Here is a 221,946-nt window from a genome sequence, read left to right on the forward strand (position 1 = left end):
CGCCGTGGTTCTTCGCCGATGGAGCGGATGCGCCGCCGGCGTATGAGTACAACCGCTCGGTGCGCCGCGCCTGGTGCGACAATCCGGTGGCGCAGCGCGCGGTGCGGCTGGTCTCGGAAGGGATCGGCGGAGCGCCGCTTGCGCCATGTGCGGACGAGCTTTCCGGTCTCGTCACCGCGACCAGTGCGGGGCAATCGCTGCTCGAAACGCTCGCGGCGCAATTGCTGCTCCACGGCAATGCCTATGCGCAGGTGCTGAAAGGTGCCGACGGTCGCCCCTGCGAGCTGTTCGCGCTGCGACCCGATCGGGTCACGCCGGTCGCGGGCGAGGATGGCTGGCCGACCGGCTACACCTATCGCGTGGGCGAAAAGGCGGTGCACATCCCGCTGGAGGACGAGTCCGCTGCGCCCAATATCGTCCATATCCGCGGCTTCTCGCCGGTCGACGACCATCACGGCACCGGCTGCCTCTCCGCCGCCGATCCGGCGGTGGCACTGCACGATGCGGCGACCGGCTGGAACCGCGCGCTGCTCGACAACGCGGCGCGGCCCAGCGGCGCGCTGGTCTACGACGCCAAGGACGGCGATACCCTCACCGCCGAACAGTTCGAGCGGCTGAAGGCCGAGCTCGCGCAGGCCTACCAGGGCATGGGCAATGCCGGGCGGCCGATGCTGCTCGAAGGCGGGTTGCGCTGGCAGGGGCTGGCGCTCTCGCCCGCCGAGATGGATTTCGCCGAGCTGAAGGCCGGGGCCGCGCGCGACATCGCGCTCGCCTTCGGGGTGCCGCCGATGCTGCTCGGCCTGCCGGGCGACAACACCTACGCCAATTACCGCGAGGCCAATCGCGCGCTGTGGCGGCTCACACTGCTGCCGCTCGGCGCGAAGATCCTCGGTGCGCTGGCCGAAGGGCTGGCGTTGTGGTGGCCGCGCGAAAGGCTCGCAATCGATATCGACCGCGTGCCCGAGCTGGCCGAGGACCGCGAGAAACTATGGGCGCGCGTCACCGCCGCCGATTTCCTCTCCGACGATGAAAAGCGCCGCCTGCTCGGCCTGGAGGTCAACCATGATGCGTGAAGACATGCTCGCCCGCCTGCTGTCGCAGGCCGCCACCGAGGGCTCGGACCTCGTCACGCTGCGCGCCGTGGTCGAGGAAGCGAGCGAGCTCGGCGCCAACCGCGTGCTGGTGCGGATGGGTCTCGACGATCCCGGGGCGCGCGAGGACCTTTCCGAACTGCGCGGACTGCTCGGCGCCTGGCGCGATGCCAAGCGTTCGGCGTGGAAGGCGGCGGTCGACTGGATCGTCCGCGCTGCGCTGGCGCTGCTGCTGATCGGATTGGCCGTGAGGTTCGGGGCGTGGGAGATGCTCAAGTGAGATTCGCCGGCTACGCCGCGCTGTTCGACCGGCGCGATGCCGGGCGCGATACGATCCGGCGCGGCGCGTTCGCCGCCTCGCTGGCTTCGCGCCGCGACCCGCTGCCGCTCTACTGGCAACATCGCCCTGAGCAGCGTGTCGGCTGGATCGAACAGGTCGGCGAGGATGCCCGCGGCCTGCGTGTGATCGGATCGATCGACAACCCCGCAGGCGGTGCCGGCCTTGCGCTCGCCAACCGAACGGCGACCGGCCTCAGCTTCGGCTTCCGCACCCGCATTGCCGAACATTCGACCGCCGGGCGGGCCTTGCGCGCGGTCGACATCTTCGAGGTCAGCCTCGTGACCCGCCCCATGCAACACGGCGCGCGGGTGCACCTGGTCCAACCCTAGTCCCATCCCTCCTCCGCCCAACGGCCGCCGTTTCGGGCGGCCTTTTTCATGCCCGCAAGAAAGGTGACTGCCCATGGATTCCCCCACCACCAACCAGACCGCCCCCGATACCGAGCTCGAGCAGAGCTTCGATCTCGTCGCCCGCGCCGACAAGGCGGAAAGCGACATCGCCATGCTACGTACCGATGTCGACGAGGTGAAGGCGCGCGTCGACAAGATCGGAAAGGCCGCGCAGCGCCCCGCAATCGGCAGCGACCCCGCCGCGCCCGAAGTGAAGGGCTTCGTCGACCATTACCTGCGCCGCGGCAGCGAGACGGAATTGAAATCCATCTCCGGTGCGGTCGCCAGCGACGGCGGCTATGCGGTGCCGCAGCAGATCGACGCCGCGATCGCGCGCACCCTCACCGAGCTCTCGCCGATCCGCGCCATCGCGCAGGTCGTCCAGACCGGCAGCGCGGGCTACCGCAAGCTCGTCACCACCGGCGGCACCGCGAGCGGCTGGGTCTCCGAAACCGCCGGGCGGCCCGAGACCGACACGCCCGATTTCGCCGAGATCGCGCCGCCGACCGGCGAGCTCTACGCCAATCCCGCCGCCAGCCAGGCGATGCTCGACGATGCCGGGTTCGACCTCGAGAGTTGGCTCGCGAGCGAGATCGCGATGGAATTCGCCCGCGCCGAAGGCGCCGCCTTCGTCAACGGCTCTGGCAGCGACCAGCCCGAGGGCTTCCTCTCCGCCGCGACCAGCACCGCAGCCGACGGCGTGCGCGCCTTCGGCACGCTGCAATATCTCGGCACTGGCGATGCGGCGACGCTCGGCGCCAACCCCGAAGACCTGCTGCTCGACCTCGTCCACACTTTGAAGGCCGGTCATCGTCAGGGCGCGAGCTTCGTGATGAACTCGGCCACGCTGGCAGTAATCCGCAAGCTGAAGACCGCCGACGGCGCGTTCCTGTGGCAGCCGGGCCTGGTCGAGGGCCAGCCCGATCGCCTGCTCGGCTACCCGGTGGTCGAGGCCGGGGACATGCCCGACATCGCCGCCGACGCGACCCCGATCGCCTTCGGCAATTTCCACCACGGCTATCTCATCGCCGAGCGCAGCGCGACGCGGATCCTGCGCGATCCGTTCACCAACAAGCCCTTCGTCCACTTCTACGCCACCAAGCGCGTCGGCGGGCAGGTGCTGGATAGCGAAGCGATCAAGCTGCTGAAGGTGGAGGTGTAAGAGGTAGAGGCGTCGCGCGGGGTGGAGGGAAAGTCCTTGTGTGTGTCCGCCCATCCGGGCGGACATCCTCGGTGCTGTTCCCTCCCCCCGGATCAAGTCCGGGGTCCGGGGCACCTGCGGGCGCCCGGCGGGCTTGCCTCGGCCTGGTCGGCCTCGGGCGACCGCCTTGGTCGTATCCGCGTGGCGCTTCGTCGCGATATTCGTCCATAATTTGCGCGCGGCAGCGCGCACGCGTGCGACCGCACGCCGCCGCTTATGCGGCGAAGCCAAGCAGCGCGGATGCGCTGCGCCCGGCGTTTGAGGGACCAAAACAAATGACCAACCGCAAAATCCTCACCCCCGCCGCGCCGGGGGCCTTGGCCGTGGCCGAACTCAAGGCGTGGCTCGGCATCGCCACCCAGGCCGAGGACGACCAGCTCGAAAGGCTGCTCACCATTGCGATCGAGGCGTGCGAGGCCTTCACCGGGCAGATGCCGCTCATCCATGCCTGCGAGGAAGTGCTGCCCGTTGCGGGCAGTTTCCGCGCACTCGCGACCCGGCCGGTGAACACGCTGCTCGGCGTCGAGGGGATCGCCGCCGACGGCACCCGCACCCCGCTCGCAAGCGAGGATTACGCTTTCGAGCTCGACGCCGACGGATCGGCGCGGCTGCGGACGATCCGGCCCGGCAATGCCGGTCGCATCGCGGTTCAGTTCACCGCCGGGCTGGCGCCGGACTGGGCAGGACTCCCCGCCTCGATCCGTCACGGGATCGAACGGCTGGCGTCGCATTCATGGCGCACGCGGGTGGGCGATGAGGAGGACGCCTCGACGATCCCGCCCGCGGCCGTCGCCGCGCTGTGGCGGCCCTATCGCCGGATGCGCCTCCAGTGAGCGGGCCGATGATAGCCACGCGATTGCCCGACAATTCGCTAGTCCAACGCCTCACTGCCAAGGCGCGCGCCCTTGCCGAAGCGCGTGGCTCGCACGCGCCGCGCATGTTGTGGCCGCTCTTCACCGGAGATTTGTGATGCTCGAAGCGCTCTTGCGCGCCGCGTTGATCGACTGGCTGCGCGCCGATCCCACCCTCACCGATCTCGGTGCCATTCGCGAGGAAGCGACGGGGCCGATCACCACGCCGATGCTTTCGATCGCCGCCAGCGCCAGTCGCGACTGGTCGACCAAGACCGAGTCCGGGCGCGAGGTCCGTATCGTGATCGAGCACCGCTCGCGTGGCGATGCGGCCGACACCGCGATCGAGATGCTTTCGACGATCGAGGCGCGCGTGCTCGCCCTGCCACGCGACCAGACCGGGTTCACGCTCGTCGCGAGCCAGTTCCTGCGCGCCCGCAACGAGAAGCGCAGCCACAACCTTCGAAGCAGCTTGCTCGAATTTCGCTTCCTGCTGCTCACCACACCTCAAGGAGAACCCGCATGACCGCCCAGAAAGGCAGCGCCTTCCTGCTCAAGATTTCCGACGGCGCGGCGATGCCCGCCTACCAGACCGTCGCGGGGCTGCGGACCACGCAGATGTCTATCACCGGCGATACGGTGGTGGTCACCAACAAGGCCAGCGGCGGGTGGCGCGAGCTCCTTTCGGGTGCCGGGGTTCGGCAGGTCTCGGTGAGCGCGGCGGGGATCTTCCTTGGCAGCGTGGCCGAGGCGCAGGTGCGCGCCAATGCCTTTGCCGGAACGCTGGACGATTACGAGCTCTCGTTCGAGGACGGCGAGAAGCTGCGGGGCAGGTTCCTGATCCAGCGGCTCGATTACGCGGGCGATTTCAACGGCGAGCGCAATTACACGATGCAGCTCGAAAGCTCCGGCGCCGTGGTCGCGGCCTGATGGCGAACAGCGAACGCGGCGAAGCGTCGATCCGCATCGGCGCGCGCGATTGCCTGCTGCGCCCGAGCTACGCCGCCCTGCTCGCGGCGGAGGACGAGCTCGGGCCGCTGTTCGCGCTGGTCGAACGCGCCTCCCAGGGTGGCCTGAAACTGGCCGAAATGAACGCGCTGTTCTGGCACTGCCTCGCCAAGCGAGACGACATCCCGCGCGAGCGGCTTGGCGAGGCGATCGCCGCGATGGGGCTGGCCGAAGCCACGAAGCCGCTGCGCGTGCTGCTCGGGCAGATCCTGAAAGGCGGAGGGTGAACGAAAGCTGGGCCGAGGTGACCCGGATCGCCTGGCCCGTTGCGGCGCGCGTGCTGCACTGGGCGCCTGCGCAATTCTGGGGCGCAACGCCCGCCGAACTGCTCGGCGCGCTGGCCGATCCGGGAGCGCAAGGCGCGCCGCTGGATCGCAACGAGATGACCGCATTGATGGAGGCCGACGATGGACGATGAGGTGGAAACGCTGGCGGTGGACGTGCGCGCCAACACGCAGGGCTTCGCGCAGGATATCGCGGCAATGAAGCAGTCGCTCGACGCGACACTGGTCGACGGATTCGCAAGAGCCGGCGACACGCTCGAGCGCGGATTGCTCGGTGCGCTGAAGAAGGGTTCGCTCGGCTTCGAGGATCTGCGGCGCATCGCCACCCGGGTGCTCGACGACATCGCCGCACAGGCGCTCGATGCGCTGGGCAGCGCGTTTGGCGGTTTGTTCGGCGGGAGCAAGGCCGGAATCCCGTTCGACCTTGCCGGAATGCTCGGCGCGATCTTCGGCCTGCCGGGCCGTGCGACCGGCGGCAATGTCTCGCCGGGGCGCGGCTATCTCGTCGGCGAGCGCGGCCCCGAACTGTTCGTGCCGACCGCCGCGGGACGGGTCGAATCCGGCTCCGCGATCGCCGCGCCACGCCAGGTCAATGTCGCGATCCGGCTCGATGTTCCGCGCGGTGTCGAGCGCCCGCAGGCCCTGCAGCGATCGGGCCGCCAGGTTGCGGCGGCCGTGCGCAAGGCACTGGAGAACCACTGATGGCATATTGGCTCGCCCGCGCACGCGACGGGCAGGAGACCGACTCGATCGCGCGCTTCGATCCGCGTTTCTGGACGGTCAATTTCCCGCGCCCGATGCTCGCCTGCATCACCACCCCCGCGCCCGGCACGCTGCGGGTCGAGGCGACCTTCCGCCGCGAGGGCGACCTGGCGGGCATTATCTGGGCGAGCGAGGACACGCTCGATCACCCGCTGCTCGCCTACGACACGGTGCGCGACTATGCGCATTCGACACTCAGCTTCCGCTGGCGTTCGGGCGGGGTTGTCGCGCTAGACGCGGTCGACGGCCCGACGCTCACGATCGAGGGTCGCGACGCGACCGGCAACCCGCGCAACTGGTTCGTACGGTTGTGGAACTACGCCGCCGGCTCGCCCGAAGATGCGGTGGTGACGCTGCCCTTCTCTGCGCTCGCCGGCGGCTGGGCGGGCGACGATCCGGTCCACCCGGCCGAGATCGACCGGATGTTCGTCTCGCTGGTGCCGCCCGGCTATGTCGAGGACAGCGAGGCGCCGCTCGCCGCGCCGATCGAGGGCTGGGCCGAGATGAGCGGCATTGCCGCCGACGGGGCGCATGCCTGCCTGCCCATCGGAGACGTCCACCTGCCGCCGCACGATACCGGTTGCGCGACCGGCTACGACGATGCGGCCGGACAGGCGCCCGCGCGGCTGGTGCGCCAAATCGAGGCGCTCGGCTATCGCGGCAAGGTGATCCACTATGTCGGGATGAGCCATTATCCGCGACTTGCGGAAAGCGGCGGCGCATACCTCGCGGGCGATCTGACGGCGCCGATCGCGGGTCCGGCAGAAAGCTGGCACCGCGAATATTTCGCCGCGCTCGGTGAGGCGGGGCTGCCCCCGATCGTCTCGCTGTCCTACGAATTGCTGGCCGATTACTGCCCGGCCGGATGGCAGCAATTTGCGCTGGACGGGACGCCTGCCCGTACCGGCTGGGTGCCGCCGTCGGCGCTGATTTCGCCTGCCAACCAGCAGGCGATGGGCTGGCTGCAAGCCGTCGCGGCGCGCTTCGTGACTCTCGTCGAGGAGGCCGCCCTCCCCGTCGCGTTCCAGATCGGCGAACCATGGTGGTGGGTACGTGCCGACGGGCATGCCTGCGTCTACGACCAAGCCGCGCTCGATCTCTATTCCGCCGAAGGAATCATGGTGTCGCTGCCTTCGCTCCAGGCGACGCTCTATGCCCCCCATCTCGCCCTGCTCGATCGCGCGGGCGAGCTGCTCGCGCAAAGCACCGCCGCGCTCGGGCAAGCCGTGCGCGATGTTGCGAACGGGCCGGCGGAGCTGCTCCTGCTGGCGTTCACGCCGAGCGTGCTCGACGCCTCGATGCCCGAGCAGAAGCGGCTCAACCTGCCGACTGGCTGGGCACACCCGGCCTTCGACCGGCTGCAGGTCGAGGATTACGACTGGCTGACCGCGGGCGCCGACGGGCCACGCCGCGCGGCCTATGCCGAGGTCGATGCACGTCTCGGCTATCCGCTCGAACGGCAGGATTACCTCGCGGGCTTCGTGCTCGATCCAGACGATGCCGATGCCTTCTGGCCCCGGATCGACGCCGCGCTCGACGAGGCGCTGGAACGCGGCGTGCCCAGTCGCTTCGTCTGGGCGCTGCCGCAGATCGCCCGCGACGGTTACGTCCGCCTGCCACAACCGATGGAGCCCGAAATGCGCGATTTCGACGACGTTTCCTATCCGCTGGCGCTCGGTCGCGACGCGACGGTGAGCCCCGAATTCTCGACTACCATCGCAATCACCGCATCGGGCCACGAGCGGCGCAATGCGCTGTGGTCCGATGCCTTGCTGCATTTCGACGTCGGGCCGGGGATCCGCTCGGAGGACGAGCTGGGGACGCTGCTCGCGTTCTTTCGCGCACGGCACGGCCCGGCCCGCGGCTTCCGCCTGCGCGATCCGCTCGATTTCAGCTCGAACGGCATGACCGACACGCCCACCGCGGTCGACCAGTTGCTCGGCACCGGCGATGGCAGCGCGACCGGGTTCGCGCTGATCAAGCAGTACGGCGATCCTGCCAACGAACCGCAGTTGCGCCGCATCACCCGCCCCGATCCCGCCAGCCTGCGCGTGAGCGTGGACGGGGTCGAGACGAGCGATGGCTGGACGCTCGATGGTGGCACGGTGGTATTCGACGATGCCCCTGCCGACGGGGCCGAAATCCGCGCCGGCTTCGTGTTCGATGTTCCCGTTCGCTTCGCCGACGATCGCCTCGACATTGCGGGGGCGGCGTTTGCGGCGGGCGAGGCCCCGAGCGTCGGCGTGGTCGAAATCCGCGAGGCGGCATGAGCAGGCTGTGGTTCGCGCAACCGCTCGAGACGGTCGCGACCTACTGGCGCATCGCGCGTCGGGACGGCGTCACGCTCGGCTTCACCACCCACGATCGCGACCTCGCCTTCGACGGGCTGGTCCATCGCGCCGCGCCGGGCATGACCCCCGCCGCGATCCGCCTCAATCCCGGGTTCGCGGCCGACAGCGCCGAGATCGAGGGGATCCTGTCGCACGATGCGATCGCAGCGGAGGACCTGTCCGCGGGGCGCTACGACAATGCCCGGATCGCGATCGGCCTGGTCGACTGGGAAAGCCTCGAACGGCACCGGCTCCATACCGGCACGATCGGCACCGTCAGCGCCGAAGGCGGAAGGTTCGCGGCCGAGTTGCGTTCGCGCAAGGCCGAACTGTCGCGCGATCCGGTGCCGCGCACCGGCCCTTCTTGCCGAGCCGAGTTCTGCGGTGCGGAATGCGGGCTCGGCTCGGCGCATTACACGCACCGGGCGGTGCTGAACGCGGTCGATCGCGAGGCCAACAGCGTCACCGTCGCGGGCGGCCCCGCCCCGTCGATGCTGGTCGGCGGCTGGCTGCGCTGGCGCGACGGCAGCGCAGCCGGGCTGCGGAGCGAGATCGTCGCCATCGACGGCGATGCGGTCGTGCTCGGCGACCTCCTGCCGAGCGACCTCGCGAACGGTGCGCGCGTGATGCTGCGCGAGGGCTGCGACCGATTGCTGCAGACGTGCGCCACGCGGTTCGCCAACGCGGTCAATTTCCGCGGCGAACCCTACCTTCCGGGCAACGACCTCATCGCCCGCGGCCCGCGCGCGGCATGACCCCGCCCGACGCGCTGGCCCAAGCCGCCCGCGCGCTCGTCGGAACGCCGTTTCGCCCGGGTGGACGGGACCCTGTGACCGGACTCGACTGCTTCGGCTTGCTCCATGCCGCACTGGTCGCGATCGGCATCCAGCCGTCGCTGCCCGCGACCCACCGGCAGCGCAAGCTTGCCTTGCCCGATCTCGACCCGTGGCTTGTCGCCAATCGTCTCGTCATCGCGCAGGCGCCTGCGATTGCAGGCGATGTGATGCTGCTGCGCTGCGGTCCCGCCCAGCCGCATTGCGCGATCCTTACCCTGGCCGGCTTCGTCCATGCCCATGCCGGCCTACGTCGGGTCGTCGAAACCCCCGGCATGCCCCCGTATCCCCTGCTCTCCCACGCGCGTCTCGACACCCGTCGGGGCACCGATTGAAAGGTCCCCGAACATGGCGACACTCGCCCTCACCGCCGTCGGCACGCTGGTCGGCGGCCCGCTTGGCGGTGCAATCGGCGCGCTGGCCGGGCGCGCGATCGACAGCGCGTTCATCGGCTCGACATCGCGCGAAGGCCCGCGTCTCGCCGAACTGGCGCTGTCCACCTCGAGCTACGGCCAGCCGATCGCGCAGGTGCACGGCACGATGCGCGCCGGCGGGTCGATCATCTGGGCGACCGACCTGCGCGAGGACAGCACGGTCGAGGGAGACGGCAAGGGGCGACCGAGCACCACCACCTATTCCTATTCGGCGAGTTTCGCGGTGGCGCTGTCGAGCCGACCGATCGTTCGGCTCGGACGGGTCTGGGCGGACGGCAACCTACTGCGCGGCGCGGCCGGCGACCTCAAGGTCGGCGGAACGATCAGGGTTCACTCCGGTGGGGCCGACCAGTTGCCCGATCCGTTGATCGCGGCGGACAAGGGCGCGAGCTGCCCCGCCTTTCGGGGGATCGCCTATGCCGTGTTCGAGGACCTCCAGCTGGCCGATTACGGCAACCGGATTCCCGCGCTTTCGTTCGAGATTGTCGCAGACGACGGCGCGATCTCGCTGGCCTGGCTCGCGGGCGGCGCGGTCGACGGGAATGCGGTCGCGCTCGACGCGTTCGGCGGTTTCGCGCTCGAGGGAGCTCCGGTCGCCGCGCTCGAAACCCTAGCGCAACTTGTGCCGATGGATTGCGACGGCGCGGGCGACCGGCTGGCCGTTCGGGCGTCGGGAACCGCCATCCCGGTTCCGCTCTCGGCCCCGGCCCGCGCCCGGGGCGAGGACCGCTTCGCTCCCGCGACCGGGCAGTCACGGCGACGCCTGCCGCCGGACCGGCGGTCGCTCGGTGCCCTGCGCTATTACGATCCCGCGCGCGACTACCAGCCGGGCCAGCAACGCGCGCCCGGGCCGGTGCCCGATGGCGAGCCGCAGGTCCTCGAAGTGCCCGCAGCGCTCCATGCCGCCGATGCTCGCGCGCTGATCGCCGCCGCCGCACGCCGTCAGACCAACGGGCGCGAAATGCGGTTATGGCGCGACGCGACGCTCGATCCGGGCCTCGGACCCGGGAGCGTCGTGACATTGCCCGACGAGCCCGGCCTGTGGCGGGTCGCGGGCTGGGAATGGCGCGCCGAGGGTGTCGAATTCGAGCTGGTGCGCATGGTGCCCGGTGATGTCGCGGCGATCGCCGCCAGCCCCGGCCAAGGTCCGACGCTGCCCGACCACCCGATGCCACCGACCTGGATGTCGGCGTTCGAGCTTCCGTGGGACGGTTACGGCGATGGTGCGGCCCCGCGCGTTCATGCGGCGCTCTCGGCCGACCATGCCCTGTGGTCGGGAGCCGCACTCTTCGCGGTCGAACCCGGCGGCGCATTGCGTTCGCTCGGAGCAAGCGGGCGACGCCGCGCGATCGCGGGAACGACGCTCGATCCCCTGCCCCCCGGATCCTCCATACTGTTCGACCGGGCAGCGCGTGTGCGGGTGCAATTGCTCGATCCCGAATTCGCTCTCGCCTCGGCGACCCCCGAGCTGCTGGCCTTTGGGGACAATCGTGCCCTGATCGGCAGGGAAATCGTGCAGTTCGCCTGCGCCGAACCGCTCGGCGGGGGCGTCGTCGAACTCTCGGTCCTGCTGCGCGGCCGCGGAGGAACCGAGCACCTGACGCTCGATCACGCCGCCGGCGAACGCTTCGTCCTGCTCGACGGTGCCGGGCTTGCAATCGATCCCGCGCGGCTCGGCGGCGAAGGCGAACTCGCCGCGATCGGGCTCGCGGATCCGGACCCGGTAACGGGATCGATCGCCAATGCGGGAATTTCGACCCGCCCGCTTTGCCCGGTCCACCCTCGCCTTCGGATCGCCGCCGACGGATCACTCGAATGGCGCTGGACCCGGCGCGCGCGCGGCGCGTGGGCGTGGCGCGACGAGGTCGACGTACCGCTCAACGAACAGGTCGAGGCCTACCAGGTTGGCTTTGGCGATCCCGACATGCCGGTGGCGCGGTGGGATGTCGCCGCGCCGGTCTTCACCCTCTCTGCTTCGGAGCTGGCCGTGCTGGGCGAGGTCGCGCCCGCGGGGCGCTTTTTCGTCCGGCAGAGCGGCGACCATGCAATGTCGCTGCCGCTGCTCCTGCCCCGTCCCTGATCCGAAACCGACCTCTGGAGGCCCCCGATGACCGATCCACTCACCTTTGCCGATTCCAGTCCGCGCTGGTCGCTCCCGCTGCTGTTCCCCGGGCAGGCCCAGAAAGAGATCTTCGTCAACGAAGCGCTCGCCAGGCTCGACGCGCTGCTTCATGCGGTGGTCGAGGGTGAGGCCGCCACCCCGCCCGCTTCGCCGGTGGAAGGCGAGGCCTGGATCGTCGCGCCGGGCGCCTCGGGAGCATGGCTAGGGCAGGATGGCACGCTCGCCTGCCGCCAGAGCGGACAATGGCTGTTCCTCGCGCCAACCGAAGGGATGCTCGCCTTCGATCGCGGGGCCGGACAACGCCGACTTTTTAGCGGAGGCTGGAGCGCCGCACCCACTGTTCCGGCGGCCGCCGGCGGCACGACAATCGACACCGAAGCCCGCGCGGCGATCGGGGCCATTGTTGCAGCATTGTCACACTATGGATTGATCTCGGAAAGTTGAGGAACGCGATCCCCTCCGTGCGGTTATTTCCCAGTCCGCCCGGGCAACCGGAGACACGATGGACGGAATTGGCGGGAAACCGCGTTGTTTGTGCAACACCCGGTCCGTTTGTCTGCTTGCGTCGGCAATTTTATGTCGATAGTAAGACGGCTGCTCGGTGGCAATAATCGCTAAAGGGGAATATTAAATGCGTAAACTTGTAATAGGGATGGCGATGGCTTCCACTGCCCTCGCGACGCCTTCGATGGCGCGCGACGGTGCGTGGTATGTCGGCATCGACGGCGGCGTTTCGCTGTTCGAAGATCTCGACATCGCCGCAACGCCCGCAGCAGCTGGTGCCGGCTACACTGCCGATGCCGACCATGAATATGGCTACGATTTCGGCGGCCGTGTCGGCTACGATTTCGGTGCGTTCCGTCTCGAAGCGGAAGCCAGCTATCGTGGCGCCGATCCGGACACGATCCGCGTCGCCGGCGTGAACTACGACGGTACCGTTGTTGGCACGGAACCGGCTGGCGACACCGAATCGCTGAGCTTCATGCTCAACGGCCTGCTCGACTTCGGCCCCGATGACGGCCTCCAGGGCTATGTCGGTGGTGGTGTCGGTATCGCCCGTACCAGTGTCGACGTCGCTACGGTCCTCACCGGCCAGCTCGTCGATGACAGCGATTCGGGCTTCGCCTGGCAGATCCTTGCCGGCGTCCGCGCTCCGCTGACCGACAGCATCGACGTCGGCCTGCGCTATCGCTTCTTCAACCACGACAACGTTGACCTCGTGGCGACCAACGGCGACGCCCTGGCGACCGAGCTGCGCACGCACAGCTTGATGGGCAGCTTCATCTTCAACTTCGGTGGCGCGGAAGCTCCGCCTCCGCCCCCGCCGCCCCCGCCGCCCCCGCCGCCGCCGCCTCCGCCGCCGCCGCCCCCGCCTCCGCCGCCGCCTCCGCCGCCGGCAGTGTGCAACACGGGTCCGTACATCGTGTTCTTCGAGTGGGATCAGTCCGATCTTACCGCCGATGCACAGGGCGTCCTCAACCAGGCTGTCAGCGCCTATCGCAACTGCGGTACCGCGACTGTCATGCTGGCGGGTCACACCGACACCTCGGGTTCGCAGGCCTACAACATGGGTCTCGCCGAGCGTCGTAACGACTCGGTCCGTTCCTACCTCAGTGCCAATGGCATCCCGGGTGGCCGGATCACCAGCGAAGCCTTCGGCGAAACGCAGCTGCGCGTTCCGACCGCGGACGGTGTCCGCGAGCTTCAGAACCGCCGTGTGGAAATCAAGTACGCACCGTAAGCGGTACGGATTTGATCCAAAGATCGAGGGGCCGGAGCAATCCGGCCCCTTTTTCGTTGTCCTCTCGAAACCCGCGCGCAATCGGCGCGCTGCCTGCTATCTCAGAGCCCATCACGAGAGAGGACCAATCATGACCGCACGCATTCTCGCCACCGTCGCCGCCGCCACCGCACTCACCGGGTGCATGAGCTTCGGCGACGTTCCTACCGCCCGGGTCGGGCAGGCCACGCTGAGCTATGCCAATGGGGCGCCCGCCGGCACGGTCCAATTGCTGGAAAGCGGCAATCGACTGCGCGTCACTGCGGCAGTCGTGGGCGCGCCGGAGGGCGTGCACGGCTTCCATCTACACCAGACCGGAACTTGCGCCCGCCCCGATTTCACGAGCGCAGGCGGACATCTCAATCCCGAAGGCAAGAACCACGGCACGCTCGATCCCGACGGCGCGCATCTCGGCGACCTGCCCAACTTGATTGTTGCCGCGGATGGAACCGGGACGATCGACGCAATGCTGAGCGGTGACCGCGCCGACGCGATCGCTGCGATCTTCGATGCCGATGGCACCGCCGTGGTGCTCCACGCCGGGGCCGACGATTACAAGACAGACCCGAGCGGCGACGCTGGCTCGCGGATTGCCTGCGGGGTCGTCTCCCCGACCTGATCGGCCGGAGCGCGGCGCCTAGTTCCCGACCTGCTCGCCCGCCTCGCGCGCGCGCTCGATCAGGGTCGCGCCCGCGGCGGGAACGAGCTTGAGCGCCGCGAACAGCAGCACCAGCCCGAACGGTACTGCGATCAGCGTCGACAGCACGCCCAGCGAGAGATCATCGCCGTTCGTGGCCGAAACGTAGCCGGCCATGAACGGGCCGAGCCCGAGACCGATCAGCGTGGTCGAGAGAAAGAAGGTCGCGGTCGCCAGCCCCCGCATGCGCGGCAGCACCAGCGCCTGGCTCGACGCGGCCGCCGCACCCAGCGCCGAGGCGCTGAGCATCTGCGCGAAGAAGCTCGCGACGTAGAACACCGGCAGGCTCGCTGTGGTGTAGGCGATCCAGATCGCCGGGATAGGCACGACGAGGCCGAACAGGATCACCCAGACACGCCCGTTCTCGCGCCGCTCGAGCAGGAAGTCCGCGATCCGCCCGCCGAGGATCACGCCGAGGAAACCGGCGACCGCCGACGGCGCGCCGAGGAACCAGCCGAGATCGGACTTGTCCGCACCCAGCGCGCGTTCGGCATAGGGTGCGCCCCAATAGCTCGCCGAATAGGCCATGAAGGCGACCGTACCGTAGCCGAGTACGACGCACAGGAAGGCCGGCGATCCCCAGGTCAGGCGGAAGGTAGGCAGGTCACGCGCCTTCAAGCCCATCGCCCAGCTGAACACGGCGTAGTAGCCGACCCCGAGGAACAGCCACTGATCCGAAATGAAGCCGGGCATGCCAAAGGCCGACATCAGCGCCGAGCCCGATGGCACGGCTTGCGAAAGCGCCCACGCGAGCACGCCGAAGCCGACAAGCCCGGCGAGGTTGATCACCAGTGCCGAAGTTCCGCGCGAGGCGGCGCCGAAGATGGTGAAGGGCGGGATGACCTGAAACAGTTCGCGGAAGAAACCGCGGAACGGCTGCGGATCCTCGGGCGTGGGCAGTCCGTCGATCGCACCGCGTACCGGTTCTTTCAGCGTCAGCACCCAGATTGCCAGCAGCAGGCCCGGCAGGCCGACCGCAACGAAGGCCGCTTGCCAACCCGCGAGGCCCAGCGGCCCGCCATCGGGATAGGCGGCGTTCCAGTTCTCGACGATCAGCCCGCCGATCAGCAGCGAGATGCCGCCGCCGATGTAAAGGCCCGAGGAATAGATCGAAAGTGCCGTGGCGCGCAGCCGCGCCGGAAACCAATCCGAGATCAGCGAATAGGCCGAGGGGCTCGCGGTCGCCTCGCCCACGCCCACGCCGATCCGCGCTACGGTGAGCGTGGCGGCGTTCTTGGCGAAGCCCGACAGTGCCGTCATCGTCGACCATAGCGCGAGGCCCAGCGCCATCAGCCGGGTGCGTTTCCAGCTGTCGGCGAGGCGCCCGAGCGGGATGCCGAACAGGGCGTAGAACACCGCGAAGGCGGTGCCGTAGAGAAAGCCTAGGTAATCGTCTTCGACATTGAGGTCGGCCTTGATGTCGTTGGCGAGGATCGAGAGGATTTGCCGGTCGACGAAATTGAGGACGTAGACCAGCACGAGGACGCCGAGCGCGTACCAGCTATAGGCCGGCACCTTGTCCTGGGCACCCTTCGGCGCAGGCGCGGTTGCCGGCGCCATTGCCGGATCACGTGTGTCTTCGGCCATTATTTCCCTCCCGATCAAACCGCGTAATGCGTTGTATCCTCAATCCCGGCTTCGTCCATCCCCGCCTTGCGCAATCGGCAGGAATCGCATTCGCCGCAAGCCGCTCCGTCGGGCTGCGGATCGTAGCACGACCAGCTCATCGCCGGGTCGAGCCCGAGCCGCGCGGCCTCGGCGGCGATCTGCGCCTTGGTAAGATGCTGCAATGGTGCATGGAGCGTGAAGTGCTCGCCCTGGTCGCCCGCCTTGGTTGCGATCTGCGCGAGCCGTTCGAATCCGTCGATGAATTCGGGACGGCAATCGGGGTAGCCCGAATAATCGAGCGCGTTGACGCCGATATAGATGTCGCGCCCGCCCAGCGCCTCGGCCCAGCTCAGCGCGAGCGATAAGAACAGCAGGTTGCGCGCGGGCACGTAGGTGACGGGAATGTCCTCGCCGACGCCTTCCTTCGGCACCTCTATATCGGCGGTCAGCGCCGACCCGCCGAACAGCCGCATGTCGAGCGGGACGACTTGATGGTCGTTTATGTCGAGGTGCCGTGCAATCGCCTTCGATGCCTCGATCTCGACCCGGTGCCGCTGCCCGTAATCGACCGTCAACGCGTGCACTACGTACCCCGCTTCCTGCGCGATCGCGGCGCAGACCATCGAATCGAGTCCTCCCGAAAGCAGGACGACAGCGTGTTTGGCAGGACCGGTCATGACACCCGGCTAATGGGGCGAGCGTCGCTTGGCAATCAGCCGAATTCGGCCGGGTCGATCGCGAAGCGCTTCGAGCAGAACGCGCAATCTACACCGATTGCGCCGTCATCGCCGACCATTTCCGCGCGCTCGTCTTCCGGGAAGCGCGACAGCACGGTACGGTAATGCTCGATCGTGCAGCGGCAGCCGCGCGCGAGCGCCGGTCCCTTCTCTACCCGCACCTCGTCCTCCTCGTGGAACAGCCGCCACAGCAGCGCTTCCTGCGAGATTTGCGGATCGAGCAGTTCGGCATGGGTCAGGCTGCCCGCCATCACCGCGACATGCTCCCATTCGGGATGGTCGAGACGGACATGCAACCGCTCGCGCCCTTCCTCGCCTTCGGGCAGATGCTGGACGAGGAACCCGCCGGCAACGCAGCCCTGGTCACCCGAACGCGTCGCGACCCGGATCAGGGTCGGCAGCTGTTCGGACTGTCGGAAATAGGATTCACAGGCCTCGGCGAGCGAATCCCCTTCGAGCGGGACGATCCCTTGGTAGCGCTGGCGTTGCTTTCCGACCTCGAAGGTTATCGCCAGGAAGCCCTCGCCGAACAATGCCGCTAGCGAGGGGTTGCTGCCCAGCGCGGCGACCGCTGCCGGGTCGTGATCGACATAGCCGCGCACCTCGCCGCCCCGGTAGTCGCACACCAGCAACGCGACCGCGCCGTCCTTGGTCTGCGCCTGCATCGTCAACTGATCGCTTTCGCCCTTGAGCAGCGACCCCATCAGCGCGACGAGCGTCAGCGCTTCGGCAAGCAGGTGGGTGATCGGGGCAGGATATGCATGTGCGGAAAGCACCGTGTCGAGCACCGGGCCGAGTCGCACCATACGGCCGCGCGCGTGGCGTTCGGGAATGGTGAAGGTCAGGACGCGATCGAACCCCGTCTCGCCGTTTTCGATCAACATGTTTTCCGGGATCTCGCTCATAGCTGGCCGAAGCACCAGCGGAGGATCGATTTCTGCGCGTGGATACGGTTTTCCGCTTCGTCGAAGACGATCGATTGCGGGCCCTCGAACACCTCTTCGCTGACCTCGTCGCCGACATGCGCGGGCAGGCAATGCAGGAACACCGCGTTGTCGTTCGCGCGCGCCATCAGCGCCGCGTCCACCCGGTAGGGCTCCATCGCCGCGAGCTTGGCCTCCGCATGCTCCTGCCCCATCGACACCCAGGTATCGGTGACGAGGACGTCAGCGCCATCAGCGGCAGCTCCGGCATCGCCGGTAAGCGTGATCGTCACGCCCTTCTCGCGGGCGGCGGCGACGAAGCCTTCGTCAGCCTCATAGCCCTCCGGCGTGGCGATTCGCAGGTTTAACTTCATCAGCCCCGCCGCCTCGATGATCGAGTTGAGAACATTGTTACCGTCGCCGAACCATGCGACCTCGAGTCCCGGCAGTTGCTTCCCGTGCTCGACGAGCGTGAGCAGGTCGGCGACGATCTGGCAGGGGTGCGAGCGATCGGTCAGGCCGTTGATCACGGGGACGCTCGCGAAACGGGCCATCTCCTCCACCTTGGCGTGATCGTCGGTGCGAAGCATGATCGCGTCCGCCATCCGGCTCAGCACCCGCGCAGTATCGGCGATGCTTTCGCCGCGACCGAGCTGGCTCGAGGCGCTGTCGAGCACGAAGGCGCTGCCGCCGAGCTGGCGCATGCCGATGTCGAAACTCACGCGGGTGCGGGTCGAGTTCTTCTCGAACACCATGGCGAGCACATGCCCGTCGAGCGGCGCGTCGCTGTCGACGCGCCCCCTGGGCCAGCCCGCCCGTGCTTCCTTGCGATCGATCGCGTCGCCGATCATCGCCGCGATCGCGTCTCCGCCCGCGTCCCCGAGATCGAGGAAATGGCGAGCCCCCATCAGTCTTCCGGGATCTCGTAACTCGCCGCGCCGGCGGAGAGCTTGTCGAAGAATTCGTCGATCTCGGCGTCGCCGATAACCAGCGGGGGCAGCACCCGCAGCGTCTGGTCGCCCGCGGCCACGGTCAGCAGCTGGTGGTTGTCTCGCAGGTGCTGGAAGAACGGCCGGCTCTCGACCTTCATGCGGATGCCGAGCATCAGCCCGCGCCCGCGGACGAAGTCGAACAATTCGGGATAATTTCCGATGAACTGTTCGAGCCGGCTGCGGATCCGCTCGCCCTTCTCGCGCACTTCGGCGAGGAATTCGTCGTTCGCGACCGCTTCCATCACCGCCATGCCCGCCGCCATCGCGAGCGGGTTGCCGCCATAGGTCGAGCCGTGGGTTCCGAAGGTCATGCCCCGCGCGGCCTTTTCGGTCGCGAGGCAGGCGCCGAGCGGGAAGCCGCCGCCAATCCCCTTGGCGGTGGCGAGGATGTCGGGCTCGATGCCGTATTGCTCGTAAGCGTAGAGCGTGCCGGTGCGCGCGACGCCGCACTGGACTTCGTCGAGCACGAGCATGAGATCGTGTTCGTCGCACAGCGCCCGCAGGCCCTGCAGGAATTCTTCGGACGCGGGGCGGATGCCGCCCTCGCCCTGGATCGGTTCGACGAGGAAGCCAGCGGTGTGCGGCCCCATTTGGGCCTTGGCGCTCTCGAGGTCGTCAAACTCGGCATATTTGAACCCGGCGAGCATCGGGTAGAACCCCTTGTGCATCTTCTCCTGGTTCGAGGCGCTGATCGTCGCCATCGTGCGACCGTGGAAGGCGTTCTTGAAGGTGATCAGCTCGTAGCGTTCCTCGTTCCCGGCGTGCTGGTGATAGGCGCGCGCGGTCTTGATCGCGGTCTCGACCGCCTCCGCTCCGGAATTGGTAAAGAAGGCGGTGTCGGCAAAAGTGTGATCGACCAGCTTCTGCGCCAGCGCCTCGCCCTGCGGGCTGCCATAGAGGTTGGAGACGTGCATCAGCGTCGCGGCTTGGCGCTGGATCGCGCCGATCAGGCCTTCGTGGCTGTGGCCGAGCAGGTTGACCGCGATGCCGCTGGCGAAGTCGAGATAGCGCGTGCCGTCCTCGTCGATCAAATGGCAGTGGTCGCCGCGCACGGGGCGCACGCCGCAGCGGGGATAGACGGGCATCAACGGGGCGATCGACATGGGCGGGACGGCTCCTCTCACCAAAGCGCAAAAGCAAATGGCGGCCCCCTGTGGGACCGCCATTCAGGCCTCTAGGCCTGCGCCGCTACGGGGTCAAACCCGCCGTGCGGCGCGATGCGATCAGTCGTTGACGGGCACCAGGTTGACGGCCGAGAACTTGCCGCGGCGATCGACTTCGATATCGAATTCGTAGCGCTCGCCTTCGTCGATCCCCGACAGGCCCGAACGCTCGACCGCACTGATATGGACGAAGGCATCGTCCTTCCCGTCGTCGCGCGTGAGGAAGCCGAAGCCCTTCATCGAATTGAAGAACTTGACCGTGCCGGTCGCCTTCTCGCCGGTCAGCTGGCGCCGCGGAGCCTCGTCGCGGTCGCGCGCGGGGCGCGATTCGACCGGAATCACGTCGCCGACGACCTGGAGATCGGCCGCCGAGACCTTGCCGCCGCGATCGACGAGGTTGAATTCGAGTTCCTGGCCCTCGGCCAGCCCTTCGAGACCCGCGCGTTCGACCGCGCTGATGTGCACGAACACGTCGTCGCCGCCGGTTTCCTGCTGGATGAAGCCGAAGCCCTTCTGCGAATTGAAGAACTTGACCGTGCCCTTGCCGGTGCCGACGACCTGGGCGGGCATGCCGCCGCCGCGCGGGCCACCGCCACTGCCACCGCCGCCACGGAAGCCACCGCCTCCGCCGCCGCCGCCGAAGCCGCCACGATCGCCGCCGCGGTCGTTGAAACCGCCGCCGCCGCCGCGGTCCTGCCAGCCGCCACCGCCGCCGTATCCGCCGCGATCGCCGCCACCACGATTGCCGTAGCCGCCGCCACCGCCGCCGCCAAAATCACCACCACCGCCGAAGGGATCGAAACCTTCTTCGCCGATATTGTCTCGTTTGTCGCGACCTCGTCCCCGACGGCCTTTATCGTAACCCATTAAATCTCAACGCCTTCGTCCTGCCCATAAACTCGCGCAAATCCGGCCCCGGGCTGGGCACGAATCGCATTGGGTAAAGTCACAATCAGGCGTAACCTTCCCCCCAACAAACCCTGTGCATAACTTAACCTTGCACAGAATCCCACTGATATTCGAATTTTGCCTTTCGACAACGTCAATCGTGGCATTTGTGCCGCGCGCACACACGCTTGATCGAGATCCGGTCACACACCATCTATGCGGGGAATCGCCAGCGAGGAAATCCCATGAGCACGTTCAAGCCCTTGTCCGATACGGTCTTCACCAGCCCCCAGGTCGATCCGTCCGACCTCGCCGAAGCGAAGGCGCAGGGCATCACGCTCGTGGTCAACAACCGTCCGGACGACGAAGAGGCCGGGCAGCCGGCAGGTGCCGAGATCGAGGCTGCGGCCAGGACGCTGGGGCTCGATTACGTCGCGATACCCATTTCGGGCACTTTCGAGGCCGCGAAGGTCGACGCGATGCGCGACGCGCTAGCCAAGAACGACGGCAAGACGCTCGCCTTCTGCCGTTCGGGCACGCGCTCGGCGCATCTGTGGGGCCTCGCCGAGGCCCGCGATGGCTCCCCGCTCGACGCAATCAAGCAAGCCGGCGCGGACGCCGGATACGATCTCTCCCGCCTCGACGCCCTCCTCGCGCAGCTCTGATCGCGAGGCCCTATTTGCGGTAGTCGAGCGGCGGATCGCGATCGCCGAGCAGCGAGACGTATTCGTAATCCTCGCCCCGCGCGGCATCGAATTCGGCCCGCGCCGCGGCGCGCAGCGCAGGGTCGGTGAACAATTCGGCCGCGATCAGCGCCAGCGCCTTGGCCGCGACCTGCGTGCCCTTGATCCCGATCGAGGAACCGCTCGCGGCAACCGCCTGCCAGCTATGTGCCGAAGTGCCCGGGACCCAGGTCGCGGTGCGCACGCCGACGGTCGGGGTGGCCCAGGACACGTCGCCGACATCGGTCGAGCCGTAGCCGAGCGTGACGTCGTAGGGCTGGATCTCACCTGCTTCGGCGAGCGGCGGTGCATCCGCGCCCAGCGTCTCGCGGAGCTGCGCGGCGTAGGCGCGCTCTTGTTCGGTGTAGTCGACTCCGCCGACCTCGCGCAGCTTGGCATCCATCACCTTAGCCAACGTTTCGTTGACCAGTAGCGGGTTGTTGCCGTGGATGATCTCCCAGTCGACCGTGGTCCCGGTGCCCATCGCGGCGCCCTTCGCCGTATCCTCTAGGCGGGCCCACAGCGCGCGGACCTCGTCGGCGTCTGAATGTCGCACATAATAGAACACTTCGGCGAAATCGGGGATCACGTTGGGGGCCGCGCCGCCCTCGGTGATCACGTAATGGATGCGCGTGTCCATGCTGGTGTGCTCGCGCATCATGTTGACCATCATGTTCATCGCCTCGACCCCGTCGAGCGCGCTGCGCCCGCGCTCGGGCGCGCCGGCGGCGTGGGCCGACACCCCGCGAAAGCGGAACTTGGCCGAACGGTTGGCGAGGCTGGTGCGCGCCGCCGCGCTGTTCTCGTCGCCGGCATGCCAGTGCAGGGCGATGTCGACATCGTCGAACAGGCCCGCGCGGGTCATGTAGACCTTGCCCGAACCGCCCTCCTCGGCCGGGGTCCCGTAGAGCCGGACGCGGCCCGGCGTGCCGGTCGCCTCGAGCCATTGCGCGGTGGCGATGGCCGCGGTGAGCGAGCCGGCGGCGAAGAGGTTGTGCCCGCAGGCATGGCCAGCGCCGAGTTCAGATGGCTCACGCGTCGGCGAGGCCGTCTGGCTGATCCCCGGCAGCGCGTCGTATTCGGCGAGGATCGCGATCACCGGCCCGCCCGATCCGAATTCGGCGGTGAACGCGGTCGGGATGTCGGCCACCCCTTCCTCGATCCGGAAGCCCGCCTCGCGCAATTGCGATTTGAGCAGATCGGCGGAGCGCTCTTCCTGGTAACCCAGTTCGGCCCATTGCCAGATCTGCAACGCGGTTTCCTGCGTGCGCGCGAATTCAGCCTCGACCAACGCGGCCGGATCGGGGGCGGCCTCCTGCGCCTGGGCATCTGCGATAGGCGCGATCGCGGGCGTGGCGAGTAATATCGCCGCGGCGACGGTGAATGGTTTCATCGGCTGCTTCTCCCTTTGGCCCATTACCTGCCCCACCACGCGCCACTTGGAAAGCCCCCGGAGATTGGGCAGAGAAGGCAGATGGATATCCCGCCCACCCTGCTGCAGTTCGCCGGTTCGCTCGCCGCGATTCTCGCGCTCAGCTGGCTGGTGTGGAAGCTCGACCTGGGCGGCGATGAGCGCATCCGCGACGAGGAGCACGCCCGCCGCCTCGCCGATGAGCAGTTGCACGGCTACGAACCCACGGAAATCGCGATCGACCGGTCGGGCTATGGCGCGATCATGCGCGATGCCACGGGCCGGGTGATGGTGCTGCGGCGCCATGGCGCGCATTTTGCCGGTCGCCTCCTGACCGGCCACGCGACCTGCCGGCTCGACCAGCGCCAGTTGACGATCGGGACCGACGACAAGCGCTTCGGCACGGTCACGCTCGATCTCGGCGACCGCGCCGGCCATTGGGCGGCGAGCCTTCGCCGGTTATAAGGGTCGCCGAGCATGCCCGATCTCAATCCGACCGAACTCGCCGTACCCGGCTTCGTCCTGCTCGTACTGATCGAGATGGTCTGGGCGTGGAAGAAGCGCCCGACCAGCTACGAACCGCGCGATACGCTCACCAGCCTGTCCTTCGGGCTCGGCAGCACGGTGGCGGGGCTGTTGACGGGCGGGTTCTTCCTCGCGCTGTTCCTCGCCGCGTGGGAATATCGCCTGTTCGACATCGGCTGGGTGTGGTGGGCGTGGATCGCCTGTTTCGTGCTCGACGACCTCGCCTATTACTGGATTCATCGCTTCGGCCACCGCGTGCGCTGGTTCTGGGCCAGCCATGTGAACCACCATTCCTCCCAGCACTACAATCTCAGCACCGCGCTGCGACAGACCTGGACCGGGTTTCTGACGCTCGGATTTGCCTTCAAGCTGCCGCTCGTCCTGCTCGGCTTCCACCCGGTGATGATCGTGATCTGCGGCGGCTTCAACCTGATCTACCAGTTCTGGATCCATACCGAGGCGATAGGCAAGATGCCGCGCTGGTTCGAGGCGGTGATGAACACGCCGAGCCATCATCGCGTCCACCACGCGACCAATCCGCGCTATCTCGACCGCAATTACGCGGGCGTCTTCATCGTCTGGGACAGGATGTTCGGCACCTTCGAGGAGGAACGCCCCGAAGAGGAGGACATCCGTTACGGCATCGTCAAACAGCTCGGCAGCTTCAACCTGCTATGGGCGGTGTTCCACGAATGGATCGGGATCGTGCAGGATATGTGGCGCGCGCCGTGGAAGCACAAACTGTCCTACCTGCTGCGCCCGCCCGGCTGGACGCATGACGGCAGTCGCGAGACCTCTGACCAGATTCGGGCGCGCTGGCAGGCCCGGCATCCCGAAGGACATGACAAGTCGGGCGTTGCCGAGACTTAATCGCGCGCTTAAACCTTCGTCTAGAGGAGAGGGTTTTGGACACATTCGATATCATCGTCGTGGGTGGCGGCAGCGCGGGAAGCGCGGTTGCCGCGCGGCTGGCCGAGGATCGCGACCGCAGCGTGTGCCTGCTCGAGGCGGGCCCGCGCAACAACGACTGGCGCGTGCGCACGCCGGGCATGATGCCGTTCCTGCGCGGATCGCAGAACTACCGTTACGACACGGTCCCGCAGAAGGGGTTGAACGGTCGCGTCGGCTACCAGCCGCGCGGACGCGGGCTCGGCGGGTCGTCGGCGATCAATGCGATGATCTACATCCGCGGCAACAAGTGGGATTACGACAATTGGGCGCAGCTCGGCTGCGACGGCTGGGCCTATGAAGATGTGCTGCCCTATTTCAGGCGCAGCGAGCACAATGTCCGCGGAGAAAGCGAATATCACGGCGGCAGCGGGCCGCTCTACGTGTCGGACCAGCTCTGGCCCAACCCGGCGAGCCGCCATTTCGTCGAGGCCGCCGCCGCGCTCCAGATGCCCGAGACGCGCGATTTCAACGGCGAGCGACAGGAAGGCTTCGGGCTCTACCAGGTCACGCAGAAAAACGGCGAGCGCTGCTCGGCTGCGCGGGCCTATATCGAGCCTCGCCGCGAGCAGGACAATCTCGATATCCGCACCGGCGTGCTGGTCGAGAAACTGGTGATCGAGGACGGTCGGGTCACCGGGGTCGCGATCAAGCGCGGCTTCCGGCGCGAAGTGGTGAGGGCGCGCGGCGGCGTAGTGCTGTCGGCCGGCGCGTTCAACTCTCCGCAGATCCTGATGCTATCAGGGATCGGCCCCGCCGATCACCTGCGCGAACACGGGATCGCGGTGGTCGACGACAGGCCCGCCGTCGGTTCGGACCTGCAGGACCATATCGATTACGTCTCGAGCTGGGAGACCGACAGCCACGTACCGATCGGCGATTCGCGCGAAGGCACGGTGCGCACGCTGAAGGCGATGCTCGAACACCGCCGCCACAAGACCGGCATGATGACCACGCCCTATGCCGAGAGCGGCGGGTTCTGGACCGTCGCCGACGGCGCGCCGGCCCCCGATATCCAGTGGCATTTCGTCCCCGCCATGCTCGAGGATCACGGACGCGAAAAGGTGAAGGGTCACGGTTTCTCGCTTCACGCCTGCGTGCTGCGCCCCGAAAGCCGCGGCACGGTGCGGCTGGCGAGCGACCGTGCGAAGGACGCCCCCGCGATCGATCCCAATTTCCTCGACGACGAGCGCGACATCGCAACCTTGCGCGCAGGCGTGCGCCTGTCGCATCGGATCGTCGAGGGTGCCGCGCTGCAACGCTACAATCCACGCGATCGCCACCCGGTCGATCTCGGCGACGACGATGCGCTCGACGAAATGATCCGCAACCGCGCCGACACCGTCTACCACCCGGTCGGCACCTGCCGGATGGGAAGCGACGAGAACAGCGTGGTCGATCCGAAGCTCAAGGCGCGCGGGGTCGACGGGCTGTGGATCGCCGATGCCTCGATCATGCCCCGGCTGGTCTCGGGCAACACCAATGCGCCGAGCATCATGATCGGCGAGAGGTGCGCGGATTTCGTAAGAGAAGCGCTGAACTAAGATTTATCTCAATTCGATCTCGGCCACGATCGGTAGGTGGTCCGAGGCCTGGAGCGACAATTCGCTCAGATGCACATGCGTCGAGATGCAGTGCCATTCGGGCGAGATCACGATCCGGTCGAGGCAGGCGATCGGACGGCGCGTGGGGAAGGTCGGGCCGGTCTGGCAGACGTGCCAGGGCCCCTCGAATTCCTGCATCGCACCGCTGCGGTCGCCCCACTGGTTGAAATCGCCCATCAGCACCGCGGGCGGATCGCCGTCGCTGTCGGCAAGATGGTTGAGCACGGTACGGATCTGCTGGCGACGGCGCAGGCCCGATAGGTCGAGATGCATGCCGATCACGCGCACGGTGGCCTCGCCGACGTGGAAATCGGCGCGCACCGCGCCGCGCGGCTCGAGCGTGGGTAACTCGACGTTCTTGACCGCCGGCACCCCGTATTCCGGACGCGCGATGATGGCGTTGCCGTGCCAGCCGAGGCTCGGCGTCGCCGGGTTGCAATCGACCGCCTGCCAGCCGGCTTCGAACAATGCCATCTCGGAGAGGATCGCGTCGCGCGTGCCGAAGCGCTTGTCGGCTTCCTGCAGTGCGACGATATCGGCGTCGATTTCCTTGAGCACCGCCAGGATGCGCTCGGGATCGCGGCGCCGGTCGAGCCCCACTCCCTTGTGAATATTCCAGCTCGCGACGCGGATCTGCATATCCGCTCGAACGGTAACCACCGGTGCGCGGTTCCTCAACGTTCCTTGGTGGCGCTGAAGGTCAGGTCGGGGTGCTTTTCCTGCTGGTAATTCACGTCCCAGGCGCTCTTCGCCATGAACACGAGGTCGCCGTCGCGGTCGCGCGCCAAGTTGGCGCGGTTGAAATCCTCGAACTGGCGGACGCCGTCGTCAGACCCGGTGACCCAGCGCGCCGTATCGAACGGCGCGGCCTCGAGCGCGGCGTCGACCTTGTATTCGGCCGCCAGCCGCGAGACGAGCACTTCCAATTGCAGCTGGCCGACCACGCCGACGATGTGCTGTGCGCCGAGCTCGGGGTAGAAGACCTGGATCACGCCTTCCTCGGAAAGGTCGTCGAGCGCCTTGCGCAATTGCTTGGTCTTGGTCGGGTCCTTGAGCTGGACACGGCGCAGGATCTCGGGCGCGAAGTTGGGTAGGCCGGTGAAGCGCACCGTGTCCTTCTCGCTCAGCGTGTCACCGACACGCAAGGTACCGTGATTGGGAATACCGATGATGTCGCCCGGAAGGGCGGTGTCGGCAATCTCGCGATCCTGCGCGAAGAACATGATTGGCGAGTGCACCGCGATTGGCTTGCCCAGCCCCGAAGGCGTGAGCTTCATGCCGCGCCTGAAGGTCCCGCTCGCCATCCGCATGAACGCGATCCGGTCGCGGTGGTTGGGGTCCATGTTGGCCTGGACCTTGAAGATGAACCCGGTGACCTCGTCGCGGGTCGGTTCGACGAAACCCTCGTCCGAAGGCTGCGGGCGCGGCGGCGGCGCGTATTGCGCCAGCGCCTCGATCAGCTCGGTCACGCCGAAGCTCTTCAGCGCAGAACCGAAATAGACCGGCGTCAGGTCGCCACTGCGATAGGCGTCGATGTCGAATTCGGGATAGCCGATCTTGGCGAGTTCGATCTCCTCGGCAAAGCGATCGGGGATTTCGGGTTCGCAATCGCGCTTGCCTGCGAATTCCTTCGACGGGCCTTCGGGCCGCGCGACGCAGCCGGTGGCGAAATCGAGCACGCCTTCGAACTCGCCGCCCATGCCGACCGGATAGGCCTGCGGACTGACGTCGAGCGCGAGCATGTCGGCGATCTCGTCGAGCAGTTCGAACACCGGCCGGCCTTCGCGGTCGACCTTGTTGACGAAGGTGATGATCGGCACGCTGCGCAGGCGACAGACCTCGAACAGCTTGCGCGTCTGCGGCTCGATGCCCTTGGCGGCATCGATCACCATGACCGCCGAATCGACGGCGGTCAGCGTGCGATAAGTGTCTTCGGAGAAGTCTTCATGGCCCGGTGTGTCGAGCAGGTTGAACGTGATTCCGTCACGCTCGAAGGTCATCACCGAGCTCGTCACCGAGATCCCGCGCTGCTGCTCGATCTTCATCCAGTCCGAACGCGCGCGTCGCGCCTGGCCGCGCGCCTTGACTTCGCCGGCGAGGTGGATCGCGCCGCCCTGCAGCAGGAGTTTCTCGGTCAGCGTCGTCTTGCCCGCGTCGGGATGCGAGATGATCGCGAAGGTGCGGCGGTTTGAAATGGCGTCGGTCATGATTGCGCCGCGCCGCCTAGCGGGCGCAGCGCCGCAAGGCCAGCGCGAAACGCCTAGCGGGCCAGCCCCTTTGCAATCAGCGCATTGGCGATCCGCGCGACCTCGCCCACCGGGCGGTCCTCGTCCATCACCCCGAATTTGAGGCCGAGGAACACGTTCATCCCCATCAGCGCCCAGGCGTGCACTTCGTCGATCGGGCCGGAGATCGCGCCCTCGGCGGCGGCTTCCTGCAACCGTTCGAGGATACGCGCGGCGGTGCGCTCGTAATGCTCGCGCCAGCTGTCGGGCGCGACGAATTCGGCCTCGTCGATGATGCGATAGATTTCCTTATGGTCGCGGGCGAAGCCGAGGAAGGCCTCGAGCGCGGCGCCTTCGCGCCCGACCGGATCCTCGATCCCGGCGATCGCGGGCGCGACCGCGTCCTTCACCCGGCCCGACATGTCGCGCACCAGCGCGCGGAACAGCGCGTCCTTGCTGTCGAAATAGGTGTAGAACGTGCCCAACGCCACGCCCGCGCGCTTGGTGATCGAGACGATCGAGCTTTCGTGAAATCCCCGCTCGCCGAATTCGGCCTCCGCCGCATCGAGCAGGGCGCGCTGGGTCTTGCGCCCGCGCGCGGTCCGCGGGGTCTTGTCTGCGCTCTTCTCCGCTGCCGCGTCGGCCATCGTCACTCTCCAGGAAACGGGCCCCTGCAATTACAAGTTGAAACCCGGTTCAACTTTCAGCATAAGGACGAACGAGCGGCGGTCAAGCCGCCACGATTGAGGGAGAGGATCAATGAATTTCGCGAGCAAATCGCTGCGCCGCGCGCTGCTGACCGGGATCGCCGCCGCGCCTTTCATGGCTTTCGCAAGCCCCACCGTCGCGCAGGATGCGCAAGGCGAGGACGACAGCGCCACCGAGGCCCAGGGCGAAGTGGTGCCCGAAGGCAATCGCGTGATCGTAACCGCGCGCCGCCGCGAGGAACAGCTCGTCGACGTGCCGATTGCGATCACCGCCTATTCGGCCGACCAGCTCCAGCTCTCGGGCGCGCAGGACATCACCGAAATCGGCCAGACCACCCCCAACGTCACGCTCGAGCCCTCGCGCGGGACCAATTCGACGCTGTCGGCCTTCATTCGCGGCGTGGGGCAGCAGGATCCGGTGTCGGGCTTCGAACAGGGCGTCGGCATCTATCTCGACGACGTTTACCTCAACCGTCCGCAGGCCGCGGTGCTCGACATCTACGATATTGAGCGGATCGAGGTGCTGCGCGGCCCGCAGGGCACGCTCTACGGTCGCAACACCGTCGGCGGCGCGGTCAAGTATGTGAGCCGCAAGATCGACGACGAGCTCTCGATCCGCGGCCGCGCCACCTATGGCGAGTACAACCAGCTCGACGGCGTCGTTTCGATCAGCGGTCCGGTGAGCGGAGACGGTACGCTGCGCCTCGGTGCCGCCGCCGCGCGCCTCACGCGCGACGGGTTTGGAACCAACCTCACCACCGGCGAGGACAATTACGACAAGGACATCTGGGCGTTGCGCGTCTCGGGCGAAGTTCACACCGACGGGTTCTTCGCACGCCTCGCGGTCGATACGACCGACGACGATTCGAACGCCCGCGGCGGTACCCGGCTGATCCCCGGTCTGCTCAGCGGCGCGCCAATCCTCGACAATGTCTACGACACCCGCGGCGGGCTGGACGACCCGACGCAGGAAGTGAATTCCTTCGGCGTCGCGCTGTCGATGGAAGCCTATCTCGGCGATTCCGTGACCTTGCGATCGATCAGCGCCTATCGCGACGACGACAGCAATTCGCCGATCGATTTCGACGCCCTGCCGGCGGTAGATCTCGACGTGCCGGCCATCTACGTCAACGACCAGATCAGCCAGGAATTCCAGGTTCTCTACGAAACCGACCGGCTCAACGTGCTGGGCGGGTTCTACTTCCTCGATGCCAATGCGCTGACCGAGTTCGACGTCCGCATCTTCACGACCTTCCCGGGCCTCACCGCCTTCACCTCGGCCAATGTCGAGACCGAGACCTTCGCGGTGTTCGGGGACCTGACTTACGACCTCACCGACCAGCTAAGCCTGTCGGTCGGCGGGCGCTATACTTGGGACGAGCGCAGGGCGACGATCCTGCGCCAGAACTATCTCGGCGGCGGCTCGCCCACCTTCGGCGGCGCGGGCATCCCGTTCGGCGCACCGGGCACCGACTTCATCGGCTCGGCGAGCTTCGAGAAGTTCACCCCGCGTGCCAACCTCGCCTACCAGCCGACCCCTGACATGACGCTCTACGCGTCCTATTCGCAGGGCTTCAAGGGCGGCGGCTTCGACCCGCGCGGCGCGGGCTCCAACGCCCCCGACCTCGATAATGACGGCGTGCGTTCGGACGACGAGATCGCCGCCTTCCTCAGCTTCGCGCCCGAAAGCGTCGACAGCTACGAACTCGGCTACAAGGCCGCGCTGATGGACGGCAATCTCAACCTTGCCGTCGCCGCATTCCGAGCCGATTATACCGATGTCCAGATCCCCGGTTCGGTGGCCTGCACCGTCGGCGGCCTGCCCAGCTTCTGCGGGATTGTGTCGAACGCCGGCAAGGCCCGCTTCCAAGGCTTCGAAGGTGAATTCAACGCGAGTTTCGGGCAGGACTGGTACAATGACGGCAGCCGCATGATCGCGTCCGGCTCAGTCGGCTATATCGACGCCGAATATCTCGAATACATCACCGATATCGGCGGCACCCCGACCGACGTGGCCGAATTCCGCGAAGTGCAGAACACCCCCGAATGGACCGCCAGCGGCACGCTCGCCGCCGAAGCCCCGCTGGGCTCGGGCGAGCTCTATGCCGGTTTCACGCTGAGCTATCGCAGCAAGACCTACCAGTTCGAGATCCCGAACGAATATCTCGACCAGGACGGATACACGCTGATGGATGCGAGCATCGTCTATCGCAGCGAAGGCAATCGCTGGTCGATCGGGCTCTACGGCAAGAACCTGACCGACGAACGCTACAAGACCTCCGGCTACACCTTCGTGCGGACCGACCCGGTGACCGGCGCGATCCCGCTGGGTACCAACGGTTTCCCGATCCCGACGCTCGGCCCCGAAGGCACGCTGACTGCGTTCTACGGCGCACCGCGACAGGTCTTCGTGACGCTGACCTTCGACTACTGATCTCGATCTAGGATCGCAGGGAGGGGCGGTGCCGCGAGGCGCCGCCCCTTTCTTTTGAGAACTCGTCGAGTCAGTCCTTGTCGCGCGCGACGCGGAAGCCCGCGAAGTCCTGCGTGACGGGCATCAGCTCGATCCGGTTGATGTTGAGATGCGGCGGCAGCTCGGCGATCCACAGCACGGTATCCGCGATATCCTCCGCCGTCATCGGATCGGCCCCGCGGTAGAGATCGTCCGAGGCCTGCTGGCTCCCGGTACGCACCATGGTGAACTCGGTCTCGACCATCCCCGGCTCGATGCAGGTCACGCGCACCCCGGTGCCGTGGAGATCGGCCCGGAGGGCTAGCGTGAAATGATTGGCGAAGGCCTTCGACCCGGCATAGACGTTGCCACCGGGGTAGATGTAGCTGCCCGCGACCGAGCCGATGGTGACGATGGCTCCCTTGCGCTCGATTAGCCCCGGCAGCAGCTTGCGCGTCAACCGCACCATCGCCGAGACATTGGTGTCGATCATGGTCTGCCAATCGTCGAGATCAGCCTCCTGCGCGGGCGCGAGCCCCTGCGCGAGACCGGCATTGTTCACCAGCAGGTCGATCCCGGCGAACTCCGCCGGAAGCGCGGCGATCGCGGCATCCATAGTTTCACCGTCGCGCACGTCGAACACGCAGGGATGCACCTTGTCGGCGCCGAGTTCGGCGACCAGAGCATCGAGCCGCTCCTTGCGCCGCCCGGTGGCGACGCAGCGCCAGCCGGCCTTGACCAGTGCCACTACGGTGGCCTTGCCGATGCCTGCGGTCGCGCCCGAAACGAATGCGGTCTTGGTCATCCTCTCAACTCCCCACCCTGCTTGGACGCCGCGGCGGTAATGGCGTCGGAGATCGCCTTGAGCTCCTGCTCGGTGAAGCTCTTTTCGCCTGGCTGGAGCGTGACCTCGATCGCCAGCGAACGCTTGCCTTCGGGCACGCCTGACCCTCGGAAATCGTCGAAGATACGCGCATCGACGATATGCGTCTTGTCCGCGCCCCTGACCGCGCGAAGCAGGTCGCTGGCGGGCTTTTCGGCATCGAACAGGAAGGCGAAGTCGCGCTTGACTGCCTGCAGCGCCGGGGGCGCATAGGCCGGGCGGGCAAAGTCCGACTTGCGGCCCTTGGGCAGTGCGTCGAGGTAGATTTCGACCGCCGCGACCGGTGCATCCACATCGAAGCTCTCGATGGTCCGCGGATGAAGCATGCCGAATCGCGCGAGCACATTCTTCGGCCCCAAGCGAAGCGTGCCCGACTGGCCGGGGTGGAATTGCGGCCCTGCCTCGCCGAATACCATCAGGTTGTCGACCGGGGCGCCCGCCGCCGCGAGCAAGGCCAGCGCCTCGCCCTTGGCATCGTAGGCGTCGAATCCCTGCGCCTTGCCGGTCGCCCAGCCGCGCGGGGTCTTGTCCCCCGCGAACACCGCGCCGAGCGTCAGCTGTTCGTCGCTCGCGCCATTCTTGCCGCGACCGTAGCGGCGCCCGACCTCGAACAGCCGCAACGACGTAGCGCCGCGATCGAGGTTCCGCTGCACCGCCATGAGGAGTCCGGGCAGCAGCGAGGGCCGCATGGTCTTGAGGTCTTCACTGATCGGATTTGCCAGCGACCAGAGCTGCGCGCCCTCTTCGGCGAAGCGCTCGGCCACGTCGGTCGGCAGGAACGACCAGGTCACCGCCTCGTGCAGCCCGCGGGCCGCAGCCGCACGGCGCACCCGGCGCTCGAGCTTCTGCTCGGCGGTCGCAGTGGGTCGTGCAACGCCTTCTGCCCGCGGCAACGCGACGCTCTCGACCTTGTCGAGGCCGTGAATGCGCACGACTTCCTCGACGAGGTCGGCGGCGCCTTCGATATCATGACGGCGCGGCGGGCAGATGACCTGCCAGTCGGCATCGACCGAGAAATCGAGCGATTCGAGGATGCGCCGCTGTTCGTCCTCGGCGATCTCGACGCCGCCGAGATTGGCGGTGAGCGCCGGATCGAACTGGAGGGTCCTGGCATCAGCCGGAGCCTTGCCCGCCACGGTGACCTCGGTCGGCTCGCCGCCGCAGGTCTGCACGATCAGGTCGGTGAGCAGCGCCAGCCCGTCATCGAGGAAGGCGGGATCGACTCCGCGCTCGAACCGCGTGCGCGCGTCGGTGGCAAGGCCGAGCTTGCGCCCAGTCACACCGATCGCCTCGGGCTCGAAATAGGCGATCTCGAGCAGCACGTCGGTGGTCTCGCCGGTGACCGAACTGTGCTCGCCGCCCATGATCCCGCCGATATCGTGCACGCCTTCGTCGTCGGCGATCACGGTCATGCTGTCGTCGAGCGTGTAGGTCTTGCCGTTCAATGCCTCGACCGTTTCGCCATCTTTCGCGCGCCGCGCGACCACCGCGCCCGACAGCTTGGCGAGGTCGTAGACATGGGCCGGGCGGCCGCAGGCGAGCATCAGGTAATTGGTGCAATCGACCAATGCCGAAATCGGTCGCTGGCCCGCATCGATGAGCCGCTTCTGCAACCACTCGGGCGAAGCGCCGTTCTTGACGCCGCGAATGACGCGCGCGTGGAAGGCCGGGCAGCCTTGCGCATCGTCGGTCCGCACCTCGACCGGGCACGCGCCCGCGCCGTCGATCGCGGGCACCTCGACCGGCTTGAACGTGCCGAGCCCCGCCGCCGCGAGATCGCGCGCGATCCCCATCACGCCCATGCAATCGGGGCGGTTGGGGGTGATCGCGACATCGAAGATCGGCGAGGAAGCAGCGTAATCGGCAAAGGCTTGCCCGACCGGGGCATCCCCGGGCAGTTCGATGATCCCGTCATGCTCGTCGCCCAATTCGAGCTCGCGCACCGAGCACATCATGCCGTTCGATTCGACCCCGCGGATCGCGCTCTTGCGCAATTCCATACCGTTGGTCGGCACCACCGCGCCGGGCAGGCCGAGCACGCCCTTCATGCCCGCGCGCGCATTGGGCGCGCCGCAGACAACCTGCAGCGGGTCGCCTTCACCGGTATCGACCGTAAGCACCTGGAGCTTGTCGGCATCGGGGTGCTTCTCGGCGGTGAGGACCTCGGCGACCCGGAAACCGGCGAGACGTTCGGCCGGGTCTTCGACGCCTTCGACCTCGAGTCCGATCGCATTGAGCGTCTCGGCGATCTGCGCGGCATCGGCCTCGGTGTCGAGGAAGTGCTTCAGCCATTCGAGCGAGAACTTCATGCGCGTTCTCCCACGCCGGAGGAAAGGGTTGGAACGGCCAGCGGATCGAAGCCGTAATGGTCGAGCCAGCGCACGTCGCCGTCGAAAAAGGCGCGTAGATCGTCCATTCCGTATTTGAGCATGGCGAGGCGATCGACGCCGACGCCGAAGGCGAAACCCTGCCATTTTCCGGCATCGAGCCCGGCGAATTCGAGCACCCGGGCATTGATCATGCCGCTGCCAAGCAGCTCCATCCAGTCGTGCCCCGGATCGTCGCCGTTTCCGCCGACCACGCGCCTGTTTCCTTCCTTGCGGTAACCGACATCGACCTCGACCGAGGGCTCGGTGAAGGGGAAATAGGAAGGGCGCAGCCGCAGGACGATGTCCTCGGTCTCGAAGAACGCCTTGAGGAAGGTCTCGAGCGTCCATTTGAGGTGGCCGAGATGGATATCCTTGTCGATCACCAGTCCTTCGATCTGGTGGAACATCGGCGTGTGCGTCGCGTCGCTGTCCGAGCGGTAGACGCGGCCCGGGGCAATCAGGCGGACCGGCGCACCGTTCTCTACCATCGACCGGATCTGGACCGGCGAGGTATGCGTGCGCAACAGCATCGCGCGCCCTTCGGCATCCTTGTCCGGGAAATAGAACGTGTCGTGCATCGCACGCGCGGGATGCGTCTCGGCCATGTTGAGCGCGGTGAAATTGTGCCAGTCGTCCTCGATCTCCGGCCCGGTCGCGACGGTGAAGCCGAGATCGGCGAAGATTTCCGCCAGCTCTTCCATCACCCGGCTGACCGGGTGGATCGAGCCGCTCGGCTTTTCGGGCGCGGGCAGCGTCAGGTCGAGCCTTTCCGAGGCCAGTCGCGCCTCCAGCTCCGCATCGTCGAGCGCCTGCTTCTTCGCTGAAATCGCATCGGCGACGGCCGCGCGCGTGCCCTGGATCTTGGGGCCCTCGACCTGGCGTTCCTCGGGGCTCATCCCGCCGAGCGTCTTGAGCAGGGCCGAGACCCAGCCCTTCTTGCCCAGCGCGGCTACGCGGATCGCCTCCAGCGCATCGGCATCGTCCGCCGCATCGATCGCGGCGAGGGTCTCGTTCAATTGCGTGTCGTCACTCATGGCGGGTCTCTTAGCGGGACAAGAAAAAAGCGCCACCCCGTGGAGGGGCGGCGCTTCCTTCGAATTCAAGACATCGACCAATCAGGCGGGAAGCGCATCCTTCGCCTGCTTGATGATGTGCGTAAAGGCGGCGCTCTCGTTCATGGCGAGATCGGCCATCACCTTGCGGTCGAGCTCGATGCCGGCGAGCTTAACGCCGTGCATGAACTGCGAATAGGTGATCCCTTCGGCGCGGACCGCAGCGTTGATGCGCTGGATCCAGAGCGCGCGGAAATTCCGCTTTTTGACCTTGCGGTCGCGATAGGCGTACTGGCCGGCCTTTTCGACGGCCTGGCGCGCAACGCGAATGGTGTTCTTGCGACGACCGCGATAGCCCTTGGCCTGGTCGAGCAGCCGCTTGTGCTTCTGGCGCGTGGTGACGCCGCGTTTGATGCGAGGCATGTGTTCTTACTCCTGCTCTAACCGGCTCAAGACAGGCCGTAGGGGGCCCATTTCTTCACCGCGGCCTGATCGGCCTTGGCGAGAACCTTGGTCCCGCGCTGCTGGCGGATGTACTTGGCGTTGTGGCTGATCAGGCGGTGGCGCTTGCCGGCGACACCATGCTTGACCTTGCCGGTGGCAGTGAGCTTGAAGCGCTTCTTCACGCCGCTCTTGGTCTTCAGCTTGGGCATTTTCATCTCCTAGTCAGAGACACATTCGACCAGCCCTGGCAGCCCTTACGGCCAGGCCGATCTCCGATTCATGTGTCGGTGAAGGCCGCGCAGATAGCGTTTTGCGCGACAAATGCAAGTCAGAAGTGGGTCAGGTACCCGCCATCGACCGCCAGCGTCTGCCCGGTGATGTAGCTCGCTTGCGGCGAAGCGAGGAAGGCCACCGCGCCGGCGATTTCGTCCGGCGCGCCCCAGCGACCGAGCGAGGTTCGGCGCGCGAGATGCGCGGCGATCTCGGGATCGTCGACCATTTCGGCATTGGCCTCGGTCGCGAAATAGCCCGGAGCAACCGCGTTGACCGTGATTGCGTGCTCACCCAGTTCCGCGGCCAGCGCCCTTGTGAGCGCGGCCAGCCCGCCCTTGCTTGCGGTGTAGAGCACGTCTCCGCGCGCGATATCGGCGGCGATCGAGGTGATATTGACGATCCGCCCATAGCCCCGCGCGCGCATCAGCGGCACTGCGCGACGTGCAAGGTCGAACGGCGCGACCAGGTTGACGTCGAGCATTGCCGCCATGTCGCGTCGCGCCAGCCGGTCGAGCGGGCGTCGGTCGCGCTGGCCGACATTGTTGACGAGGATGTCGAGACCATCGGCAGCAAGTCCGGCGAAGGTCGCCGCGGTCGCGGCATCTTCTGCGATATCGAAGGCGAGCGGGCGGGCACGCGGGCCGATCCGCTCCGCCGCCGCACGCAGCGCCCCATCGTCGCGTCCGTTGAGCCAGACCGTCGCCCCACGCTCGTGCAACCGCGCCGCGATCTCGAAGCCGAGCCCGCGTGCGGCGCCCGTCACGAGCGCGATCCTGCCGTCCAGTTCGCCTGTCATGTCAGTCTTCGTAGATCATCTTGGCCGTCATGCCACCATCGACGTTGAGATGCTGCCCGGTGACGAATCCCGCGGCGTGGAAATAGGCGACCGCTTCGGCGATGTCTTCAGGCCTGCCGACGCGCCCCACGGGGTGCTGCGCGCGATCCTTCTTGCGATGATCGGGAACGCTGCGTTGCGATTCCTTCTGCCAAGGGCCGGTCTCGATCCAGCCCGGGCGGATCGCGTTCACCCGAATATCGGGCCCGAGCGACACCGCCATGGAATGCGTCAGCGCATCGATCCCACCCTTCGATGCGGCATAGGCGAAGGTGTCGGGTTCGCTCATCACCGCGCGGGTGGAAGATATGTTGGCAATACTCGCACCCTCCCCCCGCCGCAGCAGAGGCACCGCGGCGCGGCTGACGAGGAAGGCAGCGGTCAGGCAGGCGTCGATCCAGCGCTGCCAATCGGTCAGCGCGAGATCCTCGAGCGGACCGCAATAGGGATCGGCGATCGCGGCATTGTTGACGAGGCAGGCGAGCGGGTCGTCCCCGAGCCAGTCGCCGATCTGCGCAAACGCCTTCGCGACCGCATCCTCGACACCCACGTCGCACGCGATCAGCAATGCGCTGTCCTGCGGGAGGGCGGCGCGCAGTTCGGCCAGCGCCTCCTCGTCGGTATCGAGCCCGATCACGCGCCAGCCGAGGCCGTGGAAGTGGGTCAGCACGGCCCGGCCGATGCCGTTGCCCGCGCCGGTCACGAGGATCGTCTGCTTGTCTGCCATGGGCCTGTAACGCCCCGGGCCGAAACAAGGTTTCGCAAAAGAAAGGGGCGCCGAAACCGGCGCCCCTCGAGCAAGTGTCGATCGGTAGGCTTAGAAACGGACGCCGAAGGCGACCCCGCCGCTCACGCGCTGGAAATCGAAGCTGTAGAGATCGTAGTTCTCGCCGATGCCGAGCTCGACGCGGCCATAGGCGTTGCTGCCGAAGCCCTGCTCGTAGCCGAAGGCGAACTGATAGCCGCCGCCGGTTTCGCTCTCGTCGAGCGTGACCGGACCGAACACCGGGTCGTTGAACGTGCCTTCGACCGCGATCGTCTGCTGCGAATAACCCGCCTTGGCGTAGAACTGGCTGTTGGTACCCGACGCAAATCCGGCATGCAGGCCGGCGACGAAATAGCCGTCGCTCGACACGCACAACCCGCCGTCGCATTCCTCGACGCTCGAGGCTTCGTAGCTCACGAACGGACCGATCGCGACCGTGTCGCTGACCGCGATGTCGTAACCGATCTCGCCGCCGAATGCGACGCCCGAGCCGAGCTCGTAATTGATACCGGCCGCTTCGTCGGGATCGTTGATCCGCTCCCACAGGATGCGGCCTTCGAGCCGCAGACCGTCACGTGCAAACGGAACCGGCTCGTCATCGTAATAGTCACCCGTTTCCTGCGCGAAGGCAGGCACGGGCAGCAGGGCGACGCAGGCCACCGCAACAAGCAATTTCTTCATCGAATGAAACCCTCTTCAAGCCCCCCGATTGGCGGGCGGGAATTCGGATAGCGGGCTGATCCTGAACGGCAATCGCATAAACGTCGCGGCACTGCAGGTGGCGCGCGATTCAGTGCGAGTGTTGCACGTTCGCCATGGCCTCGAGCACGTCCTCGAGCCGCGCCGGGTCGCCGAGCGCCAGAACGGTGCCGTCGCTGTCGCGATCGAGCGGGTTGCCCTGCCAGTCGCTCATCGTGCCGCCGGCACCTTCGACCACCGGAACCAGCGCGGCGTAATCGTAGATCGCGAGTCCCGCCTCGCAGACGATATCGAGGTGGCCGCCCGCGAGCAGGCCGTAATTGTAGCAATCACCGCCATAGACGATCGTCCCCTGACGCTCGTTGCCGCCGACGCTGGAGGCAAGCTGCATGTAGGGTTCGGCCTCGTCGGCGGAGAAATAATGCGGACTACTGGTCGCCAGAACGGCCTCGTCAAGCGACTTGCAGCTGCGCGCGCGCACCGGCGCACCGTTGAAAGTCGTGCCCTCGCCGATCCGGCCCGCCCAGCGTTCGCCGACGATCGGCTGGTCGATGATCCCGAGCACCGGCCAGCCATCCTGCAGCAGGGCGATCAGCGTGCCGAAGATCGGGCGCCCGGCCATGAAGCTGATCGTGCCGTCGATCGGATCGAGCACCCAGCGACGCCCGGCGTTCTCATTGGTCAGGCCGTATTCCTCGCCGTGGATCCCGTCATCGGGGCACTCGGCCTCGAGGATCGCGCGGATAGCCTGTTCGGCAGCCTTGTCGGCTTCGGTGACCGGCGACTTGTCAGGCTTGCGCTCGCTCGCCCATTCACCGCGGAACATCGGCCGAATGACCTCTCCCGCCGCGTCGGCAAGGCGGTGGGCGAGTTTCAGGTCGTCCACGCTCGCCATGTCAGTCGAACAGCGAGCTGACCGAGCTTTCGTCGGCGATGCGGCGGACGGCTTCGCCGATGAGCGGAGCGATGGTGAGATAGCGGATGCGCTTGCTATCGCTGGCTGCATCGGTCGCGCGGATCGTGTCGGTGACGACCAGTTCGGTCAGCGAGCTCTTGTCGACCCGCGCCACCGCGCCGCCCGAAAGCACGCCGTGGGTAATATAGGCGGCGACCGACTTGGCACCCTGTTCGAGCAGGGCTTCGGCCGCGTTGCACAGCGTGCCGCCCGAATCGATAATGTCGTCGATGAGGATGCAGTGGCGGCCCTTCACGTCGCCGATGATGTTCATCACCTCGGATTCGCCGGGGCGATCGCGGCGCTTGTCGACGATCGCCAGCGGGGCGTTGTCCAGCCGCTTGGCGAGCGCGCGGGCGCGCACCACGCCGCCGACATCGGGCGAGACCACCATCAGGTCCTGGTCGCCGTATCGCGCCTGGATATCGGCCGCCATCACTGGCGCAGCATAGAGATTGTCGGTCGGGATATCGAAGAAGCCCTGGATCTGCCCGGCATGCAGGTCGACCGAGAGCACGCGGTCGGCGCCCGCCTCGGTGATCAAATTCGCCACCAGCTTGGCCGAGATCGGCGTGCGCGGGCCGGGCTTCCGGTCCTGCCGGGCGTAGCCGAAATAGGGGATCACGGCGGTGATCCGCTGCGCCGAAGCGCGGCGCAGCGCGTCGATGCAGATCAGCAGTTCCATGAGGTTGTCGTTCGCGGGAAAGCTGGTCGACTGGATCAGGAATACATCCTCGCCGCGCACGTTTTCATGGATCTCGACGAAGATTTCCTCGTCGGCGAAGCGGCGCACCGAGGCATCGGTCAGAGGCATTTCGAGATAGCCCGCGATCGCCCGCGCCAGCGGCAGGTTCGAGTTGGCCGACATGATCTTCATGAGAGGTATTCCTGTAATTGCGCCGCGATTCGGTACGGACTTAGCGGAGCGGTCGCCCGGACGACAGCGCCGCGGGGCGGTTTTACCCCTTGTGGTGCTCGCCCCTGATCCAGCGCACAGTGCCGCTCGAGGCGCGCATCACCACGCTTTCGGTGGTCATCTTGCCACCGCGCAGGCGCTTGACCCCTTCGAGCAGCGAGCCGTCGGTCACGCCGGTCGCGGCAAAGATGCAATCGCCGCGGGCGAGTTCGTCGAGCTTGTATATCTTGTCGAAATCCTCGTCCGCGATGCCCCATTTGCGGGCGCGTTCCTTCTCGTCTTCGTTGCGGAAGACGAGGCGGCCATTGAACTGCCCGCCGACGCAGCGCAGCGCCGCCGCCGCGAGCACGCCTTCGGGCGCACCGCCCTGGCCCATATACATGTCGATCGTCGTGTCGGGATCGGTCACCGCGATCACGCCCGCGACGTCGCCGTCGCCGATCAGCACCACGCCGCAGCCGAGACCACGTAGTTCGGCGATCAGGTCGGCATGACGATCGCGGTCGAGCACGCAGACCACGATGTCGGACGGATCGACGCCCTTGGCCTGGGCCACCGCCTTGACGTTTTCGGTCGGCGACTTGGCGAGGTCGATGATGTCCTCCGGATAGCCGGGGCCAACCGCGAGCTTGTCCATGTAGGTGTCCGGCGCGTTAAGCAGGCAGCCTTCTTCCGCCGCTGCCAGCACGGCCAGCGCGTTGGGCCCGGCCTTGGCGGTGATGGTCGTGCCCTCGAGCGGATCGAGCGCGATATCGATCTTGGGGCCCTTGCCCGGCGCCCCGCCGACCTTCTCGCCGATATACAGCATCGGAGCCTCGTCGCGTTCGCCCTCGCCGATCACCACGGTGCCGTCCATGTAGAGCTCGTCGAAGGCCTTGCGCATCGCTTCGACAGCGGCGGCATCGGCGGCCTTCTCATCGCCACGTCCGACCAGTTTGGAAGCGGCGACGGCGGCGGCTTCGGTCACGCGCACCATTTCGAGGACGAGGACGCGATCGAGCACTTTGCTCGGCGTAAGATCGGACATGTTCACTCCCTATTCAGCGCCGGAACGCACGTTCGCCTGCGCGCTTAGAGAGGGGGCCGCAGCTTGTCGAGAATTCGCTTGTCGCTGGGCGGGGCTTTGCTCGCGTTCGCCGTTCCGCTGTCGGCCCAAGGCGTTCCTTCGGACGAAGACGACGGCGCCGAAGCCGGGCTCACCGCCGACGAAGTGCTCGCCGAGAGCGAACCGGTCGTCGGCCCGCCGCTGCCGCCCGAATGCGAGGCCGACCCGCTCAACAACACCGTGGTCATCTGCGCCCCGCGCGATGACGAGCAGTTCCGCGTGCCGCGACGGATCGATCCCGAGCGCGTGGATGCCTATGGCGACGTACCGCGCGCACCCGACGTGTTCGGCATTCCCAATCACGGCATCCCGATCCCGTTCGGAAGCGTCCCTGAGCCGGTCCTGATCATCGACCTCGAGGCGATTCCCGAAGCGCCGCCCGGCTCGGACGCCGATCGCGTGGCGCGCGGACTTGCCCCGCGCGGCGATGACAATGGCGGCGGACGCCGCGATCCGGCGACGCGGATCGAGCCCGACGAGGCGCCCGCTGATGCTCCCGAAAACTAGGCCGGACGCGGATCAGCGCGTGCGATTGCAAGACCCCAGCTGCTCCATCACGAACGCATAGTCCTCCGCGGCCTTCTGCGAATCAGCGCGGGTGGCCGACAGGTCGTTCGCACGCGGCAAGGTATCGGGCAGCGCGCAGGCGAGACGATACCACACCAGCGTCTCGCGCCGCGGCGGATTGTTCACGTCGGCCACCAGCTCGGTGAAGGAAACGCCCCAGCGGCGCGGCTGGTTCGGGCGACGGCGCACGGTGATCGCGGCCGATTCGCCGCCCGCCTCGAGGAATATCTGCGTCTCGCCCTCGCCGGCGAGGTTGCCGGGCACGTGGATCGTCTCGCGCACGCCGGTGACGACCGGGGGCGCATCGTCCGCCGCGAGTTCCTGCAGGATGTTGATCGTCGCAGGGACCAGCATTGGGTCAGCCGAGGGGAACTGGGCATCGGGCGCGACCAGCTGGAGTTCGCCCGGTCGGCGCGGCACCGCGCGCGCGAACAGGAGCTGGCGGGTCTTTTCGATCCGCGGCGGCTTGCCCTTCGCATCGCGCGGCAGGTCGACCAGGTACTTGACCGTCGCCCCGATCGGCGAGCGCGCTCCGAGCAGCTGGAGCGTGTCCGCCTCGACATAGAGCCGTGCCATGCCGGGCGCGAGGCCGGGTGTGCGTTCGGGTTCGAGCTCGATCGCTTCGGTGGGACGGACCTCGATCACGATCGGCGCCGATTCGGCCAGGGCGACGATGTCCGCGTAGGTCAGGTCCGTGCGCGCCGGAGCCTCCTCGGCCGCGGCCTCGGAAACGAACGGAACGCCCGAGCAGGCCGAAGCAGCGAGGGCGATAGGGGCAAGAAGCGCCTGTTTCATAGGGATTTGGCGGTCCTTTCGACTGCGCAATTAAGGTTCGGTTCAAGCCGGACAAGGCGTAATGATAGAACGTCCGGCGCGTGAATCGGGCGTTAACATGAAAGCGTTGCGCCGCCACCATGCAACAGCTACAGGCGGCAAATGCGGGCCGTGGGAGCGGCCTTGGCACAGCAGTGCCGCTCGTGGGGACGGGAGCAGATCGGGAACCAATGACCGGTCTCGAGACGTTCAGTTACCAAGAGTGGTCAATAACTAACGAAGGCGTTGTGCCTCTCCTCTGTGGGAGGCGCATGCGTCGGGATCGGCTCCCCCGCCGGTCCAATAGCAGGAGTGATGCGGCTGAATGGCTTACGCTGACCAACAGATGAGCGGGAACAAGGTTACCGCTTTTGTCATCGTTGCTCTCATCCATATCGCCATCGGCTACGGCCTGATCAGCGGTCTCGCATACGAGGCTGTCGAGAAGATCGCCGAGCGGGTGACGGCAGTGGATATCGAGGAACCGCCGCCCCCGGAGGAAGAGCCGCCGCCCCCGCCGGAGCCGCAGAAGGACGTGGCCCCGCCGCCGCCGGTTGCACCGCCGGTCCGGGTCAATGTGAACCCAAATCCGCCGCCCGTGCGGACGACGCAGATCATCCCGCCGCCGGCCCCGCCGGTGCTGAGGATCCCGCCGCCCGCGCCGGTCGTCGCGCCGCCGCCGCCCCCGCCGCCGCCGCCGCCCGCCCCTTCGCAGGCGCGTCCGGCCCGGGTGAACATGGGCTCGCTGGGACGTATCCAGCGCGACTATCCGAACCGCGCCCAGCGCGAAGGCCGCGAAGGAACCGTCACCATGCGGATCACGATCGGTGCCAACGGCCGCGTCAGCGCCTGTTCGGTGACCGGGTCGAGTGGGCATTCCGATCTCGACAGCGCCGCCTGTCGCGGGATGGAGCGTTATGCGCGCTTTGAACCGGCGCAAAATGCCGCCGGCGACGCGATCAGCGACACCACGACTTTCGCATTTACCTACAGGCTTGACTGAGACCGGCGGCCGACCACGACCGTCACTTGAAACAAACGACGACTTTTTCGAAGAGGACCTAACCCATGCTGCTTGAAATCCTGGCAACCGCCGCCGCCGAGGGCGAAGAGATCAAAAACGCTTTCGGTTTCTGGGAAGCGCTCGAGCAGGGCGGCGCCGTCGCCTATGCGACCGTGATCATCCTGGCGATCATGAGCTTCGGCTCGTTCTTCATCCTGTTCACCAAGTTCTTCGAACAGGCCAAGATCATGCGTCAGTACAAGAAGCTGCGCGGCTCGTTCTGGCGTGCCAGCAGCCTCAAGGAAGGCGCGACCAAGCTCGAGAAGGACTCGGCCTGGCGCCAGATCGTCGACGACGGCATCGTCGCCGAAGAACAGCACCAGCGGATGACCGACAGCCTCGAAGCGCATGACTGGCTGCACGGCTCGCTCTCGCGCTCGGAAGATACGATCAACGCCAAGCTCGCTTCGGGCCTGCCGTTCCTCGCCACGGTCGGCGCGACCTCGCCGTTCATCGGCCTGTTCGGCACGGTCGTCGGTATCTACCGCGCGCTGATTAACATCGGCATCGCCGGTTCGGCTTCGATCGACAAGGTCGCCGGCCCGGTCGGCGAAGCGCTGATCATGACCGCGCTCGGCCTGCTGGTCGCTGTTCCGGCCGTGCTCGCCTACAACTACCTGCAGGCGCGCAACAAGCGGATCGCCGAGATGCTGCACGGCTTCTCGACCGACGTGCTCGCCTACATCTCGTCGGACGGCAAGGTGAAGCCGGTCGTGGCCACCGCGGCCCCCGCCAAGGCGACGTCGGCTGCGAAGCCCGTCCCGGCCAAGGCCGGCGCCCCGGGCACCAGCACCACCACGCCGCCCACCAAGCGCTAATCGAATACGGGGCGGCGGCCCTAGGCCCGCCGCCCCTTTCGAACCCCAATGACTATTTACGTAGACAGGATTTAAGCCATGGCAGTTTCGACGGGCGGCGGCGGCGAGACGCCGATGTCGGACATCAACACCACGCCCCTGGTGGACGTGATGCTGGTGCTCCTGATCATCTTCCTGATCGCGGTTCCGGTCGCGATCCAGCAGATCGAGAACCTCCGTATCCCGATCATCGAATCGGTCGAATCGGACGACAAGGTCGAGAACCTCCTGCTGACGGTCACGACGACGGACGCGAACGGACTCAATGCGGGCGAACCGGGTTACATGGGTGCGAGCCGCAACGGCGAATGCCGGGTCTATTACAACAACATCACCCCGGTCGATTCGACCGAGCTGCAGGAACAGTCGTTCAACCGTCTGGACCAAATCGTGCAGCGCGCCGGTGGCCCCGAAGCGCTGATGGAAGACCCGGAAAAGATCCCGCAGGTGCACATCCGTGCCGACGAGGAAGCCCCCTGGCGCTGTGTCGCCGGTGCGATCTTCAACGTGCAGATCTCGGGCTACCCGATCGTCGCCTTCATCTCGAACCCGACCGAACCGGGTATCTGATCCGCGCCTTCAGGCGCTGAATTCAAGGAGTAAATCTCATGGCAATGTCGGGCGGCAAGGACGACGGCTCCCCCATGATGGAAATGAACACGACGCCGTTGATCGACGTCATGCTCGTTCTGCTCATCATGTTCATCATCACCATCCCCGTGGCGACCCACGCGGTGAACATCGACCTTCCGGTGTCGAACCCGCCGGAGAATCTCGACGAGATCGATCCGGTCAAGAACAAGGTCGTGCTCACCCAGGACGGTCGTATCCTCTGGAACGGCGAACAGAAGACCGACGGTGAGCTGCTCGGCCTGCTCGAACAGTCGCTCGCGCTTCCGGTCGAACCCGAGCTGCAGTTCGAGCCCGAAGCCAATGCGTCCTACGACCTGTCGGCGAACGTGCTCAACATCATCAAGGGTTCGGGCATCACCAAGTTCGGCTTCGTCGGAAACGAGCGTTACGCCACCTTCGGGAAGACCGATATCAACCCGCTGAATGTCAACGCGGCGAACTGATCGGACCGACATCCAGACCAAATTGGAAGGGGCGGAGAAATCCGCCCCTTTTTTCATGCCCTTGCCAAATCACTGAAAACAGGCGTAGCCTCGGCCGACCGCCGGCGAGATGCGCGCGGTTGTCGGCAGTGTCTTTCCCCTCGCGCGCGGGAGAGTGCACATGTCCGACAACTCCCGTCCCATGGGCGAGATGAACACCACGCCGTTGATCGACGTGATGCTGGTGCTCCTCATCATGTTCATCATCACCATCCCGATCGCCACCAACGGGATCGAGGTCGACCTCCCCGGTGAACCGGGCACGACCGTGCCCGATCCGGTGAAGAACCGGGTCGTGATCTCCGAGGCTGGAGCCATCCTGTGGAACGGCGAACCGGTTAGCGACCGGCAGTTCGTCGGCCTCCTCCAGGACACCAAGCTGATGGTACCGACCCCCGAGCTGCAATTCGCGCCCAGCGCCAATGCGAGCTACGATCGTTCGGCCAAGGTGCTCGATCTGGTCCGCCGGGTCGAGGTCGGTAATTTCGCCTTTGCCGACACCCATCTCTACGCCCGGTTCGACAGATGATCAGTCGCCGAGGCGGCGGGCGCGCTTGCGTCCGCCGCCTTCGCCGCGTTCGGGCGTCATGGCCTGGCCGGCAAGGCTTTCCGCCTCAAGCAGCAATTCGTCATCGACCGAGCCCTGAGGCGTGCTTTCACGCCCGATCATCACCATCACCGGGACGGCGAGCGGACTGACCCGGTCGAGTTCGACATGGCATAGCCGCTCGGCCGCGGTCTCGAGCACCTCGGCGAGTCGTCCGATATCGGTCATCCGGGTCTTCGCGTCGGCCCAGGCCGCCTCGATCAGCACGTGGTCGGGCTCGTATTTGCGCAGCACGTCGTAGATCAGGTCGGTCGAGAAGGTGACCTGCTTGCCGCTCTTGCGCTTGCCGGGGTGCTGGCGCTCGACCAGGCCGGAAATCACCGCCACCTCGCGGAAGGCGCGGCGCAGCAGGTGCGAATTCTGCACCCAGTCGACGAATTCATCGTCGAGGATGTCGGGCGAGAGCAACGAGGCCGGATCGTCGACCGGTTTCAGTCCCCACACGGCAAGGCAGTAGTCGTTGGCGTTGAAGCCCAGCGGCTGGAGTCCGCGCGACTCCATCCGCTGCGTGATCAGCATGCCGAGCGACTGGTTCGCGTTCCACCCCGCGAAGGTATAATAGACGCTGTATTCGCGCTGTCCGTGCGGGAAGCTCTCGACCAGCAGCCGGTCCGGCGACGGCATCTCGCTGCGCCAATCCTGCACTTCGAGCCATTCGCGCACATCGTCGGGAAAGCGCGCCCAACCCGCCGAATCGAGCAGCATGGCGCGCACCCTCCCCGCGAGGTGCGTGGTGAGCGGCAATCGCGCGCCGCCATAGCTCGGGATCATCGCCGAGTGCTTCGACCCGCGGACCGTGATTTCCATGTCCTTTATCCGCTCGACCTCGAGACTCATGCCCGCAAAGGCGAAGGTGTCTCCGGGCGAGAGCGAGGCGGCGAACCGCTCCTCCACCCGCCCGAGCGAACGCCCGTTCCGGAAGCGAACGTCGAGCATCTCCGCGTCGAGGATGATCCCGGCATTGAGCCGGTGGCGTGCCGCATGGTCGGGATGGGTGAGCCGCCACTGGCCGGTCCTCTCGCGCACGATCCGCCGGAAGCGATCGTAGGCCTTGAGCGCATAACCGCCGGTCTCGACGAAATGCAGGACGCGGCGCCATACCTCCGCATCCACCCAGGCGTAGGGCAGCGCCGAACGGATCTCGGCGAGCAGCTCCTCCTCGCGGAAGGGGGCGGCGCAAACACAGGCCATCACATGCTGGGCAAGCACGTCGAGCCCGCCGGGGCGGAAATCCTCGCCGTCGCGCTGGCCTTCGTCGACCGCCTCCTTCGCCGCGGTCGCCTCGAGGAACTCGAATCGGTTGCCGGGGACGAGGATCGCGCGGCTCGGCTGGTCGAGCCGGTGGTTGGCGCGCCCGATCCGCTGCAACAGTCGCGAAGAGCCCTTGGGTGCGCCCATCTGCACCACGAGGTCGATATCGCCCCAGTCGACACCCAGATCGAGGCTGGCGGTGGCGACGAGGGCGCGCAATTCGCCGCGCGCCATCGCGCCCTCGACCTTGCGCCGCGCCTCCTTCGACAACGAGCCGTGGTGGATGCCGATCGACAGTTTGTCCTCGTTGACGTCCCACAGGTTCTGGAAGGTGTATTCGGCGAGAAAGCGCGTGTTGGTAAAGACCAGCGTGGTCCGGTTGGCCTTGATCAGCTCGTAGAGCTGCGGGATCGCCCAGGTCGCAGCATGCCCACCCCACGGGACACGCACTTCCTGCGGGAGCAGGATCTCGACCTCGGGCTCGGCACCCTGCTCGCCTTCGACCAGCGCTACCTCGTCGATATCGCCCCATGGAGCGAGCCATGCGCGGAAGCCCTCGGGATCGGCGACCGTCGCAGACAGCGCCGCGCGCTGCATGTCGGGGGCGATGGCTTGCAACCGCGAAAGCGCAAGCGCGAGCAGGTCGCCGCGCTTGCCGGTGGCGAAGGCGTGGACCTCGTCGATCACCACGCGTTTCAGTCCCGCGAACAGCTCGAAGCTCTCCGGGTAGGATAGCAGCAGCGACAGGCTCTCGGGCGTCGTCAGCAGGACATGCGGCGGTTTCGTACGCTGGCGCTTCTTGCGGTCCGACGGCGTGTCGCCACTGCGGGTCTCGACCCGGATCGGCAGGCCGATCTCCTCGATCGGCGCCAGCAGGTTGCGCTGGACGTCGTGCGCCAGCGCCTTCAGCGGCGAGACGTAGAGCGTGTGCAGGCCTTCGGGCGGCGGTGCGCCGGCGAGCCGTGACGGCGCGAAATCGGCCAGCGTGGGCAGGAATCCGGCGAGCGTCTTGCCCGCGCCGGTATCGGCGACCAGCAGCGCGTGGCGCCCTGCATCGCTGGCAGCGAGCATATCGGCCTGGTGCCGCCGCACGCGCCACTCCCGCGCGGCGAACCAGTCGGCGATTTCGGGCGGGATCGGCATGTCGCTCACCCGGCTAAAGCGCTCGGGCGCGTGCCGCGTTCCGGCTCCGCTCAGCTATCCCATTCTTCGGCCTCGGCCGCGTCCTCGGCGGCTTCCTCCATGTCTTCGGCGGACATCGCCTCCTCGAGCTCCTGTTCGGTGAGTCCCGAGAGCGAAGCCAGCCGGGCGCGTTCGGTCGCGCTGAGATCGGCGAAGGCCTTGGCCTTGGGGAGCGCTTCGATCGCTTTCTCGCCCTCGGCGACGGCGGCCATGATCGGCCCCATCATCTCCGGCAGGTTCTCGAGCATGCCGACGAAGATGCTGGGATCGCTCGCCAGCTTGTAGCTCTTGGCGGCGAAGGCCGCGCCCGAGGGCGTCGCGAAGAAGGCGCCGATATCGGTCAGCTCGGTATCGTCGAAGCTCGCCGCGAAGGCTTTCGCCATCGCTTCGCGGATCGCGGGTTCCATCACCAGCATTATGTCGGCAATGCCCTTCTCAATTGCGTCCATCGTCGCGGCCTCGCGCGCCTCGCGCGAGGGATCGATGATCGCGACGATTTCCGCCGCCGCCGCCTCGTCGATATCGCCCTCGCCGACATACCAGCCAAGCATCGAGGACGCCGTGCCGATCTGGTCTCCATCCTCGAGCGCGGCAAGCGGATCGACGATATCGCGGAACATCGACGACAATACCTCGCCCATCGTGCCGTCGGGAATCATCGCGCCGACCACCTGGGTCGCGAGCGGAAGCCGCGCCTCCTGGTCGGGGGTCAGCGGCTCGGGCTTGAACAGGTCGACGAACTTCTGGAATTCCTCGTTCTCGCCCAGCATCGCGCCGAGCATCGCACCTGCCATTTCCGTTTCTTCGGCCTCAAGCTCGGCCTCGGTCTCGACGTCCTGGGCTGCCAGCGGGGTGGCGATTGCAAGGGCGGCGATCGACACGCCGGCAGTCATCCATTTCATGCAGTTTCTTCCTTGAAGGGGGGGCGGCACCATGCCGCCCCGCTTCGCAACCTATTGGACGATATCGTCGTCCTTCTCCCCGACGAGGTGATCGCGCACCTGGCCGAGTCGTTCGAAGATACCGAACAGCACCATGTAGACCTCGATCATCACGCGCCAGAACAGCAGCCCGAACAGGCCGGCAAGTATCGCAACGAGGATCATGCCGAGCCCACCGCCGGGCGAATAATCCATCATCCCGAGGCCCCCGGCCATCGCGACGAGCATGTAGATGGCTATTCCCGCGAGACCGATCCAATAGACGATCTTCAGGACCGTCGGCGCGACCATGCGCTCGAACTGAAACAGATCACCAACAGAAAAAGGCTTCTTTTCCATAGTATTCCCCCCTCACTATACGACCCCGGCTCCATGGGACCATGCACCGGGGGAAGTGTCAAGCGGGGCTAGTGTCCGGCCTGTTCGCCGCGTTCGAGTCCGCTTAGCGCCAGCTGTTCGTCGATCTGTTCCATCAGCCGCGCGAGCCCTTGCTCGCTTTCGCTTTCGGCGCGCGCCACGAGCACGTCCTGCGTGTTCGAGGCGCGCAACAGCCACCACCCGTCCTCGGTGGTGACCCGCACCCCGTCGGTCCCGTCGACCTGCGAATCGCTGTTCGCAAGCCGCTCCTCGACCTCGGCAATCGCCGCGAACTTGCGCGCCTCGTCGACCTGGAAACGCATTTCGGGCGTGTTGACCATCGCGGGCATCGCGCCTCGCAATTCGGTGACCGACTTGCCCAGTCGCGCTGCCGCCGCGATCAGCCGCACCCCGGCATAGAGCGCATCGTCGAAACCGTAATAGGTATCGGCGAAGAACACGTGTCCGCTCATCTCGCCCGCCAGCGGGCTGCCGATCTCCTTCATCTTGGACTTGATCAGCGAGTGGCCGGTCTTCCACATCATAGGCTTGCCGCCGTGGCGCTCGACATGGTCGAACAGCGCGCGGCTGGCCTTCACATCGGCGATGATCGTGGCATCGGGCATGCGCGGCAGCAGGTCTTCGGCATAGATCATCAGCAATTGGTCGCCCCACACCACGCGGCCCTCGCCGTCGATGGCGCCGATGCGATCGCCGTCGCCGTCGAATGCGACTCCGAAATCGAGGTTCTTTTCCGCGACCAGCGCGCGCAGTTCGGCGAGGTTTTCCTCGACAGTGGGATCGGGATGATGGTTGGGGAAATTGCCGTCGACTTCGGTGAACAACAAATGGTGCTCGCCCGGCAGGCGCGCGGTCAGCGCTTCGAGCGCGGGGCCCGCCGCACCGTTCCCCGCATCCCAACCGATCCGGAGATCGGCCAGCGCGGTCTCGTCGATCCCGTCGAGCGCGGTCAGCATCCGCTCGACATAGGCATCGAGCACATCGCGCTCCTCGACCGCACCGACCCCGTCGTCCCAATCGCCAGCGGCAGCCAACTCGCCCAGTGTCGCGATATCCGCGCCAAAGAACGGTCGCCCCTGAAAAACCATCTTGAAGCCGTTGTAATTGGCGGGGTTGTGGCTGCCGGTTATCTGGATGCCGCCATGCACGTCCTCGGCTGACGCCTCGGCGTAATAGAGCATCGGGGTGGCGCCCATGCCGATCCGCACGACGTCGCAGCCGCTCGCGGTGAGCCCTTCGACCAGCGCGTGCTCGAGCATCGGCGAGCTGGTGCGCCCGTCATAGCCGACTGCGACTTTTGAACCGCCGGCGCGGCGCAGCAGGGTGGCGAAGCCGCGCCCGATCGCGCGCGCATCGTCGGGCCCCAGCGTCTCCCCGATGATTCCGCGAATATCGTATTCGCGCAGCACAGTGGAATCGAACTGGTGACTCATCGGGGATCGCTTTCTCTGTCGGGATGGGCCGCGAGCAATGTATCGCGCGCGGCGTTGAGTTCGGCGAGGCGGGCATTGTCGCCGCCGCGGTCGGGATGGATCGCGGCCGCGATCCGGCGGTGCGCCTCGCGGATCTCGGTGCGGGTCGCGGCGGCATCGAGGCCGAGCACGCGGCGGGCATCGTCGAGCCGTTGCGAGCGGGTCGGCGGACTGCGGAGATAGTCCCACGGCCATCGTCCAAGCGCCCATCGAAGGATGATGGCGGCGAGCCCGGCAAGGAGGAGCAGCTTGATCATGCCGCCTTGTCGCCGTTTTCTTCGCCGACAGGAAGCCTCAATGCATGCAGCAGCTCGCGCAATTCCTGGCGCGCGACGAGATGGCTGGTGCCAAGTTCGCCTAGGTGCCCCTTGTCGAGCAGCGTCAGGCCCGAGGGGAACAGCTCGCGATAGATCACCCGTTCGGACAGGCCCTGCGCGACGCGGAACCCGACCCGCTTGGACAGTTCGGTCAGCGCGCGCTCGATCCGCTGCATGTTGCGCGCCTCGGTGTAGCCGGTGCGGTTGCGCACCACGATCCAGTCCATCTCGCGGCGCTGCTCCTCGATCGTCGCCTTGCTGCGCTTCATCCGCGCCTCCCAGATCAGCTCGGCATAGAACGACAGGCGGCGGACCTTGAAGGTCTCGGCATCGACCTGCCCGATGAGGTCGAAATCGACGAAGCTGTCATTGAGCGGCGTGATCAGGCTGTCGGCCTCGGTCGCGACGTGGCGCGCCAGCGGATCGTCACGACCCGGCGTGTCGAAGATCAGGAAGTCGTGCCCCATCGCCAGTTCACGGGCCTGCGCCTCGAGGGCGGCCGGATCGTCGCCGTCATGCACCGCGAAACTCGCGCTCGGCAGGTCGACCCCGCGACGCTCCATCGTCTCGGCGCGGTTTTCGAAATAGCGGTGCAGCGTGCGCTGCCGCGGATCGAGGTCGATCGCCGCCACCTTCGCCCCGCGATAGGCGAGCGCGACCGCGATGTGCACGGCGGTGGTCGATTTGCCCGTGCCGCCCTTTTCATTGGCGAAAACGATGCGATGCGGGGCGGCGGAGGTCATAGTGGCTTTCTATCAGTGAGGCAGACGGTTAGGCCGGGTGCATTGCCATTATCGGAGGGGATTTGCCCGTGCAAACCATCGACAGCCTCGGTCCACTGCGCATGGTGGTCGATACCTTGCGCGACAGCGGAACGGTGGCGCTGGTGCCGACGATGGGCGCTCTGCATGAAGGACACCTGGCGCTGGTGCGCGAAGCCAAGCGGCGCGCCGACCATGTCGCGGCGTCGATTTTCGTCAATCCGCGCCAATTCGGCGAGGGCGAGGATCTCGAAGCCTATCCACGCCGGTTGAAGGAGGACGCTGCGCTGCTGGAAAAGGAAGGCGTGGCGCTGCTGTGGGCGCCCACCCCCGAGGCGATGTACCCTAATGGCTACGCCACCAACATCTCGGTCTCGGGTGTCAGCGAAGGGCTGTGTGGCGGCGATCGCCCCGGCCATTTCGACGGCGTGGCGACAGTGGTGTGCAAGCTGTTCAGCCAGGTGCGCCCCGACATGGCGTTCTTCGGCGAGAAGGACTGGCAGCAGCTCGCCGTGATCCGGCGGATGGCGCGCGATCTCGATCTCGTGCGTCCGCATGTCGACGCCATCCACGGCGTGCCGACCGTGCGCGAGAAAGACGGGCTCGCGATGAGTTCGCGCAATGCCTACCTCTCGGGCGAAGAGCGCGAACAGGCGGCGGCGCTGCCGCGCGCGATGCAGGCCGCGATCGCGGTGATGAAGCAGGGCGGCGATCCGCCCAAGGTGCTGGCCGGGTTGCGCGAGGCGCTGCTCGACAGCGGTTTTTCAGAAGTCGACTATGCCGAGCTGCGCGACGCGGAGACGCTGGAGCCGCTGTCACGGGTCGGAACGCGGCCCACGCGATTGCTGGTCGCTGCCCGGATCGGTCCGGCGCGGCTCATCGATAATATGGCTATAGGTTGAGCGAAAGGCCGCCCCCGAATGTAGCGGCCGCATTTAGTCAGTGCAGACTATGGCGATTGCGGCACGCTCGACCCGCCATGAGGAATTAAGCTTCCTGAATTCGACACGTCGAAGGAGGCCGTCATCGTAGCAAGACTGTGCTGAGGTGTATTGGCAAAGTTGTAACCGATCACCTTCGCCGCTTTCGAACCAGGCTTCTTGGACGTCGGCTTGTGGCTTGAAGGAATCGAGGACTGAAACATCGGTGGATGGCAGAGGTAGGCCCAGAAGAGCTTCGCGATTTGCAGGGCTTCCCACTTCTCGCCACAAATTCGGCGGCAGCTGGCAGAGCTGATTGGTCGAAAGTTCGGCAGACCGATGCAATTCCTTCGCCGGCACGCAGCCAGCCAGCAACAGCATTCCAGCAAATGCGGAAACCCCGGTCAGACAAAGCTTGAACACATGAAGGGGATAAGTCGCCCGATCGGACTGTCAATCAGCCGGGCGGGGAAAGGAGATGGAGCGGGTAGCGGGAATCGAACCCGCATAACTAGCTTGGAAGGCTAGGGCTTTACCACTAAGCTATACCCGCCCGCTCGCGCCCTATGTGGCGGCGGAATTCCCAAAAATCAATCGCCGGAATCACTCACCGTCGAATGCCATCAGCGCGTCTACGGCGATATCGTCTCTGCGCAGGCGGTCGGCACCACCGAGGTCGGGCAAGTCGATCACGAAATGCGCGGTTTCGACCATCGCTCCCGCCTTGCGCAGCAAGGCCGCCGAAGCGCAGGCCGTGCCGCCGGTGGCGATGAGGTCGTCGACCAGCGCGATCCGCATCCCGTCGGTCACCGCCCCCGGATCGATTTCGAGCCGGTCGGCCCCGTATTCGAGCGCGTAGTCGATCCCGAGGGTTTCGATCGGCAGCTTCCCGGGCTTTCGGATCGGGAGAAAGCCGAGGCCGAGCCGCGCCGCGACCGCCGCACCGAAGATGAAGCCACGCGCTTCCATGCCCGCGACCATCTGGGCATCCGCCGCATCGACGCGATCGGCGAGATACGCGATCGTCGCGGCGAGGCCGTCACCGTCGGCGATCAACGTCGTGATGTCGCGAAACTGGACCCCGCGCGCCGGCCAGTCCGGCACGGTGCGCACCAGCGCCTTCAACTGATCGGGAGTGAGCGCGGGGCTCGTCATCAGCCGAGCCCCGTCGCGATCAGTCTTCCTTGACCGAGGCTTCGCCGACGTCGCCGCCCTTCGCGCGGGCCCAGACCTGCTTCTTCGAGAAGTAGGCGAGGACCGTCGCGAAGACGAGGAACAGCAGGAAGGCCCAGCCGGTCTGACGGCGCTTCACCAAGGTCGGTTCGGCGGTCCAGGCGAGGAACGCGGTCACGTCCTCTGCCATCTGCTCGATCGTCGGCTCCGGATTGCCCTCGCCGTAGGTCACCTGGCCGGTGCCCGTCAGCGGCGGGGCCATCGAGATGTTGAGCGAGTGGAAGAACGGGTTGTAATACTGGCCTTCGGCGGTCTTCGCTTCGGGGAATTCCTCGACCAGTTCGGCCGGCTGCTCGCGATAGCCGGTCAGCAGGTCGTAGACGTAGTTCGTGCCGTCATGACGTGCCTTGGTGATCAGCGAGAGATCCGGCGGAATCGCATTGTTGTTCGCCGCACGCGCCGCGATGTCGTTGGCGTAGGGCTTCGGGAAATAGTCCGTCGGCGAGCCTTCGACCATCGTCGCTTCGCCGGTGTTCGGGTCGACGCCCGGAACCTGCCAAGAGGCGGCCTCGGCCTTCACCTGGCCTTCGTCGTAACCGATCTCGCCGAGGTTGCGGAACGCGACCAAGCGCAGCGAATGACAGGCCGAGCACACTTCCTTGTAGACCTGGTAGCCGCGCTGCAATTGCGCGGTGTCCCACTTGGCGAACAGGCCTTCATGGGCGAAGCCGCCCTCGGGGCCCTTCGGGTAGAGGTGGTATTTCTCTTCCGCCGTTTCGGGTGCGGGTTCGCTGATGGCCGCGCCGGTGTCGACGATAAAGGACCACAGCACCGCTACGGTGAAGAGAAGGCCGGTCAGGATGCCGAAGATGCGGATCATGATGCTAGTCTTTCCCTAAATCTCAGGCTTTGGCCGGCGAAGCTGTCGTCGGCTTGGGGCCGAGCTTGCTGTCCGGGTCGTGTCCCAGCACCGCTTCGGTGATCGAATACGGCATCGGTTCGGGCCGCTCGATCAGCGAAATGATCGGCAGGATCACGAGGAAGTGGAGGAAGTAGTACGCGGTGAAGATCTGGCTGAGCAGGATCGTCGTCGTCGAAAGGTGCGCGCCGCCGCAATAGCCGAGCACCACGATCGCCGGGATCAGGCCGAACCAGAAGAACTTGCGGAACAGCGGACGGTAGTGGCCGCTGCGCACCGGCGACTTGTCGAGCCACGGCAGGAAGAACCACACCAGGATCGAGGCAAACATGGCAAGCACACCCATCAGCTTCGCAGGCACGAAGAAGAAGTCAGCGGTGAAGGCGCGCAGGATCGCGTAGAACGGCCAGAAATACCATTCCGGAACGATGTTCGCCGGAGTCGAGAGCGGGTTGGCCGGGATGTAGTTGTCCGGGTGGCCCAGCGCGTTCGGCATGAAGAACACGAAGGCGAAATAGATGATCAGGAAGACGCCGAGACCGAAACCGTCCTTGGCCGTGTAATACGGGTGGAAGGGCAGCGTGTCGCTTTCCTTCTTCACTTCGACGCCGGTCGGGTTCGAGGAACCCGGGATATGCAGCGCCCAGATGTGAAGGATCACCACGCCGGCGATCACGAACGGCAGCAGGAAGTGCAGCGAGAAGAAGCGGTTCAGCGCGGCATTGTCGGGCGCGAACCCGCCGAGCAGCCAGTTCTGGATGCCTTCGCCGACCAGCGGGATCGCCCCGAACAGGCCGGTGATGACCTTCGCGCCCCAGTAGGACATCTGGCCCCACGGCAGCACGTAGCCCATGAAGGCGGTCGCCATCATCAGCAGGAAGATGACCACGCCCAAGAGCCAGATCATCTCGCGCGGCGCCTTGTACGAGCTGTAATAGAGGCCGCGGAAGATATGGATGTAGACCACCACGAAGAAGGCCGAGGCCCCGTTCGCGTGGGCATAGCGCATCAGCCAGCCCCAGTTGACGTTGCGCATGATGTGCTCGGTCGAATCGAACGCGACCAGCGTGTTCGGCGCATAATGCATCGCCAGCACGACGCCGGTGACGATCTGCAGCACGAGGCAGAAACCCGCGAGCACACCGAAATTCCAGAAATAGGACAGGTTGCGCGGCACCGGGTAACCCGCGCCGACGGCGTTGTAGACGAGGCGCGGCAGCGGCAGCTTCTCGTCGAGGAACTTGGTCAAGCCGTTCTTCGGCTCGTACTGCTGGGCCCAGGGAAAGCTCATTCTATCTACCTCAGCCGATGCGGATCAGGGTGTCGGACTGGAAGGCGTATTCGGGCACTTCCAGGTTGGTGGGAGCCGGACCCTTGCGGATGCGGCCGGCAGTGTCGAACTGCGAACCGTGGCACGGGCAGAAATAGCCGCCGAATTCGCCGCGGTTCTCGCCATCGCCCGCACCCAGCGGGACGCAGCCGAGATGGGTACAGACGCCCATGGTCACGAGGATGTTGGTGTGACCTTCGACGGTTCGCTCTGCGAGCGTCTCGGGATCGCGCAGCGCGTTGAGCGAGACGCTTTCCGCCGCGGCGATTTCCGCCTCGGTCAGCGAGCGGACGAAGACCGGCTGCTTGCGGAACACGGCCTTGATGGCCTGGCCGGGCTGGAGCGAAGAGATATCGACCTCGGTCGTGCTCTCGGCGAGCACGTCCTTCGATGCCGACATCTGGCTGACCAGCGGAATGACGACCGCGAGACCGCCGATCCCGGCAGCGGAAACCGCCGCGATGTTGATGAAATCGCGCCTACGCACGCCGTCACCCTCGGTGACGACCGCGGCTGCGCCCTCATTATCGGCAATCGCCTGATCTGCCATCTGCTTCGCCTTGCTCTCTTTTTTCCGCCCCGCGAGTGCGGGGGTGCGATTCAGCCGCCACCCGGTGGGAGAAGCCCCGGCGACGCGAGAGTCACCGGTTCGTCCGATTGCGCGGGCTGGATCGCCAACGCATTGCGGGCTCGACTTTGGCGCGGCTGATAGACGCGAACGCCCCCGCCTTCAACCGCATTTTCGACACCTTCCGTCGCCCCGAGCGCCAGCGTGCCTTCTATGCGGTCGGCAGGCCGATAAGCGACACCTGCCGCCCTTCGCACACGATCCCGCGATGGGTATCGCGGCGATAGGAATGAAATCGTTCCTCTTCGGCATAGGTATCTCGGCGGGTCGCCTCGACGGTGGCGATCCCGGCCTGCACCAGCCGTGCCATGACATATCCTTCGAGATCGAAATGCGGCTTGCCCGCCTTTCCTTGGCGAAAGAAGCGCGCATTGCGGCGATCGGCGGTGAGAAAGGCGTTGCCGAAATCGTTGTCCACCTCGTAGCTCGGCTGCGCGATGCAGGGGCCGATGGCGGCCTTGATTTTCGAACGGTTGGCACCCAGCCGCTCCATCGCGACGATCGCCGCATCGGTCACGCCGTGGAGCGCGCCCTTCCATCCGGCATGCGCCGCGCCGACCACGCCGTTCTCGCTATCGGCCAGCAGCACCGGCGCGCAATCGGCGGTAACGATCCCGAGCAGCAGTCCTGGTTCGCGGGTCGCCAGGGCATCGCCTTCGGGGCGATCGGCATGGTGCCACGGTTCGGTCGCGATGATCGCCTGCGGCGAATGCGTCTGGCGCAGCAGCACGAGTTCGGCGCCGGGCAAGACCACCTCACCTTCGGGCCCAAACGGCGTCTCGCCCACGGAATCGGACTCGCGCCCGAAGAAACCGTGCGGCACGTCTCGCAGCGCCTCGGTCCGAATCGGTTCCATGGTTTCAGCCAAGACTTCGGCTGACCTGCTCGTAGGTATCGCGCGACAGCCCATCGGCCGCGGCGATCCGCTCGAGCTGTTCGCGCATCATCGTGCCGTGCGGCTCGGCCATCCGCCGCCAGCGACCCAGCGGGGCAACGAATCGCGCGGCGGTCTGCGGATTGATCGGATCGAGTTGGAGGATGAGGTCCGCGACCAGTCGATAGCCCTCACCGCTTTCCGCGTGGAAGCCGTGCTTGTTCGCGGCGAAGGCCATGTAGAGCGAGCGCACCCGGTTGGGGTTGGTCAGGCGGAAGTCCGCGTGCCCGGCCAAGTCCTTCACGTGCTCGATCACGTCGGGGTGAAGCGAACCAGCCTGCAGCGCGAACCACTTGTCGATCGCGAGATCGTTACCCGCGAAACGCTCATGGAAATCGGCCAATGCGGCCTTGCGTTCGGGCCGGTCGAGCCCGGCGAGCACCATCAGCGCGCCCTGCCTGTCGGTCATGTTGTCCGCCGCATCGAACTGCGCCTTGGCGCGCGGTGCGGCCGCCGCGGCATCGGCGGCGGCAAGATAGGCGAGCGCCTGCGTCTTCACCTTGCGCGCACCCCGCGCCTTGCGCTCGAGCGAATAGGGCACCGCGCTGGCGCGGGCATGGAGCGCTTCGAAACGCTCGCGCAGCTCGCCTCCCAACCAGGCCTTGAGGCCTTCGCGCGCCTTGTGCAGCGCGACCGGGTCGGCGACGAGCACCTGTTCGCACAGATAGGCCACCGGCGGCAGCAACAGCATTTCGCCGCGCATCTGGTCGTCGAGGGCATCGTCGTCGAGGATCGCGCCGAAAGCCTCGCCCAGCGCGGCAAGATCGGCGGCGTCGTTGTGGACCGCGCCTTCCGCGCCGGCCTCGGCCAGGAGGTGCTCGATCACGAGTTCCTGCAGCGCCTCGTAACGCGCGAACGGATCGTCGTCATTGGCGGCGAGGAACAGCAGGTCGCCGGCGGCGCGTTCGACATCGAGCGAAATCGGAGAGGTAAACCCGCGATTGATCGACAGCACCGCGTCGGCAGGGGCATCTTCAAACTTGAAGCTCGCTTCAGCCCGGTCGAGCACCACCAGCCGTTCCCCACTGCTTTTCCCCGTGTCGCGGTCGAACAGCGCCACGCGAAGCGGGATCACCATCGGCTGCTTGTCGGGCTGGCCGGGGGTCGCCGGGACCTCCTGCGTTAACCGTAGTTCTCCATCCTTCAGCGCCGCCGAAACCCGCGGCGTGCCGGCCTGCTCGTACCAGCGGCGGAACTGCTTGAGGTCGAGATCGGCGCCCTCCTCGATCGCGCGGACGAAATCCTCGCAGGTCGCCGCTTCGCCGTCGTGGCGATCGAAATAGAGGTCGGTCCCTTTCCGGAACCGCTCTTCACCCGCCATGCTCCGCATCATGCGCAGCACCTCGGCGCCCTTGTTGTAGACGGTCGAGGTGTAGAAGTTCGAGATCTCCTGGTAGCTGTCGGGCCGGATCGGATGCGCGAGCGGGCCGCTGTCCTCGGGGAACTGGACCGCGCGCAACACGCGCACGTCCTCGATCCGCTTGACCGCCTCGCCCTGCATGTCCTGCGAGAAAAGCTGGTCGCGCAGCACGGTGAAGCCTTCCTTCAGGCTCAGCTGGAACCAGTCGCGGCAGGTCACCCGATTGCCCGACCAGTTGTGGAAATATTCGTGCGCGATCACGCCCTCGACCCCGTCGTAATCACCGTCGGTGGCGGTTTCGGGATCGGCCAGCACGTATTTGGTGTTGAAGATGTTGAGGCCCTTGTTCTCCATCGCCCCCATGTTGAAATCGCCCACCGCGACGATGTTGAACACGTCGAGATCGTATTCGCGGCCGAATGTCTCCTCGTCCCATTTCATCGATTTCTTCAGCGAATCCATCGCGTGTTGCGTGCGGCCGAGATCGGCTTCGCGCACCCAGATCGCGAGATCGATCGTGCGCCCGCTCATCGTGGTGAAGCTGTCCTCGAGCGCAACGAGGTCGCCCGCGACCAGCGCGAAGAGATAGGACGGCTTGGGCCACGGATCGTGCCATTCGGCCCAGTGACGCCCGCCTTCGAGTTCGCCCTCGCCGGTCTTGTTGCCGTTCGACAGCAGCACCGGAAAGGTTGTCGCGTCGCCTTCCATGCGCACGGTGTAGGTCGACAGCACGTCGGGCCGGTCGGGGAAGAAGGTGATGCGGCGGAAGCCTTCGGCTTCGCACTGGGTGCAAAGCATGCCGTTCGAGGCATAGAGTCCCATCAACTTGCTGTTTGTGTCGGGCGCCAGCTCGGTGGTGATGGAAATCAGGGCCTCCTCGCCATCGATCGAGACCAGCAGGTCGTTTCCATCCATGGTCCAGCTTTCGCACGGCGCGCCGTTGCGGAGCACCGATTTGGGCTCGATCTCGTCGCCGTTCAGGCGAATGTTCCCTGTCCGCTCGGCTTCCGGATTGCGCACCACCTTGAGCTCGGACCGCACGGTCGTCGCCCCCGCCCCGAGATCGAAATGGAGCGCGATTTCGGGCACCAGCCAGGCCGGCGGCGTGTAATCCGCGCGCCGGATCGTGACCGGCGCATGCGGTTCATGTGCGGCATCCGCCATTTCCGGGTTGCCATCGGCGGTCGAGGGAGTGCGTGCGATATCCATGGATGTCCTTGGGCAATATGTCCGTAGGGGTGTTCCTGCCGACAACGTCCGTCGCCGCTGAAGGTTCAACGGTCAAGCGCCACGCTTGACTCGATCTCCGGCGCAACGCAGCCCGGACCCATGGCAGGACGACTATTCATTTTCGGTCTCGGCTATGCCGGCAAACGGATCGCAACGCGCTTGCGAGAGCGCGGCTGGCAGGTCGATGCGACCGGGTCGGACGGCAATATCGCCTTCGACGACGACGCGGTGGTACGGGCCGCACTGGCCGGCGCGAGCCATGTGCTGTCTTCGATCCCACCGGCTGAGAGCGCAGACCCCGTGCTCGCGAACTATGGCGATGCACTCGACGGCAAGTGGCTCGGCTACCTCTCTTCGACCGGGGTTTATGGCGATCGCGGCGGGGCGTGGGTCGACGAGTCGACCCCGCTCCGCGGCGCGCGCAGACAAGCCCGGCTCGCGGCGGACCTGGCATGGCTGGCACGCGAGGCGCGGGTCTTCCGGCTGGCGGGCATCTATGGTCCTGGCCGCAGCCCGATCGACCGGGTGCGGGTCGGAAAAGCCCACTGCATCGACCTTCCCGGACAAGTCTTCAGCCGGATCCATGTCGACGATATCGAGAGCGCGGTCGTCGCCGGGTTCGATGTCCCGCCGGGGGCATACAATATCTGCGACGACGAGCCTGCCGAGCAGCGCGCGGTGACCGAAGAGGCCGCGCGGCTCGCCGGGGTCGAACCGCCACCGCTGCAGACGATCGAGGAGGCCGGCCTGTCCGAGATGGCGCGCAGTTTCTACGCCCAGAACCGGCGCGTTTCGAACCGCAAGGCCAAGCGCGCGCTAGGCTGGGAACCGCTCTACCCGACCTATCGCGAGGGACTGCGCTCGCTGGTCTAGGGCGCCTTGGGCGGCGAAGTGATCCGCCCCGGATCGCGGGCGCGCAGTGCGATCAGCATCCCGATCATCGCCACCGCCGCGCCGCAAGCCGCGAGCGCGGTCCATTCAAAGCCTTCGAACATGGTCGACAGGATCATCGCGACCACCGGCACCAGCACCGAGGAATAGGCAGCCTTGCCCGCGCCCACGGTCCGCACCAGCGGGTAATATAGCGGGAAGGTCGCGACCGAACCGAGCAGGCCGAGATAGAGGATGCCCAGCGCATAGCCGGGGCGCGGATCCCATTGCGGGGGGCCGAACCAGATCAGCGCGACCAGGGCGTTGAGCAGCATGCCGATCGCCATCGACCACGCCAGCAGCGTCAGCAGCGGCAGGTGTGCCGCGCGCTTGGTCGCCTGGACGATATTGGCGATCGAGGCGGTCAGGATGCCACCGCCGGTCAGCGCCGCCCCCGCCAGCACTTCCCACAGTCCGGCCGGCGAATCGCGCCATTCGTGGAGGAACAGCAGCGCGATACCCGCCACCGCGATGGTCGAACCGAGCACGAAACCGCGCGAGATAGACTGGCCGAGATAGATTTTTCCGAGCACCGCATTGGGCACCATCAGCAGCGCGAACATCACCGCGACGAGGCCCGAGGTGACGAATCTTTCGGCATTGTAGACGAAGGCGAAATTGGCGAAGAACTGGAACAGTCCCATCAGGAGCGCGATGACCCAGCCTTCTCTCGCCAGTCGCCACGGCTGTCCGCGGAACCGCGCCAGCACGAACATGCCCGTCAGCGCGACCATGAATCGATAGCAGATCGACCAGAACGGCGGGACGCTTGCCAGCTGGTCCTTGATGATGATCCAGGTTCCGCCCCAGATCAGGCTGACGAGCAGGAAGGGGACAAGGTGGCGGGGTTGGGCGAGGCTCGGTGCCTCGCGGCTATCGCCGCTCATAGATCGGCGATCGCATCGGCAAGCTGGCGCGCGGCCTGCTGGTCGGCATTCCACGCACTGACGAAGCGTGCGGCGTCGGCACCCCAATCGTAGAATCCGAAACCCTTTGTGCGCAGCGCCTCGCGCTCCCCGGCGGTGCAGCGCAGGAAGACCTCGTTGGCCTCGACCGGGTGGAGCAGTCGCTCGCCGGCCGCACCGCCCAGCGCCCGCGCCGCTTCGTTGGCGGCGGCAGCATTCTCGAGCCATAGATCGCCGTCGAGCATCGCGAGCACCTGTGCCGCAAGGTAGCGCCCCTTCGACTGGAGGTGCCCCGCCCGTTTGCGGCGATAGCGCGCCTCGTCGGCCAGCTCGGGATCGAAGAACACCACCGCCTCGGCGTTCATCCCGCCATTCTTGACGAAACCGAAGCTCAACGCATCGACATGACCGACCCCGGCGGCACTTGCAGCACCCTCGCCGAGGAACGCCGCGGCATTGCCGAAGCGCGCGCCGTCCATATGCAGCTTGAGCCCGCGTTGCTTCGCCAGCTCGCCGATCGCGGCGAGTTCGTCGGGGCGATAGCAGCAGCCATATTCGCTCGCCTGCGTGATCGAGATCGCGTGCGGCTGGACCTGGTGCACGTCGTCGCGGATCGGATCGATCACTGCCGCGATTCCCTCGGGCGTTATCTTCGCATGCTCGCCGTCTGCCAGGAGCAGCTTCGCGCCGTGGAGATAGAAGCCCGGCGCACCGCCCTCGTCCATCTCGATATGCGCCTCGCGGTGGCACACCACCCCGCCATGCGGCGGACACATCGGGCCAAGCGCAAGGCAGTTCGCCGCCGTGCCCGTCGCCACCCACAGCACCGCACATTCGGAGCCGAACAGGGCGCCCATCGCATCGTCGAGCCGGGCGGACAGTGCATCGCCATCATAGGGCGCATCGGTGGCGTCGGCGGCGCGCATCGCCTCCCACAGCCTGGGATGGACGGGCGCGGCGTTGTCGGAGAGAAATTGCATGGAACGCTCCTAACCACGCACCCGTTGCGATGGAAGAAGGAGATTCGCATGGCGATCGAGGGCTTGGAAATCACGCATGAAGACAACGGCACCAGCGGCGAATATCGCGCCAAGGTGCTCGACAGCGAGAGAATCGGGCGTTTGACCTGGAAGCAGCGCGAGGAAGGCGTGCGCGTGGCCGACCACACGCTAGTGCCACCAGCCATCGGCAATCGCGGTATCGCGGCCGCGCTGGTCGATCGGCTCGTCGCCGATGCACGCGAGCAGGGCTTCAAGATCGTGCCGCAATGCAGCTACGTCGAAGCGAAGTTTCGCAAACACCCCGACTGGAGCGATCTGCGCGCCTGATTGTATGGGGAATGGTGCTGCTGGAGAGAATTGAACTCTCGGCCTCACCCTTACCAAGGGTGCGCTCTACCACTGAGCTACAGCAGCAAGACCATTTCGCGAGTCGGAATTGCGCGATCCCCGTGGGGTCGCGTCGACCGGCGCGCGCTATTGCCACCGAACAGGCAAATGTCAAGCTAACCCGCTCTTGAAAGCTGCCCGCGCTCGCGGCAGGAGGGCGCCATGAGCGGGAAAGACGACAAGCCGACGCGCGAGGAGCGACTGGCGGCCAAGCTGCGCGAGAACCTGCGCCGCCGAAAGGCACAGGCCCGCGAGCTCGAGCAGCCCATGGACTCGGCGGCGGAAGATCTCGGCGAAATACTTCCCAAAAGCGATTCGGGCCGTTAGGCCACGGCGCTCTTTCAACGCACTAGGAGCGCGTCCTTGCCCCGCCTGATCCTGATCCGCCACGGCCAGAGCGAATGGAACCTCGCCAACCGCTTCACGGGCTGGTGGGATGTCGGATTGACCGACAAGGGTATCGCCGAAGCGCAGGCCGCCGGTAGGCTACTGGCCGTGAAGGGCATGCTGCCTACGGTCGCCTTCACCTCCTACCAGACGCGCGCGATCAAGACGCTGTGTCTCGCGCTCGAACAGTGCGACCGGCTGTGGATCCCGGAGCACAAGGACTGGCGCCTCAACGAGCGGCATTATGGCGGGCTGACCGGGCTCGACAAGCAGCAGACCCGCGACCGGCACGGCGACGAGCAGGTCCATATCTGGCGCCGCAGCTTCGATACCCCGCCCCCGCCGCTCGAGAAGGGCAGCGAATTCGATCTTTCCTCCGACCCGCGCTACGCCGGAGTCGAAGTGCCCGACAGCGAAAGCCTCAAGGACACGATCGCCCGCGTGCTGCCCTATTACCGCGAGGCGATCGAGCCGGTGCTGCGCCAGGGCGAGACGGTGATCATCTCGGCCCACGGCAATTCGCTGCGCGCGCTGGTCAAGCATCTCTCGGGCATTTCGGACGACGAGATCACCGGGCTCGAAATCCCGACCGGCCAGCCGATCGTCTACGAACTCGACGACGATCTCGCCGCCACCGATCGCTATTACCTCTCGGAGCGCTGAGCATGTCTGCAAAGGTCGCAATCGTGATGGGCAGCCAGTCGGACTGGGATACAATGCGCTGTGCGGTCGAGGTCCTCGACGAGCTCGATGTCCCCACCGATGTCCGGATCGTCTCCGCCCACCGCACCCCCGACCGGATGGCCGAATTCGCGCGCACTGCCGAAGAGAACGGCTTCCACGTCATCATCGCCGGCGCAGGCGGCGCGGCGCACCTGCCGGGAATGATCGCCGCGCAGACCCATGTCCCGGTGCTGGGCGTGCCGGTGAAGTCGCGCGCGCTCAACGGACAGGATTCGCTGCTATCGATCGTCCAGATGCCCGCCGGAGTCCCGGTCGGGACGCTGGCGATCGGCGAGGCCGGCGCGACCAATGCCGGACTGCTCGCCGCCGCCATCCTCGCCAATGGCGACGCCGATCTCGCCACCCGGCTCAAGGACTGGCGCGCCGCGCAGACCGCCCGGGTCGCCGAACGGCCCGAGTGAGGGCGCCCCGATGAGCGACCACTCAGTGATCCCGCCCGGGTCGACCATCGGCATCCTCGGCGGCGGCCAGCTGGGCAAGATGCTCGCGACTGCCGCCGCGCAACTCGGCTACCGCGTCGAAATCTATTCGCCCGAGCCCGATAGCATCGCCGCCGATGTCGCCGCCCATTCCACCGTCGCGGCATGGGACGATATCGAGGCCCTCGAACGTTTCGCGCGCGAATGCTCGGTCGTGACTTACGAGTTCGAGAATGTCCCTGTCGCGCCGCTCGCGGCCATCAAGGACATGGTGTTGCGTCCCGGCCTGCGCGCACTCGAAGTGGCACAGGACCGGCTCGCCGAGAAACGCTTTGCCGAGGATCATGGCGGCCGACCGGCTCCCTTCGCGCCGGTCGCGAACGCCGGGGAGCTCGAAACGGCGATGAAGTCGATCGGCACGCCGGGCATCCTCAAGACCTGTCGCGAGGGCTACGACGGCAAGGGCCAGTGGCGCACCGGCAATGGCGGCGCGAGCGACGACGATCTCGCCGCGATCGCGTTTCCCGAGACCGGCTGCATCTACGAGGGCTTCGTCGAATTCGAATCCGAATTCTCGGTCATCGCCTGCCGCGCGCTCGATGGCTCGATCGCCTTTTACGACAGCGCCGAAAACGACCACGAGGGGGGCATCCTGTCGCGCTCGACCGTACCAGCCTCGATGGCGATCGTCGCGCAGGTCGAGGAAGCGCGCGAACTGACCCGCCAAATCGCCGATGCACTCGATTATGTCGGCGTGCTCACGATCGAGTTCTTCGCCACCGCGAACGGCCCGGTGTTCAACGAAATGGCACCGCGGGTGCACAATTCGGGCCACTGGACGATCGAGGGCGCGGTCACGAGCCAGTTCGAGAACCATATCCGCGCAATCTGCGGCCTGCCGCTGGGCGATACCGCGCTCGCGGGCAAGCGAGTGGTGATGGACAATCTGATCGGCGAAGCGGCCGATGGCTGGGTGGAAATCCTCGCCGATCCGCAGGCCGCGCTCCACCTCTACGGCAAGGGCCAGGTGCGCGAAGGCCGCAAGATGGGGCATGTCACGCGTGTCGAACGCACCTGATCCTTTGGGCGACGAGCCTCACATCATCCTCCTCGCCGCAGTCGCCGAAAACGGCACGATCGGCCTCGACGGCGGGCTGCCGTGGCACATCCCGGCCGATCTCAAGCGTTTCAAGGCGCTGACGATGGGCAAGCCGATGGTGATGGGTCGCCGCACCTTCGAATCGCTGCCCGGCATCCTTCCCGGTCGGCGCCACATCGTGCTGACCCGCGATCGATCGTATGAGGCAGCGGGCGCGGAGATCGCCGCCAGCCTCGACGATGCGCTCGCACTTGCCGACGCGCCCGAGATCGCGGTGATCGGCGGTGGGCAGATCTACGCCGCCGCCCTGCCCCGCGCGACCCGGCTCGAACTGACCGAGGTCCATGCCGCGATCGAGGGCGACACCCATTTCCCCGACCGCGGGGACGGCTGGCGCGAGACCTTCCGCGAACGGCATGCGGGCGGGGAGAGCCACCCGGACTTTTCTTTCGTCACGCTGGTGCGCGACCTATAGGATCGCCATGCAGCGCCTGCATCACCGTGACTCCATTCCCGAAGCCCTGCGCGGCGCGATCATCGCGCTGGGCAATTTCGACGGCTTCCATCTCGGCCACCAGCGCGTCGCCGAGGAGGCGATCGAGTGGGCGCGGGCGCAAGGCCGCCCGGCAATCGTCGCGACTTTCGATCCGCATCCGGTGCGCCATTTCCGGCCCGACGCGCCGCCGTTCCGCCTGACCACGCTCGACCAGCGGCAGGAACTGTTCGGCGAAGCCGGTGCGGCGGCCATGCTGGTGTTCGATTTCGGCGACGAGCTCGCCTCGACCAGCGCCGAGGGCTTCGTCGACCTGCTCGCCGGCCATCTCGGCGCGGCAGGCGTGGTGACGGGCGAGGACTTCTCCTTCGGCAAGGGCCGCAGCGGCAATGTCGAAGTGCTGCGCGATCTCGGCAGGGCGCGCAGGATGGAGACGCGCCGCGTCGGCCCGGTCTCCGATGCGGAGGAAGTCGTCTCTTCGAGCCGCATCCGCGACGCGCTTCAGGAAGGCGATTGCCCCACCGCGACCCGGCTTCTGACCCGCCCATTCGCAATCCGGGGCGAGGTGATCCACGGCGACAAGCGCGGGCGCGAACTCGGCTACCCAACCGCCAATCTCGAGCTCGGCCAGTACCTGCGCCCCAAATTCGGGATCTACGCCGTGACCGCGCGGCTGCCCGACGGGCGCGAGGTAAAGGGCGCGGCCAATCTCGGTACGCGGCCCCAATTCGATCCGCCGAAGGAGCTGCTCGAACCCTATTTCTTCGATTTCGACGGCGATCTCTACGGGCAGGAGGTCGAGGTCGCCCTGCATCATTTCATCCGGCCCGAGGCGAAGTTCGATTCGCTCGATGCGCTCGTCGCGCAGATGGAGGCCGACTGCGCCCAGGCGCGCGAGTTGCTGGAGTAATCCATGAATTTCGGACCGTGGCCGCGGCGCATCTTTTTCGTGCTCGCGGCGATCTTCTTCGTCTTCACCTTCCTCCATGCGAGCTGGCTCGCGCCGACCCCGCGCGGCGCACCCAAGCTCGTCGCGCACCGCGCGGTCGGACAGCCGCTGCTGCAGCACGCGCGGTCCGGCGAGGAAGATTGCTTCTCGGCGCAGATCGAGGAGCCCTACCATCCCCTTATCGAGGACAGCCTGCGCTCGATCAGCGAGGTTTCGCGGCTCGGCGGCCACATGGCCGAGGTCAACGTGCTGCCGACCGGCGACGGCGACCTGGTGCTGTTCCACGATGACGATCTTTCCTGCCGCACCGGCGCGGATGGGAAGGTGAGCACCTCGACGGTCGAGGAACTCAAGCAGCTCGATATCGGCTGGGGCTACACCACGCCCGAGGGTGACCATCCACTGCGAGGCAAGGGCGAGGGCCTGATGCCGACGCTCGACGAGGCGTTCGACCGGCTGCGCGGCAACACGCGCTACATGTTCAATCTGAAGAGCGAAGACCCCGCCGACGCCGACCTGCTGGCAAAGAAGGTCAAGGCCGCGCGCCGCGCCGTTCGCGGGACCGACCATGCCTTCATCGGCCAGGGCCCGGCGATCGCGCGGCTGGCCGAGCTGTTCCCCGATAGCTGGGTGGTCGATCTCGATCGCGCTTACGCCTGCTCGGCGGGATACATGCGCACCGGTTGGCTCACCATCGTGCCCGAGGCGTGCGAGAACGGCACGCTGATCGTCCCGCTCGACAAGCAGTACCTGTTCGCTGGCTGGCCCAACCGCACCATCGCGCGGATGGAAGAGGTCGGCGCGCGGATCGTCGTCACCGGTCCACATGATGGCGAGACCGTGACCTACGGCCTCGACCTACCCGAACAGTTCGGCGAGATCCCGGACAGCTTCAACGGCTATATCTGGATCGACGATCTCTGGAACCTCGGCCCGGCGCTGCGCCCCGGCTTCAACACCCGCGACGAGGAAGAGCGCAAGGCGCTGGCCGAAGTGATCAAACGGCGGCGGGAAGCACGCTGAATGCTTTATCCCCGCGCGACTTTCGCCTAACGGCGCAAACCATGCCAGAAAAGTCCGACCAGAAGCGCGATTACAGAGACACGGTTTTCCTGCCGAAGACCGACTTCCCGATGAAAGCCGGCCTTCCGCAGAAGGAACCGGGCATTCAGGCGCGCTGGGAGGAACAGGGGCTCTACGAACGCATTCGCGAAAGCCGCGCGGGCCGCGAGAAGTTCATCCTTCATGACGGCCCGCCCTATGCCAATGGCGACATCCATGTCGGCCATGCGCTCAACCACGTCTTGAAGGACATGGTCGTGCGCACGCAGACGCTGCTCGGCAAGGACGCGCCTTACGTCCCCGGCTGGGATTGCCACGGCCTGCCGATCGAGTGGAAGGTCGAGGAGCTCTATCGCAAGAAGAAGCGGTCGAAGAACGAGGTCTCGCCGAAGGAATTCCGCGCCGAATGCCGCGCCTACGCCCAGAAATGGGTCGACGTGCAGCGCGAACAGCTGAAGCGGCTCGGCATCGGCGGGCGGTGGGACAAACCCTACCTCACCATGCGCCCCGAGGCCGAGGCCGACATCGTGCGCGAACTCCACAAATTCGCCGAAACCGGCCAGCTCTATCGCGGCGCCAAGCCGGTTATGTGGTCCCCGGTCGAGGAAACCGCGCTGGCCGATGCCGAGGTCGAATACCAAGACCTGACCGACAGCCCGCAGATCGACGTGGCGTTCGAGATCACCGAGAGCCCGATCGAGGAATTGGTCGGTGCCTATGCGGTAGTCTGGACCACCACGCCGTGGACGATCCCGGTCAACCAGGCTTTGGCTTACGGGCCGGAGGTGGATTATGCGCTCTACAGGATCGAGGCTTTGTACGATCTAGAAGGTGAAGACCAAAAAGCATTTTCAGCAGCGCTAAAATCAGTTTTCCCGCTCGACCTCGCAAAAGTCCTAATCGCGCAGGACCGAGAGTCGGAATTTCACGAGCGACTTAGGGAAATGCTTGAGGGCCTATCCGTACCGGGCTTCGAAGAGGTCAGGCTTCTTCACTTGGTTTTGGATGAGGAGCCGGTCCCTTCGACTGGAGCAGCAGGTCCCTATCCGAGTTTCAAAGGCTCCGAGCTCGCCGGGACCTTCGCCCGTCATCCGATGCACCATCTCGGTGGGTTCTACGCCAAGCCGCGTCCGCTGCTCGCGGGCGATTTCGTCACCACCGACAGCGGCACAGGGCTCGTCCATATGTCGCCCGACCATGGCGAGGACGATTTCGAGCTGTGCCGCGCCAACGGGATCGACCCGGTCTTCGCGGTCGAGAGTGACGGGCGTTATCGCGACGACTGGCTGTGGCTCGGCGCGGACGACAAGGACGAAGACGGCAAGGAACGCCGCCGTGCGGTGATCAACAAGCCGTTCAATGCTCCCGAAGGCCCTATCTGCTCGGATTTGCGCGAGGCCGGCGCGCTGCTTTCCGCCAGTGCGGACTACGCGCACTCGTACCCGCATTCGTGGCGCTCGAAGGCCAAGGTCATCTACCGCTGCACTCCGCAATGGTTCATCGGGATGGACGGCAAGCTCGACCATCTCGACGGCGCGAGCCTGCGCGAGACCGCGATGGGCGAGATCGAGCGCGTGCGCTTCGTGCCCGAAAAGGGTCGCCGCCGCATCGGCGCCATGGTCGGCGACCGGCCCGACTGGCTGATCAGCCGCCAACGCGCCTGGGGCGTGCCGCTGGCGCTGTTCGTCCACCGCGAGACCGGCGAATTGCTGGTCGACGCGGAGGTCAACGCGCGCATCCAGTCCGCCATCCGCGCCGACGGGATCGACGCCTGGGAAGAAGCCCGCGCGGGCGAATTCCTCGGCGAAGGACGCAATCCCGACGACTACGAGATGGTGTCCGACATCCTCGACGTGTGGTTCGACAGCGGCTCGACCCACGCCTTCGTGCTCGAGTCGGACGAGTGGCCCGAACTGCAGAGCCCGGCCGACCTCTATCTCGAAGGCTCGGACCAGCATCGCGGCTGGTTCCAGTCCTCGCTGCTCGAAAGCTGCGGCACCCGCGGCCGCGCGCCATACGAGACGGTGCTGACCCACGGGTTCACGATGGACTCTGCGGGCAAGAAGATGTCGAAATCGCTCGGCAACACGGTCGATCCGCTCAAGGTCATGGAGACCTACGGCGCGGACATTATCCGCTTGTGGGCGCTTTCGGTCGATTTCACCGAGGACCACCGCATCGGCGACGAGATTTTGAAGGGCGTGGGCGACCAGTATCGCCGGCTGCGCAACACCTTCCGCTACCTGCTCGGTGCGCTCGGCGGGTTCGATCACGACGCGGAAGCCATCGATCCGGCGGAAATGCCCGAGCTCGAGCGATACGTGCTCCACCTGCTCGCGGTGCTCGATGCGAAGTTGCGCCGCGCCGTCGATGATTTCGATTTCAACGCCTACACCCGCGCGCTGGTCGATTTCGCCAACGAGGACCTCTCGGCCTTCTTCTTCGACGTGCGCAAGGACCGGCTCTATTGCGACGATCCCGAGGGACTCGCGCGCCGATCCTACCGCACCACGCTCGACATCCTGTTCCAGGCGCTGGTGCGTTATGCCGCGCCGGTGCTGGTGTTCACCGCCGAGGAAGTGTGGGGCACGCGTTTCCCCGACCGCGACAGCATCCATTTGCAGGAATGGCACCCGATCCCCGCCGACTGGCGCAACGACGATCTCGCCGCGCGGTGGGACAAATTGCGCGACCTGCGCGAGGACGTGAACGAGGCGATCGAACCGCTGCGACGCGAGAAGACCATCCGTTCGAGCCTCGAAGCCGACGTCGTGGTGCCCGCCGATGCGGTGCCCGAGGGCTTCAGCGACGCGGACCTCGCCGAGCTGTTCATCACCGCGTCAGTGACGCGCGGGCAGGCAATCGCGGTGTCCCGGACCGATGACAGCAAGTGCGGCCGCTGCTGGCGGCTCCTGCCCGAAGTGGCGGAAGACGGCGATCTGTGCGGCCGTTGCGAAAGTGTGGTCGCGGAAATGGACGAGGTGGCATGAGCGTCGACTTCACCAGCGCTCTGTGGAAACGCCGCTGGATCGGGCTCGCCGTCGCACTCGCGGTGTTCGTGCTCGACCAATTCGTCAAATGGGCGATGATCGGCCCGCTCGACCTGCGCAACCTCGAACATATTCCGCTACTGCCATTTTTCGACCTGACCTGGGCCGAGAACCGCGGCGTCTCGCTCGGTCTCTTCCGCGCCGACAGCATGGAGCAGCGGCTAATGCTGGTCGGCTTCACCGCACTGATCGCGGTGGTCGTGTTCGTATGGATGCTGCGCGAAAAGGCCAAGTGGGACATCCTCGCGCTCGCGCTGATCCTCGGCGGTGCGCTCGGCAATATCCGTGACCGCATCAACTACGGTTACGTGGTCGATTACGCCGACCTCCATATCGGCAGCTTCCGGCCGTTCCTCATCTTCAACCTCGCCGATGTCGCGATCACCTTCGGCGTGCTCATCATCCTTGCGCGGAGCTTCTTCTTCAGCGACAAGGACCCCATGAAAGACCCTTCGCTGCTCGATGCGAAGGACGAGACGGGCGACCTTGCCCCGGAGAAAACGACATGAAATTCGCCAAACTCGCCATCGCCACCGGATTGGCCTCGATGCTCGCCGCTTGCGGATCGACCGGCGTGTTCAACCGCGACCGCCCGGACGAGTTCGCCGTGCAGCGCCAGGCCCCGCTCGTGATCCCGCCCGATTTCAACCTTGTGCCGCCGTCCGAAGGGAATCCGCGCCCGGCCGAAGGCAGCGCGGCGGAACAGGCACTCGAAGCGCTGTTCGGCGGCCCCGCCGCGCGCAGCGACGTCGAAACCAGCGCGCTCGACCGCGCCGGCGCGGCCGTTCCCGGCATCCGTTCGAAGATCGGTGATCCGGACACCAACACCGTCGACAAGGGCGCGCTCACCCGCGACATCGTCAGCGCTCCGGAGAGCGAAGGTCAGGTCGCGCGGGCTGTGATCCCGGGTTGATTGCTGGGCTTGGGCTCCAAGAGTAGATAGAGTTTTATTGGTTACGGACCCGCATCCGCGGGTCCATCCTCGGCGCTCATCTCTTCGCTGCGCCCCGAGGAACCTGCGGACGACCGGTCGGGCTCGCCTCCGCGCCAGTCGCGCTGCGGACGACCGTCTCGATCGTGTCCGCCTCGCGCTTTCTCTCGATATGCGTCCAGAAGTTGCGCGCGGTAGCGCGGACGCGGGCGACTGCCCGTCGCGGCTTATGCCGCGAAGCCAAGCAGCGCGGATACGCCGCGCCCGGCGCTCGAGGGTCCAACCAAAAGCCTCCAGGTCGCCCGCTGCGCGCCAGCAGCAACTCCGCTATTCGGCTTCCGCCACCTCCGGCTCGCCCTTCACTCGCGCCACCAGCAGCTTGTCGATCTTGCGGCCGTCCATGTCGACGACCTCGATCCGCCAGCCCTCGTCCTCGAAATAGTCGCCCGCCTGCGGGATCCGCTTGATCATCGCGAGGACATAGCCCGCTGCGGTCGCGTATTCGCGTTCGTCGGGCAGCGTCATACCGAGGCGTTCGGCCAGCGCATCGGCCGGCATCGCGCCCGAGATCAGCAGCGATCCGTCCTCGCGCTCGACCACTTGCGGACCGTCGCCAAGATCGCGGTCGCTGGCGAATTCGCCCACCAGCGCCTGCAGCAGGTCGGCCGGGGTCACGATCCCGTCGAGATGGCCGTATTCGTCGTGGACCATCGCCATCGCGACATCGGCCTGCTGGAGCATCCGCAGCCCGTCGATCGAATCGAGCTGGTCGGGAACGATTTCGGGGCGCGCCATAAGCGAGGCGAGCTGCGGGACCCTGCCGTCGACGATCTGGGCCAGCAGCTCGCGAGTTTTGACCACGCCGACGACTTCGTCCGGCGAGCCCTTGGCCACTGGCATCAGCGAATGCGGCGAGGCGGCGATCGCGGCCTTGATTTCCTCGAGCGAGGCATCGGCGTCGATCCAGTCGATCTCGGTACGGGGGGTCATGACTTCGCGCACCGGGCGGTCGGCCAGGCGCATGATCCCGGTCATGATCGCGCGCTCTTCCTCCTCGAGCACGCCCGATCGGGTCGCCTCGGCGAAGATCATGTGCAGTTCTTCGTCGGTCAGGTGATTCGGATCCGATCGCCGCGCGCCGAACAGGCGCAACACGAGGCTGGACGAGTGTTCGAGCAGCCACACCAGCGGTGCCGCCAGCCGCGCGAGGAACGCCATCGGCGGCGCGGCCAGCATCGCGATCTTCTCGGGCGCGCGCAGGGCGAGCTGCTTGGGCACCAGCTCGCCGACGACGAGGCTTAGATAGGTGACAATCACGATGACCAAGGCGAATCCCGCCTCGGGAGCGTAATCGGCGGGAACACCCCAGGCCGCCAAGCGCTCGCCCACCGGCCCGCCAAGGCTCGAACCCGAATAGGCGCCGGCGATAATCGCCACGAGGCTGATCCCGATCTGTACGGTCGAGAGGAACTTGCCCGGTTCGGAGGCGAGCTGGAGCGCCTGCCGGGCGCCGGCCCGCCCCTCATCCAGCGCGACCTTCAGGCGCGCCCGGCGCGCGGAGACGATCGCCAGTTCGCTCATGGCAAAGAGGCCATTGAGCACGATGAGTGCGGCGATGATCGCAAGGTCTGCCCAGGGAAAGGGTGTCACGCTGCGACCGCTAGCAGAAAGTGGGGGCAGGAGGAAAGCAAAGGAACGCGCTCGTTCACCACGCGTTTCAACAGCCGGCCCTCTAGAAAACTTGCGCTCGAAGCGCGCCCATTGGGAAAGGACGAAGAGATGAAATCCCACAAATTTGCTATTGCCGCCGTGTGCGGCATGTCGCTCGTTACCGCCGGCTGCATCACCGATCCGAACACCGGCGAGAAGACCTATTCGCGCACCGCGGTGCTCGGCGCGGGCGGCGCGCTCGCCGGCTACCTGCTCGGCGGCCTGATCGGCGGCAAGACCGCGCGGATCGTGGGGGCCGGGATCGGCGGCGTCGCCGGCGGCGTGGTCGGCAACCGGATCGACCAACAGATCAAGGAATTGAAGGAAAAGACCGCCGGTTCGGGCGTCGACGTCACCAGCGACGGCGAATCGATCCTCGTCAACCTGCCCGACACCGTGACCTTCGATGTCGGCAGCTCGACGCTCAAGCCCAGCTTCCGCGCCACGCTCGACGAGGTCGCGGCGACGCTGGTCGACTATCCCAACAGCCTGATCGACGTCTACGGCCACACCGATTCGACCGGCTCGGACGCCTTCAACCAGGCGCTGTCCGAACGGCGCGCCAAGGCGGTCGCGGACTACTTGATTGCGCGCAATGTGGATCGTCGCCGGATCATGACGCAAGGCTTCGGCGAAACCCAGCCGATCGCCGACAACGGCACCGAAGCCGGCCGGGCGCAGAACCGCCGGGTCGAGATCAAGATCATCCCGATCACCGAGGAAGACGTCGCCGAAGCCAAGGCCCAGCAGTGATCGCAGCCGCGATCAGTTGACGAACCCGGATGGGCGAGCGGCCTTGTTCGCAATCTCGCCCGCCCTCCCGCCCCAACGCTCGAGCGCCGGTCCGTGAAGGGCCGGCGCCGTCGCAAGCACCCCGAAAATGCGCGGCTCCGGCTTGTTGAAGCGATAGGGCTCGCCGGTCGCCGCGGTGACCGTCGCGCCCGCCTCGCTCGCGATCAGCGCCGCGGCGGCGAGATCCCATTCCGCGCCCCAGCGCATCGTCAGCACCATGTCCGCCTCTCCCGCCGCGACCATCGCGACCCGCAAGGCGATCGAATTGGGTTGCGAGACCTTGGCGAGATCGCGGTCGGTCTTGGGCAGGTCGTGGATCGGCACCCGCGCTCCGGCCAGCTGGGCGCAGTCCGAGCAGGAGAGCGCCTTTCCGTCGAGCGATGCCCCCTCGCCCTTCCGCGCGAGCCAAGTCTGCCCCCGCGCCGGCGCTTCGAGCGCGGCGAGCACCGGTTGGCCCTCCTCGACCAGCGCAACCGACACGCACCAGCCGTCGCGCCCGCGCAGGAAATCGCGCGTCCCGTCGATCGGGTCTACGATCCAGCACCGGCGCTGTTCGGCGCGAGCAGTGTCGTCGGCGGTCTCCTCCGATAGCCAGCCCGCATTGGGTGCGAGGTCGCCGAGCGCGCGATGCAGGTAGCGATCGACCGCAAGATCGGCTTCGCTCACGCGGTTGTCGGGCGATTTCTCCCACGATTCGACGTCGTTGCCCGCCCCCGGCCAATACTCCATCGCCAATGCGCCGGCCTCGCGCATGACCTGTTCGAGTTCGCCCGGAGAAACCATCGCATCGTCGCTGCCCATTGCGGGCCCACTTTTCAAGTCGCGCCGCATATGCGAAGGCGCGCCGCAAACCCCCGGACGAATCCTCATTCCAAGCGGAAAGACCCACCCATGAACATTCACGAATACCAGGCCAAGGAACTGCTCGCCGAACACGGGATCGCCGTGCCCAAGGGCATCGCCGCGATGACGGTCGAAGAGGCAGTCGCCGCCGCCAAGCAGCTGCCCGGCCCGCTTTACGTCGTGAAAGCCCAGATCCATGCCGGCGGCCGCGGCAAGGGCAAGTTCAAGGAACTGGACGCCAATGCGAAGGGCGGCGTCCGCCTCGCCCAGTCGATCGACGAAGTCGAGCACGCGGCGAAGGAAATGCTCGGCAACACGCTGGTGACCGCGCAGACCGGCGACGAAGGCAAGCAGGTCAACCGCCTTTATGTCACCGATGGCGTCGACATCGCGCACGAATACTACCTGTCGCTGCTGGTCGATCGCGCCTCTGGCCAGGTCGCGATGGTCGTGTCGACCGAGGGCGGGATGGACATCGAGGCGGTCGCGCACGACACGCCAGAGAAAATCCACACGATCACGATCGACCCGGCGCAGGGCTTCATGCCGCATCACGGCCGCGCGGTCGCTTTCGCGCTCGAACTGTCGGGCGACACCAACAAGCAGTGCCAGAAGCTCGCCGGGCAGCTTTATGAGGCGTTCATGGCGCTCGACGTCGAAATGCTCGAGATCAACCCGCTGGTCGAGACCAAGGACGGCGACCTGCTGGTGCTCGACACCAAGATGAGCTTCGACGGCAATGCGCTCTATCGCCACAAGAACGTCGAGGCGATGCGCGACGAGACCGAGGAAGACCCGGCCGAAGTCGAGGCGAGCGAATACGACCTCGCCTATATCAAATTGGACGGCAATATCGGCTGCATGGTCAACGGCGCCGGCCTCGCCATGGCGACGATGGACATCATCAAGCTGAACGGCGCCTTCCCCGCCAACTTCCTCGACGTGGGCGGCGGCGCGACCAAGGAAAAGGTCACCGCGGCGTTCAAGATCATCCTCAAGGACGATGCGGTCGAAGGCATCCTCGTGAACATCTTCGGCGGCATCATGAAGTGCGACATCATCGCCGACGGCATCGTCTCGGCGGCCAAGGACGTGAACCTCTCGGTCCCGCTGGTGGTCCGCCTCGAGGGGACAAATGTCGAGAAGGGCAAGGAAATCCTCGAGAATTCCGGCCTGCCGATCGTCAGTGCCGACGACCTGGGCGATGCCGCCCGCAAGATCGTGGCCGAGGTGAAGAAGGCGGCCTAACCCGCCCGTTCGAACCGAAAGACCAGCTCGCGCACCTCGTCGCCCTCCGATTTCATGCGGACGGCGGCGAGGAGCCCGTTCTCGCCGTCGCAGCGAAGCGTCAGCGCGTGGAAGTAGGCGGCGCATGGCTCCATTGCGACGAGGCGGAAAGTCAGCATCCCGTCCTTCTCCTCCCACCCCGTGAGATCGGCGTGGAAGTGCTTGAGCCGTAGGACCAGCGTGCCTGCCTCTTCCATCAGGTAGAGATGTTCGGTGAACATGATCGTGCCGTCGCCCTGCGCCTGCACGAATGTGCCGACCATCGTCCCGCCGACCGGCGGCAGCCAGCTTTCCATCGCGTCGGCACCGCCGATCCCCTCGCCCGCCCATTGCCCCACGAGCCAGTCGACCTGCGCGAGCGTGGCGGGCGGCGGAGAGTGATCCTCGGGCGCGACGCGCGTCTCCTGCGCGGCGAGCGGGCTCGAGAACAAGAGAATCGCGGCCAGGAACGGGCGGATCATGCGGGGTTCTCCCTGTTGCGCCGTAAAACTACGCCCGCTTTACGTTACGGTAAAGCGGCATCGCGCCGGCGGGGCTTGACCTCGCGCCATCGGAACGCAATGTCGCCCGCGTCATTCGATTAACAAGGCGGGGCCGCGCAGCCCTGCGCAACCATCAGGCACCGTTCCAGCCGAAAGGACCCACATGAAAATCCTCGTCCCCGTCAAACGGGTGATCGACTACAACGTGAAGCCCCGCGTCAAGGCGGACGGCTCCGGCGTCGATCTCGCCAACGTCAAGATGAGCATGAACCCGTTCGACGAGATCGCGGTCGAGGAAGCGATCCGGATCAAGGAAGCGGGCAAGGCCGAGGAAGTGATCGCGGTGTCGATCGGCCCGGCCAAGGCGCAGGAAACGTTGCGCACCGCGCTCGCCATGGGCGCCGATCGTGCGATCCTCGTCGAAACCGACGACGAGGTCGAGCCGCTCGGCGTCGCCAAGATCCTCAAGGCGATCGCCGAAGAGGAAGAGCCCGGCCTCGTGATCCTCGGCAAGCAGGCGATCGACGACGATTCGAACCAGACCGGCCAGATGCTCGCCGCGCTGATGAACCGTCCGCAGGGCACCTTCGCCAATACAGTCGAGATCGAGGGCGACAGCGTCACCGTGAAGCGCGAGATCGACGGTGGGCTCGAAACGGTCAAGCTGACCATGCCCGCGATCGTCACCACCGACCTCCGCCTCAACGAGCCCCGCTACGCCTCGCTGCCAAACATCATGAAGGCGAAGAAGAAGCCGCTCGACACCAAGAACCCCGCCGATTTCGGCGTCGACATCGCACCGCGCCTCAAGACGACCAACGTCTCCGAACCGCCGGTCCGCCAGGCGGGCGAGAAGGTCGAGGACGTCGATGCGCTCGTCGCCAAGCTGAAGGCGCTGGGCGTCGCGTAAGCGCGCCCGCACAGGAATTTAAAGGATAGCGATATGAAAACGCTGGTTCTGGTCGATCACGACAACAACTCGCTCGGCGACGCGACGCTCGCCGCCGTCACCGCCGCCTCGAAGCTCGGCGAAGTGCACCTGCTGGTCGCGGGTCACAATTGTGGCGCGGTCGCCGAAGCCGCTGCCAAGATCGAGGGCGTGGGCAAGGTCCATGTCGCCGACGACGCCGCCTACGAACACCAGCTGGCCGAGAACGTCGCGCCGCTGGTGGTCGACCAGATGGGCCATCACGACGCGTTCCTCGCGCCGTCGACCACCACCGGCAAGAACATCGCCCCGCGCGTTGCGGCCGGACTCGACGTGATGCAGATCTCCGACATCCTCTCGGTCGAGGGCGACAAGACCTTCACCCGCCCGATCTATGCCGGCAACGCGATCGCGACGGTCGAGAGCTCGGACGAAAAGCTCGTCATCACCGTCCGCGGCACCGCGTTCGACAAGGCCGCCACCGAAGGCGGAAACGGCGAGATCGAAGCCGTGAGCGGTCCCGGCGATGCCGGAATCTCCAGCTTCGTCAGCCAGGAACTCGCCGAGGGAGGCGATCGCCCCGAACTGACCAGCGCCAAGATCATCGTCTCGGGCGGTCGCGCGCTCAAGGATGCGGAGACCTTCGAGCAGTACATCATGCCGCTCGCCGACAAGCTCAATGCTGGCGTCGGTGCGAGCCGTGCGGCGGTCGATGCGGGCTATGTCCCCAACGACTACCAGGTCGGCCAGACCGGCAAGATCGTCGCCCCGGACGTCTATATCGCGATCGGTATCTCGGGCGCGATCCAGCACCTCGCGGGGATGAAGGATTCCAAGACCATCGTCGCGATCAACAAGGACGAGGACGCGCCGATCTTCCAGGTCGCCGATATCGGCCTCGTCGCAGACCTGTTCCAGGCCGTGCCGGAGCTTACCGAGAAGCTCTAAGCAGTTGACAGGGGTCTCCCCCCTTGCGTGTATGACGCGAAAAGGGGGGCGCACCATGCCATCGGTTTCTTGGAAGTTCACCGTAAGCGCTCTTGCGTTGATCGGTGCTCACGCAACTGGTGTCGCTCGCGCTCAGACCATGATCGCGACCAAGCCTGCGACGACCGCGCTCGATCCCGGCAGCCCTCAGACCGAGGCACTGACCCCGGTGGCACCGTGGGTGCTGGATTACGGAGAGAATCGTTGCACGATGTCGCGTGCCTTCGGTCGAGAGGATGCCCCGATTTATCTGACGTTGCAAAAAACGACACCGGGTGATCTCGTCGATTACGCAATCTTGGGCAGCGACCTGCGACCGAACACGAGAGAGCCGGTCGAGGCCTATTTTTTTCCCGGCGATCCGGTCGCTACAATCAAGAGCAGTTACCGGGTCGGACGCGGCGACACGGAGGGCCTGCTCTTCGCCTCCAAGATCAATCTGTCAGGCGAAGCGGGAGCTGATGCCGAACTGTCCGCGAGTGAAATCGCGGCGTTGCGCAATGGCAAGGAGCGGGCAGTCGAATTTTTCGAGCTGCGCAGTGGACTTCGCGAGCCTCTGACCTTTGCAACCGGATCAATGCACGAACCTCTTGCCGCGCTGCGAGCCTGTGTCGACGACCTCATGCGAGGCCATGGCGTCGACCCGGCTGTACTCGAAAAGGCCACAAGTCGCGCTAAAACCAAGGATCCGATGAGATGGCTCCGCGCCATAGTGAGAGAGGTCCCGGGCGGACGGTGGAACGGAACCGTCACAATGACCATGATCGTCGATGTGGAAGGCAAAGTCGAACAGTGTTGGTCACGGTTGCCTGAGCCTGGAGAGGGCGCTGCAGCATTTGTCTGCGGTCAGATGATGAAGCGTGCGCGTTTCGAGCCCGCGCAAGATGAAGAGGGCAATCCCATCAAGGATTACACGAATTTCTCGTTTACGTTCTCGAACCGATGAGCGTGTGTCAAAGGGCCGACCATTCAGTCGGGCACCCGCTCCAGCAGCACCAGCTCGCACCCGTCCTTTTCGGCGCGGCGGAATTCCGCGAAGCCGAGCCGTTCCGCCAGCGCGAAGCTCGCGTCGTTCCCGACTTCGATCATCGCGACGACGCGTTTCGGCCCGCGGGTCCGGTCGAACCATTCGAGCGCGGCTAGCATCGCCTCGCGGGCGTAACCCCGACCGACGTGTCCGGCACCGACGATCCACCCCGCTTCGGGCTGGTCGTCCATTCCCTCGCCCAGGCCGCGATAGGTGTGGAAGATTCCAGCGAGCCCGATGATCTCCTTTTCGCCCGCCTTTCGCAGCATGAACATGCCGTAGCCGTAGAGAAGCCAGCTGCCTGCGGCGCGCAGTCCGCGCGAGAAGGCCTCGGCATAATCCTGCGGGGGGCCGAGATGGCGCGCGGTCTCGGGCTCGTTGACGATCGCATGGACCTGCGGGGTGTCGCCGACCTTCGGCAGCCACAATTCGAGCCGGTCTGTGGTCAGCAGGGGCCGGTCTCGCGGGAGGCGGTCAGAAGGCATAGCTCAGCGCATGCAATGTCACGCCGACGAGGCCGCCCACCAGCGTCCCGTTGATGCGGATGAACTGGAGGTCGCGGCCGACCGCGCCCTCGACCCGGTCGGTGATCGTTCGCGCATCCCAGCGGCGCACGGTTTCAGACACCAGCCGCACGATCTGGTCGCCATAGCGCGTCGCGACGCCGACCGCGGTCCGGCGCGCGAAGCGGTTGACCATGATTTGCAGGCGGGGATCGTTCGACATGGCACCGCCGAGTTCGCCGACCAGCTTGCCGATCTCGCCCTGCATCGCCTTGTCGGGATTGCGCGCGGTATCGAGCATCGCCTTGCGCGCGCGCTCCCACACGCCCTGCCACCAGTCGGCCAGCGCGGGATTGTCGAGCAAGTCGTTCTTGGCCTTCTCGACCTTCGCCTTGAGCTCCGGATCATGCTGCAGGTCGTGCGCGAGCTTCTCGAGACTTTCCTCGACCTTGCTGCGGATCGGGTGGTCGGGATCGACCAGCGTCTCGGCGAGCAGCTTGTAGAGTCCGTCGATCACCGAATTGGCGAGCCGTTCGTCGAGGCCGGTCCAGCGCAGCAGCGCATTGGCGCGGCGATGGATCATGTCGCGCACGAGATCCTCGTTGTCCTCGAGCGCGAGCGCGACCCAGCGGATCACCGAATCGATCAGCGGGCGGTGCCGCCCGTCGGCGATCGCGGCCTCGATCATCTTGCCGGCCGGAGGCGCGACCTCGATCCGCGCCAGCGTTGCCTTGAGCCCGCTGCGGACCTGGCCGCCCATCCGCTCGGGATCGAGCGATTCGAGCACGTCGGCGAACAGGCTCGCCGCACCCGCCGCGATCCGCGAACCGTCGGACTTGGGCGGCGAGGCGAGGAAATCGCCGACCGCGCCGGCAATGTTCATCCCGATCATCCGCCGCGCGACCACCGCGGGGGTGAGGAAATTGTCGCGCAGGAAGTCCGCCATCGTGTCGGCGATGCGATCCTTGTTGTTCGGGATGATCGCGGTGTGCGGGATCGGGATGCCGAACGGGTGGCGGAACAGCGCGGTCACCGCGAACCAGTCCGCGATCCCGCCTACCATTGCGGCCTCGGCGAAGCTGTGGACGAAGCCCCAGGCCGGGTGCAGGTCGAGGTATTGGCCCGACAGCACGAACAGCGCGGCCATCGCACCGAGCATGCCGGTCGCGGCAATCCGCATCCGGCGCGCGCGGTCCGGCGGGATCGGCGCGCCCGCCACGGGCCGCAATGTCAGTCGTTTACCGCTCACTCGGCAGGCATTGCGCCTTCGCCCCGGCGGTCGTCAAGCGCTCCCGGGAACTTGGCGTTCTCGCGGTCCTTCGGATCGTAGCTGAGCATTTTCCGTCGCATCCACGGTCCGACCCGCTTCTCGATCCCGTCGGCGAGGCTGAAACCAGCCGGGACGATCAGCAGCGTGAGGACGGTCGAGACCAGTAGCCCGCCGATCACGCCGGTGCCCATCGGCTGGCGCCACGCCCCGTCCGCCTGCAGCGCCAACGCGGTCGGGATCATGCCTGCGGTCATCGCCACGGTGGTCATGACGATCGGCTGCGCGCGCTTGCGTCCGGCCTCCATGATCGCGTCGTATTTGCGGTGACCCTCGGCCATCGCCTCAATCGCGAAGTCGACGAGCAGGATCGAGTTCTTCGCCACGATTCCGAACAACAGCAGGATGCCGATGAAAAACGGCAGCGAGATCGGCTGGCCGACGAGCTTGATCGCGAGCACCGCGCCGAGTGGCGCAAGCAGCAGCGAACCCATGTTCACCAGCGGCGACATCAGGCGCTGGTAGAGCAGGACCAGCACCGCGAAAACCGAAAGGATGCCCGTCGCCAAGGCGATCTGGAAGTTGACGAGGAATTCCTCGAGCCAGCGATCCGAGCCCGACGGCGCGTTCGACACCCCTGTCGGAAGGTCCTGCATGATCGGCAGTTCGTCGATCTTCGCCTTGGCCACACCCTCTTCGGCACCCGGCGCGATATCGGCACTCACGAAAACGCGGCGCTTGCGATCTTCGCGCTGGATCGTGGTCGGTCCGGCGCCGAAGCGGATCTCGGCGACGCGCTCGAGCGGCACCGAGCCACCGCTGGCGGTGGGCACGGGCAGGTTGCGGATCGTCGCGATCCGGTCGCGCGAGGATTCCGGCAGCATCACCCGGATCGGGATCTGGCGGTCCGAGAGCGAGAAGCGCGCCGCGCGCTGGTCGATCTCGCCGATCGTGGCGATACGGATGGCCTGGCTCAGCGCCGAGGTCGTCACGCCGAGCGAGGCGGCAAGTTCTGTACGCGGGGTGATGATCAGTTCGGGCCGCTGGAGATCGGCCTCCACGCGGGGGGCGGTCAGTTCTTCGAGCCCACCCATCTGCTCGACGAGGACTTGCGCGGTTTCTTCGAGCAGGACCGGGTCGCTGCCCGAGAGCATGACGTTGATCGGACGGCCCGAGCCGCCGCCACCGCCGCCGCCCTGCATGTTCTGGAAGCTGACGCGCGCATCGGCGATCTGGTTGAACTTCTGCGATACCTCGCGTTCGAATTCGGTGCTCGAGCGCGCCCGATCCTCCTTGAAGGTGACGAAGATCGACGCGCTGGCCTCGCTCACGTTGACCAGCGCCTGGTTCACCTCTGGCTCTTCCTTGAGCAGCGCGTTGACCTGATCGGCGACTTCCTCGGTCTGTTCGAGCGTTGTACCCGGGACCATCTCGATGCGGACCCGCGCGAAATCCATGTCGGTGTTGGGGAAGAACTGCGCCGGGGTCGTGGCGAAGAGGAAGATCGTCGCGACGAAGGAGAGCAGGCCCATGCCCATCACCCACGCGCGATGATCGCCGCGCAAATGTGCACCAAGCTTGCCGAAGAAGCCGATCTTACCCTTGCGTTCGATCTTGCGCGCCTTGATCGCCCGCGCCTTGTCGCGATCGAGCGTCCAGGCAAGGATCCGCGAATAGCGGTCGATCCACGGCCCGTTGGCATGGTCGGCCACGCCGTGTTCCTTGAGGAAATAGGCGGCCAACATCGGAGTGATCATGCGCGCTACGGCAAGGCTCATCAGCACGGAGACGACGACCGTCACGCCGAAATTCTGGAAATACTGGCCCGCGATGCCCGGCATCATTGCGACCGGCAGGAACACCGCGACGATCGAGAAGCTGGTCGCAACGACGGCGAGGCCGATCTCGTCAGCCGCGTCGATCGAGGCCTGGTAGGCCGATTTGCCCATTCGCATGTGTCGGACGATGTTCTCGATCTCGACGATCGCGTCGTCGACCAGCACGCCCGCGACGAGCCCCAGCGCCAGCAGGCTCATCTGGTTGAGCGTGAAGCCCATGAATTCGAGGAAGAAGAAGGTCGGCACCGCCGACAGCGGGATCGCGATCGCCGAGATGATCGTCGCGCGCCAGTCGCGGAGGAAGAAGAACACCACGATCACGGCGAGGATCGCGCCCTCGATCAGCGCCGCCATCGAGCTCTTGTACTGCGCCTTGGTGTACTTGACGACGTTGAACAGTTCGACGAATTCGAGGCCGGGGTTCTCGGCCTCGATCTCGTCCATGACCACCTGCGCCTCGTCATAGACGGTGACGTCGGACTCGCCGCGCGCGCGGGTGAGGTCGAAGGTGACGACCGGGCGGCCGTCGACCTTGGATATCCGGTAGACCTCGCTCTCGCCATCGGTGACTTCGGCGATGTCGGACAGCTTGACCGAGCGACCGCCGCCGAGCGAGATCCGGCGCTGGCCGAGTTCGAACGCGGTTTCCGATGTCCCGAGCACGCGCACCGACTGGCGCGCGCCGGCGATTTCGGCCTGGCCGCCGCCGGCATCGAGATTGCTCTGCGCGATCGCCGAGTTGACCTGGCTCGCAGTGACCCCGAGCGATTGCATTCGCGCCGGATCGAGGATCACGCGGATCTCGCGATCGACGCCGCCGCTGCGCCCGGCACGCGCCATGCCGGGGACCGCGAGCAGGCGCTTGGAGACGGTATCGTCGACGAACCAGCTCAGTTCTTCCATCGTCATGTCTTCGGCAACGACGGCGTAGCTTGCGAAATTGTCGAGCGTATTGATCTTGCGGACCTGTGGCTCGATGATCCCGTCGGGCAGGTCGCCGCGGATCTGCTGGACCGCGGCATCGACCTCGTTGACGAGGTCGTTCACGTCGTTGCCGATCTCGAAGAACAGGATCGTCTGCGAATTGCCTTCGCTGACCCGGCTCTGGATCGTCTCGATCCCCTCGACGTTCGAGACCGCGCTTTCGACCTTCTGCGTAATCTGCGTGTCGAGCTCGGTCGGGGCGGCACCTGGCTGCGAGATCGAGACGACGACGGCGGGGAAATCGATGTCGGGCTCGTTCTGCACCTCCATCCGGTTGAACGCGATCAGACCGGCGAGGGTGAGCGCGACGAACAGGACGAGCGGAACGACCGGGTGCTTGATCGACCAAGCAGAGAGATAACGCAGGTTCATCGGGTTCAGTCCTGTTCGCGGCGGACCTTGGGCGAGACCTTCTCGCCCGGCTTCAGGAAGCCGCCGGCTCGCAGGACGACCTTTTCGGTCCCGGTCAGGCCTTCAACGATCGCCACGCCGTCATCGGTGATCAGGCCGGTCCTGACATTGCGCCGCGCGACAGTGTTATCGTCCTTTACGATGTAGACGAAGGACTGGCCGTTATCGTCCTGGATCGCGCTCTCGGGGAGCTTGGGCGCGACCAGCGTGCCCGAAGCGATGGTAGCGGTAGCGAAACCGCCCGGCTTGAGCCCGGGGGCGTAGGACAGCGCGATGCGCGCGGTGCCCTGGCGGGACTGCGGGTCGATCGTCGGGGCGATCTGCCACACCTGGCCGGTAAACGATCGGTCGAGTCCGACCGGGACGACTTCCGCCGTCACGCCGGCCGAGATCCGCGCCAGATCGTCTTCTCCCAATTGCGCGAGCAGTTCCATCTCGCCGCCGCGCGCCATCAGGAACACGGCGCCCGAACCGCCGCCGACGACCTGCCCGGGTTCGATGTTGCGTTCGAGGATGAGACCCGCTGCGGGGGCAACGATATTGAGCTGCGCGGTGCGTGCCTGCAATTCTTTCAACTGGGCCTTGGCGACTTCGACCCGCGCAACGGCGGCATCGCGCGTTGCGGTCAGGCGATCGACATCGGCGGTCGAGATGAAGCCGCGTTCGACCAGTTGGAGCGCGCGATCGAGGTTGGACTGGGCGAGCCGCGCATCGGATTCGGCGACGCGGATCTGCGCGCGCTGCTGGTCGATCTGCTGCGCCTGGACCGACCGGTCGAGCACGGCGAGCGCCTGGCCGGCGCGGACCCAGTCGCCCGCATCGACGAGGACCCGGGTGACCTGACCGCCCGCTCCGGGCACCCCGATCGGCATTTCACGGCGCGCAGCGAGGGTCCCCGTGGCAGTGATTTCGCCCGCAATCGTCGCGCGCCCGGGGACGACCACGGTGACCGCCTGCCCCGCGGCCTCTTCGGCGCCCGGGGCAGGTGCCGCGGCATCGCCGCCACGGGTCATCAGCCATAGACCGGCCGTTACCAACACGACGATCACAGCGAGAATGATCCACAACCGACGACGCTTGCGGCGCTCGTTGGCATCGAGCGCAAACGGATCGTCGACCCGTGCGGCGCTGTCAGTGTCGATGTGCATTTCGGCGTTCATATCGGTCCCCATCGTGGAGCTGGTGTGTTACACTGATATCACACCGCACTCAAGCCCGGGTTACGCCTCACACTCCATTTGCTCAATATTGCATCTGCGAACGACGTATTCCCACCGGTCAACGCGCCAAGGAAAACGGGCGGCCACCCGTAGGGAGACCGCCCGCTTCGAGCACGCAATCAGTGTGCAAATGTCGGAATTTCCTAGCGAACGCGTCCGCGCTGGACGAGATTCACGATCGCGAGCAGGATGACCGCGCCGAGAATGGCGATCACGAAGGCACCGAGATCGAAGGTCTGGATGCTGCCGCCGAAACCAAGCAGCGGGGCGAGCAGCCAGTTGCCCAGCACGGCCCCGATGATACCGACGATGATATTCCAGAAAATGCCCATCGATGCGTCGCGGTTCATGACGATCGAAGCGAGCCAACCGGCGACACCGCCGACGATGATTGCAATGATAATGCCCATAGCCTGATTTCCTCCTGTTCGGTCCTTCTTGCGGGACCAGCATGAGAACGGGAATTCGGCCCATGCCAGCCCCGTTCCGCTTCCCAAACGGACCAATCGGAACAAGTGTTCCCGGGAAGGCGCGCAAAACGAAACGCGCGCAACCCGCTGGGGATGCGCGCGTACGTGACCATCAGGTGGAAAGGGTCAGTATTTGTGCTGGCGTTCGTAGAGATCGCGATAGTGCTGGATGCGTGTCACGCGCAGTCCCTGCATGCCCGAGCGATCGACCGCTCGCTGCCACGAGGCGAATTCCTCCAGCGTCAGGCCATACCGTTCGCAGACTTCGTCGATGGTCAGCAGCCCGCCATTGACGGCGGCCACGACCTCGGCCTTGCGGCGCACGACCCAGCGGCGCGTGTTCGGCTTGGGCAGGTCCTCGAGCGTGAGAGGTTCACCCAATGGCCCGATCACCGATTCCGGACGGATTTTCTGGTTCTCGATCATCTAGTTCCTCGCGTCACCGGGCAATTCGGTCCCGGTCTCCACGCATCCTTCTGCCGTGTCGCTCTTGCCATTGCCTGAAACGCCTTGGTTAACGGCGCTTTCATCTTCCTTAACGTCCTCGCCCAAGGCCCCGATATTGCGCGCCGACCCGGGCGAGAAGCTGCCTCGGTTGCCCAGTTCGCCGGCGTCGTTGAGCGTGATTCGTGCGGCCTGTGCCGCGTCAAGGCGGGCGAGCAGTTCGCGCCAGTCGGGACCGTCCGAATCGGCAGAATCGCGCGACTCGGTGCGAATTTGCGGCCAGTCCTTGGGCGAAAAGCTCATGTCCATGACCGGGCGTGATACCCAAACATGACAAATGAAAGGTAAAGCATGATTACGGGACACGCCCGATGCACGCTCCAGCGCCGCACCGATTGCCGTTTTCGCCCATAATGCCTATGTGCACCCGCATGCCCGCACCAACGATCCTCTCCAGCGCCGATCCGGCTGCGCTGTTCCAGCTCGACGGCGATCCCGCCGCGAAAAAGATCGTCGTCGCCATGTCCGGCGGGGTCGACAGCTCGGTGGTCGCTGCGCTCGCCGCGCGCACCGGTGCGGAAGTCATCGGAATCACGCTCCAGCTCTACGACCATGGCGAAGCGGTCGGCCGTGCCAAGAGCTGCTGCGCGGGCGACGATATCCGCGATGCGCGGATGGTCGCCGACCGGCTCGGCATCGCGCATTACGTGTTCGATCACGCCTCGGCCTTCAAGGACGAAGTGATCGACCAGTTCGCCGACGATTACATGCAGGGCCGCACCCCGATTCCCTGCATCCGCTGCAATATGGGCCCCAAGTTCAAGGACCTGCTGGGGATGGCGAAGGAATTGGGCGCCGATTGCCTCGCCACCGGACATTACGTCCGCCGCGAGATGGGCCCGGCCGGGGCCGAGATGCTCCGCGCCGTCGATCCCGCGCGCGACCAGTCCTATTTCCTTTACGCGACGACCGAAGGCCAGCTCGACTACCTGCGTTTCCCGCTCGGCGGCCTGCCCAAGCAGGAAGTCCGCGCGCTGGCCGAGCAGGCCGGGCTGGTGGTGGCCAACAAGCCCGACAGCCAGGACATCTGCTTCGTGCCCGATGGCGATTACGCCAAGGTCGTGCGCAAGGTCCGCCCCGATGCCGAGGATACCGGCCCGATCGTCCATGCCGAGACCGGCGAGGAGCTCGGCACCCATCGCGGCGTGATCCACTATACGGTCGGCCAGCGGCGCGGGCTCGATATCGGCGGCCAGGCCGAACCGCTCTACGTCATCCGCATCGATGCCGAAAAACGCGCGGTCGTTGTCGGTCCCAAGCGCCTGCTGGGCGTGGCCTCGGCGCGGATCGTCGATACCAACCGCATCGGCCCGGTGCCGGACGCCCCGCTGACCGCAAAGGTCCGCTCTCTCGCCAGGCCGGTTCCGGTCACGCTCGACGGGCCGCTCGGCGACGGTGCCGCCGTGACCATGCATTTCGAGGAGCCCGAATACGGGGTCGCGCCCGGGCAGGCTGCGGTGATCTATGCCGGCGATCGGGTGATCGGCGGTGGCTGGATCGCCGCGACCGAGCCGGTCGAGGCCGGATCAGGGGCCGAAGCCGAAGCCGCCTAGTCCTCCCACTTCTCGAGCACGCAGCCATAGCCCTTGCGGTAGGTCGCGGTCTGGCTCGAGATCAGCGGGAAACTCGCGGTGACGCTCTTGGCACCGGGATCCTCGCTCAGGCGGATCAATTCCATCCCGGGCTCGAAATCCTTGCGACAGTCGCCCAGCGAGCGGTTGCCGATATAGCGGCACGAGCAGGCGACGCGGGCACCATATGAGGTGCCGGTCTCGGCGAAGCGTGTCAGCGTGGTGCCGTAGACCGCCCAGGCCGTACCGAGCGCGAGCACCAGGAACAGCGCCAGCCACAGAAGCATTCGCGGCCACAGGCGACGGGTCTGGATCGTGTTTGCGGTTGCCATGCGGCGAGGCTTTGCGCATCAGGCGCCGCGATGTCCAGCCGCTTGATTTCCACTCGCCCCACCCTGTCGATAGCTGCCCTTGCGCTCGCGCCCGTTCTCCTCCTCGCCGGGTGTTCTGGCGATGCCGAATACGATCCCGAAACCGCGCCACTGAGCGAGGAAGCGCAGGCCGCGATCGCACCACAGGTGTCGGTCTCGCGCGATGCGCTGGCACGCCGGGTCGAAGCACTGTTCGCCGAGGATGTGGCGGAGACGCGCGCGGTGATCGTGGTGCACGAGGGCGAGATCGCCGCCGAACGTTACGCTCCCGGTTACGATGCCGAGACCCGCTTCGTGAGCTGGTCGATGGCCAAGACCGTCACCGGCGTCCTGATCGGCCTGCTGGTGACCGACGGGCTGCTGAGCCTCGACGAGAGCGCGCCGGTGCCGGCCTGGACCCGCCCCGGCGATCCGCGCGGCGAGATCACGCTGCGCCAGCTGCTGCAGATGCGCTCGGGCCTGACCCATACCGAGGCGGGCGATCCGGTCTACGAATCGGACGAGGTCCGCATGCTCTTCACCGACGGGCGCGACGACATGGCGGCGCATGCCGAAGCGCAGAGCCTCGAGGCGAACCCGGGCGAGAAGTTCGAATATTCTTCCAACACCACCGTCATCCTCGCCGATATCGCGGCGCGCACGCTGGCGACCGCCGACACACCCGAGGCCCGCCGCCGCGCGGTCGACGATTACCTCCGCAGCCGGCTGTTCGAGCCGCTCGGGATGGAATCGATCGTCCCCGAATACGATGCGGCCGGCACGCTGATCGGTGGCAGCCTGATGCATGCGACCGCGCGCGACTGGGCGAAGTTCGGCGAGTTCCTCCGCCAGGGCGGGCAGGTCGACGGGGTCCAGGTCGTTCCGCGCCGCTGGATCGAGTTCATGACCACGCCGAGCCCGCGTTCGCCCGATTACGGCGCGCAGACCTGGCTCAACCGCCCCTCGGGCACCGATCGCCAGTCGCTGTTTCCCAACGACGCCCCGCAGAGCGCCTTCGCGATGATCGGGCATCTCGGCCAGTACGTGTTCATCTCGCCGCGCCAGGAACTGACCATCGTGCGTCTCGGCAAGACGCAGGACGGCGAATTGCGCAATGGCGTGGTCCGCCGCATCGCGCGGCTCGCCCAGTTGTTCCAGGATTAGAGGTAGAAGGTTCCCTCGACCACGGTGACGCAGGGGCCGCCGAGCCACACGCGGTCCCCGTCCATCCGGCAAGTGACCCGCCCGCCGCGCCGCGAGGCCTGGAAGGCGGTGAACCGGTCGCGCCCGAGCCGTTCGGCCCAGAACGGCGCCATCGCCGCATGCGCCGAACCGGTCACGCTATCCTCGGGCACGCCCCAGGCGGGGACGAACACCCGGCTGACGATATCGGTATCCGACCCGGGCGCGGTGCAGATCGCCATCCGGTCGATCGCCTCGAGCGCACGCATGTCGGGCGAAAGCGCCCGCACCGCGCCTTCGTCTTCCAGCAGCACGATAGTGGTGTCCTCGGTGCCCTCGACCGTGTCGAACACCGGGGCATCGCCCGTGCCGAGCGCAGCCGAGAGTTCGGGCATGGCGCGCTGCTCGACCCGGCTGGTCGGCAGCGCGAGCTCGTAGGCATCGCCCGCGCGGCGCACTTCGAGCACGCCCGCAGCGCGCGTGGCGAAGGTCACGCGATCGGTCCCGTCGCGTTCGAGCAGCACGGCGCCACTGGCGAGCGTGGCATGGCCACACAGCTTGACTTCGTTCGTGGGCGTGAACCAGCGCAATTCGTAATCCGCCGCGCCGCTGGGATCGGGTACGGTGAAGGCGGTTTCGGCGAAGTTGTTCTCAGCCCCGATCGCCTGCAGCACATCGTCGGGTAGCCAGGCGTCGAGCGGCATCACCGCCGCCTGGTTGCCGCCGAAGGGTGCATCGGCGAACGCATCGACATGGGTGTAGGCGATGGCGGTCATCGATCGCTCCGTGGGATATCGTCCAGCTGCTCGAACTCGTCGCTCTCGACCATCGGATTGTCGGGCTCGTCGACATGGCCTTCGGGATCGATGTGGATCAGCAGGTCCATGTCGGGGAAGTGCGAGCACAAGTCGGCCTCGACCCGCTCGATGATGTCGTGCGCCTCCTCGACCGTCATCTCGCGCGGCATATCGACGTGGAACTGGACGAAATCGTGCGTCCCGCTCGACCTTGTGCGAAGATCGTGAAGGTTGGAAAGCTCCGGATGGCGCGCCGCGAGCTCGACGAAGCGGCGGCGCTTGTCGTCGGGCCATTCGCGGTCGAGCAACTGGTCGATCGCGGTCGAGGCGGCGCGATAGGCGCCCATCGCCAGCCAGATCGCGATCCCGATCCCGAACAGCGGGTCGGCACCGCTCAGTCCGACATAGGCTTCGAGCACCAGTGCGAGGATCACCGCCGCATTGAGCAGGAGGTCCGACTGGTAATGGACGTGATCGGCATGGATCGCGATCGAGCGCGTGCGGCGGATCACGAAGCGCTGCCACGCCAGTAGCGCAAAGGTCACCGCGATCGCGATCAGCGAGACGACGATACCTTCGCCCGGTGCGCTCACCTCGGTGTCGCCCGAGACGAGCCGGATCGTCGAGCGCAACGCGATCGCGCTGGCCGACAATGCAATCAGCACGACCTGGAACATCGCCGCGAGCGCCTCGGCCTTGCCGTGGCCCCAGCGATGCTCCTCGTCCGCCGGTTGCGCGGCGTACCAGACGCCGAACAGCGTCGCGAGGCTGGCGACGAGATCCAGCGCAGTATCGGCAAGGCTGCCGAGCATCGCCGAACTGTCGGTCCGCCACGCCGCCCAGACCTTGAGCCCGATCAGGAACAGCGCGGTCGCGATCGAGGCGAAGGCCGCGCCGCGGGTCAGCCTCGCGCGCTGCGCCGCACTGTCGGCGCGCCGTTCCTGATCGTGTCCTTGCGTTTCAGCCATCCCCGGTCCCTTACGGATAGAGCAAAGTCGAGGTCCAGCCGTCGCCAGTCCGGTCGGGCCGGCGGCTGAACAAGCGGCGATCATGCAGCCGGTTGGGCCGGTCCGACCAGAACTCGATGAAATCCGGCCTCAGGCGAAACCCGGTCCAGTGCGCCGGGCGCGGGACCTCCGATCCCTGGTAGCGCGCTTCCACCTCGGCGAAGCGGTCGAGGAAGGTCGCGCGCGCATCGAGCGGGGCGGATTGCTGCGAGGCATGCGCGCCCAATTGCGAATCGCGCGGGCGCGAGGCGAAATAGGCGTCGGCCTCGGCATCGCTCACCTGCGTCAGCACGCCCTCGATCCGGACCTGGCGGCGCAGCGACTTCCAGTAGAACAGCAGCGCAGCCTGCGGATTCTGCCCGATCTCCATGCCCTTCCGGCTCAGCGCATTGGTATAGAAGGTGAAACCCTCGGCACCCCAGTCCTTGAGCAGCACCGTGCGCACCGACGGCGCGCCGCCCGAGGTGGCGGTGGCGAGCGCCATCGCATTGGGATTGTCGGGTTCGCCGGCCTCGGCCTCGGCGAACCAGTCGCCGAACAGCGCGATAGGATCGTCGGCCGGGATCGTGCTGGCGCGATCGTTCATCGGAGGCATGGACCGGGTGTTACACTGTCCAAGGCGGAAAGCGCGCCGCGCCTTTCCGGCCTCGGGAGCGATGCGGCATCGGAAGCGTTTCGACTGGACATGCGCGACCGTCTAAACCCCTTGCAGCCGGTAGGAAAGCTTGCAGACACCAAGTGTGTCACCTAGCTAAGCCGCTTATGGCAGATCCCTATGCAATCCTTGGCGTGCCGCGCACGGCGGACGAGAAAGCGATCAAGAGCGCCTATCGCAAACTGGCGAAGGAGCTGCATCCCGATCGCAACAAGGACAATCCATCCGCGGCGGAGAAGTTCTCCGAGGCGACCAAGGCATACGACCTGCTGTCCGACAAGGACAAGCGCGGGCAGTTCGATCGCGGCGAAATCGATCTCGAGGGCAATCCCAAATCGCCCTTCGGCGGTGGATTCGGCGGCGGCGGGTTTCGCGGAGGCGCCCGCGGCCCGGGTGGACAGGGCGGTTTCCGGCCTGAGGATTTCGGCGGAATGGGCGGCGGTGACGATGTCGATTTGAGCGACCTGTTCGAAGGGCTGTTCGGGCGGCGCGGCGGCCCCGATCCCCGCGCCAGCGGCGGCTTCGGCGGCGGGCGGCGTCCGCCTCCGCCCAAACGGAAGGGCCCCGACATCCGCTATCGCCTCAAGGTTCCCTTCATCGACGCCGCGACCCTCGCGCCGCAGCGGATCACCCTGGCCGACGGCAAGACGATCGACCTCAAGCTTCCCGCCGGGGTAGAGACCGGCACCACCATGCGGTTGAAAGGCAAGGGCGAACAGGGTCCGGGCGGCACGGGCGACGGAATCGTCGAGATTTCGGTCGAGAGCCATGCCAATTACCGCCGCGACGGCGACAATATCCGGCTCGACGTCCCGATCGGCGTCGACGAGGCGGTGCGCGGCGGCAAGGTCAAGGTCCCGACCGTCGACGGCGCGGTGATGCTGACGATCAAGCCCGGCATGTCGGGCGGCACGACGATGCGGTTGAAAGGCCGGGGCTGGCCGAAGAAGTCCGGCGGGCGCGGCGACCAGCTGGTCACGCTCAAGATCCAGTTGCCCGAAGATGTCGGACCGCTCGCCGAGAAGCTCGAAGGCTGGACCGACCCCACCGATCACCGCGCCGACCTCACCGGGTAATGTCGCAGGCGCGTCACGGGATCGTCGAGGACGAGGCGGAGCATATCCCGCCGCCCGAACAGCGCCACCCGCGCGACCTCTCCCCCGAAGCGCGGCGCCGCGAGGCCCTGCACACGCGCGTGCGACGCAGGATCGGCCCCGGCACGCGGTTCTTCCAGGTCGTCAAACGGGTGCTGGCGGGCGCCTATAATGACGGGCTGATCCACGCCGGGAACCTCGCCTACCTCTCGCTCATCGCGATTTTTCCGTTCTTCGTTACCGCGACCGCGATCTTCAACGCGTTCGGCGAGGTCGAGGATCGCGCGGCGGCCGTCGCCACCATCCTCGTCACCCTGCCGCCACAAGCGGCCAATGCGGTCGGACCGGTCGCGCTCGACGTGATCGACGCACGCAGCGGCTGGTTGCTCTGGGCCGGCGCCCTGGTCGGCCTGTGGACGGTCGGCAGCCTGATCGAGACGATCCGCGACATCCTGCGCCGGGCCTACGGCACTGAGCCCACTGTCGCCTTCTGGCGCTATCGACTGTTCACCACCGGGATCATCGTCGCGGCGGTGCTGTTGATCCTGCTGTCGCTGTTCGTCCAGGTGATGATCGGGGCGCTGCAGCAATTCATCGGCGCCTACCTGCCCGGGCTGGAGGACCTGCTCGCCAACCTCGCCTGGTCGCGCTTCGTCCCGGCCTTCGTACTGTTCGGCGCGCTCTACATGCTGTTCTATGCGCTGACGCCGAGCGCCTACCGCTCGCGGGAATATCCCAAGTGGCCCGGCGCGTTGTTCGTGACCCTCTGGTGGATGCTCGTCACCTTCGCGCTGCCCGCGGTAATCCGCCAGTTCTTCAGCTACGATCTCACCTATGGCAGCCTCGCCGGGGTCATGATCGTGCTTTTCTTTTTCTGGCTGGTAGGATTAGGGGTCGTCATCGGTGCCGAACTGAACGCGGCACTGGCCGAAACCCCCGAGGAAAAAGGCGGGGAGCCCGGCATGGACGAGGACGGCGAACGCGCCGGTGAAGAGCGCGAGAGCGAACAAGACAAGAGCGAAGAAGGGGATCGGACATGAGCGGATTGATGAAGGGCAAGAAGGGCCTGATCATGGGGCTCGCCAACGACAAGTCGCTGGCCTGGGGCATTGCCAAGCAGCTCGCCGAGCACGGCGCTGATTTGGCGTTCTCCTATCAGGGCGAGGCGCTGAAGAAGCGCGTCGGCCCGCTCGCCGACCAGCTCGGCAGCGATTTCCTGGTCGAATGCGACGTCTCGGACATGGATGCGCTCGACGCGACCTTCGCCGAGATCGAAGCGCGCTGGGGCAAGCTCGATTTCCTGGTCCACGCGATCGGCTTTTCGGACAAGACCGAGTTGCGCGGGAAATACCTCGACACCAGCCTCGACAATTTCCTCAGGACGATGAACATCTCGGCCTACAGCCTCGTCGCGGCGGCCAAGCGCGCCTACCCGCTGATGAAGGACGGCGGATCGATCCTGACGCTGTCCTACTATGGCGCCGAAAAGGTCGTCCCGCACTACAACGTGATGGGGGTTGCCAAGGCCGCGCTCGAAACCAGCGTCCAATACCTCGCCAACGACCTCGGTCCCGACGGCATCCGCGTCAACGCGATCAGCGCCGGGCCGATCAAGACGCTCGCGGCGAGCGGGATCGGAGACTTCCGCTACATCCTCAAATGGAACGAGTACAATTCGCCGCTGCGGCGCAACGTCACGATCGAGGATGTCGGCGGCGCGGGGCTCTATTTCCTCTCCGACCTGTCCTCGGGCGTGACCGGCGAGGTCCACCATGTCGACGCGGGTTATCACACGGTCGGCATGAAACAGGCCGACGCCCCTGATATCGCGCTCGATTGACGCGCCTTCGGCCTGAGGGGTGACACGCCCATCCCCCCACGGTAGGGGCGCGGCTCGGGGCACCCGCTCGACGGAGGAGTTTTCGTGAAAGGCATCATTCTCGCCGGCGGTAGCGGCACGCGGCTCTATCCGGCGACCATGTCGCTGTCGAAACAGCTCCTGCCGGTCTTCGACAAGCCGATGATCTATTACCCGCTGTCGGTGCTGATGCTGGCCGGAATCCGCGAGATCCTGGTCATCTCGACCCCGCGCGACCTTCCGATGTTCGAAGCGCTCTTGGGCGACGGCTCCGCGTTCGGGGTCGATTTCTCCTACGCCGTCCAGCCCGAGCCCAACGGCCTCGCCGAGGCCTTCATCATCGGCGCCGATTTCGTCGGTGGGCAGCCGAGCGCGCTGATCCTCGGCGACAACATCTATCACGGCGAAAAGATGGGCGAGAAATGCCGCACCGCCGCCGCCGAAGCAGCCGCCGGGGGCGCAAACGTCTTCGCCTACCACGTCGACGATCCCGAGCGCTACGGCGTGGCCGATTTCGACCCGCAGACGGGCAAGGCGACCAGTATCGAGGAAAAGCCCGCCAATCCGAAATCCAACTGGGCGGTCACGGGGCTCTATTTCTACGACAAGGACGTGGTCGACCTCGCGCGCGAGGTGAAGCCGAGCGATCGCGGCGAACTCGAGATCACCGACGTCAACCGCGCCTATCTCGAGCGCGGCGACCTCCACATCACGCAATTGGGCCGCGGCTATGCCTGGCTCGACACCGGCACGCATGAGAGCCTCCACGAAGCGTCGAGCTTCGTGCGCACGATCGAGCATCGCACCGGCATCAAGATCGCCTGCCCCGAGGAGATCGCCTGGCGCCAGGACTGGCTCGGCGACGAGGCGCTGCTCGAGCGTGCGGCAGCGATGGGCAAGACAGGTTACGGCCAGTACCTGAAAAGGCTGGTGGAGCGCCGAGCGTGACTGAATTCATCCGCCATGCGATCCCCGACGTGGTCGAGGTGATCCCGCCCAAATTCGGTGACAATCGCGGCTTCTTTTCGGAAGTCTTCAAGCAATCCGCATTTGCGGAGGAAGGCATCGAGATCGACTGGGTGCAAGACAACCAGTCGCTCTCCGCCCCCGTCGGAACGGTGCGCGGGCTGCACTTCCAGGCGCCGCCGGTGGCGCAGGCCAAGCTGGTGCGCGTGCTGCGCGGCGCGGTCTACGATGTCGCCCTCGATATCCGCAAGGGTTCGTCCACCTACGGCAAGCATGTCGGCGTGACGCTGTCGGCCGAGCGCTGGAACCAGCTGCTCGTGCCGATCGGCTTCGCGCACTGCTTCATGACGCTCGAGCCCGATACCGAGGTGCTCTACAAGGTTTCGGACAGCTATTCGCCCGAACACGAGGGCGCGATCCGCTGGAACGACCCCGCGCTCGGCATCGACTGGCCCGCGATCGACGGCGAACCGACCCTGTCGGCTAAGGACGTGGACGCGCCGCTGTTCGCCGATTTCGACTCTCCGTTCACCTGGGAAGGCTGATCCACATGGACACGATCCTCGTCACCGGCGGCGCGGGCTTCATCGGCTCGGCGGTGGTGCGCCGGCTGGTGCGCGACGGCAAGCGCGTGATCAATCTCGACAAGCTGACCTATGCCGGCAATCCGGAAAGCCTCAAGACGATAGAGAACGCCACTAACCACCGGCTGGTCGAGGGCGACATCCTCGATGGCGAGCTGGTGCTTTCGCTGCTGCGCGAGGAGCGGGTCGACGGGATCATGCATCTCGCCGCCGAAAGCCATGTCGACCGCTCGATCGACGGTCCCGGCGCCTTCGTCGAGACCAATGTCGTCGGCACCTTCCGCCTGCTCGACGCCGCGCTCGAATACTGGCGCGGGCTCGAGGGCGCGGAGAAGGAGGGTTTCCGCTTCCACCACATCTCGACCGACGAGGTGTTCGGCGATCTCGACTTCGACGACAGCCTGTTTTCCGAGGAAACGCCCTACGCGCCCTCCTCCCCCTATTCGGCCTCGAAGGCCGCGAGCGACCATTTCGTGCGCGCCTGGCACGAGACCTACGGCCTCCCGGTGGTGCTCTCGAACTGCTCGAACAATTACGGGCCGTACCACTTCCCCGAGAAGCTGATCCCGCTGGTGATCCTCAACGCGCTCGAGGGCAAGCAGCTGCCCGTCTACGGCACCGGCGAGAACGTGCGCGACTGGCTCTATGTCGACGACCACGCGAGTGCGCTGATCACCGTGCTGACCAAGGGCGCAGTGGGCGAAAGCTACAATATCGGCGGCAACCAGGAGCGCACGAACCTGCAGGTGGTCGAGGCGATCTGCGACGCGCTCGACCAGCGCCGCCCGCTCGAAGGCGGCAAGTCCCGCCGCGACCTCATCACCTTCGTCACCGACCGCCCCGGCCACGACCGCCGCTATGCAATCGACGCGAGCAAGATCGCGCGCGAGCTTGGCTGGACGCCGCAGGAGACCTTCGAGACCGGCCTCGCCAAGACCATCGACTGGTATCTCGACAACGAGTGGTGGTGGGGCCCGATCCGCTCGGGCAAATATGGCGGCGAGCGGCTGGGCGGACGCAAATGAAAATTCTGGTGACCGGTCGCGAGGGGCAGGTCGCCCGTTCGCTCGCCGAGCGCAATAGCGCGCATGAACTCGTCTTCGCCGCCCGGCCCGATTTCGACCTCGCCGACCCTGTCGGGATCGCCCGCACGATCATGGACACGAAGCCGGACCTGATTGTCTCTGCCGCCGCTTACACCGCGGTCGACCAGGCGGAGGACGAGCCGGAACTGGCCCGACTGATCAATGGAACCGCACCAGGCCATATAGGCCGCGCTGCCGCAGATATCGGCGCGGCGGTGTTGCACCTGTCGACCGACTACGTGTTCGACGGCAGCGGCGAGCAGGCTTGGCGCGAGGATGACCCGACCGGCCCGATCGGCGTCTACGGCGCAACCAAGCTGGCGGGCGAGGAAGCGCTCGCCATGTCGGGCGCGACCTACGCCATCCTGCGCACAGCCTGGGTCTACAGCCCGTTCGGCAACAATTTCGTGAAGACCATGCTGCGCCTCGCAGGAAGCCGCGATGCGCTCAATGTCGTGCACGACCAGTTCGGCAATCCGACCAGCGCACTCGACATCGCCGACGCCCTGCTCGCGGTGGCCGGTTGCTGGAGCAAAGACCCCGATCGCGGCGCGAACGAGACCTATCACTTCGCCGGCACGGGCTCGACCAACTGGGCCGATTTCGCGCGCGCGATCTTCGCCGAGAGCGCGAAACACGGCGGGCCGAGTTGCGCGGTGACGGGCATTCCCGCGAGCGAATATCCGACCAAGGCGGCGCGCCCGGCCAATTCGCGCCTCGACAGTGCGAAATTCGCAGAAACCTTTGGGCATTCCGCGCCGCGCTGGCAGGATTCGCTGAGCGAAACCGTCGCCCGCCTGCTCGGCTAGAGCGCTATTTCGAACCGAAGCCGGTGGCGATGGTGTGGATCGTGCGCATCACGATCAACACGTCGAGCCAGAACGAGAAATACTTGATGTAGTAGAAATCGTACTGGAGCTTGACGTCGATGTCTTCCAGCGTCGCGACGTGGCCCTGGTTGACCTGGGCCCAGCCGGTCAGGCCCGGTTTCACGATATTGCGATACGAATAGAAGGCGAGGTTGTCCTCGTACCATTCGGCCAGTTCGTTCGCCTCGGGGCGCGGACCGATCAGGCTCATCTCGCCCTTCAGCACGTTGAACAGCTGCGGCAGCTCGTCGAGCCGGAACTTGCGGATCACGCGGCCGATCTTCGTCACGCGCTTGTCGCCGTCCTGCGTGATAGCCTCCTCGCGCGCCCGTTCGCCATCGGCGGGCGGGCGATTGGTCATCGAGCGGAACTTGTACATCCGGAACGGCCGGCCGCCATGGCCCGCGCGTTTCTGCACGTAGAAGGGCGACTGACGGTCCTCGAGCCAGATCAGGAGCGCGAGCACCACCATCACGGGCAGTGCGATCGCGATCGCGATCACGCTGCCGACGATATCGATCAACCGCTTGATCGGGGTGTAGGACTGGTTGGGGACGAGCGAGCCGAACGAGTTCTCCGACAGGTGCTCGATCTTGACCTGTCCGGTAAGCGACTCGGTCAGCTGCTTGTAGTGGTAGACCGGCACCCCCGCGAGCGAAGCCTGCGCCAGCAGGCGCTCCCACTCGTCGGGCAGGTCGGCGCGAAAATCGGCCACGATGCTCGACCGCGTGTTGTCGGGAATGCGCGGCAGTTCCATTCGCTCGACCGGGAAATTGCCGATCTTCTCCATCCGCGTCGCCTTGCCGAAGGGGACGAGGTAGAAGGTCTGCTGGACCAGCGACGGCTCGAACCAGCGTAGCCGCATCGCGAAGACCGTGCCGACCACGGTCGAATAGGCCAGCAGCGCGCGGCTGTACTCGATCCGGAAGGAAAACAGGACCAGCGCGGCGATACCGAATGAAATCAGCATGATCGGCACGCCGTGAACCGCACCGCGCGTGCCCGGCAGGTTGAGCACCCGCCCGACCAGGAACAGGCCGAGCAGGAGTGCCGCGGTCGCGGCGGCGCCGGTGTTGAGCAGGAGCGGATCGGTGAACGCGTCGACCGCCGGCATCTGGTCGAGCGCCACCAGCGGCACGAACACCACCAGCAGCCACGCGACGCTGTAGCGGATCAGCGCCCGAAACGGATGCATCGGCCGACCCATCTGGATCGCCTGCGCACTATTCTCCACTACATTCAAAGACTTTTCCGAAGTTGTCGCGGACGCCGCCCGCCCAATAGCGCAGACTTCGGCGAATCGGCAAGGGAGGTACCGGCCCTTTTTGATTGCCGAACAAGACCGTTGCCACGGAGCACTGCCGGGTTGTAAGGACCGCGCGTTTTTCCCGGGGGGCTCGCGCGTTCAAGCGGTGCGGAGCCCTCTCCTACGCACAGCGACAGGCGGTTCTTTCTCTATCATGCTCAACAACAAATCCGTGCTCGTGACCGGTGGCACCGGCTCGTTCGGCAAGGCGTTCGTGCGCACCGTGCTCGAACGCTATCCCGACGTGAAGCGGCTGGTGATCTATTCGCGCGACGAACTGAAGCAGTTCGAGATGCAGCAGATGTTCCCGCGCTCGCAATACCCTGCGCTGCGCTATTTCATCGGCGACGTGCGCGACGAGGACCGGTTGCGGCGCGCTCTCGAAGGGATCGACGTCGTCATTCACGCCGCCGCGCTCAAGCAGGTGCCGGCGGCCGAATACAACCCGTTCGAATGCATCAAGACCAACGTGCTCGGCGCGCAGAACCTGATCGAGGCCTGCCTAGACAACAAGGTCGAGCGCGTGGTTGCCCTGTCGACCGACAAGGCCGCCGCCCCGATCAACCTCTACGGCGCGACCAAGCTGTGCAGCGACAAGCTGTTCGTCGCGGCCAACAACATCACCGGCAATCGCGACCTGCGTTTCTCGGTGGTCCGATACGGCAACGTGATGGGCTCGCGCGGTTCGGTCATCCCCTTCTTCATGGCGAAGAAGGACGAAGGCGTGCTGCCGATCACCGATCCGCGGATGACGCGCTTCAACATCTCGCTCCAGGACGGCGTCGAAATGGTGCTGTGGTCGATCGAGAACGCGCGCGGCGGTGAGGTGCTGGTGCCCAAGATCCCGTCCTACCGCATCGGCGACGTCGCCACCGCGGTCGCGCCCGAGGCCGAGCAGAAGGTCATCGGCATCCGCCCGGGCGAAAAGATCCACGAGGAAATGATCACCGCCTCGGACAGCTTCAACACCGTCGACATGGGCGATTACTACGCGATCCTGCCGGTCGCGGGCGAGTTTTCGATCGAGGATTACTGCAAGGACAACGGGGGCAAGCCGGTCGAACCGGGCTTCGCCTACAATAGCGGAAGCAATCCCGATTTCCTCACGGTCGAGGAAATCCGCGAGCTCATCGACAAGCACGTGATCGGCCAGACGGTCGACTGACGGGCGCGTTCGATGGCCTTCATTCCCTATAGCCGCCAGCAGATCGAGCAGGCCGATATCGACGCCGTCGTCGAGGTCCTGCAATCCGACTTCCTGACGCAGGGACCCGCGATCGAGCGGTTCGAGAAGGATTTCGCCGAGCGCCACCAGGTCGCGCATGCGGTGGCCCTTTCGAATGCCACCGCGGCGCTCCACATCGCTTGCCTCGCGCTGGGCGTGGGGCAGGGCAGCCGGGTGTGGACCAGCCCCAACAGTTTCGTCGCTTCGGCCAATTGCGCTCTCTATTGCGGGGCCGAGATCGATTTCGTCGATATCGACCCGGACAGCCGCAACATGTCGGTCGAGCGGCTGCGGGAGAAGCTGGAAGGGGCGAAGGCCGAAGGTACGCTACCCGATGTCGTGATCCCGGTTGATTTCTCGGGCATGCCCTGCGACCTCGAGGATATCCGCGCGCTGGCGGACGAATACGGCTTCCGTATCCTGCAGGATGCGAGCCACGCGACCGGCGCCGAATACCAGGGCAAGCCGGTCGGCGGGCAATATGCCGATGCCAGCGTGTTCAGCTTCCACGCGGTCAAGATCGTGACCTCGGCCGAGGGCGGCATGGTCACCACGCAGGATGCCGAACTTGCCAAGAAGATAGCGCTGCTGCGTTCGCACGGCGTGACGCGCGATGCCGACCTGCTCGAGCACGCGCCGGAGGGCGGCTGGTATTACGAGCAGGTCGACCTCGGCTACAATTACCGCATCACCGATGTGCAGGCCGCGCTGGGCGCATCGCAGCTCGAGCGGATCGACACGATGCAGGCCGAACGCGCCGCGCGCGCCGATCGCTACGACGAGATCCTCGCCGACCTGCCGCTCAAACTGCCCAAGCGTTTCAACGACCGCAGTTCCGCCTGGCACCTCTACGTCGTCGAATTGACCGACGAGGCCAAATGCGACCGCGCAACGCTGTTCGCCGCGATGCGCGAGGCCGGGATCGGCGTGAACGTCCATTACATCCCGATCCACACCCAGCCGCATTACGAGCGCCTGGGCTTCGCGCGCGGCGATTTTCCCGCTGCCGAAGCCTATTACGACCGCGCGATCACGATCCCGCTCTTCCCGGCTATGACCGATGAGGAGCAGGATCGCGTGGCGCAGGTGATCCGCGAGCACGTGGCATGAAGATCGCGGTGATCCCCGCGCGCGGTGGTTCGAAGCGGATCCCGCGCAAGAACATCAAGCCTTTCGCGGGCAAGCCGATGATCGGCTACGCGATCGAGGCGGCGCTCGCCTGCGAGGCGATCGACCGGGTGGTCGTCTCGACCGACGACGAGGAAATTTCGCAAATCGCGCAGGAACTCGGGGCCGAACTCCCGTTCCGCCGCCCCGGCGAGCTGGCCGACGACATCACCCCGACCGTGCCGGTCATCGCGCACGCGATCGAGGCCTGCCGCGAACAGGGCTGGGACGTGACGCATTGCTGCTGCATCTATCCCGGCGTGCCCTTCATCCGCACCGAGGATCTCGCGGAAGCGCTTGACCTGCTCGAACAGCATGGTGGCGAGGGTTACACCTTCCCCGTCACTGGCTTCCCCTCGCCGATCCAGCGCGCGCTCAAGCGCAACGAGGACGGATCGGTCGCGCCGTTCAATCCCGAACATGTCGGCACCCGCACGCAGGATCTGGAGCCCGGCTATTTCGATGCCGGCCAGTTCTACTGGGGCGGCGTCGAAGCGTGGCTCGCGGGGCTCAACATCCACGCGCATGGCCGCGCGATCGTGCTGCCCGAATGGCGCGTGGTCGATATCGACACGCCCGACGACTGGGACCGCGCGGAGATGCTCTACCGGGCAATCTCGGGCGCGGAGTGAGCGCGGTGAAGATCGCCATCCGCGTCGACGCGTCGGCGAAGATCGGCACCGGCCATGTCCGCCGCAGCCTATCGCTGGCACAGGCACTGCGGGACCTGGGCGCGGAGATCCGCTTCGTCACCCGCGACCTCGGCGTGGACAGCGCCGCGCTGATCGACGGGCAAGGCTTCGCCGATATCGCCCAGCTGCCCTTTCCCAACGCGCCGTTCGAGCCCGACCCTGCGATCCCGCATAGCGCCTGGGCCGAAGTCCCTCTAGAGCAGGAGGTCGGCGAGACCGTCGACGCCCTGCACGATTACGCGCCCGACTGGGTCGTGCTCGATTCCTACGCCTTCGACGCGCGCTGGCACGAGGGCGTCGCCGAAGCCCTCGGCTGCAAGATCGCGCAGATCGACGACGTGCCCGACCGCAAGACCGCGCCGGACCTGTTGATCGATCACACCTACGCGCCCGATCACCGCATCAAATATGCAGACTGGCTGGTCGGTCGCACCAGGATCCTCGGCGGTCCGCGCTTCGGCCTGCTGGGCCCCGCCTTCGCCGAGGCCGAGCGGTACGACTTCAACGAAACCGTCCGCAGCGTCGGCATATTCATGGGCGGGGTCGATGCGGGCCATCATGCGGCAGCGGTGCTCGACGCCCTCGACGAGGCCGGTTTCGACGGCGCGGTCGAAGTGGTCGCGACCTCCGCCAACCCCAACCTCGCGGCCTTGCGCGAGCGTATCGCCGCGCGACCCGGCACCACGCTGTCGCTCGACCTGCCCGACCTGGCCGCCTTCTTCGCGCGGCACGACTTGCAGGTGGGCGCAGGTGGCGGGGCGACATGGGAGCGCTGCTGCATCGGCGTGCCCACGCTGCTGGTGGTGGTCGCGCCCAACCAGAACACCGTCGCGCCGGCGCTGGCAGAAAAGGGCGCGGTGGCTTTCGCCTCCGAGCCGACGCGCGCCTGCATCGCCGCCGAGCTCGCCGCGCTACTGCCCGACAGTGCGCGTCGCCGCGCGCTGGCCGAAACGTCGCGCAAGCTGGTCGACGGGCTCGGCGCGACGCGGGTGGCGCTCGCCATGCTTGCCGGCTCGCTGTCTGTGCGCCCGGCCACTGCCGACGATGCGCAGATGATGTTCGACTGGCGCGACGATCCGGCGACCCGCGCGGTGTCGCTCGAAAGCGGCGCGCTCGAATGGCGCGGTCATGTCGACTGGCTCGATCGCGTGCTGGCCGATCCGGCGCGCAAGCTGTTCGTGGGCGAGATCGGCGGGCGCCCGGTCGGCGTGATCCGGTTCGATTTTTCGAGCGAGACCCGCGCCGAGGTCTCACTCTATCTCGATCCGGCGCTGCACGGGGTCGGGCTCGGTCCGGCGCTGCTGCTGGCGGGCGAAGCCGCCGCCGATCCGGCGATCGTCGATGCGACCGTGCTCGAGAGCAATCGTCCTTCGCAAGCCTTGTTCGCGCGCTGCGGTTACGAACAGGTCGCGCCCGATCGCTGGGTCAAGCGCCGGAGCTAGTCGCCTTGCACCTTGGCCATCGCGCTCGCTAAAGGACGGGCGAAACGAAAGGTTTGAGCATAATGCAGATCAACGGCCGCACCATTGGCCTGTCCGAGCGTCCCTACCTGATCGCGGAGATGAGCGGGAACCACAACCACTCGCTCGATCGCGCGCTGGAGATCGTGACCTCGGCCGCCGAACACGGCGCCGATGCGATCAAGCTGCAGACCTACACCGCCGACACGATCACACTCGACGTCGACGGCCCGGGCTTCACGATCGAGGACGAGAACTCGCTCTGGAACGGGCGGCGGCTGCACGAACTCTACGACGAGGCGCATACGCCGTGGGATTGGCACAAGCCGATCATGGATCACGCGAAGAGCCTCGGAATCGACTGCTTTTCCTCGCCCTTCGACGCGAGTGCGGTCGATTTTCTCGAGGAGCTCGACGTCCCGGCCTATAAGATCGCCAGCTTCGAATCGATCGACCTGCCGCTGATCCGCAAGGTCGCCGAAACGGGCAAGCCGATGATCATCTCGACCGGTATGGCGAGCGTGGTCGAGATCGGCGAAGCGCTGCGCGCGGCGCGCGAGGCGGGGAACGAACAGGTCTGCATCCTCAAATGCACCAGCACCTATCCGGCGACGCCCGAGAACACGAACATTCGCACGATCCCCAACATGCGCGACACCTTCGGCTGCGAGGTCGGCCTGTCGGACCACACGATGGGCACCGGCGTCTCGGTCGCGGCGACCGCGTTTGGCGCGGTGCTGATCGAGAAGCACTTCACGCTGGCGCGCGCCGATGGCGGGGTCGACAGCGCCTTCAGCCTCGAACCGCACGAATTGCAGCAATTGCGCGACGAGACCGAGCGCGCATGGCAGTCGCTGGGGCAGGTCACCTATGGCGGGACGAAGGCCGAAAGCGGATCGCGCCAGTTCCGCCGCTCGCTCTACGTCGCCGAGGACATGGCCGAAGGCGAGTCCTTCACCGAGGCGAACCTGCGCTCGGTCCGCCCCGGCTACGGCCTCGCGCCCAAGCATTACGACGTGCTGCTGGGCAAGCGGGTCAACCGCGCGCTCACAAAGGGCACGCCGGTGAGCTGGGACCTGATCGCCTGATCGTGCGATGGCGTATCGCGTCCTCATCATCGGCTGCGGAGCCATCGCCGGGGGCTACGATGCCGACCGACCCGAAAATGCACCGCCGCTGACCCACGCGGGGGCGTTCAGCGCCGACAAGCGGTTCGAACTCGCTGCCTGCGTCGATCCCGACGAGGCGGCACGCGAAGCTTTTGCAGACCGCTGGAACGTGCCGCAGGGTGCCCCGACGATCGAGGGGATCGATGCGCCGGCGGGAGCTTTCGACGTAATCTCGATCTGCTCGCCGACCGCGTTCCATGCGATGCATCTCGAGACTGCGCTCGCGCTGCAACCGAAGCTGATCTTCTGCGAGAAGCCCGTCGCCGACGAGTTCGAGACCGCGCGCAAGCTGGTCGAGCGGTGCGATCAGGCAGGCGTAGCGCTGGCGGTGAATTATACGCGCCGCTGGGCGCCCGATCTGGTCGCGCTCGCCGAAGAGGTGCGCGCCGGGCAATGGGGCCGCGTGCTGTCGGCGACCGGCTGGTACACCAAGGGGGTGGTGCACAATGGCGGCCATATGGTCGACCTGCTCGGCATGTTCGTAGGCGAAATGAAGCTGATTTCGGTGGGGCAGCCGGTGTTCGATCATTGGGATTCCGATCCCACCGTCGGGGCGCTGCTGGACGCGGGCGATGGCATCGGCATCCACCTCGTCGCCGGCAACGCGCGCGCGTTCACCCAGTTCGAGCTCGTGCTGACCTGCGAGCTGGGCGAGATCGCGATGCACGAGGGCGGATTCCGTATCGAGACCCGCCGCGTGGAGGACAACGATACCTTCGCCGGATACCGCACGCTGGGCGAGCGCGAGAGCGTGCCGGGGCGCTACGAAGAGGCGATGGCGCTCGCCGTCGCGAATATCGCCGACCATCTCGGCCATGCAAAGCCGCTGGCCAGCACGGGGCACAATGCGCTAGCGGCGCAGGCGCTGTGCGAAGCAATTCGACAGAGCGCCAGTCACCCATAGAAGGACCGCATCGACCCATGACCGATACCCTCGCCATCAACGGCGGCAGCCCCGCGATCGACCGCGAGCTCGATGCGTTCAAGTCGATGGGCAGGGACGAGGAAGAGGCCGCCGTGAACGTCGTGCGCTCGGGCGTGCTCTCGGCCTATATCGGCGCGCCGGGCCCGGGCTTCATGGGCGGCGAAAGCGTCAAGGCGTTCGAAAAGAAGGCGGCGGAGTATTTCGGGGTCAAGCACGCGCTCGGGGTCAACAGCTGGACCAGCGGGCTGATCGCCGAAGTGGGCGCGATCGGGGTCGAGCCGGGCGACGAGATCATCACCACGCCGTGGACGATGTCGGCCACCGCGATGGCGATCCTGCACTGGAACGCGATCCCCGTCTTCGCCGATATCGATCGCGAGACCTTCAACATCGATCCCGAAAGCGTCCGGTCGCTGATCACGCCGCGGACCAAGGCGATCATTGCGGTCGACATCTTCGGCATGACCGCCGACGTCGCCGAACTGCGCAAGATCGCCGACGAGCATGGGCTGAAACTGCTCGGCGATACCGCGCAGGCTCCCGGTGCAAAGCGTGAAGGCGATTTCACCGGCACCGGCTACGATATCGGCGGCTTCAGCCTCAACTATCACAAGCACATCCATTGCGGTGAAGGCGGTATCCTCGTCACCGACGACGATGAAATGGCCGAACGGCTCGCGCTGATCCGCAACCACGCCGAAAGCGTGATCAAGCCCGAAAACCGCGACCAGCTCGCCAACATGATCGGTTACAATTTCCGCATGGGTGAGATCGAGGCCGCGATCGCTTCGGTCCAGCTCGACAAGCTGGAGGAACGCGTCGCCGACCGACAGCGGGTGGCCGACGAGCTGAATGCGGGGCTTGGCGACCTGAAGGGGCTATCGACTCCGAAGGTCAAGGATGGCGCGACGCACGTCTACTACGTTTACGGCATGGTGCTCGACACCGAGGCGCTGGGGGTTCAGCGCAAGGCGATCTTCGATGCGCTCAAGGCCGAGGGCGTGCCCGGCCTCATGCCCGGCTACCAGACGATCCACCGGCTCCCGATTTTCACCGAGCAATGCGCCTACGGCACAGGCAGCTTCCCCTGGAGCCTGCGCGAGGACGAGGGGCGTAACTTCGCCTATGGCACCGGCACCTGCCCGGTCGCCGAAGAGCTGCACGATGCGAGCTTCCTCGGCATCAATCTGTGCATGTTCCAGTTCCCGAGCGAGGATGTCGCAGCGGTGGTCGCGGCGTTCCGCAAGGTGTGGGACAATCTCGACGCGCTGAAATGACCGCGCGCTTCCGGGAATTGCGCGGGCAAAAGGTGGTCCTCCGCACGTTCGGAGCCGACGACGTCAGCGAGGCCTATATCGGCTGGCTCAACAACCCCGAAGTGACGCGCTTTTCCAACCAGCGCTTTCGCACGCACGACCGCGCGAGCTGCGAGGCCTATCTCGCGAGTTTCGAGGGTTCGGACAATCTGTTCGTCAGCGTGCGCGACGCGGCGGACGGTGCCGCGGTTGGAACGATGACCGCCTATCGCAATGCGCATCACGGCACCTGCGACGTCGGCATCATGATCGGACAACGCGACTATTGGGGCGGCGGCTACGGACAGGAAGCCTGGGACCTGCTGACCGGCTGGCTGCTGAGCGAAGGTGGCGTGCGCAAGCTTACCGCAGGCTGCCTCGCTCCCAACAAGGGCATGGTGCGGCTGATGGAGCGCTCGGGCATGCACCTCGAAGCCACCCGCAAACGCCACGAGATCGTCGACGGCGCGCCGGAGGACATCGTGCTCTACGCCCGCTTCGCCGACTGACATGGGCCCGATCGACGCCCTGCCCCGACCGCTCGCTGTGGCGATCCACGATGCCGGCGCGGCGAATATGATCGCGGCGTGGGTCGAAGCCGCGGTGAGCCCGCCGGAACGCGTGCACGCCGAAGGGCCGGCCCGGGCGATCTGGAGCGAGCGCTTCGGCACTGAAGCATTGGTCGAGGGAGACGCGCTGCTCGATGGCGCTGCCACGCTGCTCTCGGGCACCGGCTGGGCCAGCGACATCGAGCATGATGCGCGGCGGAACGCGGCCGAGCGAGGGATCCGGTCGGTCGCGGTGATCGATCACTGGGTGAATTATCGCCCCCGCTTCGAACGGGGTGGGGCAACGCGGCTGCCCGACCAGATCTGGGTCGGCGACGCCTATGCCCGCGCGATCGCCGAGGAGGTCTTCTCCGACATCCCGGTCACGCAGCACGACAATCTCTACCTCGCGCAGCAAGCAGCTGCGGCCGGGCCGGTGCCCGACGATGGCGACGTGCTGTTCGTCGCCGAGCCCGCACGCAGCGACTGGGTTCGCGACCGTCCGGGCGAATTCCAGGCCCTCGACCATTTCATGGCCAATCGCGCCGCCGCCGGGATCGGCGAACATGTGCCGCTACGCCTGCGCCCGCACCCTTCCGATCCGGCGGGCAAGTACGACGATTGGCTGGCGCAACACGCGAATGCCACACTCGATCGATCGTCCGACATGGCCGCCGCGCTGGCGGGCGCGCGCTGGGTCGCCGGGCTCCATTCGGTCGCGCTCGTCATCGCGCTCGAGGCCGGACGAGACGCGATCTCCAGCCTGCCGCCTTGGGCCCCGCCCTGCGTCCTTCCGCATGAAGGCATTCGCAGGCTCTGACCGAAGCGAACAATAAATCGCCTTTACCCTAGAATTTTGACCCTGCTTTCGCCAAAGGGCAGACCCCATGAAGTACTGCCCAAACTGCCTGCAACCCGATACGCGGCCCAACACCGTGTTCACGCCGGAGGGGATCTGCCCTGCCTGCGATTACTGGGCGCGGCTGGCGAATGTCGACTGGCAGGAACGCTACGAAATCCTGAAGGACCTGTTGGCGCAATATCCACGCCGTCCGGGCCAGCACTGGGACTGCATCATCGGCGTGTCCGGGGGCAAGGATTCGACCCGCCAGGCACTGTGGGTGCGCGACAAGCTCGGGCTCAACCCGTTGCTGGTCTGCCTGTCCTATCCGCCCGAACAGGTGACCGAGCGCGGCACGCGCAATGTCTCCGCGCTGATCGAGCTGGGCTTCGACCTCGTGCTGTCTTCGCCCGCACCGGGCGTGTGGCAGAAGCTGATGCGCGCGGCGTTCGACAAGTTCACCAACTGGGCGCGCGCTACCGAGCTCGCACTGTTCAGCTCGGTCCCGCAGCTTGCGATCCGCTACAACATCCCGCTGATCCTGTGGGGCGAGAACCCGGGTCTCCAGCTGGGCGACCTCAAGACGCTCGGCAAGACCGGCTACGACGGCAACAATCTGCGCTACATGAACACGCTGTCGGGCGCGGCTATGGACTGGATGCTGGAAACCGGAATCGATCTCAAGCAACTGATTCCCTACCAGTATCCGACCCCCGAGGAATTCGACGAGCACGCGCTGCAGGTCGTCTATCTCGGCTGGTTCCTCGGCGACTGGTCGCTGACCAATAACGGCATGTATTCGACCGCCAACGGGCTCGAGATCCGGACCGACCCGGTCGAAAACACCGGCGATTTGCGCGGCGTCACCTCGCTCGACGAGGACTGGGTGACGTTCAACCAGATGATCAAGTACTACAAGTTCGGTTTCGGCCGGGTGACCGATTACTGCAACGAGGAAATCCGCCACGGCAACATGACCCGGGAGCGCGGAATCGAGCTGGTCGAGAAATACGACGATGCCGGGTCGGACGAATATATTTCCAGCTTCTGCGACTATATCGGGATCGGCAAGGACCAGTTCTGGGACCAGGTCCATGCGAGCGTGAATCGGGACCTGTTCACGATCCACGACGACGGGCGCATCACCCGCAAGTTCGAAGTCGGGGTGGGGCTGTGAGCCGCACCTCTCACCCCTCGCCGCTCGTTTTCGTGGCGCTGTTCGTGGCGTTCGCCGTCGGGGTATTCGCACGCCCGGCGCTCGCGGCGGCGTGGCACGGGCTGTGGAGCGAAGACGCCCCCGAAGCGCGTCCGAATGCGGAATTCGCCGATGCCGACATGCTCGAGCTCGCGCGCGTGCAGCAACAATGGGGTGCCACCGGGGACATCGTGATGCTGGGAGATTCGATCACGGCGATGGGCCAGTGGTCGGAGATGTTTCCCGCGGCCGACATCCTCAATCGCGGGCTGGGTGGCGATACGGTGGCCGATATCGCCGCGCGCGCTCCGATCGTGCTCGAAACCAAGGCCAAGTCCATTTTCCTGATGGTCGGCGTGAACGACCTGTTTGCCGACGCCACCGACGAAGAGATCTACCGCGATCTCGATCGGGCCCTCGAAATCCTCGGCCGCGACGGTGCGACGCTTTACCTCCAGTCGCCGCTGGTCTGCGGCAAGGGCGAGGTCTGCACAGCTGAACGGCGCGCCCGAATGCGCGGTTGGCTGCCCGAATTCGAACGGATCGCGCGGGCACACGAAGCAACCTATATCGATCTGAACGCCCGCATGGCCGGCCCGGACGGCTTGCGCGAGACGCTGAGCTGGGACGGGATCCACCCGAACGGCGAAGGCCTGAAAGTGTGGCGAGACATCCTGCGCCCTCATATCGAAAGCGCCACAAAGGGCGCCGGAGGCATCGCAGCATGAGCCGTCGCAAGACCGTGGGCATCGTCGATTACGGCGTGGGCAACCAGGCGAGCGTGTGGCGCGCGCTGCACAAGCTCGACTATCGCTGCCGCGTATCGGACGATCCCAAGAAGCTCGACGAGACAGATATCCTGTTCCTGCCCGGCGTCGGCGCCTTCCCGACCGCGATGGAAAAGCTGCACGAGCACGACCTGGTCGAATACCTCCAGGGTGAGGCGCACAAGGGCAAGCCATTCGTCGGCCTGTGCCTCGGCATGCAGCTGCTCGCGGAGCAATCGCACGAACACGGGCTGACCGCCGGGCTCGGGCTGATCCCGGGCGAGGTCGTGCCGTTCCCGGGCGGCGGCTGGCATATCGGCTGGAACGCTATCGAGCAGCTCGGCGACGACCCGCTGTTCGCCGAATGCGACGGGATGGCGATGTATTTCAACCACAGCTTCATCTTCGACGCGCCGGACGAATACCGCGTCTATGCAGCGCGGACCGAGGGCAGCTTCCCGGTCGGCGTGCGGCGCGGCAACCTCGTCGGCATGCAGTTCCACCCGGAAAAGAGCCAGGCGGCGGGTCGCGCGCTGCTGAGTGCCTTAGTCGAGGGGCTCTGCAAATGATCAAGAAACGTCTGATCGGCGTGGTGACGGTGAAGGATGGCTGGGCCGTCCAGTCGTTCGGCTATAAGCGCTACCTCCCCTTGGGCCGTCCCGAAGTGCTGGTCCAGAACCTCGATCGCTGGGGCGCCGACGAGATCATGCTGCAATGCATCGATCGCTCGCGTCCGGACCGGGGCGACGTCGGTCCCGATTTCGCGCTGCTCGACCGCGTCGCCAAGCTCGGGATCGCCACCCCGCTGATCTACGCCGGCGGCGTGCGCACCGCCGACGATGCGCGAGTCGCGGTGAACATGGGCGCCGACCGGATCGCATTGGACGCGATGCTGCGCGACGACGCGCAAGAGGTCGCCAAGGTCGGCTACCAGCTGGGCGCGCAGGCGGTGATCGCCGCACTGCCGATGACCGCCACCGATGACGGCGCGCAGTGGCGCGATTATCGCACCGGCAAGGACGAGCCCCTGTCGGACGCGGTGCGTTCGATGCTCGACGACGGCGTCGTATCCGAAGCGCTGATCATCGACCATGCCAACGAGGGTAATCCGGGCGCCTTCGATCCGCGCGTGCTCGATGCCGGGCTCGCCGACCATGTCCCGCTGATTGCGTTCGGCGGCATTTCCGAAGCCGCTTGCGTGACCGACCTGCTCAAGCGCGAACAGGTCGACGCGGTCGCGATTGGCAATTTCCTGTCCTATCGCGAACACGCTGTGCAGGCCTACAAGGAAGCGCTGGTCGGCGTGCCGGTGCGCCCCGCCACCTATCACCGGACGATCTACGCATGACCGCGCCGCCCTCCACCAATCACGGCCCGCACCGCGAGCATCGCGCGTGCAAGCGCTGCCTTTACACCACCAGCCACGCGCTCGGCCTCGTCATCGACGATGAGGGCATCTGCTCGGGCTGCCGGATCCACGAGGAAAAGGACCGGCTCGATTTCGATGCGCGGTTCGAGCAGCTGAAAGAGATCGTCGCCCCCTATCGCAGCAAGACGGGCACGAATTACGACTGCATCGTGCCTGTCAGCGGCGCGGGCGACAGCCACTTCATCGTTCACACGGTGAAGGAACGGCTCGGGCTCAACCCGCTGCTGGTCACCTACAACAAGTATTTCAACACCCCGCTGGGCATCCGCAACCTCGCCAATCTGCGGATCAAGCTCGATTGCGACATCCTGGTCCAGAACGTGAACCCGGTCTCGGTCAAGAACATAACCCGCACTACGCTCAGGATGTTCGGCTCGATGTACTGGCCGTGCCTCGCCGGACAAACCGTGTTCCCGGTGCAGACCGCGGTGCGATACCAGGTCCCGCTGATCATCTGGGGCGCGCACCAGGGCCTCGAACAGGTCGGCATGTTCAGCCACGAGCACGAGGTCGAGATGACCCGCCGCTACCGCCGCGACCACGACCTGATGGGGCACGAGGCGGACGACATCCTCTCGATCTTCGACACTCTGCGCGAAGAGGACGTCTGGCAGTATCGCTATCCCGACGATGCCGATCTCGATGCGGTCGGCGTGCGCGGAATCTATCTCGGCAATTACGTGCGCTGGGACCCGAAGGCGCAGCACGAGCAGATGGTCGAGACCTATGGCTACCAGGGGGCTGATTTCGCGCGCACCTTCGACACCTACGACCATGTCGACTGCTACAATTACATGGACCTGCACGATCACCTGAAGATGGTGAAGCACGGTTATTCGAAGGTCACCGACCATGCCTGCCGCGAAATCCGCCACGGGCGGCTGACCCGCGATGACGCACTGGCGCTGGTGCGGCATTACGAGGACCAGCCGGTCCGCTTCGACGCGATGTTCGAGGAATGGCTCGGGGTCGAGCCGAACGGGCTGCGCTTTATCCTCGACCAGCATCGCAACCCGGCAATCTGGCAAGAGACCAAGCCCAACCGCTTCGTGCGCCGCGACCCGCCACCCGAAGCGGAAGGCGATATCGAAACGATCGAGGAGCAACTCGGCTTCCGCTCGCATGCGCCGCTCGATCGCGACGAGGGGCACGGCTACATCACCGTCGGCAAGGGCTTCCCGCTGTGAGCGGGGCGAACGCCAAGGTCGTCTGGCTCGACGGACCGGGCGAGCTCGCGCTGCGCGAGGAGAGGCTCGCCGCGCCGGGTCCGGGCAAAGTGCTGTGCGAAACGGTGGTCAGCGCGATCTCGCCGGGTACCGAGCTCGCCGCATGGCGCGGCCTGCCGCCGCTGCGTCCGGGCGTCGTCTATCCGCGGCTGCAGGGCTATTGCAATGTCGCGCGAGTGACCGCTTGCGGCGAAGACGTCGAAAGCGTGGTCGAAGGCGACCGGGTGCTGAGCTTCGCCTCGCATCGCAGCCACCATCTGCTGGCCGAGGCCGACATCCTCTACCGCCTGCCCGAGGGCGCCGATGCGGACCGGGTGGTCGCGGCCTACCTCTTCCATCTGGGGTACAACGCGGTGCTGCGCAGCGATGTGCGCGCGGGCTCGAAGGTGTTCGTCATCGGTCTCGGCGCGCTCGGCCTCGCCTCGGTGGCGATGGCGCAACTCGCGGGGGCCGAGGTCTACGCATTGTCGGGACAGGCCGCCCCGGCGAAACTTGCGCGCGGCTATGGTGCAAAGCAGGTTTTCGCGCGCGACGATGCATCCCTCGACACGCTCGCCGCCGATGTCGTGATCACCACCACCAATGGCTGGGGCGACATCGACATCGCGCTGCACGCGGCGGGGCAGAACGGCACCGTGGCCTGCCTCGGCTTTCCCGGTCGCGGCGAGCCGGCGCCCGAGACCAACCCGTTCGACAGCCAGTATTTCTACATGAAGCAGCTCAGCATCGAAGCGGTCGGCTGGTCGCCCGAGCACGACGACAGCCGCGGCTTCAACCGTTTCAACGAGCGCGCCAACATCGCCTATCTCGCGCGCCTGATCGAGGACGGGCGGCTCGATCCCGCCCCGATCCTTTCCGGGCGCTATCGCGGCGAGGACATCGCGCGGGCCTATGCCGATCTCGACGCGCGCAAGGACGACGCCGTCACCTACCTGCTGGACTGGAACTGAGCGATGGACGCGGCGGTGATCGGATGCGGGCGCATGGGCGCCTTCACCAGTGAAGGCGTGCGGAAATTCGCGCCCGAATGCTGGTTCCCGCTCGCCCATGCCGAGGCGATCGAGGCCGCCGACGGGCTCGACCTCGTCGCTTTGTGCGATCCCAACGAGGAAGGCCTCGCCCGCGCGGCCGAACGTTATGGCGTGGCGCGCACCTATCCCGATCACAGGGCCCTGCTGGCCGACGGTGCCCCGGCGCTCGCCGGGATCGCCACCCGCACGATCGGGCGCGCGGACATCATCTCCGATTGCTTCGAGGCAGGCGTGCGCGCCTTCCATATCGAAAAGCCGATCTGCAATTCGGTGGCCGAACTGCGTCGGCTCGAAGAGATTTTCGCCCGCGACGACGTGTTCGTGACGCTGGGGGCGGTGCGACGCCATTTTGCGATCTATCGCGACGCGGTCACGCGGGCGTCCTCGGGCGATTACGGCCAACTGCTGGAGGCGCGGGTCGACATGGGTCCGGGGGCGCTCTTCTGGGCCCATCCGCACTCGGTGGACCTGATCCTGCTCGCCGCCGCCGGTCGCGAAGTGCAGTCGGTGCAGGCCCGCTTGGGCGAGGTCGAGCGCGACGGCGACACCATCGTCAACGATCCCGCCATCCTTGCTGCCAGCGTGTGGTTCGAGGACGGTTTCGCCGGTCATATCAGCCGCGCGCACGGGATCGATTTCCACCTGTCCTGCGAGCGCGCGCGCTTTGCGGTGATGAATGACGGGCATTCGCTGGCCTTCGCCGCCGCCGACGACGCCAACCCCTATCCCGCAACCCAGCAGGTCGAGTTCGACGCCGGAAACGCTGCACAGGGTGCGCTGGCGCCGATGCTCCAGCTCACGGCCTGTCTCGAGGGTGACGCGGCGGCACGCGCCGCCAATACCGCGCTCAAGCGCGACATCGTCCGCGGGCAGGAAGTGCTCTTCGCCTTCGTCCAGTCGCACCTCGATGGCGGCGCGCCCGTGGCGCTCGCCGATATCGACCCCGCCATGACCATTCTCGGCCGGACCGGACAGTTCTATGCCTGACGCAGCATCGACCAAACCGCGCATCCTGATGTTCGCGCGCGGCTACCAGGCCGATTTCTTCCCCGAACTGCGTGACGACGCCTACGAGGCGGTCTACGTGACGCTGACGCGCGAGGAAGCAGCGCAGGTGCGCGCGACGGGGGCCGAGGTCGCGGCGTGCTTCGAAGCCGATTACGATGCGATCACGCCTGCCGAGGTGCCCGAGCACTATCTCTACACCTCGTTCATGGCCGAGCGCTTTCTCGGGCGTTACGACCACGACAAGCGGATCGAGATCCTCGGCAAGGAAATCGCCTTCTGGCGCGGCCTGCTCGATCGCTTCGAGCCCGTCGCGGTGCTCAACGAGCTCGTCGCGATCGAGATTTCCGAGGTCCTGCTGATCGAAAGCCGTGCGCGGGACATCCCCTATCTCGCGGGCATGAACTGCGTGGTCGAGGATTTCTTCTACTGGCTGCCCGACCCGATGACGATCTCGGGCCGCACCTTCGACCTGCCCGAACCCGGTGCCGAGGCGAAGGCAGAAGCAGCCGCCTATTTCGAGGAATTGCGGCAGCAGGACTACAAGCCGTTCTACGTCAAGAACCTCGCCGGGCGGCGCGATCTCCGGCCACTCGCGGCGGGCGTCCTCAAGACCATCCAGTGGTGGTGGCGCGACCGCCGCAGCCGCACGGGCGCGTTCCGCTATGAATCCTACCTCGAGGAATATTCGAAGCGGATCCAGACCTTCTTCGCGAGCTTCATGCGACCCTACGATCGGCTCGAGGAAATCGGTGAGGACAAGGAAATCGTCTTCTACCCGCTCCACCAGGAGCCCGAGGCAACGCTCAATTACATGAGCGAATTCATGGCCAACCAGGCCGCCTCGATCGAGAACATACTCAAGTGCCTCGGCCCGCACCAGGTGCTGGTGGTGAAGGAACACCCGGTAGACAAAGGCGCGCTGCTGCGGCCCAAGTTCCGCACCCTGCGCGACAATTATTCGGCGCTGCGCTACCTGCCCGCCGAAGTGCCGGGGCGCGCCGTGCTCAAGCGCTGCGAACGCGTCGTCACGATGACCAGCACGGTCGGATGGGAGGCCGCGAACCTCGGCAAGAGCGTGTGCGTGATGGGCGAGATCTTCTACGACGACCTGCCCGGCATCAAGCGCGTGGCGAGCTGGAAGGAACTGCGCGAGGCGATGCGCACGCCGGTGGCCAAACTGCCGCGCGTCGATCCGGCCACCGCCGAGCATTTCGTCGCGGCGATGACCGAAGCCTCCTACCGCGGCAACCCGTTCCCCTATCCCGAGCTCTATTCGGAGCGGAACATCGCCCGGGTGAAGCATGCCATCATGGACGGGGCGGGACTAGCGAAAGGACCGAGCACATGAGCATGTTCCGTCGCCTGCGCACCCTCCTCGGGGATCTCTGGTATATCGAGCGCAACGTCCGGTTCCGGATCAATTTGTCCCGCTTCTTCGCCTATCGCGTGCCGCTGGTCGGCTGGGGCGTTTCGGCGCTGATCGACCGTTCGCTCTACTCGTCCTATGCGATCGACGTGGATTCGAGCTCGGTAGACGTGTTCGCGCTCTCGATCGCGCACCCCACGGGCGTGCTGATCGGCGGCAACGGGGTTTATTCGCCAGGCCGCGTGGTCATCATGGCCGGGGTCAAGCTGGTGACTGGCCGCCCTGGCGATCCCGAATATCTGCGCAAGCATGCCGAACGCAGAGTGTTCGAATTCGGCGACAATGTCGTGCTGTCTTCCGGCGCAACATTGATCGGCCCCCTGACGATCTGCGACAACGTGGTGGTCGGGCCGGATTCGCTGGTCAACAAGTCGATCACCGAACCGGGCGTCTACCTCGGCAATCCGGCGCGACGGGTCTCGAATGACGTGTCCGAGGACTGGGTGGCGCACCTGCCTGCCCCACCGAAAAAGGGAGGCCATTCTTGAGCCGTTTTCGCAAATTGATCGAGCAAGCCCAGCCGGATCTCGTCGGCCAGGACCTGTCACGCCCGTTCGAGGAACTGGGTGTCGACAGCTTCGACCTGATGAACCTGCGCGTCGGCCTCGAACGGGAACTCGGCGAAGAGATCTCGGATACGCAATGGACTGAATTCACGTCGCTCGCGCAGATCGTTTCCTATTGCGAAAGCCGCGACGGAGACGGCCCCACCCTATACGGCATCAACCAGGACACCGAAGACGGCTATGTCCGTCGGTTCGAGTTGAACATGCCGCAAATGGCGATCGAAAGCCTGTCGGAAAGCTGGCTGTTCAAGGAAATCGGGGCGTCGCACTGGGAACTGCTGTGCGCCGGCCTCGGCCAGCGATCCGCGGCGCTGGCCGACGAGATGGGCAATCGCCTCTACGCGACCTTCGCCCGGGTGCGCCATGACGCCACGCAGCCGCTATCGAGCTTCGAGGAAGCCGAGGATGTCCGCCTGTCGGGCGAAATCTCCCGGTTTGGCGGTGGGATGTATATCAGCCGTTTCGAACTAGAGTCGCTCGCCGCGCAGGACAAGCGCATCGTCTCGCAGATGATCACCAGCTTCTCGCGTCGCGGCGGCGAAGGGAACACCAACCTCGTCAAGAGCCAGCCGCAGGTCGCCGAGAATTCGATCACCGATCTCGCCCAGCCGCCCCAGTTCGTCGAGGAATATCGCCGGATCAAGAAAGGCACGCAGGATACGCTCGGATTGGGGGGCATGACGCTCCAGCTGACCGATGCGATCGAGACCGAGTTCGAATACGAGCTCAACCCTTATCACGACCTCAACGGCGTCGGCCTGCTCTATTTCGCGGCCTATCCGATCATCGCCGACACCTGCGAAGCACAGCACTTCAATGCCCACGCCGCCAGCGGCGACACCCGCTGGGAGCTGCGCTGGAGCACGCTGGCGCGCGACATCATGTACTACGCCAATTGCGACATCACCGACACGATCGTCTACCGGCTCCATTCGCATCGGATCGAGGGCGGCAGGCTGGCGACCACGGCCTCGCTCTCGCGCAAATCCGACGGAGCGCTGATGGCGAAGGTCTTTGTCGTCAAGGCCGAAAGGTTGTAAGCGCTCACGCGGACCCGATATCGGGCCACGGAAAGAGTGGATTATGGCGACCGCGATCCTGAAAGATACCTACGGTTTCCTGCGTTGGCGGCTGGTGCCTGTGCGCATGCTCGGCAAGTTGAAGAACACCCTTGCGCGCCCCGCCAGGCCGCCGCGGGCCGAGACTCGCTTCGATCGAGATAAGCTCGCGCGGATCGAGAACGATGGGATCGCGCCCGCGACGCCGATCGCGCCGGCCCTGCTAGACGAAATCCGCGAGAAATATATGCCCCGCGCCGCACAGGTCGTGCCGCGCACCGCAGGCCACCCGTTCGAAAACGTCATGCGTGCGGAAGATTTTACCGCCGACGATCCTGTTTTCCGCCTGGCCTTCTCCGAGGAGGTCCTTGGGGCAGCCGACGCCTATTTCGACGGGCACTTCCTGTTCGACAGCATCCAGGTGCTGCATTCCTTCCCCACCGAGGGCAAGTTGCGCGCGAGCCAGATGTGGCACAAGGATTACGGCGACATCAAGTCGCTCCACCTCGTGATGTACGTCAACGACGTGGAGGACGACGCGGACGGGCCCTTCGTCTATATCGATCGCCAGCGCAGCAAGTCCGTGGCCAGGCGCCCGATCATCCGCCGGTTGTCGGACGACGACATTGCCGGCGAGATCGGTGGCAGCGACTTCCAGCGCTTCTTCGGCAAGGCCGGCGAAGGCGTCTTGGTCGATCCTTCGGCGTGCTACCATTACGGCAGTCGCTGCAGGAACGGGCGCACCGCGGTGTTCGTGACATTCAACACCGCGACGCCCTACGAACCGATGCAGGAACCGCTCAAATCGGCGCGACGGCAGGCGGCGGAAGAGGCGCGCAAGGTCCGGCCCGACCTCCCCGGCGAGTATATCGACGCGATCCTCGAAGCCTGACGGCACCGCCGGTCGACCGCCCTACCCGGACATGATGAACACACGCACCGCCTTCGTAGCCATCGGTCTGGCGGTGAACCTGTTCGTGCTGCTGCGCGGCGTGGTGTTCATGACCGCGCTCGACTACGAGGCGCTCGGCCTGATCGCGCTGGTGCAATCGGTGATCCTGTTCACCGGCATGCTCCATTTCGGCCTGCTCAATGGCGGCTATCGCCTGTTGTGCCATGCCGGCCCCGCCTATCGCCAGCGGATCGTCAATCTCGCCTGGGCGCTGTTCGCGGCCATCGCGCTGGCCATCGCGCTGGCCGCTCTGGTCGCGCTCACGCAGGTCGATACAGCGCTGTTCCGCGCCGCCGCGCTGCTGACGGCAATCGGCGGCATCTGCACGCTGCTGCGCGCGTGGATGATCAACGAGATGGTGGCCGCGGGCCGGCTCAAGGCGATCAACATCGTCAACGCGATTTCGATCGCCGCTTCGCTCTCCGTGCTGCCATTCCTCGGCATCGATCCGCCGCTGATGGCGATCATCTCGATCGTGATCCAGCCGGTCCTCTTCGTCGCCGCCGCGCTGGCGGCGCGCGCGGTGCTGTGGCCGACAAAGCTCAAATACAACCGACGGCTGGCCCGCCTCGTCTTCCGGGCCGGCTTCATCCTTTTCCTGACCGGGCTATCGGTACAGCTGATCAACCAGATGGAGCGCTGGTATGTCGGCGGCGAGCTCGGCCTCGAACAGCTCGGCCGGCTCTATCTCGCCTTCCTGTTCCTGACCCTGTTCCAGATGACCCCCAACCTGCTCGAGCAGGTCTTCCTCCCGGGGATAGTGCGCGCCCGCAAGGCCGGAAACATCCCCGAAGTCCGCCGCGAGATGCGCAATCTGCTGCTGTTCAATCTCGGCTACGGGTTCGCCACGATCATCGGCCTCGCGCTGCTGGCCGAGCCGATCCTCGCGTGGTTCCTGCCCAGCTACATCCCCGACCTGCGCTGGGTCTACTTGTTGGCCCCGGGGTTGATCGTGTTCGCGCTTTCAGGACCGTTCGCGATCGTGTTCAACGTGGTGATCGACTACACTTGGTACGTCGTGGCCTATGGCCTCGGGACACTCGCCACGGCGCTCGGCTTCGGGATCGCGCTCGCAACCGGTTACACGCTGGGGCTCGACCATGTCATCCTGCTGCGCGACGGGGTCTACCTCCTGATGGCGCTGGTGATCGGTTACGGGTGGTGGAATCTGTCGGCGCGGCATCGCGAATTCCGCCCGCTGGTAAGGAGTTAGGCGCAGGCTCCTTGCCGCCCTCGCGGCCACGGTGTAGGCGCGGTGCGCATCCAGACACGGGCCGGCCATGCTCCACTTCCGCATTCGCGATTACCTTTCGATCCTGTTCTATCGCCTGCTCGCGCCGTTCTTCGGGCAGATGGGCAAGCGCGTGCGGATCGTGCGGCCGCTACGGATCTACGGCGCGCGTTATTGCGAATTCGCCGACGATTCGGTGCTCCAGTACGGTGCCTATCTCGCCGTGCTGAAAGAGTTCGACCACGCCCCGCTGCTCAAGGTCGGGGCGCGGACGATGATCGGCAACCATGCGCATATCGTGGTCACCAGGCGGGTCGAATTCGGAGCTGGCGTGCTGACCGCCGACCGCCTGTTCGTGTCCGACAATCGCCACACATTCGAAGATCCCTCGATCCCGATCCGCGACCAGGGCCTGACCCAACTGGCCGAAGTCCGGATCGGCGACGGCTCCTGGATCGGCGAGAATGTCTGCATTTCGGGGGCCTCGATCGGAAGTCATTGCGTAATCGCGGCCAACAGCGTCGTCACCAGCGACATTCCCGACCGCTGCATTGCGGCCGGCGCGCCGGCGCGGATCGTCAAACGCTATTGCGAGCGCCGCGAGGGCTGGTATCGCACCGGTCCGGACGGGGAGTTTGCCTGAAATGGACACGAGGATCGACACGGCAAGAAGGGGCCTGCTGCGCAATGCGCTGGTGCGCCAGCGGCTGCGTCAGATCGCGCTGTTCGCCGGGATTCTCATCTCCGGCGGGCTCCTTTCGATCCCGCGGCTGCCGCTGCTCGCCATCGTGGTGCTGATCTGTTTCGCGCTGCGCAACCCGTTGCAGATCCTCAAGGTCGAATGGGTCGGCATCTGGATGCTTCTCGCCGCGACCGTGGCGGTGGCACTGATCGGCGGCGAATCCTTCCAGCTGGTCGCTCTCGCGACGCGACTGGCGAACTTCCTCGCCGGCGCGGCGCTGCTCCTGCTTTATGTCGATCGCAAGCCCGGCACCCTCTCGGCGGACCTTTATCCGCTGCTGAAGCTGATGGCCTACCAGGCCGTCCTGACCCCGATCGTCTACCTCGCCATCCCGCAGTTCTTCGTCTCGTTCCGGGTCCAGGACGCGATTTACGAGACCTTTCTTTACGTCTTCACCTTCCATGAATTCGTCGCCAATGCGACCTTCTTCAAACGACCCGACGGCTTCTTCTTCGAGCCCGGCGTGTTCCAGATCTACCTCAATATCTTCCTGTTCATCTGCCTGTTCCTGCGGCGTTTCTCGGCCTTCGATATCGGGCTCGCAACGCTGGCCGTCATCGCGACCCAGTCGACCACCGGCGCGGTGATCCTGATCCTCCAGTATGGGGTGGTCTATCTGCGCTGGCTGAAGGAAAGCCGCGGTGCCCAGCAGTTCGGCCTGTTCCTGATCGGCCCGGTCCTGCTGCTGCCGCTGGCCGCCTACACGACCTACAATGTCGGGGAAAAGTTCTACGGCGAGTTCAGCGGCTCGGCCGAGGCACGCGAATTCGACCTGCGGACCGGCTTGAGCGTGGTGATGGAAAAACCGCTGACCGGGATCGGGTTCGATTACGATAGGTATTTCGACGTCGCCAATCGGGTCGGGTATCGCGAAGCCGAGCTTTCGGTCGACAACATTACCGATCGCGCCAATTCGAACGGCATCGTCACCCTGCTGTACAGCGTCGGCATCCCGATCAGTCTGATCTTCTTCTGGGGCGCCTACAGGCAAAGGCTGTTCCGACCTCGATGGCTGTTCGCCGCGCTGATCTTCCTGTCGCTCTCGGCCGAGGCACTGTTTCTCTCACCTTTCTTCCTCATGCTGGTCTTCAGCGGGCTGCTGCTCAACCCAAGGCGGAGCGCCTCCTTCGGCGAACGGCGTGACGCACCGCGTTCGCGCAAGATGCAGGCCGCCTGATCCCCGCATGGCTCGCATCCTGTTCATCGGCATCGATTTCCATTCCTATCCGCGCGAGATCCGTGCGGCGGGCGAGCGACTGGGCCATACGGTGGATTTCCACCCGCTCGAGGATCGCAGCTTCGCCGCCAAGACGGCGAAGAAACTCGCCGGCGGGATCTATCGCAAGCAGCTCGACGCCTATCACCGCCGCATCGTCGAGCAGAGCGCGGGCAAGGATTACGACGTCGTCCTGTTCATCCAGGTCCACCACATGGCGCCCGAAACCGTCCAGCGCCTGCGCGAACTGCACCCCTCCGCGCGCTTCGTGCTCTACAATTGGGATTCGCTGACCACCCACGATTTCACCCCGTGGCTCCCTTTCTTCGATCACGCCGCGACCTTCGACCCGGAGGACGCCGAGGCGCTGGGGATCGCCTACCTGCCGCTGTTCGCGATCCCGACCTTCTTCGAGATCGACCGCGATCGGCCCAAGGATTTCGATCTCTATTTCGTCGGGGCGATCGGTACGCTGCATCGCTTCGACGCGCTCGCGCGGCTCCACGCCTTCGCCGAACAGCACGGTCTCGCCACCCATTTCCACCTGGTCTGCAGCCCGGTGATGCGCGCGACCTTGCTGCGCAAGCGCAAGCCGATTCCGGGACTGACGGGCAAGGGGATCGGATTCGACAGTGTCATCGACCTGCTCGAGCGTTCGCGCGGGACCTTCGATTTCGCCAATCACCGGCAGTCGGGCTATACGATGCGGGTGATCGAAAACATGTGCGCCGAACGCAAGATCGTGACCGAGAACCGCCGGATCCTCGACGAACCCTTCTACCGCGAGGACCGGTTCCACGTGGTCGACGGGCACGATTTCTCGGGTGTCCCGGAATTCCTCGCGCGGCCGATCGAATCGATCCTCGACACCAGCCAGTTCTCGATCGACAACTGGTTGCGCCAACTGGTCGAACCGCAGGGAGCGTGAGCGTGAGCGAAGAAACCAAAGGCCTGCGGCAGAGCATCGCCAAGGCGGTCCAGCGACTGCGCTGGTACCGCTACAAGCTCGCCGGATACGACATCCACCCGACCTGCGAAATCGAGCGCGGGCTCAATCTCGATCGCTATTTCCCGCAGGGCATCCATGTCGGCGCGCACACCATCCTGACCTCGCGTGTGACGATCCTCAGCCACAAGCTGGTCCCCAAGAAGAGCCTGGGCCGCTACGACGGCGAGAAGGTGCACACCCATATCGGCGAATGGTGCGTGATCGGGATCGGCGCGGTGATCATGGGCGGGGTGCGGATCGGCGACCAGTGCGTGATCGGTTCGGGCGCGGTGATCACGAAGGACGTGCCGTCGAACACGATCATGGCCGGCAATCCCGCGCGGGTCGTGCGCGAGGGGATCGAAATGGAAGACCTCAAGCTTTAGCCCGATACCGCCTCGCAGGTTGATTATCGGTTCGACATTGCTAAGCGGCTTGCGAGAGTTTTTTTAACCGTATTTCCCGCAAGGCCCTGAACTTCACGAGCGATTGGATGACGCCGTCGCGTGGGGTCTATGCGAGCAAGAGAATGAGGACATTAGCCATGCAGAAGACCGCCCTTGTTTGCGGTGCCGGGGGATTCATCGGCGGCCATCTCGTCAAGCGCCTGAAGAGCGAAGGCTTCTGGGTGCGCGGGGTCGACCTCAAGTTCCACGAACACGCCGAAACCGAGGCCGACGATTTCGCCATCGGCGACCTGCGCGACCAGCGCTTCGTGCGCGAAGTGGTCGACCAACGTTTCGACGAGGTCTACCAGCTCGCCGCCGACATGGGCGGTGCCGGCTACATCTTCACCGGCGAAAACGACGCCGACATCATGCACAATTCGGCGACGATCAACCTCAACGTGCTCGACGCCTGCCACAAGCGGAACATCAAGCGGGTGTTCTATTCCTCGTCGGCCTGCATGTACCCCGAACACAACCAGCTCGATCCCGACAATCCGAACTGCGTCGAGGATTCGGCCTATCCCGCCAATCCCGACAGCGAATACGGCTGGGAAAAGCTGTTCTCCGAACGACTCTACCTCGCCTACAACCGCAATTACGGGATGGAATGCCGGGTCGCGCGCTATCACAACATCTTCGGCCCGCTCGGCACCTGGCAGGGCGGCAAGGAAAAGGCCCCGGCCGCAATGTGCCGCAAGGTCGCCGAAGCGCACGACGGCGGCTCGATCGAGGTCTGGGGCGACGGCAAGCAGACCCGCTCCTTCCTCTATATCGACGAATGCATCGAGGGCACGACCAAGCTCCTGCGCTCCGATTTCGCGGGTCCGGTCAATATCGGCTCGGACGAGATGATCACGATCAACGGCCTCGCCGAAATGGTGATCGACATCGCCGACAAGGACGTCTCGGTGCACAATATCCCGGGTCCGCTCGGCGTGCGCGGACGCAATTCGGACAACAACCTGATCAAGGAAAAGCTCGGCTGGGCGCCGTCTCAGACCCTGCGCGAAGGCATGGAAAAGACCTATGCCTGGATCGCGACCGAAGCGAAGAAGCGCGACAACCAGAAATAATCCCGCAATTCTCGAGAAGGCTGGGCTAGGATCGAGCGATGAGTGCGAAGAAGAAACTGCTCGGGCTGGCCAACAGCCTGATCGCGCCGACCGGTGTGCAATTGTATCGCAAGGGCGTCGACATGGAGTCGGTGCTGCGACAGGTCGCGGGCTGGGACCACGGCATCAATTCGGTGATCGACCTCGGCGCGGCGAAAGGCGACTGGAGCCGGATGGCGCTGAAGCTCTTCCCGAACGCGCGGATCGTCGGCGTCGACCCGCTCGACGAGCGGCGGCCCTATCTCGATCGGCTCAAGGCCTCGAACCCGCGCTTCGATTACGTCCAGGCGGTCGCCGGCAAGGACGATGGCGGCACGGTCGAGCTGGCGGTCACCCCCGATCTCGACGGCAGCACGATCCACGGCAGCGAAGGCGAAATGCGTACCGTGCCGGTGCATTCGGTCGATGCCGTGGTGGAAATGAAAGGGCTCGAGGGCCCGTTCTTCATGAAGTTCGACACGCACGGTTTCGAGAAACCGATCCTCGAAAGCGCGGAAAAGACGCTCGCGCAGACCAAGTACATCGTGATGGAAGCCTACAATTTCCGCCACTCGCCCGACACGCTGCTGTTCCACGAGATGATCGCCTTTATGGAAGAGCGCGGGTTCCGCGTCAGCCACCTGGTCGACATCCTCAACCGTCCGACCGACGGGGCGCTGTGGCAGATCGACCTGTTCTTTGCGCGCCACGACGATCCGATCTTCAACAGCGATTCCTATCGCCATGGCTGATGTCGAGCCCGCGACCACATCGGGCGCGAAACCCGACCGCGCGAGCCCCGACCAGTGCGTCGAGGCGATGGGCTATGCGGTCTACAACGAAGACCTGGCGCTGATCCCGCTGCGCCGCCCGTGCTCGACGATCCAGACGATCAGCCCGATCAGCTACGGCAACGCCACCCGCGACGAGACCTATCGCGACGCGATGCAGCAGGCCGATTACCTATGCCTCGACGGGGTCTATTTCGGCCTCGCCAGCGTGGTGCTCGACGGCAAGACGATGAAGCCCAATCAGGGGCCGGACATCTTCTATCACTTCATGGAGCGGCTGCAGGCGAAGAAGGGCCGCGTGTTCTTCCTCGGCGCTTCGCCCGCGACGCTGAAGAAGATGGAAGAACGCACCCACCGTGACTATCCCGATATCGAAGTCGGCAGTTATTCGCCGCCCTTCAAGCCCGAATTCACCGACGAAGACAACGACGCGATGATCGCGGCGGTCAACGCGTTCAAGCCCGACGTCGTGTTCCTCGGCATGACCGCGCCCAAGCAGGAAAAATGGGGCTATCTCCACCGCGACCGGCTCGATGCGAGCATCGTCGCCGCAGTCGGCGGGGTGTTCGACTGGTATGCGGGCAACCGCAAGGAGATCCACTGGTTCTGGTGGAAGATCTACATGGCCTGGCTGATCCGCACGATCGACCGGCCCGAGCTGCTCAAGCGCTATCCGCAGATCGCCAAGTTCTTCTGGCACCTGATGCTGGCACGGGTCGGGATCAAAAAACACCCGGACCCGAACCCCAATCGGGGCTGAGCCGCGCATGGCGCTGGGTGAGCCTTACGACCTGACCGGCAAGCGAATTTTCGTCGCCGGGCATCGCGGGCTCGTCGGATCGGCCATCGTTCGGCGACTCGCGCGCGAAGACTGCGTAATCCTGACCGCCGGTCGCGAAACGCTCGACCTGACCGACCAGGCTGCGGTGCGCGACTGGTTCGCCGCCGAGCGACCCGATGCGGTGTTCCTCGCGGCGGCAAAGGTCGGCGGCATCGGCGCGCATGGACAGGCCCCGGTCGATTTCCTCCACGACAACCTCCTGATCGAGGCCAACGTGATGGAGGCGGCGCACCGCGCTGACGTGGAAAAGCTGCTCTTCCTCGGCTCGTCATGCATCTACCCCAAGCATGCCGACCAGCCGATCTCCGAAGACGCGCTGCTGACCGCCCCGCTCGACCCGATCCACGAAGGCTATGCCATCGCCAAGATCGCGGGGCTCAAGCTGGCGCAGGCCTATCGCGCGCAGCACGGGCGCGATTTCATCTCCGCCATGCCGACCAATCTCTACGGCCCGGGCGACAATTTCTCGCTGCAATCGAGCCACGTCCTGCCCGCGCTGATCCGCAAGGCGCACGAGGCAAAGCTGGCCGGGGACGAGACGATGGAAATCTGGGGCACCGGCTCGGCGCTGCGCGAATTCCTGCATGTCGACGACCTCGCCGACGCCTGCGTGTTCCTGATGCGCGACTACTCGGACGATGGTCACATCAATGTGGGCTTCGGTGAAGACATCTCGATCCTCGAGCTGGTGAAGCTTGTGAACGAGGTGGTCGGCTTCGAGGGCGCAATCGTCCACGACCGCTCGAAGCCCGACGGCACGCCGAAGAAGCTGATGGACAGCAGCCGCCTGCACGCCCTTGGCTGGCGACCGTCATACGGGTTGCGCGAAGGTATCGCGCAGACCTATGCCTGGCTGGAAGAGGCGATCGCGGCGGGCGATATTCGCGGGCTCGAATGAGCCTGCTGCGAGGTGCAACGAACCGCGGGCGACTTGCCCTTCAACGGTTTGACTTGACCATTCGAGCGACTAGAAGGCGCGCCATTCCCCGCCGGGGCTGACCGGCGCTCGAACAGACGACCGGATACGTTTCATGACCACTGATCTGAAGCTCGGCATTATCGGTGCCGGGCGCATGGGGATCACCCATTTCTCGATCGCCAATGCGCACGACCACGCCGAGGTGACCGGCGTCGCCGATCCGTCGAAACTCGTCACCACCATGATGGGCAAGTATACCGGCGTCGGCACCTACAAGGATTACAAGGGCCTGCTTAAGGGTGAGGAGCTCGATGCGGTGCTCGTCTGCACCCCGCCCGCCCACAACCCCGAGATCCTCGACGCGGTGCTCGAACGGCGGCTGCATGCCTTCGTCGAGAAGCCGTTCATGCTCAAATCCTCCGATGGCGAACGTTTCGCCGCCGGGTTCGACGCGGCGGGCCTCGTCAACCAGGTCGGTTACGTCAATCGCTGGAACGACATGTTCACCAAGGCGAAGGCGTTCGTCGACGAGGGCCTGATCGGCGAACCGCTGCGCTTCCGCAGCGAGATGTTCAGCGGCACGATCGTGCGCGACGTGGGCGAGGCCGGCTGGCGCGCGACGCATGCCAATGGCGGCGGCGCGGTCTACGAGATGGCGAGCCACGCGATCGACCTGATCGCCTATTTCTTCGGCGCGCCGGACAGCGTCGGCGGCACCACGCTGTCGAAAGTCTATTCGAAGCAGGTCGAGGATATCGTCGCCTCGAACCTGTTCTACGACCACGGGCTGACCGGCTCGATCTACGTCAACTGGTCCGATGCCAGCTTCCGCAAGCCGACCAACAAGTTCGAGGTCTTCGGCAAGAAGGGCAAGATCCAGGTCGACCAGCACGGGATGAAGATCTTCCTCGCCGAAGCGAACGAAGCGCACGGCTTCAAGCAGGGCTGGAACCAGCTCTACATCACCGACGTGTTCTCGAGCGTGCCGTTCTACGTCCGCGGGATCGAATACACCGCGCAGCTGTTCGATTTCGTCGCCTCGATCAGGGAGGGCAAGCCCGTGCGCTGCACCTTCGCCGATGCGACCGCCGATCTGCGCGTGATGGAGCAATTGTTCGCCGACGATGCGGCGCGCGCAGCGGGAGACGCGGCATGACCATCGACCGGATCGTCTTCGGCGACAACCAGTTCTTCGGCATCAACCACATGAGCCAGGACAAGGCGCAGGAACGCGCCGAGCGCTTCGCCAAACTCGACAACGTGATGGCGGTCTACGACCACGCGATCGAGGCCGGGATCGAGGGCATCATGCTCAACAGCAACGACCGCGCGAAGGGCATCTGCGACCGGTTCCGCGCCGAGCCCGAGAAATACGGTCACCTGCGCTGGTACCCGTCGATCCCCTACCCCCATAAATATGCCAGCATGGTCAACGACAAGGGCATGGTCGGCGCGGTGCAGGAAATTCTCTTCGCGCAAGGGGCCAAGTCGGCGTTCGGCAAGATGCTCAAGGGCGGCATGGCGGTCGCCACGCTCGACGCGGTCAAGCTGATGAAGATGCTCGTTGACCAGGAGATGGAGATCTACCACGATCTCGACGTCCGCGTGGTCTTCCTGCAGAACATCATCGTCGACCTGATGCTGGGCTACGATGTAGCCGAGCCATTCGTCGCCTATTGCGAGCATATCCGGAAGAAATACGGCGCCTATCCGGGCCTGATCACGCAGAACCTGCCGTTCTTGCGCCGGAAGCTGATCGAATGGGGTATCGAGGACGTCGTGATCTGCGCCTCGATCAACAAGATCGGTTACCTCCAGTCGCCCGGCGTCGAGGAATACGAGGCGGTGCTGGCCGAGAACGACGGCGAGAAATATCCGATCATGGCGATGTCGACGCTAGCCTCGGGCGCGGTGCCGGCACCGGAAGCCTATGAGTACATCAACCGGCTGAACGTCCAGTCGGTGGTGTTCGGCGCGTCCTCGCCCGGCAACATCAAGCAGAGCGTCTCGCTGATCGAAGGGGCGCCCGCATGAAGGTACTGATCACCGGCGGGGCGGGCTTCATCGGCTCGCGGCTCGCGCTTCGATTGGTCGAGTGCGGACACGAAGTCACCGTGCTCGACAACCTGCTGCCGCAGGTCCACGGCGACCGCCCCGAAGAATCCGAAGGCTACCGCGCTGTCGCGGCCAAGACGAATTTTGTTCGTGGCTCGGTAACCGACCGCGACTTGCTGCAACGCGCGCTGACCGGACAGGACGCGGTCGTCCACCTCGCCGCCGAGACCGGCACCGGCCAGTCGATGTACGAGATCGAGCGCTACAATGCGGTCAATATCGGCGGCACCGCGTTGCTGCTCGATATCCTCGCCAATGGCGAGCATGCGGTGAAGCGCGTGGTCGTCGCCTCCTCGCGTTCGATCTACGGCGAAGGCCGCTACCGCGCGCCCGACGGCACCTTTGTCTATCCCGAACACCGCGCCGAAGCCGACATGAAGGCGGGCGATTTCGAGGTGAAGCATCCGGGAATCGACGGCCCGCTCGAGCTTGTCTCGACCGACGAGGAATCCAAGATCCACCCAAGCTCGGTCTACGGTATCACCAAGCAGGTGCAGGAACAGCTGGTGATGACCGTGTGTCCCTCGATCGGGGTGGAAGGCGTCGCCTTCCGCTACCAGAACGTGTTCGGTCCCGGGCAGTCGCTGTCCAACCCCTATACCGGCATCCTGTCGATCTTCTCGAACCTGATGATGCAGGGCAAGCCGATCAACATCTTCGAGGACGGCGAGGAGAGCCGAGACTTCGTGTTCGTCGACGACGTCGTCGAGGCGACGGTGCTCGGAATCGAGCACCCGGCGGCGGCGAACGAGGTGTTCAATGTCGGTACCGGCGATCCCGTTACCGTGATGACGGTGGCGCAGACGCTGTCGCGCCTGCTCGAGGCCGATGTCCCGATCGAGGTGAGCGGCAATTTCCGCCTCGGCGACATTCGCCACAATTATGCCGACATGGCGAAGATCGAGCGCCTGCTCGGTTTCACCCCGGCCTACGATTTCGAACGCGGGATCGCGCGCCTCGCGGCCTGGGCCAAGGCTTCGGGACCGCAAGCGAGCTCCTACGAGGAAAGCCTTGCGGAAATGCGCCGCAAGGGCCTGATGAAGTAAGGCGATGCGATCTTCTAGAAAATCGCGCCCCGCGCGGTACGCCCTCAGCCTTCCTTTCGTGGCGCTATGCGTCCTGCTGGTTTGCGCCTTCCTGCTCGGCGGCGGATCGCGCGGCGACATCCTGTCGTTGGTCGTACTGCGTCCGGTGGCGATCGTGTGCCTCGCGGTGGGGATTGCCTCCGTCACCCGCGACCAGATCGCCGAACACCGTTTCGTCGTCCTGATGATGGCCGCGATCGTGGCGGTGATCGGGCTCCACCTCGTTCCTCTGCCCCACGCCATCTGGTCCGCCCTGCCGGGCCGCGAACTTGCGGTCGAGGCGGGGGCGCTGGTCGGGCTCGACGATGCGTGGCGACCGCTGACCCTGTCGCCCCACCGCGGCTGGAACGCGTTCTACGCGATGTCCGTCCCTGCCGCGGTCGTGCTGCTCGCGATCCAGCTCGACAAGGAGCAGCACCTGCGAATCCTCTATCTCGTGATCGGGCTGGCCTGTCTCAGCGCGATGCTGGCCGTGGCGCAGGCGGCCAGCGGCGGCAACGAGGCGCTGTACCCCTACCGCATCACCAATGACGGCTACCCGGTCGGACTGTTCGCCAACCGCAATCACCAGGCTGCGCTGCTGTGTGCGGCAATCCCGCCGCTGGCGCTGCTGGCGTTACGCGCCAAGGGTCCTTCGCGCGCGCTCGTCCATTCGGTGGCGGGGGCGACGGCGGTGGCGTTCGTCCTCCTGACGCTGGCGACCGGTTCGCGCGGCGGCCTCGTCTTCCTCGTGGTCGCGGCGCTGGCGAGCGCCGGTTTCATTCGCGCGCACGAAAAGCCGCCCGCCCGGCGCGGCGCCCGCTCGCTCAAGCCGGTCTATGTCGCCGGCGCGATCGGCGTTGTCGCGCTTGCCGGGTTTCTCGCCATTGCCTTCTCGCAGGCCGAGGCGGTGGATCGCGTCGCGACGGGGGACGTGGCCGAAGAATATCGCCTGGTGGTGTGGCAATCGGTCGCGGGATTTCTCGGCCAGTACCTCCCATTCGGATCGGGCGTCGGCTCGTTCGTCGAGGTCTTCCAGGTGCACGAGCCGCTCGAAATGCTCGGCTTCGCCTACTGGAATCACGTCCATAACGACTGGCTCGAATGGGTCCTCGAATTCGGATTCGTCGCGCTTGTCCTGCTCGGGCTGTCGATCGTCGTGCTGGTCCGGCGCACGCGCGCAATCTGGATCCGCCTGCCCCTGAAACGCGGGGCGCACCAGCTTGCCTGGACCGGGGTTGCGGTGCTTTTTATCCTTGGCCTTTGGAGCTTGGTCGATTACCCACTCCGCGTCCCCTCGCTGGCCGCCCTGGCCGCGCTCGGGGCTGTTTGGATGGGAGCGCCCGGTTCGGCCGCTGCGGACATGCCGGCAAAAAGCCGCCGCAAGGTTTCGGGAATGTGAGACGATCGGGGTCGAAATGAAATTCAACGTTGCCTTGGCCATCGCGATGGGAGCCTCGCTGCTCGCCGCGTGCAGCAATGCGCCCGGCCCGGTCGGTGGCGCGCAAAATATCGCCGTGGTCGAGGGCGATCTGCCTGCCCCATCGGCGTCGGACCTCAACCGCGTTCCCGAAGTCGGCCCGATCCGGATCAACGATCGCCTCAAGGTCGACGTGTTCGGCGTCCCCGAGCTGAGTGGGCGCGAAGTCACGGTCGATTCCAACGGTCAGATCAGTTTCCCGCTCATCGGTACGGTCGAAGTCGCCGGCCTCCAGCCTGCAGAAGTTTCCGCCCGCATCGCCCAGCGCCTGCGCGGACAATTCGTCAGGGACCCGCAGGTCACGACGCTGGTCACCCAGACGACCGAGCGCGAAGTCACCGTCTACGGTGCGGTCACGGCCCCCGGCGTCTATCCGGTCCTCGGCAAGACTTCGCTGCTCACCACCGTCGCCAAGGCTCGCGGGCTGAGCGAATACGCCAATTCGCGCGACGTGGTGGTGTTCCGCACCGTCGACGGCCAGCGCATGGCGACGCTCTACAATCTCGAAGCGATCAGCCGCGGTGCGTATGACGACCCGGCGATCTATCCGAACGACATCGTCGTGGTCGGCGACAGCCCGTCGCGGCGCCTGTTCGACGATATCGTCGGCGCGGCGACCCTCGTCGTCACGCCATTGACCATCCTGTTGCAGAATACGTTGTAAGCGAGGGTATCGGAAACCAATGTCGAGCGTCGCAACGCCCCCCGCTGAAACCGGTTCGATCTTCGACGACGATCGCGCCTATGACGAAGCCGTCGTGCGCAAGCACGATCGCGACGGGTCGCTGATCCGCGACTATGTCGCCATCGTCCTGCGCCGCAAATGGGTCATCCTCGCGGTGCTGGTGGCGGCGCTGCTCGCGGGCGTCGCGGCAACGCTGCTCGCGACGCCGCAATACACCGCCTCCTCGCGAATCGAGATTTCCCGCCAGGACCAGCGCATCACCGATGTCGAAAGCGTGGCCGACAGCGATCGGACCTTCGACCAGGAATTCTACGAGACGCAATACGAATTGCTGCGCGCACGCGCGGTCGCCGAGCGGGTCGAACGCGAATTGCGCCTCGCCACCCGGCCCGAATTCTTCGAAGCGCACGGCGTCGATCTGAGCGAACTGCCGCTGCGCGAGACGAACGGTCAGGCACCGTCGCGCGAACAGCTGGGCGAATTGCGCGAGGCGGCGGTCGACCTCCTGCTCGACCACGTCCAGATCTCCCCGATCGCGCGTTCCTCGCTGGTCGACATCGTCTACACCAGCGCCAATCCGACGCTGTCGGCCGAGGTCGCCAACGCCTGGGCCGAACAGTTCATCGCCGAGAGCATCGACCGCCGCTTTTCGATGACCAGCGATGCGCAGGAATATCTCGAGCGCCGGCTCGGCGAGCTGCGCGAGGACGTGCAGGACTCCGAGCGCAAGCTCGTCACCTACGCCAACCAGAACGACATCGTCATCCTCAACCGCCAGGAAGAGGACGGCCGCACGGTTTCGACCCCGACGCTGACCGCCGCGACGCTCGAACAGCTCAATTCCGCGCTGGTCGAAGCCACCGCCCAGCGCGTCGCGCTCGAGGCCCGGGCCAGCTCGCCCAACGGCTCCGACGTGGCGGCCAACCCCGCCGTCGGCAACCTGCGGAACCGCCGTTCCGAACTGCAGGCGCAATATGCCGAGCTGATGGTCCGGTTCGAACCGGGTTATCCGGCGGCGCGCGCGCTGGCCGAACAGATCGAGGCGCTCGACAATTCGATCGCGCGCGAGGAAGCCCGCCTGCGCGGCGGCTCGCAAGGCGATTTCCAGGCCGCGCTGCGCCGTGAACAGGCGCTTCAGGCCCGGGTCGACAACCTCACCGACCAGCTGCGCAACCAGGAACGCGCTCGGATCCAGTACAATATCTACCAGAACGAGGTCGACACCAACCGCGAGCTCTACGAGGGAACGCTGCAGCGCTATCGCGAGATCGGCGTCGCTTCGGTCGGTGCGAGCAACATCTCGATCGTCGACCTCGCGCAGGTCCCGGTCGGACCCTCCTCGCCGAACCTGCTTCTCAACCTGCTCGTCGCGCTGTTCGGCGGGATCGCGGCAGCCGGCATCATCGTCTTCCTGATCGAACAGTTCGACGACGGGATCCGCAATCCCGACGACGTCACCGCATCGACCGGGCTTCCGCTGCTCGGGGCAATCCCGATCGCCGACGACGACGAGGAGATCGTCGATCTCATCAACGATCCCAAATCCGAAGTGTCCGAAGCCTATCTCACGGTCCGTTCGAACCTTGCCCTGTCCTCGAGTCACGGCGTGCCGCGCTCGCTGCTCGTCACCTCGAGCCGCGCGGCCGAGGGCAAGAGCTCGACCTCCTATGCCCTCGCCACGATCCTCGCGCGGACCGGCAAGAGCGTCGTGCTCGTCGATGCCGACATGCGCTCGCCGTCGGTGCACCAGATCCTCGGTCGCGAGAACGCCAAGGGCTTCTCGAATTTCCTCGCCGGAGAGGGCGCGCTGGAAGGTCTGGTCCACACCACCGGGACGCCGAACCTCTCGGTGATGACGGCCGGTCCGACCCCGCCGAGTGCGGCCGAATTGCTCAGCGGCGATCGCACGACGACGCTGATCGAAACCCTGCTCGCGCAATACGACCACGTCGTGGTCGATGCCCCGCCGCTGCTCGGCATCGCCGACGCGCCGCTGCTGTCGAAATCTGTCGGCGGGGTCGTCTACGTAATCGAATCGCGCGGCGTGCCGGTGCGCGGAGTGAACATGTCGCTCGATCGCCTGCGCGACAGCCGCGCCACCCTGCTTGGCGGCGTGCTGACCAAGTTCGACGACGAAGCGGCCGCCGGTTACGGTTACGGTTACGGTTACGGCTACGGTCTCAAATACGGTCGTACCGAAGACGAAGCGGCCTGACATGGCCCGTCCGGTCGGTCGCATGGCCCGGCGCGTGCTGGGTGGGCTCGTCACGCTCGTCGCGGCGGGCGCCGCCGCCAGTTTCTCGGCCTCGTTCGCGCTCGAATCGCGCGATCCCGCGCTCGCGCTCAAGCTCGACGGCACCAATCCCGAGGCGCTGATCGGGCGGGCCGAAGCCGCGCTGGCTAATCCGGGATCATCGCTCGACAACGACGACTTGCTCGAAGCCGCGCGCGCCTCGATCGCCGTGCTCCCGCTCAACGCCGCCGCTTTCCGGCTGTTCGCCAGCTCGGCCGCGACGAGCGAGGGGATCGAGCGGTTCGAATCGCAGGTCGAAATGTCCGACCGGCTCTCGCGGCGCGATCTTGCCACCCAGCTCTTCCTGATCGAAGCCGCGGTGGAACGGCGCGATATCCGCGCGGCGCTGCGCCATTACGACACCGCCATGCGGATCAGGGAATCGAGCCGCGGATTGCTGCTGCCGGTGCTTTCCTCGGCTATCAAGTCGCCGGAGATCCGGACCGAGCTCGTGCCCTATTTCCGCGATCGCGCACCCTGGCTCGGCGAATTCATCCGCCACGCGATCAACAATAGCCCCGAACCGCGCAACGTCGTGCGCCTGCTCGACGAGGCCGGCGGCATCCCCGAGGGCAAGTTCCTCGACACGCTCCATGCGCAATTGCTGAGCCGGCTCGTCAACGAAGGCGAATTCGCGACTGCGGCGGATTATTTCCGCTCGATCCGCCCCGAAGCGCGCGAAATACTCGGATCGATCGCCATGACGGCCGACTCGACCGACGCGAAATATACGCCGGCGACATGGCAGGTGTTCACGATCGCCTCGATCGAATCGATGTTCCTCGCCGCCCCCGATGGCGGGTTCGAACTGACCAGCGAGGTCGAGCCCGGCTTTTCCGGATCGATCGCGCGCCGTCTCGCCGCACTGCCGGCCGGCGAATACCGTATCTCTGCGCCGATCCGGGCAACCGACATGGCGCCGGGGGCGACGGTGACATTCCAGCTGCGTTGTGCGAGCGATGTCGTGCTCGATAAATCGATCGAGATCCGCGACGGGATACCCTTTACCGCCGATTTCACCATCCCCGCCGGATGTACGACGCAATTGCTGACGATTTCGGCCGGGATCGGATTCGAACCGCGCAAGCCGGTCCTGACGATCGGGTCGCCGACGCTCTCGCGCCGCTGAGGCTAACCCAGCGAGCGCAGGCAGACGATCGCCAGCTGCGCCTGCTCGCTCCGCTCGTCCTTGAGCCGCTCTGCATCGCGCGCGATCGTGGCACGGATTTCGCGCTCCGACGGGCCTTCCGAACTGGCGATGGCCCGGTTCTCGTAGATTTCGGCGGCGCGGTCGATCATCGCCATTTCCGACGAGCCGGCCTGTCCGGCAAGCGCCTGCATCGCGCCCGCAGTGACCCTGAGCGAGGTTGCGCAGCCCTGCGCCAGCTCGAAGGCGGTTGCATCATCGCCGATCAGATGTCCGCCCAGTGACAGCAGCCGCGCCGTCTCTTCGGGTACGATCTTCCCGTCCTTGTCCCGGGTCGAATCGGCCTCGCTTTCGGCCGAGCAACCGGCCAGCGACATGACTGCGGCGAGCGTGAACGGGAGAAGGTTTCGATACATCATGGGATCCTCGTGCGACCGCGGCGGCCTTAACCCGCTAGCCACTGCGGGTCCATCGGCGAACGCTCAGTCGCGCCAGATTCCGCGCGTATCGTAGACCAGTGCATCGCCGCGCTCTGCGGCGGGGATCGCCCGGAAAACGTCGTGATCTACCAGCACGATATGAATTCCCGCGCTTTCGATCGCATGATCGATATCGGCGAGCCGCGCGCCCGTCCCGTCGAACTCGCGCGGCAGCTCGGTCGCGTGCGGTTCGACGATCGAGATGCGGTTGCCGAAACGCCGCGCGAGCCTGGCGGCGATGAAGCGGGCCGGGCTCTCGCGGAAATCGTCGATATTGGCCTTGAAGGCGAGGCCGTAGACGGCGACCGGGGTGTTAGGGTGGTCGGCGCACAGCGCAGTCGCGCGGTCGAGCACGTGGTGCATCTTGGCATCGTTGCGTTCGCGCGCGGTACGGATCAGGTCGCTTTGCTCGGGTGCGCCGTGGACGATGAACCAGGGGTCGACCGCAATGCAGTGTCCGCCGACGCCCGGACCGGGCTGGAGGATGTTGACCCGCGGATGGCGGTTGGCGAGTCGGATCACCTCCCACACGTCGAGATCCATCGTATCGGCGATCATCGACAGCTCGTTGGCGAAGGCGATGTTGACGTCGCGAAAGGCATTTTCGACCAGCTTGGTCATCTCGGCCGAGCGCGCATCGGTGACCACGCATTCGCCGCGCACGAAGCTCTTGTAGAAGGCCAGGGCCTTGCGCGCGCAACGCGGGGTGATCCCGCCGATCGAGCGATCGTTGTCGATCAGCTCGACCAGGATCCGGCCGGGCAGCACGCGCTCGGGGCAATAAGCGATCGCAATATCGGGCGTGCCCCCTTCTCTTCCATTGGTGCCCAGCCCCGGAAGCTTGAGGTCGGGACGCAATTCGGCGATCCGGTCGCGCATCGCCTCGGTCGTGCCGACCGGCGAGGTCGATTCGAGGATCACCGTGTTGCCGGGTTCGAGCACCGGGGCGAGCCGCGCGGCGGCGTCCATCACGAAGGTCAGGTCGGGGGTGTGGTTGCCGTCCTTCTCGAACGGCGTCGGCACTGCGAGCACGAAGGTATCGGCGGGCCTGATCTCGGTTCCGGCGGTCAGCAACCCGCGCTGGACGACCCCGCGCACCAGCCCGTCGAGGTCGACCTCTTCGATATGGATTTCACCGCGATTGATCGTTTCGACGACCTGCTCACTGACATCCACGCCATAGGTCGGGATGCCCGCGCGCGCGATGATCGCGGCGGTCGGCAGCCCGATATAGCCGAGGCCGATCACGCATGCCGTGTGGTCGCGTCCGCTGTTCATGTCGCTGTTCGGCCCCTCGCAAATCTCGCACCGCCCCTAGCACGATACGGTTAATTCATGCGTAACGGAATAACGGGTCAACCGGCGTCGGCGACCAGCAGCGCGATCCGTTCGGCCGACTTGCCGTCGCCGAAGGGATTGTGCGCGCGCGCCATCGCTTCGTAGGCGGATGGATCGTCGAGCAGGCGTTCGACCTCGGCCACGATCCGGTCTGCATCGGTGCCGACGAGCCTGGCGGTGCCGGCCGCGACGCCTTCGGGCCGCTCGGTGGTCTCGCGCATCACCAGCACCGGCTTGCCGAGCGCGGGCGCCTCTTCCTGCACCCCGCCGCTATCGGTGAGCATGATGTCGGCGAGCGACAGCAGGTGGGCGAAATGCGGGTAGTCGAGCGGCTCGATCATTGCGACGTTGTCGAGCCCGCCGAGCGCCTCGTCCATCACCGCGCGCACGTTCGGGTTGGGATGGACCGGGAAGATCAGCGCCACGTCATCACGCGCGGCGATCCGGCGGATCGCCTCGGCGATCGCCTCGAGCCCGCCGCCGAAATTCTCGCGCCGGTGGCTGGTCACCCCGATGATGCGCTTGTCGGCGAAGCGCTCCTCAAAGTCGGCCAGGCCCGCGGCCAGTTCGGGCTCGCGCGCGATCCGCTCGGTGACCCAGTGCAGCGCGTCGATCACGGTGTTGCCGGTTACGTGGATCGTCGCCGGGTCGACATTCTCGGCCTTGAGCGCGCTCGCGGCCGTTTCGGTGGGGGCAAAATGCAGCGCGGCGAAACTGCCGACCACCTTGCGGTTCACCTCTTCGGGCCACGGCTGGTAGATGTCGCCGCTGCGCAGTCCCGCCTCGACGTGATCGACAGGGATCCTGCGGTAATAGGCCGCCAGCGCAGCGCACATGACGGTGGCCGTATCCCCCTGCACCATAACCCGGTCGGGCCGCTCGATGTCCATCACCTTGCCGAGTTCGACCAGTAGCGAAGCGGTCAGCGCGTCGAGCGACTGCCCGGGGGTCATGAGGTCGAGATCGTGGTCGGGCACGATGCCCGCGATATCGAGCACCTGGTCGAGCAGGCCGCGATGCTGGGCCGAAACGCAGACGACGGGTTCGACCCCGTCGGTTTCGTGCAAAGCTCGGATGACGGGAAACAGCTTTATCGCCTCGGGACGGGTCCCGAACACGACGAGAATCTTCTTGGCCATGCGCCCCCCTTGCCTTGCGGGAGACGCTCTAGCCGCCGAAGCCTAAACTGTCATTAACCCTGCGGTTCGTCGGCAGTGTCTTCGTCCGCATTCTCGTCCGGCTGCGTCGTCGCGGGCGGAGCCGGCAGCGGCGCGGAGTCAGGATCTTCGGCCGCACGCTCGGCTTCGAGCTTGCGCATATAGGCCGCTTCGAGCTCCTCGACGCGGGCCTGCGTCTCGGCCGCGTCCTCGTCGATTTCCGCGAGGCGTTCTTGCCGCGCTTCCTCGATCAGCTGGGCGAAGCGGACCGAATCGGCCATCGCCTTCTCGCCATAGGCCTTGCGGATCATCTCCTGCGTGCAGCCGGTGAAGCCACCCGCCCCGGTCGGCGAGCAGCTCTGGATGCCGCTATCGGTCATCATTTCGTACGTCCGCACGCGATCCTCGAACGGCTCGGCGTCGCGGCTGCCGCTCTGCCGCAATTCCTTGGGGATGCGATAGGGGTCCTCGAGCCGTCCGCAGACGGTGATCGTGGTCTCGGTCGAGGCCGGGCATTCCTCGTCCTCGGTGATGAAGACCTGGTTGATCTTGGTGTCCGCATCCTGCGCCATGGCGGGCGTCGCGAAGGCGGTCGCAGCGAAGATGCCGGGGGCGATCAGGGTCAGAGCGAGCTTCTTCATGGGCTTTTCCTTGTCCTCATCGAAACAGCGCGGGAGCGGCCCACGCGGTTCCGGCACAATCAGATTTTCTCCGAAATACGGATGGCGAGGCGGCAGCCGAGCCGGATCGCACCCGACAGCAGCGCATAGGCCGGGGCCTGTTCCGCCCCCGCTTCGAGCGCGGCATCGCGATGCTCGCGTTCGTCCTCGCGGAATTCCTCGACCATCGCCGAAAGTTCGGGGTCGCTGTCGCCCAGCTCGTCGAGCTGGTCGGAATAATGCTTGTCGATCTCGGTCTCGATCGCGGCGGTGCAGGCCATCGCCGCCTCGGGGCCCAGCAGCGCCGTGCCCGCGCCGAGCGCATAGCCGGCGACCGACCAGAAGGGCTGCAGCGCGGTAGGGCGCACGCCGCGTTCGGCCATCAGAGCGTCGAAGCGGGCGCGATGACCTTCTTCCTGCCGCGCCATCCCCTCGATCTCGGTCGAGAGGTGCGAGCGATTGCCCATCACCGCCAGCTGGCCGCGATAGATCCGTGTCGCGCCGAATTCGCCGGCCTGGTCGACCCGGATCATCTCGGCGAGGCGGCTTGGTGCGGTCTGCGTGGTCATCGCGGTCTCCCGGACTTGGCAAGTAGCGCGAACACGGTCAGCGCGCCCGCGATCGAGAACAGGAAATTCCAGCCCGCAAGCGAAATCCCGAACAGCGACCATGGTGCCACGTCGCAGCGCACGAGATCGGCATTCATGATCGCTGCCAGCGGATCGCCGCCCGACAGGTCGACCGCCGACGAGCAACCGGTGATGCCGTCCCACCAGCCATATTCGACCCCGGCATGGAAGCCGCCGATCAGCCCCGAAACGAGCACCGCGAAGGCGGCGAGCGCGACCGGCCAGCGCGCCGGCCGGAGCGCGAAGCCGAAGAACGAAATCGCGATCGCCGCGATGTGCGGATAGCGCTGCCACCAGCACATCTCGCACGGGAAGAGCCCGAACACATATTGCGAAATCAGCGCCCCACCGAGCAGGAAGGACGGCACGCCGAGCGCAATCCAGCGCGCGGTCCGCCGCGCGGTGCCGGTGGTGTCGCCGATGGTCTTGCGTCCGCGCATCGCCTTACTTGCGCCGCGCGAGGCCGACGGGGTTCGACGTGCGATTGAGCGTCTTGATCGCGTAGTCGAGCTGGAAGTCCTCGATTCCCTGCGCCTCGAGCTCTTCCGCCGTGACCTCGAAACGCGGATCGGCCTTGCGGTCGTTCTCGAGCTCGCGTTCGTCGAGATCGATTTCATTGATCAGGTGCCCACGCAAGTCGCTTTCGCGGAAGGCGAGGCGCGCGCGGCGGGCGGCATCGGGATCGGACAGCTGCGGCACGCGGATGTCGGGATTGATCCCGCCCTCCTGCACCGACTTGCCCGCCGGGGTGTAGTAGCGCGCGGTCGTCAGCTTGAGGCCGCGCGTGCGATCGTCGTCGAGATAGAACAGCGACTGGACGCTGCCCTTGCCGAAGCTGCGTTCGCCCATCACCAGCGCGCGGCGCTGGTCCTGCAGCGCGCCCGCGACGATCTCGCTCGCCGAAGCCGAACCGGCATTGATCAGCACGATCATCGGCAGGCCGGGCGTGATCTCGCCACGGAAGACGAGTTCGGCGGGGAAGGTCCGGTTGTCCTCCTCGCGCCGCCCCTTCTGCGACACGATCGTGCCCTCGGTCAGGAACAGGTCGGACAGGATCACCGCTTCGCGCAGCGACCCGCCCGGATTGTTGCGCATGTCCAGCACCAGACCGGTCAGCTTGCCGCCCGGCACGTCGCGCCGCATCGAATCGATCGCCTCGGCGACATCGATCCCGACATCGCGCGAGAATTCGTTGATCGAGATCACCCCGACCGTGCCCTCGATCTCGTAGGTCACCGGTTCGAGCTGGATGCGCCCGCGGGTGACGGTCACGTCGAACGTGTCCTCGCGCCCGGCGCGGAAGATGGTGAGCTGGATATCGGTGCCCTCGGGCCCGCGCATCTTCGCGACCGCCTCGTCGAGCTCCCAGCCGATGATCGACTTGCCGTCGAGGTGGGTGATGTAGTCGCCGGCCTTGATGCCCATCTCGTCCGCCGGACTGCCCTTGAACGGGGAGATCACCTTGACCGCGCCGTCCTCTGACACGACCGAGAGGCCGAGGCCCTGGTATTCGCCGTCGACCAGCGTGTTGAGCCGTTCGATCGCGGTCCCGTCGAGATAGCCCGAATGCGGGTCGAGGCTGGCGAGCATTCCGTCGATCGCGCCGCGGATCAGCTGCTCGTCATCGACGCCCTCGACATAGTTCGATTTCACCATCTCGTAGATTTCGAACAGGCGGGCGAAGTCGGACGAGGTGCGCGCATCGACCTGCGCAAGGCCGGCCGTGGTCGCGGGAAGCAGCGCCACGGCACCGACGAGGGCGCTGGCACGGGCGAGCGAAGCGAATTTTTTCTTCAACCGAAAACTCCTCATACGCGCGGATTTATCGCAGACCCGGCCTTAACGCCAGCTTGCGCGCTGCAAACGTGCGATCCACTCCGTCTAGCGCAACAGCGGGAGCGGGTTGACCGGCTCTCCGCGACGGCGCAGTTCGAGGATCACCCGCCCCAGGCGCGGATCGGCGACTCCGAGCGGACTGCCGGCGACGAGTTCCTCGCCCACCCGCACGTCGAGCCGGCCGATCCCGGTGACCAGCGAGGTCCAGCCATTGGCGTGTTCGACGATCACAATCCGGCCATAGCCCGAATAGGGCCCGGCGAAGGCGACCCGGCCCGCGCCGGGTGCGGCGACCAGCGCCCCGCTTTCGACCGCGAGCGTCAAGCCGCGCGACGAACCGCCGAATCCCTCGGCAAGGCGACCGTTCGCGGGCAGGATATAGGGATCGGGCGAGGCCGAGGTCTGCAACGCGGTGACGGTCGGATCCTCGACCCTCACCTCGCCCGGTCGAGCAGGACGGATCTTCGGGCCCGGCAAGGCGGCGAGGCGCGCGCGGAGCGAGGCGGCCTCGTCGATCTCGTCGAGTAACCCGGTCAGATCCCGGGCGCGCTCGGCGAGTGCCAGCGCCCGCTCCTCTTCGCGCGCGGCCTCGCTCCCGAGGCGACGCGAGGCGAGGCGCTGTCGGGTTTCGGTCTCGAGTAGGGCCTTGCGCCGCTCGGCAAGGCGGGTTTCGGTCGTGCGCAGGCGTTCGATCGCCGCGGCTTCGCTCCGCTCGACCTGGCGGATCGCCGAAACCTCTTCACGCAGCACGGCCGTGCGCCGCTCGATCACCGGCAGCATAGAGGACATCAGCGCCCGCGCCCGCAGCGTTTCGTCGACCGTACCCGGTCGCAACAGCGTGAAGGCCGGAGGGTTGCGCGACAGTCGCTGCAAGGTCGCGGTGAGCCCCATAAGCGGGCGTTGGCGCGCGGCCAGATCGGCCTCGAGCCGACTGCGTTCGCGGCCGACGGCGCGCAGTTGCGCCTCGGCCAGCACGCGCTCGGCCTCGGCCTGCTGCACGCGGGCAGCGAGCGCGGCGGCCTCGCGGGCATTTTTTTCGGCTTCGTCTCCGGTCTTCTCGGCCTCGCGTTCGAGCCGGTCGCCACGCGCCTTGGCCTCGCGCGCCTGCTCGCGCGCCCGCTCGACCGCTTGCTGCGTGGCGGTGCCGTCGGCTTCCTGCACGAAGGCGGGATTTGGCACCGACGCTATTGCCGCGGCGCCGAGCGCGACAAGGACGATCAGGGGCAGCACGACACGCATGGGGCGTACCTATGCGCGATGATAGGGATGCCCGGCAAGGATCGCCGTCGCACGGTACAATTGTTCGGCCAGCATCGCGCGGGCGATCATGTGCGGCCAGGTCGCCGAACCATAAGCGAGCAGGAGGTCGGCTTCCGTGCGCACGGCGCCGTCATGCCCGTCGGCGGCGCCGATCAGAAACTGCACTTCGCGCACTCCGTTATCGCGCCAGCGTTCGAGGGTGGCGGCGAATTTCTCCGACGGGAGATCCTTCCCCCGCTCGTCGAGCGCGACGGTTCGCGAGGGAGCCTGCGCCGGAGGGATGGTTCCACCGGTGTCGGGCAGTTCGGTCACCTTCGTATCCCAGCGGATGCGCTTGAGATAGCGCTCGACCAGCTCGGCCTCGGGGCTGCGGCCGATCTTGCCGCGCGCGACGATGTGAAGGAGCACGGTCCGGTCCGCTCAGGCCTCGCCGAGCGTCCACATGCGTTCGAGATTGTAGAAGCTCCGCACTTCGGGGCGGAAGATGTGGACGACCACGTCGCCCGCATCGATGAGCACCCAGTCGCCCTGCGACAAGCCTTCCATCTTGGGCGCGGGGTAGCCGCCCTGCTTGATCCTCTCGCCCAGTTTCATCGCGATCGCCGCGACCTGTCGCGTCGATCGGCCCGAGGCGATGACCATGAAATCGGCGATCCCGCTTTTTCCCTCGAGATCGATCGAGACGATGTCTTGCGCCTGGTCGTCGTCGAGCGATTGCAGCACGAGTTCGTGCAGCGATCCCTCTTCGGCCTCGGGCAAGGTATGCGGGGACGCGGCATTGTCGCGCGCGGATTGGGCCGTATTCATCGGTGAGATCATAGCTCCTGCAATTTAGGGTGTGCCGCCCGCCGCGCCAAGGGGTGGCCGGCGCGCATCAGCGTCCCGGTTCCCGTTCTGGCGGGATCAAGCGGTGCGTCAGGGGGTCGCGAACGGGGAGGTCGGCATGGCGCGCGGCCCAATCGGGCGACTGGCGGCGGATCGCGGTCGCGGATCGCGGATCGGGATCGAAACGCAGCATCACCAGGGTGGGCGCACTCCACACGGCCCGTTTGCGAAATCCGGCTGCGGAGACACGGTATCGCCGCAACCAGGCCATGGCGGGGCTCGCCATTGCCCGGTCATCGTACCCCGGACGCGCGATCACCGCAATCGGCATCGTCCGCGCGATCCCCCGCCAGTCGCGCCAGCGGTGGAATTGGGCGAGGTTGTCGCTTCCCATCAACCACACGAACCGCCGTTTGGGATAGCGCCGCACCAGCGCGCGCAGCGTGTCGATCGTGTAGCGCGTGCCGAGCTCGCGCTCGATCGCGGTCGGCACGATCGGCGCGCGGCGGGCCTTCATCCTGGCCGAGGCGAGCCTTGCGGCGAGCGGCGCCATTCCGTCCTTCGGTTTCAAGGGGTTGCCGGGGGACACCAGCCACCACGTCTCGTCCAGTCCCAGCGCTTCGAGTGCGAACAGCGTGATCCGGCGGTGTCCGCCATGCGCGGGATTGAAACTCCCGCCGAGGAGGGCCGTATCGGTCATCGAACGGGTCAATGGCGCAGGCCGAGCCCCGTTGGCAAGCGCTTCGCGGCGGGCGAATCGCCCGGGAAGGCCTCCGGACGATTCGCCCAAGCCGCCCGAAATGCACTCCGGCGAGGAATGTTCCCGCGATTCGCAGCCATTTATCGAGCGATGGAACGATTCATCGTATCGTACCCACGACTCGCCCCTGCCATCCCGGATTCACGGGTGACCTTATCATTTGTCGCGATAGTGTGCCCCACACATTACGGACGGGTACGGGGTTTCGTTTTGACAGATAACAACAGCGGCGGGCTGTTCGCTCGCCTGCGCTCCTGGTTTCCGGAGCGTGAATTCTTCATGCGCTCGCAAGGCCAGGTGCGCTTCATCAAGATCAGTTCGCGGGTTCAGATCGCGTTCGCGGCCATCGCCGTGGGCGCGACGTCGTTCTGGGTGGTCAGCCTCGGCGCGATGGGCGTCACGCAGTACCTGGCGCAGTCCGAACGCACCGAATTGCTCGACCGCGAAGCCAAGGTCGCCAGCGCGGAAAGCCGCGTCACCGCCTATCGCGATGATCTCGACGCGGTGGCCGACGATCTCGGCTCCCGGCAGGAATTCATCGAGCGTATGACCGAAGCCCATCTCGGCATCCTGCCCGATGAAGCTTCCGAAGACACGGTCACCGACAGCAGCGAGGAAACCCAGAAGGCGGTCGAAAAGATCGGCCTCTCGATTCCCGAAGCGCGCGGCCTCGCCGAGCTCGAAGCCCGTCAGCTCGCTTATGTCGAACGCCTGACCCGCTATGCCGACCAGCGGTCGCAGCGCGCCAGCGCCGCGCTCAAGCAGCTCGGGCTCAACCCGAAGAACCTGCTCGCCTCGGTCAACGATCGCTCGGCGATGGGTGGTCCGGTCGATAGCGACGGCGAGATCGATCCGCGCTTCGTCCGTCTCGGCCTGAGCCTCGCCCGGATGGACGCGCTCGAGCGCGGACTGGCCGGCGTGCCGCAATACCAGCCGGCTGCCGCGGGCATGGTGTCCTCGAGCTACGGCTATCGCCGCGATCCGTTCACCCGCCGCGCGGCGTTCCATTCCGGTCTCGACTACAAGGGCCATACCGGCGCAGCGATCCGTGCCGCCGCCGCCGGCACCGTGGTCTTCGTTGGTCGCAAGGGCGGCTACGGCAACCTCATCGAAGTGCGCCACGACAACGGCCTTACCACCCGCTACGCCCACCTTTCGGGCTTCAAGGTCAAGGTCGGCCAGAAGGTCGTGGCCGGCCAGCATATCGGCGCGATGGGCAGCACCGGACGATCGACGGGCCCGCACCTCCACTTCGAAGTGCGGCAGGGCGGCAAGCCGCTCAATCCCCGCGCCATCCTCGAAAAGGCACCCAATGTTCTCAAAGAAATCCGAGGCCGCGACGCGGCCCTCGCCAGCTAATTCCATGGCCGGCAATTCCCGTAACGGCAGTTCGACCTTCTCGGTCCTCGGCAGCGATGTCGCGATCAAGGGCGATATCAAGGCCGACGCCGATCTCCACCTCGACGGCAAGGTCGAAGGCGACGTCGTCTGCACCAGCCTGGTCCAGGGCGAGACCGGCGCGATCCACGGCGCGGTGAAGGCCGAAACCGCCCGCCTCGCCGGCAAGCTCGAAGGCTCGATCGAAGCGCGCGAGCTCGTGATCCTGAAAAGCGCGCAGATCGAGGGCGACGTCCACTACGAGACGCTGACCATCGAACAGGGCGCGCAGGTCGACGGCCGCTTCGCCCCGAAGGGCGCGTCCAAGCCGTCCGAGGCGGAACGCACCATGCCGCAGGCGGGCGAGCCGCAGCTCAAGGTCGCCGCCCAGTAAGAATCGCAGCAAGACCGGCACGAGGCGCAGTCGGCGCCGCCAGTCGCGTCCAGATCAATCGGTTCCGAGCACTTCGGCCCTGAGCGCCTTGCGGTCGAGCTTGCCGATCATCGTCTTGGGCAGATCGTCGCGGATCGTCAGGTCGGCGATGCGCTCGTGCTTGCCGAGATGCTCGTTGGCCCAATCGCGCAGAGTCTCGGCATCGAGCGTCTCTTCCTCGGGATCGAGCACGACATAGGCCTCGACCCGTTCACCGAGGTAATCGTCGGGCACCCCGATCACGAGCGCTTCCTTCACCCCCTCATGGGCGAGCAACACGTCCTCGACCTGGCTCGGGAAGACCTTGAACCCGCCCACGGCGATCATGTCCTTCACCCGGTCGACGATCATGATGAAGCCGTCGCCGTCGATTTCCGCGACGTCGCCCGTGCGCAGCCAGCCATCCTCGGTGAAGGCCCGCTTCGCCGCATCGGGACGGTTCCAGTAGCCGCGCATGATCTGCGGGCCGCGCACCACCAGTTCGCCCGGTTCGCCCTCGGGTGCGGGGCGGGTGGCATCCTCCTTGTCGACCAGCCTCACCTCGGTGCGCGGGATCGGCTGGCCGATCGTGCCGACGCGCTCCTCGCCTTCGTAAGAATTGGTCGAGACGACGCCCGAGCTTTCGGTGAGGCCGTAACCCTCGAGCAGCCGCGCGCCGCTGCCGGCCTCGAACTTCGTCTTGAGCGCCGCACTCAGCGGTGCGCCGCCCGCGATGCAGGCGCGCAGCGAGGTGAAATCGGTGGCGGCGAAATCCTTGTGGTCGAGCAGCGCCTGGTACATCGTCGGCACGCCCGGCATCGCGGTCGCCTTGGTCCGTTGGATCGTCGCCAGCGTGTCCTTGGCATCGAAGCGCGGAAGCATCGCGATACAGCCGCGATTGACCACCGTGCGGTTGAGTACGCAAGCATTGGCGAAGACATGGAACAGGGGAAGCACGCCCATGATCATGTCGCGTTCGTGCGCGCGCGGATCGATCGCGTTGATCTGGCGCGCATTCGCGGTGAGGTTCTGGTGGGTCAGCATCGCGCCCTTGGGCGTGCCGGTGGTGCCGCCGGTATATTGCAGCAGCGCGAGATCCTGCTCGGGATCGATCACCACCGGTTCGAGCGGCTGGTCGGAGCCGAAGGCGTCCCAATCGGTCACATCGCCGCGATCGGGCACCGCATGGAGCATGTCGCGCTTGAACAGGCGGAGCGCGATCCCCTTGAGCTTCGACAGCTGGCTTGCGAACCGACCGACGACCAGCCCTTCGAGCGCGCTCGCATCGAGCACTTCGAGCGCCGTCGGCAGCAGCGCTTCGAGATCGACCGTGACCAGCAGGCGGGTGCCCGAATCGGCGACTTGCTGGCTCAGTTCCTCGACCGTGTAGAGCGGCGAGAAATTGACCACCACGGCGCCGGCCATCATCGCGCCGTAATAGGCGGCCGGATAGGTCGGGACGTTGGGGAGGAACAGGCCGATGCGTTCGCCCTTGCCGATACCACGCGCTTGCAGCCCGGCCGCGAAACGCCGCGCCTGCGCGAAGATTTCGGAATAGGTGTAGCGGCGCCCCAGAAAATCGATGAACGGGTCCTCGCCCGCTTGCGCCACCGCCTGCTGCAGCAGGTCGGGCATCGAGAGCGACGGCAGGTCGAGATCCCACGGGCAGGGATGCGAATAGTTGCGCGCGTAATTGACAGCCATGTCAGCAGCATGGCGCGTCTGGCCCAGCGCGGCAAGCAGTTCCGGCTTACGATATTCCCGGCGCAAGCGGTCGCCCGAGTGCTCAGTCGGAGGCTTCGGTGCCCTCGCCCGTGCTCTCGGCGTCCTTGCGCGCCTGCAACCAGGCTTCGGCCTCGGCTTCCTGCGCGGCTTCGACCGCGGCCTTGGCGGCCTCCTCGCGTTCCTGCTTCAGCTCGGCGATCAGCTTCTCGCGATCGCCGCCCAGCTTTTCGTCGTCGCCCGAGGCGTCTTCGAGGCCGGCCTTCTTGGCGGCCTTGGCGACCACCGCATCCAGTTCGCGCTGCGAACACAGGCCCAGCGTCACCGGGTCCTTCGGCTGGATGTTCTGAATGTTCCAGTGGGTTCGCTCGCGAATCGCGCCGATCGTGTTGCGCGTGGTGCCGATCAGCTTGCCGATCTGCGCGTCGGAGATCTCCGGGTGGTTGCGCAGCAACCAGGCAATGCCGTCGGGCTTGTCCTGGCGCTTCGACACCGGCGTATAGCGCGGGCCCTTGGTGCGCGCGACGGCGACGGGCTGCTTCTGCATCTGGAGACGGTATTCGGGATTGGCGGCGCCCTTCTCGATTTCCTCGTTGGTCAGTTCGCCCGCGCGAACCGGGTCGCGCCCGGTATACTTGCTGCTCGCAAGGTCATCCGCCATCGCCTGGACTTCGAGGATGTGGAGGCCGCAGAAATCGGCGATCTGCTCGAAGGACAGCGAGGTGTTGTCAACCAGCCAGCTGGCAGTCGCGTGGGGCATCAGGGGGGTGGGAGCGGACACTTGGTTTCTCCGGCGCGCGGGCGCAGTTTGCGAGAGTCTAAATAAAACGGGCCGCCCCTTACCGGAGCGGCCGCTTGGCACCCGAGATAGGCCTATCGCGTCGGTCGGGCAAGGGTTTTGCCGTTCGCGCCGCCGAAGGGGCCATTTTCACCCTTTCTTAGCCATGCCCGATTACGGCTGGCTGGAACCGTGAGACCGAGGAATTCCGTGAACGCCCCCAGCCATGATTTCGGGAACGACCCCGCCGCATCGCCGGGCGAGCGCCTCGATCTCAAGGCTTACGAGCTGTGGACGCGCTGCCACGAGGACGGCCACGTGCCGTCGCAGCAGGAATTGCTCAGCCACGAGGATTGCAACTTCGTCGACCATTCGGTCCTGATCAAGCTCAAGCGCGACGACTCGACGGCGTCCATCTCGCATATCGGCACCCAGCTCTGGCTTGGGCTCGACGGCTTGCTGCCGCAAAACATCGACGAAGTGCCCGCGCGCTCGGTCCTTTCGCGGATCACCGAACATTACCTCGAGGCGGTGGCGAACCGCACTGCGGTCGGCTTCGAGGCCGAATTCGTCAACGAGGACGGATCGGCGATCGGTTATCGCGCCATCGCGCTTCCCTGTGCGAGCGATGGCGAACGGATCGACGCAGTGCTCGGCGTGGTCGATTATTCGATGGTCGAGGACGAGAAGGACCTTCCGGACGCGGATTCCGCGCCTCCCGTTATGAAGGCGCTCGAAGAGCCGGAGGATTCGCCCGACCAGGGCGCCATGCCGAAGGAGGGCTGGCGCTCGGTCATCGCGAAGATGCGGCGCGCTCCCGACGAGCCGGTCGCCGACGAGGTGATCGATCCTCCGCCCGAGCGTACGGTGGAGCCGAAGAACTCGGCCCGGGCGAAAACGCGCAAGCGCCAGGCACTCGATCCGCTGCCCGACGCGGAGCCCGACAGCGCCCCGCCGCCCGCCACCCCCTCTTCGCAGAGTGCCGTCATTGCGTCTGCGCTCGACCAATTGCTCGCGATCGATGGCGCGATTGCGGCGGCGCTGGTCGAGCTCGACAGCGGCATGCCGCTCGCCAGCGCGGGGGGGTCGGACGAAATCGACCTCGATATCGCGGTGGCCGGGAATACGGAGGTGCTGCGCGCCAAGTACAAGGCATTGCGAGCGCTCGGACTCGACCCTCGGGTCGAGGACATCATGATCACCCTTCCCGCGCAATATCACCTGCTGCGCCCTCTATCGGCGAGCGACGGCTTGTTCCTCTGCCTCGTCGTCGACAGCGACCATGCCACGCTCGGCATGGCGCGGCACGAGCTCCGCCGCGTCGAACGTACGCTGAAGCTCTAGCAGCCGCCGTTCCGATTCAGGCGGCCGTGCAGGCCTGTTGTGGGCCGTCCACCAGTGCAGCGAGGAACTGGCGGGCGCTTGATTCCCAGCTGTATGAGCGACCGAGCGCCACGCAATCGGCCTGATCGCACGCCAGCGCTGCGGCGATCGCGGTGTTCAGGTCATCGTCCATTGCGCCCGCTGCGGGGGTGAGGATATCGACCGGGCCTGTAACCGGGTAACCCGCCACCGGCGTGCCGCAGGCGAGCGCTTCGATCATGACAAGCCCGAACGTGTCGGTACGGCTGGGAAACACGAACACATCGGCACCGGCATAATAAGCAGCCAACTCGCGGCCCGACTTGCGCCCGACGAAATGGGCCTCGGGGTAACGGGCGCGCAGGCCGTCGAGCGCCGGGCCATCGCCGACGACCACCTTCGCGCCAGGGTGTCGGCTCTCGAGGAAAGCCGCGATGTTTTTTTCGGCCGAGACCCGGCCGACATAGAGCTGGATCGGGCGTGGCAGTTCGGCGAACAATCCAGGGGCCGGGATATCGGGCGAGAACTGGGCGAGGTCCACCCCCCGGCTCCACGATCGCAATTGCGGCAGGCCCTGGTCGCGCAGCGTCCGCCCGACGCTCTCGGTTGCCACCATGATCCCCGCCGAAGGACGGTGGAAGCGCCGAATATACGGCCAGAAGGTTGCCGCCGGCAGGTGCGTGCGGCGGGCGAGATAGTCGGGAAACTGGGTGTGATAGGCGGTCGTGAAGGCCTGCCCGCGAGCAAGGCAATGGCGGCGCGCGGCAAGGCCTAGCGGGCCTTCGGTCGCGATGTGGACTGCATCGGGCGCGAACGCCTCGAGCCGGCGACCGACGCCGAACCGTGAGGCCATTGCGAGCCGGATTTCGGAGTAGGTCGGGCACGGAAGCGAGCGATAGCCGTCGGGCGAAATCACCAGCACCTCGTGCCCCCAGCCTCGCAGGATCGCGACCGTCGTGGTCAGCGTCCGCACCACGCCGTTCATCTGCGGCTCCCACGCATCGGTAATGAGGGCGATCCGTACCGGGCCGGTCTCAGGCCGCATCGACCAGCTCCTTGTCCGTCGCCACTTCGCGCCTGGCGATTTCTGCCGGCCAGTCGAGGATTTCCATCCGTCCGTCGGCATGTTCGACCAGTGCATTGCACCCTTCGACCCAGTCACCGTCGTTCCAGTATTCGATGTCCTGCCGGTTGAAGGCGAACACCCGGTGCTCGGCGGTGTGGATATGGCCGCAGACCACCCCGTCGACCCCGCGCTGCGCGGCGGCCCGCGCGACGACCTCCTCGAACCGGCCGATGAATTCGACCGCGTTCTTGACCTTGTGCTTGGCGGCCTTGGAGATCGACCAATAGGGCAGGCCGAACAGCTGGCGCGCCTTCGCCACCCAGCCATTGAGCTTCATCATCAGGTGGTAGGCCGCGTCGCCGACGAAGGCGAGCCAGCGATGGGCGAGCATTACCGCGTCGAATTCGTCGCCGTGCAGCACCATCAGGCGCCGCCCGTCGACGGTATCGTGGAAGGCCGCTCGGCGAATCTCGACCCCGCCGAAATTCAGCCCGGTGAACTGGCGGAACATCTCGTCGTGATTACCGGGGATGTAGACCACGCGGGTGCCGCGCCTGGCGCGCTTCATGATCCGCCAGACGATGTCGTTGTGTTCGGGCGGCCAATAGAATTTCTTCTTCAGTCGCCAGCCGTCGATGATGTCCCCGACCAGGTAGATCGTCTCGCTGTCGGTATGGTCGAGGAAGTCGATTAGCAGCTCGGCATTGCAGCCCTTGGTGCCGAGATGGACGTCCGAGATCCAGATCGTGCGGAATTGCCGGCGCTCATTGTCGATCGGCTCGGGCGTCGCGGGGCCGGGCCCGGCGCGACCGGCGAAATTGGCAATGTCGGCAATCGTGTCGGCGGTGTCGTCCGACCGTCCGAAGCGTTTGAGCATGGCAAGCCCCGTCAGCGGTTTGCACTGCCCTAGTGAGCCTGTGTTACAGCTGATTCACGATTTTGTGACGGTTCGGCGACGGCCTAGCCCTTGGCCACGGCGAGCACGATCTTGCCGATATGGTCGCCCGCTTCCATCCGGGCATGCGCGGCCGAGGCCTCTTCGAGCGGGAAGATTTCGTCCATGATCGGACGGAACGTGCCGTCACCGACCATCGGCCAGGCATTCTCGGCGATATCCTGCGCCAGCAGCGCCTTGAAATCGTCCGAGCGCGGACGCAGCGTCGATCCTGTCAGCGTGAAGCGGTTCATCATCAGCGCGGCCATGTTGATCTCGGCCTTGGCGCCGCCCTGGATCGCGATCGTGACGTGTCGACCATCGGGCGCGAGGCACTGCATGTTGCGCGCGACATAGTCCCCAGCGACCATGTCGAGCACGAGCTCGACACCCTGCCCGCCGGTGATTTGCTTCACCGCCTCGACGAAATCGGTGCCCTTGTAGTTTACGGCGTGATCCGCTCCGATATTGCGCGCCGCCTCGCACTTCGCATCGCTGCCGCAAGTCACGATGACGGTCATCCCGAACGCCTTGCAAAGCTGGATCGCGGTGGTGCCGATCCCGCTGGTCCCGCCATGGACGAGGATCGTCTCGCCCTCGCGCGCCATCCCGCGCTGGAAGACGTTGTGCCACACGGTGAACATCGTCTCTGGCAGCGCTGCCGCCTGCTCCATCGCCACTCCTTCGGGGACCGGCAAGCAATGGCGCGCATCGACGCGGACATATTCGGCATAGCCGCCGCCGGGGACCAGCGCGCAGACCTTCTGCCCCGGAAGCCACCGCGTCACTCCCTCGCCCAGCGCGGCGATCGATCCCGACACCTCGAGCCCGAGGATCGGCGAGGCGCCGGGAGGAGGAGGATAGAGCCCGCGACGCTGCACCACGTCGGGCCGGTTGACCCCGGCATGGCTGACCTTGACCAGCACTTCGCCGGGGCGTGCTTCGGGCACCTCGATCTCCGCCGCCGTCATGACGTCGGGATCGCCGGGCGTGTCGAAGGTTATCGCGCGCATCTTATGGGGCAAATCGCTCATCATCCGTCCTGTGGCATGAAATCCATGGCTGGCCGTTCGATGCAGGGGCTACCGCCTCGCGGGATTGACAGCAAGGCGGGCAGTCACGACATTCCAGTTCGATGGACGAAGACGATCGCCCCCGCCCGCGCGGAGACGCGGCAGAGGCCCTTTCGAAGGAGAGCCTCGATCCCTATTCGGTGGCCGAGCTTCAGGCGCGGATCGCCCTGCTCGAAGCCGAAATCGAACGGGTCAGGGCGCATCGCGACAAATCCACCGCCCACCGCGCCGCGGCGGACGCACTTTTCGGCAAGCCCGCCACGTGAAGCGCGCAGCCTTATTTCAATTCATTCAACTTGCGGTCAATAAAGACCTGCTAGAGAGACAATCCCATCGGGCCCCATCCAGACGGATCATTCGCCCGCAATCCAGGTGACCAATGCCGAGTTTTGCCCAAAGCCTCGAGAAAACACTGCACAATGCGCTGTCGCATGCCGGCGAGCGCAACCACGAGTATGCGACACTCGAGCACCTCCTCCTTGCGCTGGTGCAGGATGAGGACGCGGCGCAGGTAATGGGTGCCTGCGGGGTCGATCTCGACGAGCTCGGCGCGGCGGTGACGCAATATATCGACGAGGAATATCAATCGCTGAAGGTCGACGATGCCGTCGATCCGCAGCCGACGGCGGGCTTCCAGCGCGTCATCCAGCGCGCGATCCTCCACGTGCAATCCTCGGGCAAGGATACGGTGACCGGCGCCAACGTTCTCGTCGCGCTGTTCTCCGAACGCGATTCCTACGCGGTCTATTTCCTCCAGCAGCAGGACATGAGCAGGCTCGACGCGGTCAGCTTCATCAGCCACGGCATCGGCAAGAACGGCAAGCGTGCCGACGTAGCGCCGCCGCAGGGCGCCGAGGGCGATGCCGCGCAGGTCGAGGACAAGGCCGGCAAGGACAAGAAGGAAAGCGCCCTCGACCAGTTCACGGTCAATCTCAACCAGCGCGCCGAAGACGGGAAAATCGACCCGCTGATCGGGCGCGGGCCGGAGGTCGATCGCACCGTCCAGATTCTCTGCCGCCGGTCGAAGAACAACCCGCTCTATGTCGGCGATCCGGGCGTCGGCAAGACCGCCATCGCCGAGGGCCTGGCGCGCAAGATCGTCGAAGGCGACGTGCCCGAGGTCCTGCAAGACGCGGTGATCTATTCGCTCGACATGGGCGCGCTGCTCGCGGGTACACGTTATCGCGGCGATTTCGAGGAGCGACTCAAGCAGGTCGTGACAGAGCTCGAGGGCATGCCCGAAGCGATCCTGTTCATCGACGAAATTCACACGGTGATCGGCGCGGGTGCGACCAGCGGCGGGGCGATGGATGCCTCGAACCTGCTCAAGCCGGCACTGTCGAGCGGCGCGATCCGCTGCATCGGTTCGACGACCTACAAGGAATTCCGCAACCACTTCGAGAAGGACCGCGCGCTGCTGCGCCGGTTCCAGAAGATCGACGTCAACGAGCCGACGATCGAGGACACGATCAAGATCCTCAAGGGGCTCAAAAGTGCGTTCGAGGAGCACCACAAGGTCAAGTACACGCCCGATGCGCTCAAGACCGCGGTCGAGCTCTCGGCGCGTTACATCAACGACCGCAAGCTGCCCGACAAGGCGATCGACGTGGTCGACGAGGTTGGCGCGATGCAGATGCTGGTCCCGCCTAGCCGTCGCAAGAAGAAGATCACCGCCAAGGAAATCGAGTCGGTCGTGGCGACGATGGCGCGGATCCCCCCGAAATCGGTATCGGCCGACGACAAGAAGGCGCTCGAAAACCTCGAGCGCGACTTGAAGCACGTCGTATTCGGGCAGGACCGTGCGGTCGAGAAACTGTCGGTCGCGATGAAGCTGTCGCGCGCCGGATTGCGCGACCCGGACAAGCCGATCGGCTCGTTCCTGTTTTCCGGCCCGACCGGGGTCGGCAAGACCGAGGTCGCGCGCCAGCTCGCCTCGATCATGGGGATCGAACTGAAGCGCTTCGACATGTCCGAATACATGGAGCGCCACAGCGTTTCGCGCCTGATCGGCGCGCCGCCGGGCTATGTCGGTTACGACCAGGGCGGGTTGCTGACCGATGCGATCGACCAGAACCCGCATTGCGTCCTGCTGCTCGACGAGATCGAGAAGGCCCATCCGGACCTGTTCAACATCCTGCTGCAGGTGATGGATAACGGCCGACTGACCGACCATCACGGCAAGACAGTCGATTTCCGTAACGTGGTGCTGATCATGACCACCAATGCCGGCGCGGCCGACATGGCGAGCCAGGGGATCGGCTTCGGCGACGTGTCGAAGGAAGATGCGAGCGAGGAGGCGGTGAAGAAGATGTTCACCCCCGAATTCCGCAACCGCCTCGATGCGATCGTGCCGTTCACCTATCTCGGCAAGGACACCGTCGCGCGCGTGGTCGACAAGTTCGTCATCCAGCTCGAACTGCAGCTGGCCGACCAGAACGTCCACATCCAGCTCGACGACGATGCCAAGGCATGGCTCGGCAAGCGCGGCTACGACAAGCTCTACGGCGCGCGCCCGATGGCACGCCTGATCCAGGAGAAGGTCAAGCAGCCGCTCGCCGAGGAGCTGTTGTTCGGCAAGCTTGCCAATGGCGGCGAGGTCGATGTCGGGGTGAAGGACGACAAGCTGCATTTCGCCATCACCTCTGCCGCACCCAAGCCCGCGCCGAAGAAGAAGAAGGCGAAGCCGACCGCGAAGAAGTCCAAATCGGGCGGTGCGGAAAAAGCCGAGGACGCGTCGGGCGACGAAGGCTGACAGGGATTGGCGATTGAATGAGAAGCGGGTGGGTGCAGCAATGCACCCGCCCGTTTCTACAGGGAGGGTTGCATGAGGTTCGCGCTGTGTTTCGCCGCATTGGGCGCGCTGCTTTCAAGCCCGCTTTCGGCGCAGGATTTCGGCGAGCGGCGCAGTCTGGTCTCGGGTCTTCCGCTGACCGAGGACCAGCAGGCGATCGACCCGCAGCATCTGTGGCTCGATATCTGGGTCGATCCCGCTAGCCAAAGCATCCGCGGCAAGGCCGCCTATAGCCTCGCGATCGAAGGGGAGGCGGACGTGGTCGAGCTCGAGCTCGACGGACTCTTTCGCGTCACCCGCGTCGCGCTCGGCAAGATCGAGCTGCCCGCCGAGGGCTATCGGCATGCCGATGGATTGCTTTCGATCCCGATCGAGGTCAGCCGGGGCGCCAATGGACGGCTTGACGTCACGATCGAATACGAAGGCCAGCCGCGCATTGCACCCAACGCGCCGTGGGACGGCGGCTTCGTGTGGACCCAGACGCCGGGCGGCGAGCCGTGGATCGCGACCGCAATCCAGGGGGAAGGTTGCGACCTGCTGTTCCCCTGCATCGACAACGCTGCGAAGGAGATCGGCCGCGTCGAGAGCACGATCTGGGTGCCCGAAGCATCGAACCTCTACGCGGCGGGTAACGGCAGCCTGGTCGACACCGTCGTCGCGGGCGATTGGCGCGGCTATCGCTGGGCCGCGCGCCAACCCAATACCTACGCGATCGCGCTCAACATCGCGCCCTACAAACTGATCGAACGCACGCACCGTGCCCCCTCGGGCCAGGACGTACCGCTCGTCTTCTACCACCTGCCCGGCGACGGCGCGCCCGCCGCGCGGCTGCTCGACGAGCTGGCGAAATATCTCGACTGGTTCGAGCGCCGGATCGGCCCCTACCCCTTTGCCGACGAGAAGGCCGGCATCGCGCAGACGCCGCATCTCGGCATGGAGCACCAGACGATCAACGCCTACGGCAATGAATTCAGGGTCACGGACGAGCCATACGACTGGCTGCTGTTCCACGAATTCGCGCACGAATGGTTCGCCAACCAGATGACCAACCGCGCGCCTGCCGACATGTGGCTCAACGAGGCGATGGCGAGTTATATGGAGGCGCTCTACCTGCGGGATATCGCCGGTGAGGACGCGTATCGCTCCAAGCTTGCCGAATACCACGCTCGGATTGCCAGCCGTGTTGCGGTCGCGCCGCGCGATGCGATCGACGACGGTGCCTATCTCGGCGGCGGCGGCTGGGGCACCGACATCTATTTCAAGGGCAGCTGGGTCCTTCATACGTTACGCGGGCTGATCGGTGACGAGGCGCTTTTCGCCAGCCTGACGCGGCTGGTCTACGCTACGCCCGAACCAAAGCCCGGCGCAATCGCCCCGCTGCTCCGCGACACCGACGAATTCCTCACCATCCTCGAGCAAGAGAGCGGGTGCGAGCTCGGCTGGTTCTTCGAGGCCTACCTGCGCCAGCCCGCGCTGCCTCGGCTCTCGGCGACGCGAAACGGCCAATTTCTCGATCTCGAATGGACCGTGCCGGGCGGCCTGGCCTTCCCGATGCCGATCGAGGTCGCGGCGGGGGGCGAGGTGCGGGTCGCGCGTTTCACGGACAACCGCGCGCGCATCGACCTGGGCAGCGAGGACGCACCTTATACGCTCGATCCGGAAAGCAGGATCCTGCGTGCATTGCCGCCGCCTGCGCCATCGCCGGCACCGCGTTAGGAACCCTTCGCGCGCCGCACCGCTTATCTGGCTGTGAGCGCACCCTTTTCCTGGATCCGGCCCGAACCCTGGGGCATCCACGTGGTGCCCGCCGACGCGTGGATCGATCCCGGTCGCCCGGTCGGGCGCGCACTCGTGACCCACGGCCACGCCGATCATGCCCGCGGCGGCCATGGCGAGACGATCGCCACTCCCGAGACGCTGGCGATCATGGCGCTGCGCTATCGCACCGGCGTCGAGGACGAGAACGGCGAGTTGCCCACTCGGGCGACCCCGGTCGAATATGGCGAGACGATCCGCCTACCCGGCGGCGTCGATGCGACTTACATTCCCGCCGGCCACGTGCTCGGAAGCGCACAGATCCTGCTCGAACACGCGGGCGAGCGGATCGTCTGCACCGGCGATTACAAGCGCCGCGCCGATCCGACATGTCCGCCCTTCGAAGTCACCCCCTGCGACGTCTTCATCACCGAGGCGACCTTCGGCCTGCCGCTCTTCACCCACCCTCCGATTGAGGAGGAGATGGGAAAGCTGCTCGGACGGCTCGAGGCGCATCCCGATTCATGCGTGCTGGTCGGCGCCTATGCGCTGGGCAAGGCGCAGCGGGTGATCGCCGAATTGCGCGCGGCGGGGCATACGCAGCCGATCTACCTCCACGGCGCGATGGAGAAGATGTGCCGGCTCTACGAGGAACACGGCGTCGAATTGGGCGAATTACGGCTCGTCTCGGACCACGCAAAGGACGCCATGCGCGGGCACGTCGTGGTCTGCCCGCCCGGCGCATTGAACGATCGCTGGAGCCGCCGCCTGCCCGATCCGATCACCGCCATGGCAAGCGGCTGGATGCGGGTGCGCCAGCGCGCACGCCAGCGCAATGTCGAGCTGCCGCTGGTGATTTCGGACCATGCCGATTGGGGCGAGCTGACCCGCACGATCGAGGAGGTCGACGCGCAGGAGACCTGGATCACCCATGGCCGCGAGGATGCGCTGCTGCGTTGGTGCCAGCTCCACCAGCGCCGCGCACGGGCTCTGGCGCTGGTCGGCTACGAGGACGAGGATGATTAGGGATGGATGAGTTCGCCGCCCTGATCGATGCGCTGATCTACACGCGCAGCCGCAACGAGAAATTGCGGCTGATCGCCGAATATCTGCGCGCCACGCCCGATCCAGACCGCGGCTGGGCGCTGGCGTCGCTGACCAACGAGCTCGACTTCCCTGCGGTAAAGAGCTCGACCATCCGCAACCTGCTCAAGGAGCGAATCGATCCGGTGCTGTGGACGCTGAGCCGCGATTTCGTGGGTGATACGGCGGAGACCGCGAGCCTGCTGTGGGAGACCGGGCAGGTCGGCGCGAAGACCGACGTCACGACGTCATTGTCGCTGGACGAGGTGGTCGGGCGGCTTTCGGCGATGACCCGCGGCACGGTAGCGACCGAACTGCCGAAGCTGCTCGACGCGCTCGACGTGAACGGGCGTTACGCCCTGCTCAAGCTCGCGACCGGCGGGATGCGGGTCGGCGTGTCCTCGCGCCTCGCCAAGACGGCCTTCGCGCAAGCGTTCGAGGTCTCGATCGACGATGTTGAGGAATACTGGCACGGGCTCGAGCCGCCCTTCCCCGAACTGTTCGCCTGGGCGGCCGAGGGCGAAGATCCTCCCGATATCGAGAACTTGCCTACCTTCCGCCCGTTCATGCTGGCCCATCCGCTCGAGGAAACGGAGGTTTCGCTCAAGGATTACGCGGCCGAATGGAAGTGGGATGGGATCCGGGTCCAGCTGGTCCGCGCCGGCCATGAGGGCGAGGAACAGACCAAGCTCTATTCGCGCTCGGGCGACGATATCTCCGCCACCTTCCCCGAGTTGCTCGACGCGCTCCCGATCAATGCAGTGCTTGACGGCGAATTGCTCGTACGCGGCGCGACGCAGGGAGGAGAAGAGGGTGGCGCGGCCAGTTTCAACGCGCTCCAGCAGCGGCTCGGGCGTAAGACCGTCAGCAAGAAGATGCTGCGCGAGGCCCCGGCGTTCGTGCGGCTCTACGACGTGCTGATCCTCGAAGGCGAGGATCTACGAGAGTTGGTGTGGGAGAAGCGGCGCAAGAGGCTCGAGGGTCTGATGTCCCACCTGCCCGATTCGCATTTCGATCTTTCGGCGCTGGTCGAGGCACGCGATTTCGAGCACCTCACCGAGATCCGCGAACGCAGCCGCGACGATGCGATCGAGGGGCTGATGCTCAAGCGCCGTGACGCGCCCTATGTCGCCGGGCGCCGGACCGGGCTTTGGTACAAGTGGAAGCGCGACCCGCTGCTGGTCGATTGCGTGCTGATGTATGCCCAGCGCGGCAGCGGCCGGCGCAGCTCGTTCTTTTCCGACTACACGTTCGGCTGCTGGGACGGCGATCCCGACGAGGGCGCGGACCTGCTCCCGGTCGGCAAGGCCTATTCGGGCTTCACCGACGCCGAACTGAAGAAGCTCGACCGGCACGTCCGCAGCAACACGATCAACCGTTTCGGCCCGGTGCGCGAGACCGACAAGTCACTGGTGTTCGAAGTCGCGTTCGACAGCGTCCACGAAAGCAAGCGCCACAAATCGGGCCTCGCGATGCGCTTTCCCCGCATCCACCGCATCCGCTGGGACAAGCCGGTGCACGAGGCCGACCGGATAGAGGCACTCAGGGCGCTGATCAGGGACTAGTCGTCGAGATCCGCGATCGCGCCCTTATGGTGCCGCGCATTCTCGGTATAATGCACCACGCCCGCGCGCATGCCGGCGACGGCGGTATCGGGCAGGTCGCGCAGTTTCTTTGCCGGGCGGCCGGCCCACAGCTCGCGCGCGCCCATCACCTTGTTTTCTAGCAGCATCGCGCCCGCCGCGAGCATCGCGTCCGAGCCGATCACCGCCTTGTTCATTGCAATCGCGCCGAGGCCGACGAAGCCGCGATCCTCGATCGTGCAGCCATGCACCATCGCCATGTGGCCGATCAGCACGTCGTCGCCGATGATCAGCGGGCTGCCCTCGGGGTCTCCCGGCTTGGGCGGGTCGCAATGGAGCACGCTGCCGTCCTGCACGTTGGTCCGCTCGCCGATCACGATCCGGCTGACATCGGCGCGCAGCACGCAATTGTACCAGATCGAGCTGTCCGCCCCGATCTCGACATCGCCGATGATCCGGCAGCCGGGCGCGATGAAGGCGCTGTCGTGGATGCGCGGGGTCTTGCCGTGGATGGGAATGATCGAAACGCCGTCCATGGCGTACCTCCTATTTGGCGGAAAAGACTTCGCCCCATTCGATATAGGGCAGGATCGAGGCATGCGAATCGGTCCATGCCTCGCGCCCGTCATTGCGCAGCCGGTACCACGGCTGCTCGGTCGAGCGGGACAAGGTCTCGAGAGTCGCCTGGTCCTCGGCCAGCGCAACCCACCACGACGAGGTCAGCGGCCAGCCTCCCTCGGGATTGTCGCGCCGGATCATCGCAGCCATCCCGCTCGCATCGGCGAGCGCGGCAAGCGAGGGTTCGAGGTCGATATAGCGGTTCGAAATATGGACCAGCAGCACCCCGCCCGGGGCGAGACTGCGTCGATAGGTCGCCATCGCTTCGGTGGTGAGCAGGTGGAGCGGGATCGAGTCGGACGAGAATGCATCGACCGCGAGCAGGTCGTAGCGGTCGGCAGCTCCTTCCGCGAGGCGGACGCGCGCATCGCCGACCACCATGTCCGCCGCGGGCGCACATTCGCGGATATAGGTGAAGATGCCCTCGCGCGAATAATCGACGACCAGCGGGTCGATCTCGAAGAAGGTCCAGCGCTGGCCCGGGCGTCGGTAACAGGCGAGCGTTCCTACCCCGAGCCCGACCACGCCGACCCGTGCATCGGGCGCAGCCGCGCGCAGCGCGAGACCGATGCCCGAGGTCTCGCCGTAATAGGTCGTGGGCTCCTTGCGCCTGGCGGGCGTTGCCATTTGCGCGCCGTGGAGCGTTGTGCCGTGGGCCAGCGTGCGCTGCACCCCGTCGCTGCGCACTGTATAGACCCCGAAATAGGAACGGTCGCGCGCGCCCGACAGGCTCGTCTCGATCGACGGAACCCCTCCCATCGACAGCATCGCGATCGCGAGCGTGGCGGTGAAGAAGCGGCGATCGAAGGCAAGCAGCACCCCGCACAGCGCGATCAGGCTGTAGAGCAACGCGCGCAGCAGCTGGTCCTGATTGGGGTCGAGCCGGAACAGCACCGCCCCGGCGATCGCCGCGATCAGGAGTATGAACAGCCCGACCGTCCTCTTCTGCCGGGCGTCGAAGCCCCGGCCGCGCGGCCAGTCAAACCAGGCGAGCGGCGGCAGCAGCGCCGCCGCGGCGAGGACGAGTATCGGATGCTCCCACACCCAGTCGAACAGCGTCGGCGCGACCAGTGCGGCGAACACCCCGCCCAGCGCGCCCCCGGCGGACATGACGAGATAGAAGAAGGTAAGCCGGTCGGGCGCCGGGCGCAGTTCGAACAGCCGCGCATGGAGCGCTACAGCGACCACGAACAACATCACGACCGAGGCGAGCCCCGCCATCAGCGGGAGATTGCTGGCTCCGGTCAACGATAACCCGCCGACCAGCATGACGATCGACGGTGCAATCAGGCAGAACATGAAGGCGAGGCGACGATTGTCGGCGAAGGCGATCGTGAAGCTGAGCAGGTAGAGCCCCAATGGGATCGCCCAGATCAGTGGCATCGCAACGATATCGGTGGTGAGGTGCGCGGTCGTCGACAGCATCAGGCCCGAGGGCACCGCGGCGAGCGCCAGCCACAGGAGGATAGCCCGGGTCGACGGCTTCTCGCTGGTCGGCTTGGCAACCGCCGCCGATGCGACCGCACGCTCACCCGAGGCACCACGCGCGCGCAGCATCGACCAGCCGGTCCATGCCGTCAGTGCAATCAGCGCGCCGTAGCCGAGCGCCCAGGCGAGGGTCTGGGTTTCGACCGCCCAATACGGTTCGAGCAACAGAGGATAGGCGAACAGTCCCGCGAAGCTGCCGAAATTGGACGCTGCGTAGAGCGGATAGGGATCGTCCGCATCGGGCACTGCACCGAACCAGCGCTGGATCAGCGGCGCCTGCGCCGACACCGCGAAAAACAGTGGGCCGATACTCATCAAGAACAGCAGCGGGACCCAGAAGGTCGCCATGTCCTGGGCCTGTTCGCCGATATCGGCGAGCGTAATCGGCAGCGTCATGGCGGCAAGCCCGAGCAGCACGAGGTGCCCGATCACCTGCGTCCGGAAGGCCAGCCGCCCGATGACGTGCGCATAGGCGTATCCGCCGAGCAGCAGCGCCTGGTAGACCAGCATCGCGCTGTTCCAGACATTGGGCGCGCCGCCGAGATCGGGCAGCGCGAGGCGTGCGACCATCGGCTGCACCATGAACAGCAGGAAGCTGCCGGCCAGGATGGTGATCAGAAACGGCAGGCGCCGTGTAGTTCGCCCGGCGCTCATTGCGGGCGATCCTCGCGCCATTCATCGCGGGCGATGTCGTAGAGGATCATGTCGCGCCAAGGCGGTTCGAACCGGTCATCGGCATAGTCGAGTTCGGGGCGGCGCGTCATGCCGAGACGCTTCATCAGGCCCCAGCTCGGCGCGTTGCCCTCGACGGTCAGCGACACGACACGCTCGGCATCGAACCGGTCGAAGGCCGCATCGAGCGCCGCGATCGCGGCCTCCTTGGCGTAACCCCGCCCCCACGATTCCTCGCGAAAGCGCCAGCCGATCTCGATCTCGCCGGTGACGCTGCTGCCTGGAGCATCCGCGCGCTTGAGCCCGCAAAATCCGAGCATTTCGCCCGCGAGATGACCACCATCGCTCTTGCGCTCGACCAGCCAGAAGCAAAAGCCGTTCCTCGCGCGGCAATTCTCCACCCGCGCGCGCTGGGCCTCGCGCGACTCGTCGTCGAACACGCCGCCGAGCCATTGCATCACGGCCGGGGTATTGGTGTGTTCGAAGAAAACGTCCCAGTCCTCGTCGCGCCAGTCGCGCAGGACGAGCCGTTCGGTCTCGAGCCTGAACTCAGCCATGCAGCAGCCGCGCCGCATGCGCGGCGTGATAGGTCAGCACCCCGTTCGCGCCCGCGCGCTTGAACGCCGTCAGCGTCTCAAGCACCAGCGCGTCGCGCTCGCCCGCGCCGGCAGCGGCAGCGGCTTCGATCATCGCGTACTCGCCGCTCACCTGGTAGGCGAAGGTCGGCACGCCGAAGCTTTCCTTCACCGCGCGCACCACGTCGAGATAGGGCAGGCCGGGCTTGACCATCACGCTGTCCGCCCCCTCGGCGAGATCGAGCGCGACCTCGCGCAGCGCTTCGTCGCCGTTGGCCGGATCCATCTGGTAGGTTTTCTTGTCGCCCTTGAGCAGCCCGCGCGATCCGACCGCGTCGCGGAACGGACCGTAGAAAGCGGAAGCGTATTTGGCCGCATAGCTCATGATCTGGACGTTGGCGTGGCCTTCGCTTTCGAGCGCGTTGCGAATCGCACCGATCCGCCCGTCCATCATGTCCGACGGGGCAATGATGTCGGCCCCCGCCGCCGCCTGGTTGAGCGCCTGTCCGACCAACACTTCGACCGTTTCGTCGTTGAGGACATATCCGCCGTCGTCGACCAGCCCGTCCTGTCCGTGATCGGTGTAGGGATCGAGCGCGACGTCGGTGAGAACGCCGATCTCGTCGCCGCAGGCCTGCTTGATCGCAGCGATCGCGCGGCACATCAGATTGTCGGAATCGAGCGCATGGCTGCCGGTCGCGTCGCGCATGTCGCCCGGCGTGTTGGGAAATAGCGCGAGGCACGGAATGCCGAGGTCGATCGCCTCCTTCGCCCGGGCGACGATGTTGTCGACCGACCAGCGCGACACGCCCGGAAGCGTGCCGATCGGTTCCTCGACGCCCTCGCCATCGGTAACGAAGAGCGGCCAGATCAGGTCCGCGGGGGTCAGCGCGGTTTCGCGCACCATGGCGCGGCTCCAGGTGCTGGCGCGCGTGCGGCGAAGCCGGATTGCAGGATAATGTCCGTCCATCCCCGGGTCCTGCCGCAAAGCGTGCGCCGTGTCAGCCCTTCACGCGGCGATTATTCGGCCGCGCCGATCCGGTCGATTTCACGCTGCGGCGCGTCCTGCACCGGATTGGCCGCAGCGAAATCCTCGAGCGCTGCACCAGGCTCGACCTGCTTCAGGCTCGCCATCTCGCGGCGCATGTCGTCAAGCTGCCGCCCGCCCAGCGTCTCCTGCTGGACATATTTCACCGAGCGCGGATCGACCCGGCGGCCACCCTGGAAGAGCTCGTAATGGAGGTGCGGGCCGGTCGAGAGCCCGGTCGAACCGATATAGCCGATAACCTGCCCGCGCTTGACCTGCTGGCCGCTGCGCACTGTGGCGCGGCTCATGTGCGAATAGCTGGAGGATAGGCCGTTCGGGTGCGACAGCCGCACCTGGTTGCCATAGCCGCCATTGCGCCCGGAAAAGCGCACGCGCCCGTCGGTCACGGCGTAGATCGGCGCGCCGTAACCGCCGCCGAAATCGAGCCCGCCATGCATCCGGCGATAGCCGAGGATCGGGTGACGGCGCATGCCGTAGCCCGAAGTCTGGCGCCCACTGGTGGGGCGAGACAATCCGCCAGTGATTTCGCCCTTGCCGTCCGAATCGAAGAACTTGTCCTGCGATCCGTAACGAACCAGCGCGATATCCTTGCCATTCGTTCGTTCGAGCCCGGCATAAAGGAGGCGTCCAAGTTGCGTTTCGCCGGTGGCGGCGCGCGAATATTCGAACACCATGTCGAACGTATCCTCGGCGCCGACCTCGCTGTTGAGGCTGACGCGGCCGCCCATCAGGCGAAGGTAATCGCGGATCGCGCGGGTCGGCGCCCCGGCGGCGCGGGCGGCACGATACAAGCCTTCGCCGACCGTGCCGCGGATGCGCAAGGGGGTCTTGTCGACCGCGATCGGTCGCTGCACCAGCGCGAGCGCGCCATCCTCGCCGCGCTGCAGCTCGAGGATCAGGTCGAAGCGCGCGCGAAAGGTCAGGTTCTCAAGCGGGCGCGGCGCACCCGGCTTGGCGCGACGGCCCAGCGTGAGATCGAGTTGCGTGCCCGCGGCGATATCGGACAGCGGCATGATCCCGGCGACGAGGTCCTCGGCGCGATTCGCCTCGCCGTCCTGCAGCCCGGCGCGACGCAGCAGGCCCGCAAGCCCGGCACCACGCGGCATGGTGAGGCTGCGTTCGATGGTCGGGCGTTCGGGCGTGTTGGGGAGCGCGGTGACCGAGAGGCTCGCGCCGGTCACGCGCCCGCTTTCGCCGCCCTCGGCCAGCGGCATGATCATCATCGAGCGATATTCGTCGCGCGCGACGTCGTCGATCGCTGCAGGAGCGGCGGCGCGGATCGGGTCGATGGCGGGGCCGAGCGAAAATGCCAGGACAGCGAGCCCGATGAGGCTCGCCGCCCCGCGCAGCCACTTGCGACTTCCGATATTGCTTCCGAGATCCGGGGCGAGATCGAACCGGGCGAGTTTCTCGCCGGTCGCGACGCGCCAGGCTTCGTAGCGTTCTGCCAAGGCACGCGGACCGGGGAGAGAAAATTCTCGCTTGGCGTCTGCGCTCTCGTCGATGGCCATGGCGATCCCGAGCGTGGGCGCACCGCCGCGCGCGGTTCCCGTTGCTTCGTGCTCGGGCACGGGTTTGAACATGTGCGGACCCCCATGGTCTGTCGCGTCGGATTTTCGCCGGTGATCGACGCGGCCCGTCAGGGCGGATGTCTGCTACGAAAACTACCCGAAACAAAGTTAATCTTCGCCTAATTGAATCTTGCATGCGACGAAGCGAGGGTTGCGCGCGCTTGCAGGACCCCTCGGCGGGGCTCTAGGCAGGGCGCGACATGGTCGCTTCCGCAGTCCACGCGGTCCTCGGACCCACGAATACCGGCAAGACGCATCTCGCGATCGAGCGCATGTGCGCGCATTCGAGCGGCGCGATCGGCTTCCCCCTGCGCCTGCTCGCGCGCGAGGTCTACGACCGGGTGTGCAGGTTGAAGCCGCCCGGCGAAGTCGCGCTGATCACCGGCGAAGAGAGGATCGTACCCAAGAAGGCGCGCTATTTCCTTTGCACCGCTGAAGCGCTGCCGACGCAGGCCGATTGGTCTTTCTTCGCGCTCGACGAAGCACAGCTGGGCGCCGATCGCGAACGCGGGCACGTCTTCACCAAGCATTTGCTCGGCACGCGCGGGCGCGAGGAGACCATGATCCTGGGCGCGGAAACGCTCGTGCCGATGGTGCGGAGCCTCTTGCCGGGAACCGAGATCACCAGGCGCCCGCGTTTTTCAACGCTCGCGCACGCGCCGGCGAAGAAGGTCTCGCGCCTGCCCAAGCGCTCGGCGGTCGTCGCGTTTTCGGCCGAGGAGGTCTACGCCGCCGCCGAAATGCTACGCCGGCTGCGCGGCGGCGCGGCGGTGGTGACAGGCGCGCTCAGCCCCCGGACCCGCAACGCGCAGGTCGATCTCTTCCAGTCGGGCGAGGTCGATTACCTCGTCGCGACCGATGCGATCGGAATGGGGTTGAACCTCGACCTCGATCATGTCGCCTTTGCCGGCTTGACCAAGTTTGACGGCGTACGCCGCCGGCGCCTGACCACCGCCGAAATGTCGCAAATCGCCGGGCGCGCAGGCCGCCACCAGCGCGATGGCACTTTCGGGACGATCGCCGGCACCGGCAAGCGCGAACTCGAATTCGACCCGGCGGAGATCGCCGCGATTGAGGAGCATCGCTTCCCGCCGCTGACCGGCCTGTTTTGGCGCGAGCCCGATCCTGGCTACGACGATCTCGCAACGCTGATCGACGATCTCGAGGCTCCGCCGAACGAACCGGGTCTGATGAAGCCGCCCGAGGCAATCGATCTCGCCGTGCTCAAGAAGCTCGCCGAAGATCCTGCAATCGCCGGGCAGGTCGGCGGGACGCGCCAGGTCGAGCGCTTCTGGCATGCATGCTCGCTGCCCGATTTCCGCAATTACGGGGTCGACAATCATGCCCGCTTCGTCGCGCGGCTATGGCAGGAATTGCGCGGCGGGAAGATCGCCGCGGGCCGCGCCGCGCAAGCGATCGACGAATTGAACCGCGTCGATGGCGATATCGACACCCTGCAACAGCGCATAGCCGCGATCCGCAGCTGGACCTATATCGCCGAGCGCCCCGACTGGGTCGAACAGCGCGATGCGCTGTCCGCACGTGCGAGAGAGGTGGAAGACCGGCTGTCGGATGCGCTACACGAGCGGCTGACCGAACGTTTCGTCAATCGAAGGACGAGCCTGCTGATGAAGAAAATGGGCGAAGACGGCAGCAGCCTGCCGGTGACCGTTGCGGATGACGTGGTGCTGGTGGACCAGGAGCGGCTCGGCCGGCTTGAGGGCTTCACGTTCCGCGCCGATGCCGAGGCCAGCGCCGAGGACAGCCGCATGCTGCACGCCGCGGCGGAGAAACACCTGCCGCGCCTGCTGGGCGACAAGGCCCGCGCGCTCGCCACGCGGATCGCCGAAACGCCCGATGCCGTCGCGCTGGCCGACGGAATGCTGGTGGTCGACGACCGCCCGCTCGCGCAGGTCAAGATCCAGCAGGATTTGCTCAAGCCCCGCATCCTACCGCACCGCAACCTCGTGCTGGTGCCCGACGAGCCCAAGGCAGCGGTGATGGGCGCGCTGGAGAATTGGCTCGCGGCGCGGATCGAGCCGCTCGCTCCGCTCGAAAAACTGGCCTCGGCGGCGAAGGATTTCGATGCCGGGTCCGAGTTACGCGCCTTGCTGGTCGCGCTGTCCGAACGCGGCGGGATGATACCGCGTGAGCGCTCTGGGCTCGATGCGCTCGATCCCGAGCAGCGTAAGATGCTATCGCGGCTCGGGGTGACGGTCGGCGCGCTCGATCTCTTCCACCCCGCCATGCTCAAGCGCAAGGCGTTGGCGGTGTGGCGCGAACTCGCCATCATTTCCGGTCGCCGCCTGCCCCCGCTGGCCGACGAGATGCAGCCGGTGCGCGAGGCGAGCAAGCCCGTTCCGCTCGGCTATCGCGTGTTCGGCAAGCAGGCGCTGCGGCTCGACAGCGCGGAAAAGATCCTGCGCGAGGCGCACAAGACCCGGGTCGAGGCGAAGGACAAGCAGTTCATCCTCGATCCCTCGCTTGCGATCAGCACCGGGATGACCTCCGACACGATCGTCCAGCTGATGCGCGCCGGCGGGTTCAAGGCCAAGGACGTGATATCGCTCGAAGACGGCGCGTTCGGTCCGCCCGCGCAGCCGCGCTGGCGCTGGCATCCGCGCCGCGGCGGGCCATCCGCCCATGGTACGCAGGGAAAGCGGGGCGGGAAGCGCGGTGGCTCGCGGCCCGGAAAACCGTCGGGCAGACCGCGCGGTCCCGTCCCCGGCAATCCCTTCGCCGAGCTGGGCAAGCTGCTGCCCTGACTATCGCCCATGCGGATCGACAAGCTGCTGCACGCGCTGCGCCTCTCGAAGACGCGCAGCGCGGCGCAAGCGCTCGTTGCAAGTGGTATCCTGCGCCTCAATGGAGAGCGCGTGCTGCGCGCCCATCGCCAGGTCGCGCTCGGCGACGTGATCACGCTTCCGGCACCTGATGGGGTGCGAATCGTCGAGGTTACCTGCCTGCCCAAACGGCGCGGTCCACCGGGCGAAGCACGTGCGTGCTATCGCGAGCTTGACGCGCAAGGGCATTCCGCCATAGCGAGCGACCAAAGAGGCCGAGGAGACACGCCCCAATGACCTATGTCGTCACCGAGAACTGCATCAAGTGCAAATACATGGATTGCGTCGAGGTGTGCCCGGTCGACTGTTTCTACGAAGGCGAAAACATGCTGGTGATCAATCCCAGCGAATGTATCGATTGCGGCGTGTGCGAGCCCGAATGCCCGGCCGAGGCCATCCTTCCCGATACCGAGGAAGGGCTCGAGAAGATGCTCGAGATCAACACCAAGTACTCGGCTGAATGGCCGAACATCACGCAGTCGCGCGAAGCGCCGGCGGATGCCGACGAGCACAAGGACGAAGAGGGCAAGTTCGAGAAATATTTCTCGCCCGAGCCCGGCGAAGGCGATTGAAACGCGCCGATTGATCGAAGGCGCGCATAAGACTCGCAATTTCGTTGCGAATCCGTTATAATGCCTCGCATACCGCCCGCGGCCCTGCCGGTCGTCTGGCGGTTTCGCTTACTTAGGGCGCCGATCCGGGGCGGTGGCTCGCTGCATCGCGATGCAGCCTAATCGCCCCCCTTGCGATCGCACCCACCAGTGAAAGGAATCCGAATGGCCAGCGAGGCACTCGCCTTCGATGTCGGCGATTACGTCGTTTATCCCAAGCACGGCGTCGGCCGTGTGATCGAGCTCCAGAGCGAAGAAATCGCCGGAATGCAGCTCGAACTCTACGTCCTGCGGTTCGAAAAGGAGCGGATGACGCTCCGCGTCCCGACCAACAAGGTCGAGGCGATCGGCATGCGCAAGCTTTCGAGCGACAAGACGCTCAAGGAAGCGATGGAAACGCTCAAGGGCAAGCCCAAGGTCAAGCGCACCATGTGGTCGCGCCGCGCCCAGGAATACGAAGCCAAGATCAATTCGGGCGAGATCGTGCTGATCGCCGAAGTCACGCGCGATCTGTTCCGCCCGGACGACCAGCCCGAGCAGAGCTATTCCGAACGGCAGATCTTCGAAGCCGCCTCGAGCCGCCTCGCGCGCGAACTCGCCGCGATGGAAAAGACCGACGAGGCGACCGCGCTCGAGAAGATCCTCGACGTCCTGCGCGAACACGCTCCGCAATATTACAACAATGACGAGGAAGACGCGTAAGCGCACTCGTCGTTCGTCGAACCAATCGAGGGCCGCGTCGAGCGATCGATGCGGCCCTTCTTGTATCTGCCGTCGCTGTGTATTACATCTCCAACACACAGCGAGAAGGAGCAGGACCTATGCGTTTCGGGAAATTTGCGAAGATGATGGGCCCGATCGCCGCGATGGCGGTGATGGGCGCGATGGCCGGCTGCAACGGCGAGATCCGGATCAACGACGAAGAGGGCGTGCCCCTCTCCGAGCTGGACACCAGCGGAGAGGCTCCGACCGAATTCCTGCTGATGGGCCCCGATCGCGTCACCTTGACCGAGGGCGATAGCCTGGTGATCGAACCCAGCGGCAATGCCGACGAGATCGAGAAACTTCGTTTCGTGCTCAAGGACGGTACGCTGGGCGTCCATCGCGAGAACGGCTCGCGCAACAGCACCGCAGTCGATATCGCGATTACCATGCCTGCGCCGACCAAGATCGCGATCATGGGCTCGGGCTCGGTCACAACCGGCAAGCTCGCGCGCGAAGCAGAAGTCGCGATCATGGGCAGCGGCCGCGCCGATACGCGCAACGTCGATAGCAAGAAGCTCGAGGTGAAGATCGCCGGGTCGGGCGACTATGCCGCCTCCGGCAACGTGCAGGACCTCCGGCTGAAGATCGCCGGATCGGGCAGGGGCGACATGGCCGGGCTCAAGGCCGAAACCGCCGAGGTCGATATCGCCGGATCGGGTAGCGCGACCTTCGCCTCCGACGGCTCGGTCGAGGCAAAAGTCGTCGGATCGGGCGACGTGACCGTGCGCGGATCGGCCAAATGCACGATCAAGTCGGTCGGTTCGGGCACGCTCAAGTGCGAACCGGGTGACGGTCCCGCTGCTCCGCGAGCGGCGGAGGCAGCCGAAGCACCGGAAGGCCCTGCCGCCCCGGAGGCGCCCGAGGCTCCCAAAACGGACGATTAAGCTGTGATCAAGACCCTCCGCGCTATGCCGATGCGCGGAGGGTTTCCCATGATTCGCCCATCGATCGCGGCCGCCTCTGCGGCCTTTTTGCTATCCGGCTGCATCGTCGCCGATGTCGTCACCGCGCCGGTCAAGGTCGCGGCGGGGACGATCGACCTCCTGACCGAGAGCCAGGCGGAAAAGGACGAGAAGCGCGGCCGCGAGCTGCGCAAGCGCGAGGAGCGGCTCGGCAAGCTCGAGCGCGACTATGCCAAGCAATTGCGCAAATGCGATGAGGGCGATGCCAAGGAATGCGCCAAGGCCCGCGCGACATGGAACGAGATGGAAGCACTCAGACCGACGATTCCCGTCGAGCCCGACTAGGCTGCGGCGCGCCGCAGCCGGTCGTTGATGGCACGCCCGATTCCCGTCTCGGGCACGGGCGCAACCGCAATACGCGAACGGTTCGAGTGCGCAGCGACATGCAAGCACGCATACAGCCGCGATGCGGCTTCGGTGAGGTCGCCGTCCTTCGACAAGGTCACGTCGCCTTCGACCGGCCCGAATCCAATCAGAAATTCAACCGCTTCGGCCTGCTCGGCATTCAATCTGACGGGCTTTCCCGGGGCGTAATGACTCGATAGCTGACCGGGCGCCTCGATCCCGCTATCGCCCTGGCCGATGCGCGGTTCGGGGCGCGGCCACAGAAATCGGTGCAACCCCTCGAGGTCGACCGGTCCAGGGCGCAATTCGTCCCAGTCCCCGTTGTCGCGGATCGCGAGGATGGTCGATTCGATTCCCGCCTCGCATTTCTTCCCGTCGTCGAGGACCGCATCGATCCGTCCGTCGAGCGTCGCGAGCACATGCGCCGCGCTGGTCGGGCTGACGAAGCCGCTGCGATTGGCCGAGGGCGCGGCAAGCGGGAAGTCGCATGCGGCCAGCAGCGCCTGCATGACCGGATGCGAAGGACAGCGCAGCGCCACGGTCGGCAGGCCCGCGGTCACCGCCGGGGCGAGGTTCGCATCGGCCCGGAGCGGGCAGACGAGGGTCAGCGGACCGGGCCAGCACTGCTCCATCACCACGTCGGTCGCGGCCGGCAGTGTCGCCAGTCGCTCGGCTTCGCGGCGCCCGGAGACATGCACGATCAGCGGATTGAAGCTCGGCCGCCCCTTCGCCTCGTAGATCCGCGCCACCGCCTCGGCGCTGTCGGCTCGCGCCGCCAGGCCGTAGACGGTCTCGGTGGGTACCGCGACCAGCCCGCCTACGCGAAGGATTCCAGCCGCGCGCGCGATTCCCGCCGCGTCCGCCCTCACCGTTTCCGTAGCGTCCTTGCTGGCCATGGCTCGCGGCTATATCTGACCCGTAAGAAACGCCAGCGGAATCCCGCCAAAAGGATACAGGCATGAATTATACCCCGCCCACCCAGGAACAGGTTTTCGCGATGCGCGTGTGCGCCGGGATCGAGGAGCTTGCGCAAAGCGAACGTTTCGAGGCGGCGACCCCCGACATGGTGGAGGCGATCGCCGAGGGGATTGGCCAGTTCGCGGCTGGCGAATGGGCGCCGCTCAACCGGCCCGGCGACCTCGAGGGCGCGAAGCTCGAGAATGGCGTCGTTCGCCTGCCCCAAGGCTTCGAGGAAGCGTACGAGCACTATGTCGAGCAGGGCTGGAACGCGATCGACGGGCCGGTCGATTATGGCGGCCAGGCCCTGCCCTTCACGCTCTCGTGCAACGTGCTCGAGAATCTCGGTACCGCGAACATGGCGTTCAACCTGCTGCCGATGCTGTCGGTCGGGGCGATCGAGGCGCTCGACGCGCACGGCTCGCAGGAACAGAAGGACCGTTACCTGCCCAAGCTGGTGGCCGGCGCATGGTCGGGCACCATGAACCTGACCGAACCCCAGGCCGGCTCGGATCTCGGCGCGCTGCGCACCACCGCGCACCCGATCACTGACGGCGAACACGCCGGCAAGTGGCGCATCAGGGGCCAGAAGATCTACATCACCTGGGGTGACCACGAACTGGCCGAAAATATCGTCCACCTCGTGCTCGCGCGGACACCCGACGCGCCCGAAGGCAGCCGCGGCATCTCGATGTTCGTCGTCCCCAAATACCATGTGAAGGGCGATGGATCTCTGGGCGCGAGAAACGACCTGCGCGCGGTCAGTCTCGAGCATAAGCTCGGCATCCACGCCTCGCCCACCTGCGTGATGAGCTATGGCGACAACGATGAATGCGTCGGCGAGGTGGTCGGCGCGGAGAATCGCGGGCTCGCGGCGATGTTCACGATGATGAACAATGCGCGCATCAATGTCGGCAACCAGGGCGTCCAGATCGGTGAGCGCGCGCTGCAGCAGGCGACCGCTTACGCTGCCGAACGGATCCAGTCGGCGCGTGCGGGCGCGCCGGACAAGAAGCCGGTCGCGATCGTCGAGCATCCCGACGTGCGGCGCATGTTGCTGCGTATGCGCGCGTTGACCGAGGGCGTGCGCGCACTGCTCTATTACACCGCCGGGCAAGTCGATCGCGGCACGCTGGGCGACGCTGATGCGCAGGCGCGCGCCGACCTCTGCGTGCCGATGCTCAAGGCCTGGGGAACCGATGCCGGAGTCGAGATCGCCAGCCTCGGCGTGCAGGTCCATGGCGGAATGGGCTTCGTCGAGGAGACCGGCGCGGCACAACATTACCGCGATGCGCGGATCGCGCCGATCTACGAAGGTACCAACGGTATCCAGGCCGCCGACCTCGTCACCCGCAAGCTCGGCATGGCGAATGGCGAGGTGCTGTTCGCTCTGATGCAGCAGATCGCGAGCAAAGCTGGTGACGGATCGAACCTCGCCGATCTGGCCGAGGCCTGCGAAGCGACCGGCCGCTGGATGGCGAGCGAAGCGAGCCTCGACGATCGCCTCGCAGGGAGCGTGCCCTTCACCGAGATGTGCGCGATCGCGGTGGCCGGGTGGCAATTGCTGCGTCAGCGCGAGGCATTGGAGGGGGACGACACCGCTTTCGCCGCGCGCAAACGGGCGACCGTGCGTTTCTTCCTCGACCGGATCGTACCCGAGGCGCGCGGGCTCAAGGCATCGGCGCAGGCCGGGGCGGAAGGGCTCTATGCCATCCCCACCGAGACGCTGCTCGCCTAGTTCTTCGGCGCGGCGCGCACCGCATCCTGCCGGATTCCATCGGACTGGAACGTGGCCGAGCTGCCGCGCAGGCTGCGCGTGGGCGTGGTCGCGCGCTTGAGCGGCTCGACCGTCGGCGACGGCTCGGCCGACGGCGAAATTACCCGCCAGACGATACCTGCCGTGTCGTCGGTCACCAGCAGGCCGCCATTGGCGTCAATCGCAACCCAGGTCGGACGGCCATAGGTTTTCCCGTCCCCCGTCAGGAACCCGGTGAGGATTTCGAGCGGCTTGCCCAGAGGGTTGCCGCGCTCGTCGAACGGCACGAAGACCACGTCGTACCCGGCGGGCGGCTTGCGGTTCCACGAGCCGTGGCGCGCGACGAAAGCGCCGTTGGCATAGCGGGAGCCCAGCCGCTCCCCGCCGCGCGCGAAAACCATTCCCAGCGGGGCGGTGTGCGCGCCGAGCGCGTATTCGGGCTTGCGGGTGTACTCGGCGAGAAAACGCGGCCGCGGCGCGTCGACGCGGGAATCGACATTGTCGCCCCAATAGAGCCACGGCCAACCATACTGCGCGCCCACCGGGACGTTGGTGAGATAATCGGGCACGAGATCGCCGCCGAGCATGTCGCGCTCGTTGACCACGGTCCACATTTCGCCCGAGGCCGGGTTCCAATCCATCCCGTTAGGGTTGCGCAGGCCACCGGCCCACATGCGCTGGCGGTTGGTCTCCAGATTGTACTCCCAGATCGTCGCGCGGCCCTCTTCGACCTCCATCCCGTTCTCGCCGATGTTCGAGGCCGAGCCGACCGCGACATAGACCTTCGACCCGTCGGGCGAGAGCAGCACGTTGCGCATCCAGTGATTGCCCGCGGCGGGCAGGTCCATCAGCTTGGTCGGCTCCTCGGTGATTTCGGTCGCGCCTTCGGGCATCGGGAAGGCGAGCAGTTCGTCATGGTTGGCGACGAACAGCACGCCGTCGCGCCACGCCATGCCGGAAGGTGAATCGAGCCCTTCGGTGAGCAGGGTAGACTTCGCTTCGGCCACCCCGTCGCCATCGGCATCGCGCAACAGGCTGATGCGGTTCGCGCTCGGCACCGCCGCGCCCGCACGACTGAACAGCAGCTTGGCGATGAAACCCTCGATCCCGCCCATCTCGCGCGGCGGCGAACTGGTCTCGGCGACCAGCACGTCGCCATTGGGGAGCACGATCATCGTGCGCGGATGGTCGAGGCCGACCGCGAAGCGCTGGACCGTCAGCCCCTCGGCCGCTTCGGGCGTCGCATCGTCGGGCCAGCCCACCGGTTCGGCAATGGCGACGGTGGGAAAGCGCTCGGCTTCGGGTTCGGCGATGGTTGGGTCGGTGCCTTCTGTCGCCTCGGTCGAAAGATCGGCGGGATTGCCGCGATAGAGATACGCGCCGAAGGCGACGAGGATCAGTAGGATGACGAGCAGGCCGATGCCGATTTTCTTGAGCATGGGACAGGGATAATCAGCCCGCCCCTTGGCGGCAACGAAAACCGCACCTACCTCCCGCCCCATGTACGATTTCCAGACCGATCCCGATGCGCCCAAGGCGGTGCTCTACGACGACCTGCTGTCGGCCGCGAAAGCGCTGGTGGCGGGCGAGCCCGACCCGGTCGCCAACATGGCCAATGTCGCGGCGCTGCTGTGGCAGTTCCTGCCGGATGTGAACTGGACCGGTTTCTACCGCATGGTCGGAGGCGATGGTCGGCGCGAGCTCGTGCTCGGCCCGTTCGTCGGCAAGCCGGCCTGTATCCGGATTCCGGTCGGCCAGGGGGTCTGCGGCGCAGCGGCCGAAAGTCGCGCGACGCAACTTGTTGCCGACGTCCACGCCTTTCCCGGACACATCGCTTGCGACGGCGAGACCAAGTCAGAGCTGGTCGTGCCGGTTGTCCGGGGTGGCGAAGTCATCGCCGTGATCGATCTCGACAGCCCGAGCCCGGCGCGCTTCGACGACGAAGACCGCGCGGGAATCGAGCGTCTCGCCGCGATACTGGCGGACGCGATCTAAATCATTTGCGCCAGGGCGCTCAGAGGCCCCGTCCGATCAACTCCTTCATGATCTCGTTGGTGCCTCCGAAGATCCGCGTCACGCGCGCGCTGCGCCATGCACGGGCGATCGGATATTCGTTCATGTAGCCGGCGCCACCGTGTAGCTGCAGGCACTTGTCGACGATCTCCCATTGCAGCTCGGTGTGCCACAGCTTGGCCGCAGCGCCCTCTTCGGGTGTCAGTTCCTTCTTCAGGTGGCGCGCCAGCGCCCAGTCGAGATGTGCCCAGCCGACCTGTAGCTTGGTCTTGATGTCGGCCAGCGTGAAACGGGTGTTCTGGAAATTTAGCACCGGCTTGCCGAACGCCTTGCGCTCGCGGACGAACTCGACCGTGTCGTCGAACACCCGCTGCGAGGCCGCCTGCGCGCTGATCGCGATCGACAGGCGTTCCTGCGGCAGTTCGCTCATCAGGTAGATGAAGCCCTTGCCTTCCTCGCCCAGGCAATTGGTGATCGGAACGCGCACGTCGTTGAAGAACAGTTCCGAGGTGTCGGCCTCGTCCATCCCGATCTTGTCGAGATTGCGCCCGCGCTCGAAGCCTTCGCGATCAGCCTCGACAAGGATGATGCTGACACCCTTCCAGCCGGGCTCGGCATCAGGGTCGGTCTTGGCGCAGACGAGCACGAGGTCGGCGTTCTGGCCATTCGTGATGTAGGTTTTCGAGCCGTTGACGACGTAGTGATTGCCGTCCTTCTTCGCGGTGGTGGTGATGGCCTGCAGGTCGGAGCCGACGCCGGGCTCGGTCATCGCGATCGCGGTGATGGTTTCGCCCGAAACCATCCGCGGGAGCCACTTCTTCTTCTGCTCTTCGGAGCCGTAGGCGATCAGGTAGTTGCAGACGATGTCCGACTGGAGCGAGAAACCGGTGGCCGCGCCACCGGTGTAGGAGCCTTCCTCGTCGACGATCGCGTTGTAGCCGAAATCGAGCCCCAGTCCGCCATATTCTTCCGGAACGGTCGGGCACAGCATGCCGAGTTCGCCCGCCTTGGGCCAGATTTCTCGCGGGACGATCTTGTCCTTTGCCCATTGCGCGCGATTGGGCGCGATTTCCTCTTTCATGAAGCGGCGGACGGTCTCGCGGAACGCCTCGTGGTCTTCATTGTAGGCGGTGCGGGGAATCTGGTCGATCGACATGGCTCTCTCCACTTGTTTGCGGAGCGTTATGCCGCGACCACCCGACCCTTCCAAGCGATAATTTAATCGCTCGATTAAATCGCCGTGCGGGAAGTTGCGCAGCGCAACTCTTCGCCGCGACGGCGGCGCTAGATTTCGCCGCCGGTCAGGCGTTGGCAGAGCGTATCGAGCTGATCTAGCGTCGAATAGCGGATCGAGAGGGTGCCGCTCTTGGGGTCGCGATCGGCCGAGATCTTGACCTTCATGCCGAGGAATTCCTCCAGGTGTTTCTCGACAGTGCGGATATCCGAATCGGGGCCCGCTGCGCCCTTGTATTCTTTGGGCGCTTTCTGCTCGGCACCGTCGCCCTCACGCTCACGGCGGACGGCCTTTTCGACATCGCGTACCGACATACCTTTCGCGATCGCCTTCTTGGCGAGCGCCTCGGCCCCGTCGAAACCGATCAGCGCTCGGGCGTGGCCCATGCTGAGCTTTTCCTCGGCCAGTGCATCGAGCACCTTTTCGGGAAGAGCGAGCAGGCGCTGGAAATTGGCGACGTGGCTGCGCGACTTGTCGACCAGCTGCGCGATCTCGGCCTGCGTCATGTCCTCGTCATCGGCGAGACGCTGGTAAGCGCGCGCCTCGTCGACCGGGTTGAGGTCTTCGCGCTGCAGGTTTTCGATCAGCGCCAACGCGGTCACTTCGCGTTCGCTCAAATCCCGAATTAACGCAGGAATTTCATGAAGTTGGGCCTTTTGAGCCGCACGCCAACGGCGTTCGCCCGCGACCAGGCGATACTTGCGCGGTCCCTCGCGGGTCACGATCACCGGCTGGATCACCCCGCGCGCGCCGATCGAGGCTGCGAGCTCGCCGAGGGCTTCGTCGTCGAAATGCTTGCGCGGCTGGTCCGGATGCGGCGCGATCTGGGAGATCGGGAGGCTTGCCAGCCCCTCGCCTTCAGGCACCGAGGTGCCCGACGAAACGACCGGTGCTTCCTCACCCGCACCCTCGTTCGCAGCGGCAGGCTTGACCGCCTGCTCGCGCTTGGTCTCGCCGATCAGCGCGCCGAGCCCGCGCCCCAGTGCCTGGCGCTTCTTCGGGGCGGCCTTGGCTTTCGAATCGCTCATGCGGCTTTCCTCTTCTCGGGCAGGCGACCGATCAGCTCGCGCGCCAGCGACATATAGGCGCGGCTGCCCGGACAGTTCTGGTCGTAGACGAGTGCCGGCAGACCGTGGCTTGGCGCCTCGGACAGACGGACATTGCGAGGGACGACCGTGTCGAAAACGAGAGGGCCCAAGCATTCGCGCACGTCGTCGGAGACCTGGTCGGTCAGGCGATTACGGCGATCGAACATCGTCAGCGCGATCCCGATGATACCAAGATCGGGGTTGAGGTGGCCCTGCACCTGCTCGACCGTCTGCAGGAGCTGGCTGAGGCCCTCGAGCGCGAAGAATTCGCATTGCAGCGGCACCAAGAGCGTATCGGCGGCAGTCAACGCATTGAGCGTCAACAGCCCGAGCGATGGCGGACAGTCGATGAACACGATCTCGTGACGCGGCGCTTCGGAAATCGCCTCACGCAGCCGGGTATTGCGGTTCGACATTTCGGCGAGCTGGATTTCGGCCCCCGAGAGATCCTGCGTCGCGGGTAGCACATCGAGCCCAGGGATCGAGCTCTTGACCACGCAATCCTCGACCGAGGCGCCCTCGATCAGGAGGTCGTAGGTCGACATGTCGCGCCGCTGGCTCGGAATTCCAAGTCCGGTCGAGGCGTTGCCCTGCGGGTCAAGGTCGATCAGCAGGGATTTCCACCCGATCGCGGCCATCGCCGTCGCCATGTTGATTGCGGTCGTGGTCTTGCCGACACCGCCCTTCTGGTTCGCCACAGCTATCGTGATCAAGACCGTTTCCCCTTCTTGCGACCGAACAGGCGGCCGCAGATGATACCCGCGTCTGCGTCTGTGAGCGACTGTTCCACGTGGAACATGTGATCCCATCCGCGAAGTTCTTCCAGTTCCTGCGCCGCCGACCGCCCCTTGGGCAACCGCCACTCGGTATCCCGTGTGGAAAAGCGCGTGGACAGATCGAGCAGCTTGGGCAGCGGAGCGAAGGCGCGGGCGGAAATTGCGCCGTATTCTGCGGTCTTCACGTCTTGCAAACGGCTGTGGACGATTTTGCAATTTTCGAGGTCAAGTTCGCCGACGACGCGCGCCAGATAGTCGGTCCGGAGCGCACGTGATTCGACGCAGGTCACCGCAATATCGGGCCGTGCGATCGCGAGCGCTACACCCGGAAAGCCGGCGCCAGTACCGAGGTCGAGCCAAGTCGATGTTTCACGTGGAACATCTCGGAGGAGCTGCAGGCTATCGACAAAATGGCGGACCCAGACTTCGTCGAGGGTCCTGGCCGACACGAGGTTCTGCTTCTCGCACTCATGACGCAAGATGACCTCGAAGCACTCAAGGCGTCCGATCGTATCGGGATCGAACCCGTCATGTGCCCCGATCCACTCTCTTGCCTGTGTTTCGTCGACGATCATGCCGCGCGACGCTTCGCATGCACCAACAGCGCCGCCAGTGCAGCCGGGGTGACCCCGGGGACCCTTGCTGCGGCAGCAAGTGTTGGGGGGCGGGCATCGGTTAGCCTTTCGACCATTTCACGTGAAAGACCCGGCACCGAGGCAAAAGGAAAATCGTCGTCGAGCGAGAGCCCCTCCGAAGCACGCAAATCGCGCAGTTCGGCTTCCTGGCGCGCGAGATAGGGCGCATAAACCGCGTCCTCGACGATCTCATCCTCAAGCGCAGGCTCGATTTCCGGAAAGCTGCCCAGATCGCGCAGATCGGTGATCCCGACGCCGTTGAAGCGCAGCCATTCGCGCGCGGTGAGCTTGCCGGTGTCGGCACGCACCGGGAGGCCGGCTTCGGCGATCTCTTTCGAGGCGAGCACCTGGTCCAGCGATTCCTCGAACGCAGCGCGCCGTCCCTCGCGAGCCTCGAACCAATTTCGGCGCTCGTCAGATACGCACCCATTCTTGATCGCGAGGGGCGTCAGGCGCGCGGAGGCGTTGTTGGCACGCAGTCGCAACCGGTACTCGGCGCGTGAAGTGAGCATGCGATAGGGTTCGCTCACCCCGTGCAACGTCAGATCGTCGACCATTACCGCCATATAGGAATTCGCGCGATCAAGCCCGACGGGTGCGCGATCGCGCACTGCGTTTGCGGCGTTCATGCCTGCGATCAATCCCTGGGCCGCCGCCTCCTCGTATCCGGTCGTGCCGTTGATCTGTCCGGCGCAATAGAGCCCCGGAACGTCCTTGAGCTCGAGCGTCGGGCGTAGAGCCCGCGGGTCGATATGGACGTACTCGACCGCATAGCCGGGCACTTCCATTACCACGCGCTCTAACCCCTCCACCGAGCGCAGCATGTCGAACTGGACATCGGTCGGCAGCGAGGTGCTGATGCCGTTGGGATAGACCAGGTGGGTCGACAGCCCCTCCGGTTCGAGGAAGACCTGGTGCCCGTCGCGATCGGCGAAGCGGTGGATCTTGTCCTCGATTGACGGGCAATAACGCGGGCCCTGCGCGCCGAGCGAACCCGAGAAGATCGGCGATCGATCTAGATTGGCGCGGATAATGTCATGCGACCGCTCGTTGGTGCGCGTGATCGCACAGAAGATCTGCGGGTTTGCGCGCGCTTCGGTCAGCGGCGACATCGTCCAGAACTCGTTGTCCGACGGCTGTTCGACCAGGCGGCTCCAATCGATCGTCCGCCCGTCGAGCCGCGGCGGGGTACCCGTTTTCATGCGTGACAACGGGATCTCGATGTCCTTCAACTGGTCGGCGAGCCGGATCGCCGCCGCTTCACCGATCCGACCGCCTTCGTGCACCTCCTCGCCGCGATAGAGCTTGCCGCCGAGGAAGGTGCCGGTGCACAGGATCACCGCCCTGCCCTCGAGACCGGTTCCGTCCGCCAGTTCGATGCCCGATACACGATGACCGTCGAAGCGCAGCGCGGCCGCTTCTCCCTCGACGATCGTGAGGTCGCCCTGTTCGTGCATCATCCGCTGGATCGCCATGCGGAACAGCGAGCGGTCGGCCTGAACCCGCGGACCTTGCACCGCGCTCCCCTTCGATCGGTTGAGCATGCGGTAATGGACTGCGCCGGCATCGGCCGCGCGCCCGATCAACCCGTCGAACGCATCGACCTCGCGCACGAGGTGTCCCTTGCCGAGCCCGCCGATCGCCGGGTTGCAACTCATCGCACCGATGCTCTCGCGCTCGAAATTGACCAGCGCGACACGCAGGCCCATCCGGGCCGCGACGGCAGAAGCCTCGCAGCCGGCATGGCCGCCGCCGATCACGATGATGTCGAACTGGGTGTTCATGGCTCGCGCGAGATAGTCGCCCGCCCCGCTTAAATCAAAGGTGATGTTCCACGTGGAACATCACTTGCCGATGCAGAAGCGGGAGAACAGCCGGTCGAGCACATCCTCGCTCGACGCACGCCCGGTGAATCGGTCGAATGCGACGCGCGCCACGCGGAGGTTTTCGGCGACGATCAGCAGGTCGAGCCCTTGATCGATCGCGAGTAACGCATCCCGCGCCGGTTCGAGCGCGCTGCGCTGGCGTTCGTTCAATGCGGTCTCGTTTGGCTTGGGAAGCAAATCGGCTGCCATGTCGACCAATCGCCGCCGCAAGCCATCGACCCCCTCGCCCGTCAGTGCGGAGACGCGCGGGCGCTCGTCGTCTGTCGCGGGTCCGCCGAGGTCGGCCTTGGTCGCGATATCGATCACACCCGCCGGTCCTGCGCCGGCCTCGCCGAGCCACAGCACGATATCCGCCTGGTCGAGCGCCTTGCGCGCCCGCTCGATCCCGATCGCCTCGATCGTGTCCTCGGTGGAATCGCGCAACCCGGCTGTGTCGATCATAACGAAGGGCACACCATCCCATGCAATCGGTCGCTCGAGCAGGTCCCGCGTGGTCCCTTCGATTGGTGTTGCAATGGCCGCCTCTTCGTCGACTAACTTATTGAATAAGCTAGATTTACCCGCGTTCGGCGGCCCCGCCAGGGCAACCCTGATCCCTTCGCGCAAGCGCTCGCTCGACGGGCGGTCGAGCCATTCGCCGATCTCGCCCGCCAGACTTGAAACGCGTTCAAAAAATTTGCCTGACAAGGAGGCCACGTCATCTTCGTCGCTGAAATCGAGCGCAGCCTCCACCTCGGCAGCGAGCAACAGCACGTCGTCGCGCCATCGTTCGACCTTGGCTGAGGCGGCGCCATCGGCCGCGCGCACTGCAACCCGACGCTGCAATTCGGTCTCGGCCGCCAACAGGTCACCGAGCGCCTCGGCCTCGGCAAGGTCGATCCGGCCATTGGCGAAGGCGCGGCGGGTGAATTCCCCCGGTTCGGCGGCGCGGCATCCCGGCATCGCGCCGATCGCCGCCTCGACCGCGCGCACCACCGCGCGCCCGCCATGACAATGCAGTTCGAGGCAGTCATCGCCGGTCGCGCTGTTCGGGCCCGGGAACCAAAGTACCAGCGCCTGGTCGAGTAGCGCCCCCTCCCCGTCGCGCAGCGTGGCCACGCTGGCACGACGGGGCTCGGGCGTGCGCCCGGCGAGTTCTTCGACTACCGCACCGGCATCGGGCCCGCTGACACGCACGACCGCGATGGCCGCCGGCGGCGACCCGCTCGACAGCGCGTAGATCGTGTCGTCCATCACGCAGGCTGGATCAGTCGTCTTTCTTGGACGGTTTGGCCGGCTTCGCCCCGGCGGCACCCGCGGCCCCGGCCTCCACGAATTGCTGGAACATCTTCAGCCCCATCTGGCCCATCGGCGCGAGCTTGGTCGCGTATTCCTGCAATTGCTCGACATTGCCGACCCCCTTCATCGCCTTGGTCACGGCATCGACATAGACGTCGTTGGCGGGCGAAACGTCGGGCAGGCCCATGAAAGTCCGCGCCTCTTCGGGCGTGCAGTCGATTTCGATATTCACTTTCATGCCGTGTTTCCCTCTATGGTCGGGAACAATGTGGCGCGCGGCGCGCATTTTGCAATGAAGAGGCCGGCGAACGGCGCACAGGAGGGAGATCGACATGAGCGAGACAGTCCGCATCAAGCAGCTTGGCGGCGACGAGGAGTTCGGCGCCTATGTCGCGCGCCCCGAGGGCGAGGCGAAGGCGGCGATCATCGTCATCCAGGAGATCTTCGGCGTCAATGCGGGGATCCGGCGCAAGTGCGACCTGCTCGCCGAGGACGGCTATCTCGCGGTCGCGCCCGACCTGTTCTGGCCGCTCGAGCCGGGGATCGAGCTCGATCCCGATATTGAGCCAGAATTCCAGAAGGCGCTCGACCTGATGGGCAAGTTCGACCAGGACCAGGGCGTCCGCGACATCGAGGCGACGATCAAATGGGCGCGCAACCAGGGTTGCGGGAAAGTCGGCGCGGTCGGCTACTGCCTCGGCGGACGGCTCGCCTTCATGACCGCGGCGCGCACCGACAGCGATGCGACGGTCGGCTATTACGCGGTCGGCGTCGACAATCTGCTGCGCGAGAAGCACGCGATCGCGCGCCCGCTGATGCTGCATATTCCGACCGAAGACGGCTTCGTCGACAAGGACACGCAAAAAGCCATGCATGACGGCCTCGACGACCATCCCAAGGTCACGCTCCACGATTACGAGGGCATGGATCACGGCTTCGCAACGCAATTCGGCAAGCGGCGTCACGACGAATGTGCCGATCTGGCCGATCGACGCACCAAGGAATTCTTCGCCGAGCATCTGGGCTAACCGCGTGACGGTTCCTTGGCGCTACATCATCCCGCCGGGGCTGACCGCAGCCGCGGCCGCGCTGGGATGGTTGTGGTGGCCTTCGCTCGTCTTCCTGTTGCCGCTGGTGGTGCTCGCCTGGGTCGATTTCTTCCAGTCCGAGCACACGCTGCGGCGCAATTACCCGCTGGTGGCGCGGACCCGCTGGGTGATGGAAGACCTGCGCCCCTTCGCACAGGCCTATATCGTCGAGGACGACCTCGAGGGGCGCCCCTTCAGCCACCAGGAACGTGCGCTCGTCTACGCGCGGGCTAAGGGCGATCTCGACTCGCACCCCTTCGGAACCGAACTCGATGTATATTCGGAAGAGTATGAATGGCTGAGCCATTCGATCGTCCCGAGAACCGATGCCCCCGAATTCTGGCGCACCCGGATCGGCGGGCCGGATTGCTCCCAGCCCTACGATGCCGCGTTGCTCAACGTTTCGGCGATGAGCTTCGGTTCGCTGTCGGGTCGCGCGATCGAGGCGTTCAACCTCGGCGCGAAGATCGGCAGCTTCGCGCACAATACCGGCGAAGGCAGTATCTCGAAATATCACCGTAAACACGGTGGCGACCTGATCTGGGAGATCGGCAGCGGTTATTTCGGCTGTCGGGCGCATGATGGCGGGTTCGATCCGGATCGATTCCGCGAGAATGCATCGGGCGAGCAGGTGAAGATGATCGAGGTCAAGCTGAGCCAGGGGGCCAAGCCCGGCCATGGCGGCGTGCTTCCCGGTGAAAAGGTGACCGCAGAGATCGCCGAGGCGCGCGGCGTGGAAATTGGCAAGACGGTGGTCTCCCCGGCCGCCCACTCGACCTTCTCGACCCCGATCGAGATGCTCGAATGGATCGCCGAATTGCGCGAGATGACGGGCGGGAAGCCGGTCGGGTTCAAGCTGTGCGTCGGCAAGCCCCACGAAGTCATGGCGATTGGCAAGGCCATGCTCGAAACTGGGATCACCCCCGATTTCATCACCGTCGACGGAGCCGAGGGAGGGACCGGCGCAGCGCCGCTCGAATTGTCGAACAGCGTCGGCATGCCGCTGCGCGAAGGCACGATCTGGGTGCGCAACATGCTGGTCGGCACCGGGCTCAAGTCGCGCGTGAAGATCGCTACTGCCGGCAAGATCCATTCGGGCGCGCAAATGGCCAAGAGCTTCGCGATCGGCGCCGATTACTGCAACGCCGCGCGGCCCTTCATGTTCGCGGCCGGCTGCGTCCAGTCGATGCAGTGCCACACCGGCAATTGCCCCACCGGCGTCGCCACCCAGACGCCCTGGCGGCAACGCGGGCTGGTGGTCGAGGACAAGGCCCCGCGGATCGCGCGCTTCCAGCGCCAGACACTCCACTCGCTGCGAGAGATTACGGTCGCAATGGGGCTCGAAAGCCCGTGGGACATGCGCCCGCGCGACATGCGCGAGCGGTTGAACGGCGCGAAATCTCTACCGATCGACCGGATCTACTTCTTTGTCGAGGAAGGCCAGCTGCTCGACGGCGCCGACAGCACCCCCCTCGCCGCCGCCTGGAACGCCGCAAGCGCGGATCGTTTCAGCTGTGGGGGTTAGGCGAGCGAGTTCATGCGGCCTTGCGATGGCGCCGCCGGCACCACCGCATCAACCGGCGAGGAATTCTTCGACCAGCGGCATGATAGTGGCGCGCGCGTCGGGCTGGTCGATCTTGTCGGCGATCTCGCGCAGGTGGCGTTCGGCATCGCTGACGTTGAAGCGCCGCATCCGCCAGCCATCGAACTCGCGCTGATTGGCTGCGGTGCGCTTTACCGTTCGGATCGAATGATGGCGCGGGTCGCGTTCGAGGGTCTGCATCAGCACCTCGAGCGAATCCGTTTCACCTTCGATCAGCTGAAGGAACCGGCCGTCCTTGAAGATCAGGAAACCTGAGATATCCCGCTTCGCATTGTTGCGGGCCGAGGTTTCGACGATTTCGAAAACCTCGTCCCCGCTCAGTCTTCCGTTCGCTTCGCTGGTGTAGATTAGTCGTTCCATGGCCGCGCGCAGATGATCCTACTGGTTCATCGTCTCGAAGAAGTCCTCGTTGGTCTTGGAATCCTTCATCTTGTCGAGGAGGAATTCCATCGCGTCGACCGTGCCCATCTGCATGAGAATCCGGCGCAGGACCCACATCTTCGAGAGCTTGTCCTTCTCGACCAGCAGCTCTTCCTTGCGGGTGCCGGACTTGCCGACGTCGAGCGCCGGGAAGATGCGCTTGTCGGCGACCTTGCGATCGAGCACGATTTCCGAGTTACCGGTGCCCTTGAACTCTTCGAAGATGACCTCGTCCATGCGGCTGCCGGTATCGATCAGCGCGGTGGCGATGATCGAGAGCGAGCCGCCTTCCTCGATGTTGCGCGCGGCGCCGAAGAAGCGCTTGGGGCGCTGGAGCGCGTTGGCGTCGACACCACCGGTCAGTACCTTGCCTGAACTCGGCACGACAGTGTTGTAGGCGCGGCCGAGGCGGGTGATCGAGTCGAGCAGGATCACGACGTCCTTCTTGTGCTCGACCAGTCGCTTGGCCTTCTCGATCACCATTTCGGCGACCTGGACGTGGCGGTTGGCCGGCTCGTCGAAGGTCGAGGAGATGACTTCGCCTTTGACGCTGCGCTGCATGTCGGTGACTTCCTCGGGCCGCTCGTCGACGAGCAGCACCAGCAGGAAGACCTCGGGATGGTTGTCGGTGATCGCCTTGGCGATGTTCTGCAGCAGCACCGTCTTACCGGTGCGCGGCGGCGCGACGATCAGCGCGCGCTGGCCCTTGCCCTGCGGCGAGATGATGTCGATCACCCGCGCGCTCTTGTCCTTCACTGTAGGATCGAGCGTATCCAGATTGAGCTTCTCTTCGGGATAGAGCGGCGTGAGGTTGTCGAAATTGGTGCGCGTGCGGACCTGGTCGGGATCCTCGTAATTGACGCTGGTGAGCTTGGTCAGGGCGAAATAGCGCTCGCCTTCGCGCGGCGCGCGGATCTCACCCTCGACCGTGTCGCCGGTACGCAGGCCCATCTTGCGGACCTGGTTGGGCGAAACGTAGATGTCGTCGGGCCCGGCGAGGTAATTGGCCTCGGGGCTGCGCAGGAAGCCGAAACCGTCCTGCAGCACCTCGATCGTGCCGATCCCCATGATCTTGTCTTCGTAATCCTCGTCCTCGGCGAGTTCGCGCAGGATGCAGAACATCAGGTCCTGGCGCCGCATCGTGCCGGCGGCCTCGACCCCGAGTTCCTCGGCCATCGATACCAGTTCGGCGGGTGCTTTTGCTTTGAGGTCTTTGAGATGCATTTCGTGTGTCTTTTCGTGGAATTCTGTTGGGATGGCCGGGATGGTCTAAGGGCTTTGGGAAAGCGGACCCGGCGGCAAGCTGTTGGCTTGCGGCCTACCCGGTCGGTGTGTCGGATGTATGACGGGGCGGGTTTCCCGTCAATCGAATTGCGCGTCAGACGAGAACGCTGCGCAGGACGATCACCGTGACGACGATCAGGATCGTCGCGACCCCCGGCACTTCGTTGAGCAGTCGCAGCGTCTTTTCGCTCAGCGTCCGCTCACCGCGCGCCAGCTTCTTGGCATAGGCGGCGAGCCAGCCGTGATAGCCCGACAGCGCGAGCACCAGCAGCAGCTTGAGATGGAACCAGCCCTGCACGAAGGCACCGGTGACCCAGGCGAGCGCGAGCCCGAAGACCCACACCGCAACGATCGACGGCGCGAGGATGATCTTGAGCAGGCGCCGCTCGCGCTCGATCCATTTTGCATTCTCGGCCGAATCCGCCGGGGCTTCCTGGTGGTAGACGAAGAAGCGCGGCAGCATGAACAGCCCCGCGATCCAGAAGATCACGAAGGCGATGTGCCCGGCTTTCAGCCACAGATAGATCATCGCAAGGAATTCCTGCATGCGCGCTCAATAGACGGGTTGGGTTACCGCTTGATAGGGCAAATTTCGGATACGGTCGGTCAGCCCGGCCATCATCCGGGCCTCCATTCGCGGACCGCCGCGACGAGGCGTTCGACATGCTCGATCGGGGTGTGCCGGTCGATCCCGTGCCCCAGGTTGAAAACGTGCGGCCGCCCTGCCAGCGCATCGAGGATCGCCCGCGCACGTTGTTCGACCCGATCGCCGCCCGCGAGCAGCAATTGCGGATCGAAATTGCCCTGCACCGGCATCCCCTCGGGTAGTTCGCGGTGCGCCCAGTGCGGATCGACGGTCTCGTCGAGCCCGACCGCATTCACACAGGTCTCGCGCGCATAGGCAGGCAGTTTCGCACCGGCACCCTTGGGAAAGCCGATGATCGGGATATCCGGATGCAGCGCGCGGATCGCCTCGACGATCGCCACGGTCGGCGCGATCACCCAGCGCTCGAACTCGTCGGGTGCGAGACTGCCGCTCCACGAATCGAACAGTTGCAGCGCCCGCGCGCCTGCCTTCACCTGACCGTCGAGATAATGGACCGTGCTTTCGACGATCCGGTCGATGATCACCTGGAATCGGGCTGGGTCGCGATAGGCCAGCTGGCGCGCCGCGGCCTGTTCCTTCGAACCCTCGCCGTTCACCATGTAGGTCCCGACCGTCCACGGAGAGCCGGCGAACCCGATCAGCGCGGATTCCTCGGGCAGTTTCTGCGAAAGCAATGCGACCGTGCGCCAAACCGCCTCGTAATGCGTATTGTCCTCAACCAGCGAAGCGAGCTCCGCCTCGGCCAACCGGGGTGAGAGGTGCGGTCCTTCGCCGGCGAGGAATTCGAGCTTCTGGCCAAGCGCATGCGGCACGATCAGGATGTCCGAGAACAGGATCGCGCCGTCGAACCCAAACCGGCGGAGCGGCTGGAGCGTCACCTCGGCCGCCGCTTCGTGATCGTAGACGAGGTCGAGAAACCCGCCCTTTTCGGCACGCAAGGCGCGGTATTCGGGCAGGTAGCGACCAGCCTGTCGCATGAGCCACAAAGGGCGCGGGACCACGTTTTCGCCGCGCAGCGTTCGGATCAAAGCATTCGTCATCGAGAGAGAAAGACCAAATAATAATGAAATATGAAAGGGGATGTTGGAGTCTGTTGTCCTGTGGATAGCGGGGACGGCCGCGCCGTGCCTGAATCTTCCCCGCGCTTCCAGCGATTGTTGACGTCTCCGACTCCGCTGCGCGCCGCGTCAATCGGAATCTCCTCCCCGTTCTTCACAGGCTGTGCATGACGTTGCAGGCTGTCCAAAAATAGCCGGGCCGAATGACTCGATCCGGGTGCAATTCGGCGTGCCGGAATTGTCACCGGTGCTCTCCCGTGGTTTATCCTCGCATCTGTCCACATGGCCGAACCGCTTCACCTCCACCTGATCTCCGATTCGACCGGCGAGACGCTCGACATGCTCGCCAAGGCGGCGCTGGCGCAATTCGAGGGCGCGGCGATCGAATCCCATCTCTGGCCGCTGGTGCGCTCGCGGCAGGGACTCGAGCGGATCATGGCCGATGTCGCCGACAAGCCCGGCATCGTACTGTTCACCCTCGCCAGCCCAGACATCCGCACGGCGCTCGAAGAGCGCTGCCGTCTGCTGGGATTGAAAGCTGTCTCACCGCTCGATCCCGTCCTCTCGTCGCTCGGCGATACGCTGGGTCGGCAGGCCAAGGCGCGCCCCGGTCGCCAGCACACGATGGACGAAGCCTATTTCGATCGCGTCGACGCGATCCATTATACGATCGCGCATGATGACGGTCTGCTCAGCGAGGAATGGGAAGAGGCCGATATCGTGCTCGCGGGCGTGTCGCGCAGTTCGAAGACACCGACTTCGATCTACCTCGCCAATCGCGGTTACAAAACCGCCAATATCCCGCTGGTGATGGAAAGTCCGCCGCCCGACAGCCTGTTCCGGCTCAAGAACCCGCTGGTCGTCGGATTGACCACCGCCCCCAAACGCCTGATCGAAATCCGCCGCAACCGCCTGCTCACCCTGAACGAGCGCGAGCGAACCTCCTATATCGACGAGGAGCGCGTGAGCGAGGAGCTAAAATATGCCCGCCGCCTGTTTGCCGACAATGGCTGGCCGGTGATCGATGTCACCCGCCGCTCGATCGAGGAGACCGCCGCGGCGGTGATCCGCATCCTCCAGCAGCGCCGTGACGATAGCCGGCAGGGCGAATTGATCGCGCCGGGCCCGGCATGAACCGGGTCGATCGGGAGGGAGCCGCCATGTCATTGATTCTTGCTTCGGGCAGCGCCACGCGGCGTGCCATGCTCGACCAGTGCGGTGTCGCGCACGCGGTCGTCCAGGCGCAAGTCGACGAACGCGCGCTCGAAGCCGAGCTCGGGATCGGTGAGCCCCATGCCATTGCGCTGGCGCTAGCCGAAGCGAAGGCGCGCGAAGTGTCCGACCGCCACCCGGAGGCATTCGTGCTGGGCGGAGATTCGGTGGTTGCGGTTGCCGGCCGCCGGTTCGACAAGCCTGGCGATCGCGACGAGGCCGCCGAGCATCTCGCCTTCTTCTCGGGCCGGACGATCGAATTGTGGAGCGCCGCAGCGCTGGCCCGCGACGGGCGCGTGGTCGAGCGGGTGATCGACAAGGCTGAGCTGGCGGTGCGCGAGCTGTCCGAAGACTTTATCGCCGCCTATCTCGACGCCGAATGGCCCGAGGTCGGCTTCTCGGTCGGCGTGTTCCGAATCGAGGCGCTCGGCCCACTGCTGTTCGAACGCGTGGCAGGCGACTATTTCACCATTCTCGGCATGCCGCTGATCGGCGTTCTGGGCGCATTGCGGCGACGGGGAGTGCTCGCGACATGACATATGCCGAAGTGATCGGCGATCCGATCACCCAGTCGAAATCGCCCGCCATCCACGCCCACTGGTTGGCCCGTTCGAATACGAAGGGCGAATATCGCGCGCACCACGTCACGAGCGACGAGCTGGCGAGCTATTTCGCGCAACGCCGCGCCGATCCCGAGTGGAGCGGCTGCAACGTCACGATGCCGCACAAACTTTCGGTTGCGGCGCATTGCGACCGGCTCGATCCGCTCGCCGAGGCGGTCGGAGCGGTGAACCTGGTGGTGCGCGAAGGCGAAGAGCTGGTCGGCTACAATGTCGACGGGCCGGGCTTTCTCGAGCCGCTGCGCGATCGGTTGGCGCAGCCGCACTTGTTCCGGATGGCGCGCCTGCTCGGCACGGGCGGCGCCGCGCGGGCGATCGCGCTGGCGCTGGCGCATGAAGGATTCACCCTCGTGGTCGCAGGCCGCGATCCGGGGAAATCGCTGCGCATGATCGAGGCGCTCGACCTGCCGGGCGATCATCATGCCGCGGCGCTCGGCCAATTCGCGCAGATCACCGATTTTCCCTTCGACGAGCGCGAAGGCTGCTGCGACCTTGTGATCAACACCACGCCGTTGGGGATGGAGGGCTTTCCCGACCTGCCCTTCGACACCAGCCATGCGCCTCCCGGAAGCGTGTTCTACGACATTGTCACCCACCCGATCGACACACCCTTCCTGCGCGCGGCCCGGCGCGCCGGTTTCGAGGCGCTCGACGGCCGCGCCATGTTGCTCGGCCAGGCGGCGCTGTCGTTCGAGAAACTGTTCGGCGAAGCGCCCGACCGGAGCGCGGACGACGCATTGCGCGAACTGCTCGCATGAGCGAACCACGCATCGTCGGCCTCACCGGTTCGATCGGGATGGGCAAGAGCACCGTCGCGGCCATGTTTGCCGAGGAAGGCGTGCCCGTCTTCGATGCCGACGCCGAGGTTCGCCGGATGCAGGGTCCGCAAGGTGCCCTGCTGCCTGCGATCGAAGACGCGTTTCCCGGCACCACCGGCCCTGCGGGCGTAGATCGCGAGAAACTCGGCGAAGCGGTTTTCGGCGATCCCGCGCAACTGGCGCGGCTCGAGGCGATCGTACACCCGGCGGTGGCGCAGGCGCGTGCGGAATTCCTGCAGGCGCACGAAGATGCGCCGCTGGTGCTGTTCGATATCCCGCTCCTGTTCGAAAAGGGTGGCCATGCGGGTGTCGATGCGATCGTGGTGGTCAGTGCCCCGTTCGAGACCCAGCGCGAGCGGGTACTCGCCCGCCCGGGCATGACGTCTGAAAAATTCGCGCGCATCCTGTCGCTCCAGGTGCCCGATGCCGAAAAGCGCGCGCGGGCCGATCACGTGATCGATACGGGTGTGGCGCTCGAGGAAACCCGCGCCGCGGTGGCGCGGCTCGTGCAGGAGCTGCGCGCGAAATAGAACCTGGCCGCCTTGTCAGCCGCGATTCTTGGTACGATATAGGAATCACATGCGTGAAATCGTCTTCGATACCGAAACGACCGGCCTAGACCCGAAAACCGGCGACCGGATGGTCGAGATCGGCTGTGTAGAAATGATCAACAAGGTCGCGACCGGGGCGACCTATCACTGCTATTTCAACCCCGAGCGCGACATGCCGCCCGAAGCCGAGCGGGTGCACGGCCTGTCGGCGACCTTCCTCTCCGACAAGCCGCTGTTTCGCGACAAGGCCGCCGAATTGCTGTCCTTCCTCGGCGATGCGCCGTTGGTGGCGCACAACGCCGGATTCGATTTCGGCTTCGTCGATTCCGAGCTGGTGCTGTGCGGTTACGACCCGCTCGAGCGCACACGCATGGTCGATACGGTCGCGTTGGCGAAGAAGAAGCATCCGGGCGCCAAGCTCTCGCTAGACGCGCTGTGCACCCGCTACGGGGTCGATCGCAGCCACCGCGTGAAACACGGGGCGCTGCTCGATGCCGAGCTCCTGGCGCAGGTCTATGTCGAACTCACCGGCGGGCGCCAGATCGGGCTCGAACTCGCGGCCGAAGTGGCGGTTGAGGTCGATCGACCCGAGCAATCGGTTCGACCCGCGCCGCGCGGCCCTCGTCGCGAACCGCGCCCGCATTCGGCGAGCGACGCGGAACTCGCGGCGCACAGGGCGTTTCTGGAATTGATCGAATCGCCGCTCTGGAGCGGCTGACCCACCGCGATCGCGCATCGCCCAAGGCAGTCGGGCGCGGTCGTGCAAAGACTAGAACAGGAGAGCACCTCATGGATATTCGCGTTTCGGGCCACCAGGTCGATACCGGCGAAGCCCTCAAGACCCATGTCGAGGACCGGATGGGCGCGATATCCGAAAAGTTCTTCTCCCGCGCGATTTCGGCGCATGCAACTTTCGGCAAGGCCCCCGCGGGGGCATTTTCTGCCGATATCGTGATGCACGTGATGCAGGGGCTCACGGTCAAGGCTTCGGCCGAGGCGCACGATGCCCATCAGGCGTTCGAGCAGGCGGCCGAGAAGATCGAGAAACAGCTGCGGCGCTACAAGCGCCGGCTCAAGGATCGCCACGAACAGTCCGCCCACGCGGTTGCGCAGGAAGAGGCGTCCTACCGCGTGTTCGAGGCGATCGAGGAAGATGCCGAAGACGAGGAACTGGGCGATTCGCCGCCGATCGTTGCCGAAACGCGGGTCGACGTGCCCGAAGCGAGCGTTTCGGACGCGGTAATGATGCTCGACCTGCGCGATACCAACGCGCTGCTGTTCAAAAATGCTGGTACCGGTAACCATAATATGGTTTACCGCCGTCGCGACGGGACGATCGGATGGGTCGAACCGTCGTGATTGGCCGCATATTTACCTGACGTTACGGCCTGCCGTCGTAAGTGGCGGCGCGCGGCAATTGCCGCCTCACCAATCGTATCTGGCAGCTAGACGAACATTTCGATGGATCCCCATTTCACCCTGGAACCCGATGCCGTGCGCGTGACGCGGGTGGCAGACAAATCGGCTGCATTGCGCTTCCTGTCGGAAATCTGCGCCGAGACCTACGGTCTCGATGCGAAAGAGGTCGAAGCGTGCCTGCTCGAGCGCGAAGAGCTCGGCAGCACCGGGTTCGGCAATGGCGTCGCGCTCCCGCATGCGCGGATGGAAGGGATCAGCCGACCGATCGCCGCCCTGGTGCGGTTCGAGCACCCGATCGATTACGACGCGGCGGACGGCATGCCGGTCAACCTTGCCTGCGCGCTGCTCTCGCCCGCCAATGCGGGGGCGACCCACCTTCATGCTTTGGCGGCGCTCTCGCGGATGATGCGCGACGAGCATTTCCGCGAACAGCTTGCCGAGGCACCCGATGCCGAGGCGATGTACGGCCTCGTAGCCAATGGCCAAGATCGCAACGCCGCCTGATTCGCCCGAGCCCTCGCCCGGCGCAACGCATTGGCGCGGGCTCGAGGCGCTCTACGCCACCGCGCCGGTCAACGACCTGTTCGATTCGCGCCTCGAAATCGACGGGGATGGTCGTTCGACGATCCACTTCACGGTCGAGGAGCGGCATTTCCATGCCGCCGGCGCAGCGCATGGCACACTCTATTTCAAGATGCTCGACGATGCGGCCTTCTACGCCGCGAACACGCTGGTGTCGGACCGTTTCCTGCTGACCACTGCGTTCAACCTCCACTTCACTAAACCGATCCGCGCCGGCCGGGCCAGGGCCGAGGGGCGGTGGGTGAGCGGACGGCGCCGGGTGCTGGTCGCCGAATCGCGCATCGTCGATGCCCAAGGCGAGGAAGTCGGCCGCGGGACGGGCACCTTCATGCGCTCGCATATCGCGCTTTCGAGCCTCGACGGTTACGGGAAATAATAATCGTGGAAGACGACGCTCGAATTCCGGCGCATCTCGAAGTGGCGGGCTTGCGCCGCATGGTCGAAGCTGCCGGGGGATTTGCGACAATACTTAATCGTGGTGAACGCGACGCGGGAACAATTCTGGTCGTGTGCAGCGAAAACGGCGAAATAATCGGTCTCCACGAGCGCATGCCGCAGCTCGACGGCACGCGAAAATGGGAAGAAATTGTTAAAAAACAAGGTAATAGCGGAGAATATATCCAGCGACGCCGGAATCAGGACCCGGACCTCTGGATCGTGGAGTTGGATATCGCAAATGGTAAACGGTTTATCGACAATTAGGGAACCGATTACTTGACTTCGAGCAATATGGCGTAAATAGGGCGCTTACCCAAAACGCGCAGGCGGCATCGCATGGCAATTCGGCCAGGCGGGCTAGCACGCAGACGGGGGCCACCCGACAGGTCCGCCGCAACCAGGCATGTTTATTGCGCTCCCTCGCGCAGCCTGTTTGTGCAACCTGACCCGGATGTCCACCGCTCTTGGTTTGGACGGGATGACCCGCAAGCTTAAACGGACCGCGACTATTGCAACCGCGGTTTCGACCATAACGCTCCTGTTCGGCGCCAACGGTTCCAGCGCCTTTGCCCAGGATAACGATGCCCCGATCGCGCAGGCGGCGGTGCAGGTAGAGGAACCGACTCCTTCCGAAGTGATCGCTCCCGTCACCGTGGTGTCGGGCGAAGTGGTCCAGGAAATTCCCGCCGATTATGAAGAAGAGCAGCCCGAGATCGCGGACGCCTCTTCGCTTGGCGAACTCGTATCGCAGCAGCCGCACCTGACCGAGCTGTCGCGCGAGATGCAGTGCCTGGCAGGCGCGATCTATTTCGAATCGCGCGGCGAGCCGCTGGCCGGACAGCTGGCCGTGGGCCGGGTGATCGTCGGCCGCTCGAAATCTGGTCGCTTCCCCAATTCTTATTGCGGCGTGGTGTATCAGCGTTCGCAATTCAGCTTCGTGCGAGGCGGTCGCATGCCTTCGATCCGCTACGGCTCGAACGCGTGGAAGAAAGCCGTTGCGGTCGCCCAGATCGCGCATGAAGGCAGCTGGAAGAGCGAAGTCGACGGCGCGCTGTTCTTCCATGCCCGCTACGTCAATCCGCGCTGGCGCCTGACGCGCATGGCGCAGGTCGGCAATCACGTCTTCTATCGCTGATCGGGCGCTAGACCGATTCAACAAGGGGGCGTCGCCTGACGAGGGCGGCGCCCTTTTTCGTTCCTAGGTCGTGAATCGCCACCACAGGAACGCCAGGATCCCGGCCCAGATGGTCGCGACCACCAGGGCGGCGGCGCTGCTGACCGGCCGTTCGGTCCGGGCGGCGGCCTCTTCGCGGAGTTCGGCGGCCAGCGCCGGCGGGATGTGCTTGAGCGCGTAGCCGATCGCCAGCGGCAGGATCACCAGATCATCGAGCAGGCCGACGACCGGAATGAAGTCGGGAATCAGGTCGATCGGGCTGAAGGCGTAGGCGGCGGCAAACCCCGCCACCAATTTCGCCATGATCGGCGTCCGTGGATCGCGCGCGGCGAGCCACAGCATCAGGGCTTCGCGCTTGAGGGCCTTCGCCCACTCGCGCAGTCGCGCGAGCATCAGGCGACGAGCCGGACCCAGACAGGGGTGTGATCGCTCGCCTTTTCGCGTCCGCGATACTCCTTGTCGACGCCTGCCGCCTCGAGTCGATCGGCAGTCTCGGGCGAAAGCAGCAGGTGGTCGATCCGGAAACCGTGATCGCGCTGCCACGCGCCCGCCTGATAGTCCCAATAGGTCCACACGTGCCCTCGCGGGTTCATCCGGCGCAGCGCATCGGTCCACCCGTCGGAAAGTAGTCGCTGGTACGCATCGCGCGATTCGGGTTGCATCAGCGCGTCCTTCGCCATGCGCGCCGGGTCGAACACGTCGTCGTCATGCGGAATGACGTTGAAGTCGCCGCAGACGACCGCGAGCACTTCCTCGGCCCAGATCTCGGCCATGCGGTGGCGCAGCCGCTCCATCCACTTGAGCTTGTATTCGAACTTCGGGCCCGGATGCGGGTTGCCGTTGGGCAGGTAGAGCCCGGCGATCCGCACGCCCTTGTAATCGGCCTCGATGTAACGCGACTGATCGTCCTCGGGGTCGCCATGGAGCCCGCGCGTCACCTCGACCGGCTTCTCGCCCTTGCCCAGGATCGCGACCCCGTTGAAGCCCTTCTGGCCGTGCCAGATCGCTTCGTAGCCGATGTCCTGGAAATCCCTTTCGGGGAAGACGTCGTCGGCCGCCTTCAGCTCCTGCAGGCAGACCACATCGGGTTGTGTCTCCTCGAGCCATTCGATGAGGCGTGGGAGCCGCGCGCGGATTCCGTTGATGTTGAAGGTCGCGATTTTCATGCGCGCGTTGTGTGGCGTGTCGACGCGCTTGGCAAGCGAGGCCTGCGCCTGAAAACCGCTAAATTCCGAAGCTCGATCCGCAGCCGCAGCCGGCGGCCGCTTGGGGATTCTCGACGCGGAAGGCGGCACCGCCCAGAGATTCGACGAAATCGACCGTGCTGCCCGCGACAAGCTCAAGACTGACCGGGTCGATCACCAGCTTCACGCCGTCGCGTTCGGAGGTGACGTCGTCACCCTCGGGCTCCCCGAGTTCGAACTTGTACTGGAAGCCCGAGCACCCGCCGCCTTCGACCGACAGGCGCAGGATCGGCGCGCGGCCCTGCTTGGTCGCGATCTGGCCGACGCGCGCGGCGGCGCTGGGTGTAAGGGTGGGTGCTTGCATGGTCGCTTCGATATGGGGCGGGACGCGCAGCTTGCAATCCGCGGTGGGAATTCTCAGGCGGACTGGATGTAGGTACGCATCGCCTCGGCCTCGCTCTGGACCTCGCCGATTTTCGATTTCACCAGGTCGCCGATCGAGATGAATCCGCACAATTCGCCGTTTGCGATAACCGGCAGGTGGCGCACCCGGCGGCGGGTCATCAGCGCCTGCGCTTCATCGACCGTCGTTTCGGGGGTGACCGTGATCGCCGGCGAGCTCATGACTTCGGCAACGGGGCGATCGAGGCACAGCGCGCCTTCTTCGGCAAGACGGTAGATCACGTCGCGTTCCGAGAATACGCCCTTCACCCCATCGGGTCCGAGCACCGGCATGGCGCCAATGCGCTTTCCCGCAAGCTTGTTGACCGCATCCCGGACGCTGTCTGCCGCGGTGCAGCTGATCACATCGTCGACCGAACGGTCCGCGAGCAGGTGGCTTATCTGCATATTTCTCTCCCTAGGAAGGCGACCATAATGCCATGACGTGCGGCGATTGGCGAATCGTCTTCCCTTGCGCGGCGGCGGGTGAATCCGCACAACGCGCGCCATGACTCGCCGCTCTCCGCTCGAAGATACCGAAACCGCCGCCTATGCCTGGGCGCGATACCGCCTGATGATGAAGCGGCTGGGGCTTTTGACCGCCGCGATCGTCGCCCTTGCGCTGGCCGCATTGTGGAAGACCGGCAGCGCCGAATCGCTGCATTTCTACATTGCGACGGCGATCGCGATCGCCGGAGTCATGCTGCTCACCGGAGCGCTTATGGGGCTGGTTTTCCTGTCGGCGGGCACGGGGCATGACGAGGCGGTGGAGGACCGTCTCGAAAACCCTCACGACGACGAAGAGGACTGATCAGCGCCCGGTTCGCGGAGGCGGTGGCGCTCGACCGGCCGGCCGCCGATCAGGTGCTCCTGGATGATGTCCTCGAGGACCTTCTCGGTGCAGCGGCGGTACCAGGTGCCGTCGGGCCACACGACTGCGATCGGGCCGTCGGCGCAGATCGTCAGGCAATCGGCCTTGGTCCGCATCGTTCCGCCGTTTCCGGTCAGCCCGAGCTGCTTCATCCGCTTCTTGAGATAGGACCACGCGGCTTTCCCGGTCGCGCGATCGCAGCATTTCTGCTTCTCGCTCACCGCGCACAGGAAGATGTGGCGCCGGATTCCGTCGCCGCCAGCCTTGGCATAGGCATTGCGCGCCTTGTCGGACTCGGAACGCCTGGGAATGGCGGGCTCAGCCCTTCTTGCCGACAATCCGGCGGATTTCTTCGGCCACGAGCCGTTCGACCATGCCGGGAAGGTTGTCGTCGAGCCATTGCGCCAGCATCGGGCGAAGCATCTCGCGTACGAGGGCCTCGACCGAAGTTTCGCCCTGCCGGACGATCTGCGGCTTGGCGCGCGGCTCGCTCATCATGGTGAGCGCCGCGAGCGATTCGCGCATCGATTCGACCGCGGCCTCGTTGACCAGCGTGTCGTCGACCTCGGTTTCGCCCAAATCGTCTTCGATGAACTCGCCCGCTTCACCGAGATCGAGCACTTCCTCGGCTTCGTCCGGGGTGGCGGGCTCGGGAGCGCGGCGCCGCGACGCACCTACGCGCTGGTCGCTGGCGATCACCTTCTTGATCGATGCGAGGATGTCCTCGACCGACGGTTCGTTTTCCTGGCGCATTGTTCGGACCCCCGTTGCGGGCCGAAACGACCCATCCGATTCACATATCGGGGGAGATTTCACCCGTTTGTGCGGTCGTGTCAACGGTGCTCGTGCTCTGCACCTCGGGGTCTGCGGCGCGATCCCAGTCCCACCAGCTGTCCGCGGCACGCTCGAAATTGAGGTCCGGATCGTAGAGCGGACCGCCGACATCGAGGTTCAGGTCGCGCGCCTCGGCGCGGCCCATTGCGGCGAGCAGCGAGAAGCCGGCAACGTAGGCGTTGCGCCGCGCAGTGACGAGCTGGACGCGCGCATTGAGCAATTCCTGCTGCGCATTGAGGATGTCGAGCACGGTGCGGTTGCCGACGCTGTTTTCGGCGCGCACGCCCTCGAGCCCGAGCTCGGCGGCTTCGACCGCCACCTGCGTTTCCTCGACGATCGACGTCGCGGCGCGCCAGCTCGCGAAGGCCGCGCGAACCTGCTGCACGACGCTGCGTTCGACCGCGATTTCGCGCTCGAGGGTGGCGGCGGCGCGGGCCTGGGCCTGGCGTTCGAATGCGGCGACACGCCCGCCATTGTAGAGCGGGACGGTGGCACGCAGGCCGGCGGTGGCGCTGGTCTGTTCCTGCTCGAACACCGCGCCGGGGACGACCACGCCCCCGCCGAGCGTGCCGAGATAGTTGTCGTACCCGCCGTTCACGAAGGCCTCGAGCCGCGGCAGGCGGCCGGCGCCGGCGACATCGATGTCGATCCCGGCGGCGCGCGCGCGCTCGCGGGCGGCAATCACGTCGGGATTGGACTGCAATGCGACGTCGACGGCCTCGTTGACGTCCTCGGGCAAGTTGGGGAGCGGAGGCGGCGGCTGCAGATCGGTCGGCGCCTCGCCGACGAGCTGGATATAGCGCTCGCGCGCGCCGATCAGGTTCGACTGGGCACTGCGCAGATCGCCGCGGGCGAGCGCGAGCCGCGATTGCGATTGCGCGACGTCGGTGCGGGTGAGGTCACCGATTTCGAACCGGTCGCTGGTGGCCTCGAGATTCACCGAGAGCACGTCGACATTGTTGAGCGAGAGCGCGGTGATCGCCTCGTTCTGGATGACGTCCATATAGGCGGCGACGACCTGGGTGAAGAGATCGCTTTCGGTGCCGCGAAGGTCAGCTTGGCCGGCCTCGACCCGGGTCTCCGCCGCGCGGATCGCGTTCCGGGTTGCGCCGCCGGTATAAAGCGGGACGCCGAGCTGGATATCGGCGCCGACCGCGCGCGAGGGGGTGGTGAGGCTATTCGAGCTCGGCTTGAGGAATTCGAGGTAATCGGCCGTCGCATTGACCGACGGACGGCCGTCGGCGCGTTCGATCGCGACGTTCTCGTCGACCGCGCGCTGGTCCGCCCGGGCGGCGAGCAGCGTCGGATTGTTGAGATAGGCCTGGGCGAGGGCTTCGCGCAGCGTATCGGCCTGCACCGGCGTGGCCGCCGCGACGACGACCGGCGCCGCCGACAACAGGAACAGCTTGGCGAGACCCCCTCGAACCATCCTTAGAAACTCCATTCCTCATGCGCGGCGAATTCGGGCATTACCGGCACGCCCATCTCGGCGAGCGGAAGCAGCGAGACTTCACCGCCATAGACACGGCCTGCGGCAATCCGCGTCACGCCGCGGGTGACGGTGCCGGTGAAGATCCGCCCGCCTTCGGCGACGCGCTTGACCAACGGCTTGGGAAAATCCTCGACCGCGCCGTCGACCAGCACGACGTCGAACTCGCCCTTGCCGCGCTTGGCGGCGTCTTCGGGCGAGATCGTGGTAACCTCGCCGCCCATCGCCTCGGCCAAGGCGGCGAGGTAGCCGGGTCCGCTATCGACCACGAGCACGCGCTCGCCGTCGCGGATATCGGCTTCCTGCAGCATGCGACCATGGAACAACGGTGCGGGCAGCGCACGGCCATTGCCCAGTGGCACGGCGCGATCGGCATAAGCCTGCGCAGCGCGGCTTTCGGGCACCATGTCCTCGCGCGCGACCTGGAGCATCGCCGCCAGCGTGCGCGGATCGTTGACGCCGCTGGTGCGCAGCTGGCTGTCGATCATCGCCCGGCGGGCCTTGGGGAAATCGGGAGCGGTCTCGGTCATAAATCCTCTGCGGGGTGTATTAGACACATAAAACAGTTCGTGTAAACCCGCTTTACGGTGTCCACCGCCGTCGGGAAAGCGCTTTGACGGACAATAGGGCGTGCGCCTATGGCGCATCCGCCAGCAGCAAAGGGATTTCGACGAATGGCCGAGATGACGCCGGAAGCAGTAATCATTCGCGAGCAGGACCTGATCGACAGCGTCGCCGATGCGCTGCAATATATCTCTTACTACCACCCGATGGATTACATCGAGGCGCTGGGCGAGGCCTACAAGGCGGAACAGGGCCCGGCAGCGAAGGATGCGATCGCGCAGATCCTTACCAACAGCCGGATGTGCGCCGAAGGTCACCGGCCGATCTGCCAGGACACCGGCATCGTCAACGTGTTCGTCAAATGGGGCCAGAACTGCCGGCTCGAATCCGCCCTGAGCCTTCAGGAAGTCGTCGATGAGGGCGTCCGCCGCGCCTACAACCACCCCGAAAACAAGCTGCGCGCCTCGATCCTGGCCGACCCGGCTTTCACCCGCCGCAACACCAAGGACAACACGCCCTGCGTGCTGTCGGTCGAAATGGTACCGGGCGACAAGGTCGAGATCGACGTTGCGGCCAAGGGCGGTGGCAGCGAGAACAAGTCCAAGTTCAAGATGATGAACCCCAGCGACAACATCGTCGATTGGGTGCTCGAGCAAATCCCCTCGATGGGCGCAGGCTGGTGCCCGCCGGGCATGCTAGGCATCGGCATTGGCGGTACGGCCGAACAGTGTCTCAAGCTCGCCAAGCAGAGCCTGATGGACCCGATCGACATGGCGCAGCTGAAGGCGCGGGGGCCCGAAACCGATATCGAGCGGCTGCGGATCGAGATTTTCGACGCGGTCAACGCGACCGGCGTCGGGGCGCAGGGGCTCGGCGGCCTCTCGACGATCCTCGACGTCAAGATCCTCGACTGGCCGTGCCATGCGGCGGGCAAGCCGGTCGGGATGATCCCCAACTGCGCGGCGACCCGGCACGCGCATTTCACGCTCGACGGGTCTGGGCCAAGCTTTATCGATCCGCCCGATCTCGATCGCTGGCCCAAGGTCCAGTGGGCACCCGACAGCGCGGCCAAGCGGGTCGATCTCGACAATCTCACGCCCGAGGAGGTCGCGAGCTGGAAGGCGGGCGACCGCCTGCTCCTGAACGGAGCGATGCTCACCGGTCGCGATGCCGCGCACAAGCGCATCCAGGACATGCTCGACAAGGGCGAGGAGCTGCCGGTCGAGTTCAAGGGCCGCGCGATCTATTATGTCGGACCGGTCGATCCGGTGATGGGCGAGGTCGTCGGACCTGCCGGGCCGACCACCGCCACGCGGATGGACAAGTTCACCGAAATGATGCTCGATCTCGGCCTGCTGGCGATGATCGGCAAGGCCGAACGCGGGCACGACGCGGTCGAGGTCATCAGCCGCTTCAAGGTCGCCTATCTGATGGCGGTCGGCGGCGCGGCCTACCTCGTCAGCCGCGCGATCCGCGAATCGAAGGTCGTCGCATTCGAGGATCTCGGGATGGAGGCGATCTACGAGTTCACGGTGAAGGATATGCCGGTCACCGTGGCCGTCGACAGCGAAGGTACCAATGTCCACAAGCAGGCGCCCGAAGAATGGAGCCGCAGAATCGCCGAGGAAGGGCTCCTGCCGACAAAATAGGCGGGATTGGTCGATAAACCGCCGCCACGGTTCGACCAAGCCGGGCGCGGATGCGAGGGAATGGCGCTAGAAACTCGATGATGGACAGTGTTCGAACTCCGGCCCCGCCGCGGCTGCCGTGGAAGCATGCCCTGCTTTCCATGCTCGGCATCTGGCTGTGCTATTTCCTCCTCACCACGCTGCGCGGCACGATCTTCGGATCTGAACTTCAGCTCGAGCTGGTCTGGCGGCGCGCGATCGTCTGCCTTGTCGGGGTCGGCTTTACCGGGTTGCTCCTGCTGCTGATCTGGTCGCTTCGGCGATCGGTGGCGACCGTCCAGGTCGTGATCGGCCTGCTCGTCGCGCTCCCCGCTTCGCTCGGCATCGCCTATGCCAACGAGCGGATGTTCGCGCCGGTCCAGGGACGCGCGGTCGAGAAAATCGGCGAAGCCCAGGGCGTCCAGCTGCGGCTCGACGAGGCGGGAAATCTCCTGCTCGACCTGCCGAGCGAGGAGGAGGGCGACGTCGAGGTCGCCGGGCGGACGATCACCATCGTCGAAGCGCCCAAAGGCAATGCCCGCTGGCAACAATTGGTCGCGGCCTCGCTCGGCCCCTATTTCGTGCTGCTCGCATGGCTGGCGATCTATTTCGCGCTGCTGGCCGGGGTCCGGGCCCGGACGGCCGAACGCCAGGCGGGCGAGTTTCGCGAGGCGGCACGTACCGCCGAGCTCCGTTCGCTGCGTTATCAGGTCAATCCGCATTTCCTCTTCAACACGCTCAATTCGCTGTCCGCGCTGGTCATGACCGGGCGCGGCGAGCGGGCCGAGAAGATGATCCAGACGATCTCGAACTTCTACCGCCACTCGCTGTCGGAGGAGCCGACCGGCGATGTCGAGCTCGCCGACGAAATCGACCTCCAGCGCCATTATCTCGAAATCGAATCGGTCCGTTTTCCGAAGAGGCTGCGGACCGAGTTCGACTTGCCGCAGGAACTCGAGGAAGAGCGCGTGCCGGGCATGATCCTGCAGCCGCTGGTCGAAAACGCGGTCAAATACGGCGTTGCACCGAGTACTTCGCCGGTGACGATCCGAATTTCCGCCTATCGTGACGGCGACGACCTCCTCCTCAAGGTCGCCGATACCGGCGCCAGCGAAGCCGGGCTGCCGGGAAGCAATGGCTTCGGCATCGGCCTCGCCAATGTCCGCGACCGCTTGCAGGCACGCTTCGGAAAGGACGCCTCGCTCACCGCCGGTCCCGATGGTGAACGCGGCTGGACCAGTATTATCCGCATTCCGGGAGGCCGAAATGGCTGACACGTCCCACACCCTGCGCACGCTGCTCGTCGACGACGAACCACTGGCGATCGATCGCCTGCAAGTGATTTGCGCGAAACTGCCGCAGGTCGAGGTCGTCGGCACCGCCAATGACGGCGAGGCGGGTCTTTCGCTGATCGAAGCGCTGAAGCCCGACCTCCTGCTTCTCGACATGACCATGCCGGGAATGGACGGGCTCGCGCTCGCCCGCGCGATCGAGGAATTCGAGCAGCGCCCCGCAGTGATCTTCGTCACCGCGCACGAACATTTCGCGGTCGAGGCATTCGATCTCGACGCTGTCGATTACGTGCTCAAGCCCGTCGCCGCCGACCGGCTCGAACGCGCGGTCGATCGCGCCGTCGCCCGTCGCGGCGAGGAGAGCGAAAGCGAGAGCAAGTGGCTCGAGGAATTGTGGGTCCCGCACCGCTCGGAACTGCTCCGCGTTCCGGTCGACGATGTCAGCCGGATCGACGCCGAGCGCGACTATGTGCGGCTCCATGTCGGTGACCGCAGCTACCTGCTTCTGCAGACCGTAACCGGTCTCGAGGAGCGGCTCGACCCGGCGCGATTCATCCGCGTCCATCGGTCGGTGATCCTGTCCAAGGCCGCGATCAAGGGATTGCGGCACGACGGGCTCGGCGTGTGGATGGTCGAGCTCGAGGGCGGCGAGGATGTGCGTATCGGGCGCACCTACCTGTCCAAGGTCAAGGCGATGGCGGGCCGCTGAGCCGCGGTCCCGGCCGTCCTACCGGATCATCGTTCGAAATCGGGCCCTCGAAACGGGTGCGGCCCGGCTTCGGGACTGAATGAAGCCGGGCCGCAAGGCGCAGGCTCGTTACGGGGAGCGGTCCTGCGCCTGACGGAGGGTCTGGGGGGAATTCCGTCAAATGGTGATGTAGTCGGGTGGGACAGCGCGGTGGAGCGCGGTTCGACCAGCGACGCGCGCAGTCGACGAAGCGCCTGATTCGCCCGGCCAAAGGCGTTCATCACCCCGCCGATTGAATGTGCTACATTGGGGTCATGCCGGTATTCTCGTTGCCAGTGATGATCGTGTTCGCGCTCGGGGTGGGTAACTTCGCCGCGCACAAGGCGGTGATCGCCAGCGGACATCCCGCGCTGGCGCAGATGCCGTGGTACAATGCGCTCGGAGGGCGCTTCAGTCTCGGACTCGAATTTCTCATCCTGCTCGGAGCAATGCTGCTTGCCGCGGAAGGCTCGCTAGGGTGGGTCATCGGCTATCTGTTCTACAGCATTTTCAATTTTGTCGCCGCCTGGCTGATCCTCAAGGGCAAGGTCTGACCGCCAGATCACCTGGGCGGGAAACCGCGACGCATTCCGGCGTTTGAGGTGCATGGACCGGACATTCACCCTCGTCGTCAATTGCCGCAGCGGAAGCTACGACCGCGAAGCCATCGACGCGATCCTCGAGCACGCGACCGAGCTCGGTTGCGGCGCGACGCGGGAAATCCGCATTCCCGACGACGATTGTCCCGCGCCCGACGATCTCGACGAGAATGAACTGCTCGCGATCTACGCCGGCGACGGCACGGTGAACGCCACCGTCACGGGGCTCTACGGCTGGAACGGTGCGGTGCTGATTCTTCCCGGCGGCACGATGAACCTGCTGTCCAAGCGGCTCCATGGCGATACCGACTGGCGTACGATCATGGAGCGGGTCGGCACCGGCGCGGCGCGCCGCATCCGCCCCAATATCATCCGCACCGGCCAGGGCGACGCGTTGGCGGGCGTGATGGCGGGACCCGGCACCAGCTGGAACGAAGTGCGCGAGGCGATGCGCGATATCGATATGGGCGGGATCGCCGCAGGCACGGTCGCGGCGTTTGGCGAGACCACCGGCGGCGCGCGGATCGCGCTGGTCGATCCCGCCGTTGGGCGCGAAGAGGGATACCCGATGATCGAGGCTTTCCCCGCGGAACAAGGTCTCGACGTCCATGCCTATCACGCCGACGATGCGGGCGAGTTCATCGTCCAGCTCGGCGCGCTCGTCGCCCGCGATTTCCGCAACGGGCCGCACGACACATACGGACCGCTCGAGCGGGTCCATCTCCAGTCGGACGACGATGCGCCGATGGGGCTCCTGCTCGACGGAGAACCTGCCCCTGCCGGGCCGCGCGAGGAATTGGCGGTGGCGCGGTGCGAAGTCGATCTGCTAGCGACCATGGCCGATGGCTGAAGAGACCCTGCTGTTCCACCTGTCCGACATCCATTTCGGGCTCGAACACAATCGCGCACTCGATTGGGTCGCGGCCGAAATCGCGGCGCGCAAGCCTGCCGCGGTCGCGATCACGGGCGATCTGACGATGCGCGCGCGGCATTCCGAATTCGCTGCGGCAAAGGACTGGATCCTGTCACTCGACGCCCCGGTGACGGTCGAGGTCGGGAATCACGATATGCCCTACTTCAACCCCATCGAACGGCTGTTCGATCCCTATGCCCGGTTCAAGGGAATGCGCCGCTTGGTCGAGCGCGAGATCGACCTGCCGGGCCTCGCGATCGTCTCGCTGAAGACGGCAGCACGGATGCAGCCGAGGCTCAACTGGTCGAAGGGCTGGATTTCCGATGCCGCGCTCGAAAAATGTCTCGCTGCGATCGACGCTTTGCCCGAAGGAACCCGGGTGCTGGTCGCCTGCCACCATCCGCTGCGCGAAGCGGGGACCACGGGCACCGCGCTGACCCATGGCGGCAACAAGGCGCTCGCCGAACTCGCCAGACGCAACGTGCTCGCGGTGCTGAGCGGGCATGTCCACGACGCCTTCGACATTCTTGAGGACACACCCAACGGCAAGGTCCGCATGATCGGTGCGGGTACGCTGTCGCAGCGCCTGCGCTCCTCCCCACCCAGCTTCAACGAGCTCACCTGGGACGGCGAGGAACTGCGTGTCCGCGTGCGCAACCTGCAGGACGTACCGACCAAGGACATGCTGATCGAGGATGTGCCCGAAGACGCGCGTCCGCCGCGCGAGCCGGGGGATCCGGTTGCGCCGGTCGGCAATGTCCCCCGGACCGATCCGCCGGTCCACTGACGGCAACGAAAAAGGGCGGCTCCTCGCGGAGCCGCCCTTCGTTTTTCGTAGCTTCGAAACTTAGCGCTTCGAGAACTGGAAGCTGCGGCGGGCCTTGGCGCGGCCGTACTTCTTGCGCTCGACCACGCGGCTGTCGCGGGTGAGGAAGCCGGCGGCCTTTACCGTGCTGCGCAGCGCGGGCTCGTACTTGGTCAGCGCCTGCGAAATGCCGTGCTTCACCGCACCGGCCTGGCCCGACAGACCGCCGCCCTTGACGGTGGCGACGATGTCGTACTGACCGGCACGATCGGTGATCTGGAACGGCTGGTTGATGATCAGGCGCAGGGTCGGACGCGCGAAATAGGCTTCCTGATCCTTGCCGTTGACGGTGACCTTGCCGGTGCCCGGCTTGAGCCAGACGCGCGCGACGGCATCTTTGCGGCGACCGGTCGCATAGGCACGGCCCTGGGCGTCGACTTCCTGCTCGCGCAGCGGCGCGTCGGAAACCGATGCGGCACCAGCGGCGGCAGCGGTAGCGTCGCCTTCACCGCGATCGCCGGCGACCTGCTTGAGGTCGGCGAGATCGGTGACCTTGTCGGCCTTCTTTTCTTCAGCCTTTTCTTCGACCTTTTCTTCAGGGGCCTTTTCCTCGGCCTTCGGCTCGTCGGCCTTGGCGTCGTCGGTCTTGGCTTCCGTAGCCTTGGTCTCTTCGGCCTTGGCGTCGTCGGTCTTCTTGGCCGGAGCTTTCTTCTCGGCAGCCTTCTTGGCAGGAGCCTTCTTGGCGGCCGGCTTCTTCTCGGCTTCGGTCTTCTCGACCTTGTCTTCGGTGTTCTTTTCGTCAGCCATCACACGAGAGCCTTGTTCTTGCGGTTCATCGACGCGACGTCGATCGTCTCGGGGTTCTGCCCGTCATGCGGGTGTTCGGTGCCGTTGTAGAGATGCAGCGCCTTCATCTGCTGACGGCCCAGCGGACCGCGCGGGATCATGCGCTCGACGGCCTTTTCCAGCACGCGCTCGGGGAAACGGCCTTCGAGGATCTTGGCCGGGGTCGTTTCCTTGATGCCGCCGACATAGCCGGTGTGCTTGTAATAGACCTTGTCGTTCATCTTCTTGCCGGTGAAGCGGACCTTGTCGGCGTTGATGACGATGACGTGGTCGCCGCAATCGACATGCGGGGTGTAGCTCGGCTTGTGCTTGCCGCGCAGGATGTTGGCGATGATCGCCGCGACCCGTCCGACGACGAGGTTCTCGGCGTCGATCAGGTGCCATTTCTTTTCGACCTCGGCCGGCTTGATCGACCGGGTGGTCTTGCTGAGCGTCTTCATGACTTTTCCTTGCAAATTCCGTGTCGCCGCAGCGTGGCTGCGCGGACGGGCGAAGCCGGTCGTGCTGCAATGCGGCGGGAAGCGGCCCATTTGGGCAAAACGCCGCGCAAGTCAAGCGAAACTGCGGCTTAGCAGAGAGGTAAAATAATACCGCCCTACTCGCCGGTGCTGCTTTCGGCCTGATCGCGGCGCAGTTCCCAGTCTTCGCGCACCACCCGTTCGCTGCCCGATATTTGGGTGGTCACGCGCCGCTCGAAGCGTTGCATCAGGCCGGATTGGAGGTCGGCCTGCGCCGTCAGCGCGATGATCACAGTCCCGCCCTCGATCTCGAGCGTTTCGATCCGCTCCGCCGCGATCGGACGAAACAGGTCGACCGGCCAGGCGATACGCTTGCCCTGCCCGGCCGCGACGAGCGCGCGTGCCATTGCAGTGGCTGCGAGCTTCTGGTCGTCGCTGGCGTCCGATTCGCCGATCCGCGCGGCAATCAGGTCGCCTGCCTGGCGTGCGGTTTCGCTGTCTGTCGGACGGGCCGCGGGAAGGGGTGCGAGCATGCCGTCGCGATCGAGTCGCATCGGGAACGTCCCGCTGTCGTCCCGCCGACGTTCCATCTCGGCCAGCGCCGCTAGCTGTGGCGGGGCGTCGACCTCCACCGCGATCGATTCGCCCTCGACGAGCCAGCCATCGGGGACCGGCGTCGGGCGCACCCGATAGGTCCGCGTGACCGAGATCTCGGTCCCGTCGGCCATGGCATGCGCAACCGTGCGCGACAGGAGGAAAGTTTGTCCGTCGAGCGCCTCGACGAAGCTGTCGCCCGCCGTCTCGCCCTGTTCCTGCGCGAATGCGGTCGCAGGCATTGCGAAGACCATAGCACCCAGCAGCGCGAATATCGCCGCCGCCTTCACGCCCCGGCCCTTGCCAGCCACTGGGCCGTCCCCGGCGCCGCGTCGCAGGCCCAAGACATGATCGCCGGTTCGTCATAGGGATGCACCTCGGCGAGCCGTGCCATCGCGGCATCGCGCCGGTCGCCGTCGGTCTTGAACAGCACGCCCGTTTCGCGGCCCTCGCCGCGCTTGCCATCCCAGCGATAGAGCGAGCGCATCGGCGGAAGGATATTGGCGCAGGCGACGAGTTCCTCGTCGAGCAGGATACCGGCGGCGCTCGCCGCACTCTCCTCATCGGCGAAGGGACACCAGATCATCGCGGCCGCCACGGGTCAGTTCTTCCGTCCGAGCACATGCGCGCCCCAGGCGGTCGATGCCACCACCAACGCGCCGACCAATTGGTGCAGCACTGCGAGCGCGAAGGCCATGCCCGTCATCACGGTGGCAATTCCGAGCAGGATTTGTGTGCCGAAGCTCGAGTGGATCGCGATCGATGCCGGCCGCATACCCATTCGCTTCACCCGCCGTGCCATTACCACCAGCAACACGACCACGGCCCAAGCCCACCAGCGGTGGAGGAAGTGGAGCAGGAACGGGTCATGGGTGAAGGCGAACCACCAGCCGCTCGACCAGTCGATCCCCGCGGGCCAGAACGCATCGTTCATCAGCGGCCAGTCGCGCGCGACATAGCCGGCGTCGAGCCCCGCGACCCAGGCGCCGAGCAGGATCTGCACGGCAAGCGCGACGAGCACCACGGCTGCGAACCCGGTTAGGCGCGCATTTCCGGCGGCAGGGTCGCGTGCGAGCTGCTTGAGGTCGAGCGCGGTCCAGACCAGCCCGCCGAGGGTAAACAGCGCGATCATCAGATGCGTTGCGAGGCGGAAATGGCTGACATCGGTCCGCTCGGAGAGCCCCGAGGTGACCATCCACCAGCCCGCGGCACCCTGCAATGCACCCAGCGCCAGGAGCGCGATCAGCCGCGGCTTGTATCCCTGCGGGATCGCCTTGCGCGCCCAGAACCACGCCAGCGGCAGCGCGAAAGCCAACCCGATCAACCGCCCCCACAAGCGATGGAACCACTCCCAGAAATAGATCTTCTTGAACGCGGCCAGATCCATCCCTGCCGGGCCGTTGACCTCGATATATTCGGGGATCTGCTTGTAGGCCTCGAACTCGGCTTCCCACGCGTCCTGCGTCAGCGGCGGCAGCGTACCTGCAACCGGTTCCCATTCGACGATCGACAGGCCGGATTCGGTCAGCCGTGTGATCCCGCCAATCGTGACCATCACGAGCACCATTGCGGCGACGCAGACCAACCAGGTGGAAAGGGCATTGGGGCGAGCGGTCGGCGGATTGAGCGCAGTCATGTCGAAGTGATTGGAGCGGCACGCCCGACAAGGCAAGAGGCGGAAGCGGAGCGGGAACCGATTCCCTCCCTTGCGTTATGATACAATGTAACATATCTAGCGGACCAGTCATGGCGACCCTTCCGACCCGTTCTCCCATCCGCAAGCGCCTCGATCGCGCGGGCATCGCGCTTTCCGCGCTGTGCGCCACGCACTGCGTGCTTGCGCTGGTGCTGGCCGGGGCGTTCGGCGGTCTGCTGTTGTCGCCGGTGTTCCACGAGGCCGGCCTTGCGCTCGCCGTGGCCCTCGGCATCGTCGGCCTGGGGATCGGGGTCGCCCGGCATCGTCGCTTCGGGGTCTTGCTACCGGCGGCGTTCGGTCTTTGCCTGATGGCGCTCGCGCTGATGGCTGATCACGGGCCGGTCGAGGCGGGCCTCACGATCGTCGGCGTCGTCCTGCTCGCCTTTGCGCACTGGAGCAACTTGCGCCGCGCGCGTTGATCCCCCACATCGCGCGTCCATATGGCCGACCAATTGAACATCACCGTCAATGGCGAATCGAAACGCGTTGCCCCGGGCAGCGTGCTCGACCTGTTGCACGCGCTCGAACTCGATCCCAAGCGGGTCGCGGTCGAACGCAATCGCGTCATCGCGCCGCGCTCGGCCCATGCCGACACACCGCTCGCCGAAGGCGACCAGATCGAAATCGTCCACTTCGTGGGCGGAGGATAATACGTGACCGACAAGACTACCGACAGCTGGAGCGTCGCCGGGCGCACCTTCAACTCGCGGCTCATCGTGGGGACCGGCAAGTACAAGGATTTCGAGCAGAACGCCGCCGCGCTGGCAGCGAGCGGGGCGGAGATCGTCACCGTCGCCGTGCGCCGGGTGAACGTGTCCGATCCCTCCGCGCCGATGCTGACCGACTACATCGATCCCAAGGAAGTCACCTACCTCCCCAATACCGCCGGCTGCTTCACCGCCGACGATGCAATCCGGACGCTGCGGCTGGCGCGCGAAGCGGGCGGCTGGGACCTGGTCAAGCTCGAAGTGCTGGGCGAGGCGCGGACGCTCTATCCCGACATGCGCGAAACGCTGAAGGCGACCGAAGTGCTCGCCAACGAGGGCTTCAAGCCGATGGTTTACTGCGCCGACGATCCGATCGCCGCGCAGCAACTGGAAGAAGCGGGCGCAGTCGCGATCATGCCGCTCGGCGCGCCGATCGGATCGGGACTCGGGATCCAGAACCGGGTAACGATCCGCCTGATCGTCGAAGGCGCCAAGGTGCCGGTGCTGGTCGACGCGGGCGTCGGTACGGCAAGCGATGCTGCGGTGGCGATGGAACTGGGCTGTGACGGCGTGCTCATGAACACCGCGATCGCCGAGGCCAAGGACCCGATCCGGATGGCGCGCGCGATGAAACTGGCGGTCGAAGCGGGCCGCGATGCCTACCTGGCGGGCCGCATGGCCACGCGGAAGTATGCCGATCCGAGTTCGCCGCTGGCCGGGCTCATATAAACCCTTCGCTAACCATAGCGGGGATAAATAGCTCTAAACGGGCGCGCGAATCGTCCGTCGAGGAGCCACTATGGAAGCCGCACTGACCATCGCCGAGCTGCGCGAATTCGCCAGCTTCTCGCCCGCCGAACAGCGCTATATCGAGCGCGCGCTCGATATCGGGCTCGGCCGGTGCGACGTGATGGTCGAGTGGGGCGGACGGCAGGATGCCGAGGACGCACTTCGCGGCCATATCGCTGCCTATGATCGTCTCGACGAACTGCGCGCCGCGCATCCCGATACGCTGGCGCTGGTCGGACTCGATTCGTTCATGGGCGTGCTTATGCAGCTGACGCTGTTCGATTTGTCGCAGGGCGCGATCGAGAGCTTCTCGGCCTATCGCTTTCTCTACGAACGCCTGCTCGGTGCCGAAGTGCGCCCGTGGCTGCCCGCCGCCTTCTGCGCCGCGAGTGCGCTGCCGCAGATCGAGCCCGAACGCCGCAAGGACCTGCTCCAGTCGCTGAGCGAAGCCGCGGCGACCGCGCCCGGCTGGTCGACCCAGGCGCCGTGCTTCTATCCCGAATGGGTAGAAAAAGAGGTCGCGTAACCTTCTTTGGTCTTCAAGCGCCGGCCGCGGGCTCTCCCCGCCCGCTTGGCTTCGGTTCAACCGTCCGCCGCGCAGTCCCGCTTGTGCACGCTGCCGCGTGCTTGATCGTCGTCAGCTTCGATAGAGCCCGGCCAGCCGGTCGCCGTAGCGCTCTTTCAGCTTGTGCCGGCGGATCTTGAGACTGGGGGTCATCTCCTCGTTTTCGATCGAGAAGGGCTCGTCGGCGAAGGCGTATTTGCGGACCTTTTCGACCACCGAGAGATCCTTGTTCACGCGGTCGATCGCGGTGCGGATCGCGCGCTGGAATTCGGGCAGGTTCGGCAGTTCGGAGCAGTCGAACTTCTTGCCCTGCGCCTTGCACCAGTCCGCCATCCATTCCGCGTCGGGCACGATCAGCGCGACGAGGTGCGGCTTGCGGTCCCCGAACACCATTGCCTGCGCGATTTCGGGCTGCAACGTCAGCATGCCCTCGATCCGCTGGGGTGCCACGTTGTCGCCCTTGTCGTTGACGATCATGTCCTTCTTGCGATCGGTGATCTTGATCCGGCCGCGCTCGTCGAGGTGACCGATATCGCCCGTATGGAGCCACGGCCCGCCCTCGGGATCGGCGGGATCGACCTTGAGCGTGCGCGCGGTTTCGGCTTCGTTGCGCCAATAACCCTGCATCACGAGCTCGCCGCGCACGAGGATCTCGCCGTCCTCGGCGATCCGGCACTCAACGCCCTTCATCGGCGGGCCGACCGTGTCCATCTTCAACCCGACGCTGGGGCGATTGCAGCTGATCACCGGGCCGGCCTCGGTCTGGCCGTAGCCCTGCAGCATGGTCAGGCCCATCGCATCGAAGAACACGCCGATTTCGGGATTGAGCGGCGCCCCGCCCGAAACCATCGCCTTCATCCGTCCGCCGAAGCGCTGGCGGATCTTGGGCCGGAGCGTCTTCTCGAGGATCAGGTCCATCGGCTTGTCGAGGAGGCTCTCACGCCCTTGCGCCTTTTTCTCACCGATCGACAGCGCGCGGTCCATCAGCAGATTGGGGAGGCGCCCCTGCTTCTCGATCTGCTTCATGATCCGCGTGCGCAGCACTTCGAACAGGCGCGGAACGACGACCATGATGGTGGGACGCACCTCTTCTATATTCGAGGCGAGTTTCTCGAGCCCTTCGGCGTAGTAGATCTGCGCACCCATCCCGATCGGGAGGAACTGGCCGCCGGTGTGTTCGTAGGCGTGGCTCAGCGGCAGGAAAGAGAGGAACACTTCGTCCTCCCAGCCGAAATCGTGCGCGAGGATTTCCGCGGCGCCGGCCACGTTCATCAGGATCATGCCGTGATGCTGGAGCACGCCGCGCGGTGCGCCGCCGGTGCCCGAGGTGTAGATGATGCAGGCGGTATCGCCGCGCTTGATGCCCGCGATCCGCGCGTCGACGGCTTCGCGCGCGGCTGCGACGTCGCCGCTCGCGACGTCGTCCCACGCGTGGCAATCGGTCTCGATTCCCAATTGCGGCATGCGGAAAGTGTCGATCGTGATGACGTGACCGACCCGGTCAGTGTTGAGCACGGCGGGCAACAGCGCCTTGCCGAGCTTCTCGTTCGAAACGATGACCGCGCGGGCGTCCGAATCCTCGATGATATGCGTGTGGTCGCGCTCGGTATTGGTGACGTAGGCGGGCACGGTGATGCAGCCCGCGGCCATGATCGCGAGGTCCGCGATGCACCATTTCGGGCGGTTTTCCGAAACGAGGATGACGCGATCGCCTTCCTTGAGGCCGAGTTTGCGCAGGCCTTCGGCCAGCAGGCAGACTTGCCGCGCCGCCTCGGCCCAGCTGATCGGTTGCCATTCGCCCTCGTGCTTGGCCCACAGGAACGGCGTTTCGCCGCGCGCATCGGCGCGTTTCAGGAATAGCTCTACGAGGTTCTGCGCCTCGTCGAAATCGGACAGCTGCACCGGGGAGGAACTCCTCGCTGTTTGTGTTTTTTGCGTCGCCCGTCGGGCGCTTAGCCAAGGAGGGTGGGGATAGTCGCTCGTTCGACCAGCGGCAAGTCAGGCCCCCTTTTGGGACGGATCGAGAATCCCGTCGAGCCGGGGATCATGGCGCCCGCGCCAGCCGTCGGGCGTGCGGATCGCACCGACCGCGCGGAAGGGCGGCGAGGCGGGGCGGACGTTCTGATGGCCGAGCGCCTCGAGCGCGCCGATCTGCGCCTCGAGCCAGCTGCCCTGCTCGACTACCACCGTCCGGCCGAAATCCATTGCCAGCGGCAGGGCGAGTGCATCGTCCAGCGACATCCCGAAATCGATCACGCCGATGATCGATCGCGCCACCTGGACCGGAATGGTCGATCCACCTGCCGCGCCGATCATCAGGAACGGGCGTCCCGCGGGGTCCCACACCAGCGTCGGTGCCATCGAGCTGCGCGGGCGCTTGCCGCCCTCGACCCGGTTGGCGACGGGCACGCCGTCCTTGGCGGGCGAGAAGCTGAAATCGGTCAGCTCGTTGTTGAGATAGTAGCCGCCGAACTGGAGGCCCGATCCGAAGCCGCCCTCGATCGTCGAGGTGTAGCTGATCATGGTGCCGGCGCTGTCGGTGACGACGAAATGGGTGGTGCCATTCTCGATCGGCTCGTCGCCGTCCGCGCGTGCTTGGGGAGCGCCCTCGGGCACACCCGCCTCGTAGCTCTGCGCGCGTTCCGGATCGATCAGCGCCGATCGGCGCGCGAGATAATCGGGCGCGACCAGCCCTTCGACCGGCACCGACACGAAATCGCTGTCGCCGGTGTACAGTTCGCGATCGGCATAGGCGAGCTTCTGGGATTCGAGGAACAGGTGCCAGAATTGCGGATTGCGCGGCCCGAGCGCGGCGAGGTCGAACCGTTCGAGCTGACCGAGCATGGCAAGTACCGCGATCCCGCCCGAGGACGGCGGGCCCATCCCGCAAATGCGATAGCTGCGATAGATCCCGCAGACGGGCGCGCGCTCGCGGGCCCGGTAGGAGGAAACGTCGCTGGGGGTCATCCCGGCGGCGAGAGGGGTGGCTGCGGCCACGGTCGCGGCCAGTTCCGCCGCCGGTTCCGCGCCATACATCGCCTCGGGGCCCTGCGCGGCGATCGCGCGCAGGCTGGCGGCGAGTTCGGGGCGGAGGATGCGCGTGCCGACCGGCCTGGGGTCGCCCGCCTCGGTGTAAAAGGTCGCGCGCATCAGCGGGTCGGCCCCGGCACGGTCGATATTGCCCTCGAGCGAGCCGTTGAGCCGCGGGTTCATCACGAACCCCTCGTCCGCCAGTCGGATTGCGGGCGCGAACAGCGCCGCCCACGGCAGCTTGCCGTATTTGTCGTGCGCCAGCTTGGCGAGTGCGACATTTCCCGGCACGCCCACGCTGAGGCCGGTCAGCACGACGTCGCGATAGCTCTTGGCCTTGCCCTCGGTGTCGAGGAACCAGTCGGCGCCCGCCGCGGCGGGCGCGGTCTCGCGCCCGTCGAAACTCTCGACCGAACCGTCGGGCAGGCCGCGCAGCATGAAGCCGCCGCCACCGATCCCCGAGCTCTGCGGTTCGACCACGGTGAGCGCGAGCATGGTCGCGATCGCCGCATCGGTCGCGCTGCCACCCTGTCGCAGCATTTCCATCCCCGCTTCGGCGGCGCGCGGATCGGCCGAGGCGACGGTGCCTACATCGGTGGGAGGCGCAGTTTCGGCGGGGACCGTCGCGCAGGAAACGAGCGCGAGCGGGGCGATGCTGACGAAGAGGCGTTTTGACATGCGCGCGGTGCTATTCGGTTCCGACCGCCTCGGCAATCGAAGAGAAGCCGTCGCGTTTCATCAGGCGTTCGAGCCCGGCGACGATCCGCGCTGCGAGCCCCGGTCCTTCATAGACCATCGCACTGTAAAGCTGGACGAGGCTCGCCCCTGCGCGGATGCGCGCCCAAGCATCCTCGGCACTACCGATGCCGCCGACCCCGACGAGCGGCACTGCGCCGCCGGTCGCCTTGCGGAAATCGCGAACTCGCTGCTGGGCGAGATCGCGCAGAGGAGCGCCCGACAGACCCCCGGCCTCTCCCGCCGCGCGCGATGTGAGGTTCGGGCGTTCGACAGTGGTGTTCGAAACGATCAGCGCGCCCAGCCGCTTGGCAATTGCCAGCCGCGCGATATCGTCGATATCGGCTGGTAGCAGGTCGGGCGCGACCTTGAGGAACACCGGCGGCGCGTTTTCACCGGCAGCCTCTTTCACCCCGTCGATCAGCGCGCCCAATGCCTGCGGGTCCTGCAATGCGCGCAGGCCGGGGGTGTTGGGGCTGGAGACGTTGATCGCGAGATAGGAGGCATAGGGCGCGACCGCGCGCGCCATCACCGCGTAATCGGCGATGCGGTCGTCCGAATCCTTGTTCGCGCCGATATTGATGCCGACGATGCCGGGCCTGCCGTGGCGCTTCTCGAGCCGTGGCAGCGCCGCCGGCAGCCCGCCATTGTTGAACCCCATGCGGTTGATAACCGCACGGTCCTTCTCGAGCCGGAACAGGCGCGGCTTGGGATTGCCCGCCTGCGGGCGCGGGGTCAGCGAGCCGATCTCGGTGAAGCCGAAGCCGAGGCCGAGGACGGCGTCGGGCACCTCTCCATCCTTGTCGAACCCGGCCGCCATGCCGAGCGGATTGGGAAAGTGCAGCCCGGCGACATCCACGGCCAGATTTCCGGCTGCCTGCGGGCCGCGCAGCGGCGAAAGCTTGAGCGTCTCGATCGTCAGCCGGTGCGCGCGCTCGGCGTCGAGCGTGAAGATGCCGGGGCGGAGCAGTTTGTAGATCACGCAGACGGCCTAGTCCGCCCTCGGCTTCCTGTCGATGCGGTTGCCAAGCGCTGCGCACAGCCGCATGGAGACCGCAACCCAAGGGAGAGAACCATGACCAAGAAGATCCTTCTCGCCGCCACCGCGCCCTTCGCATTGGGCGCCTGCACCACGATCCCGGCCGACGATATCGATCG

General features: G+C 65.9%; 232 protein-coding genes, 2 tRNA genes and 1 pseudogene (2 of these 235 cut by a window edge). 131 read left to right on the top strand and 104 right to left on the bottom strand.

The genetic code is table 11. The annotated features are described in order from the left end of the window. The 17 genes from IEW49_RS11240 to IEW49_RS11320 form a co-directional block, all read left to right on the top strand. Nucleotides 1–1,073: the 3' portion of a phage portal protein gene (locus IEW49_RS11240; protein ID WP_188642737.1), read on the top strand. The gene continues 79 nt to the left of window position 1, outside the view; only the last 1,073 of its 1,152 coding nucleotides appear in the window; its start codon lies beyond the left edge, outside the window; its stop codon occupies nucleotides 1,071–1,073. Continuing rightward, nucleotides 1,063–1,371: a DUF6127 family protein gene (locus IEW49_RS11245; RefSeq protein ID WP_188642738.1), complete on the top strand. Its 309-nt coding sequence runs from the start codon at nucleotides 1,063–1,065 to the stop codon at nucleotides 1,369–1,371. The genes IEW49_RS11240 and IEW49_RS11245 overlap by 11 nt, the downstream gene beginning before the upstream one ends. Further along, nucleotides 1,368–1,760 carry an HK97 family phage prohead protease gene (locus IEW49_RS11250; RefSeq protein WP_229658179.1) on the top strand — a complete coding sequence of 131 codons (393 nt, stop codon included), beginning with the start codon at nucleotides 1,368–1,370 and terminating at the stop codon, nucleotides 1,758–1,760. Before IEW49_RS11245 ends, IEW49_RS11250 begins: the two co-directional genes overlap by 4 nt. A gap of 73 nt (nucleotides 1,761–1,833) precedes the next feature. Beyond that, on the top strand, nucleotides 1,834–2,982 hold the full coding sequence (locus tag IEW49_RS11255) for a phage major capsid protein (RefSeq protein ID WP_188642740.1): 1,149 nt from the start codon (nucleotides 1,834–1,836) through the stop codon (nucleotides 2,980–2,982). A gap of 314 nt (nucleotides 2,983–3,296) precedes the next feature. Beyond that, entirely contained in the window at nucleotides 3,297–3,854 is a 558-nt protein-coding gene (locus tag IEW49_RS11260) for a head-tail connector protein (protein WP_188642741.1), read from the top strand. A gap of 136 nt (nucleotides 3,855–3,990) precedes the next feature. Continuing rightward, on the top strand, nucleotides 3,991–4,398 hold the full coding sequence (gene gp17, locus IEW49_RS11265) for a tail completion protein gp17 (protein ID WP_188642742.1): 408 nt from the start codon (nucleotides 3,991–3,993) through the stop codon (nucleotides 4,396–4,398). Further along, the gene (locus IEW49_RS11270) at nucleotides 4,395–4,802 is read left to right on the top strand and encodes a phage major tail protein, TP901-1 family (protein ID WP_188642743.1); all 408 of its coding nucleotides are present in this window, start codon (nucleotides 4,395–4,397) and stop codon (nucleotides 4,800–4,802) included. The genes gp17 and IEW49_RS11270 overlap by 4 nt, the downstream gene beginning before the upstream one ends. Continuing rightward, complete coding sequence (locus IEW49_RS11275) at nucleotides 4,802–5,107, top strand: gene transfer agent family protein (RefSeq protein ID WP_188642744.1); 306 nt, start codon at nucleotides 4,802–4,804, stop codon at nucleotides 5,105–5,107. The genes IEW49_RS11270 and IEW49_RS11275 overlap by 1 nt, the downstream gene beginning before the upstream one ends. Further along, complete coding sequence (locus IEW49_RS11280) at nucleotides 5,104–5,298, top strand: phage tail assembly chaperone (RefSeq protein ID WP_229658180.1); 195 nt, start codon at nucleotides 5,104–5,106, stop codon at nucleotides 5,296–5,298. Before IEW49_RS11275 ends, IEW49_RS11280 begins: the two co-directional genes overlap by 4 nt. After that, nucleotides 5,288–5,866: a tail tape measure protein gene (locus tag IEW49_RS11285; protein WP_188642745.1), complete on the top strand. Its 579-nt coding sequence runs from the start codon at nucleotides 5,288–5,290 to the stop codon at nucleotides 5,864–5,866. Before IEW49_RS11280 ends, IEW49_RS11285 begins: the two co-directional genes overlap by 11 nt. Next, complete coding sequence (locus IEW49_RS11290) at nucleotides 5,866–8,196, top strand: DUF2460 domain-containing protein (protein ID WP_188642746.1); 2,331 nt, start codon at nucleotides 5,866–5,868, stop codon at nucleotides 8,194–8,196. Before IEW49_RS11285 ends, IEW49_RS11290 begins: the two co-directional genes overlap by 1 nt. Then, complete coding sequence (locus IEW49_RS11295; protein WP_188642747.1) at nucleotides 8,193–9,011, top strand: phage/gene transfer agent baseplate hub protein; 819 nt, start codon at nucleotides 8,193–8,195, stop codon at nucleotides 9,009–9,011. The genes IEW49_RS11290 and IEW49_RS11295 overlap by 4 nt, the downstream gene beginning before the upstream one ends. A gap of 74 nt (nucleotides 9,012–9,085) precedes the next feature. Beyond that, nucleotides 9,086–9,424: a peptidoglycan endopeptidase gene (locus tag IEW49_RS11300; protein WP_229658181.1), complete on the top strand. Its 339-nt coding sequence runs from the start codon at nucleotides 9,086–9,088 to the stop codon at nucleotides 9,422–9,424. A 13-nt stretch (nucleotides 9,425–9,437) separates the two neighbouring features. Beyond that, the gene (locus tag IEW49_RS11305) at nucleotides 9,438–11,603 is read left to right on the top strand and encodes a GTA baseplate fiber-binding domain-containing protein (RefSeq protein ID WP_188642749.1); all 2,166 of its coding nucleotides are present in this window, start codon (nucleotides 9,438–9,440) and stop codon (nucleotides 11,601–11,603) included. Nucleotides 11,604–11,630: 27 nt separating this feature from the next. Further along, a complete protein-coding gene (locus IEW49_RS11310) occupies nucleotides 11,631–12,089 on the top strand; it encodes a DUF2793 domain-containing protein (protein ID WP_188642750.1) in 459 nt (152 codons plus the stop codon). A 187-nt stretch (nucleotides 12,090–12,276) separates the two neighbouring features. After that, nucleotides 12,277–13,386: an OmpA family protein gene (locus tag IEW49_RS11315; protein ID WP_188642751.1), complete on the top strand. Its 1,110-nt coding sequence runs from the start codon at nucleotides 12,277–12,279 to the stop codon at nucleotides 13,384–13,386. Between the two features lie 130 nt (nucleotides 13,387–13,516). Beyond that, nucleotides 13,517–14,044: a superoxide dismutase family protein gene (locus tag IEW49_RS11320; RefSeq protein WP_188642752.1), complete on the top strand. Its 528-nt coding sequence runs from the start codon at nucleotides 13,517–13,519 to the stop codon at nucleotides 14,042–14,044. Nucleotides 14,045–14,062: 18 nt separating this feature from the next. Here IEW49_RS11320 and IEW49_RS11325 read toward each other — a convergent pair whose 3' ends face one another. The 6 genes from IEW49_RS11325 to IEW49_RS13225 form a co-directional block, all read right to left on the bottom strand. Then, complete coding sequence (locus IEW49_RS11325; RefSeq protein WP_188642753.1) at nucleotides 14,063–15,709, bottom strand: MFS transporter; 1,647 nt, start codon at nucleotides 15,707–15,709, stop codon at nucleotides 14,063–14,065. Nucleotides 15,710–15,723: 14 nt separating this feature from the next. After that, nucleotides 15,724–16,407, bottom strand: a complete 684-nt coding sequence (queC, locus tag IEW49_RS11330; protein ID WP_188642754.1) for a 7-cyano-7-deazaguanine synthase QueC — start codon at nucleotides 16,405–16,407, stop codon at nucleotides 15,724–15,726. 35 nt (nucleotides 16,408–16,442) lie between these two features. Continuing rightward, nucleotides 16,443–17,372, bottom strand: coding sequence for an Hsp33 family molecular chaperone HslO (gene hslO / locus IEW49_RS11335; protein WP_229658182.1), 930 nt, complete (start codon nucleotides 17,370–17,372; stop codon nucleotides 16,443–16,445). Next, entirely contained in the window at nucleotides 17,369–18,298 is a 930-nt protein-coding gene (gene argF, locus IEW49_RS11340; protein ID WP_188642755.1) for an ornithine carbamoyltransferase, read from the bottom strand. The genes hslO and argF overlap by 4 nt, the downstream gene beginning before the upstream one ends. Continuing rightward, complete coding sequence (locus IEW49_RS11345; protein WP_188642756.1) at nucleotides 18,298–19,485, bottom strand: aspartate aminotransferase family protein; 1,188 nt, start codon at nucleotides 19,483–19,485, stop codon at nucleotides 18,298–18,300. The genes argF and IEW49_RS11345 overlap by 1 nt, the downstream gene beginning before the upstream one ends. 120 nt (nucleotides 19,486–19,605) lie before the next feature. Next, nucleotides 19,606–20,412, bottom strand: a complete 807-nt coding sequence (locus IEW49_RS13225) for a cold-shock protein (protein WP_188642757.1) — start codon at nucleotides 20,410–20,412, stop codon at nucleotides 19,606–19,608. 266 nt (nucleotides 20,413–20,678) lie between these two features. On the opposite strand from IEW49_RS13225, the gene IEW49_RS11355 reads away from it, so the two are divergent. Next, on the top strand, nucleotides 20,679–21,098 hold the full coding sequence (locus IEW49_RS11355; RefSeq protein WP_188642758.1) for a protein tyrosine phosphatase family protein: 420 nt from the start codon (nucleotides 20,679–20,681) through the stop codon (nucleotides 21,096–21,098). A gap of 10 nt (nucleotides 21,099–21,108) precedes the next feature. Here IEW49_RS11355 and IEW49_RS11360 read toward each other — a convergent pair whose 3' ends face one another. Continuing rightward, nucleotides 21,109–22,548 carry an amidohydrolase gene (locus IEW49_RS11360; protein ID WP_188642759.1) on the bottom strand — a complete coding sequence of 480 codons (1,440 nt, stop codon included), beginning with the start codon at nucleotides 22,546–22,548 and terminating at the stop codon, nucleotides 21,109–21,111. A gap of 81 nt (nucleotides 22,549–22,629) precedes the next feature. On the opposite strand from IEW49_RS11360, the gene IEW49_RS11365 reads away from it, so the two are divergent. From IEW49_RS11365 to IEW49_RS11375, 3 genes are read left to right on the top strand one after another with little or no spacing between them, the layout of a single operon-like run. Continuing rightward, entirely contained in the window at nucleotides 22,630–23,031 is a 402-nt protein-coding gene (locus IEW49_RS11365; RefSeq protein WP_188642760.1) for a hypothetical protein, read from the top strand. A gap of 12 nt (nucleotides 23,032–23,043) precedes the next feature. Further along, nucleotides 23,044–23,961, top strand: a complete 918-nt coding sequence (locus tag IEW49_RS11370; RefSeq protein WP_188642761.1) for a sterol desaturase family protein — start codon at nucleotides 23,044–23,046, stop codon at nucleotides 23,959–23,961. Nucleotides 23,962–23,996: 35 nt separating this feature from the next. After that, complete coding sequence (locus IEW49_RS11375) at nucleotides 23,997–25,583, top strand: GMC family oxidoreductase (RefSeq protein ID WP_188642762.1); 1,587 nt, start codon at nucleotides 23,997–23,999, stop codon at nucleotides 25,581–25,583. A gap of 3 nt (nucleotides 25,584–25,586) precedes the next feature. Here IEW49_RS11375 and IEW49_RS11380 read toward each other — a convergent pair whose 3' ends face one another. The 3 genes from IEW49_RS11380 to IEW49_RS11390 are packed head-to-tail and all read right to left on the bottom strand — an operon-like array spanning nucleotide 25,587 to nucleotide 28,515. Further along, nucleotides 25,587–26,282, bottom strand: coding sequence for an endonuclease/exonuclease/phosphatase family protein (locus IEW49_RS11380; protein WP_188642763.1), 696 nt, complete (start codon nucleotides 26,280–26,282; stop codon nucleotides 25,587–25,589). A gap of 35 nt (nucleotides 26,283–26,317) precedes the next feature. After that, the gene (locus tag IEW49_RS11385; RefSeq protein WP_188642764.1) at nucleotides 26,318–27,850 is read right to left on the bottom strand and encodes a peptide chain release factor 3; all 1,533 of its coding nucleotides are present in this window, start codon (nucleotides 27,848–27,850) and stop codon (nucleotides 26,318–26,320) included. Between the two features lie 53 nt (nucleotides 27,851–27,903). Then, entirely contained in the window at nucleotides 27,904–28,515 is a 612-nt protein-coding gene (locus IEW49_RS11390; RefSeq protein ID WP_188642765.1) for a TetR/AcrR family transcriptional regulator, read from the bottom strand. Nucleotides 28,516–28,627: 112 nt separating this feature from the next. On the opposite strand from IEW49_RS11390, the gene IEW49_RS11395 reads away from it, so the two are divergent. Then, nucleotides 28,628–31,009, top strand: a complete 2,382-nt coding sequence (locus IEW49_RS11395; RefSeq protein WP_188642766.1) for a TonB-dependent receptor — start codon at nucleotides 28,628–28,630, stop codon at nucleotides 31,007–31,009. A gap of 70 nt (nucleotides 31,010–31,079) precedes the next feature. Here IEW49_RS11395 and IEW49_RS11400 read toward each other — a convergent pair whose 3' ends face one another. The 11 genes from IEW49_RS11400 to glpX all read right to left on the bottom strand — a co-directional run bounded on the left by IEW49_RS11400 (nucleotide 31,080) and on the right by glpX (nucleotide 41,246). Continuing rightward, entirely contained in the window at nucleotides 31,080–31,832 is a 753-nt protein-coding gene (locus tag IEW49_RS11400) for an SDR family NAD(P)-dependent oxidoreductase (RefSeq protein WP_188642767.1), read from the bottom strand. Further along, complete coding sequence (pheT, locus tag IEW49_RS11405) at nucleotides 31,829–34,219, bottom strand: phenylalanine--tRNA ligase subunit beta (RefSeq protein WP_188642768.1); 2,391 nt, start codon at nucleotides 34,217–34,219, stop codon at nucleotides 31,829–31,831. Before pheT ends, IEW49_RS11400 begins: the two co-directional genes overlap by 4 nt. After that, entirely contained in the window at nucleotides 34,216–35,313 is a 1,098-nt protein-coding gene (gene pheS, locus IEW49_RS11410; protein WP_188642769.1) for a phenylalanine--tRNA ligase subunit alpha, read from the bottom strand. Before pheS ends, pheT begins: the two co-directional genes overlap by 4 nt. Before the next feature lie 81 nt (nucleotides 35,314–35,394). Then, nucleotides 35,395–35,754, bottom strand: coding sequence for a 50S ribosomal protein L20 (gene rplT, locus IEW49_RS11415; RefSeq protein WP_188642770.1), 360 nt, complete (start codon nucleotides 35,752–35,754; stop codon nucleotides 35,395–35,397). Nucleotides 35,755–35,780: 26 nt separating this feature from the next. After that, on the bottom strand, nucleotides 35,781–35,984 hold the full coding sequence (gene rpmI / locus IEW49_RS11420) for a 50S ribosomal protein L35 (protein WP_188642771.1): 204 nt from the start codon (nucleotides 35,982–35,984) through the stop codon (nucleotides 35,781–35,783). Between the two features lie 119 nt (nucleotides 35,985–36,103). Beyond that, a complete protein-coding gene (locus tag IEW49_RS11425) occupies nucleotides 36,104–36,844 on the bottom strand; it encodes an SDR family oxidoreductase (protein WP_188642772.1) in 741 nt (246 codons plus the stop codon). Nucleotide 36,845: 1 nt separating this feature from the next. Beyond that, the gene (locus IEW49_RS11430; protein WP_188642773.1) at nucleotides 36,846–37,610 is read right to left on the bottom strand and encodes an SDR family NAD(P)-dependent oxidoreductase; all 765 of its coding nucleotides are present in this window, start codon (nucleotides 37,608–37,610) and stop codon (nucleotides 36,846–36,848) included. A 90-nt stretch (nucleotides 37,611–37,700) separates the two neighbouring features. Next, nucleotides 37,701–38,330, bottom strand: a complete 630-nt coding sequence (locus IEW49_RS11435; protein ID WP_188642774.1) for an outer membrane protein — start codon at nucleotides 38,328–38,330, stop codon at nucleotides 37,701–37,703. Nucleotides 38,331–38,439: 109 nt separating this feature from the next. Further along, on the bottom strand, nucleotides 38,440–39,243 hold the full coding sequence (locus IEW49_RS11440) for an inositol monophosphatase family protein (protein WP_188642775.1): 804 nt from the start codon (nucleotides 39,241–39,243) through the stop codon (nucleotides 38,440–38,442). A 1-nt stretch (nucleotide 39,244) separates the two neighbouring features. Then, entirely contained in the window at nucleotides 39,245–40,180 is a 936-nt protein-coding gene (locus IEW49_RS11445; RefSeq protein WP_188642776.1) for a ribose-phosphate pyrophosphokinase, read from the bottom strand. A gap of 82 nt (nucleotides 40,181–40,262) precedes the next feature. Beyond that, a complete protein-coding gene (glpX, locus tag IEW49_RS11450; RefSeq protein ID WP_188642777.1) occupies nucleotides 40,263–41,246 on the bottom strand; it encodes a class II fructose-bisphosphatase in 984 nt (327 codons plus the stop codon). Between the two features lie 63 nt (nucleotides 41,247–41,309). Here glpX and IEW49_RS11455 point away from each other — a divergent pair, with 63 nt between their 5' ends. After that, nucleotides 41,310–41,831: a hypothetical protein gene (locus IEW49_RS11455; RefSeq protein WP_188642778.1), complete on the top strand. Its 522-nt coding sequence runs from the start codon at nucleotides 41,310–41,312 to the stop codon at nucleotides 41,829–41,831. Between the two features lie 12 nt (nucleotides 41,832–41,843). On the opposite strand, the gene IEW49_RS11460 is transcribed toward IEW49_RS11455, so the two are convergent. After that, a complete protein-coding gene (locus IEW49_RS11460) occupies nucleotides 41,844–42,686 on the bottom strand; it encodes a hypothetical protein (RefSeq protein ID WP_188642779.1) in 843 nt (280 codons plus the stop codon). A 343-nt stretch (nucleotides 42,687–43,029) separates the two neighbouring features. Here IEW49_RS11460 and IEW49_RS11465 point away from each other — a divergent pair, with 343 nt between their 5' ends. The 5 genes from IEW49_RS11465 to IEW49_RS11485 all read left to right on the top strand — a co-directional run bounded on the left by IEW49_RS11465 (nucleotide 43,030) and on the right by IEW49_RS11485 (nucleotide 46,268). Further along, nucleotides 43,030–43,707, top strand: coding sequence for an energy transducer TonB (locus IEW49_RS11465; RefSeq protein WP_188642780.1), 678 nt, complete (start codon nucleotides 43,030–43,032; stop codon nucleotides 43,705–43,707). Nucleotides 43,708–43,772: 65 nt separating this feature from the next. After that, complete coding sequence (locus tag IEW49_RS11470) at nucleotides 43,773–44,585, top strand: MotA/TolQ/ExbB proton channel family protein (protein ID WP_188642781.1); 813 nt, start codon at nucleotides 43,773–43,775, stop codon at nucleotides 44,583–44,585. A gap of 78 nt (nucleotides 44,586–44,663) precedes the next feature. Continuing rightward, entirely contained in the window at nucleotides 44,664–45,194 is a 531-nt protein-coding gene (locus IEW49_RS11475) for an ExbD/TolR family protein (RefSeq protein ID WP_188642782.1), read from the top strand. Nucleotides 45,195–45,232: 38 nt separating this feature from the next. Continuing rightward, nucleotides 45,233–45,700 (top strand): ExbD/TolR family protein, encoded by a 468-nt coding sequence (locus tag IEW49_RS11480; protein ID WP_188642783.1) that lies wholly within the window; start codon nucleotides 45,233–45,235, stop codon nucleotides 45,698–45,700. 160 nt (nucleotides 45,701–45,860) lie between these two features. Continuing rightward, the gene (locus tag IEW49_RS11485) at nucleotides 45,861–46,268 is read left to right on the top strand and encodes an ExbD/TolR family protein (RefSeq protein WP_188642784.1); all 408 of its coding nucleotides are present in this window, start codon (nucleotides 45,861–45,863) and stop codon (nucleotides 46,266–46,268) included. Here the strand turns inward: IEW49_RS11485 and IEW49_RS11490 are convergent, their stop codons facing one another. The 6 genes from IEW49_RS11490 to IEW49_RS11515 form a co-directional block, all read right to left on the bottom strand. Next, complete coding sequence (locus IEW49_RS11490; protein ID WP_188642785.1) at nucleotides 46,269–48,740, bottom strand: ligase-associated DNA damage response DEXH box helicase; 2,472 nt, start codon at nucleotides 48,738–48,740, stop codon at nucleotides 46,269–46,271. It lies immediately after the preceding gene. 50 nt (nucleotides 48,741–48,790) lie between these two features. Beyond that, nucleotides 48,791–49,681, bottom strand: coding sequence for a DUF2059 domain-containing protein (locus IEW49_RS11495; protein ID WP_188642786.1), 891 nt, complete (start codon nucleotides 49,679–49,681; stop codon nucleotides 48,791–48,793). 51 nt (nucleotides 49,682–49,732) lie between these two features. After that, nucleotides 49,733–50,059 (bottom strand): DUF4282 domain-containing protein, encoded by a 327-nt coding sequence (locus IEW49_RS11500; protein WP_188642787.1) that lies wholly within the window; start codon nucleotides 50,057–50,059, stop codon nucleotides 49,733–49,735. A gap of 68 nt (nucleotides 50,060–50,127) precedes the next feature. Next, on the bottom strand, nucleotides 50,128–51,531 hold the full coding sequence (pgmG, locus tag IEW49_RS11505) for a phosphoglucomutase/phosphomannomutase PgmG (protein ID WP_188642788.1): 1,404 nt from the start codon (nucleotides 51,529–51,531) through the stop codon (nucleotides 50,128–50,130). Beyond that, on the bottom strand, nucleotides 51,528–51,827 hold the full coding sequence (locus tag IEW49_RS11510; protein ID WP_188642789.1) for a J domain-containing protein: 300 nt from the start codon (nucleotides 51,825–51,827) through the stop codon (nucleotides 51,528–51,530). Before IEW49_RS11510 ends, pgmG begins: the two co-directional genes overlap by 4 nt. Then, nucleotides 51,824–52,630, bottom strand: coding sequence for a division plane positioning ATPase MipZ (locus IEW49_RS11515; RefSeq protein WP_188642790.1), 807 nt, complete (start codon nucleotides 52,628–52,630; stop codon nucleotides 51,824–51,826). The genes IEW49_RS11510 and IEW49_RS11515 overlap by 4 nt, the downstream gene beginning before the upstream one ends. A gap of 68 nt (nucleotides 52,631–52,698) precedes the next feature. On the opposite strand from IEW49_RS11515, the gene panC reads away from it, so the two are divergent. Beyond that, nucleotides 52,699–53,550, top strand: coding sequence for a pantoate--beta-alanine ligase (panC, locus tag IEW49_RS11520; RefSeq protein ID WP_188642791.1), 852 nt, complete (start codon nucleotides 52,699–52,701; stop codon nucleotides 53,548–53,550). A 33-nt stretch (nucleotides 53,551–53,583) separates the two neighbouring features. Here the strand turns inward: panC and IEW49_RS11525 are convergent, their stop codons facing one another. From IEW49_RS11525 to pepN, 8 genes are all read right to left on the bottom strand, one after another. Beyond that, nucleotides 53,584–53,991, bottom strand: coding sequence for a hypothetical protein (locus IEW49_RS11525; protein WP_188642792.1), 408 nt, complete (start codon nucleotides 53,989–53,991; stop codon nucleotides 53,584–53,586). A gap of 56 nt (nucleotides 53,992–54,047) precedes the next feature. Further along, a tRNA-Gly gene (locus IEW49_RS11530) sits at nucleotides 54,048–54,121 on the bottom strand. Between the two features lie 50 nt (nucleotides 54,122–54,171). Next, nucleotides 54,172–54,723, bottom strand: a complete 552-nt coding sequence (locus IEW49_RS11535) for an adenine phosphoribosyltransferase (protein WP_188642793.1) — start codon at nucleotides 54,721–54,723, stop codon at nucleotides 54,172–54,174. A gap of 19 nt (nucleotides 54,724–54,742) precedes the next feature. Next, nucleotides 54,743–55,621 (bottom strand): cytochrome c1, encoded by an 879-nt coding sequence (locus IEW49_RS11540; protein WP_188642794.1) that lies wholly within the window; start codon nucleotides 55,619–55,621, stop codon nucleotides 54,743–54,745. A gap of 22 nt (nucleotides 55,622–55,643) precedes the next feature. Beyond that, on the bottom strand, nucleotides 55,644–56,951 hold the full coding sequence (locus tag IEW49_RS11545) for a cytochrome b (RefSeq protein ID WP_188642795.1): 1,308 nt from the start codon (nucleotides 56,949–56,951) through the stop codon (nucleotides 55,644–55,646). Nucleotides 56,952–56,961: 10 nt separating this feature from the next. Then, the gene (gene petA, locus IEW49_RS11550) at nucleotides 56,962–57,540 is read right to left on the bottom strand and encodes a ubiquinol-cytochrome c reductase iron-sulfur subunit (protein ID WP_188642796.1); all 579 of its coding nucleotides are present in this window, start codon (nucleotides 57,538–57,540) and stop codon (nucleotides 56,962–56,964) included. Between the two features lie 229 nt (nucleotides 57,541–57,769). Further along, a complete protein-coding gene (gene pgeF, locus IEW49_RS11555) occupies nucleotides 57,770–58,474 on the bottom strand; it encodes a peptidoglycan editing factor PgeF (RefSeq protein WP_229658183.1) in 705 nt (234 codons plus the stop codon). 4 nt (nucleotides 58,475–58,478) lie between these two features. Beyond that, entirely contained in the window at nucleotides 58,479–61,121 is a 2,643-nt protein-coding gene (pepN, locus tag IEW49_RS11560; RefSeq protein ID WP_188642798.1) for an aminopeptidase N, read from the bottom strand. A 120-nt stretch (nucleotides 61,122–61,241) separates the two neighbouring features. Here pepN and IEW49_RS11565 point away from each other — a divergent pair, with 120 nt between their 5' ends. After that, entirely contained in the window at nucleotides 61,242–62,015 is a 774-nt protein-coding gene (locus IEW49_RS11565) for a Rossmann-fold NAD(P)-binding domain-containing protein (protein WP_188642799.1), read from the top strand. Here IEW49_RS11565 and IEW49_RS11570 read toward each other — a convergent pair. Both IEW49_RS11570 and IEW49_RS11575 read right to left on the bottom strand, forming a co-directional pair. Then, nucleotides 62,012–62,959, bottom strand: coding sequence for a DMT family transporter (locus IEW49_RS11570; RefSeq protein ID WP_188642800.1), 948 nt, complete (start codon nucleotides 62,957–62,959; stop codon nucleotides 62,012–62,014). The two genes, IEW49_RS11565 and IEW49_RS11570, sit on opposite strands and share 4 nt — an antisense overlap. Next, nucleotides 62,956–63,957 carry a threonine aldolase family protein gene (locus tag IEW49_RS11575; protein ID WP_188642801.1) on the bottom strand — a complete coding sequence of 334 codons (1,002 nt, stop codon included), beginning with the start codon at nucleotides 63,955–63,957 and terminating at the stop codon, nucleotides 62,956–62,958. Before IEW49_RS11575 ends, IEW49_RS11570 begins: the two co-directional genes overlap by 4 nt. A gap of 48 nt (nucleotides 63,958–64,005) precedes the next feature. Here IEW49_RS11575 and IEW49_RS11580 point away from each other — a divergent pair, with 48 nt between their 5' ends. After that, nucleotides 64,006–64,305 (top strand): GNAT family N-acetyltransferase, encoded by a 300-nt coding sequence (locus IEW49_RS11580; RefSeq protein WP_188642802.1) that lies wholly within the window; start codon nucleotides 64,006–64,008, stop codon nucleotides 64,303–64,305. Nucleotides 64,306–64,317: 12 nt separating this feature from the next. Here the strand turns inward: IEW49_RS11580 and IEW49_RS11585 are convergent. Further along, a tRNA-Thr gene (locus tag IEW49_RS11585) sits at nucleotides 64,318–64,392 on the bottom strand. Between the two features lie 135 nt (nucleotides 64,393–64,527). On the opposite strand from IEW49_RS11585, the gene IEW49_RS11590 reads away from it, so the two are divergent. The 10 genes from IEW49_RS11590 to IEW49_RS11635 are packed head-to-tail and all read left to right on the top strand — an operon-like array spanning nucleotide 64,528 to nucleotide 73,481. After that, nucleotides 64,528–64,692 (top strand): hypothetical protein, encoded by a 165-nt coding sequence (locus IEW49_RS11590; protein ID WP_188643220.1) that lies wholly within the window; start codon nucleotides 64,528–64,530, stop codon nucleotides 64,690–64,692. Nucleotides 64,693–64,728: 36 nt separating this feature from the next. Beyond that, nucleotides 64,729–65,415: a 2,3-diphosphoglycerate-dependent phosphoglycerate mutase gene (gene gpmA, locus IEW49_RS11595; protein WP_188642803.1), complete on the top strand. Its 687-nt coding sequence runs from the start codon at nucleotides 64,729–64,731 to the stop codon at nucleotides 65,413–65,415. A gap of 2 nt (nucleotides 65,416–65,417) precedes the next feature. Beyond that, complete coding sequence (gene purE / locus IEW49_RS11600; RefSeq protein ID WP_188642804.1) at nucleotides 65,418–65,897, top strand: 5-(carboxyamino)imidazole ribonucleotide mutase; 480 nt, start codon at nucleotides 65,418–65,420, stop codon at nucleotides 65,895–65,897. 25 nt (nucleotides 65,898–65,922) lie between these two features. Further along, a complete protein-coding gene (locus tag IEW49_RS11605; protein ID WP_188643201.1) occupies nucleotides 65,923–66,993 on the top strand; it encodes a 5-(carboxyamino)imidazole ribonucleotide synthase in 1,071 nt (356 codons plus the stop codon). Continuing rightward, complete coding sequence (locus IEW49_RS11610; protein ID WP_229658184.1) at nucleotides 66,977–67,489, top strand: dihydrofolate reductase; 513 nt, start codon at nucleotides 66,977–66,979, stop codon at nucleotides 67,487–67,489. The genes IEW49_RS11605 and IEW49_RS11610 overlap by 17 nt, the downstream gene beginning before the upstream one ends. Before the next feature lie 7 nt (nucleotides 67,490–67,496). Next, on the top strand, nucleotides 67,497–68,417 hold the full coding sequence (locus tag IEW49_RS11615; protein ID WP_188642806.1) for a bifunctional riboflavin kinase/FAD synthetase: 921 nt from the start codon (nucleotides 67,497–67,499) through the stop codon (nucleotides 68,415–68,417). 3 nt (nucleotides 68,418–68,420) lie between these two features. Continuing rightward, nucleotides 68,421–69,479, top strand: coding sequence for a glycerophosphodiester phosphodiesterase family protein (locus IEW49_RS11620; protein ID WP_188642807.1), 1,059 nt, complete (start codon nucleotides 68,421–68,423; stop codon nucleotides 69,477–69,479). Nucleotides 69,480–69,520: 41 nt separating this feature from the next. After that, nucleotides 69,521–72,508, top strand: a complete 2,988-nt coding sequence (locus tag IEW49_RS11625; RefSeq protein WP_188642808.1) for an isoleucine--tRNA ligase — start codon at nucleotides 69,521–69,523, stop codon at nucleotides 72,506–72,508. Next, the gene (gene lspA, locus IEW49_RS11630) at nucleotides 72,505–73,077 is read left to right on the top strand and encodes a signal peptidase II (protein ID WP_188642809.1); all 573 of its coding nucleotides are present in this window, start codon (nucleotides 72,505–72,507) and stop codon (nucleotides 73,075–73,077) included. The genes IEW49_RS11625 and lspA overlap by 4 nt, the downstream gene beginning before the upstream one ends. After that, nucleotides 73,074–73,481, top strand: a complete 408-nt coding sequence (locus tag IEW49_RS11635) for a DUF3035 domain-containing protein (RefSeq protein WP_188642810.1) — start codon at nucleotides 73,074–73,076, stop codon at nucleotides 73,479–73,481. The genes lspA and IEW49_RS11635 overlap by 4 nt, the downstream gene beginning before the upstream one ends. Nucleotides 73,482–73,826: 345 nt before the next feature. Here IEW49_RS11635 and IEW49_RS11640 read toward each other — a convergent pair whose 3' ends face one another. Then, a complete protein-coding gene (locus IEW49_RS11640; protein WP_188642811.1) occupies nucleotides 73,827–75,149 on the bottom strand; it encodes a hemolysin family protein in 1,323 nt (440 codons plus the stop codon). 129 nt (nucleotides 75,150–75,278) lie between these two features. On the opposite strand from IEW49_RS11640, the gene IEW49_RS11645 reads away from it, so the two are divergent. Beyond that, nucleotides 75,279–75,962, top strand: coding sequence for a YiaD family glycine zipper/OmpA-like lipoprotein (locus IEW49_RS11645; protein WP_188642812.1), 684 nt, complete (start codon nucleotides 75,279–75,281; stop codon nucleotides 75,960–75,962). Between the two features lie 12 nt (nucleotides 75,963–75,974). On the opposite strand, the gene IEW49_RS11650 is transcribed toward IEW49_RS11645, so the two are convergent. Next, entirely contained in the window at nucleotides 75,975–76,802 is an 828-nt protein-coding gene (locus IEW49_RS11650) for a 3'(2'),5'-bisphosphate nucleotidase CysQ (protein ID WP_229658185.1), read from the bottom strand. Nucleotides 76,803–76,892: 90 nt separating this feature from the next. Between IEW49_RS11650 and sucC the strand changes: the two genes are divergently transcribed. After that, nucleotides 76,893–78,092 carry an ADP-forming succinate--CoA ligase subunit beta gene (gene sucC, locus IEW49_RS11655; RefSeq protein ID WP_188642813.1) on the top strand — a complete coding sequence of 400 codons (1,200 nt, stop codon included), beginning with the start codon at nucleotides 76,893–76,895 and terminating at the stop codon, nucleotides 78,090–78,092. Here sucC and IEW49_RS11660 read toward each other — a convergent pair. Further along, nucleotides 78,089–78,592: a DUF6265 family protein gene (locus tag IEW49_RS11660; RefSeq protein WP_188642814.1), complete on the bottom strand. Its 504-nt coding sequence runs from the start codon at nucleotides 78,590–78,592 to the stop codon at nucleotides 78,089–78,091. The two genes, sucC and IEW49_RS11660, sit on opposite strands and share 4 nt — an antisense overlap. A 184-nt stretch (nucleotides 78,593–78,776) precedes the next feature. On the opposite strand from IEW49_RS11660, the gene IEW49_RS11665 reads away from it, so the two are divergent. The 3 genes from IEW49_RS11665 (at nucleotide 78,777) to IEW49_RS11675 (ending at nucleotide 81,474) form a co-directional block, all read left to right on the top strand. Next, entirely contained in the window at nucleotides 78,777–79,523 is a 747-nt protein-coding gene (locus tag IEW49_RS11665) for an electron transfer flavoprotein subunit beta/FixA family protein (RefSeq protein ID WP_188642815.1), read from the top strand. Between the two features lie 33 nt (nucleotides 79,524–79,556). Beyond that, the gene (locus IEW49_RS11670; protein WP_188642816.1) at nucleotides 79,557–80,489 is read left to right on the top strand and encodes an electron transfer flavoprotein subunit alpha/FixB family protein; all 933 of its coding nucleotides are present in this window, start codon (nucleotides 79,557–79,559) and stop codon (nucleotides 80,487–80,489) included. 139 nt (nucleotides 80,490–80,628) lie between these two features. Further along, complete coding sequence (locus IEW49_RS11675; protein ID WP_188642817.1) at nucleotides 80,629–81,474, top strand: hypothetical protein; 846 nt, start codon at nucleotides 80,629–80,631, stop codon at nucleotides 81,472–81,474. A 23-nt stretch (nucleotides 81,475–81,497) separates the two neighbouring features. Here the strand turns inward: IEW49_RS11675 and IEW49_RS11680 are convergent, their stop codons facing one another. The 7 genes from IEW49_RS11680 to IEW49_RS11710 form a co-directional block, all read right to left on the bottom strand. Further along, on the bottom strand, nucleotides 81,498–82,040 hold the full coding sequence (locus IEW49_RS11680; RefSeq protein WP_188642818.1) for a GNAT family N-acetyltransferase: 543 nt from the start codon (nucleotides 82,038–82,040) through the stop codon (nucleotides 81,498–81,500). Then, entirely contained in the window at nucleotides 82,030–83,238 is a 1,209-nt protein-coding gene (locus IEW49_RS11685) for a DUF445 domain-containing protein (RefSeq protein WP_188643203.1), read from the bottom strand. Before IEW49_RS11685 ends, IEW49_RS11680 begins: the two co-directional genes overlap by 11 nt. A 65-nt stretch (nucleotides 83,239–83,303) precedes the next feature. After that, entirely contained in the window at nucleotides 83,304–86,519 is a 3,216-nt protein-coding gene (locus IEW49_RS11690) for an efflux RND transporter permease subunit (protein ID WP_188642819.1), read from the bottom strand. Between the two features lie 5 nt (nucleotides 86,520–86,524). Then, entirely contained in the window at nucleotides 86,525–87,718 is a 1,194-nt protein-coding gene (locus IEW49_RS11695) for an efflux RND transporter periplasmic adaptor subunit (protein ID WP_188642820.1), read from the bottom strand. A 203-nt stretch (nucleotides 87,719–87,921) separates the two neighbouring features. Next, nucleotides 87,922–88,188 carry a GlsB/YeaQ/YmgE family stress response membrane protein gene (locus IEW49_RS11700; protein WP_188642821.1) on the bottom strand — a complete coding sequence of 89 codons (267 nt, stop codon included), beginning with the start codon at nucleotides 88,186–88,188 and terminating at the stop codon, nucleotides 87,922–87,924. Nucleotides 88,189–88,374: 186 nt separating this feature from the next. Continuing rightward, on the bottom strand, nucleotides 88,375–88,674 hold the full coding sequence (sciP, locus tag IEW49_RS11705) for a CtrA inhibitor SciP (RefSeq protein ID WP_188642822.1): 300 nt from the start codon (nucleotides 88,672–88,674) through the stop codon (nucleotides 88,375–88,377). Continuing rightward, complete coding sequence (locus IEW49_RS11710) at nucleotides 88,675–88,995, bottom strand: hypothetical protein (RefSeq protein WP_188642823.1); 321 nt, start codon at nucleotides 88,993–88,995, stop codon at nucleotides 88,675–88,677. It lies immediately after the preceding gene. Nucleotides 88,996–89,123: 128 nt separating this feature from the next. On the opposite strand from IEW49_RS11710, the gene mnmA reads away from it, so the two are divergent. Beyond that, nucleotides 89,124–90,305: a tRNA 2-thiouridine(34) synthase MnmA gene (gene mnmA / locus IEW49_RS11715; protein ID WP_188642824.1), complete on the top strand. Its 1,182-nt coding sequence runs from the start codon at nucleotides 89,124–89,126 to the stop codon at nucleotides 90,303–90,305. Here the strand turns inward: mnmA and IEW49_RS11720 are convergent. After that, nucleotides 90,302–90,655 (bottom strand): hypothetical protein, encoded by a 354-nt coding sequence (locus tag IEW49_RS11720; RefSeq protein WP_229658186.1) that lies wholly within the window; start codon nucleotides 90,653–90,655, stop codon nucleotides 90,302–90,304. The genes mnmA and IEW49_RS11720 overlap by 4 nt on opposite strands. A gap of 30 nt (nucleotides 90,656–90,685) precedes the next feature. Between IEW49_RS11720 and IEW49_RS11725 the strand changes: the two genes are divergently transcribed. Next, nucleotides 90,686–91,837 carry a serine hydrolase domain-containing protein gene (locus IEW49_RS11725; protein WP_188642825.1) on the top strand — a complete coding sequence of 384 codons (1,152 nt, stop codon included), beginning with the start codon at nucleotides 90,686–90,688 and terminating at the stop codon, nucleotides 91,835–91,837. On the opposite strand, the gene IEW49_RS11730 is transcribed toward IEW49_RS11725, so the two are convergent. The 3 genes from IEW49_RS11730 to pdxH are packed head-to-tail and all read right to left on the bottom strand — an operon-like array spanning nucleotide 91,834 to nucleotide 94,254. Beyond that, entirely contained in the window at nucleotides 91,834–92,631 is a 798-nt protein-coding gene (locus tag IEW49_RS11730; protein WP_188642826.1) for a PhzF family phenazine biosynthesis protein, read from the bottom strand. The two genes, IEW49_RS11725 and IEW49_RS11730, sit on opposite strands and share 4 nt — an antisense overlap. Next, nucleotides 92,628–93,620 (bottom strand): cation diffusion facilitator family transporter, encoded by a 993-nt coding sequence (locus IEW49_RS11735; protein WP_188642827.1) that lies wholly within the window; start codon nucleotides 93,618–93,620, stop codon nucleotides 92,628–92,630. Before IEW49_RS11735 ends, IEW49_RS11730 begins: the two co-directional genes overlap by 4 nt. A 10-nt stretch (nucleotides 93,621–93,630) precedes the next feature. Then, nucleotides 93,631–94,254, bottom strand: a complete 624-nt coding sequence (gene pdxH / locus IEW49_RS11740) for a pyridoxamine 5'-phosphate oxidase (RefSeq protein WP_373282511.1) — start codon at nucleotides 94,252–94,254, stop codon at nucleotides 93,631–93,633. Nucleotides 94,255–94,421: 167 nt separating this feature from the next. On the opposite strand from pdxH, the gene IEW49_RS11745 reads away from it, so the two are divergent. The 7 genes from IEW49_RS11745 to rfbD all read left to right on the top strand — a co-directional run bounded on the left by IEW49_RS11745 (nucleotide 94,422) and on the right by rfbD (nucleotide 100,710). Beyond that, nucleotides 94,422–95,390 (top strand): DnaJ C-terminal domain-containing protein, encoded by a 969-nt coding sequence (locus tag IEW49_RS11745; RefSeq protein ID WP_188642828.1) that lies wholly within the window; start codon nucleotides 94,422–94,424, stop codon nucleotides 95,388–95,390. Next, a complete protein-coding gene (locus IEW49_RS11750) occupies nucleotides 95,390–96,448 on the top strand; it encodes a YihY/virulence factor BrkB family protein (RefSeq protein ID WP_188642829.1) in 1,059 nt (352 codons plus the stop codon). Before IEW49_RS11745 ends, IEW49_RS11750 begins: the two co-directional genes overlap by 1 nt. Then, nucleotides 96,445–97,248 carry an enoyl-ACP reductase FabI gene (fabI, locus tag IEW49_RS11755; RefSeq protein WP_188642830.1) on the top strand — a complete coding sequence of 268 codons (804 nt, stop codon included), beginning with the start codon at nucleotides 96,445–96,447 and terminating at the stop codon, nucleotides 97,246–97,248. Before IEW49_RS11750 ends, fabI begins: the two co-directional genes overlap by 4 nt. 84 nt (nucleotides 97,249–97,332) lie before the next feature. Next, entirely contained in the window at nucleotides 97,333–98,214 is an 882-nt protein-coding gene (rfbA, locus tag IEW49_RS11760; RefSeq protein ID WP_188642831.1) for a glucose-1-phosphate thymidylyltransferase RfbA, read from the top strand. Beyond that, nucleotides 98,211–98,777 (top strand): dTDP-4-dehydrorhamnose 3,5-epimerase, encoded by a 567-nt coding sequence (gene rfbC / locus IEW49_RS11765; protein WP_188642832.1) that lies wholly within the window; start codon nucleotides 98,211–98,213, stop codon nucleotides 98,775–98,777. The genes rfbA and rfbC overlap by 4 nt, the downstream gene beginning before the upstream one ends. A gap of 5 nt (nucleotides 98,778–98,782) precedes the next feature. Continuing rightward, complete coding sequence (gene rfbB, locus IEW49_RS11770; RefSeq protein ID WP_188642833.1) at nucleotides 98,783–99,841, top strand: dTDP-glucose 4,6-dehydratase; 1,059 nt, start codon at nucleotides 98,783–98,785, stop codon at nucleotides 99,839–99,841. Then, nucleotides 99,838–100,710: a dTDP-4-dehydrorhamnose reductase gene (gene rfbD, locus IEW49_RS11775; RefSeq protein ID WP_188642834.1), complete on the top strand. Its 873-nt coding sequence runs from the start codon at nucleotides 99,838–99,840 to the stop codon at nucleotides 100,708–100,710. The genes rfbB and rfbD overlap by 4 nt, the downstream gene beginning before the upstream one ends. A gap of 4 nt (nucleotides 100,711–100,714) precedes the next feature. On the opposite strand, the gene IEW49_RS11780 is transcribed toward rfbD, so the two are convergent. Then, nucleotides 100,715–101,977, bottom strand: coding sequence for a sugar transferase (locus tag IEW49_RS11780; protein ID WP_188642835.1), 1,263 nt, complete (start codon nucleotides 101,975–101,977; stop codon nucleotides 100,715–100,717). 253 nt (nucleotides 101,978–102,230) lie between these two features. Here IEW49_RS11780 and pseB point away from each other — a divergent pair, with 253 nt between their 5' ends. From pseB to IEW49_RS11960, 36 genes are all read left to right on the top strand, one after another. Further along, nucleotides 102,231–103,241 (top strand): UDP-N-acetylglucosamine 4,6-dehydratase (inverting), encoded by a 1,011-nt coding sequence (gene pseB, locus IEW49_RS11785; protein ID WP_188642836.1) that lies wholly within the window; start codon nucleotides 102,231–102,233, stop codon nucleotides 103,239–103,241. Between the two features lie 12 nt (nucleotides 103,242–103,253). Continuing rightward, nucleotides 103,254–104,411, top strand: a complete 1,158-nt coding sequence (gene pseC / locus IEW49_RS11790) for a UDP-4-amino-4,6-dideoxy-N-acetyl-beta-L-altrosamine transaminase (RefSeq protein WP_188642837.1) — start codon at nucleotides 103,254–103,256, stop codon at nucleotides 104,409–104,411. Then, complete coding sequence (pseF, locus tag IEW49_RS11795; protein WP_188642838.1) at nucleotides 104,408–105,100, top strand: pseudaminic acid cytidylyltransferase; 693 nt, start codon at nucleotides 104,408–104,410, stop codon at nucleotides 105,098–105,100. Before pseC ends, pseF begins: the two co-directional genes overlap by 4 nt. A gap of 5 nt (nucleotides 105,101–105,105) precedes the next feature. Next, a complete protein-coding gene (gene pseG / locus IEW49_RS11800; protein ID WP_188642839.1) occupies nucleotides 105,106–106,602 on the top strand; it encodes a UDP-2,4-diacetamido-2,4,6-trideoxy-beta-L-altropyranose hydrolase in 1,497 nt (498 codons plus the stop codon). Nucleotides 106,603–106,664: 62 nt separating this feature from the next. Then, nucleotides 106,665–107,708, top strand: coding sequence for a pseudaminic acid synthase (gene pseI, locus IEW49_RS11805; RefSeq protein ID WP_188642840.1), 1,044 nt, complete (start codon nucleotides 106,665–106,667; stop codon nucleotides 107,706–107,708). Nucleotides 107,709–107,715: 7 nt separating this feature from the next. Next, a complete protein-coding gene (locus IEW49_RS11810; RefSeq protein ID WP_188642841.1) occupies nucleotides 107,716–108,693 on the top strand; it encodes a Gfo/Idh/MocA family protein in 978 nt (325 codons plus the stop codon). A 17-nt stretch (nucleotides 108,694–108,710) separates the two neighbouring features. Then, nucleotides 108,711–109,991 carry a DegT/DnrJ/EryC1/StrS family aminotransferase gene (locus tag IEW49_RS11815; protein WP_188642842.1) on the top strand — a complete coding sequence of 427 codons (1,281 nt, stop codon included), beginning with the start codon at nucleotides 108,711–108,713 and terminating at the stop codon, nucleotides 109,989–109,991. Beyond that, the gene (locus IEW49_RS11820; protein ID WP_188642843.1) at nucleotides 109,988–110,518 is read left to right on the top strand and encodes a GNAT family N-acetyltransferase; all 531 of its coding nucleotides are present in this window, start codon (nucleotides 109,988–109,990) and stop codon (nucleotides 110,516–110,518) included. The genes IEW49_RS11815 and IEW49_RS11820 overlap by 4 nt, the downstream gene beginning before the upstream one ends. Before the next feature lies 1 nt (nucleotide 110,519). Beyond that, nucleotides 110,520–111,377, top strand: coding sequence for a hypothetical protein (locus IEW49_RS11825; protein ID WP_188642844.1), 858 nt, complete (start codon nucleotides 110,520–110,522; stop codon nucleotides 111,375–111,377). 67 nt (nucleotides 111,378–111,444) lie between these two features. Continuing rightward, nucleotides 111,445–112,575, top strand: a complete 1,131-nt coding sequence (locus IEW49_RS11830; RefSeq protein ID WP_188642845.1) for an N-acetyl sugar amidotransferase — start codon at nucleotides 111,445–111,447, stop codon at nucleotides 112,573–112,575. Beyond that, nucleotides 112,572–113,321, top strand: a complete 750-nt coding sequence (locus IEW49_RS11835; RefSeq protein ID WP_188642846.1) for a GDSL-type esterase/lipase family protein — start codon at nucleotides 112,572–112,574, stop codon at nucleotides 113,319–113,321. The genes IEW49_RS11830 and IEW49_RS11835 overlap by 4 nt, the downstream gene beginning before the upstream one ends. Beyond that, the gene (gene hisH, locus IEW49_RS11840; protein ID WP_188642847.1) at nucleotides 113,318–113,929 is read left to right on the top strand and encodes an imidazole glycerol phosphate synthase subunit HisH; all 612 of its coding nucleotides are present in this window, start codon (nucleotides 113,318–113,320) and stop codon (nucleotides 113,927–113,929) included. Before IEW49_RS11835 ends, hisH begins: the two co-directional genes overlap by 4 nt. Continuing rightward, nucleotides 113,926–114,708 (top strand): HisA/HisF-related TIM barrel protein, encoded by a 783-nt coding sequence (locus tag IEW49_RS11845; RefSeq protein ID WP_188642848.1) that lies wholly within the window; start codon nucleotides 113,926–113,928, stop codon nucleotides 114,706–114,708. The genes hisH and IEW49_RS11845 overlap by 4 nt, the downstream gene beginning before the upstream one ends. Continuing rightward, nucleotides 114,705–115,976 carry an N-acetyl sugar amidotransferase gene (locus IEW49_RS11850; RefSeq protein ID WP_188642849.1) on the top strand — a complete coding sequence of 424 codons (1,272 nt, stop codon included), beginning with the start codon at nucleotides 114,705–114,707 and terminating at the stop codon, nucleotides 115,974–115,976. Before IEW49_RS11845 ends, IEW49_RS11850 begins: the two co-directional genes overlap by 4 nt. Continuing rightward, complete coding sequence (locus tag IEW49_RS11855) at nucleotides 115,973–116,965, top strand: zinc-dependent alcohol dehydrogenase (RefSeq protein ID WP_188642850.1); 993 nt, start codon at nucleotides 115,973–115,975, stop codon at nucleotides 116,963–116,965. The genes IEW49_RS11850 and IEW49_RS11855 overlap by 4 nt, the downstream gene beginning before the upstream one ends. 3 nt (nucleotides 116,966–116,968) lie before the next feature. Next, nucleotides 116,969–118,033, top strand: a complete 1,065-nt coding sequence (locus tag IEW49_RS11860; protein WP_188642851.1) for a Gfo/Idh/MocA family protein — start codon at nucleotides 116,969–116,971, stop codon at nucleotides 118,031–118,033. After that, on the top strand, nucleotides 118,026–119,402 hold the full coding sequence (locus tag IEW49_RS11865; RefSeq protein ID WP_188642852.1) for a capsular polysaccharide export protein, LipB/KpsS family: 1,377 nt from the start codon (nucleotides 118,026–118,028) through the stop codon (nucleotides 119,400–119,402). Before IEW49_RS11860 ends, IEW49_RS11865 begins: the two co-directional genes overlap by 8 nt. Beyond that, nucleotides 119,399–119,968, top strand: a complete 570-nt coding sequence (locus IEW49_RS11870; RefSeq protein ID WP_188642853.1) for an LbetaH domain-containing protein — start codon at nucleotides 119,399–119,401, stop codon at nucleotides 119,966–119,968. The genes IEW49_RS11865 and IEW49_RS11870 overlap by 4 nt, the downstream gene beginning before the upstream one ends. Continuing rightward, entirely contained in the window at nucleotides 119,965–121,086 is a 1,122-nt protein-coding gene (locus IEW49_RS11875; protein ID WP_188642854.1) for a Pnap_2097 family protein, read from the top strand. The genes IEW49_RS11870 and IEW49_RS11875 overlap by 4 nt, the downstream gene beginning before the upstream one ends. Before the next feature lie 43 nt (nucleotides 121,087–121,129). Then, entirely contained in the window at nucleotides 121,130–121,996 is an 867-nt protein-coding gene (locus IEW49_RS11880; protein ID WP_188642855.1) for a hypothetical protein, read from the top strand. A 31-nt stretch (nucleotides 121,997–122,027) separates the two neighbouring features. After that, nucleotides 122,028–123,269 (top strand): lipopolysaccharide biosynthesis protein, encoded by a 1,242-nt coding sequence (locus tag IEW49_RS11885; RefSeq protein WP_188642856.1) that lies wholly within the window; start codon nucleotides 122,028–122,030, stop codon nucleotides 123,267–123,269. 67 nt (nucleotides 123,270–123,336) lie between these two features. After that, entirely contained in the window at nucleotides 123,337–123,930 is a 594-nt protein-coding gene (locus IEW49_RS11890) for an acyltransferase (RefSeq protein ID WP_188642857.1), read from the top strand. Nucleotide 123,931: 1 nt separating this feature from the next. After that, nucleotides 123,932–125,206, top strand: a complete 1,275-nt coding sequence (locus IEW49_RS11895) for an O-antigen ligase family protein (RefSeq protein ID WP_188642858.1) — start codon at nucleotides 123,932–123,934, stop codon at nucleotides 125,204–125,206. Between the two features lie 7 nt (nucleotides 125,207–125,213). Continuing rightward, nucleotides 125,214–126,173, top strand: coding sequence for a WaaS/CpsH family glycosyltransferase (locus IEW49_RS11900; RefSeq protein ID WP_188642859.1), 960 nt, complete (start codon nucleotides 125,214–125,216; stop codon nucleotides 126,171–126,173). A gap of 2 nt (nucleotides 126,174–126,175) precedes the next feature. Then, a complete protein-coding gene (locus IEW49_RS11905) occupies nucleotides 126,176–126,619 on the top strand; it encodes an acyltransferase (RefSeq protein WP_188642860.1) in 444 nt (147 codons plus the stop codon). A gap of 158 nt (nucleotides 126,620–126,777) precedes the next feature. Then, nucleotides 126,778–127,755, top strand: coding sequence for an NAD-dependent epimerase/dehydratase family protein (locus tag IEW49_RS11910; RefSeq protein WP_188642861.1), 978 nt, complete (start codon nucleotides 126,778–126,780; stop codon nucleotides 127,753–127,755). Nucleotides 127,756–127,793: 38 nt separating this feature from the next. Then, nucleotides 127,794–128,525 (top strand): FkbM family methyltransferase, encoded by a 732-nt coding sequence (locus tag IEW49_RS11915; protein ID WP_188642862.1) that lies wholly within the window; start codon nucleotides 127,794–127,796, stop codon nucleotides 128,523–128,525. Continuing rightward, nucleotides 128,518–129,324, top strand: coding sequence for a WecB/TagA/CpsF family glycosyltransferase (locus IEW49_RS11920; RefSeq protein WP_188642863.1), 807 nt, complete (start codon nucleotides 128,518–128,520; stop codon nucleotides 129,322–129,324). Before IEW49_RS11915 ends, IEW49_RS11920 begins: the two co-directional genes overlap by 8 nt. Nucleotides 129,325–129,331: 7 nt before the next feature. Beyond that, entirely contained in the window at nucleotides 129,332–130,303 is a 972-nt protein-coding gene (locus tag IEW49_RS11925; protein WP_188642864.1) for a GDP-L-fucose synthase family protein, read from the top strand. A gap of 133 nt (nucleotides 130,304–130,436) precedes the next feature. Continuing rightward, the gene (locus IEW49_RS11930; protein ID WP_188642865.1) at nucleotides 130,437–131,480 is read left to right on the top strand and encodes a Gfo/Idh/MocA family protein; all 1,044 of its coding nucleotides are present in this window, start codon (nucleotides 130,437–130,439) and stop codon (nucleotides 131,478–131,480) included. After that, the gene (locus IEW49_RS11935; RefSeq protein ID WP_188642866.1) at nucleotides 131,477–132,358 is read left to right on the top strand and encodes a hypothetical protein; all 882 of its coding nucleotides are present in this window, start codon (nucleotides 131,477–131,479) and stop codon (nucleotides 132,356–132,358) included. Before IEW49_RS11930 ends, IEW49_RS11935 begins: the two co-directional genes overlap by 4 nt. Next, nucleotides 132,355–133,485: an NAD-dependent epimerase/dehydratase family protein gene (locus tag IEW49_RS11940; RefSeq protein ID WP_188642867.1), complete on the top strand. Its 1,131-nt coding sequence runs from the start codon at nucleotides 132,355–132,357 to the stop codon at nucleotides 133,483–133,485. The genes IEW49_RS11935 and IEW49_RS11940 overlap by 4 nt, the downstream gene beginning before the upstream one ends. A gap of 58 nt (nucleotides 133,486–133,543) precedes the next feature. After that, a complete protein-coding gene (locus IEW49_RS11945) occupies nucleotides 133,544–134,905 on the top strand; it encodes an O-antigen ligase family protein (protein WP_188642868.1) in 1,362 nt (453 codons plus the stop codon). A gap of 16 nt (nucleotides 134,906–134,921) precedes the next feature. Then, a complete protein-coding gene (locus tag IEW49_RS11950) occupies nucleotides 134,922–135,647 on the top strand; it encodes a polysaccharide biosynthesis/export family protein (RefSeq protein WP_188642869.1) in 726 nt (241 codons plus the stop codon). Nucleotides 135,648–135,666: 19 nt separating this feature from the next. Continuing rightward, the gene (locus tag IEW49_RS11955; protein ID WP_188642870.1) at nucleotides 135,667–137,883 is read left to right on the top strand and encodes a GumC family protein; all 2,217 of its coding nucleotides are present in this window, start codon (nucleotides 135,667–135,669) and stop codon (nucleotides 137,881–137,883) included. Nucleotide 137,884: 1 nt separating this feature from the next. After that, complete coding sequence (locus IEW49_RS11960) at nucleotides 137,885–139,090, top strand: hypothetical protein (RefSeq protein WP_188642871.1); 1,206 nt, start codon at nucleotides 137,885–137,887, stop codon at nucleotides 139,088–139,090. A gap of 2 nt (nucleotides 139,091–139,092) precedes the next feature. Here IEW49_RS11960 and IEW49_RS11965 read toward each other — a convergent pair whose 3' ends face one another. The 11 genes from IEW49_RS11965 to IEW49_RS12015 all read right to left on the bottom strand — a co-directional run bounded on the left by IEW49_RS11965 (nucleotide 139,093) and on the right by IEW49_RS12015 (nucleotide 148,003). Then, complete coding sequence (locus IEW49_RS11965) at nucleotides 139,093–139,527, bottom strand: hypothetical protein (protein WP_188642872.1); 435 nt, start codon at nucleotides 139,525–139,527, stop codon at nucleotides 139,093–139,095. A 63-nt stretch (nucleotides 139,528–139,590) separates the two neighbouring features. Beyond that, nucleotides 139,591–140,865, bottom strand: a complete 1,275-nt coding sequence (gene wecC, locus IEW49_RS11970) for a UDP-N-acetyl-D-mannosamine dehydrogenase (RefSeq protein WP_188642873.1) — start codon at nucleotides 140,863–140,865, stop codon at nucleotides 139,591–139,593. 77 nt (nucleotides 140,866–140,942) lie between these two features. Then, nucleotides 140,943–142,064, bottom strand: coding sequence for a non-hydrolyzing UDP-N-acetylglucosamine 2-epimerase (gene wecB / locus IEW49_RS11975; RefSeq protein WP_188642874.1), 1,122 nt, complete (start codon nucleotides 142,062–142,064; stop codon nucleotides 140,943–140,945). Nucleotides 142,065–142,117: 53 nt separating this feature from the next. Further along, nucleotides 142,118–142,723 (bottom strand): hypothetical protein, encoded by a 606-nt coding sequence (locus IEW49_RS11980; protein ID WP_188642875.1) that lies wholly within the window; start codon nucleotides 142,721–142,723, stop codon nucleotides 142,118–142,120. Nucleotides 142,724–142,782: 59 nt separating this feature from the next. Beyond that, nucleotides 142,783–143,310, bottom strand: coding sequence for a demethoxyubiquinone hydroxylase family protein (locus IEW49_RS11985; protein WP_188642876.1), 528 nt, complete (start codon nucleotides 143,308–143,310; stop codon nucleotides 142,783–142,785). Beyond that, the gene (locus tag IEW49_RS11990) at nucleotides 143,307–143,810 is read right to left on the bottom strand and encodes a disulfide bond formation protein B (RefSeq protein WP_188642877.1); all 504 of its coding nucleotides are present in this window, start codon (nucleotides 143,808–143,810) and stop codon (nucleotides 143,307–143,309) included. Before IEW49_RS11990 ends, IEW49_RS11985 begins: the two co-directional genes overlap by 4 nt. A 4-nt stretch (nucleotides 143,811–143,814) precedes the next feature. Then, the gene (locus IEW49_RS11995; RefSeq protein ID WP_229658187.1) at nucleotides 143,815–145,167 is read right to left on the bottom strand and encodes a S41 family peptidase; all 1,353 of its coding nucleotides are present in this window, start codon (nucleotides 145,165–145,167) and stop codon (nucleotides 143,815–143,817) included. A gap of 84 nt (nucleotides 145,168–145,251) precedes the next feature. Further along, on the bottom strand, nucleotides 145,252–146,445 hold the full coding sequence (locus IEW49_RS12000) for a murein hydrolase activator EnvC family protein (RefSeq protein ID WP_188642879.1): 1,194 nt from the start codon (nucleotides 146,443–146,445) through the stop codon (nucleotides 145,252–145,254). 9 nt (nucleotides 146,446–146,454) lie between these two features. Next, entirely contained in the window at nucleotides 146,455–146,874 is a 420-nt protein-coding gene (locus IEW49_RS12005) for a 23S rRNA (pseudouridine(1915)-N(3))-methyltransferase RlmH (protein ID WP_188642880.1), read from the bottom strand. Nucleotides 146,875–146,886: 12 nt separating this feature from the next. Then, the gene (gene rsfS, locus IEW49_RS12010) at nucleotides 146,887–147,273 is read right to left on the bottom strand and encodes a ribosome silencing factor (protein WP_188642881.1); all 387 of its coding nucleotides are present in this window, start codon (nucleotides 147,271–147,273) and stop codon (nucleotides 146,887–146,889) included. A 67-nt stretch (nucleotides 147,274–147,340) separates the two neighbouring features. Next, on the bottom strand, nucleotides 147,341–148,003 hold the full coding sequence (locus tag IEW49_RS12015) for a nicotinate-nucleotide adenylyltransferase (protein ID WP_268235639.1): 663 nt from the start codon (nucleotides 148,001–148,003) through the stop codon (nucleotides 147,341–147,343). Nucleotides 148,004–148,261: 258 nt separating this feature from the next. On the opposite strand from IEW49_RS12015, the gene IEW49_RS12020 reads away from it, so the two are divergent. Together IEW49_RS12020 and IEW49_RS12025 are read left to right on the top strand one after the other, a co-directional pair. After that, nucleotides 148,262–149,410, top strand: a complete 1,149-nt coding sequence (locus tag IEW49_RS12020; RefSeq protein ID WP_229658188.1) for a M23 family metallopeptidase — start codon at nucleotides 148,262–148,264, stop codon at nucleotides 149,408–149,410. Between the two features lie 4 nt (nucleotides 149,411–149,414). Further along, a complete protein-coding gene (locus IEW49_RS12025; RefSeq protein ID WP_188642883.1) occupies nucleotides 149,415–149,822 on the top strand; it encodes a bactofilin family protein in 408 nt (135 codons plus the stop codon). 54 nt (nucleotides 149,823–149,876) lie between these two features. On the opposite strand, the gene IEW49_RS12030 is transcribed toward IEW49_RS12025, so the two are convergent. Then, nucleotides 149,877–151,544 carry a long-chain-fatty-acid--CoA ligase gene (locus IEW49_RS12030; protein WP_188642884.1) on the bottom strand — a complete coding sequence of 556 codons (1,668 nt, stop codon included), beginning with the start codon at nucleotides 151,542–151,544 and terminating at the stop codon, nucleotides 149,877–149,879. Nucleotides 151,545–151,626: 82 nt separating this feature from the next. Continuing rightward, on the bottom strand, nucleotides 151,627–152,343 hold the full coding sequence (locus IEW49_RS12035) for a DUF1013 domain-containing protein (protein ID WP_188642885.1): 717 nt from the start codon (nucleotides 152,341–152,343) through the stop codon (nucleotides 151,627–151,629). Nucleotides 152,344–152,550: 207 nt separating this feature from the next. Between IEW49_RS12035 and IEW49_RS13135 the strand changes: the two genes are divergently transcribed. Continuing rightward, a complete protein-coding gene (locus IEW49_RS13135; protein ID WP_229658189.1) occupies nucleotides 152,551–153,684 on the top strand; it encodes a roadblock/LC7 domain-containing protein in 1,134 nt (377 codons plus the stop codon). 16 nt (nucleotides 153,685–153,700) lie between these two features. Here the strand turns inward: IEW49_RS13135 and IEW49_RS12045 are convergent, their stop codons facing one another. The 3 genes from IEW49_RS12045 to IEW49_RS12055 all read right to left on the bottom strand — a co-directional run bounded on the left by IEW49_RS12045 (nucleotide 153,701) and on the right by IEW49_RS12055 (nucleotide 156,715). Then, entirely contained in the window at nucleotides 153,701–154,747 is a 1,047-nt protein-coding gene (locus tag IEW49_RS12045) for a glycosyltransferase family 4 protein (protein WP_188642886.1), read from the bottom strand. After that, nucleotides 154,737–155,645, bottom strand: coding sequence for a UDP-2,3-diacylglucosamine diphosphatase (locus tag IEW49_RS12050; protein ID WP_188642887.1), 909 nt, complete (start codon nucleotides 155,643–155,645; stop codon nucleotides 154,737–154,739). Before IEW49_RS12050 ends, IEW49_RS12045 begins: the two co-directional genes overlap by 11 nt. Nucleotides 155,646–155,728: 83 nt before the next feature. Further along, nucleotides 155,729–156,715, bottom strand: coding sequence for an NAD(P)H-quinone oxidoreductase (locus tag IEW49_RS12055; protein ID WP_229658190.1), 987 nt, complete (start codon nucleotides 156,713–156,715; stop codon nucleotides 155,729–155,731). 122 nt (nucleotides 156,716–156,837) lie between these two features. Between IEW49_RS12055 and IEW49_RS12060 the strand changes: the two genes are divergently transcribed. From IEW49_RS12060 to IEW49_RS12080, 5 genes are all read left to right on the top strand, one after another. Continuing rightward, the gene (locus IEW49_RS12060) at nucleotides 156,838–157,041 is read left to right on the top strand and encodes a DUF1192 domain-containing protein (RefSeq protein WP_188642889.1); all 204 of its coding nucleotides are present in this window, start codon (nucleotides 156,838–156,840) and stop codon (nucleotides 157,039–157,041) included. A gap of 113 nt (nucleotides 157,042–157,154) precedes the next feature. Further along, nucleotides 157,155–159,527, top strand: a complete 2,373-nt coding sequence (gene clpA, locus IEW49_RS12065) for an ATP-dependent Clp protease ATP-binding subunit ClpA (protein WP_188642890.1) — start codon at nucleotides 157,155–157,157, stop codon at nucleotides 159,525–159,527. 72 nt (nucleotides 159,528–159,599) lie between these two features. Continuing rightward, nucleotides 159,600–161,282 carry a M1 family metallopeptidase gene (locus IEW49_RS12070; protein WP_188642891.1) on the top strand — a complete coding sequence of 561 codons (1,683 nt, stop codon included), beginning with the start codon at nucleotides 159,600–159,602 and terminating at the stop codon, nucleotides 161,280–161,282. Nucleotides 161,283–161,315: 33 nt separating this feature from the next. Continuing rightward, on the top strand, nucleotides 161,316–162,347 hold the full coding sequence (locus IEW49_RS12075; protein ID WP_188642892.1) for a ligase-associated DNA damage response exonuclease: 1,032 nt from the start codon (nucleotides 161,316–161,318) through the stop codon (nucleotides 162,345–162,347). 2 nt (nucleotides 162,348–162,349) lie between these two features. Further along, nucleotides 162,350–163,969, top strand: a complete 1,620-nt coding sequence (locus IEW49_RS12080) for a cisplatin damage response ATP-dependent DNA ligase (protein WP_188642893.1) — start codon at nucleotides 162,350–162,352, stop codon at nucleotides 163,967–163,969. Here IEW49_RS12080 and IEW49_RS12085 read toward each other — a convergent pair. The 5 genes from IEW49_RS12085 to IEW49_RS12105 are packed head-to-tail and all read right to left on the bottom strand — an operon-like array spanning nucleotide 163,966 to nucleotide 169,971. Then, nucleotides 163,966–164,523 carry a gamma carbonic anhydrase family protein gene (locus IEW49_RS12085; RefSeq protein ID WP_188642894.1) on the bottom strand — a complete coding sequence of 186 codons (558 nt, stop codon included), beginning with the start codon at nucleotides 164,521–164,523 and terminating at the stop codon, nucleotides 163,966–163,968. The two genes, IEW49_RS12080 and IEW49_RS12085, sit on opposite strands and share 4 nt — an antisense overlap. Before the next feature lie 10 nt (nucleotides 164,524–164,533). After that, a complete protein-coding gene (locus IEW49_RS12090; protein ID WP_229658191.1) occupies nucleotides 164,534–166,747 on the bottom strand; it encodes a spermidine synthase in 2,214 nt (737 codons plus the stop codon). Then, nucleotides 166,744–167,322, bottom strand: a complete 579-nt coding sequence (locus tag IEW49_RS12095; RefSeq protein ID WP_188642896.1) for a GNAT family N-acetyltransferase — start codon at nucleotides 167,320–167,322, stop codon at nucleotides 166,744–166,746. Before IEW49_RS12095 ends, IEW49_RS12090 begins: the two co-directional genes overlap by 4 nt. After that, nucleotides 167,315–168,310 carry a porphobilinogen synthase gene (gene hemB, locus IEW49_RS12100; protein WP_188642897.1) on the bottom strand — a complete coding sequence of 332 codons (996 nt, stop codon included), beginning with the start codon at nucleotides 168,308–168,310 and terminating at the stop codon, nucleotides 167,315–167,317. Before hemB ends, IEW49_RS12095 begins: the two co-directional genes overlap by 8 nt. Before the next feature lie 50 nt (nucleotides 168,311–168,360). Further along, nucleotides 168,361–169,971: a M23 family metallopeptidase gene (locus IEW49_RS12105; RefSeq protein WP_188642898.1), complete on the bottom strand. Its 1,611-nt coding sequence runs from the start codon at nucleotides 169,969–169,971 to the stop codon at nucleotides 168,361–168,363. Nucleotides 169,972–170,159: 188 nt separating this feature from the next. On the opposite strand from IEW49_RS12105, the gene IEW49_RS12110 reads away from it, so the two are divergent. From IEW49_RS12110 to IEW49_RS12135, 6 genes are all read left to right on the top strand, one after another. Continuing rightward, entirely contained in the window at nucleotides 170,160–172,724 is a 2,565-nt protein-coding gene (locus tag IEW49_RS12110; protein WP_188642899.1) for a helicase-related protein, read from the top strand. A gap of 9 nt (nucleotides 172,725–172,733) precedes the next feature. Continuing rightward, nucleotides 172,734–173,039: an RNA-binding S4 domain-containing protein gene (locus IEW49_RS12115; RefSeq protein WP_188642900.1), complete on the top strand. Its 306-nt coding sequence runs from the start codon at nucleotides 172,734–172,736 to the stop codon at nucleotides 173,037–173,039. Further along, complete coding sequence (gene fdxA, locus IEW49_RS12120; RefSeq protein WP_188642901.1) at nucleotides 173,036–173,374, top strand: ferredoxin FdxA; 339 nt, start codon at nucleotides 173,036–173,038, stop codon at nucleotides 173,372–173,374. The genes IEW49_RS12115 and fdxA overlap by 4 nt, the downstream gene beginning before the upstream one ends. 204 nt (nucleotides 173,375–173,578) lie before the next feature. Beyond that, nucleotides 173,579–174,115, top strand: coding sequence for a CarD family transcriptional regulator (locus tag IEW49_RS12125; RefSeq protein WP_188642902.1), 537 nt, complete (start codon nucleotides 173,579–173,581; stop codon nucleotides 174,113–174,115). Nucleotides 174,116–174,234: 119 nt separating this feature from the next. After that, nucleotides 174,235–175,062 (top strand): head GIN domain-containing protein, encoded by an 828-nt coding sequence (locus IEW49_RS12130; protein ID WP_188642903.1) that lies wholly within the window; start codon nucleotides 174,235–174,237, stop codon nucleotides 175,060–175,062. Nucleotides 175,063–175,110: 48 nt separating this feature from the next. Continuing rightward, nucleotides 175,111–175,425, top strand: a complete 315-nt coding sequence (locus IEW49_RS12135; protein WP_188642904.1) for a DUF6726 family protein — start codon at nucleotides 175,111–175,113, stop codon at nucleotides 175,423–175,425. Here the strand turns inward: IEW49_RS12135 and IEW49_RS12140 are convergent. Then, nucleotides 175,422–176,381 (bottom strand): L-threonylcarbamoyladenylate synthase, encoded by a 960-nt coding sequence (locus IEW49_RS12140; protein ID WP_188642905.1) that lies wholly within the window; start codon nucleotides 176,379–176,381, stop codon nucleotides 175,422–175,424. The two genes, IEW49_RS12135 and IEW49_RS12140, sit on opposite strands and share 4 nt — an antisense overlap. Nucleotides 176,382–176,443: 62 nt before the next feature. Between IEW49_RS12140 and IEW49_RS12145 the strand changes: the two genes are divergently transcribed. Then, a complete protein-coding gene (locus IEW49_RS12145) occupies nucleotides 176,444–178,180 on the top strand; it encodes an acyl-CoA dehydrogenase family protein (protein WP_188642906.1) in 1,737 nt (578 codons plus the stop codon). On the opposite strand, the gene IEW49_RS12150 is transcribed toward IEW49_RS12145, so the two are convergent. Further along, the gene (locus IEW49_RS12150) at nucleotides 178,177–179,637 is read right to left on the bottom strand and encodes a PQQ-dependent sugar dehydrogenase (RefSeq protein ID WP_188642907.1); all 1,461 of its coding nucleotides are present in this window, start codon (nucleotides 179,635–179,637) and stop codon (nucleotides 178,177–178,179) included. The genes IEW49_RS12145 and IEW49_RS12150 overlap by 4 nt on opposite strands. Nucleotides 179,638–179,698: 61 nt before the next feature. Between IEW49_RS12150 and msrC the strand changes: the two genes are divergently transcribed. Then, nucleotides 179,699–180,193: a free L-methionine (R)-S-oxide reductase MsrC gene (gene msrC / locus IEW49_RS12155; RefSeq protein ID WP_188642908.1), complete on the top strand. Its 495-nt coding sequence runs from the start codon at nucleotides 179,699–179,701 to the stop codon at nucleotides 180,191–180,193. 19 nt (nucleotides 180,194–180,212) lie between these two features. Here the strand turns inward: msrC and IEW49_RS12160 are convergent, their stop codons facing one another. The 7 genes from IEW49_RS12160 to IEW49_RS12190 all read right to left on the bottom strand — a co-directional run bounded on the left by IEW49_RS12160 (nucleotide 180,213) and on the right by IEW49_RS12190 (nucleotide 187,346). Then, nucleotides 180,213–181,367: an acyl-CoA dehydrogenase family protein gene (locus tag IEW49_RS12160; RefSeq protein WP_188642909.1), complete on the bottom strand. Its 1,155-nt coding sequence runs from the start codon at nucleotides 181,365–181,367 to the stop codon at nucleotides 180,213–180,215. Nucleotides 181,368–181,495: 128 nt separating this feature from the next. Then, nucleotides 181,496–182,473, bottom strand: coding sequence for a ParB/RepB/Spo0J family partition protein (locus tag IEW49_RS12165; RefSeq protein WP_188642910.1), 978 nt, complete (start codon nucleotides 182,471–182,473; stop codon nucleotides 181,496–181,498). Further along, nucleotides 182,470–183,246 carry a ParA family protein gene (locus IEW49_RS12170; protein ID WP_229658192.1) on the bottom strand — a complete coding sequence of 259 codons (777 nt, stop codon included), beginning with the start codon at nucleotides 183,244–183,246 and terminating at the stop codon, nucleotides 182,470–182,472. The genes IEW49_RS12165 and IEW49_RS12170 overlap by 4 nt, the downstream gene beginning before the upstream one ends. Then, complete coding sequence (gene rsmG, locus IEW49_RS12175) at nucleotides 183,243–183,884, bottom strand: 16S rRNA (guanine(527)-N(7))-methyltransferase RsmG (RefSeq protein WP_188642912.1); 642 nt, start codon at nucleotides 183,882–183,884, stop codon at nucleotides 183,243–183,245. The genes IEW49_RS12170 and rsmG overlap by 4 nt, the downstream gene beginning before the upstream one ends. Beyond that, on the bottom strand, nucleotides 183,881–185,728 hold the full coding sequence (gene mnmG, locus IEW49_RS12180; RefSeq protein ID WP_188642913.1) for a tRNA uridine-5-carboxymethylaminomethyl(34) synthesis enzyme MnmG: 1,848 nt from the start codon (nucleotides 185,726–185,728) through the stop codon (nucleotides 183,881–183,883). The genes rsmG and mnmG overlap by 4 nt, the downstream gene beginning before the upstream one ends. Nucleotides 185,729–185,788: 60 nt before the next feature. After that, entirely contained in the window at nucleotides 185,789–187,063 is a 1,275-nt protein-coding gene (gene mnmE / locus IEW49_RS12185) for a tRNA uridine-5-carboxymethylaminomethyl(34) synthesis GTPase MnmE (RefSeq protein ID WP_188642914.1), read from the bottom strand. A gap of 13 nt (nucleotides 187,064–187,076) precedes the next feature. Next, complete coding sequence (locus IEW49_RS12190) at nucleotides 187,077–187,346, bottom strand: DUF6489 family protein (protein ID WP_188642915.1); 270 nt, start codon at nucleotides 187,344–187,346, stop codon at nucleotides 187,077–187,079. A 94-nt stretch (nucleotides 187,347–187,440) separates the two neighbouring features. On the opposite strand from IEW49_RS12190, the gene IEW49_RS12195 reads away from it, so the two are divergent. Together IEW49_RS12195 and IEW49_RS12200 are read left to right on the top strand one after the other, a co-directional pair. Continuing rightward, nucleotides 187,441–188,136, top strand: a complete 696-nt coding sequence (locus IEW49_RS12195) for a dienelactone hydrolase family protein (protein WP_188642916.1) — start codon at nucleotides 187,441–187,443, stop codon at nucleotides 188,134–188,136. 4 nt (nucleotides 188,137–188,140) lie between these two features. Next, nucleotides 188,141–189,721 (top strand): FMN-binding glutamate synthase family protein, encoded by a 1,581-nt coding sequence (locus tag IEW49_RS12200; protein ID WP_188642917.1) that lies wholly within the window; start codon nucleotides 188,141–188,143, stop codon nucleotides 189,719–189,721. Between the two features lie 48 nt (nucleotides 189,722–189,769). Here the strand turns inward: IEW49_RS12200 and IEW49_RS12205 are convergent, their stop codons facing one another. The 4 genes from IEW49_RS12205 to hemE form a co-directional block, all read right to left on the bottom strand. Next, nucleotides 189,770–190,159: a BLUF domain-containing protein gene (locus tag IEW49_RS12205; RefSeq protein WP_188642918.1), complete on the bottom strand. Its 390-nt coding sequence runs from the start codon at nucleotides 190,157–190,159 to the stop codon at nucleotides 189,770–189,772. Between the two features lie 18 nt (nucleotides 190,160–190,177). Further along, the gene (gene rho / locus IEW49_RS12210; protein WP_188642919.1) at nucleotides 190,178–191,443 is read right to left on the bottom strand and encodes a transcription termination factor Rho; all 1,266 of its coding nucleotides are present in this window, start codon (nucleotides 191,441–191,443) and stop codon (nucleotides 190,178–190,180) included. Between the two features lie 154 nt (nucleotides 191,444–191,597). Further along, on the bottom strand, nucleotides 191,598–192,050 hold the full coding sequence (locus IEW49_RS12215; RefSeq protein WP_188642920.1) for a CopD family protein: 453 nt from the start codon (nucleotides 192,048–192,050) through the stop codon (nucleotides 191,598–191,600). Between the two features lie 71 nt (nucleotides 192,051–192,121). Next, a complete protein-coding gene (gene hemE / locus IEW49_RS12220; RefSeq protein ID WP_188642921.1) occupies nucleotides 192,122–193,150 on the bottom strand; it encodes a uroporphyrinogen decarboxylase in 1,029 nt (342 codons plus the stop codon). 300 nt (nucleotides 193,151–193,450) lie between these two features. Here hemE and IEW49_RS12225 point away from each other — a divergent pair, with 300 nt between their 5' ends. From IEW49_RS12225 to IEW49_RS12270, 10 genes are all read left to right on the top strand, one after another. Next, the gene (locus tag IEW49_RS12225; RefSeq protein ID WP_188642922.1) at nucleotides 193,451–194,302 is read left to right on the top strand and encodes a pyruvate, water dikinase regulatory protein; all 852 of its coding nucleotides are present in this window, start codon (nucleotides 193,451–193,453) and stop codon (nucleotides 194,300–194,302) included. Between the two features lie 26 nt (nucleotides 194,303–194,328). Further along, complete coding sequence (locus IEW49_RS12230; RefSeq protein WP_188642923.1) at nucleotides 194,329–194,916, top strand: Maf family protein; 588 nt, start codon at nucleotides 194,329–194,331, stop codon at nucleotides 194,914–194,916. Beyond that, a complete protein-coding gene (locus tag IEW49_RS12235; RefSeq protein WP_188642924.1) occupies nucleotides 194,913–195,758 on the top strand; it encodes a shikimate dehydrogenase family protein in 846 nt (281 codons plus the stop codon). The genes IEW49_RS12230 and IEW49_RS12235 overlap by 4 nt, the downstream gene beginning before the upstream one ends. Then, entirely contained in the window at nucleotides 195,755–196,348 is a 594-nt protein-coding gene (gene coaE / locus IEW49_RS12240) for a dephospho-CoA kinase (protein ID WP_188642925.1), read from the top strand. Before IEW49_RS12235 ends, coaE begins: the two co-directional genes overlap by 4 nt. Before the next feature lie 49 nt (nucleotides 196,349–196,397). After that, complete coding sequence (gene dnaQ / locus IEW49_RS12245) at nucleotides 196,398–197,087, top strand: DNA polymerase III subunit epsilon (protein ID WP_188642926.1); 690 nt, start codon at nucleotides 196,398–196,400, stop codon at nucleotides 197,085–197,087. Nucleotides 197,088–197,158: 71 nt separating this feature from the next. Next, entirely contained in the window at nucleotides 197,159–197,728 is a 570-nt protein-coding gene (hpf, locus tag IEW49_RS12250; RefSeq protein ID WP_188642927.1) for a ribosome hibernation-promoting factor, HPF/YfiA family, read from the top strand. 102 nt (nucleotides 197,729–197,830) lie between these two features. Further along, nucleotides 197,831–198,292 carry a PTS sugar transporter subunit IIA gene (locus IEW49_RS12255; RefSeq protein WP_188642928.1) on the top strand — a complete coding sequence of 154 codons (462 nt, stop codon included), beginning with the start codon at nucleotides 197,831–197,833 and terminating at the stop codon, nucleotides 198,290–198,292. Further along, nucleotides 198,267–198,746 (top strand): PaaI family thioesterase, encoded by a 480-nt coding sequence (locus IEW49_RS12260; RefSeq protein WP_188642929.1) that lies wholly within the window; start codon nucleotides 198,267–198,269, stop codon nucleotides 198,744–198,746. Before IEW49_RS12255 ends, IEW49_RS12260 begins: the two co-directional genes overlap by 26 nt. 5 nt (nucleotides 198,747–198,751) lie before the next feature. Then, nucleotides 198,752–199,072 (top strand): DUF1491 family protein, encoded by a 321-nt coding sequence (locus IEW49_RS12265; protein WP_268235640.1) that lies wholly within the window; start codon nucleotides 198,752–198,754, stop codon nucleotides 199,070–199,072. A 214-nt stretch (nucleotides 199,073–199,286) separates the two neighbouring features. Continuing rightward, nucleotides 199,287–199,943, top strand: a complete 657-nt coding sequence (locus IEW49_RS12270; RefSeq protein ID WP_188642930.1) for a cell wall hydrolase — start codon at nucleotides 199,287–199,289, stop codon at nucleotides 199,941–199,943. Between the two features lie 63 nt (nucleotides 199,944–200,006). Here the strand turns inward: IEW49_RS12270 and IEW49_RS12275 are convergent, their stop codons facing one another. From IEW49_RS12275 to IEW49_RS12290, 4 genes are read right to left on the bottom strand one after another with little or no spacing between them, the layout of a single operon-like run. Further along, nucleotides 200,007–200,375 (bottom strand): YkvA family protein, encoded by a 369-nt coding sequence (locus IEW49_RS12275; protein WP_188642931.1) that lies wholly within the window; start codon nucleotides 200,373–200,375, stop codon nucleotides 200,007–200,009. Then, a complete protein-coding gene (gene xth, locus IEW49_RS12280; protein ID WP_188642932.1) occupies nucleotides 200,375–201,148 on the bottom strand; it encodes an exodeoxyribonuclease III in 774 nt (257 codons plus the stop codon). Before xth ends, IEW49_RS12275 begins: the two co-directional genes overlap by 1 nt. 58 nt (nucleotides 201,149–201,206) lie before the next feature. Next, nucleotides 201,207–201,530, bottom strand: coding sequence for a HesB/IscA family protein (locus IEW49_RS12285; protein ID WP_188642933.1), 324 nt, complete (start codon nucleotides 201,528–201,530; stop codon nucleotides 201,207–201,209). A gap of 53 nt (nucleotides 201,531–201,583) precedes the next feature. Beyond that, entirely contained in the window at nucleotides 201,584–202,015 is a 432-nt protein-coding gene (locus IEW49_RS12290) for a CBS domain-containing protein (RefSeq protein WP_188642934.1), read from the bottom strand. A 100-nt stretch (nucleotides 202,016–202,115) separates the two neighbouring features. On the opposite strand from IEW49_RS12290, the gene IEW49_RS12295 reads away from it, so the two are divergent. After that, entirely contained in the window at nucleotides 202,116–202,418 is a 303-nt protein-coding gene (locus IEW49_RS12295) for a hypothetical protein (RefSeq protein ID WP_188642935.1), read from the top strand. Here IEW49_RS12295 and IEW49_RS12300 read toward each other — a convergent pair. Genes IEW49_RS12300 through IEW49_RS12315 form a run of 4 tightly spaced genes read right to left on the bottom strand, consistent with a single transcriptional unit; the run spans nucleotide 202,397 to nucleotide 205,331 of the window. Next, the gene (locus IEW49_RS12300) at nucleotides 202,397–202,816 is read right to left on the bottom strand and encodes a (2Fe-2S) ferredoxin domain-containing protein (RefSeq protein WP_229658193.1); all 420 of its coding nucleotides are present in this window, start codon (nucleotides 202,814–202,816) and stop codon (nucleotides 202,397–202,399) included. The genes IEW49_RS12295 and IEW49_RS12300 overlap by 22 nt on opposite strands. Continuing rightward, nucleotides 202,797–203,231, bottom strand: coding sequence for a DUF2497 domain-containing protein (locus IEW49_RS12305; protein ID WP_188642936.1), 435 nt, complete (start codon nucleotides 203,229–203,231; stop codon nucleotides 202,797–202,799). Before IEW49_RS12305 ends, IEW49_RS12300 begins: the two co-directional genes overlap by 20 nt. 40 nt (nucleotides 203,232–203,271) lie before the next feature. After that, a complete protein-coding gene (locus tag IEW49_RS12310; protein WP_188642937.1) occupies nucleotides 203,272–204,741 on the bottom strand; it encodes a TolC family outer membrane protein in 1,470 nt (489 codons plus the stop codon). A gap of 2 nt (nucleotides 204,742–204,743) precedes the next feature. After that, nucleotides 204,744–205,331 carry a protein-L-isoaspartate O-methyltransferase family protein gene (locus tag IEW49_RS12315; protein WP_229658194.1) on the bottom strand — a complete coding sequence of 196 codons (588 nt, stop codon included), beginning with the start codon at nucleotides 205,329–205,331 and terminating at the stop codon, nucleotides 204,744–204,746. 144 nt (nucleotides 205,332–205,475) lie between these two features. Between IEW49_RS12315 and IEW49_RS12320 the strand changes: the two genes are divergently transcribed. The 6 genes from IEW49_RS12320 (at nucleotide 205,476) to IEW49_RS12345 (ending at nucleotide 211,350) form a co-directional block, all read left to right on the top strand. Continuing rightward, nucleotides 205,476–207,014, top strand: coding sequence for a fumarate hydratase (locus tag IEW49_RS12320; protein WP_188642938.1), 1,539 nt, complete (start codon nucleotides 205,476–205,478; stop codon nucleotides 207,012–207,014). Between the two features lie 77 nt (nucleotides 207,015–207,091). Further along, nucleotides 207,092–208,306 carry a sensor histidine kinase gene (locus IEW49_RS12325; RefSeq protein ID WP_188642939.1) on the top strand — a complete coding sequence of 405 codons (1,215 nt, stop codon included), beginning with the start codon at nucleotides 207,092–207,094 and terminating at the stop codon, nucleotides 208,304–208,306. Next, nucleotides 208,299–209,033, top strand: coding sequence for a LytR/AlgR family response regulator transcription factor (locus tag IEW49_RS12330; RefSeq protein WP_188642940.1), 735 nt, complete (start codon nucleotides 208,299–208,301; stop codon nucleotides 209,031–209,033). The genes IEW49_RS12325 and IEW49_RS12330 overlap by 8 nt, the downstream gene beginning before the upstream one ends. Nucleotides 209,034–209,350: 317 nt before the next feature. Continuing rightward, nucleotides 209,351–209,605, top strand: a complete 255-nt coding sequence (locus IEW49_RS12335; RefSeq protein ID WP_229658232.1) for a hypothetical protein — start codon at nucleotides 209,351–209,353, stop codon at nucleotides 209,603–209,605. Nucleotides 209,606–209,657: 52 nt separating this feature from the next. After that, the gene (locus IEW49_RS12340; protein ID WP_188642942.1) at nucleotides 209,658–210,500 is read left to right on the top strand and encodes a diacylglycerol kinase family protein; all 843 of its coding nucleotides are present in this window, start codon (nucleotides 209,658–209,660) and stop codon (nucleotides 210,498–210,500) included. Further along, a complete protein-coding gene (locus tag IEW49_RS12345; protein ID WP_188642943.1) occupies nucleotides 210,493–211,350 on the top strand; it encodes a metallophosphoesterase family protein in 858 nt (285 codons plus the stop codon). Before IEW49_RS12340 ends, IEW49_RS12345 begins: the two co-directional genes overlap by 8 nt. A gap of 60 nt (nucleotides 211,351–211,410) precedes the next feature. Here the strand turns inward: IEW49_RS12345 and rpsI are convergent. The 5 genes and pseudogenes from rpsI to IEW49_RS12370 all read right to left on the bottom strand — a co-directional run. Further along, nucleotides 211,411–211,926, bottom strand: a pseudogene (rpsI, locus tag IEW49_RS13230) (30S ribosomal protein S9); the annotation flags it as partial. 248 nt (nucleotides 211,927–212,174) lie between these two features. Continuing rightward, nucleotides 212,175–212,654: a 50S ribosomal protein L13 gene (gene rplM / locus IEW49_RS12355; RefSeq protein WP_188642944.1), complete on the bottom strand. Its 480-nt coding sequence runs from the start codon at nucleotides 212,652–212,654 to the stop codon at nucleotides 212,175–212,177. A gap of 155 nt (nucleotides 212,655–212,809) precedes the next feature. After that, complete coding sequence (locus IEW49_RS12360; RefSeq protein ID WP_188642945.1) at nucleotides 212,810–213,577, bottom strand: hypothetical protein; 768 nt, start codon at nucleotides 213,575–213,577, stop codon at nucleotides 212,810–212,812. Further along, nucleotides 213,553–213,852 (bottom strand): divalent-cation tolerance protein CutA, encoded by a 300-nt coding sequence (gene cutA / locus IEW49_RS12365; protein ID WP_188642946.1) that lies wholly within the window; start codon nucleotides 213,850–213,852, stop codon nucleotides 213,553–213,555. Before cutA ends, IEW49_RS12360 begins: the two co-directional genes overlap by 25 nt. A 15-nt stretch (nucleotides 213,853–213,867) precedes the next feature. Further along, entirely contained in the window at nucleotides 213,868–214,902 is a 1,035-nt protein-coding gene (locus tag IEW49_RS12370) for a COX15/CtaA family protein (protein ID WP_188642947.1), read from the bottom strand. 110 nt (nucleotides 214,903–215,012) lie between these two features. Here IEW49_RS12370 and IEW49_RS12375 point away from each other — a divergent pair, with 110 nt between their 5' ends. From IEW49_RS12375 to IEW49_RS12390, 4 genes are all read left to right on the top strand, one after another. Beyond that, complete coding sequence (locus tag IEW49_RS12375; protein ID WP_188642948.1) at nucleotides 215,013–215,381, top strand: MerC domain-containing protein; 369 nt, start codon at nucleotides 215,013–215,015, stop codon at nucleotides 215,379–215,381. Between the two features lie 21 nt (nucleotides 215,382–215,402). Then, nucleotides 215,403–215,612 (top strand): sulfur carrier protein ThiS, encoded by a 210-nt coding sequence (thiS, locus tag IEW49_RS12380; RefSeq protein WP_188642949.1) that lies wholly within the window; start codon nucleotides 215,403–215,405, stop codon nucleotides 215,610–215,612. 3 nt (nucleotides 215,613–215,615) lie between these two features. Further along, a complete protein-coding gene (locus IEW49_RS12385; protein WP_188642950.1) occupies nucleotides 215,616–216,398 on the top strand; it encodes a thiazole synthase in 783 nt (260 codons plus the stop codon). 70 nt (nucleotides 216,399–216,468) lie between these two features. Further along, entirely contained in the window at nucleotides 216,469–216,984 is a 516-nt protein-coding gene (locus IEW49_RS12390; protein WP_188642951.1) for a hypothetical protein, read from the top strand. 111 nt (nucleotides 216,985–217,095) lie between these two features. On the opposite strand, the gene IEW49_RS12395 is transcribed toward IEW49_RS12390, so the two are convergent. The 3 genes from IEW49_RS12395 to IEW49_RS12405 form a co-directional block, all read right to left on the bottom strand. Next, nucleotides 217,096–218,925 carry an AMP-dependent synthetase/ligase gene (locus IEW49_RS12395; RefSeq protein ID WP_188642952.1) on the bottom strand — a complete coding sequence of 610 codons (1,830 nt, stop codon included), beginning with the start codon at nucleotides 218,923–218,925 and terminating at the stop codon, nucleotides 217,096–217,098. A gap of 96 nt (nucleotides 218,926–219,021) precedes the next feature. Beyond that, nucleotides 219,022–220,731 carry a gamma-glutamyltransferase gene (ggt, locus tag IEW49_RS12400; RefSeq protein WP_188642953.1) on the bottom strand — a complete coding sequence of 570 codons (1,710 nt, stop codon included), beginning with the start codon at nucleotides 220,729–220,731 and terminating at the stop codon, nucleotides 219,022–219,024. Nucleotides 220,732–220,741: 10 nt separating this feature from the next. Then, nucleotides 220,742–221,770, bottom strand: coding sequence for a quinone-dependent dihydroorotate dehydrogenase (locus tag IEW49_RS12405; RefSeq protein WP_188642954.1), 1,029 nt, complete (start codon nucleotides 221,768–221,770; stop codon nucleotides 220,742–220,744). Nucleotides 221,771–221,863: 93 nt separating this feature from the next. Between IEW49_RS12405 and IEW49_RS12410 the strand changes: the two genes are divergently transcribed. Further along, nucleotides 221,864–221,946: the 5' portion of a DUF885 domain-containing protein gene (locus IEW49_RS12410; protein ID WP_188642955.1), read on the top strand. The gene runs 1,753 nt beyond the window's last position; the window shows 83 of its 1,836 coding nt (coding positions 1–83); the start codon lies at nucleotides 221,864–221,866; the stop codon falls past the right edge of the window.

The sequence above is a fragment of the Pseudoblastomonas marina genome, from assembly GCF_014641655.1.
Lineage (GTDB): Bacteria > Pseudomonadota > Alphaproteobacteria > Sphingomonadales > Sphingomonadaceae > Alteriqipengyuania_A > Alteriqipengyuania_A marina.

Bases quoted from the DNA above. Each gene is read 5' to 3' on its own strand.
- hslO (WP_229658182.1), bottom strand. From the start codon at position 17,372: ATGAGCGAGATCCCGGAAAACATGTTGATCGAAAACGGCGAGACGGGG.
- IEW49_RS11965 (WP_188642872.1), bottom strand. From the start codon at position 139,527: ATGATGTATCGAAACCTTCTCCCGTTCACGCTCGCCGCAGTCATGTCG.
- IEW49_RS12135 (WP_188642904.1), top strand. From the start codon at position 175,111: ATGATTCGCCCATCGATCGCGGCCGCCTCTGCGGCCTTTTTGCTATCC.
- IEW49_RS11730 (WP_188642826.1), bottom strand. From the start codon at position 92,631: ATGACCGCCATCGCCTACACCCATGTCGATGCGTTCGCCGATGCACCC.
- IEW49_RS11290 (WP_188642746.1), top strand. From the start codon at position 5,866: ATGGCATATTGGCTCGCCCGCGCACGCGACGGGCAGGAGACCGACTCG.
- pgeF (WP_229658183.1), bottom strand. From the start codon at position 58,474: ATGGAACCGATTCGGACCGAGGCGCTGCGAGACGTGCCGCACGGTTTC.
- hemE (WP_188642921.1), bottom strand. From the start codon at position 193,150: ATGACGAATGCTTTGATCCGAACGCTGCGCGGCGAAAACGTGGTCCCG.
- IEW49_RS11950 (WP_188642869.1), top strand. From the start codon at position 134,922: ATGAAATTCAACGTTGCCTTGGCCATCGCGATGGGAGCCTCGCTGCTC.
- argF (WP_188642755.1), bottom strand. From the start codon at position 18,298: ATGGGGGCTCGCCATTTCCTCGATCTCGGGGACGCGGGCGGAGACGCG.
- IEW49_RS11490 (WP_188642785.1), bottom strand. From the start codon at position 48,740: ATGCCGATCCCGCCCGAAATCGCCGACTGGTTCGCCGCGCGGGAGTGG.
- rpmI (WP_188642771.1), bottom strand. From the start codon at position 35,984: ATGCCCAAGCTGAAGACCAAGAGCGGCGTGAAGAAGCGCTTCAAGCTC.
- IEW49_RS11670 (WP_188642816.1), top strand. From the start codon at position 79,557: ATGAAAACGCTGGTTCTGGTCGATCACGACAACAACTCGCTCGGCGAC.
- IEW49_RS12070 (WP_188642891.1), top strand. From the start codon at position 159,600: ATGAGGTTCGCGCTGTGTTTCGCCGCATTGGGCGCGCTGCTTTCAAGC.
- IEW49_RS11345 (WP_188642756.1), bottom strand. From the start codon at position 19,485: ATGTCGATCGCCCCGTTGATGCCCGTCTATCCCCGCTGCGGCGTGCGC.
- IEW49_RS11725 (WP_188642825.1), top strand. From the start codon at position 90,686: ATGTCCAGCCGCTTGATTTCCACTCGCCCCACCCTGTCGATAGCTGCC.
- pheS (WP_188642769.1), bottom strand. From the start codon at position 35,313: ATGAGTGACGACACGCAATTGAACGAGACCCTCGCCGCGATCGATGCG.
- IEW49_RS11390 (WP_188642765.1), bottom strand. From the start codon at position 28,515: ATGGCCGACGCGGCAGCGGAGAAGAGCGCAGACAAGACCCCGCGGACC.
- IEW49_RS12225 (WP_188642922.1), top strand. From the start codon at position 193,451: ATGGCCGAACCGCTTCACCTCCACCTGATCTCCGATTCGACCGGCGAG.
- IEW49_RS11750 (WP_188642829.1), top strand. From the start codon at position 95,390: ATGTCGCAGGCGCGTCACGGGATCGTCGAGGACGAGGCGGAGCATATC.
- IEW49_RS12140 (WP_188642905.1), bottom strand. From the start codon at position 176,381: ATGGCCAGCAAGGACGCTACGGAAACGGTGAGGGCGGACGCGGCGGGA.
- IEW49_RS12125 (WP_188642902.1), top strand. From the start codon at position 173,579: ATGGCCAGCGAGGCACTCGCCTTCGATGTCGGCGATTACGTCGTTTAT.
- IEW49_RS11880 (WP_188642855.1), top strand. From the start codon at position 121,130: ATGGCGACCGCGATCCTGAAAGATACCTACGGTTTCCTGCGTTGGCGG.
- IEW49_RS12050 (WP_188642887.1), bottom strand. From the start codon at position 155,645: ATGCTCAAACGCTTCGGACGGTCGGACGACACCGCCGACACGATTGCC.
- IEW49_RS11440 (WP_188642775.1), bottom strand. From the start codon at position 39,243: ATGGCGAGCGTGGACGACCTGAAACTCGCCCACCGCCTTGCCGACGCG.
- IEW49_RS11495 (WP_188642786.1), bottom strand. From the start codon at position 49,681: ATGAAATGGATGACTGCCGGCGTGTCGATCGCCGCCCTTGCAATCGCC.
- IEW49_RS11565 (WP_188642799.1), top strand. From the start codon at position 61,242: ATGGCAGGACGACTATTCATTTTCGGTCTCGGCTATGCCGGCAAACGG.
- IEW49_RS11845 (WP_188642848.1), top strand. From the start codon at position 113,926: ATGATCAAGAAACGTCTGATCGGCGTGGTGACGGTGAAGGATGGCTGG.
- IEW49_RS11990 (WP_188642877.1), bottom strand. From the start codon at position 143,810: ATGCGCGGACGCAAGACCATCGGCGACACCACCGGCACCGCGCGGCGG.
- IEW49_RS12105 (WP_188642898.1), bottom strand. From the start codon at position 169,971: ATGTTCAAACCCGTGCCCGAGCACGAAGCAACGGGAACCGCGCGCGGC.
- IEW49_RS11470 (WP_188642781.1), top strand. From the start codon at position 43,773: ATGCTGCTTGAAATCCTGGCAACCGCCGCCGCCGAGGGCGAAGAGATC.
- IEW49_RS12080 (WP_188642893.1), top strand. From the start codon at position 162,350: ATGGATGAGTTCGCCGCCCTGATCGATGCGCTGATCTACACGCGCAGC.
- IEW49_RS11735 (WP_188642827.1), bottom strand. From the start codon at position 93,620: ATGGCTGAAACGCAAGGACACGATCAGGAACGGCGCGCCGACAGTGCG.
- IEW49_RS11830 (WP_188642845.1), top strand. From the start codon at position 111,445: ATGAAGTACTGCCCAAACTGCCTGCAACCCGATACGCGGCCCAACACC.
- pdxH (WP_373282511.1), bottom strand. From the start codon at position 94,254: ATGCCTCCGATGAACGATCGCGCCAGCACGATCCCGGCCGACGATCCT.
- IEW49_RS12260 (WP_188642929.1), top strand. From the start codon at position 198,267: ATGGCCAAGATCGCAACGCCGCCTGATTCGCCCGAGCCCTCGCCCGGC.
- IEW49_RS11780 (WP_188642835.1), bottom strand. From the start codon at position 101,977: ATGGGTCGGCCGATGCATCCGTTTCGGGCGCTGATCCGCTACAGCGTC.
- IEW49_RS11480 (WP_188642783.1), top strand. From the start codon at position 45,233: ATGGCAATGTCGGGCGGCAAGGACGACGGCTCCCCCATGATGGAAATG.
- IEW49_RS11820 (WP_188642843.1), top strand. From the start codon at position 109,988: ATGACCGCGCGCTTCCGGGAATTGCGCGGGCAAAAGGTGGTCCTCCGC.
- IEW49_RS12150 (WP_188642907.1), bottom strand. From the start codon at position 179,637: ATGCTCAAGAAAATCGGCATCGGCCTGCTCGTCATCCTACTGATCCTC.
- IEW49_RS12345 (WP_188642943.1), top strand. From the start codon at position 210,493: ATGGCTGAAGAGACCCTGCTGTTCCACCTGTCCGACATCCATTTCGGG.
- hemB (WP_188642897.1), bottom strand. From the start codon at position 168,310: ATGGACGGACATTATCCTGCAATCCGGCTTCGCCGCACGCGCGCCAGC.
- IEW49_RS11955 (WP_188642870.1), top strand. From the start codon at position 135,667: ATGTCGAGCGTCGCAACGCCCCCCGCTGAAACCGGTTCGATCTTCGAC.
- pepN (WP_188642798.1), bottom strand. From the start codon at position 61,121: ATGGATATCGCACGCACTCCCTCGACCGCCGATGGCAACCCGGAAATG.
- IEW49_RS11625 (WP_188642808.1), top strand. From the start codon at position 69,521: ATGCCAGAAAAGTCCGACCAGAAGCGCGATTACAGAGACACGGTTTTC.
- IEW49_RS11690 (WP_188642819.1), bottom strand. From the start codon at position 86,519: ATGAACCTGCGTTATCTCTCTGCTTGGTCGATCAAGCACCCGGTCGTT.
- IEW49_RS12320 (WP_188642938.1), top strand. From the start codon at position 205,476: ATGGCCGAGATGACGCCGGAAGCAGTAATCATTCGCGAGCAGGACCTG.
- IEW49_RS11325 (WP_188642753.1), bottom strand. From the start codon at position 15,709: ATGGCCGAAGACACACGTGATCCGGCAATGGCGCCGGCAACCGCGCCT.
- IEW49_RS11485 (WP_188642784.1), top strand. From the start codon at position 45,861: ATGTCCGACAACTCCCGTCCCATGGGCGAGATGAACACCACGCCGTTG.
- petA (WP_188642796.1), bottom strand. From the start codon at position 57,540: ATGGCAGATCAGGCGATTGCCGATAATGAGGGCGCAGCCGCGGTCGTC.
- IEW49_RS11590 (WP_188643220.1), top strand. From the start codon at position 64,528: ATGAGCGGGAAAGACGACAAGCCGACGCGCGAGGAGCGACTGGCGGCC.
- IEW49_RS11710 (WP_188642823.1), bottom strand. From the start codon at position 88,995: ATGAGCTTTTCGCCCAAGGACTGGCCGCAAATTCGCACCGAGTCGCGC.
- IEW49_RS11570 (WP_188642800.1), bottom strand. From the start codon at position 62,959: ATGAGCGGCGATAGCCGCGAGGCACCGAGCCTCGCCCAACCCCGCCAC.
- IEW49_RS11445 (WP_188642776.1), bottom strand. From the start codon at position 40,180: ATGAAGATCATGTCGGCCAACTCGAACCTGCCGCTGGCGCGGGCGATC.
- IEW49_RS11475 (WP_188642782.1), top strand. From the start codon at position 44,664: ATGGCAGTTTCGACGGGCGGCGGCGGCGAGACGCCGATGTCGGACATC.
- IEW49_RS13225 (WP_188642757.1), bottom strand. From the start codon at position 20,412: ATGGGTTACGATAAAGGCCGTCGGGGACGAGGTCGCGACAAACGAGAC.
- IEW49_RS11460 (WP_188642779.1), bottom strand. From the start codon at position 42,686: ATGAAACAGGCGCTTCTTGCCCCTATCGCCCTCGCTGCTTCGGCCTGC.
- IEW49_RS11245 (WP_188642738.1), top strand. From the start codon at position 1,063: ATGATGCGTGAAGACATGCTCGCCCGCCTGCTGTCGCAGGCCGCCACC.
- IEW49_RS11660 (WP_188642814.1), bottom strand. From the start codon at position 78,592: ATGATCCGCCCGTTCCTGGCCGCGATTCTCTTGTTCTCGAGCCCGCTC.
- IEW49_RS11365 (WP_188642760.1), top strand. From the start codon at position 22,630: ATGGATATCCCGCCCACCCTGCTGCAGTTCGCCGGTTCGCTCGCCGCG.
- IEW49_RS12315 (WP_229658194.1), bottom strand. From the start codon at position 205,331: ATGACCGAGACCGCTCCCGATTTCCCCAAGGCCCGCCGGGCGATGATC.
- IEW49_RS11315 (WP_188642751.1), top strand. From the start codon at position 12,277: ATGCGTAAACTTGTAATAGGGATGGCGATGGCTTCCACTGCCCTCGCG.
- IEW49_RS12275 (WP_188642931.1), bottom strand. From the start codon at position 200,375: ATGCTCGCGCGACTGCGCGAGTGGGCGAAGGCCCTCAAGCGCGAAGCC.
- fdxA (WP_188642901.1), top strand. From the start codon at position 173,036: ATGACCTATGTCGTCACCGAGAACTGCATCAAGTGCAAATACATGGAT.
- wecC (WP_188642873.1), bottom strand. From the start codon at position 140,865: ATGAACAGCGGACGCGACCACACGGCATGCGTGATCGGCCTCGGCTAT.
- IEW49_RS12045 (WP_188642886.1), bottom strand. From the start codon at position 154,747: ATGCGGCCTGAGACCGGCCCGGTACGGATCGCCCTCATTACCGATGCG.
- pgmG (WP_188642788.1), bottom strand. From the start codon at position 51,531: ATGAGTCACCAGTTCGATTCCACTGTGCTGCGCGAATACGATATTCGC.
- rplT (WP_188642770.1), bottom strand. From the start codon at position 35,754: ATGCCTCGCATCAAACGCGGCGTCACCACGCGCCAGAAGCACAAGCGG.
- hisH (WP_188642847.1), top strand. From the start codon at position 113,318: ATGAGCCGTCGCAAGACCGTGGGCATCGTCGATTACGGCGTGGGCAAC.
- IEW49_RS12090 (WP_229658191.1), bottom strand. From the start codon at position 166,747: ATGAGCGCCGGGCGAACTACACGGCGCCTGCCGTTTCTGATCACCATC.
- msrC (WP_188642908.1), top strand. From the start codon at position 179,699: ATGTACGATTTCCAGACCGATCCCGATGCGCCCAAGGCGGTGCTCTAC.
- IEW49_RS12230 (WP_188642923.1), top strand. From the start codon at position 194,329: ATGTCATTGATTCTTGCTTCGGGCAGCGCCACGCGGCGTGCCATGCTC.
- IEW49_RS11435 (WP_188642774.1), bottom strand. From the start codon at position 38,330: ATGAAGAAATTGCTTGTTGCGGTGGCCTGCGTCGCCCTGCTGCCCGTG.
- IEW49_RS11500 (WP_188642787.1), bottom strand. From the start codon at position 50,059: ATGGAAAAGAAGCCTTTTTCTGTTGGTGATCTGTTTCAGTTCGAGCGC.
- IEW49_RS12370 (WP_188642947.1), bottom strand. From the start codon at position 214,902: ATGACTGCGCTCAATCCGCCGACCGCTCGCCCCAATGCCCTTTCCACC.
- IEW49_RS11620 (WP_188642807.1), top strand. From the start codon at position 68,421: ATGAATTTCGGACCGTGGCCGCGGCGCATCTTTTTCGTGCTCGCGGCG.
- pseC (WP_188642837.1), top strand. From the start codon at position 103,254: ATGGCCTTCATTCCCTATAGCCGCCAGCAGATCGAGCAGGCCGATATC.
- IEW49_RS11915 (WP_188642862.1), top strand. From the start codon at position 127,794: ATGAGTGCGAAGAAGAAACTGCTCGGGCTGGCCAACAGCCTGATCGCG.
- IEW49_RS11850 (WP_188642849.1), top strand. From the start codon at position 114,705: ATGACCGCGCCGCCCTCCACCAATCACGGCCCGCACCGCGAGCATCGC.
- IEW49_RS11695 (WP_188642820.1), bottom strand. From the start codon at position 87,718: ATGAACGCCGAAATGCACATCGACACTGACAGCGCCGCACGGGTCGAC.
- IEW49_RS11920 (WP_188642863.1), top strand. From the start codon at position 128,518: ATGGCTGATGTCGAGCCCGCGACCACATCGGGCGCGAAACCCGACCGC.
- rsmG (WP_188642912.1), bottom strand. From the start codon at position 183,884: ATGATCGTCGACGAAACACAGGCAAGAGAGTGGATCGGGGCACATGAC.
- IEW49_RS11400 (WP_188642767.1), bottom strand. From the start codon at position 31,832: ATGACCAAGACCGCATTCGTTTCGGGCGCGACCGCAGGCATCGGCAAG.
- IEW49_RS11940 (WP_188642867.1), top strand. From the start codon at position 132,355: ATGAAGGTACTGATCACCGGCGGGGCGGGCTTCATCGGCTCGCGGCTC.
- IEW49_RS11650 (WP_229658185.1), bottom strand. From the start codon at position 76,802: ATGGGCAGCGACGATGCGATGGTTTCTCCGGGCGAACTCGAACAGGTC.
- rho (WP_188642919.1), bottom strand. From the start codon at position 191,443: ATGCATCTCAAAGACCTCAAAGCAAAAGCACCCGCCGAACTGGTATCG.
- IEW49_RS12255 (WP_188642928.1), top strand. From the start codon at position 197,831: ATGGATCCCCATTTCACCCTGGAACCCGATGCCGTGCGCGTGACGCGG.
- IEW49_RS12285 (WP_188642933.1), bottom strand. From the start codon at position 201,530: ATGCAAGCACCCACCCTTACACCCAGCGCCGCCGCGCGCGTCGGCCAG.
- IEW49_RS11675 (WP_188642817.1), top strand. From the start codon at position 80,629: ATGATCGCGACCAAGCCTGCGACGACCGCGCTCGATCCCGGCAGCCCT.
- IEW49_RS11545 (WP_188642795.1), bottom strand. From the start codon at position 56,951: ATGAGCTTTCCCTGGGCCCAGCAGTACGAGCCGAAGAACGGCTTGACC.
- IEW49_RS12270 (WP_188642930.1), top strand. From the start codon at position 199,287: ATGACCCGCAAGCTTAAACGGACCGCGACTATTGCAACCGCGGTTTCG.
- IEW49_RS12110 (WP_188642899.1), top strand. From the start codon at position 170,160: ATGGTCGCTTCCGCAGTCCACGCGGTCCTCGGACCCACGAATACCGGC.
- IEW49_RS12025 (WP_188642883.1), top strand. From the start codon at position 149,415: ATGGCCGGCAATTCCCGTAACGGCAGTTCGACCTTCTCGGTCCTCGGC.
- IEW49_RS11980 (WP_188642875.1), bottom strand. From the start codon at position 142,723: ATGAAGAAGCTCGCTCTGACCCTGATCGCCCCCGGCATCTTCGCTGCG.
- IEW49_RS11615 (WP_188642806.1), top strand. From the start codon at position 67,497: ATGCAGCGCCTGCATCACCGTGACTCCATTCCCGAAGCCCTGCGCGGC.
- IEW49_RS12190 (WP_188642915.1), bottom strand. From the start codon at position 187,346: ATGAAAGTGAATATCGAAATCGACTGCACGCCCGAAGAGGCGCGGACT.
- clpA (WP_188642890.1), top strand. From the start codon at position 157,155: ATGCCGAGTTTTGCCCAAAGCCTCGAGAAAACACTGCACAATGCGCTG.
- lspA (WP_188642809.1), top strand. From the start codon at position 72,505: ATGAGCGTCGACTTCACCAGCGCTCTGTGGAAACGCCGCTGGATCGGG.
- IEW49_RS12195 (WP_188642916.1), top strand. From the start codon at position 187,441: ATGAGCGAGACAGTCCGCATCAAGCAGCTTGGCGGCGACGAGGAGTTC.
- IEW49_RS11960 (WP_188642871.1), top strand. From the start codon at position 137,885: ATGGCCCGTCCGGTCGGTCGCATGGCCCGGCGCGTGCTGGGTGGGCTC.
- IEW49_RS11285 (WP_188642745.1), top strand. From the start codon at position 5,288: ATGGACGATGAGGTGGAAACGCTGGCGGTGGACGTGCGCGCCAACACG.
- IEW49_RS12305 (WP_188642936.1), bottom strand. From the start codon at position 203,231: ATGCGCCAGGAAAACGAACCGTCGGTCGAGGACATCCTCGCATCGATC.
- IEW49_RS11925 (WP_188642864.1), top strand. From the start codon at position 129,332: ATGGCGCTGGGTGAGCCTTACGACCTGACCGGCAAGCGAATTTTCGTC.
- IEW49_RS12000 (WP_188642879.1), bottom strand. From the start codon at position 146,445: ATGCGTGTCGTGCTGCCCCTGATCGTCCTTGTCGCGCTCGGCGCCGCG.
- IEW49_RS11685 (WP_188643203.1), bottom strand. From the start codon at position 83,238: ATGCGGATTGCCGCGACCGGCATGCTCGGTGCGATGGCCGCGCTGTTC.
- mnmE (WP_188642914.1), bottom strand. From the start codon at position 187,063: ATGGACGACACGATCTACGCGCTGTCGAGCGGGTCGCCGCCGGCGGCC.
- IEW49_RS11870 (WP_188642853.1), top strand. From the start codon at position 119,399: ATGAGCATGTTCCGTCGCCTGCGCACCCTCCTCGGGGATCTCTGGTAT.
- IEW49_RS12235 (WP_188642924.1), top strand. From the start codon at position 194,913: ATGACATATGCCGAAGTGATCGGCGATCCGATCACCCAGTCGAAATCG.
- IEW49_RS11260 (WP_188642741.1), top strand. From the start codon at position 3,297: ATGACCAACCGCAAAATCCTCACCCCCGCCGCGCCGGGGGCCTTGGCC.
- IEW49_RS11575 (WP_188642801.1), bottom strand. From the start codon at position 63,957: ATGCAATTTCTCTCCGACAACGCCGCGCCCGTCCATCCCAGGCTGTGG.
- IEW49_RS11255 (WP_188642740.1), top strand. From the start codon at position 1,834: ATGGATTCCCCCACCACCAACCAGACCGCCCCCGATACCGAGCTCGAG.
- IEW49_RS11810 (WP_188642841.1), top strand. From the start codon at position 107,716: ATGGCGTATCGCGTCCTCATCATCGGCTGCGGAGCCATCGCCGGGGGC.
- IEW49_RS12215 (WP_188642920.1), bottom strand. From the start codon at position 192,050: ATGCAGGAATTCCTTGCGATGATCTATCTGTGGCTGAAAGCCGGGCAC.
- IEW49_RS11665 (WP_188642815.1), top strand. From the start codon at position 78,777: ATGAAAATCCTCGTCCCCGTCAAACGGGTGATCGACTACAACGTGAAG.
- IEW49_RS11395 (WP_188642766.1), top strand. From the start codon at position 28,628: ATGAATTTCGCGAGCAAATCGCTGCGCCGCGCGCTGCTGACCGGGATC.
- IEW49_RS12145 (WP_188642906.1), top strand. From the start codon at position 176,444: ATGAATTATACCCCGCCCACCCAGGAACAGGTTTTCGCGATGCGCGTG.
- IEW49_RS11310 (WP_188642750.1), top strand. From the start codon at position 11,631: ATGACCGATCCACTCACCTTTGCCGATTCCAGTCCGCGCTGGTCGCTC.
- IEW49_RS12325 (WP_188642939.1), top strand. From the start codon at position 207,092: ATGATGGACAGTGTTCGAACTCCGGCCCCGCCGCGGCTGCCGTGGAAG.
- IEW49_RS11425 (WP_188642772.1), bottom strand. From the start codon at position 36,844: ATGACAGGCGAACTGGACGGCAGGATCGCGCTCGTGACGGGCGCCGCA.
- sucC (WP_188642813.1), top strand. From the start codon at position 76,893: ATGAACATTCACGAATACCAGGCCAAGGAACTGCTCGCCGAACACGGG.
- IEW49_RS12290 (WP_188642934.1), bottom strand. From the start codon at position 202,015: ATGCAGATAAGCCACCTGCTCGCGGACCGTTCGGTCGACGATGTGATC.
- IEW49_RS11465 (WP_188642780.1), top strand. From the start codon at position 43,030: ATGGCTTACGCTGACCAACAGATGAGCGGGAACAAGGTTACCGCTTTT.
- xth (WP_188642932.1), bottom strand. From the start codon at position 201,148: ATGAAAATCGCGACCTTCAACATCAACGGAATCCGCGCGCGGCTCCCA.
- pseB (WP_188642836.1), top strand. From the start codon at position 102,231: ATGCTCAACAACAAATCCGTGCTCGTGACCGGTGGCACCGGCTCGTTC.
- IEW49_RS11380 (WP_188642763.1), bottom strand. From the start codon at position 26,282: ATGCAGATCCGCGTCGCGAGCTGGAATATTCACAAGGGAGTGGGGCTC.
- IEW49_RS11295 (WP_188642747.1), top strand. From the start codon at position 8,193: ATGAGCAGGCTGTGGTTCGCGCAACCGCTCGAGACGGTCGCGACCTAC.
- ggt (WP_188642953.1), bottom strand. From the start codon at position 220,731: ATGTCAAAACGCCTCTTCGTCAGCATCGCCCCGCTCGCGCTCGTTTCC.
- IEW49_RS11360 (WP_188642759.1), bottom strand. From the start codon at position 22,548: ATGAAACCATTCACCGTCGCCGCGGCGATATTACTCGCCACGCCCGCG.
- IEW49_RS11275 (WP_188642744.1), top strand. From the start codon at position 4,802: ATGGCGAACAGCGAACGCGGCGAAGCGTCGATCCGCATCGGCGCGCGC.
- IEW49_RS12030 (WP_188642884.1), bottom strand. From the start codon at position 151,544: ATGGCTGTCAATTACGCGCGCAACTATTCGCATCCCTGCCCGTGGGAT.
- IEW49_RS11320 (WP_188642752.1), top strand. From the start codon at position 13,517: ATGACCGCACGCATTCTCGCCACCGTCGCCGCCGCCACCGCACTCACC.
- IEW49_RS11865 (WP_188642852.1), top strand. From the start codon at position 118,026: ATGCCTGACGCAGCATCGACCAAACCGCGCATCCTGATGTTCGCGCGC.
- IEW49_RS11370 (WP_188642761.1), top strand. From the start codon at position 23,044: ATGCCCGATCTCAATCCGACCGAACTCGCCGTACCCGGCTTCGTCCTG.
- rfbD (WP_188642834.1), top strand. From the start codon at position 99,838: ATGAAAATTCTGGTGACCGGTCGCGAGGGGCAGGTCGCCCGTTCGCTC.
- IEW49_RS11890 (WP_188642857.1), top strand. From the start codon at position 123,337: ATGCTCCACTTCCGCATTCGCGATTACCTTTCGATCCTGTTCTATCGC.
- IEW49_RS11815 (WP_188642842.1), top strand. From the start codon at position 108,711: ATGACCGATACCCTCGCCATCAACGGCGGCAGCCCCGCGATCGACCGC.
- IEW49_RS12330 (WP_188642940.1), top strand. From the start codon at position 208,299: ATGGCTGACACGTCCCACACCCTGCGCACGCTGCTCGTCGACGACGAA.
- IEW49_RS12165 (WP_188642910.1), bottom strand. From the start codon at position 182,473: ATGAGCGATTCGAAAGCCAAGGCCGCCCCGAAGAAGCGCCAGGCACTG.
- IEW49_RS11580 (WP_188642802.1), top strand. From the start codon at position 64,006: ATGGCGATCGAGGGCTTGGAAATCACGCATGAAGACAACGGCACCAGC.
- IEW49_RS11305 (WP_188642749.1), top strand. From the start codon at position 9,438: ATGGCGACACTCGCCCTCACCGCCGTCGGCACGCTGGTCGGCGGCCCG.
- mnmA (WP_188642824.1), top strand. From the start codon at position 89,124: ATGCCCGCACCAACGATCCTCTCCAGCGCCGATCCGGCTGCGCTGTTC.
- IEW49_RS11985 (WP_188642876.1), bottom strand. From the start codon at position 143,310: ATGACCACGCAGACCGCACCAAGCCGCCTCGCCGAGATGATCCGGGTC.
- IEW49_RS11910 (WP_188642861.1), top strand. From the start codon at position 126,778: ATGCAGAAGACCGCCCTTGTTTGCGGTGCCGGGGGATTCATCGGCGGC.
- cutA (WP_188642946.1), bottom strand. From the start codon at position 213,852: ATGATCTGGTGTCCCTTCGCCGATGAGGAGAGTGCGGCGAGCGCCGCC.
- IEW49_RS12160 (WP_188642909.1), bottom strand. From the start codon at position 181,367: ATGTCGATCGACCAGATTCCCCGCACCGCCTACAATGAAGACCACGAG.
- mnmG (WP_188642913.1), bottom strand. From the start codon at position 185,728: ATGAACACCCAGTTCGACATCATCGTGATCGGCGGCGGCCATGCCGGC.
- IEW49_RS11515 (WP_188642790.1), bottom strand. From the start codon at position 52,630: ATGACCTCCGCCGCCCCGCATCGCATCGTTTTCGCCAATGAAAAGGGC.
- IEW49_RS11535 (WP_188642793.1), bottom strand. From the start codon at position 54,723: ATGACGAGCCCCGCGCTCACTCCCGATCAGTTGAAGGCGCTGGTGCGC.
- IEW49_RS12205 (WP_188642918.1), bottom strand. From the start codon at position 190,159: ATGGAACGACTAATCTACACCAGCGAAGCGAACGGAAGACTGAGCGGG.
- IEW49_RS11385 (WP_188642764.1), bottom strand. From the start codon at position 27,850: ATGACCGACGCCATTTCAAACCGCCGCACCTTCGCGATCATCTCGCAT.
- IEW49_RS11645 (WP_188642812.1), top strand. From the start codon at position 75,279: ATGAAATCCCACAAATTTGCTATTGCCGCCGTGTGCGGCATGTCGCTC.
- IEW49_RS12390 (WP_188642951.1), top strand. From the start codon at position 216,469: ATGGAAGCCGCACTGACCATCGCCGAGCTGCGCGAATTCGCCAGCTTC.
- coaE (WP_188642925.1), top strand. From the start codon at position 195,755: ATGAGCGAACCACGCATCGTCGGCCTCACCGGTTCGATCGGGATGGGC.
- IEW49_RS11700 (WP_188642821.1), bottom strand. From the start codon at position 88,188: ATGGGCATTATCATTGCAATCATCGTCGGCGGTGTCGCCGGTTGGCTC.
- IEW49_RS11510 (WP_188642789.1), bottom strand. From the start codon at position 51,827: ATGATCAAGCTGCTCCTCCTTGCCGGGCTCGCCGCCATCATCCTTCGA.
- IEW49_RS12060 (WP_188642889.1), top strand. From the start codon at position 156,838: ATGGACGAAGACGATCGCCCCCGCCCGCGCGGAGACGCGGCAGAGGCC.
- IEW49_RS11270 (WP_188642743.1), top strand. From the start codon at position 4,395: ATGACCGCCCAGAAAGGCAGCGCCTTCCTGCTCAAGATTTCCGACGGC.
- hpf (WP_188642927.1), top strand. From the start codon at position 197,159: ATGGATATTCGCGTTTCGGGCCACCAGGTCGATACCGGCGAAGCCCTC.
- rsfS (WP_188642881.1), bottom strand. From the start codon at position 147,273: ATGAATACGGCCCAATCCGCGCGCGACAATGCCGCGTCCCCGCATACC.
- fabI (WP_188642830.1), top strand. From the start codon at position 96,445: ATGAGCGGATTGATGAAGGGCAAGAAGGGCCTGATCATGGGGCTCGCC.
- IEW49_RS12295 (WP_188642935.1), top strand. From the start codon at position 202,116: ATGACTCGCCGCTCTCCGCTCGAAGATACCGAAACCGCCGCCTATGCC.
- glpX (WP_188642777.1), bottom strand. From the start codon at position 41,246: ATGTCCGATCTTACGCCGAGCAAAGTGCTCGATCGCGTCCTCGTCCTC.
- sciP (WP_188642822.1), bottom strand. From the start codon at position 88,674: ATGATCGAGAACCAGAAAATCCGTCCGGAATCGGTGATCGGGCCATTG.
- IEW49_RS12115 (WP_188642900.1), top strand. From the start codon at position 172,734: ATGCGGATCGACAAGCTGCTGCACGCGCTGCGCCTCTCGAAGACGCGC.
- rplM (WP_188642944.1), bottom strand. From the start codon at position 212,654: ATGAAGACGCTCAGCAAGACCACCCGGTCGATCAAGCCGGCCGAGGTC.
- IEW49_RS12335 (WP_229658232.1), top strand. From the start codon at position 209,351: ATGATCGTGTTCGCGCTCGGGGTGGGTAACTTCGCCGCGCACAAGGCG.
- IEW49_RS12095 (WP_188642896.1), bottom strand. From the start codon at position 167,322: ATGGCTGAGTTCAGGCTCGAGACCGAACGGCTCGTCCTGCGCGACTGG.
- IEW49_RS11895 (WP_188642858.1), top strand. From the start codon at position 123,932: ATGGACACGAGGATCGACACGGCAAGAAGGGGCCTGCTGCGCAATGCG.
- IEW49_RS12055 (WP_229658190.1), bottom strand. From the start codon at position 156,715: ATGCGCGCGATAACCTTCGACACGCCCGGCGATCCCGACGTCATGACG.
- IEW49_RS11720 (WP_229658186.1), bottom strand. From the start codon at position 90,655: ATGGCAACCGCAAACACGATCCAGACCCGTCGCCTGTGGCCGCGAATG.
- gp17 (WP_188642742.1), top strand. From the start codon at position 3,991: ATGCTCGAAGCGCTCTTGCGCGCCGCGTTGATCGACTGGCTGCGCGCC.
- IEW49_RS11935 (WP_188642866.1), top strand. From the start codon at position 131,477: ATGACCATCGACCGGATCGTCTTCGGCGACAACCAGTTCTTCGGCATC.
- IEW49_RS11900 (WP_188642859.1), top strand. From the start codon at position 125,214: ATGGCTCGCATCCTGTTCATCGGCATCGATTTCCATTCCTATCCGCGC.
- wecB (WP_188642874.1), bottom strand. From the start codon at position 142,064: ATGGCCAAGAAGATTCTCGTCGTGTTCGGGACCCGTCCCGAGGCGATA.
- IEW49_RS12375 (WP_188642948.1), top strand. From the start codon at position 215,013: ATGGCGACCCTTCCGACCCGTTCTCCCATCCGCAAGCGCCTCGATCGC.
- pseF (WP_188642838.1), top strand. From the start codon at position 104,408: ATGAAGATCGCGGTGATCCCCGCGCGCGGTGGTTCGAAGCGGATCCCG.
- pseI (WP_188642840.1), top strand. From the start codon at position 106,665: ATGCAGATCAACGGCCGCACCATTGGCCTGTCCGAGCGTCCCTACCTG.
- dnaQ (WP_188642926.1), top strand. From the start codon at position 196,398: ATGCGTGAAATCGTCTTCGATACCGAAACGACCGGCCTAGACCCGAAA.
- IEW49_RS12310 (WP_188642937.1), bottom strand. From the start codon at position 204,741: ATGGTTCGAGGGGGTCTCGCCAAGCTGTTCCTGTTGTCGGCGGCGCCG.
- IEW49_RS12340 (WP_188642942.1), top strand. From the start codon at position 209,658: ATGGACCGGACATTCACCCTCGTCGTCAATTGCCGCAGCGGAAGCTAC.
- IEW49_RS11430 (WP_188642773.1), bottom strand. From the start codon at position 37,610: ATGGCAGACAAGCAGACGATCCTCGTGACCGGCGCGGGCAACGGCATC.
- IEW49_RS11635 (WP_188642810.1), top strand. From the start codon at position 73,074: ATGAAATTCGCCAAACTCGCCATCGCCACCGGATTGGCCTCGATGCTC.
- purE (WP_188642804.1), top strand. From the start codon at position 65,418: ATGTCTGCAAAGGTCGCAATCGTGATGGGCAGCCAGTCGGACTGGGAT.
- IEW49_RS11745 (WP_188642828.1), top strand. From the start codon at position 94,422: ATGGCAGATCCCTATGCAATCCTTGGCGTGCCGCGCACGGCGGACGAG.
- IEW49_RS11680 (WP_188642818.1), bottom strand. From the start codon at position 82,040: ATGCCTTCTGACCGCCTCCCGCGAGACCGGCCCCTGCTGACCACAGAC.
- IEW49_RS11355 (WP_188642758.1), top strand. From the start codon at position 20,679: ATGAGCACGTTCAAGCCCTTGTCCGATACGGTCTTCACCAGCCCCCAG.
- IEW49_RS11885 (WP_188642856.1), top strand. From the start codon at position 122,028: ATGATGAACACACGCACCGCCTTCGTAGCCATCGGTCTGGCGGTGAAC.
- IEW49_RS11825 (WP_188642844.1), top strand. From the start codon at position 110,520: ATGGGCCCGATCGACGCCCTGCCCCGACCGCTCGCTGTGGCGATCCAC.
- rfbB (WP_188642833.1), top strand. From the start codon at position 98,783: ATGGACACGATCCTCGTCACCGGCGGCGCGGGCTTCATCGGCTCGGCG.
- pheT (WP_188642768.1), bottom strand. From the start codon at position 34,219: ATGAAGTTCTCGCTCGAATGGCTGAAGCACTTCCTCGACACCGAGGCC.
- IEW49_RS12085 (WP_188642894.1), bottom strand. From the start codon at position 164,523: ATGGACGGCGTTTCGATCATTCCCATCCACGGCAAGACCCCGCGCATC.
- queC (WP_188642754.1), bottom strand. From the start codon at position 16,407: ATGACCGGTCCTGCCAAACACGCTGTCGTCCTGCTTTCGGGAGGACTC.
- IEW49_RS11930 (WP_188642865.1), top strand. From the start codon at position 130,437: ATGACCACTGATCTGAAGCTCGGCATTATCGGTGCCGGGCGCATGGGG.
- IEW49_RS12130 (WP_188642903.1), top strand. From the start codon at position 174,235: ATGCGTTTCGGGAAATTTGCGAAGATGATGGGCCCGATCGCCGCGATG.
- IEW49_RS11540 (WP_188642794.1), bottom strand. From the start codon at position 55,621: ATGATCCGCATCTTCGGCATCCTGACCGGCCTTCTCTTCACCGTAGCG.
- thiS (WP_188642949.1), top strand. From the start codon at position 215,403: ATGGCCGACCAATTGAACATCACCGTCAATGGCGAATCGAAACGCGTT.
- IEW49_RS11860 (WP_188642851.1), top strand. From the start codon at position 116,969: ATGGACGCGGCGGTGATCGGATGCGGGCGCATGGGCGCCTTCACCAGT.